Source organism: Aurantimonas sp. 22II-16-19i (genome assembly GCF_002088275.1).
GTDB lineage: Bacteria > Pseudomonadota > Alphaproteobacteria > Rhizobiales > Rhizobiaceae > Jiella.
The window spans coordinates 53,476-281,400 of sequence record NZ_AQQS01000001.1; the positions used below are offsets into that span (position 1 = coordinate 53,476).

General features: G+C 67.9%; 202 protein-coding genes, 1 tRNA gene and 1 pseudogene (2 of these 204 cut by a window edge). 102 read left to right on the forward strand and 102 right to left on the reverse strand.

The genetic code is table 11. The annotated features are described in order from the left end of the window. On the forward strand, window positions 1-760 hold the final stretch of the coding sequence (locus ATO4_RS00290) for a cation:proton antiporter (protein ID WP_083589406.1). Its footprint begins 1,787 nt before the window's first position; the window shows 760 of its 2,547 coding nt (coding positions 1,788-2,547); its start codon lies off the left edge, out of view; the stop codon is at window positions 758-760. Between the two features lie 13 nt (window positions 761-773). Here ATO4_RS00290 and ATO4_RS00295 read toward each other — a convergent pair whose 3' ends face one another. Next, window positions 774-2,756 (reverse strand): adenylate/guanylate cyclase domain-containing protein, encoded by a 1,983-nt coding sequence (locus ATO4_RS00295; RefSeq protein ID WP_083589407.1) that lies wholly within the window; start codon window positions 2,754-2,756, stop codon window positions 774-776. Beyond that, a complete protein-coding gene (locus ATO4_RS00300) occupies window positions 2,756-6,358 on the reverse strand; it encodes a tetratricopeptide repeat protein (RefSeq protein ID WP_083589408.1) in 3,603 nt (1,200 codons plus the stop codon). The genes ATO4_RS00295 and ATO4_RS00300 overlap by 1 nt, the downstream gene beginning before the upstream one ends. A gap of 200 nt (window positions 6,359-6,558) precedes the next feature. On the opposite strand from ATO4_RS00300, the gene ATO4_RS00305 reads away from it, so the two are divergent. After that, window positions 6,559-7,041: a Pycsar system effector family protein gene (locus ATO4_RS00305; protein ID WP_083589409.1), complete on the forward strand. Its 483-nt coding sequence runs from the start codon at window positions 6,559-6,561 to the stop codon at window positions 7,039-7,041. A 107-nt stretch (window positions 7,042-7,148) separates the two neighbouring features. On the opposite strand, the gene ATO4_RS00310 is transcribed toward ATO4_RS00305, so the two are convergent. Next, entirely contained in the window at window positions 7,149-8,048 is a 900-nt protein-coding gene (locus ATO4_RS00310) for an EamA family transporter (RefSeq protein ID WP_083589410.1), read from the reverse strand. A gap of 94 nt (window positions 8,049-8,142) precedes the next feature. On the opposite strand from ATO4_RS00310, the gene ATO4_RS00315 reads away from it, so the two are divergent. Continuing rightward, window positions 8,143-8,856, forward strand: a complete 714-nt coding sequence (locus tag ATO4_RS00315; RefSeq protein WP_083589411.1) for a pyrimidine 5'-nucleotidase — start codon at window positions 8,143-8,145, stop codon at window positions 8,854-8,856. Window positions 8,857-8,969: 113 nt separating this feature from the next. Here the strand turns inward: ATO4_RS00315 and ATO4_RS00320 are convergent, their stop codons facing one another. After that, complete coding sequence (locus tag ATO4_RS00320; protein ID WP_083589412.1) at window positions 8,970-9,266, reverse strand: hypothetical protein; 297 nt, start codon at window positions 9,264-9,266, stop codon at window positions 8,970-8,972. 126 nt (window positions 9,267-9,392) lie between these two features. Between ATO4_RS00320 and ATO4_RS27565 the strand changes: the two genes are divergently transcribed. After that, entirely contained in the window at window positions 9,393-9,560 is a 168-nt protein-coding gene (locus ATO4_RS27565; RefSeq protein WP_176222811.1) for a hypothetical protein, read from the forward strand. 178 nt (window positions 9,561-9,738) lie between these two features. Next, window positions 9,739-10,362 carry a tyrosine-protein phosphatase gene (locus ATO4_RS00325; protein WP_083589413.1) on the forward strand — a complete coding sequence of 208 codons (624 nt, stop codon included), beginning with the start codon at window positions 9,739-9,741 and terminating at the stop codon, window positions 10,360-10,362. Between the two features lie 283 nt (window positions 10,363-10,645). Here the strand turns inward: ATO4_RS00325 and ATO4_RS00330 are convergent, their stop codons facing one another. Continuing rightward, entirely contained in the window at window positions 10,646-12,226 is a 1,581-nt protein-coding gene (locus tag ATO4_RS00330) for a serine protease (RefSeq protein WP_245308490.1), read from the reverse strand. 180 nt (window positions 12,227-12,406) lie between these two features. After that, the gene (rmuC, locus tag ATO4_RS00335; RefSeq protein ID WP_083589414.1) at window positions 12,407-13,576 is read right to left on the reverse strand and encodes a DNA recombination protein RmuC; all 1,170 of its coding nucleotides are present in this window, start codon (window positions 13,574-13,576) and stop codon (window positions 12,407-12,409) included. Between the two features lie 133 nt (window positions 13,577-13,709). Here rmuC and def point away from each other — a divergent pair, with 133 nt between their 5' ends. From def to truA, 3 genes are all read left to right on the forward strand, one after another. Further along, window positions 13,710-14,225 (forward strand): peptide deformylase, encoded by a 516-nt coding sequence (def, locus tag ATO4_RS00340; protein ID WP_083589415.1) that lies wholly within the window; start codon window positions 13,710-13,712, stop codon window positions 14,223-14,225. A 4-nt stretch (window positions 14,226-14,229) separates the two neighbouring features. After that, window positions 14,230-15,189, forward strand: a complete 960-nt coding sequence (gene fmt, locus ATO4_RS00345) for a methionyl-tRNA formyltransferase (protein WP_083589416.1) — start codon at window positions 14,230-14,232, stop codon at window positions 15,187-15,189. A gap of 62 nt (window positions 15,190-15,251) precedes the next feature. After that, window positions 15,252-16,031, forward strand: coding sequence for a tRNA pseudouridine(38-40) synthase TruA (gene truA, locus ATO4_RS00350; protein ID WP_083589417.1), 780 nt, complete (start codon window positions 15,252-15,254; stop codon window positions 16,029-16,031). Between the two features lie 31 nt (window positions 16,032-16,062). On the opposite strand, the gene ATO4_RS26790 is transcribed toward truA, so the two are convergent. The 3 genes from ATO4_RS26790 to dapE are packed head-to-tail and all read right to left on the reverse strand — an operon-like array spanning window position 16,063 to window position 18,285. Beyond that, window positions 16,063-16,425 carry a hypothetical protein gene (locus tag ATO4_RS26790; protein ID WP_139802173.1) on the reverse strand — a complete coding sequence of 121 codons (363 nt, stop codon included), beginning with the start codon at window positions 16,423-16,425 and terminating at the stop codon, window positions 16,063-16,065. Then, window positions 16,422-17,057 (reverse strand): hypothetical protein, encoded by a 636-nt coding sequence (locus tag ATO4_RS00355; protein ID WP_083589418.1) that lies wholly within the window; start codon window positions 17,055-17,057, stop codon window positions 16,422-16,424. The genes ATO4_RS26790 and ATO4_RS00355 overlap by 4 nt, the downstream gene beginning before the upstream one ends. Further along, window positions 17,017-18,285 carry a succinyl-diaminopimelate desuccinylase gene (gene dapE / locus ATO4_RS00360; RefSeq protein ID WP_083589419.1) on the reverse strand — a complete coding sequence of 423 codons (1,269 nt, stop codon included), beginning with the start codon at window positions 18,283-18,285 and terminating at the stop codon, window positions 17,017-17,019. The genes ATO4_RS00355 and dapE overlap by 41 nt, the downstream gene beginning before the upstream one ends. 166 nt (window positions 18,286-18,451) lie before the next feature. Between dapE and ATO4_RS00365 the strand changes: the two genes are divergently transcribed. Further along, the gene (locus tag ATO4_RS00365) at window positions 18,452-19,525 is read left to right on the forward strand and encodes a lytic transglycosylase domain-containing protein (RefSeq protein WP_083589420.1); all 1,074 of its coding nucleotides are present in this window, start codon (window positions 18,452-18,454) and stop codon (window positions 19,523-19,525) included. Window positions 19,526-19,570: 45 nt separating this feature from the next. Here the strand turns inward: ATO4_RS00365 and ATO4_RS00370 are convergent, their stop codons facing one another. Both ATO4_RS00370 and dapD read right to left on the reverse strand, forming a co-directional pair. After that, a complete protein-coding gene (locus ATO4_RS00370) occupies window positions 19,571-20,353 on the reverse strand; it encodes a phosphodiester glycosidase family protein (RefSeq protein WP_083589421.1) in 783 nt (260 codons plus the stop codon). A gap of 43 nt (window positions 20,354-20,396) precedes the next feature. Further along, the gene (gene dapD / locus ATO4_RS00375; protein ID WP_083589799.1) at window positions 20,397-21,251 is read right to left on the reverse strand and encodes a 2,3,4,5-tetrahydropyridine-2,6-dicarboxylate N-succinyltransferase; all 855 of its coding nucleotides are present in this window, start codon (window positions 21,249-21,251) and stop codon (window positions 20,397-20,399) included. A 117-nt stretch (window positions 21,252-21,368) separates the two neighbouring features. Here dapD and ATO4_RS00380 point away from each other — a divergent pair, with 117 nt between their 5' ends. Further along, on the forward strand, window positions 21,369-22,238 hold the full coding sequence (locus ATO4_RS00380; RefSeq protein ID WP_083589422.1) for an LOG family protein: 870 nt from the start codon (window positions 21,369-21,371) through the stop codon (window positions 22,236-22,238). 72 nt (window positions 22,239-22,310) lie between these two features. On the opposite strand, the gene ATO4_RS00385 is transcribed toward ATO4_RS00380, so the two are convergent. Next, window positions 22,311-22,916, reverse strand: coding sequence for a CDP-alcohol phosphatidyltransferase family protein (locus ATO4_RS00385; protein WP_083589423.1), 606 nt, complete (start codon window positions 22,914-22,916; stop codon window positions 22,311-22,313). 249 nt (window positions 22,917-23,165) lie between these two features. Here ATO4_RS00385 and apaG point away from each other — a divergent pair, with 249 nt between their 5' ends. From apaG to ATO4_RS00405, 4 genes are all read left to right on the forward strand, one after another. Continuing rightward, window positions 23,166-23,558 carry a Co2+/Mg2+ efflux protein ApaG gene (gene apaG / locus ATO4_RS00390; protein ID WP_083589800.1) on the forward strand — a complete coding sequence of 131 codons (393 nt, stop codon included), beginning with the start codon at window positions 23,166-23,168 and terminating at the stop codon, window positions 23,556-23,558. A gap of 111 nt (window positions 23,559-23,669) precedes the next feature. After that, window positions 23,670-24,476, forward strand: coding sequence for a chorismate mutase (pheA, locus tag ATO4_RS00395; protein ID WP_083589424.1), 807 nt, complete (start codon window positions 23,670-23,672; stop codon window positions 24,474-24,476). Window positions 24,477-24,512: 36 nt separating this feature from the next. Then, complete coding sequence (gene hisC / locus ATO4_RS00400) at window positions 24,513-25,607, forward strand: histidinol-phosphate transaminase (RefSeq protein WP_083589425.1); 1,095 nt, start codon at window positions 24,513-24,515, stop codon at window positions 25,605-25,607. Continuing rightward, a complete protein-coding gene (locus ATO4_RS00405) occupies window positions 25,604-26,545 on the forward strand; it encodes a prephenate/arogenate dehydrogenase family protein (protein ID WP_083589426.1) in 942 nt (313 codons plus the stop codon). The genes hisC and ATO4_RS00405 overlap by 4 nt, the downstream gene beginning before the upstream one ends. Window positions 26,546-26,629: 84 nt before the next feature. On the opposite strand, the gene ATO4_RS00410 is transcribed toward ATO4_RS00405, so the two are convergent. After that, on the reverse strand, window positions 26,630-27,136 hold the full coding sequence (locus tag ATO4_RS00410; protein ID WP_245308491.1) for a TetR/AcrR family transcriptional regulator: 507 nt from the start codon (window positions 27,134-27,136) through the stop codon (window positions 26,630-26,632). Window positions 27,137-27,422: 286 nt separating this feature from the next. Between ATO4_RS00410 and ATO4_RS00415 the strand changes: the two genes are divergently transcribed. From ATO4_RS00415 to ATO4_RS00435, 5 genes are all read left to right on the forward strand, one after another. Then, complete coding sequence (locus ATO4_RS00415) at window positions 27,423-27,920, forward strand: (2Fe-2S)-binding protein (protein WP_083589428.1); 498 nt, start codon at window positions 27,423-27,425, stop codon at window positions 27,918-27,920. Continuing rightward, complete coding sequence (locus ATO4_RS00420; RefSeq protein WP_083589429.1) at window positions 27,917-28,975, forward strand: xanthine dehydrogenase family protein subunit M; 1,059 nt, start codon at window positions 27,917-27,919, stop codon at window positions 28,973-28,975. Before ATO4_RS00415 ends, ATO4_RS00420 begins: the two co-directional genes overlap by 4 nt. Beyond that, window positions 28,968-31,250: a xanthine dehydrogenase family protein molybdopterin-binding subunit gene (locus tag ATO4_RS00425; RefSeq protein ID WP_083589430.1), complete on the forward strand. Its 2,283-nt coding sequence runs from the start codon at window positions 28,968-28,970 to the stop codon at window positions 31,248-31,250. The genes ATO4_RS00420 and ATO4_RS00425 overlap by 8 nt, the downstream gene beginning before the upstream one ends. Before the next feature lie 232 nt (window positions 31,251-31,482). Beyond that, the gene (locus ATO4_RS00430; protein ID WP_083589431.1) at window positions 31,483-33,000 is read left to right on the forward strand and encodes an acyl--CoA ligase; all 1,518 of its coding nucleotides are present in this window, start codon (window positions 31,483-31,485) and stop codon (window positions 32,998-33,000) included. Next, complete coding sequence (locus tag ATO4_RS00435) at window positions 32,997-33,974, forward strand: 2-dehydropantoate 2-reductase (RefSeq protein WP_083589432.1); 978 nt, start codon at window positions 32,997-32,999, stop codon at window positions 33,972-33,974. The genes ATO4_RS00430 and ATO4_RS00435 overlap by 4 nt, the downstream gene beginning before the upstream one ends. Window positions 33,975-33,990: 16 nt before the next feature. Here the strand turns inward: ATO4_RS00435 and ATO4_RS00440 are convergent, their stop codons facing one another. Then, a complete protein-coding gene (locus tag ATO4_RS00440) occupies window positions 33,991-35,511 on the reverse strand; it encodes an NAD(P)H-hydrate dehydratase (RefSeq protein WP_348626439.1) in 1,521 nt (506 codons plus the stop codon). 280 nt (window positions 35,512-35,791) lie between these two features. Between ATO4_RS00440 and ATO4_RS00445 the strand changes: the two genes are divergently transcribed. From ATO4_RS00445 to ATO4_RS00460, 4 genes are all read left to right on the forward strand, one after another. Beyond that, window positions 35,792-36,130 (forward strand): P-II family nitrogen regulator, encoded by a 339-nt coding sequence (locus ATO4_RS00445; protein WP_083589801.1) that lies wholly within the window; start codon window positions 35,792-35,794, stop codon window positions 36,128-36,130. Window positions 36,131-36,311: 181 nt separating this feature from the next. Then, the gene (gene glnA, locus ATO4_RS00450; RefSeq protein WP_083589434.1) at window positions 36,312-37,721 is read left to right on the forward strand and encodes a type I glutamate--ammonia ligase; all 1,410 of its coding nucleotides are present in this window, start codon (window positions 36,312-36,314) and stop codon (window positions 37,719-37,721) included. A 259-nt stretch (window positions 37,722-37,980) separates the two neighbouring features. Next, window positions 37,981-40,005: a DNA topoisomerase IV subunit B gene (parE, locus tag ATO4_RS00455; RefSeq protein WP_083589435.1), complete on the forward strand. Its 2,025-nt coding sequence runs from the start codon at window positions 37,981-37,983 to the stop codon at window positions 40,003-40,005. 153 nt (window positions 40,006-40,158) lie between these two features. Further along, the gene (locus ATO4_RS00460; protein WP_083589436.1) at window positions 40,159-40,731 is read left to right on the forward strand and encodes a hypothetical protein; all 573 of its coding nucleotides are present in this window, start codon (window positions 40,159-40,161) and stop codon (window positions 40,729-40,731) included. A gap of 44 nt (window positions 40,732-40,775) precedes the next feature. Here the strand turns inward: ATO4_RS00460 and ATO4_RS00465 are convergent, their stop codons facing one another. Continuing rightward, window positions 40,776-41,477, reverse strand: coding sequence for an alpha/beta hydrolase (locus ATO4_RS00465; RefSeq protein ID WP_176222812.1), 702 nt, complete (start codon window positions 41,475-41,477; stop codon window positions 40,776-40,778). 144 nt (window positions 41,478-41,621) lie between these two features. On the opposite strand from ATO4_RS00465, the gene ATO4_RS00470 reads away from it, so the two are divergent. Next, a complete protein-coding gene (locus ATO4_RS00470) occupies window positions 41,622-43,202 on the forward strand; it encodes a DEAD/DEAH box helicase (RefSeq protein WP_083589438.1) in 1,581 nt (526 codons plus the stop codon). A gap of 542 nt (window positions 43,203-43,744) precedes the next feature. Here the strand turns inward: ATO4_RS00470 and hflX are convergent. The 8 genes from hflX to dusB all read right to left on the reverse strand — a co-directional run bounded on the left by hflX (window position 43,745) and on the right by dusB (window position 54,396). Continuing rightward, the gene (gene hflX / locus ATO4_RS00475; protein ID WP_245308519.1) at window positions 43,745-45,091 is read right to left on the reverse strand and encodes a GTPase HflX; all 1,347 of its coding nucleotides are present in this window, start codon (window positions 45,089-45,091) and stop codon (window positions 43,745-43,747) included. Between the two features lie 81 nt (window positions 45,092-45,172). Then, complete coding sequence (hfq, locus tag ATO4_RS00480) at window positions 45,173-45,421, reverse strand: RNA chaperone Hfq (RefSeq protein WP_083589440.1); 249 nt, start codon at window positions 45,419-45,421, stop codon at window positions 45,173-45,175. A gap of 184 nt (window positions 45,422-45,605) precedes the next feature. Beyond that, window positions 45,606-46,982: a Trk system potassium transporter TrkA gene (gene trkA, locus ATO4_RS00485; RefSeq protein ID WP_083589441.1), complete on the reverse strand. Its 1,377-nt coding sequence runs from the start codon at window positions 46,980-46,982 to the stop codon at window positions 45,606-45,608. Window positions 46,983-47,037: 55 nt separating this feature from the next. After that, entirely contained in the window at window positions 47,038-48,402 is a 1,365-nt protein-coding gene (locus tag ATO4_RS00490) for a sigma-54 dependent transcriptional regulator (protein WP_083589442.1), read from the reverse strand. Between the two features lie 26 nt (window positions 48,403-48,428). After that, a complete protein-coding gene (locus tag ATO4_RS00495; RefSeq protein ID WP_083589443.1) occupies window positions 48,429-50,642 on the reverse strand; it encodes a PAS domain-containing sensor histidine kinase in 2,214 nt (737 codons plus the stop codon). 81 nt (window positions 50,643-50,723) lie between these two features. Beyond that, on the reverse strand, window positions 50,724-52,169 hold the full coding sequence (gene ntrC / locus ATO4_RS00500) for a nitrogen regulation protein NR(I) (RefSeq protein WP_083589444.1): 1,446 nt from the start codon (window positions 52,167-52,169) through the stop codon (window positions 50,724-50,726). Window positions 52,170-52,177: 8 nt separating this feature from the next. After that, window positions 52,178-53,329 carry a nitrogen regulation protein NR(II) gene (locus ATO4_RS00505; RefSeq protein ID WP_176222813.1) on the reverse strand — a complete coding sequence of 384 codons (1,152 nt, stop codon included), beginning with the start codon at window positions 53,327-53,329 and terminating at the stop codon, window positions 52,178-52,180. After that, on the reverse strand, window positions 53,326-54,396 hold the full coding sequence (dusB, locus tag ATO4_RS00510) for a tRNA dihydrouridine synthase DusB (protein WP_083589445.1): 1,071 nt from the start codon (window positions 54,394-54,396) through the stop codon (window positions 53,326-53,328). The genes ATO4_RS00505 and dusB overlap by 4 nt, the downstream gene beginning before the upstream one ends. A gap of 131 nt (window positions 54,397-54,527) precedes the next feature. Between dusB and ATO4_RS00515 the strand changes: the two genes are divergently transcribed. The 3 genes from ATO4_RS00515 to ATO4_RS00525 all read left to right on the forward strand — a co-directional run bounded on the left by ATO4_RS00515 (window position 54,528) and on the right by ATO4_RS00525 (window position 57,274). Continuing rightward, window positions 54,528-55,724, forward strand: a complete 1,197-nt coding sequence (locus ATO4_RS00515) for a bifunctional 2-C-methyl-D-erythritol 4-phosphate cytidylyltransferase/2-C-methyl-D-erythritol 2,4-cyclodiphosphate synthase (protein ID WP_083589446.1) — start codon at window positions 54,528-54,530, stop codon at window positions 55,722-55,724. Then, the gene (locus ATO4_RS00520) at window positions 55,721-56,311 is read left to right on the forward strand and encodes a CinA family protein (protein WP_083589447.1); all 591 of its coding nucleotides are present in this window, start codon (window positions 55,721-55,723) and stop codon (window positions 56,309-56,311) included. The genes ATO4_RS00515 and ATO4_RS00520 overlap by 4 nt, the downstream gene beginning before the upstream one ends. Before the next feature lie 138 nt (window positions 56,312-56,449). Further along, window positions 56,450-57,274, forward strand: a complete 825-nt coding sequence (locus ATO4_RS00525; protein ID WP_083589448.1) for an MBL fold metallo-hydrolase — start codon at window positions 56,450-56,452, stop codon at window positions 57,272-57,274. A gap of 295 nt (window positions 57,275-57,569) precedes the next feature. Here ATO4_RS00525 and ATO4_RS00530 read toward each other — a convergent pair whose 3' ends face one another. From ATO4_RS00530 to ATO4_RS00580, 11 genes are all read right to left on the reverse strand, one after another. Next, on the reverse strand, window positions 57,570-58,016 hold the full coding sequence (locus tag ATO4_RS00530) for a type II toxin-antitoxin system RatA family toxin (RefSeq protein WP_083589449.1): 447 nt from the start codon (window positions 58,014-58,016) through the stop codon (window positions 57,570-57,572). Between the two features lie 10 nt (window positions 58,017-58,026). Continuing rightward, window positions 58,027-59,001 carry a lipoyl synthase gene (lipA, locus tag ATO4_RS00535; RefSeq protein ID WP_083589450.1) on the reverse strand — a complete coding sequence of 325 codons (975 nt, stop codon included), beginning with the start codon at window positions 58,999-59,001 and terminating at the stop codon, window positions 58,027-58,029. Window positions 59,002-59,104: 103 nt separating this feature from the next. Beyond that, window positions 59,105-59,359 (reverse strand): GlsB/YeaQ/YmgE family stress response membrane protein, encoded by a 255-nt coding sequence (locus ATO4_RS00540; protein ID WP_083589451.1) that lies wholly within the window; start codon window positions 59,357-59,359, stop codon window positions 59,105-59,107. A gap of 138 nt (window positions 59,360-59,497) precedes the next feature. Further along, entirely contained in the window at window positions 59,498-60,952 is a 1,455-nt protein-coding gene (lpdA, locus tag ATO4_RS00545) for a dihydrolipoyl dehydrogenase (RefSeq protein WP_083589452.1), read from the reverse strand. A gap of 73 nt (window positions 60,953-61,025) precedes the next feature. Beyond that, window positions 61,026-61,664: an SGNH/GDSL hydrolase family protein gene (locus ATO4_RS00550; protein ID WP_083589453.1), complete on the reverse strand. Its 639-nt coding sequence runs from the start codon at window positions 61,662-61,664 to the stop codon at window positions 61,026-61,028. A 10-nt stretch (window positions 61,665-61,674) separates the two neighbouring features. After that, window positions 61,675-63,120 carry a pyruvate dehydrogenase complex dihydrolipoamide acetyltransferase gene (locus ATO4_RS00555; protein WP_083589454.1) on the reverse strand — a complete coding sequence of 482 codons (1,446 nt, stop codon included), beginning with the start codon at window positions 63,118-63,120 and terminating at the stop codon, window positions 61,675-61,677. Window positions 63,121-63,141: 21 nt separating this feature from the next. Next, the gene (locus ATO4_RS00560; protein WP_083589455.1) at window positions 63,142-63,762 is read right to left on the reverse strand and encodes a Uma2 family endonuclease; all 621 of its coding nucleotides are present in this window, start codon (window positions 63,760-63,762) and stop codon (window positions 63,142-63,144) included. A 12-nt stretch (window positions 63,763-63,774) separates the two neighbouring features. Further along, a complete protein-coding gene (locus ATO4_RS00565; RefSeq protein WP_083589456.1) occupies window positions 63,775-64,272 on the reverse strand; it encodes an SRPBCC domain-containing protein in 498 nt (165 codons plus the stop codon). 21 nt (window positions 64,273-64,293) lie between these two features. Next, window positions 64,294-65,766: a pyruvate dehydrogenase complex E1 component subunit beta gene (locus tag ATO4_RS00570; protein WP_083589457.1), complete on the reverse strand. Its 1,473-nt coding sequence runs from the start codon at window positions 65,764-65,766 to the stop codon at window positions 64,294-64,296. 165 nt (window positions 65,767-65,931) lie between these two features. After that, on the reverse strand, window positions 65,932-66,876 hold the full coding sequence (gene pdhA, locus ATO4_RS00575) for a pyruvate dehydrogenase (acetyl-transferring) E1 component subunit alpha (RefSeq protein WP_245308520.1): 945 nt from the start codon (window positions 66,874-66,876) through the stop codon (window positions 65,932-65,934). Between the two features lie 744 nt (window positions 66,877-67,620). Then, the gene (locus tag ATO4_RS00580) at window positions 67,621-67,929 is read right to left on the reverse strand and encodes a septum formation initiator family protein (RefSeq protein ID WP_083589458.1); all 309 of its coding nucleotides are present in this window, start codon (window positions 67,927-67,929) and stop codon (window positions 67,621-67,623) included. A 193-nt stretch (window positions 67,930-68,122) separates the two neighbouring features. Here ATO4_RS00580 and ATO4_RS00585 point away from each other — a divergent pair, with 193 nt between their 5' ends. The 4 genes from ATO4_RS00585 (at window position 68,123) to ATO4_RS00600 (ending at window position 72,205) form a co-directional block, all read left to right on the forward strand. Next, window positions 68,123-69,091 carry a formate/nitrite transporter family protein gene (locus ATO4_RS00585; protein ID WP_083589459.1) on the forward strand — a complete coding sequence of 323 codons (969 nt, stop codon included), beginning with the start codon at window positions 68,123-68,125 and terminating at the stop codon, window positions 69,089-69,091. A 271-nt stretch (window positions 69,092-69,362) separates the two neighbouring features. Beyond that, window positions 69,363-70,088 (forward strand): hypothetical protein, encoded by a 726-nt coding sequence (locus ATO4_RS00590; RefSeq protein ID WP_083589460.1) that lies wholly within the window; start codon window positions 69,363-69,365, stop codon window positions 70,086-70,088. A 59-nt stretch (window positions 70,089-70,147) separates the two neighbouring features. Beyond that, window positions 70,148-71,434, forward strand: a complete 1,287-nt coding sequence (locus ATO4_RS00595; RefSeq protein ID WP_083589461.1) for a cytochrome P450 — start codon at window positions 70,148-70,150, stop codon at window positions 71,432-71,434. Between the two features lie 30 nt (window positions 71,435-71,464). Further along, window positions 71,465-72,205: an N-acetylmuramidase family protein gene (locus ATO4_RS00600; RefSeq protein ID WP_139802175.1), complete on the forward strand. Its 741-nt coding sequence runs from the start codon at window positions 71,465-71,467 to the stop codon at window positions 72,203-72,205. A gap of 9 nt (window positions 72,206-72,214) precedes the next feature. On the opposite strand, the gene ATO4_RS00605 is transcribed toward ATO4_RS00600, so the two are convergent. Together ATO4_RS00605 and ATO4_RS00610 are read right to left on the reverse strand one after the other, a co-directional pair. Beyond that, window positions 72,215-72,562 (reverse strand): cupin domain-containing protein, encoded by a 348-nt coding sequence (locus ATO4_RS00605; protein ID WP_083589463.1) that lies wholly within the window; start codon window positions 72,560-72,562, stop codon window positions 72,215-72,217. Between the two features lie 171 nt (window positions 72,563-72,733). Beyond that, complete coding sequence (locus ATO4_RS00610) at window positions 72,734-74,011, reverse strand: O-acetylhomoserine aminocarboxypropyltransferase (RefSeq protein WP_083589464.1); 1,278 nt, start codon at window positions 74,009-74,011, stop codon at window positions 72,734-72,736. Window positions 74,012-74,184: 173 nt separating this feature from the next. Here ATO4_RS00610 and ATO4_RS00615 point away from each other — a divergent pair, with 173 nt between their 5' ends. The 4 genes from ATO4_RS00615 (at window position 74,185) to ATO4_RS00630 (ending at window position 78,468) form a co-directional block, all read left to right on the forward strand. After that, window positions 74,185-75,324, forward strand: a complete 1,140-nt coding sequence (locus tag ATO4_RS00615) for a Gfo/Idh/MocA family oxidoreductase (RefSeq protein WP_245308493.1) — start codon at window positions 74,185-74,187, stop codon at window positions 75,322-75,324. Between the two features lie 196 nt (window positions 75,325-75,520). Beyond that, complete coding sequence (locus ATO4_RS00620) at window positions 75,521-76,099, forward strand: DUF4142 domain-containing protein (RefSeq protein WP_083589465.1); 579 nt, start codon at window positions 75,521-75,523, stop codon at window positions 76,097-76,099. A 229-nt stretch (window positions 76,100-76,328) separates the two neighbouring features. After that, the gene (locus ATO4_RS00625) at window positions 76,329-76,784 is read left to right on the forward strand and encodes a DUF2231 domain-containing protein (RefSeq protein ID WP_083589466.1); all 456 of its coding nucleotides are present in this window, start codon (window positions 76,329-76,331) and stop codon (window positions 76,782-76,784) included. Continuing rightward, entirely contained in the window at window positions 76,777-78,468 is a 1,692-nt protein-coding gene (locus ATO4_RS00630) for a sorbosone dehydrogenase family protein (RefSeq protein ID WP_083589467.1), read from the forward strand. Before ATO4_RS00625 ends, ATO4_RS00630 begins: the two co-directional genes overlap by 8 nt. A 135-nt stretch (window positions 78,469-78,603) precedes the next feature. Here the strand turns inward: ATO4_RS00630 and ATO4_RS00635 are convergent, their stop codons facing one another. Further along, window positions 78,604-79,326, reverse strand: a complete 723-nt coding sequence (locus ATO4_RS00635) for a sulfotransferase family protein (RefSeq protein WP_083589468.1) — start codon at window positions 79,324-79,326, stop codon at window positions 78,604-78,606. 455 nt (window positions 79,327-79,781) lie between these two features. Between ATO4_RS00635 and ATO4_RS00640 the strand changes: the two genes are divergently transcribed. Further along, window positions 79,782-80,939 (forward strand): GGDEF domain-containing protein, encoded by a 1,158-nt coding sequence (locus tag ATO4_RS00640; RefSeq protein WP_083589469.1) that lies wholly within the window; start codon window positions 79,782-79,784, stop codon window positions 80,937-80,939. Between the two features lie 93 nt (window positions 80,940-81,032). Here the strand turns inward: ATO4_RS00640 and ATO4_RS00645 are convergent, their stop codons facing one another. Both ATO4_RS00645 and ATO4_RS00650 read right to left on the reverse strand, forming a co-directional pair. Beyond that, window positions 81,033-81,599, reverse strand: coding sequence for a CoA-binding protein (locus tag ATO4_RS00645; protein ID WP_083589470.1), 567 nt, complete (start codon window positions 81,597-81,599; stop codon window positions 81,033-81,035). Continuing rightward, window positions 81,596-82,417, reverse strand: a complete 822-nt coding sequence (locus ATO4_RS00650) for an enoyl-CoA hydratase (protein ID WP_083589471.1) — start codon at window positions 82,415-82,417, stop codon at window positions 81,596-81,598. Before ATO4_RS00650 ends, ATO4_RS00645 begins: the two co-directional genes overlap by 4 nt. 572 nt (window positions 82,418-82,989) lie before the next feature. On the opposite strand from ATO4_RS00650, the gene ATO4_RS00660 reads away from it, so the two are divergent. The 6 genes from ATO4_RS00660 to ATO4_RS00685 all read left to right on the forward strand — a co-directional run bounded on the left by ATO4_RS00660 (window position 82,990) and on the right by ATO4_RS00685 (window position 87,785). Beyond that, the gene (locus ATO4_RS00660; protein WP_210191001.1) at window positions 82,990-83,415 is read left to right on the forward strand and encodes a PaaI family thioesterase; all 426 of its coding nucleotides are present in this window, start codon (window positions 82,990-82,992) and stop codon (window positions 83,413-83,415) included. 257 nt (window positions 83,416-83,672) lie between these two features. Further along, window positions 83,673-84,137, forward strand: coding sequence for a 50S ribosomal protein L13 (gene rplM, locus ATO4_RS00665; RefSeq protein ID WP_083589804.1), 465 nt, complete (start codon window positions 83,673-83,675; stop codon window positions 84,135-84,137). After that, complete coding sequence (gene rpsI / locus ATO4_RS00670; RefSeq protein WP_083589474.1) at window positions 84,137-84,622, forward strand: 30S ribosomal protein S9; 486 nt, start codon at window positions 84,137-84,139, stop codon at window positions 84,620-84,622. Before rplM ends, rpsI begins: the two co-directional genes overlap by 1 nt. A gap of 586 nt (window positions 84,623-85,208) precedes the next feature. Continuing rightward, entirely contained in the window at window positions 85,209-85,430 is a 222-nt protein-coding gene (locus tag ATO4_RS00675; RefSeq protein WP_083589475.1) for a hypothetical protein, read from the forward strand. Window positions 85,431-85,855: 425 nt separating this feature from the next. Further along, a complete protein-coding gene (locus ATO4_RS00680) occupies window positions 85,856-87,046 on the forward strand; it encodes a VWA domain-containing protein (protein WP_083589476.1) in 1,191 nt (396 codons plus the stop codon). A gap of 226 nt (window positions 87,047-87,272) precedes the next feature. Beyond that, the gene (locus ATO4_RS00685; protein ID WP_083589477.1) at window positions 87,273-87,785 is read left to right on the forward strand and encodes a cytochrome b/b6 domain-containing protein; all 513 of its coding nucleotides are present in this window, start codon (window positions 87,273-87,275) and stop codon (window positions 87,783-87,785) included. 12 nt (window positions 87,786-87,797) lie between these two features. Here the strand turns inward: ATO4_RS00685 and ATO4_RS00690 are convergent, their stop codons facing one another. Beyond that, window positions 87,798-88,133 (reverse strand): AzlD domain-containing protein, encoded by a 336-nt coding sequence (locus ATO4_RS00690; RefSeq protein WP_245308494.1) that lies wholly within the window; start codon window positions 88,131-88,133, stop codon window positions 87,798-87,800. Continuing rightward, window positions 88,130-88,861, reverse strand: a complete 732-nt coding sequence (locus tag ATO4_RS00695; RefSeq protein ID WP_083589478.1) for an AzlC family ABC transporter permease — start codon at window positions 88,859-88,861, stop codon at window positions 88,130-88,132. Before ATO4_RS00695 ends, ATO4_RS00690 begins: the two co-directional genes overlap by 4 nt. A gap of 376 nt (window positions 88,862-89,237) precedes the next feature. Between ATO4_RS00695 and ppa the strand changes: the two genes are divergently transcribed. The 3 genes from ppa to ATO4_RS00710 all read left to right on the forward strand — a co-directional run bounded on the left by ppa (window position 89,238) and on the right by ATO4_RS00710 (window position 90,679). Beyond that, a complete protein-coding gene (gene ppa, locus ATO4_RS00700; protein ID WP_083589479.1) occupies window positions 89,238-89,780 on the forward strand; it encodes an inorganic diphosphatase in 543 nt (180 codons plus the stop codon). Between the two features lie 170 nt (window positions 89,781-89,950). Continuing rightward, a complete protein-coding gene (locus ATO4_RS00705; protein ID WP_083589806.1) occupies window positions 89,951-90,262 on the forward strand; it encodes a DUF1244 domain-containing protein in 312 nt (103 codons plus the stop codon). A gap of 153 nt (window positions 90,263-90,415) precedes the next feature. Beyond that, window positions 90,416-90,679 carry a DUF2312 domain-containing protein gene (locus ATO4_RS00710; protein WP_083589480.1) on the forward strand — a complete coding sequence of 88 codons (264 nt, stop codon included), beginning with the start codon at window positions 90,416-90,418 and terminating at the stop codon, window positions 90,677-90,679. A 260-nt stretch (window positions 90,680-90,939) separates the two neighbouring features. Here the strand turns inward: ATO4_RS00710 and ATO4_RS00715 are convergent, their stop codons facing one another. The 3 genes from ATO4_RS00715 to ATO4_RS00725 form a co-directional block, all read right to left on the reverse strand. Further along, the gene (locus tag ATO4_RS00715; RefSeq protein WP_210191002.1) at window positions 90,940-91,809 is read right to left on the reverse strand and encodes a sulfotransferase; all 870 of its coding nucleotides are present in this window, start codon (window positions 91,807-91,809) and stop codon (window positions 90,940-90,942) included. A gap of 393 nt (window positions 91,810-92,202) precedes the next feature. Continuing rightward, window positions 92,203-92,277: transfer RNA gene (locus ATO4_RS00720), tRNA-Glu, on the reverse strand. A 236-nt stretch (window positions 92,278-92,513) separates the two neighbouring features. Then, window positions 92,514-92,954: a DUF6476 family protein gene (locus tag ATO4_RS00725; RefSeq protein ID WP_083589481.1), complete on the reverse strand. Its 441-nt coding sequence runs from the start codon at window positions 92,952-92,954 to the stop codon at window positions 92,514-92,516. Between the two features lie 11 nt (window positions 92,955-92,965). On the opposite strand from ATO4_RS00725, the gene ATO4_RS00730 reads away from it, so the two are divergent. Continuing rightward, entirely contained in the window at window positions 92,966-94,003 is a 1,038-nt protein-coding gene (locus ATO4_RS00730; protein WP_083589482.1) for an RluA family pseudouridine synthase, read from the forward strand. A 243-nt stretch (window positions 94,004-94,246) separates the two neighbouring features. Next, window positions 94,247-95,149 (forward strand): RNA polymerase sigma factor RpoH, encoded by a 903-nt coding sequence (gene rpoH / locus ATO4_RS00735; protein ID WP_083589483.1) that lies wholly within the window; start codon window positions 94,247-94,249, stop codon window positions 95,147-95,149. 157 nt (window positions 95,150-95,306) lie between these two features. Here rpoH and ATO4_RS00740 read toward each other — a convergent pair whose 3' ends face one another. Further along, window positions 95,307-96,329 (reverse strand): DUF2125 domain-containing protein, encoded by a 1,023-nt coding sequence (locus ATO4_RS00740; protein WP_083589484.1) that lies wholly within the window; start codon window positions 96,327-96,329, stop codon window positions 95,307-95,309. A 63-nt stretch (window positions 96,330-96,392) separates the two neighbouring features. Between ATO4_RS00740 and ATO4_RS00745 the strand changes: the two genes are divergently transcribed. Continuing rightward, entirely contained in the window at window positions 96,393-96,905 is a 513-nt protein-coding gene (locus tag ATO4_RS00745; protein WP_083589485.1) for a gamma-glutamylcyclotransferase, read from the forward strand. Here ATO4_RS00745 and ATO4_RS00750 read toward each other — a convergent pair. The 4 genes from ATO4_RS00750 to ftsE form a co-directional block, all read right to left on the reverse strand. Further along, on the reverse strand, window positions 96,881-97,696 hold the full coding sequence (locus ATO4_RS00750; protein WP_083589486.1) for a 1-acyl-sn-glycerol-3-phosphate acyltransferase: 816 nt from the start codon (window positions 97,694-97,696) through the stop codon (window positions 96,881-96,883). The two genes, ATO4_RS00745 and ATO4_RS00750, sit on opposite strands and share 25 nt — an antisense overlap. 146 nt (window positions 97,697-97,842) lie before the next feature. After that, window positions 97,843-98,565 carry a YdcF family protein gene (locus ATO4_RS00755; protein WP_083589487.1) on the reverse strand — a complete coding sequence of 241 codons (723 nt, stop codon included), beginning with the start codon at window positions 98,563-98,565 and terminating at the stop codon, window positions 97,843-97,845. Window positions 98,566-98,811: 246 nt separating this feature from the next. Next, window positions 98,812-99,801 carry an ABC transporter permease gene (locus ATO4_RS00760; RefSeq protein ID WP_083589488.1) on the reverse strand — a complete coding sequence of 330 codons (990 nt, stop codon included), beginning with the start codon at window positions 99,799-99,801 and terminating at the stop codon, window positions 98,812-98,814. Next, window positions 99,794-100,453, reverse strand: coding sequence for a cell division ATP-binding protein FtsE (gene ftsE / locus ATO4_RS00765; protein ID WP_083589489.1), 660 nt, complete (start codon window positions 100,451-100,453; stop codon window positions 99,794-99,796). Before ftsE ends, ATO4_RS00760 begins: the two co-directional genes overlap by 8 nt. 161 nt (window positions 100,454-100,614) lie before the next feature. On the opposite strand from ftsE, the gene ATO4_RS00770 reads away from it, so the two are divergent. The 3 genes from ATO4_RS00770 to ATO4_RS00780 all read left to right on the forward strand — a co-directional run bounded on the left by ATO4_RS00770 (window position 100,615) and on the right by ATO4_RS00780 (window position 102,451). Then, the gene (locus ATO4_RS00770) at window positions 100,615-101,355 is read left to right on the forward strand and encodes a hypothetical protein (RefSeq protein ID WP_083589490.1); all 741 of its coding nucleotides are present in this window, start codon (window positions 100,615-100,617) and stop codon (window positions 101,353-101,355) included. After that, on the forward strand, window positions 101,352-101,888 hold the full coding sequence (gene hpt / locus ATO4_RS00775) for a hypoxanthine phosphoribosyltransferase (RefSeq protein WP_083589491.1): 537 nt from the start codon (window positions 101,352-101,354) through the stop codon (window positions 101,886-101,888). Before ATO4_RS00770 ends, hpt begins: the two co-directional genes overlap by 4 nt. A 155-nt stretch (window positions 101,889-102,043) precedes the next feature. Next, on the forward strand, window positions 102,044-102,451 hold the full coding sequence (locus tag ATO4_RS00780) for a response regulator (protein ID WP_083589808.1): 408 nt from the start codon (window positions 102,044-102,046) through the stop codon (window positions 102,449-102,451). 144 nt (window positions 102,452-102,595) lie between these two features. Here the strand turns inward: ATO4_RS00780 and ATO4_RS00785 are convergent, their stop codons facing one another. Then, window positions 102,596-102,886 carry a DUF1153 domain-containing protein gene (locus tag ATO4_RS00785; RefSeq protein ID WP_083589492.1) on the reverse strand — a complete coding sequence of 97 codons (291 nt, stop codon included), beginning with the start codon at window positions 102,884-102,886 and terminating at the stop codon, window positions 102,596-102,598. A 305-nt stretch (window positions 102,887-103,191) separates the two neighbouring features. Between ATO4_RS00785 and mnmA the strand changes: the two genes are divergently transcribed. Then, window positions 103,192-104,370, forward strand: coding sequence for a tRNA 2-thiouridine(34) synthase MnmA (gene mnmA / locus ATO4_RS00790; protein WP_083589493.1), 1,179 nt, complete (start codon window positions 103,192-103,194; stop codon window positions 104,368-104,370). A 138-nt stretch (window positions 104,371-104,508) separates the two neighbouring features. Here mnmA and ATO4_RS00795 read toward each other — a convergent pair whose 3' ends face one another. Beyond that, window positions 104,509-105,456, reverse strand: a complete 948-nt coding sequence (locus ATO4_RS00795) for a Gfo/Idh/MocA family oxidoreductase (RefSeq protein ID WP_083589494.1) — start codon at window positions 105,454-105,456, stop codon at window positions 104,509-104,511. A 165-nt stretch (window positions 105,457-105,621) separates the two neighbouring features. Beyond that, on the reverse strand, window positions 105,622-107,133 hold the full coding sequence (locus tag ATO4_RS00800) for a sigma-54 dependent transcriptional regulator (RefSeq protein ID WP_083589495.1): 1,512 nt from the start codon (window positions 107,131-107,133) through the stop codon (window positions 105,622-105,624). A gap of 259 nt (window positions 107,134-107,392) precedes the next feature. On the opposite strand from ATO4_RS00800, the gene ATO4_RS00805 reads away from it, so the two are divergent. The 5 genes from ATO4_RS00805 (at window position 107,393) to ATO4_RS00830 (ending at window position 115,343) form a co-directional block, all read left to right on the forward strand. Next, entirely contained in the window at window positions 107,393-109,219 is a 1,827-nt protein-coding gene (locus ATO4_RS00805; protein ID WP_083589496.1) for a M3 family oligoendopeptidase, read from the forward strand. 158 nt (window positions 109,220-109,377) lie between these two features. Beyond that, on the forward strand, window positions 109,378-110,934 hold the full coding sequence (locus tag ATO4_RS00810) for an ABC transporter substrate-binding protein (RefSeq protein ID WP_083589497.1): 1,557 nt from the start codon (window positions 109,378-109,380) through the stop codon (window positions 110,932-110,934). A 268-nt stretch (window positions 110,935-111,202) separates the two neighbouring features. Continuing rightward, window positions 111,203-112,147 (forward strand): ABC transporter permease, encoded by a 945-nt coding sequence (locus tag ATO4_RS00815; protein WP_083589498.1) that lies wholly within the window; start codon window positions 111,203-111,205, stop codon window positions 112,145-112,147. Continuing rightward, a complete protein-coding gene (locus ATO4_RS28200) occupies window positions 112,144-114,369 on the forward strand; it encodes a dipeptide/oligopeptide/nickel ABC transporter permease/ATP-binding protein (RefSeq protein ID WP_245308495.1) in 2,226 nt (741 codons plus the stop codon). The genes ATO4_RS00815 and ATO4_RS28200 overlap by 4 nt, the downstream gene beginning before the upstream one ends. After that, entirely contained in the window at window positions 114,366-115,343 is a 978-nt protein-coding gene (locus ATO4_RS00830; protein ID WP_083589499.1) for an oligopeptide/dipeptide ABC transporter ATP-binding protein, read from the forward strand. Before ATO4_RS28200 ends, ATO4_RS00830 begins: the two co-directional genes overlap by 4 nt. A 413-nt stretch (window positions 115,344-115,756) precedes the next feature. On the opposite strand, the gene ATO4_RS00835 is transcribed toward ATO4_RS00830, so the two are convergent. After that, on the reverse strand, window positions 115,757-116,863 hold the full coding sequence (locus ATO4_RS00835; RefSeq protein WP_083589500.1) for a TRAP transporter substrate-binding protein: 1,107 nt from the start codon (window positions 116,861-116,863) through the stop codon (window positions 115,757-115,759). Window positions 116,864-117,082: 219 nt separating this feature from the next. On the opposite strand from ATO4_RS00835, the gene ATO4_RS00840 reads away from it, so the two are divergent. Then, window positions 117,083-120,418 carry an autotransporter domain-containing protein gene (locus ATO4_RS00840; RefSeq protein ID WP_083589501.1) on the forward strand — a complete coding sequence of 1,112 codons (3,336 nt, stop codon included), beginning with the start codon at window positions 117,083-117,085 and terminating at the stop codon, window positions 120,416-120,418. Window positions 120,419-120,567: 149 nt separating this feature from the next. Here the strand turns inward: ATO4_RS00840 and ATO4_RS00845 are convergent, their stop codons facing one another. Further along, the gene (locus tag ATO4_RS00845) at window positions 120,568-121,671 is read right to left on the reverse strand and encodes a TRAP transporter substrate-binding protein (RefSeq protein ID WP_083589502.1); all 1,104 of its coding nucleotides are present in this window, start codon (window positions 121,669-121,671) and stop codon (window positions 120,568-120,570) included. Between the two features lie 216 nt (window positions 121,672-121,887). On the opposite strand from ATO4_RS00845, the gene ATO4_RS00850 reads away from it, so the two are divergent. Then, window positions 121,888-122,646 carry a gamma-glutamyl-gamma-aminobutyrate hydrolase family protein gene (locus tag ATO4_RS00850; protein WP_083589503.1) on the forward strand — a complete coding sequence of 253 codons (759 nt, stop codon included), beginning with the start codon at window positions 121,888-121,890 and terminating at the stop codon, window positions 122,644-122,646. A gap of 58 nt (window positions 122,647-122,704) precedes the next feature. On the opposite strand, the gene ATO4_RS00855 is transcribed toward ATO4_RS00850, so the two are convergent. From ATO4_RS00855 to ATO4_RS00870, 4 genes are all read right to left on the reverse strand, one after another. Continuing rightward, complete coding sequence (locus ATO4_RS00855; RefSeq protein WP_083589504.1) at window positions 122,705-123,901, reverse strand: nickel/cobalt transporter; 1,197 nt, start codon at window positions 123,899-123,901, stop codon at window positions 122,705-122,707. Then, on the reverse strand, window positions 123,883-124,533 hold the full coding sequence (locus tag ATO4_RS00860; RefSeq protein ID WP_083589505.1) for a DUF1007 family protein: 651 nt from the start codon (window positions 124,531-124,533) through the stop codon (window positions 123,883-123,885). The genes ATO4_RS00855 and ATO4_RS00860 overlap by 19 nt, the downstream gene beginning before the upstream one ends. Before the next feature lie 448 nt (window positions 124,534-124,981). Then, window positions 124,982-125,500 carry a L,D-transpeptidase gene (locus ATO4_RS00865; protein ID WP_083589506.1) on the reverse strand — a complete coding sequence of 173 codons (519 nt, stop codon included), beginning with the start codon at window positions 125,498-125,500 and terminating at the stop codon, window positions 124,982-124,984. A gap of 369 nt (window positions 125,501-125,869) precedes the next feature. Continuing rightward, window positions 125,870-126,835 carry a LysR family transcriptional regulator gene (locus tag ATO4_RS00870; protein WP_083589507.1) on the reverse strand — a complete coding sequence of 322 codons (966 nt, stop codon included), beginning with the start codon at window positions 126,833-126,835 and terminating at the stop codon, window positions 125,870-125,872. A 523-nt stretch (window positions 126,836-127,358) separates the two neighbouring features. Between ATO4_RS00870 and odc2 the strand changes: the two genes are divergently transcribed. Together odc2 and ATO4_RS00880 are read left to right on the forward strand one after the other, a co-directional pair. Further along, the gene (odc2, locus tag ATO4_RS00875) at window positions 127,359-128,492 is read left to right on the forward strand and encodes an ornithine/lysine decarboxylase (RefSeq protein ID WP_083589508.1); all 1,134 of its coding nucleotides are present in this window, start codon (window positions 127,359-127,361) and stop codon (window positions 128,490-128,492) included. Between the two features lie 224 nt (window positions 128,493-128,716). Then, window positions 128,717-129,271, forward strand: coding sequence for an N-acetyltransferase (locus tag ATO4_RS00880; RefSeq protein WP_245308522.1), 555 nt, complete (start codon window positions 128,717-128,719; stop codon window positions 129,269-129,271). Between the two features lie 232 nt (window positions 129,272-129,503). On the opposite strand, the gene ATO4_RS00885 is transcribed toward ATO4_RS00880, so the two are convergent. Both ATO4_RS00885 and ATO4_RS00890 read right to left on the reverse strand, forming a co-directional pair. Further along, a complete protein-coding gene (locus tag ATO4_RS00885; RefSeq protein ID WP_139802176.1) occupies window positions 129,504-130,190 on the reverse strand; it encodes a hypothetical protein in 687 nt (228 codons plus the stop codon). A 287-nt stretch (window positions 130,191-130,477) separates the two neighbouring features. Continuing rightward, window positions 130,478-130,915: an NUDIX hydrolase gene (locus ATO4_RS00890; protein WP_083589510.1), complete on the reverse strand. Its 438-nt coding sequence runs from the start codon at window positions 130,913-130,915 to the stop codon at window positions 130,478-130,480. A gap of 449 nt (window positions 130,916-131,364) precedes the next feature. Here ATO4_RS00890 and ATO4_RS00895 point away from each other — a divergent pair, with 449 nt between their 5' ends. From ATO4_RS00895 to ATO4_RS00950, 12 genes are all read left to right on the forward strand, one after another. Next, a complete protein-coding gene (locus ATO4_RS00895) occupies window positions 131,365-132,021 on the forward strand; it encodes a cytochrome c3 family protein (RefSeq protein ID WP_083589511.1) in 657 nt (218 codons plus the stop codon). Beyond that, the gene (locus tag ATO4_RS00900) at window positions 132,018-134,981 is read left to right on the forward strand and encodes a 4Fe-4S dicluster domain-containing protein (RefSeq protein ID WP_083589512.1); all 2,964 of its coding nucleotides are present in this window, start codon (window positions 132,018-132,020) and stop codon (window positions 134,979-134,981) included. Before ATO4_RS00895 ends, ATO4_RS00900 begins: the two co-directional genes overlap by 4 nt. Further along, on the forward strand, window positions 134,978-136,366 hold the full coding sequence (gene nrfD, locus ATO4_RS00905) for an NrfD/PsrC family molybdoenzyme membrane anchor subunit (protein WP_245308496.1): 1,389 nt from the start codon (window positions 134,978-134,980) through the stop codon (window positions 136,364-136,366). Before ATO4_RS00900 ends, nrfD begins: the two co-directional genes overlap by 4 nt. Next, on the forward strand, window positions 136,363-136,914 hold the full coding sequence (locus tag ATO4_RS00910; protein WP_083589513.1) for a DUF3341 domain-containing protein: 552 nt from the start codon (window positions 136,363-136,365) through the stop codon (window positions 136,912-136,914). The genes nrfD and ATO4_RS00910 overlap by 4 nt, the downstream gene beginning before the upstream one ends. Window positions 136,915-137,093: 179 nt before the next feature. Then, window positions 137,094-137,681 (forward strand): cytochrome c, encoded by a 588-nt coding sequence (locus tag ATO4_RS00915; RefSeq protein WP_245308497.1) that lies wholly within the window; start codon window positions 137,094-137,096, stop codon window positions 137,679-137,681. Further along, on the forward strand, window positions 137,678-138,760 hold the full coding sequence (locus tag ATO4_RS00920) for a hypothetical protein (RefSeq protein ID WP_083589514.1): 1,083 nt from the start codon (window positions 137,678-137,680) through the stop codon (window positions 138,758-138,760). Before ATO4_RS00915 ends, ATO4_RS00920 begins: the two co-directional genes overlap by 4 nt. Next, the gene (locus tag ATO4_RS00925; protein ID WP_083589515.1) at window positions 138,757-139,338 is read left to right on the forward strand and encodes a hypothetical protein; all 582 of its coding nucleotides are present in this window, start codon (window positions 138,757-138,759) and stop codon (window positions 139,336-139,338) included. The genes ATO4_RS00920 and ATO4_RS00925 overlap by 4 nt, the downstream gene beginning before the upstream one ends. Then, window positions 139,335-140,207, forward strand: a complete 873-nt coding sequence (locus ATO4_RS27570) for an SCO family protein (protein WP_083589516.1) — start codon at window positions 139,335-139,337, stop codon at window positions 140,205-140,207. Before ATO4_RS00925 ends, ATO4_RS27570 begins: the two co-directional genes overlap by 4 nt. Further along, the gene (gene coxB, locus ATO4_RS00935) at window positions 140,200-141,144 is read left to right on the forward strand and encodes a cytochrome c oxidase subunit II (RefSeq protein WP_083589517.1); all 945 of its coding nucleotides are present in this window, start codon (window positions 140,200-140,202) and stop codon (window positions 141,142-141,144) included. Before ATO4_RS27570 ends, coxB (ATO4_RS00935) begins: the two co-directional genes overlap by 8 nt. 70 nt (window positions 141,145-141,214) lie before the next feature. Then, a complete protein-coding gene (gene ctaD / locus ATO4_RS00940) occupies window positions 141,215-142,825 on the forward strand; it encodes a cytochrome c oxidase subunit I (protein ID WP_139802206.1) in 1,611 nt (536 codons plus the stop codon). Next, window positions 142,818-143,552, forward strand: a complete 735-nt coding sequence (locus ATO4_RS00945; RefSeq protein WP_083589519.1) for a cytochrome c oxidase subunit 3 — start codon at window positions 142,818-142,820, stop codon at window positions 143,550-143,552. Before ctaD (ATO4_RS00940) ends, ATO4_RS00945 begins: the two co-directional genes overlap by 8 nt. Then, the gene (locus ATO4_RS00950) at window positions 143,549-143,965 is read left to right on the forward strand and encodes a hypothetical protein (protein ID WP_083589520.1); all 417 of its coding nucleotides are present in this window, start codon (window positions 143,549-143,551) and stop codon (window positions 143,963-143,965) included. Before ATO4_RS00945 ends, ATO4_RS00950 begins: the two co-directional genes overlap by 4 nt. A gap of 112 nt (window positions 143,966-144,077) precedes the next feature. On the opposite strand, the gene ATO4_RS00955 is transcribed toward ATO4_RS00950, so the two are convergent. From ATO4_RS00955 to ATO4_RS01010, 12 genes are all read right to left on the reverse strand, one after another. Beyond that, the gene (locus ATO4_RS00955; RefSeq protein ID WP_083589521.1) at window positions 144,078-145,412 is read right to left on the reverse strand and encodes an FAD-binding oxidoreductase; all 1,335 of its coding nucleotides are present in this window, start codon (window positions 145,410-145,412) and stop codon (window positions 144,078-144,080) included. A gap of 31 nt (window positions 145,413-145,443) precedes the next feature. Beyond that, a complete protein-coding gene (locus ATO4_RS00960; RefSeq protein WP_083589522.1) occupies window positions 145,444-146,331 on the reverse strand; it encodes an ABC transporter permease in 888 nt (295 codons plus the stop codon). Between the two features lie 13 nt (window positions 146,332-146,344). Then, a complete protein-coding gene (locus ATO4_RS00965) occupies window positions 146,345-147,295 on the reverse strand; it encodes an ABC transporter permease (protein WP_083589523.1) in 951 nt (316 codons plus the stop codon). 112 nt (window positions 147,296-147,407) lie between these two features. Continuing rightward, a complete protein-coding gene (locus ATO4_RS00970; RefSeq protein WP_083589813.1) occupies window positions 147,408-149,078 on the reverse strand; it encodes a peptide ABC transporter substrate-binding protein in 1,671 nt (556 codons plus the stop codon). A gap of 40 nt (window positions 149,079-149,118) precedes the next feature. Next, a complete protein-coding gene (locus ATO4_RS00975) occupies window positions 149,119-150,450 on the reverse strand; it encodes an FAD-binding oxidoreductase (protein WP_083589524.1) in 1,332 nt (443 codons plus the stop codon). Between the two features lie 2 nt (window positions 150,451-150,452). Beyond that, the gene (locus tag ATO4_RS00980) at window positions 150,453-151,148 is read right to left on the reverse strand and encodes an SDR family NAD(P)-dependent oxidoreductase (protein WP_083589525.1); all 696 of its coding nucleotides are present in this window, start codon (window positions 151,146-151,148) and stop codon (window positions 150,453-150,455) included. A gap of 4 nt (window positions 151,149-151,152) precedes the next feature. Further along, window positions 151,153-151,659: a MarR family transcriptional regulator gene (locus ATO4_RS00985; RefSeq protein WP_083589814.1), complete on the reverse strand. Its 507-nt coding sequence runs from the start codon at window positions 151,657-151,659 to the stop codon at window positions 151,153-151,155. Window positions 151,660-151,919: 260 nt separating this feature from the next. Further along, complete coding sequence (locus ATO4_RS00990; RefSeq protein WP_083589815.1) at window positions 151,920-153,551, reverse strand: ABC transporter ATP-binding protein; 1,632 nt, start codon at window positions 153,549-153,551, stop codon at window positions 151,920-151,922. 200 nt (window positions 153,552-153,751) lie between these two features. After that, complete coding sequence (locus ATO4_RS00995) at window positions 153,752-154,936, reverse strand: acetate/propionate family kinase (RefSeq protein ID WP_083589526.1); 1,185 nt, start codon at window positions 154,934-154,936, stop codon at window positions 153,752-153,754. Window positions 154,937-154,965: 29 nt separating this feature from the next. Further along, the gene (locus ATO4_RS01000; RefSeq protein ID WP_139802177.1) at window positions 154,966-157,380 is read right to left on the reverse strand and encodes a phosphoketolase family protein; all 2,415 of its coding nucleotides are present in this window, start codon (window positions 157,378-157,380) and stop codon (window positions 154,966-154,968) included. Window positions 157,381-157,710: 330 nt separating this feature from the next. After that, window positions 157,711-159,243, reverse strand: a complete 1,533-nt coding sequence (locus tag ATO4_RS01005) for a bifunctional aminoglycoside phosphotransferase/ATP-binding protein (RefSeq protein WP_245308498.1) — start codon at window positions 159,241-159,243, stop codon at window positions 157,711-157,713. Between the two features lie 255 nt (window positions 159,244-159,498). Further along, the gene (locus ATO4_RS01010) at window positions 159,499-160,365 is read right to left on the reverse strand and encodes an isocitrate lyase/PEP mutase family protein (RefSeq protein WP_245308523.1); all 867 of its coding nucleotides are present in this window, start codon (window positions 160,363-160,365) and stop codon (window positions 159,499-159,501) included. 134 nt (window positions 160,366-160,499) lie between these two features. Here ATO4_RS01010 and ATO4_RS01015 point away from each other — a divergent pair, with 134 nt between their 5' ends. The 4 genes from ATO4_RS01015 (at window position 160,500) to ATO4_RS01030 (ending at window position 164,197) form a co-directional block, all read left to right on the forward strand. Continuing rightward, window positions 160,500-161,213 (forward strand): GntR family transcriptional regulator, encoded by a 714-nt coding sequence (locus ATO4_RS01015; protein WP_083589528.1) that lies wholly within the window; start codon window positions 160,500-160,502, stop codon window positions 161,211-161,213. A 116-nt stretch (window positions 161,214-161,329) separates the two neighbouring features. Then, complete coding sequence (gene dctP, locus ATO4_RS01020; RefSeq protein ID WP_083589529.1) at window positions 161,330-162,328, forward strand: TRAP transporter substrate-binding protein DctP; 999 nt, start codon at window positions 161,330-161,332, stop codon at window positions 162,326-162,328. A gap of 13 nt (window positions 162,329-162,341) precedes the next feature. Next, complete coding sequence (locus ATO4_RS01025; protein WP_083589530.1) at window positions 162,342-162,926, forward strand: TRAP transporter small permease; 585 nt, start codon at window positions 162,342-162,344, stop codon at window positions 162,924-162,926. Continuing rightward, a complete protein-coding gene (locus ATO4_RS01030; RefSeq protein WP_083589531.1) occupies window positions 162,923-164,197 on the forward strand; it encodes a TRAP transporter large permease in 1,275 nt (424 codons plus the stop codon). The genes ATO4_RS01025 and ATO4_RS01030 overlap by 4 nt, the downstream gene beginning before the upstream one ends. A 4-nt stretch (window positions 164,198-164,201) precedes the next feature. Here ATO4_RS01030 and ATO4_RS01035 read toward each other — a convergent pair whose 3' ends face one another. Beyond that, window positions 164,202-164,876 carry a GntR family transcriptional regulator gene (locus ATO4_RS01035; protein WP_245308499.1) on the reverse strand — a complete coding sequence of 225 codons (675 nt, stop codon included), beginning with the start codon at window positions 164,874-164,876 and terminating at the stop codon, window positions 164,202-164,204. Between the two features lie 188 nt (window positions 164,877-165,064). On the opposite strand from ATO4_RS01035, the gene ATO4_RS01040 reads away from it, so the two are divergent. From ATO4_RS01040 to ATO4_RS01060, 5 genes are all read left to right on the forward strand, one after another. Then, window positions 165,065-166,222, forward strand: a complete 1,158-nt coding sequence (locus ATO4_RS01040) for a CaiB/BaiF CoA-transferase family protein (RefSeq protein ID WP_348626441.1) — start codon at window positions 165,065-165,067, stop codon at window positions 166,220-166,222. Window positions 166,223-166,288: 66 nt separating this feature from the next. After that, window positions 166,289-167,587, forward strand: coding sequence for a TRAP transporter large permease (locus ATO4_RS01045; RefSeq protein WP_083589533.1), 1,299 nt, complete (start codon window positions 166,289-166,291; stop codon window positions 167,585-167,587). Window positions 167,588-167,649: 62 nt separating this feature from the next. Continuing rightward, window positions 167,650-168,687 carry a TRAP transporter substrate-binding protein DctP gene (gene dctP / locus ATO4_RS01050; RefSeq protein WP_083589534.1) on the forward strand — a complete coding sequence of 346 codons (1,038 nt, stop codon included), beginning with the start codon at window positions 167,650-167,652 and terminating at the stop codon, window positions 168,685-168,687. Between the two features lie 24 nt (window positions 168,688-168,711). Then, window positions 168,712-169,218, forward strand: coding sequence for a TRAP transporter small permease (locus ATO4_RS01055; protein ID WP_245308501.1), 507 nt, complete (start codon window positions 168,712-168,714; stop codon window positions 169,216-169,218). 49 nt (window positions 169,219-169,267) lie between these two features. Beyond that, window positions 169,268-170,188, forward strand: coding sequence for a hydroxymethylglutaryl-CoA lyase (locus ATO4_RS01060; RefSeq protein ID WP_083589535.1), 921 nt, complete (start codon window positions 169,268-169,270; stop codon window positions 170,186-170,188). Between the two features lie 115 nt (window positions 170,189-170,303). On the opposite strand, the gene ATO4_RS01065 is transcribed toward ATO4_RS01060, so the two are convergent. The 8 genes from ATO4_RS01065 to pcsA form a co-directional block, all read right to left on the reverse strand. Further along, entirely contained in the window at window positions 170,304-171,614 is a 1,311-nt protein-coding gene (locus ATO4_RS01065; protein WP_083589536.1) for a c-type cytochrome, read from the reverse strand. Beyond that, window positions 171,611-172,336 carry a cytochrome c oxidase assembly protein gene (locus ATO4_RS01070; protein ID WP_083589820.1) on the reverse strand — a complete coding sequence of 242 codons (726 nt, stop codon included), beginning with the start codon at window positions 172,334-172,336 and terminating at the stop codon, window positions 171,611-171,613. The genes ATO4_RS01065 and ATO4_RS01070 overlap by 4 nt, the downstream gene beginning before the upstream one ends. A gap of 8 nt (window positions 172,337-172,344) precedes the next feature. After that, entirely contained in the window at window positions 172,345-172,722 is a 378-nt protein-coding gene (locus ATO4_RS01075; protein WP_083589537.1) for a hypothetical protein, read from the reverse strand. Between the two features lie 3 nt (window positions 172,723-172,725). Further along, window positions 172,726-175,269 carry a cytochrome c oxidase subunit I gene (gene ctaD / locus ATO4_RS01080; protein ID WP_176222828.1) on the reverse strand — a complete coding sequence of 848 codons (2,544 nt, stop codon included), beginning with the start codon at window positions 175,267-175,269 and terminating at the stop codon, window positions 172,726-172,728. Window positions 175,270-175,358: 89 nt separating this feature from the next. Then, window positions 175,359-176,363: a cytochrome c oxidase subunit II gene (coxB, locus tag ATO4_RS01085; RefSeq protein WP_348626442.1), complete on the reverse strand. Its 1,005-nt coding sequence runs from the start codon at window positions 176,361-176,363 to the stop codon at window positions 175,359-175,361. Window positions 176,364-176,664: 301 nt separating this feature from the next. Beyond that, window positions 176,665-178,914, reverse strand: coding sequence for a glycogen debranching protein GlgX (glgX, locus tag ATO4_RS01090; RefSeq protein ID WP_245308524.1), 2,250 nt, complete (start codon window positions 178,912-178,914; stop codon window positions 176,665-176,667). A 154-nt stretch (window positions 178,915-179,068) separates the two neighbouring features. Then, window positions 179,069-180,043: a quinone oxidoreductase gene (locus tag ATO4_RS01095; RefSeq protein ID WP_083589540.1), complete on the reverse strand. Its 975-nt coding sequence runs from the start codon at window positions 180,041-180,043 to the stop codon at window positions 179,069-179,071. Between the two features lie 63 nt (window positions 180,044-180,106). Beyond that, on the reverse strand, window positions 180,107-180,832 hold the full coding sequence (gene pcsA / locus ATO4_RS01100) for a phosphatidylcholine synthase (protein WP_176222814.1): 726 nt from the start codon (window positions 180,830-180,832) through the stop codon (window positions 180,107-180,109). Window positions 180,833-181,012: 180 nt separating this feature from the next. On the opposite strand from pcsA, the gene ATO4_RS01105 reads away from it, so the two are divergent. Continuing rightward, the gene (locus tag ATO4_RS01105; RefSeq protein ID WP_083589541.1) at window positions 181,013-182,260 is read left to right on the forward strand and encodes a UbiH/UbiF family hydroxylase; all 1,248 of its coding nucleotides are present in this window, start codon (window positions 181,013-181,015) and stop codon (window positions 182,258-182,260) included. On the opposite strand, the gene ATO4_RS01110 is transcribed toward ATO4_RS01105, so the two are convergent. Continuing rightward, entirely contained in the window at window positions 182,186-183,148 is a 963-nt protein-coding gene (locus ATO4_RS01110) for an AEC family transporter (RefSeq protein WP_083589542.1), read from the reverse strand. The genes ATO4_RS01105 and ATO4_RS01110 overlap by 75 nt on opposite strands. A 115-nt stretch (window positions 183,149-183,263) precedes the next feature. On the opposite strand from ATO4_RS01110, the gene hspQ reads away from it, so the two are divergent. Then, the gene (gene hspQ / locus ATO4_RS01115; protein WP_083589543.1) at window positions 183,264-183,587 is read left to right on the forward strand and encodes a heat shock protein HspQ; all 324 of its coding nucleotides are present in this window, start codon (window positions 183,264-183,266) and stop codon (window positions 183,585-183,587) included. Between the two features lie 210 nt (window positions 183,588-183,797). Here the strand turns inward: hspQ and ATO4_RS01120 are convergent, their stop codons facing one another. The 3 genes from ATO4_RS01120 to ATO4_RS01130 form a co-directional block, all read right to left on the reverse strand. Next, complete coding sequence (locus tag ATO4_RS01120; protein ID WP_139802208.1) at window positions 183,798-184,331, reverse strand: invasion associated locus B family protein; 534 nt, start codon at window positions 184,329-184,331, stop codon at window positions 183,798-183,800. A gap of 814 nt (window positions 184,332-185,145) precedes the next feature. Continuing rightward, on the reverse strand, window positions 185,146-185,778 hold the full coding sequence (locus tag ATO4_RS01125) for a tail fiber protein (RefSeq protein WP_176222815.1): 633 nt from the start codon (window positions 185,776-185,778) through the stop codon (window positions 185,146-185,148). 195 nt (window positions 185,779-185,973) lie between these two features. Continuing rightward, the gene (locus tag ATO4_RS01130; protein ID WP_210191003.1) at window positions 185,974-186,678 is read right to left on the reverse strand and encodes a tail fiber protein; all 705 of its coding nucleotides are present in this window, start codon (window positions 186,676-186,678) and stop codon (window positions 185,974-185,976) included. A 326-nt stretch (window positions 186,679-187,004) separates the two neighbouring features. On the opposite strand from ATO4_RS01130, the gene ATO4_RS01135 reads away from it, so the two are divergent. Continuing rightward, complete coding sequence (locus ATO4_RS01135; protein ID WP_210191009.1) at window positions 187,005-188,126, forward strand: zinc-dependent alcohol dehydrogenase family protein; 1,122 nt, start codon at window positions 187,005-187,007, stop codon at window positions 188,124-188,126. 65 nt (window positions 188,127-188,191) lie between these two features. Here the strand turns inward: ATO4_RS01135 and ATO4_RS01140 are convergent, their stop codons facing one another. Beyond that, complete coding sequence (locus tag ATO4_RS01140; RefSeq protein ID WP_083589547.1) at window positions 188,192-189,487, reverse strand: Hsp70 family protein; 1,296 nt, start codon at window positions 189,485-189,487, stop codon at window positions 188,192-188,194. 300 nt (window positions 189,488-189,787) lie between these two features. Here ATO4_RS01140 and ATO4_RS01145 point away from each other — a divergent pair, with 300 nt between their 5' ends. Beyond that, the gene (locus ATO4_RS01145; RefSeq protein WP_083589548.1) at window positions 189,788-190,405 is read left to right on the forward strand and encodes a GNAT family N-acetyltransferase; all 618 of its coding nucleotides are present in this window, start codon (window positions 189,788-189,790) and stop codon (window positions 190,403-190,405) included. Window positions 190,406-190,464: 59 nt separating this feature from the next. Here the strand turns inward: ATO4_RS01145 and ATO4_RS01150 are convergent, their stop codons facing one another. Then, window positions 190,465-191,232, reverse strand: a complete 768-nt coding sequence (locus ATO4_RS01150) for an SDR family oxidoreductase (protein ID WP_083589549.1) — start codon at window positions 191,230-191,232, stop codon at window positions 190,465-190,467. Window positions 191,233-191,525: 293 nt separating this feature from the next. Beyond that, window positions 191,526-192,845: an MFS transporter gene (locus tag ATO4_RS01155; protein WP_083589550.1), complete on the reverse strand. Its 1,320-nt coding sequence runs from the start codon at window positions 192,843-192,845 to the stop codon at window positions 191,526-191,528. Window positions 192,846-193,068: 223 nt separating this feature from the next. Here ATO4_RS01155 and cyoA point away from each other — a divergent pair, with 223 nt between their 5' ends. From cyoA to ATO4_RS01180, 5 genes and pseudogenes are all read left to right on the forward strand, one after another. After that, the gene (gene cyoA / locus ATO4_RS01160; protein ID WP_245308504.1) at window positions 193,069-194,145 is read left to right on the forward strand and encodes a ubiquinol oxidase subunit II; all 1,077 of its coding nucleotides are present in this window, start codon (window positions 193,069-193,071) and stop codon (window positions 194,143-194,145) included. A gap of 57 nt (window positions 194,146-194,202) precedes the next feature. Beyond that, window positions 194,203-196,206: a cytochrome o ubiquinol oxidase subunit I gene (gene cyoB, locus ATO4_RS01165; protein ID WP_139802178.1), complete on the forward strand. Its 2,004-nt coding sequence runs from the start codon at window positions 194,203-194,205 to the stop codon at window positions 196,204-196,206. Between the two features lie 3 nt (window positions 196,207-196,209). Continuing rightward, on the forward strand, window positions 196,210-196,836 hold the full coding sequence (gene cyoC, locus ATO4_RS01170; RefSeq protein WP_083589552.1) for a cytochrome o ubiquinol oxidase subunit III: 627 nt from the start codon (window positions 196,210-196,212) through the stop codon (window positions 196,834-196,836). Then, a pseudogene (cyoD, locus tag ATO4_RS28205) lies at window positions 196,836-197,204 on the forward strand (cytochrome o ubiquinol oxidase subunit IV); the annotation flags it as partial. The gene cyoC and the pseudogene cyoD, both read left to right, overlap by 1 nt. Window positions 197,205-197,603: 399 nt before the next feature. Continuing rightward, window positions 197,604-198,407: an SURF1 family protein gene (locus ATO4_RS01180; RefSeq protein ID WP_083589554.1), complete on the forward strand. Its 804-nt coding sequence runs from the start codon at window positions 197,604-197,606 to the stop codon at window positions 198,405-198,407. Between the two features lie 108 nt (window positions 198,408-198,515). Here the strand turns inward: ATO4_RS01180 and doeB are convergent, their stop codons facing one another. The 10 genes from doeB to ATO4_RS01230 all read right to left on the reverse strand — a co-directional run bounded on the left by doeB (window position 198,516) and on the right by ATO4_RS01230 (window position 208,614). After that, window positions 198,516-199,514 (reverse strand): N(2)-acetyl-L-2,4-diaminobutanoate deacetylase DoeB, encoded by a 999-nt coding sequence (gene doeB / locus ATO4_RS01185; protein ID WP_083589825.1) that lies wholly within the window; start codon window positions 199,512-199,514, stop codon window positions 198,516-198,518. Window positions 199,515-199,537: 23 nt separating this feature from the next. Further along, window positions 199,538-200,731 (reverse strand): ectoine hydrolase DoeA, encoded by a 1,194-nt coding sequence (gene doeA / locus ATO4_RS01190; RefSeq protein WP_083589555.1) that lies wholly within the window; start codon window positions 200,729-200,731, stop codon window positions 199,538-199,540. Window positions 200,732-200,747: 16 nt separating this feature from the next. Continuing rightward, window positions 200,748-201,740 (reverse strand): ectoine utilization protein EutC, encoded by a 993-nt coding sequence (gene eutC / locus ATO4_RS01195; RefSeq protein ID WP_083589556.1) that lies wholly within the window; start codon window positions 201,738-201,740, stop codon window positions 200,748-200,750. Further along, window positions 201,740-202,732, reverse strand: a complete 993-nt coding sequence (eutB, locus tag ATO4_RS01200; RefSeq protein WP_083589557.1) for a hydroxyectoine utilization dehydratase EutB — start codon at window positions 202,730-202,732, stop codon at window positions 201,740-201,742. The genes eutC and eutB overlap by 1 nt, the downstream gene beginning before the upstream one ends. A 1-nt stretch (window position 202,733) precedes the next feature. Continuing rightward, complete coding sequence (eutA, locus tag ATO4_RS01205) at window positions 202,734-203,510, reverse strand: ectoine utilization protein EutA (protein WP_139802179.1); 777 nt, start codon at window positions 203,508-203,510, stop codon at window positions 202,734-202,736. Continuing rightward, window positions 203,507-204,184, reverse strand: coding sequence for an ectoine/hydroxyectoine ABC transporter permease subunit EhuD (gene ehuD / locus ATO4_RS01210; RefSeq protein ID WP_083589558.1), 678 nt, complete (start codon window positions 204,182-204,184; stop codon window positions 203,507-203,509). The genes eutA and ehuD overlap by 4 nt, the downstream gene beginning before the upstream one ends. A 15-nt stretch (window positions 204,185-204,199) precedes the next feature. Beyond that, window positions 204,200-204,859 (reverse strand): ectoine/hydroxyectoine ABC transporter permease subunit EhuC, encoded by a 660-nt coding sequence (gene ehuC / locus ATO4_RS01215; RefSeq protein ID WP_083589559.1) that lies wholly within the window; start codon window positions 204,857-204,859, stop codon window positions 204,200-204,202. A 524-nt stretch (window positions 204,860-205,383) separates the two neighbouring features. After that, the gene (gene ehuB, locus ATO4_RS01220; protein ID WP_083589560.1) at window positions 205,384-206,241 is read right to left on the reverse strand and encodes an ectoine/hydroxyectoine ABC transporter substrate-binding protein EhuB; all 858 of its coding nucleotides are present in this window, start codon (window positions 206,239-206,241) and stop codon (window positions 205,384-205,386) included. Window positions 206,242-206,311: 70 nt separating this feature from the next. After that, complete coding sequence (gene ehuA, locus ATO4_RS01225) at window positions 206,312-207,088, reverse strand: ectoine/hydroxyectoine ABC transporter ATP-binding protein EhuA (RefSeq protein WP_083589561.1); 777 nt, start codon at window positions 207,086-207,088, stop codon at window positions 206,312-206,314. Between the two features lie 143 nt (window positions 207,089-207,231). Then, window positions 207,232-208,614 carry a PLP-dependent aminotransferase family protein gene (locus tag ATO4_RS01230; protein WP_083589562.1) on the reverse strand — a complete coding sequence of 461 codons (1,383 nt, stop codon included), beginning with the start codon at window positions 208,612-208,614 and terminating at the stop codon, window positions 207,232-207,234. An 81-nt stretch (window positions 208,615-208,695) separates the two neighbouring features. Here ATO4_RS01230 and ATO4_RS01235 point away from each other — a divergent pair, with 81 nt between their 5' ends. The 3 genes from ATO4_RS01235 (at window position 208,696) to ATO4_RS01245 (ending at window position 212,326) form a co-directional block, all read left to right on the forward strand. Continuing rightward, window positions 208,696-209,145, forward strand: a complete 450-nt coding sequence (locus ATO4_RS01235) for an Lrp/AsnC family transcriptional regulator (protein WP_083589827.1) — start codon at window positions 208,696-208,698, stop codon at window positions 209,143-209,145. Window positions 209,146-209,388: 243 nt separating this feature from the next. Next, a complete protein-coding gene (locus ATO4_RS01240; RefSeq protein WP_083589828.1) occupies window positions 209,389-210,882 on the forward strand; it encodes an NAD-dependent succinate-semialdehyde dehydrogenase in 1,494 nt (497 codons plus the stop codon). Window positions 210,883-210,943: 61 nt separating this feature from the next. Then, window positions 210,944-212,326 carry an aspartate aminotransferase family protein gene (locus tag ATO4_RS01245; protein WP_083589563.1) on the forward strand — a complete coding sequence of 461 codons (1,383 nt, stop codon included), beginning with the start codon at window positions 210,944-210,946 and terminating at the stop codon, window positions 212,324-212,326. Window positions 212,327-212,393: 67 nt separating this feature from the next. On the opposite strand, the gene ATO4_RS01250 is transcribed toward ATO4_RS01245, so the two are convergent. After that, window positions 212,394-213,620 (reverse strand): adenylate/guanylate cyclase domain-containing protein, encoded by a 1,227-nt coding sequence (locus ATO4_RS01250; protein WP_245308525.1) that lies wholly within the window; start codon window positions 213,618-213,620, stop codon window positions 212,394-212,396. Window positions 213,621-214,132: 512 nt separating this feature from the next. Between ATO4_RS01250 and ATO4_RS01255 the strand changes: the two genes are divergently transcribed. Beyond that, a complete protein-coding gene (locus ATO4_RS01255; protein WP_083589564.1) occupies window positions 214,133-215,776 on the forward strand; it encodes a GMC family oxidoreductase N-terminal domain-containing protein in 1,644 nt (547 codons plus the stop codon). An 18-nt stretch (window positions 215,777-215,794) separates the two neighbouring features. On the opposite strand, the gene ATO4_RS01260 is transcribed toward ATO4_RS01255, so the two are convergent. After that, window positions 215,795-217,276 (reverse strand): PLP-dependent aminotransferase family protein, encoded by a 1,482-nt coding sequence (locus tag ATO4_RS01260; protein ID WP_083589565.1) that lies wholly within the window; start codon window positions 217,274-217,276, stop codon window positions 215,795-215,797. A gap of 119 nt (window positions 217,277-217,395) precedes the next feature. On the opposite strand from ATO4_RS01260, the gene ATO4_RS01265 reads away from it, so the two are divergent. From ATO4_RS01265 to ATO4_RS01295, 7 genes are all read left to right on the forward strand, one after another. Then, window positions 217,396-218,514: a mandelate racemase/muconate lactonizing enzyme family protein gene (locus ATO4_RS01265; protein WP_083589566.1), complete on the forward strand. Its 1,119-nt coding sequence runs from the start codon at window positions 217,396-217,398 to the stop codon at window positions 218,512-218,514. Next, window positions 218,511-220,001, forward strand: coding sequence for an aldehyde dehydrogenase family protein (locus ATO4_RS01270; RefSeq protein ID WP_210191004.1), 1,491 nt, complete (start codon window positions 218,511-218,513; stop codon window positions 219,999-220,001). The genes ATO4_RS01265 and ATO4_RS01270 overlap by 4 nt, the downstream gene beginning before the upstream one ends. Then, the gene (locus ATO4_RS01275; RefSeq protein ID WP_083589567.1) at window positions 220,002-221,273 is read left to right on the forward strand and encodes an FAD-binding oxidoreductase; all 1,272 of its coding nucleotides are present in this window, start codon (window positions 220,002-220,004) and stop codon (window positions 221,271-221,273) included. A gap of 158 nt (window positions 221,274-221,431) precedes the next feature. Next, complete coding sequence (locus tag ATO4_RS01280) at window positions 221,432-222,499, forward strand: extracellular solute-binding protein (protein ID WP_083589568.1); 1,068 nt, start codon at window positions 221,432-221,434, stop codon at window positions 222,497-222,499. A 109-nt stretch (window positions 222,500-222,608) separates the two neighbouring features. Continuing rightward, entirely contained in the window at window positions 222,609-223,682 is a 1,074-nt protein-coding gene (locus ATO4_RS01285; protein ID WP_083589569.1) for an ABC transporter ATP-binding protein, read from the forward strand. Further along, the gene (locus ATO4_RS01290) at window positions 223,682-224,548 is read left to right on the forward strand and encodes an ABC transporter permease (RefSeq protein WP_083589570.1); all 867 of its coding nucleotides are present in this window, start codon (window positions 223,682-223,684) and stop codon (window positions 224,546-224,548) included. The genes ATO4_RS01285 and ATO4_RS01290 overlap by 1 nt, the downstream gene beginning before the upstream one ends. 4 nt (window positions 224,549-224,552) lie before the next feature. Next, window positions 224,553-225,401, forward strand: coding sequence for an ABC transporter permease subunit (locus tag ATO4_RS01295; RefSeq protein ID WP_083589571.1), 849 nt, complete (start codon window positions 224,553-224,555; stop codon window positions 225,399-225,401). Between the two features lie 57 nt (window positions 225,402-225,458). On the opposite strand, the gene ATO4_RS01300 is transcribed toward ATO4_RS01295, so the two are convergent. Together ATO4_RS01300 and ATO4_RS01305 are read right to left on the reverse strand one after the other, a co-directional pair. Then, entirely contained in the window at window positions 225,459-227,045 is a 1,587-nt protein-coding gene (locus ATO4_RS01300; protein ID WP_245308505.1) for a hydantoinase B/oxoprolinase family protein, read from the reverse strand. Next, window positions 227,045-227,925, reverse strand: partial view of a hydantoinase/oxoprolinase family protein gene (locus ATO4_RS01305; protein WP_083589572.1) — the final stretch only. Its footprint extends 1,213 nt past the window's final position; 881 of the gene's 2,094 nt are visible here — the last part of the coding sequence; its start codon lies beyond the right edge, outside the window; its stop codon occupies window positions 227,045-227,047. The genes ATO4_RS01300 and ATO4_RS01305 overlap by 1 nt, the downstream gene beginning before the upstream one ends.

Below are 227,925 nucleotides of genomic sequence, written 5' to 3' on the forward strand. Positions count from 1 at the left end.
CGACCGGCTGATCCCGTTTGCGGAAACCGAGCTGCGGCCGGTGCTGGGATCCGGGCCGACCGACGCGGCGATCGCCACCCTGACGGAGCGCCAGAGCGTCGTCGAACGCGAGATCGCGGCGATCCGGCTGCAATATCCGGCCTATGTGGCCAAGCTCGAGCGGATGATCGTCGCCCGTTCGGTCCACTCCTTCCAGGCGATCGAGATCGAGCGGCTGCGGCGCTCGGGCGTCATCAACGCCGAGGTCGAGCGCAGCGTGCTCGACGGCATCGCCCGCCGGCGCTCGGCCGAAAGCCGGCGCCCGCCGCTCGATCTTGGGCTCGACACGCTGCGCCTCATCGAGCGCTGCGACCTCTTCGCCGACCTGTCGACCAGCGACAAGTCCGACCTTTCGCGGCACCTGCGGCCGCATTTCGCCGTTCCCGGCATGCCGCTGATCCGCACCGGCGAGATCGGCGACGCCGCCTACTTCATCGCGTCGGGAGCCGTGGAAGTCGCGCGGCCCGACGGCGTCAAGGTCCGCCTCGGCAGCGGCGAGGTGTTCGGCGAAATGGCCGTGATCTTCGACATCCGGCGCTCCGCCGACGTCAGGGCGATCGCCTATTCCTCGCTGCTGCGGCTCTCGGCCCAGGATTTCGCCCGCTTCCTCGTTCGCCATCCCGACGTACGCTCGAAGATCGAGGCGGTGGCCCGGGCGCGGATGGCGGAAAACCTGGCGGAACCACGCTCCGGGGCCCCGGCGGGCGAGGTGCTGGCGTAAGCGCGCGCCGGCCTCAGGACGCCTCTTTCATGAGAGCTCCCGTCGCCTCGCCCCCCATGGCCCTCAGTTTTGCCGCCTCCCGCGCGACGATCGTCGCATGGAGGAAGCCGAGGGCCGGGTGGGCGTCGAACGAGGCTCCGTGCGGGTTTCCACCGGCGATCACCGCATCGACCGCGGCGTCGAAGCGGGCGCGAAGATCCCGTGCCACCGGTTCGCCCGGCAGCACGGTATAGACCGGCGAGATACCGCTGCGGCCCTTGACCGCGATCCGGGCGACGAGAAGCGGCGCCAGCCTCTCCCGCACCCGTTCGGCTGTCGCGGCGCCGATGAGCAGCGGAACCCGGCACTCCTTCGACGCGCCTTCCAGCCTGGAGGCGTAGTTCACCGCGTCGCCCAGCACCGAATAGTCGAACCGCGTCGCCGAGCCCATGTTGCCGACGACGCAGGCGCCGGTGTTGATGCCGACCCCGACGGCGAGCTTCGGGGCGGCCTCGCCCAGATCGGCGCGCAGCTCGACATTGAGACGATCGACCGCCGCCAGCATCGCCAGCCCCGCCTCGACCGCATGGAGGGCATGGTCCGGATCGTCCAGCGGGGCGTTCCAGAAGGCCATGATGCAGTCGCCGATGAACTTGTCGATGGTCCCGCCCCGCTCCAGCACGGCATCCGACAGGGGCGTCAAGAGCCGGTTGACCAGCTGCGTCAGCCGCTCCGGCTCGTCCTTCATCGATTCGGCGAGCGTGGTGAAGTTGCGGATGTCGCTGAACAGGATGGTCAGTTCGCGCTTCTCGCCGCCGAGCTTCAACGCGTTCGGATCGCGTGCCAGCCGCTCGACCATGGCGGGCGCCAGATAGTGGCCGAAGGCGCGCGTGACGCCCCGGCGCAGCGCCCGCTCCTCGGTGATGTCGCGGGCGGCGAGCGGCGCCAGCACCACGGCGACGGCCAGCGACGGGGCGAGCGGCGGCAGGAACAGGCCGGCGAGGAAGAACGCGGCGAGGCTCGCCGTGAACACCGCCGCGACGAGCCCGAGGCCGAGCGCCAGCGTCGAGAGGCCGGCTGGACGCCAGGCCGCGAGGGCGGCGAGGACCACCGCCAGGCCGACGGCGAGGCCGACGAGCGGCAGGCCGGCCGGGCGGATGCTGAGACCGTGGCGCAGGTTGTCGGCGATGGTGGCCTGGATCTCGACGCCCGGCACGAGCATGCCGGTCGCCGAGGTGAAGGCGGTGGCGAAGCTGTCGGCGCCGCCGGTCTCGGCGGGAATCGCCATCTGCAGGCTGCGGCCGACGACGACCAGCTTGTTCTCGAAGGTGTCTGGCGGCAGGAAGTTCGCCGGATCGAGCGCCTGGTAGTACGAGACCGTCGGATAGCTGCGCGCGGGGCCCATCGGGCGGATCAGCCGGCCGGGCGCAGCGTCCGCTCCTGTGCCGGCGGCACGCAGCAACTCGGCCGCAAAGCCGTCCGGTGCTGCCGGCATCCGCCGCAGGACGCCGTCGGGATCGAGCGAGACCGAGGCAAGCCCGACCCGCGCGCCGCCGGCCACGAGGTCCGGAAACGGGTCGGTGCGGATCAACTGGCTCATGTGCGGCGTCTCGATCACGCTCTCGTCGGCCGCGAGCACGACGTCGGGACCGAGTGTCTCGGCAAGGATTCGATCCGCTTCCTCCGACGACGGTTCGGCAAAGACGAGGTCGAGGCCGATCGCCTTCGCCCCGGCCTGCCGCAGGGCGGTGACCAGCCGGGCGTGGAGATCGCGCGGCCAGGGCCATTGCAGCCCGATCTCGGCGAAGGACGGCTCGTCGATGGCGACCACCACGATGCCGCCATCGGCCTCGGCCAGCGGCTGCATCGGCGGCGGCGCCAGGGTCGCGAAGGCGTCGAAGACCCGCGCCTCCGCCATGCGGAAGGGCTGCCAGGTCGCCAGGCCAAGACAGAGAGCGATCGCCGCGAGGGCGCAAAGAACCGTTTCGGCAAGCCGCCGACGCGGTCGCGCCGCCATCAGAACCGCGCCTGCAGCGAGGCGCGGATGGTGCGCCCGGCGGTCGGAACATAGGGCGCCACTTCCACCGCCTCGTCGAAGACGTTGTAGATCCCGGCGTCGAGCGAGAGGTGACGGTCGGCGCTTTCCCAGCTGCCGAAGACGTCGGTGACGAAGGCATCGTCCAGCCGGTAACCGTCCAGCTGGGAGTCGCGGCTGCCGAGCCAGGTCTCACGCGCGGTGACCTTGACCCGGCTCGGATGGACATAGGTGAGTTCGAACTGGCCGGTCCAGTCCGGCACGAAGGGGATGTCGCCTGTCTCGCGGCCGACGGTTCCCTCGGACCAGCTGCGCGCCAGCGTTCCGGACGCTCCGAGGCCGCCGCCGAGCCAGGCGTTGACGGTGACGGCGAGGCGGTCGAGGCGGGCATCCTCGACCGACACGGCGTCGAGATAGCGCGGCACCGAGAAGCTCAGCCCGGCAAAATCCTGATGCTGGTACTCGACCGAGGTGAACAGCCGCCGCGTCCACTCGCTGTCGAGCCTGACGATGGTGGTGTCCACGTGATCGACGTCGCCGACGGTGCTGGAGCGAAGGCCGAGGACGCCGATCGGCGCCAGCGTGTAGGCGTCCTCCTCGGGCCGCTCGCGCAGGAACGCCGCCCGCAGCCACTGGCCCTCGACCGGCATGTAGGCGGCGCCGACCCGCGGCTGCAGGAGATCGTCGCTCACGCCGTCGGTCTCGCTCGTCGAGGCGAAGAGCCCCGCCTCGAATCGGAGATCCTGCGTCGCCTCGAAGGTGGCGTCGATCCAAGCCCGGCCGAACCGGCTGCGGCTTTCCGACGATGCCTCGGCGATCAGCACCGGCACCGGAACCGGTCCGCGGAGATCGAAGGCGTAGAGGGCGCTGTCGGTCTCGGAGCGCAACCCGCCATATTCGCCGCCATATTCGAGCGTGACGGAGTCGAGGCCGATCCGATGGCTGGCGCTCGCCTTGAGAAGATCCTGCCGCGCATCGCCGGTGTAGCTGCCGAGGACGTCCTGGATCAAGAGCTCCAGCGGCGTCGACGTCTCTGTGCCGTCGTTCCGGGCGCCGAACACCGCCACGTCGAGGACGTTGCGATAGCCGAAACTGTGGCTGAGTCCGATCGTCCCGAGGAAGGTGTCGTGGCTGGCCGAATCGCGGGCGGTCAGCGGCACCGCTTCGAGTGCGACGTCGCCGGTGGTCCGTCCGGCCGAGAAGAACCCCGCCATCCGGTCGTTCGGCGTCAGCTGCAGGCCGAACCCGCCGACGACCTGATAGGCGTTGTCCTCCTGCGAAGCATAGTCCGGCGAGATGGTCTCGGCGCTCGCCTGCAGGAACATCGAATAGGGCAGCGGGCCGTAGCCGAGCGACTGGACGCTGGCGCCATAGAGCCCGCCCCACTGGTCGTCCGCATTGACGACGCCGCCGGAGAACGAGAACTCGGTGAAGGGCGAGGTCACGAAGGATGGCCGCAGGCGAGCGCCCGCAAGGCTGAGCGGATCGCCGAGGATGCCCTTGGTCAGGAGCGAGAAGCCCCGCCCGTCCACCGCGGGATCCGGCCCCTTGATCTCCTGGCCGCGGGCGAGCGCGATGGGCGACGGGCTGCCGTAGAGGGCGCGGTCGAAGTAGCCGGCCGCCTCGAACGGGTCGAAGATCAGTTCGCTCCAGTAGGATCCCCACGCGTCGAGCGACAGGACGCCGTAGGCGGCGGAGAGCACCGAGCCGGAATCGCGGGTCGCGCGGATCGACTGGTAGTCGCCGCCCCTGGCGCGGATGCGCCTGACCGATTCCTCGGCATATTCGATTGCGGCATCGGCCTGATACTGGTCGATCGCCAGGGCCGCCAGATATTGCGACGTGGTCGGGCTGTTCGGGTCGAGGCGGTCGGCGTCCTCGAAGGCCTGCCGAGCATGCTCGATGTCGCCGGCGGCCGCATAGGCCTCGCCGAGGGCGAGCAGGCCGTCGGCATAGGCCGGATTGACCGTCGAGGCCTTCAAGAGATTGTCGAGCGCCGCCGTCTCGTCGCCCTCCATCAGCTTCTGCTTGCCGCGCGCGAGGTAGCCGACGGCAAAGGAGGGATCCCTCTCGACGATCGCATCGATCATCGCCCCCGCCTCCTGCAGCCGGTTCTGGGCAAGATAGACGATCGCGAGGTTGGTCCGGGTGACGAGGTCCTCCGGATCGATGGCGATGGCCCGTTCGAGCGCCGCCTCGGCTTCGGCGTGGGCGCCCTTATCGCCGAGCGCCAGGGCGTAGTCGTTGAGGAGAGCGGTTTTGCCGGGAGCGAGCGCCAGACCTTTTTCGAGATCGGCGATGGCCCCGGTGAGATCGGCCTTGGCATTGGCGCGGTAATAGGCCCGCGCCGAGAGCACCTCGGGATCCTCCGGGGCGAGCGCATAGGCCGCCTCGACCGCCCGGCCAGCCGTCTCGTTGTCGCCGGCCAGCATCGCGATCTTGGCAAGGGCGGCCATGTATTGCGGGTCACGGCTGAACCGCGGCTCGCCCTCCTGCATGATCGCAAGGGCATCGCGGGGCGAGCCGAGCATGGCGGCCACGATGGTTTCCCCGACGACGGAGACCCGGTCTCCGCGATCGGCACGCGGCCGCTCCGGCGCCGTCGTCGGATCGGCCAGCGAGCGGGCGAAATAGAGGAGATAACGCGCCGTCGTACGCTTCTCGCCCGCCAGATGCGGGATCGCCCGCTCGTAGAGGGCGGCGGCACGGGCATAGTCCTGGCGCGCCCCCAGGATGTTGGCCTCGAGCAGCATCAGGCGCGCCGCCTGCGCTGCCGTCAACGATCCCGCACGGGCGTCCGCGATGGCCCGCTCCACCGCCTGCCTGCCGTCGCGGTCGGCGGCGATCTCCGCGGCGAGCACGCGGTCTTCGGCGGTCAGCGCGGCGGCCGGGGTTCCGGCGAGCCGGGCGCGCTCGGCAACGATCGCCCGGCTCGGCAGCGTGGTGGCGGGAAACGATTCGAAGGCCGCCCGGAGCGAGAGGTTGACCAGCATCTGCTCGCGCTGGTCACCGGCGACGACGACGAGCTTGGTCGGCGCCTGTCCGAGCGTGGCCGCCGCCGCCTCGCCCCGGCGCACGGTGACCGAGCCCTGTGGGTTGGAGAACTCGACCTCGCCGTCGAGGACGGTGAGCCTGGAGTTGTCGCCGTTCACCGAGAGGGTCCAGTCGGTGCCGCGGATCGCCGCCGTCGCCGCGGCGGTCTCGACGAAGACCCCGGAGCCGCCCCGCGCCGCGCGGCCGAAGATCTGGCCGCTCTCAAGGGCGAGCCGCGTGTCGCCGCCGGGAATCCGCTCCTTGACGACGAGCACGGAATTGCGGCCGACGCGGATCTGGGTCTGGTCGGAAAAGAGAATCGCCAACTGCCCGGTGGCGTTGGTGCGCAGGACGTCGCCGGTCTTCACTTCCTGGAGGACTTCGACGCCGCGCCAGGAGGGCGCCTCGACGAGTTCGATCTCCTCGCCGAGCTTCGTCGCGATGACCGCACCGGCAGCCGGGGCAGATCGCGGGACGGGTGCGGCAAAAGCTTGGGAAGACACGGCAAGAGAGGCGAGGATGGCAGTGAGCCGGCTACGCTTCGGACCCATCGGTGATGAACTCGGACATGACGATACGGCATGAATCGAGGCATGGGATGGCGCTGTCAATCAGGGCACTTGCAGTTGCGACCGAGGACCCGGACAAATGGCCTCGGGCGTGTCGTTGCGGCCACAGACGCGGCGCCGAAGATCCGCCACAGATCTGCAGCCGAACGACTTGTTCAGAATCGCATCTTCCGGAGCGTCCGATGTCCGAGAGGCATCTTGCCCACCTCGTCGAAGCCAACCGCATGTTTGCCGATCAGATTCGGACCGCGGACCAGAAGGCAGCCTATATCTTCACCTTCATCCTGGCCCTGGTCGTCTGGTCGGCGGAAACGCGCCGGTCCTTCTCCTTGGAGCACATCGCCACGACGGGGATCCTCAACGCCGCGGCCGGTCTCGTGCTGATGGGCGCCGTCGGCGTGTCCCTGGTCTCGGCGCTCTGCGTCGTGCTGCCCCGCTCGCGGCCGGGAACCAGCATCCTCTTCTGGGGCGCCTGGCCGGGCGCCGCCACCGCCCTCGACGAAGCCCGCCGGCAGGGCGACACCGAGTTCCTCTACGAGGACTACATGCAGAATACCAAGACCCTCGCGGCCATCTGCCAGGCGAAGTACCGGATGGTGGCGATCGCCTTCCGGGCGATGTTCGTCGTCTTCGCCAGCTACATCGCGCTGCTGATGACCGGCTGACCCGTCAGGACCCAATCCGGCAGGCTGCGAACGAACGCTCGAGGCGGCACATGCGGAGGACGGCGATGAGGCATGATCGGCTCCGCCCTTCCCCGGTCGTCCGGCTCTCACGCGCCGGCGACGAGGGCGAGGATCGCCAGCACGATCACCAGGGCGCCGGCGAGTTCGAGGCGGGTGACGGTCTCGCGGAACCAGAAGATCGACGTCGCAATCGTGAAGACGAGTTCGATCTGGCCGAGCGAGCGGACATAGGCGACCTTCTGCAGCGTCATCGCCGTGAACCAGCCGGCCGAGGCGCTGGCGCCGGCAAGGCCGACGATGAGGCCGGGCCCCCAGGCGGCGGCGACGCGGCGGAGCTCGTCGCGATCGCGGAACGCCATCCAGACCAGCATGATCACCGTCTGGATCGCCAGCGTGACGGCGAGGGTGAGCGCCGCCCGCAGCGCCGCCGAACCGTCGGGCAGCGCCAGGGCGGCTCCCCGGAAGAACACCGCCGACACCCCGAACAGCGCGCCCGAGGCGACGCCGACCACGGCTTCGCGGGAGGCCAGGCCCTTGAGGACGTTGCCGGAGCGGGCGTTGCCGACCGAGATCAGCACGACGCCGACGACCCCGGCCATGACGGCGAGAAGCGCCAGCGACGACACGGTCTCGCCGAGGATGAGGAAACCGAACAGCGCCGCCTGCACCGGCTCGGTCTTCGAATAAGCCGTGCCGACGACGAAGTTGCGAAAGCCGAACAGGTAGACCAGCAGGAAGGTGCCGCCGATCTGGGCGAGGCCCCCGGCAAGGGCGGCGAGGAGAAAGGTCGGCGTCGGTGCCGGCACCGTCTCGCCGGCAAGCGCCGTGACCAAAGCCAGATAGAGCAGCGCGAAGGGCAGGCCGAAGCCGAAGCGCACGAAGGTCGCGCCGGTCGTGCCCATCCGGCCCTTGAGCCGCTTCTGCAGCCCCGATCGCAGGTTCTGGGCGAAGGCAGCGGCGATCGTGATCGGGATCCAGAGGGGCATGACGCGAATCGTCCTGTCTTTGGCAAGCTCCGCCGTCTATCATCGGCGGATGCTTCCAAGACCAACGAATCCGACCAACCGGCCGAAATCATCGATGTCATCCAGCATTCGCAAGACCGAAGAGGTGAAGCCCGACGATTTCGCCGGCATCCGCGACTGGGTGTTCGATCTCGACAACACGCTCTATCCGCGGCACACGAACCTGTTCTCCCAGATCGACCAGCGGATGACCTCCTTCGTGGCGAAGCTCCTGCAGCTGCCGAGCGACGAGGCGCGTGTCGTCCAGAAGGATTTCTATCGCCGCCACGGCACCACGCTGCGTGGCCTGATGCTCGAGCACTCCGTCGATCCCGACGCCTTCCTCGAATATGTCCACGACATCGATTATTCCTGGATCGATCCGGACCCGGCCCTCGGCGATGTCATCGCCGCCCTGCCCGGCCGCAAGTTCATCTTCACCAATGGCGATCGCAAACATGCCGAGCGCGCGGCCCGGCAGCTGGGGATTCTCGACCATTTCGAGGACATCTTCGATCTCGTCGCCGCCGATCTCGTGCCGAAGCCGGCAGCCGAGACCTATGACAAGTTCGTCGGTCTGCACCGCGTCGACACCGCCAACGCGGCGATGTTCGAGGACCTGGCGCGCAATCTCGAAGTGCCGAAGCGGCTGGGCATGCGCACCGTCCTGATCGTGCCCGCCAATTTCGAGGATACCTTCGGCGACGTCTGGGAGCACGAGGGCCACGACGGCGGCCACATCGACTATGTGACGGACGATCTGGGGACGTTCCTGAAGAGCATCTCTTAGGCTGCCGGCGGCCTGCGGATCGCGGAGCCAGCGCAATCGCCATCGTCGGTCAGGCGGAGGCTTGGCCCGTCCAACGGCTTCCCACCGCCACCCTCATGATGCGGCTCCGCGCCTCAGCCGCCGAGGAGCGAGCGGCCGTGCCTGACGAGGCTCTTGCGGGACCCGCCGGCAGTGCCGGTCCCGGCATCCACTGCTGACGGGCGCGCCTGCCGGTTCTGCCGCAGGATCGCCTCCATCTGCTCTTCGTCAGCCGCCTGGCCGGCGATCGCCGCCCGGCGCTCCCGGCCGCTCGCGACGTCGCTGTCCGACGCCTCGTCCTCGCGGCGCCCCTCCTCGACGGGGACCGTCTCGGGCGTGTCGGCGTCCTGCTGCGCACGCATCATGCGCGGGTCGGTGTCTGAGTCTGGCATGGTCAAAGTCCTTGCATTCGCGTTCTGATCAGGGCCCGCCCTCTCGCCTGGTTCGGGGCCACCCGGCCGCCCGCCCGGCTGCCGGGAGTGCTGCCCGCACGTTCGGGTGACGGGCCGGCCCCGGAGATGAAGGGCATCGATCGCTTCTGGAATTCGAACGACACGCGACCTCCTCGGTTCCGAATCGAACGCCGGGGCGGCGATCCACGCGAGATCGCCGGCGACGAAGGCCGGCGCCACGACGATCGCCGTCATCTGGCCATCGGCGCCGGCCGAGCCGTGCCCGCGGCCTGAACGGCGCATCCGCGCAGCCCGCGAAACGCGCGCAAGATCATTGCCTTGCCGCGTCATGTTCGTGTCGCTCAAGAGCGATCGTCCCGACATCGGAGTTTCAATGGCGCGTCATCGAACCGTCGGTGCCCTGAGACACGCCGTCGCTATTGCTGCTTCACGGATTTGATCGGGGGATCACGTGAAGTTCCTGCGCCTCGCCACCATCATGATCATCAGCGCCGCCAGCGTTTTCGTCGGCATCCGCGTCGCGAACCTCGCCTATATCCATGCGACGGGAAACATCCACGCCGTCGAGCCCGGCCGGCTCTACCGCTCTGCGACGCTGTCCGCCGGTCGTCTCGACCGGCTGATCGAGGAGACCGGCATCCGGACGATCGTCAATCTGCGCGGCGACGAGGGCCGGCCCTGGTACGAGGCGGAACGCCAGGTCGCCGCCCGCCGGGGCGTCGACTTCATCTCGTTCCACATCTCGGCCAAGCACATTCCCGACCGGGAGACGCTGGAGGAGATCATCTTCGTCCTGCGGAACGCCCCGCAGCCGATCCTCGTCCACTGCAAGTCGGGCTCCGACCGGGCCGGCCTCGTCTCGGCGCTCTACCAGTATGCGCTGGCCGGCCAGAGCGCGGAACAGGCGGATCGGCAGCTGTCCTTCGATTATGGCCACTTCCCCTGGCTCGGCAGCCGGACGGCAGCGATGGGCGACGCGTTCTCGCAATTCGTCGCCCTCTCCCGCGACGACGAACGGCTGCCCGCCGACGCACCGCTGACGGTGGCATCCGACGAAGGTCGCCGCTTGAACTGACGGGACTGCGTATCGAGGGGCGGCATGGGACGCCTCGCGGCCAAGGTCTCGTCACGGTTGACGTTTCGGTACTGCGGCGGTTCGGGGGCGCTGACGCTCGCGCGGGAACAGGATGCAACGGCGGCGCGGCAAGCTCGCGAAGCCGCTCCCGGTTCAAAGCCGGCTGGATTGCCGAGGGACGAGCGGACGGGATGATCCAGGCGCCATTCCGGCAGCAACAGGCGAGCCGTGAGCGACTTCGTGGTCCGAGAGGTGGCGAGTTACAGGCCGGGGAGCGGGCGGATCAGTCGGTGCAGACCACCGGATAGACCGCGTCCTTCACCCTGGCGGTGGCGTCGGGAACGCTTTCCAGCGGCGCCTTCGGATCGGCCGTGCGGAAGGCGATGTCGTTGGCATGCAGGAAGGCGGCGACGGCATCCGGGCGGATGGCGAAGTTGATCGACTGCGGGATGTCGCCCGTGGCGTCAGCGACGGCGACGGCGTCCAGCTTGGCGGTGACCACGCCGACGACACGCCCGGCGAGATCGACCAGCGGCCCGCCGGAATTGCCGGGCTGGACGGGAGCAGAAATCTGAAGGTAGCGCGGATCGTTCATCAGGCCGAGCAGCGAGGAGACGTTGCCGCGGGTGACGTTGAGCGAATCGGCGAGGATCGAACGCAGCGGGAAGCCGAGGGCAAGGATGTCCTCGCCGAGGCGCGGCTTGGCGGCGGAGATCGCCAGCGGCTCGCCGAGGCTCGATTCGACATGGACGAGCGCCAGATCGTTGTCGTCGTCCATGCGGATGTCGGTGGCCGCCATGTCGCTGCCGACCTCGACCGCCTTGCAGCCGCGCACGACATGGGCGTTGGTCAGCAGCCAGCCCTTGGCGACGACGAAACCGGATCCCGCCATGTCGAAGGCCGGGGTGCCCGGCTGCGGGGCGACGCCCTGGGCGGGTTCGAGTGCGGCGCCGCCGTAGCGACGCTCGCGGGGAAGCTCGAAGAGGTTGGCACCGGCCGTCCCGTCTCCCGGCCCGGCCATGGCATAGCGCGCCTCACCCTCGGATGCGGTGCGACGGCGCGCCAGCATCGAGGAGAACGGATTGGGCTTCGCGTCCGCGACGAGAGGCGAACCCGGGTCGCCGGCGAAGGGCTCGAAAAGCTGCGAGGCCACGGCGACGAAAGGCGCAACCTCCGCTTCCCGGGCGGGGGTGTAGGACATCGAGAAGCCGCGAAGGTCCGAGCCCGAGGCTGCGAACCGCATGAAATAGCGGCGGCCCTGCTCGGTGCCGGAGACGGTGAACCAGTCCTCGGCCTTTTCGGCGTCGCGCACGGAGCGCTGGGCGGTCGGCTCGCTGAGGGTGGCATAGAGGCCAGCCAGCGTCTGGCCGGTATCGGCGATCCGGACGGTCTCGAGTTCGACCGACTGGTCGCCCGAGCGCCACAGATGGCCGACCTCGGTGGGGCCGCGATCGCTGACAAGCTTGAGCGGGACAGGCAGGCGCCCGCCGGTCGCCGCATCGTCGACCATCGCGACGCCCAAGTCCCCCTGCGCCTTGTCGGAGAGTTCGACCAGCGTCTGCAGCATCGCTTCGCTGATCACGCCGTCGGCATTCATCCCGAGGCGCGCCTGGAAGTCCCGGATGGCGCGCAGCGTCCGCGCCTCGATCATGCCGGAGAACGGCCCGGCATAGTCGCCGGTCCAGGCAAGCCGGATCTGCAGGCCGCGGCGGAAGGAAAGGTCGGTCTGGGTGTTGTAAGCCAGTGACAGGTCTGCGGCGGAAGCCGTGATACGACTTGTATCGGAAGAGACGTCATGGGCGAGCGCTGCCGGCGATGCCGCCAGCACACATGCCGCCATGAAGACCCCCAAACCGCGTCGCATGACATCCCCCTACGGTGATCGACGTTCCAGCTTACAATGCGGCCAGAACGTTTTCGATCCGTCCAGCGTAATCTTTTTTTAAGGTTCCGCCGTCGACTTACGCTTGACGAAGGGGAAAGTACAGCTATTCACAAACCGTTGATGCGCCGGTGATGCATGCGATGCTGGCGGCAGGCGGGCTCACTCGCCGGCAAGTGCCTCCGGGCGCAGCCGGGGATCCGCATCCTCGCCGATCTCGATGCCGGTGATCCGGCCGCCCCGCCGCTGCAGCTTCTCGCTCGACAGGGCGATCTGGTCGATGTCCCGCGAGGCGTGGGCGAAATGCCCCTTCAGCGCGGCGACCCGCGCATCCAGCCGCTCCAGATCTTCCGCGAACAGCCGCACCTCGGCCTGGATGCGCCCCGCGGACGCGCGCAGGCGCGCATCTTTCAGAACCGCCTGGACCACCTGGATCGACAGGTTGAGGAGCGACGGCGAGACGATGACGACGCCGGCGCGGTAGGCCTTCTGGACGACGTCGTCGAATTCCTCGTGGAGCACCGCGAAGACCGTCTCGGAGGGCACGAACAGGAAGGCCGTGTCCTGGGTCTCGCCGGGAATGAGATACTTCTCCGACACCGCGCGCACATGGACGTCCATGTCCCGGCGCAGGCGCGAGGCGGCGGCCGCCCTCGCCTCGCCGTCCTCCGCAGCTTCCAGCGCGGTGTAGGCTTCCAGCGGAAACTTGGCGTCGACCACCAGCCCGGGCGCGCCGTTCGGCATGCGGATCAGGCAATCCGGCCGGCGCCCGTTGGAGAGCGTCGCCTGGAAAAGATAGACCGAGGCCGGCAGGGCATCGGCGACGATCGCCTGCATCCGCGCCTCGCCGAAGGCGCCGCGGGTCTGCTTGTTGGCGAGGATGTCCTTCAGCTTGACGACCTCGCCGGTCAGGCTGCGGATCTCGCCCTGGGCCCGGTCGATCACCGCCAGCCGCTCGGCGAGCACCGACAGCGAGGCCTTGGTGTCCCTGGTCGTCGCCAGGATCGACTGGCCAACGCGATTCGTCATCCCGTCGAGCCGCTCGGACAGAGCGCGGGTGAGGTCGGCCTGCCGGGAGCCGATGATCTCGGCCATGGTCTGCATGCGGCCGGACATCTCCGCCTGCGCCTTGAGGACGGCATCGAGCCTTGCGGCATCGGCCGCGGCGCGGTCGAGCTCCGCTTCGGCCCGGCGCGCCCGGGCCGCCGCCCGCAGCCAGAGGACCGCGAGGAGCACGAGCAGGCCCGCGAGAAGCAGCGACAGGCCGGTGACCTCGACGCCCGACGGGACGGCGAGCTGGCGGTTCAGGAAGGTTGCGGCATCGCGAATCATGGCGCGAGACTAGCAGGCAATTCTTAACGATGGGACCAAAGCGGGAACAAATTCACGCTCAGGCGCTCATGTGCCGCTTGCACCCGGCTGAACCGGATTGACCGGTTTCGCGCCAGCGATTACCTCACCGCCCATGACGATCAAGCCCCTCATCATTCTTCCCGACCCGCTGTTGCGGGAAGTCTCCCGGCCCATCGAGACGGTGGACGATACCGTGCGGCGCTTCGCCGACGACATGCTGGAGACGATGTACGACGCGCCGGGGATCGGGCTCGCCGCGATCCAGGTCGGCGAGCCGATCCGCATGCTCGTCCTCGACATCTCCAAGGAAGACGAGGAAAAGGCGCCGCGGGTGTTCCTCAACCCGGAAATCGTCGCCAGCGCCGACGAGCGCAGCGTCTACGAGGAAGGCTGCCTGTCGATCCCGGACTATTATGCCGAGGTGGAGCGCCCGGCCGGGGTCACCGTCCGCTATCTCGGCCTCGACGGCAAGATGCACGAGGAAGCGGCCGAGGGCCTCTACGCCACCTGCCTGCAGCACGAGATCGACCACCTCAACGGCGTCCTCTTCATCGACTACATCTCGAAACTGAAGCGCGACATGGTGATCAAGAAGTTCACCAAGCTGGCGCGGATGAAGTCGGCCTGAGCCGGTGGCGCTCACCGTCACCTTCATGGGCACACCGGCCTTCTCGGTGCCGACGCTCGCAGCCATCGTCGCGGCGGGCCACCGCGTGCCGGCGGTCTACACACAGCCACCGCGCAAGGCCGGGCGGCGCGGCCTGCAGCTGACCCCCTCGCCGGTGCAGATCGAGGCCGAGCGGCTGGGGCTTGAGGTCCGCGTCCCGCTGAATTTCCGCGATCCCTCCGTTGTCGAGGCCTTCGCAGCGCTCGAGGCCGACGTCGCCGTGGTGGTCGCCTATGGCCTCCTCCTGCCGCAGGCACTTCTGGAGGCGCCGCGTTCCGGCTGTCTCAACGGTCACGGCTCGCTTCTGCCGCGCTGGCGCGGCGCGGCGCCCATCCAGCGGGCGATCGAGGCCGGCGACCAGACCACCGGCATGATGGTGATGCAGATGGAGGCGGGCCTCGACACCGGCCCCGTCGCGCTCGCCGCCGAGACGGTGATCGGGGCGAGCGAGACCGCCGGCGAATTGCAGGAGCGGCTGTCGCAGCTGTCGGCGACGCTGATGGTGGAGGCGCTGGCAAGGCTCGAGGCGGGCACCCTCGCCTTCGAGGACCAGGCGGCGATCGCCGCCCGGACCGGCCGCGAGCCCCTGTATGCCAAAAAGATCGACAAGGCCGAGACGGCGATCGACTGGACCGGCGACGCTGCCGGCATCGCCCGCCGGATCAACGCCTTCTCGCCGATGCCGGGCGCCTGGACGACGATGCCGTTCGCCGGCAAGGCTGAGCGGGTGAAGCTGCTGCGGGCCGAGGTGGCAGATGGCGCCGGCGTCGCCGGCACCGTGCTTGCCGAGGATCTCACCGTGGCCTGCGGCTCCGGCGCCGTGCGGCTCCTGGAGCTGCAGCGCGCGGGCGGAAAGCGCGTCGCCGCGGCCGACCTTCTGCGCGGCACGCCCGTTGCGGCGGGGACCATGCTGGGCGCAGGGTAGATGGCGCCGCGACCGGAAACCGATGCGACCTGCCGCGCCAATCTCCTCGCGCGCCTCGCCTGATGCCCCGCTACAAGCTCACCATCGAATATGACGGCACGCCCTATCGCGGCTGGCAGCGGCAGAAGAACGGGCTGTCCGTCCAGGAGGTGATCGAGACCGCCATCGAGGGCTTTGCCGGCGAGGCGGCGACGATCTTCGGCGCGGGGCGCACCGACGCCGGCGTGCACGCCACCGGCCAGGTCGCCCATGTCGACCTTGCCCGCGACTGGGAGGCGGACACGGTGCGTGACGCGCTGAACGCCCACATGCGGGACGAACCGGTGTCGATCGTCGCCGCCGAGCGCGTCGGCGACGACTTCGACGCCCGGTTCTCCGCCCGCAAGCGCTGGTATCGCTACCGCATCTTCAGCCGCCGGGCGCCGCCCGCCATCGAGCGCGGCCGGGTCTGGTGGGTGTCGCGGGACCTCGACGTGGCGGCGATGCACGACGCCGCAAAGGCCCTTGTCGGCACCCACGACTTCAACACCTTCCGCTCGTCCCACTGCCAGGCGAAGAACCCGATCCGCACCCTGGAGGAACTCTCGGTCGCGCGGGGGCCCGGCGACGAGATCCACATCACCGCCATGGCCCAGTCTTTCCTCCACAACCAGATCCGGTCCTTCGCCGGGACGCTGAAGCTCGTCGGCGAAGGCCGCTGGACGACGGCGGACGTGGTCGCCGCGCTCGAAAGCCGCGACCGGACCAGGTGCGGCCCGGTGGCGCCGCCGGACGGGCTGTATCTGACGCAGGTGGAGTACGGGAATGCGCCGAAGCGGACGCTGCCGGTGTATTTCCCGTAAGCGTCCCTCGCGCTCCCCGCACAGCTTAAGTTCACTCTGCGCCTTCGATCGCGATGATCGTGCCGGTGTCAAAATCGACGGAGATCACCATCCCCTCTCGATACCGATAGATCCAGAGGCGTTTCGAGCTCATAGTCGAACTCATCGTGACGTCGGGTTTCCCGAGCCGTCTTGTCGCTTCGGCTTCGTCCCAAACGTTACCGACGGCGAAGTTCGAGAGCATCCGCGCATCATCTTGTCGACCAATCACTGCCGGTGCTTCGAGACCGCCGCCAACGTCGCACGGAAGCACAGCCTGGCGAGATGCATCCGCGAATGCGGGTGAGTAAAGCCCAAACCACACGATGAGCGAAGCCAGAAACCTGCCGACTGGCTGAAGCAGGCGTTCACTCACACCAGCTTCACCCCCGTCACGTCCATCACCGCGCCGTAGCTCATCAGCGAGGCGATAATCATCATGACGGTGATGGCGACGGCCGCGGCGAAATCCTTCCCCAAGGCGAAATAGATCAGCCGCATGGCGGCGGTGACGGTGGCAATACGGACGAGGAGACCGATGAAGGCCATCACCTCGCCGGCGCCGAACAGGATGATCAGCAGCCAGTAGGGAACCACCGCCCAGGCTAGCAGCGCGCCGCCCCAGTTGGTGGCGACGACGAGCGGCACGATCTTGCGGGAATAGCCGATGGGCCTCGCCGCCATCATCAGGACCAGCACCGGCAGGAGCCACGAGAGGACGTCGGCGACGGCGTGGGCGCCATAGGTGACGAAGCTGCTGGTCTCTTCCTGCCCGCCATGGCCGGCGACGAGCTCGATGGCGACCCAGGACAGCGCCAGCGGCGGCAGGGCGACGAGAACCGCGGCGAAGGATTGCCAGAAGCCGTCGGCCGACAGGTCGAGGCGCTTCAGCCCCTCGGTCCGCCCCGCCATCAGGAGGAGCGCGCCGGAGAAGAAGCGGACGACTTCGTCGAAGCTCGGAACGAAGTCAGGCGTGGGCGGCGAACCAGCGGGCGATGAAGGCTTCATAGATTTCCGTCAGTCCCTCGAGATCGGACAGTGCGACCCGCTCATTGGACATGTGCATCGTCTTGCCGACAAGCCCGAATTCGATCACCGGGCAATGATCCTTGATGAAGCGGGCGTCGGACGTGCCGCCGGAGGTCGAGAGCTCCGGCCGGCGCCCCGTCATCTGATGAATTGCCGCGGTCAGCGCGCCGGTCAAGGCGCCGCCACCGCCCGCGGCATCGCCGCCGGTGGAAAATGCCGCCGATGGCCGCTCGCGCCACAGGAGTTCGTAGCCGGCGGCCGGACGGCCCGGCCGCAGATGCCCCGCCGCAGCGCCCGCCGCGATGCGGGCGGCAAGCTCGGCCTTGAGGGTGTCGATCGTCCAGCGGTCGTTGAAGCGGACGTTGAAGAAGATCGAGCAGCGGGCGCCGATGACGTTGACCGAGGCGTTGCCGGTCTCGATGGCGGTGATCTCGAGGTTCGACGGCTGGAAGGTTCCGGTGCCCTCGTCGAGCGGCGTCGCCAGCAGCGACTCGGCGATCTGGACCGCGGCGCGGACGGGATTGTCGGCGAGATGGGGATAGGCGACGTGGCCCTGCGTCCCCGCGACCCGCACCTCGCCGGAGAGCGAGCCGCGCCGGCCGATCTTGACCATCTCGCCGAGGACGCTCGGATTGGTCGGCTCGCCGACGAGGCAGCCGTCGAAGCGCTCGCCCCTCGCCTTCGCCCAATCGAGCAGCTTGACCGTGCCGTTGACGGCAGGTCCTTCCTCGTCGCCGGTGACCAGGAAGGAGAGCCGGCCGGGCGGCGGGCCGTTCCTGCGGGCATGCCGGGCATAGGCGGCAAGAAACGCGGCGATGCCGCCCTTCATGTCGACGGCGCCGCGGCCGACCATCTCGCCGGCGACGATCTCCCCGGCGAACGGATCGGAGGTCCAGTCGCCCAGCGTTCCGGGCGGAACGACGTCGGTATGGCCGGCAAAGACCAGATGCGGGCCGGCCTCGCCGATGCTGGCGAAGAGGTTCTCGACCGGTTCCGTCCCCGCCTCCTCAAAGACCGGGCGGGCGACGTCGAAGCCCTGGCGCGCCAGCAGCGCCTCGATCAGCGCCAGCGCCCCGCCCTCGCGGGGCGTGACGGACGGGCAGCGGATGAGGGCGGCGAGAATCGCGGCGGGATCGGCCGGGTCGAGGCCGGCGGCGATTGCGGCGGCGCGGGCTGCAGCTTCTTCGGGTGTCGGAGCTTCGGTCATGGCCAGCGGTGATAGCCGATCTGGTGCCGGCTCGCCACACCTCTGCCACTCGGTGACCTTTTGTTAAGGTTTGTTCGCCGCCGCCATCCGGCCGCCACGATTGCGCCGCGATCGGCCCCGACACCGGTCGCAGGGGAACGAAATTCGCGCGGGGGAACACGTGCTCTTGGAACGGACGGGGATCGATCTGCGCTGGCCGCGGCGCGCGGCGACATCGCTCGCCCTCGCCGGCCTCTTCGCGGTGACGGGCTGCATCGCCGACGGCCCGGGCGGCTCGCCCCTCGGCGTCGCCTTCGCCGGCAAGGAGGACGCCTCCAGCGATCCATCCGACGCCAAGACGGAGGGCGGCGCGGCGAAGGTCGCGGTCGCGACGGCCGGCGTCGCCAAATCCGACCGGGTGATCGCCCGGCGCGAGGCGGCGCAAATGGCCGAGACCGGCACGGTCTCCGGCAGCGCCGCGATCGACCGGATGATCATCAAGCATGCCAAGGAAAACGGCATCCCGCCGGCGCTTGCCTTCGCCGTCGTGCGGGTCGAGAGCCGCTACAATCCGCAGGCCCGCGGCTCGGGCGTCTACGGCCTGTCGCAGATCAAGCCGGCGACGGCCCGCAGCCTCGGCTTTTCCGGCCCGACGAGCGCCCTCTTCGACGCCGACACCAACCTCACCTACGGCATGCGCTACCTGAAGGGCGCCTGGGAAAAGAGCGGCCACGACGTCTGTGGCACGGCGATGAAGTACAAGGGCGGCCATCGTGCCAGCCGCATGACCGCCTCGGCCCGCAGCTACTGCTCGAAGGTCAAGGCGCATATGGCGGAGCTCGACCTCAGCCGCGGCGCCCCGGGCCGCGCCGTGCCGGCGACGATCGAGACGACCCGGGTGGCGACCCGCGAGGATGCGGCCGGCCTCGCCCGGGCAGCGGCCTTCGCGCCGGAGGTGAGAAAGCCTGACGCCGCAGCGACCGTTGCCGAACGCTCCGCCCCGGTCGAGGCGGTGCCCCGGACGATCAAGGTCTCTCCGGGCCATGCTGCCGAAACCGGCGAGGGTCCCGGACGCGGCGGGCGCGTCGCGGTTGCAGCCAAGCCGGTTGCCGCACCCGACGCGCAGTCGGAGGCCGAAAGGCAGCGTGAGGCGAACCTCGCCGCACGCTTCGGCGACGACGACGCGGCGCCGAGCGAGGCGAAAAGCGTCACCGTCGGATCGGTTCCCGTACCGGCGCTGCGGCCCTCCTTCGCCGACTGATCCGGCCGTCACCGGTATCGACCAGCCCCGGACGAGGCCCGCGCCTCAGCGGTCGGTCACCACCAGCATCGGGCCGAGCCGGTCGCGGCGGTAGTCGATGCCGCCGGCGGGATACCGCAAGCTCGACACCGTGCCGTCGAAGAACAGCGCATCGCGGCAGCCGAGCCTGTCCTTGAAGAAGCTGCCGAAATCCCAGAAATTGACCGGCGCGCGGGAGAGGACGTGGGTCACCACCCTGCCGTCCTCGCTCGCACAGATGCCGTTGCGCACGTGCCGGCTGTCGGAATTCTCGATGAAGCGCGGGTGCAGCTTGCCGTCTACCACGAGCATCGGCCCGGACTGGGTGGCGAGTTCGGGACGGTGCTGGCCGGCGAGATAGCGGGTGGATTCCATCACATGCGCCCGGCCGTCCTCGACGAAGAACACCCCGTTCGGCCGCAGCGAATAGTTGCCCGAGCCGGTGCCGAGCACCGCGCCGTGGACCTCGCGCCCGTCCTGTACGGTGAGGCCGACCGGCCGGCGATCCTCGTGATACATGCCGGCATTCATGATCAGTTCGGCCCTGCGGCCGGCAAGCGACGCCTCGACGGCCTCGAAGGTCTCGTAGGGCTTTCCCGCCGCATCAACCGCCCGGAGCGACAGGCGATGGCGATCCAGCGGGATCTCGCAGACGATGTAGCCGACCCCCGCCGCCGTCTCGGTGCGGCAGAGGCCGTTGTGGTCGGTCGGCAGAGCCGGCACGCCCGAGAGCCAGGAGAAGAGGCCGCCCGCCGCCAATACCGTCGCTGGCCAGCCGCTGAAGAGCCTCGCAAGTCGCCTGCCCGCCATCAGGAAGAGCCGATCGTCCTGCAGCGATCGAAAGCCAAGCCCCTCAGCTCCGCAGCAGTTCGTTGATCGAGGTCTTCGAGCGCGTGCGCTCGTCGACGCGCTTGACGATGACGGCGCAATAGAGGCTCGGGCCGGGCTCGCCATTGCCCATCTCTCGGCCGGGCATGGCGCCGGCGACGACCACGGAATAGGGCGGCACCTCGCCATAGGTGACCGCGCCGGTGGCGCGATCGACGATCTTGGTGGACTGGCCGATATAGACGCCCATGCCGAGGACCGAGCCCTCGCGCACGATGCAGCCTTCGACGACTTCCGAGCGCGCGCCGATGAAGCAGTTGTCCTCGATGATCGTCGGGCCGGCCTGCAGCGGCTCGAGCACACCGCCGATGCCAACGCCGCCGGACAGGTGGACGTTCTTGCCGATCTGGGCGCAGGAGCCGACCGTCGCCCAGCCGTCGACCATCGAGCCGGCGTCGACATAGGCGCCGAGATTGACGAAGGACGGCATCAGGACGACGTCCCGGCCGATGAATGAGCCCTTGCGCACGATCGACCCCGGCACGGCCCGGAAGCCTGCCTCACGGAAGCGATTCTCGCCCCAGCCGGCGAATTTGGAGGGCACCTTGTCCCACCAGGTGGCGCCGCCGGAACCGCCCTCGATCACCTGCATGTCGTTCAGGCGGAAGGACAGGAGAACCGCTTTCTTCAGCCACTGGTGCACCGTCCAGGCGCCGTCCTCGCCCCGCGTCGCGACCCGCGCCTCGCCGCTGTCCAGCATCTCCAGCGCCGCATCGACGGCGTCGCGCACCTCGCCCGTCGTCGCCGGCGAGATGCCGGCGCGCTCCTCGAAGGCGCGCTCGATGGTGACTTCCAGGGCGGCGCGGTCGGGCGCGGACATCGGCATGGCTCCGTTCTAAAGAGAAGAAAGGCCAGGAGCGAGCCCTGACCAAATCGCCGCGGACCCTAGTTGCCAGCCTTCACGAGGTCAATCGAAGCAGTGGGGCCCACCTCTCGCATGTCCGACGCCACACCCCCGGATCGCACGCCGCGCAATCACGACGGCTGGGACCCGTTTCCGAGTTCCGAACGCGATCGGCAGGACGCCGCCGCCCTGTCCGGCGGCACGGCGCAGACCCGCTCGCCGACCTACCGGCTGGCCTTCGACGATCCGGATTTCCTGACCCGCGAGGAGACCCGCAGCGTCCGGCTGCAGCTCGAGCTGATGAAGCCGGAGCTGGCCTTTCTCGATGCCGGCATCCTCTCGACCGTGGTGCTGTTCGGCGGCGCGCGCATTCCGGCGCCCGGCCAGGCGGCCTGGGCGGCGCGCAACGAGACGCAGAAGAAAAACCTCGAGGCCAATGCGAAGTTCTACGAGGAAGCCCGGCGCTTCGCCCAGATCGCCTCGCGCCATTCGGCCACCTCGTCGGGGGGCAAGGAGTTCGTCATCGTCACCGGCGGCGGGCCGGGCGTCATGGAGGCCGGCAATCGCGGCGCGGCCGATGTCGGGGCGCCGTCGATCTCCCTCAACATCACCCTGCCCCACGAGCAGGAGCCGAACCATTTCGCGACGCCGGAGCTGTGCTTCAACTTCCACTATTTCGCCATCCGCAAGATGCATTTCCTCCTGCGGGCCAAAGCGATGGCGATCTTCCCCGGCGGCTTCGGCACCATGGACGAACTGTTCGAGGCGCTGACGCTGATCCAGACGCGGCGCATGCAGAAGATCCCGGTCGTCCTGTTCGGCGAGGCGTTCTGGAAGCGCGTCATCGACTTCGACGCGCTGGCCGAGGAAGGCACGATCTCGCCGGACGACCTGAACCTCTTGACCTTCGCCGAGACCGCCGAGGACGGATGGCAGGCGATCCGCACGTTCTACGGCTTCTGACGCCTCCCGCATCCAGCGGCGTAGCGCCGGCAACCTGGTGCCGTCTCCGAATACCGCCACCTCGATCTGTGCTCACCGGAAGGTCCGCACCGCCAGCCAGATCCGGGCGCAGCAGGTCCAGCCGGTCATGGCCGCAAAGCCATAGGCGATCACCGGGAACCACGCCGGAAACAGGCAGAAGAGGCAGAAGGCGATGATCGTCTCGCTGGCTTCCGCGAGGCCGACCGAGAAGAAGAACGATTTTCTACCTCGCGCCTCGGTGCTGATGCGGCGCTTTTCGGCAAGGATCGCGAAGGCGAGGAAGCTCGCGCCATTGGCGTAGAACGTCAGCAGCAGGACGGCGGCCGGCAGGGCATTGGTCGCCGGATCGAGCACGGCGAAGGCGAGCGGGATGGCGCCGTAGAAGACGAAGTCGAAGACGATGTCGAGATAGCCGCCGAGATCGGTCGGCGCCGTCTGCTTGGCGACCGCGCCGTCGAGACCGTCGCAGAGCCGCGAGAGAAGGATGAGGACGAGACCGGCCAGCGGGCTGCCCGCCGCGATGGCCGCCGCCGCGCCGAGACCGATCACCAGCCCGGCGACGGTCACGGCATTGGCGCCGACGCCCCTGGCCGCAAGCCACCTCGCAAGGCGCTCGACCGGCGGATCGATCCGCTGCCTCAGGATTGCGTCGAGCACCGGTTCTCCTCACTCCGCCCGAATCGTGTCGCGCGACACGGCGCCGGAAGCGAGCGCCCTCCGGACGGTTCGCCGCCGGGGCCCCATCCGCAACGCCGACCCGGCATTTTCGATCGACGCGCCGGCCTTTTGTCCGTCAGGACGGAAACCAAGTTTCGCACAATCCGTTTCGCAACGGTGAATTCAGCCCGAAATCGCGCTATGACCTCCAGCGTCGATGCCCTGTTTTTCGAAAAGGTTGCGAGTGCGATGTATCAGGCGACCACACGGCAGATCGTCGTGACGGTGAAGCCGGCCTATCTGGAAGAGCAGTCCGACCCGGCCGAAGGCCGCTGGGTCTTCGCCTATCAGGTCGAGATCGAGAATGCCGGCGAAGAGGCCGTGCAGCTCGAATCCCGCTACTGGCAGATCACCGATGCGAGCGGTCACATCGAGGAAGTGCGCGGCCCCGGCGTCGTCGGCGAACAGCCGGTGATCCTGCCGGGCGACAGCTTCACCTATACGTCGGGCTGCCCGCTGCCGACGCCCTCCGGAATCATGCGCGGCAGCTACTGGATGCGCACCGATGCCGGCGAGGCGTTCGAGGTCGAGATCCCGGCGTTTTCCCTCGATCTGCCGAGCGAGAGGCGGACCCTCAACTGACCGGTGGCCGCCGGATGGCGGCCTCAACGGCGATTTTCGGCAGTCCGCCACTGCCTTTGCCAAGCGCGATGCGAGGGTCTAGAAGACCCGCGCAACGACAAGGAGGGGGCGATGGACGAGCCGCAAAAGGCCGATCCCTCGAGGCTGGTGGAACTCAGGGCGAAGATCGACGCCATCGACGAGTCGGTGCATCGCCTGCTGATGCAGCGCGCCGTGGTGATCGACGAGCTGATCGCGGTGAAGGGCACCGCCAGGAACGGCGCCGCCTTCCGGCCGGGCCGCGAGGCCGACATGATGCGCCGCCTCGCCGCCCGCCATTCCGGCCATCTGCCGCTGACCGCCATCGAACATCTGTGGCGCGAGATCATCTCGACCTTCACGGCCCTGCAGGCGCCCTTCGAAGTATTCGCCTGCGGCGAGGCCACCTCGGCCATGGACACCGCCCGGTTCTATTTCGGCTTCACCGTGCCGGTGACGCTGCTGGCTTCCCCTGCAGCAGTGGTCGAAACCATCCAGAGCGGCGGCGACGACCGATTGGGCATCGTTGCCCTCGGTGACGGCGACGCTGTCTGGTGGGACGATCTTGCCAGCGCCCAGATCGTCGCGCGGCTGCCCTTCTTCGCCATGGAGGGCCGGCCGGCGGCGACGCCGAGCCTCGTCATCGCCCCGCCCCTCGCCGATCCCGTGCCGCCGGAGATCGGCTGCTATGCCCTCGCCGGATCCGCAGCGATGCCGGACCTGGAGCGTACCCTCGGCGAAGCAGGAGATGTCCTCGCCGCGGCGACCACCGCCCGCGGCTTCGGCGCCCTCGTCGCGACGCGCCTTGCGCCGGACGAACTCGCCGCCCGGCTCGGCGGACACCTCGACATCCGGCCGATTGGCGGCTATGCGGCTCCTCTGGCGGTCCCGGCCGGCTGAGGCCGGATACGAAGCTCCTTTTCAGGGTTTGCGACGATGAAACCTGTTCCCAAGACCGGTGTGCTGGACATCGAGATCTACGTTCCCGGCAAGAGCCGGGCGCCGGAAGGGATCAAGCTTCACAAGCTGTCCTCCAACGAGACGCCGCTCGGCCCGCCGCCCGCCGCCCTCGCGGCAGCCACCGCGGCAATGCAGGATCTGGCGCACTATCCCGACGGCCAGGCGAGCGAGCTGAAGGCGGCGATCGCCGAGACGCACGGCCTCAACACGGCCAACATCCTCTGCGGCAACGGCTCGGACGAGCTGCTCGGCCTTCTCTGCCAGTGCTATCTCGCCCCCGGCGACGAGGCGATCCACACCGAGCACGGCTTCCTCGTCTACGCGATCCAGATCCGCGCCGCCGGCGCGACGCCGGTCGTCGCCCCGGAAAAGGACCGGACGGCCGACGTCGACGCGATCCTCGAGCGGGTGACGGACAGGACGAAGCTGGTCTTCCTCGCCAATCCGAACAATCCGACCGGCACGTACCTGCCCTTCGACGAGGTGCGGCGACTGCAGGCCGGGCTGCCCGGCCACGTCATCCTCGTCCTCGACGCGGCCTATGCCGAATATGTCCGGCGCAACGACTACGGCGCCGGCATCGAGCTCGTCTCGGCGTCGGAGAACGTCGTGATGACCCGCACCTTCTCGAAGATCTACGGCCTTGCGGGCCTTCGCATCGGCTGGCTCTACGGGCCGGAGGCGATCGTCTCGACCCTCGACCGGGTGCGCGGGCCGTTCAATCTCAACGCCGCCGCCATCGCCGCCGGGGCTGCGGCCATCCGCGACCGTGCCTTCATCGAGGAAGCGGCGAGCTTCAATGCCCACTGGCTGGAGTGGACGACGCGTGAAATCGAGGCGCTGGGCCTTTCGGTGACGCCGAGCGTCGGCAACTTCGTCCTGATCCATTTTCCCGAGGAGGCCGGCAAAAGCGCGGCCGAGGCCGATGCGTTCCTGACCGCGCGCGGCTTCATCCTGCGCCGGGTCGCCGGCTATGGCTTCCCCAACGCGCTGCGCATGTCGATCGGCACCGAGGAGGCCAATCGCGGCGTCGTCGATGCGCTGACGCTGTTCCTGAAGAGCCCGTCGTGACCACAGATCCCCTGTTCGAGCGCGTCGCGCTGATCGGCATCGGACTGATCGGCTCGTCGCTCGCCCTCAACATTCGGGCGAACGGCCTCGCACGCCACATCTCGATCGCCACGCGGCGCAAGGAGACCCTCGACAAGGCCGAGGAACTCGGTCTCGGCGATGCCTATCACCTCGAAGCCGCCGACGCCGTGAAGGACGCCGACATCGTCATCCTGTGCGTGCCCGTCGGCATCTGCGGGGCGATCACCCGCGAGATCGCGCCGCATCTGAAGGACGGCGCGATCGTCTCCGACGTCGGCTCGGTCAAGGGCGCGGTGATCGAGCAGATGCGTCCGCATCTGCCCGCGGGCGTCCACTTCGTGCCGGCCCATCCGCTCGCCGGCACCGAACAGTCCGGTCCCGAATCCGGTTTCCTGGAGCTGTTTCGCGATCGCTGGTCCATCCTGACGCCGCCGGAGGGAACCGATCCCGCAGCGATCGACAAGGTCGAGGCGTTCTGGCGGGGCTGCGGCTCCAATGTCGAGACGATGACCGCCGAGCATCACGACCTGGTGCTCGCCATCGTCTCCCACGTGCCGCATCTCATCGCCTACAACATCGTCGGTACCGCGGCCGACCTCGAGGAAGTGACCCAGTCGGAAGTGGTGAAGTTCTCGGCCTCGGGCTTTCGCGACTTCACCCGCATCGCCGCGTCCGATCCGACCATGTGGCGGGACGTCTTCCTCACCAACCGGGAGGCGGTGCTGGAAATGCTCGCCCGCTTCTCGGAGGATCTGGCGACGCTGCAGCGGGCGATCCGCTGGGGCGACGGCCAGACGCTGTTCGACCTCTTCACCCGCACGAGGGCGATCCGGCGCAACGTCATCGAGGCCGGCCAGGACACGGCCAAGCCGAATTTCGGCCGCGAGCCGGCGGGCGGGCCGAAGGCCGGCGGCTGATCCGGCGCCCCGGCTGAATCATCCGGTGCGGGCTTTGCCGGCCGCAGAATAGCCAGCCGGTGGGCCTTGCCGCCCGCCGCCCATTCAATCGGTCTTCAGGCCGTCGACGAAGACGTCGATCAGCCGGGTCACGGCTGCTTCCCACTGTTCCTCGCGGCGCGCGAGGCACATTCCGACCACCGTCTGGAGAATGTCGTCGGCGGACACGTCGGCGCGCATCCGGCCGCTCGCGACGGCCGGTGCATGCAGCCGCTCCATCGCCGCGGACAGCGTCGCGAAGGAGAAGCAGGCGATCTCCGAGGTGCCGTCGATGGCGATCGCCAGCGCGGCGACCATCCCCTTCTTCGTCGCCACCATCCCGACCATGCCATGCAGGAACCGACGCAGCGCCGCGACGGGATCCGCGGTATCCGCGAGTTCGCGCGACAGCTCGGCCAGCTGCTCGATCTCGCGGCGATAGACCGCCTCGAACAGCGCCTCGCGCGTCGGAAAGTGCCGGTAAAGCGTGCCGATGCCGACGCCGGCCTGGCGCGCCACGGCCTCCAGCGTCCCGGCCCCGCCGGTTTCGCGGAACACCGCCGCAGCCGCCATCAGCAGCTTCTCACGGTTTCGTAAGGAGTCGGCGCGCGGGCGGCGCATTGCCGGGGTCGATCCTCTCTCCATCTCGGAATTTATAACCCTTCCACACTTGAAAACGGAGGGGGCCTCCGTATAATTACGGACGGCAGCAGTTTCCGTCCCTCGCACAGCGTCTCTCCGAAACCGGCCCGAACCGCAAGGCGATGGTCCTGCCCGTCCGAGGAGCGCGCTCTCAAAGCTTTCGCCATGCCGGCGCGACTGCCTGTCCCGACGATCCCATTCCTCGAAAGGTAATTCGATGAACCTTTCCATGACACTCACCATCAACGGCGAGCGACGCGAAATCGTTCTCGACGATCCGCGCGTCACGCTGCTCGACCTGTTGCGCGAGCGGCTGCATCTCACCGGCGCCAAGAAGGGCTGCGACCGCGGCCAGTGCGGCGCCTGCACCATTCTCGTCGACGGGCACAGGATCAATTCCTGCCTGGCGCTGGCGATCAGCCACGATGGCGCGGCCATCACCACGATCGAGGGTCTCGCCGAAAACGGCGTGCTGCATCCGGTGCAGCAGGCCTTCATCGACCACGACGGCTTCCAGTGCGGCTTCTGCACGCCGGGCCAGATCATGAGCGCCGTCGGCCTCATCGCCGAGGCCCAGGCGATGGGCGATCCCGAGCGGATCCGCGAGGCGATGAGCGGCAACCTCTGCCGCTGCGGCGCCTATCAGGGCATCACCGAGGCGGTGCTCGACGCACAGGGCCGGCTGGCCGGCAGCAAGGCGGAGACAGCGGCATGAACCTCTTCGAATATATCCGCCCCGCTTCGCTCGCCGAAGCCGTCGCTGCCGGCGGCGAGCCCGGCTCGGCCTATCTCGGCGCCGGGACCAATCTCCTCGATCTGATGAAGGGCGGCGTCGTGGCTCCCGGCCGCCTCGTCGATCTCACCCATCTGCCGGATCTCAACCGGATCGATCAGCTGCCGGACGGCTCCATGCGGATCGGCGCGCTGGTGAAGAACGCCGCCCTCGCCCATGATCCGGCCTTTGCCAAGACCTACCCGGCCGTCGCCGAGGCGCTGCTTTCGGGCGCTTCGGCGCAGTTGCGCAACGCCGCGACCGTCGGCGGCAACCTGATGCAGCGCACCCGCTGCGCCTACTTCACTGACCCGGCCAGCGCCTGCAACAAGCGTCAGCCGGGTTCGGGCTGCGACGCGATCGGAGGCGAGAACCGCGCCCATGCCGTGCTCGGCTGGAGCGACCGCTGCATCGCCGTTCACCCGTCGGACTTCTGCGTCGCCCTGACCGCGCTCGGCGCCATCGTCGAGATCGAGGGCCCCGCCGGCCGCCGCGAGGTGGCGATGACCGACTTCTACCTCCTGCCCGGCGACGCGCCCGAGAAGGAGACCGCCCTCGAAGCCGGCGAGATGATCGTCGCCGTCCGGCTGCCGGCCGAGGCCGCGGCCTTTGCCGGCAACCAGCGCTATCTCAAGGTCCGCGAGCGCACCTCCTACGCCTTCGCCCTCGCCTCGGCGGCGGCCGCCCTGAAGATCGAGAACGGGACGATCGTCGAGGCGCGGCTGGCGCTCGGCGGAGTCGCGACCAGGCCGTGGCGCACGCAAGCGGCGGAAGCCGCACTCGTCGGCGCTGCGCCTGGAAGGGAAGTCTTCCAGCGGGCCGCCGAGGCCGCCTTTACCGAGGCAAAACCCTCCGGCGAGAACGCCTACAAGATCGAACTCGGCCGGCGGGTCGTCGCCCGCGCGCTGATGATGGCGGCAGCCGGCACGCCGGAGCGCATGCCGGCCCTGCCCGCCTCGCCCTTTGCCTCCGAAACGGGAGCCAACGCCCATGTCTGACACGATCCCGATCCCGACCGGGGCGACGCCTTCCGGCCGCACCCGCTTCGGCTCGAACAGCGGCCAGCCGATGACCCGCCGCGACGGCGTCCTGAAGGTCACCGGCACCGCCACCTTCGCTGCCGACAACCATCCCGAGGGACTGCTCCATGCCGTCTATGCGGCGGCGACGATCTCCCGCGGCCGCGTCACGTCCCTGAACGTCGAGGCCGCCCGGGCGCATCCGGGCGTCGTCGAGGTGCTGACGCCCGCGAACCGGCCGCCGCTCGCCCTCGATCCCGAGACCAAGCCCTATCCCTTCGCCTTCCGCACCGAGGTGCTGCAGGACGACACGGTGCGCTATGCCGGCCAGCCGATCGCGCTGGTCGTCGCCGAGACGCTCGAGGCTGCGACCGAAGCCGCCCGGCTCTTGTCCCCGACCTACGACGCCGCGCCGGCGCGCGTCGGCCTCGACGCCGCCCGGCCGTTCGATCCGGAGGCCGTCGGTGTCGGCTCGCCTCCGACCACCGAGAAAGGCGACATCGAGGCGGGGCTGGCGAAGGCATCGCACCGCGTCGACGCGCGCTACGAGACGCCGGGGCAGTATCACAATGCCATGGAGCCCCATGCGATCGTCGCCAGCTGGGATGGCGACAGGCTGACGCTCGACACGCCGAACCAGGCGATCGTGATGTCGACCGGGTCGTTCGGCGCGTGGTTCGGCATCCCGGCGGAGAACGTCACGATCCGCAGCCCGTTTCTCGGCGGCGGCTTCGGCTCCAAGGCCATCATCGTCGGCCCGCAGATCCTGGCGATCCTCGCGGCGAAGATGCTCGGCAGGCCTGTGAAGCTGGCGCTCCGGCGCGAGCAGATGTACGGGCCGGTCGGCCACCGCGGCGCAACGCGGCAGGACTTCCGGCTCGGCGTCGACGCCGATGGCCGGCTGACCGCGCTCGACCACCTGACCACCGCGGCGACCTCGACCTTCGAGGATTTCATCGAGCCGGCATCCAACGCCTCGCACGATCTCTATGCCACGCCGGCGCTGTCGTCCCGCCACAAGGCGGTGCGGCTCGACATCGGCACACCCGGGCCGATGCGCGCGCCGGGCGAGGCCTCGGGTTCGGCGGCGCTGGAATCGGCGATCGACGAGGCGGCGCTCGCCGCCGGCCTCGACCCGCTCGAGTTCCGCCTGCGAAACTACGCCGAGACCGATCCGGCCTCCGGCAAGCCCTTCTCGGCCAAGGCGCTGCGCGAGTGCTACGCCGAGGGCGCGGAACGCTTCGGCTGGTCTGAGCGGCCGCTCGAGCCGCGGCAGATGCGCGACGAGGCGGGCCGCCTGGTCGGCTGGGGGATGGGCACGGCGCTGTTTCCCGCCCCGATGTTCCAGGCCAAGGCGACGGCGACGCTGCGCGCCGACGGCACGGCGCTGGTCGAGACGGCCGGCGCCGACATGGGCCAGGGTGCATGGACGGTGCTGCACCAGATCGCGGCGGACGGGCTCGGGCTCGACATCGACAGGGTCGAGTTCCACTCCGGCCATTCCGGGCTGCCGGACGGTGGCATCGCCGGCGGCTCCGGCCACACCGCGACGGCCGGCAGCGCGCTGCACGCCGCGGGAACCGACGTGATCGCCAAGCTCGCCGATCTCGCGACCAATGACGAGACCTCGCCGCTCTTCGGCGCCGGCAATGTCGGCGTCGAGGCGCGCGATGGCCGGCTCTACCGCGCCGACGATCCCGAGCGTTCGGAAAGCTATGGCGACATCCTCGCCCGGGCGGGCCTTTCGGAGATCGCGGGGGCCGGCCAGGGCGGCCGGGATCCGGCCAGTGCGCAGGAGCGGGCGATGTTCTCCCACGGCGCGGTGTTCGCCGAGGTGAAGGTCGATCCGGATCTCGGCCAGATCCGGGTCAGCCGGCTCGTCGGCGCCTTCGCCGCCGGGCGCATCATCAATCCGCGCCTCGCCACCAGCCAGCTCTATGGCGGGATGATCTGGGGCATCGGCTTCGCCCTGCACGAAGAGGCGGTGCATGACCGGCGCTCCGGCCGGATCATGAACGCCAATCTCGCCGAGTACCACGTGCCGGTGAATGCGGACGTGCCGACGATGGACGTCATCCTGGTCGACGAGCATGACCCCTACGTCAACGCCCTCGGCATCAAGGGCGTCGGCGAGATCGGCATCACCGGCACGGTCGGCGCGATCGCCAACGCCATCTGGCACGCGACCGGCGTCAGGGTCCGCCGCTTCCCGATCGGTCTCGCCGATCTCATCGCCGGCGGGTCCGCGCACTGAGGAACCTGCAGGGGCGGGCGCGAGCGCCCGCGTCAACTCGAAACCTGCCAATGCACCCGCCGGGAGATCATCCCGGCGGGTGCGGCGTTTTCGCGTCCCGGCGTCGACTCCCGGCGAAGCGCGCGATAAGAGCGCCGAAGGGACCAGGTTGACGTAGCGAAGGGCGGACACCCGCCTATCTGGCGTGACATGATCCGAGGCGGGCGCCGACGAAACGTGAGGAAAAGATCTGATGCTCGATTTGCTTGGCGCGGGACGGCCGGAGGATGCGGCGATCGGGGCACCGGAGCGGTCCGCCCTCACCTATCGGGATCTCGCGGCGCAGGTCGAGGCGACGGTGACGCGCCTCAACGATCTCGGCATCGGGATCGGCGACCGTGTGGCCATCGTCCTGCCGAACGGGCCGGAGATGGCCACCGCCTTCGTGGCGATTTCCGCGGGGGCGACCTCGGCGCCGCTGAACCCGGCCTATCGCGCCGAGGAGCTGGAATTCTACCTGTCCGACCTGAAGGCCAGGGCGATCGTCCTCGACGAGGCCGGACACGCGGCGGCCGAGAGCGTCGCCGCCAAACTCGACATTCCGGTCCTGCGGCTCGTCACCCGGCCGGACGCTCCCGCCGGCGCATTCACCCTCGAAGGCGAGGCGATCGGCGAGACGGCGCGTCCCGGCTTTTCCGGCGAGGACGACGAGGCCCTCGTCCTGCACACGTCCGGCACCACCTCGCGGCCGAAGATCGTGCCGCTCAGCCTCGGCAACCTGAAGGCCTCGGCGCGGCACATCCGCTCCTCGCTCGCCCTCACCCCGGCCGACCGCTGCCTCAACGTGATGCCGCTGTTCCACATCCACGGGCTGATCGCGGCGGTGCTGTCTTCGCTGTCGGCCGGCGCGTCGATCGTCTGCACGCCGGGCTTCAACGCCCTGAAGGTCTTCCACTGGATGGATGACGCCGCCCCCACCTGGTACACCGCGGTCCCGACCATGCATCAGGCGATCCTCGCGCGGGCCCCGCGCAATGCCGCCAGCGTCGAGCGGGCGAAGCTCCGCTTCATCCGCTCGTCCTCCTCGTCGCTGCCGCCGCAGGTGATGGCCGAGCTCGAGGCGACCTTCGACTGCCCGGTGATCGAGGCCTACGGCATGACCGAGGCGTCTCACCAGATGACCTGCAACCTGTTGCCGCCCGGCGCCCGCAAGCCCGGCAGCGTCGGCCCGGCCGCCGGCCCCGAGGTGGCGATCCTGTCGAAGGACGGCGAGGTCCTTGCCAGCGGCGAGATCGGCGAGGTCTGCATCCGCGGGCCGAACGTCACCGGCGGCTACGAGAACAACGAGGCCGCCAATGCCGAAGCCTTCGCCCATGGCTGGTTCCACACCGGCGACCAGGGGCGGCTCGACGAAGACGGCTTCCTGTTCCTCACCGGCCGCCTCAAGGAGATCATCAATCGCGGCGGCGAGAAGATTTCCCCGCGCGAGATCGACGAGGTGCTGATGGATCATCCGGCGGTGGCGCAGGTGGTCTGTTTCGCCATGCCCCACGACAAGCTCGGCGAGGACGTCGCCGCCGCCGTCGTCCTGCGGGAAGGCATGCAGGCCAGCGAGCGCGAGATCCGCGATTTCGCCGCCACACGCCTCGCCGACTTCAAGGTGCCGCGCAAGCTGGTCTTCCTCGACGAGATCCCCAAGGGCGCGACCGGCAAGCTGCAGCGCATCGGCCTTGCCGACAAGCTCGGCCTCGGCAGGGAGGCGGCGAAATGAAGGTCACGATCTTCGGCGCCGGCGCCATCGGCGGCCTGATCGGCGCAAGGCTGGCGGAACGCACAGCGGCCGAGGTCGGCCTCGTTGCCCGCGGGCCGCATCTGAAGGCGATGCAGGAGAACGGCCTCACCGTCCGCTCGGCCGAGGGCGAGACGACCGTCTCGGTCCGCGCCACCGACGACGCGGCTGCGCTCGGCCCGCAGGACTATGTCATCATCGCGCTGAAGGCCCACTCGGTGCCGGGCATCCTGCCGGCCCTGAAGCCGCTGCTCGGGCCTGACACCGCAGTCGTCACGGCCCAGAACGGCCTGCCCTGGTGGTATTTCTACAAGAGTGGCGGCGAGCATGAAGGCCGCCGCATCGAGGCGGTCGATCCGGGCGGCGCGATCTGGGACACGATCGGGCCCGAGCGCGCCATCGGCTGCGTCGTCCATCCGGCGGCCGACATCGAGGCGCCGGGCATCGTGCGCCACACCGAGGGCGAGCGCCTGCCTCTCGGCGAGCCGTCGGGCGAGAAGAGCGAGCGTGCGCTGGCGCTGTCGAAGCTCCTGGTGGAGGCGGGCTTCCGGGCGCCGGTGCGCCCGCAGATCCGCTCGGAGATCTGGGTGAAGCTCTGGGGCAACGTCTCCTTCAACCCGATCTCGGCGCTCACCGGCGCGACCCTTGCGGCGATCTGCGGCAACGCGGACGCGCGGGGCGTGGCAAGGGCGATGATGCTGGAGGCCGAGGCCATCGCCAGCGCCCTCGGGATCAAGTTCCCGATCGACGTCGACAAGCGGATCGCCGGCGCCGCCGAGGTCGGCGAGCACAAGACCTCTATGCTGCAGGATCTCGAACTCGGCCGGCCGATGGAAGTCGACGCGCTCGTCACCTCGGTGCAGGAGATGGGCCGGCTGACCGGCGTTGCGACGCCGACCATCGACACGGTGCTGGGGCTGATCCGGCTGCGGGCGGCGACACCGCTCGGCAGCTGACGCCGGACCGCCGCCACTACCCGGCGAGTTCGGCAAAGACCTGCGGCAGCATGGCGGGCAGATCCTCGGCGATCAGGCCCGGCCCGAAGGCCTCCGCCGCCTTGCCATGCATCCAGACGGCGGCGCAGGCCGCCTCGAAACTCGGCGCCTTCTGGGCGAGTTGGGCGGTGACGATGCCGGCGAGGACGTCGCCCGCACCGGCGGTGGCGAGCCACGGCGTGCCGGTGGCGTTGATCGCCGCGCGGCCGTCGGGCGACGCGATCACCGTGTCGCGGCCTTTCAGGACGAGGACGGCGCCGGCCCGTGCGGCCGCCCGGCGCGCCCGGTCGATCTTCGACAGATCCTCCGCGACGGCAATGTCGGGGAACAGCCGCTTGAACTCGCCCGCATGGGGCGTCAGCACCAGCGCCGGCTCGCCGTCCAAGCGTGCCGCCGCGGCTTCGCGGACGGCACCGAACAACGCCTCCGGCTCGTCCTGGAACGCCGTGATCGCGTCGGCGTCGAGCACCAGCCGCCGTTCGGCCGCAAGCAGCGTCTTCGCATAAGTCCGCGCGAGGTCGGTCGCGCCGAAGCCCGGCCCCAACATGAAGGCGTTCAGCCTCTCGTCTTCCAGATGCGCCCGCAGTTCCGCCTCGTCCTCGCAGCGCTGCAGCATCACGGCCGTCAGATGGGCGGCGTTGACCAGGATCGCGCCCGCCGGCGAGAAGACCGTGGCCAGTCCCGCCCCGCCCCGCAGCGCCGCCGTCGCGGCCATGCGGGCGGCGCCCGTCCGACTGGCCGGGCCGGAGAATACGACGGCGTGGCCGCGGTCGTATTTGTGGCCCGCCTCGCTCGGCAGGGCCAGACGATGGCGCCACAGCGCCGGAGCGTTGGCGAAGGTCGTGGGCGCGATCCCGGCCAGGACGGAGTCGGGGATGCCGATGTCCGCGACGACGAGGTCGCCGCGATGGGAACGGCCCGGTTCGAGGAGATGACCCGGCTTGCCCCGGAAGAACGTCACGGTCACGGCCGCCTCGATCGCGCTGCCGAGAACCGCCCCGTTCGCTCCGGAAATGCCGGACGGCAGGTCGATGGCGATCACCGGCGTCGGCGCTGCGTTCAGGCGGTCCACCAGCGCCGCGACCTCGCCTTCGAGCGGCCGGGCGAGCCCCGCCCCGAACAGCCCGTCGACGATGAGGTCGAACTCCGGCGGCCGAAATCCGGCGAGCGGGGCGGCGGGACCGTCGTAGCCCGCCGCGGCAATGGCGGCGTCGCCGGCGAGCGCGTCTGGCGGGACCAGATGGAACAGCCGCACGTCGCACCCGGCCCGCTTCAAGATGGCGGCGACCGCCCAGGCGTCACCGCCGTTGTTGCCCGGCCCGGCGAGGCAGGCGATTCGCCGGGCATCGGGAAACTTCGCCCGAACCACCTCCGCCACCGCACGGGCGGCGCGTTCCATCAGGACGATGCCGGGGGTTCCGCCCTCGATCGTGCGCCGGTCGGCCTCGCTCATCTCGGCCGGGGTGAGCAGCGCCGCATCCATTGCCCGGTTTTGCATCATTGGTCCCACCTGTTTTATCATCGATTTGCTCTCGAACTGTGCAGAACCTGCCCCGATGGCAGCGATCCCGCCACCTGGCTGGGGGATGGCACTGGCCGCGCATCCGAAATATTGTGGGCGCGAGCGGCCGGGGCAGCGAGGTTCCATTGCCCTTCGGTGAAATCAAGCTATGTCGGTTGTGCCTCTGGCGCCCGGCTATTGGCATGACACCTGCATCGCCGGCATCGACGGGCAAGGTGCCCGGTGCAACGATCGAAATTTTGAAGAAGGTCAGTCGATGAAAAAGGTCGAGGCGATCATCAAGCCGTTCAAGCTCGATGAGGTGAAGGAGGCGCTCCAGGAGGTCGGCCTTCAGGGCATCACCGTGACCGAGGCCAAGGGATTTGGTCGCCAGAAGGGCCACACCGAACTCTATCGCGGCGCCGAATACGTCGTCGACTTCCTGCCCAAGGTGAAGGTCGAGATCGTGCTCGCCGACGAGACGGTGGAAGCGGCGGTCGAGGCCATCCGCAAGGCGGCGCAGACGGGCCGCATCGGCGACGGCAAGATCTTCGTCTCGCCGATCGAGGAAGCGATCCGCATCCGCACCGGCGAATCCGGCACCGACGCGATCTGACGCGACCGGACGATCGCCACCGGCCGGTCCGACGGGTTGGACCTCGGACCTGCCGGTTACCGTCGTAACCACGAAGACCACGATGGCGACGAAGACCGGGATGGATCGCGAGCCCGCCATGGGCTAACGAGCGGGCGGTCCGGTCTCAAACCAGACGAACTCTCCAAAGGGAAGGAAGGCCATGACGAGCGCCAACGAGATTCTGAAGCAGATCAAGGACAACGACATCAAATTCGTCGACCTGCGCTTCACCGATCCGAAGGGCAAGATGCAGCATGTGACGATGGATGCCTCCATCGTCGACGAGGACATGTTCTCCGAAGGCTCGATGTTCGACGGCTCGTCGATCGCCGGCTGGAAAGCGATCAACGAATCCGACATGGTGCTGATGCCGGATCCGGAAACGGCCTATATGGATCCCTTCTTCGCCCAGGCGACGATGGCCGTCACCTGCGACATCCTCGATCCGATTTCCGGCGAGGGCTACAATCGCGATCCGCGCTCGACCGCCCGCAAGGCCGAGGCCTATCTGTCCCAGTCCGGCATCGGCGACACCTGCTATTTCGGCCCTGAGGCCGAGTTCTTCGTGTTCGACGACGTGCGCTACAAGGCCGACCCCTACAACACCGGCTTCAGGCTCGATTCGACCGAACTGCCGTCGAATGACGACACCGAATACGAGACCGGCAATCTCGGCCATCGCCCGCGCATCAAGGGCGGCTACTTCCCGGTTCCGCCGATCGACAGCTGCCAGGACATGCGCTCGGAGATGCTGACGGTCATGGCCGAGATGGGCGTGGCGGTGGAGAAGCACCACCACGAGGTGGCGGCCGCGCAGCACGAGCTCGGCATCAAGTTCGACACGCTGACCCGCAACGCCGACAAGATGCAGATCTACAAATACGTCATCCACCAGGTGGCGAACGCCTACGGCAAGACGGCGACCTTCATGCCGAAGCCGGTCTATGGCGACAACGGCTCGGGCATGCACGTCCACCAGTCGATCTGGAAGGGCGACAAGCCGGCCTTCGCCGGCAACGAATATGCCGGCCTGTCGGAGAGCGCGCTGTTCTACATCGGCGGCATCATCAAGCACGCCAAGTCGATCAACGCCTTCACCAACCCGTCGACCAACTCCTACAAGCGGCTCGTGCCGGGCTTCGAGGCGCCGGTCCTGCTCGCCTATTCGGCCCGCAACCGCTCGGCCTCCTGCCGCATCCCCTTCGGCCACTCGCCGAAGGCCAAGCGCGTCGAGGTCCGCTTCCCCGATCCGACGGCGAACCCCTACCTCGCCTTCGCCGCCATGCTGATGGCCGGCCTCGACGGCATCAAGAACAAGATCCATCCGGGCGCCGCCATGGACAAGGATCTCTACGACCTGCCGCCCGAGGAGCTGAAGGAGATCCCGACCGTCTGCCGGTCGCTCCGCGAGGCGATGGAGAGCCTCGACGCCGACCGCGACTACCTGAAGGCCGGCGGCGTCTTCGACGACGACCAGATCGACGCCTTCATCGACCTGAAGATGGCCGAGGTGCTGCGCTACGAGATGACGCCGCATCCGATCGAGTTCGACATGTACTATTCGATCTGAGGCCGAAGGCTCATCGACCATCGGAGGGGCGTCCGCCAGCGGGCGCCCCTTTTTCGTACGCCGCGCACGGTGACGGTGCGGCCCTGCCGCGCCGCAGCGCCCGCACGGCAGATTTGCGGGGAAAAACGGCGGCTATCGCCACTCAGGGCAGGCGCCGGGCGGCTGCCAGCCTTGAAGAACATTTCGTGAAAGTGTAGGCAGGGTCCATGATCGCGGCGCAGCGTGAGACCCCTACGAGCGAACGAGGATTTTCCCACCGATGAGCGACGACCTGTTTTCGGGCAACGCCGCTCGCAAGCCTGCGGCGCCCAAGCCCGCCGCTCCTGCCCGCAAGCCGGCGGGCGAGTTCGTTCCCGGCGCCGACTACACGGCTGCCGACATCGAGGTCCTGGAGGGGCTGGAGCCGGTTCGCCGCCGTCCCGGCATGTATATCGGCGGCACCGACGAGAAGGCCGTCCACCACCTCTTCGCCGAGGTCATCGACAATTCGATGGACGAGGCGACGGCCGGCCATGCCAATTTCATCGAGGTCTCGCTGGAGGCGGACGGCACGCTGGCGGTGTCCGACAACGGCCGCGGCATCCCGGTCGATCCGCATCCGAAATACAAGGATCGCTCGGCGCTCGAAGTGATCATGACGACGCTGCATGCGGGAGGCAAGTTCGATTCGAAGGTCTACGAGACCTCCGGCGGCCTGCACGGCGTCGGCGTCTCGGTGGTCAACGCTTTGTCCGAGCATCTCGAGGTCGAGGTCGCCCGCAACCGCAAGCTCTATCGCCAGACCTATGCCCGGGGCCTCGCCACCTCGAAGCTGCAGGAGGTCGGCGACATCCAGAACCGCCGCGGCACGCGGGTGCGTTTCCGGCCCGACCCGGAGATCTTCGGGGCCAACTGCCGGTTCCGCCCCGAGCGGCTGATGGCGATGGCGAGGTCCAAGGCCTATCTCTTCGGCGGCGTCGAGATCCGCTGGTCTTGCGATCCATCGCTCATCCCCCCCGAGAGCGGCGTGCCGACCCGCGAGACGTTCCATTTTCCCGGCGGCCTCAAGGACTATCTCGACGTCACCCTCGGGGCCGAACACCGCGTGACCTCGCAGATCTTCGCCGGACGGACCGAGAAGCTGACCGGCCACGGTGCCGTGGAATGGGCGGTTTCCTGGACCGCCGACGACGGCTTCATCCGCTCCTATTGCAACACCATCCCGACGCCGGAGGGTGGAACCCACGAGGCGGGCCTGCGCTCCGTCCTCTTGCGAGGCTTGAAGGCCTTCGCTGAAGTCTCTGGAAACAAACGCGCTTCGAACATCACCGGTGACGACGTGATGCAGACCGCATCGGCGATGCTGTCGGTGTTCATCCGCGAGCCGGAATTCGTCGGCCAGACCAAGGACCGCCTCGCCACGGCCGAGGCGCAGCGCATCGTCGAGCAATCGATGCGCGACGGCTTCGACATCTGGCTCGCCTCCTCGCCCCAGGATGCCGCCAGGCTGATCGACTGGGTGGCCGACCGGGCCGACGAGAGGCTGCGCCGCCGCCAGGAGAAGGAAGTCAGCCGCAAGACGGCGACCCGCAAGCTCCGGCTGCCGGGCAAGCTGGCGGACTGCTCCCAGACTGGGGCTGCCGGCGCCGAGATCTTCATCGTCGAGGGCGATTCGGCCGGTGGCTCGGCCAAGCAGGCCCGCGACCGCAAGGTGCAGGCGATCCTGCCGCTGCGCGGCAAGATCCTCAACGTCGCCAGCGCCGGCCGCGACAAGCTCGGCGCCAACCAGCAGCTCGCCGACCTGACGCTGGCGCTCGGCTGCGGGACGCGCTCGAAATACCGGCAGGAGGATCTGCGCTACGAGCGGGTGATCATCATGACCGACGCCGATGTCGACGGCGCCCACATCGCGTCGCTGCTGATCACCTTCTTCTACCGCGAGATGCCGGAGCTGATCCGCGGCGGCCATCTCTTCCTCGCCGTTCCACCGCTCTACAAGCTCACCAGCGGCGGCAAGACCTTCTATGCGAGGGACGACAAGCATCGCGAGGAGATCGTGGCGCGGGAGTTCAAGGGGCGCAAGGTCGAGGTCGGGCGGTTCAAGGGCCTCGGCGAGATGCTGCCGGCCCAGCTCAAGGAGACGACGATGGACGTGCGCAAGCGAACGCTGCTGCGCGTCGTCGTCGACGAGACGCCCGAGGCCGGCACCTCCGGCGCGGTGGATGCGCTGATGGGCAACCGGCCGGAATCGCGATTCCGCTTCATTCAGGATCGCGCCGCCTTCGTCTCCGATCTCGACATCTGACGCGGCCGACGTATCTCGCCCGTGCAGCGGCGTCGATAGACTTGCGTCCGGTGCCGGAGCCGTGACGCCCACCGGGCATCTGCCGTGTCCGGTCGACGACCGAAGGATGAACCCGTTCCTCAACGACGGCCGAGCCGTGCAAAGGTGATAACGATGCCTCGCCCAGTCATTTCCAAGATCGCCGGCGTTCTCGCTGCCTCGATGCTTTTCGCAGGCCCGGCCTTCGCCCAGGATGCCCCGCCCCCTACCGAGCCCCGGGCCGAGCCCCAGGCCGGCGCTGACGCTCCCGAACCGCAGGCCGGCGGCGCCGCATCGCCGTCTGGCGGCCAGGCGGCCACCTCCTTCTCTGCCGCAGCCGAAGGCCTTTCGCCCCTCGTCCAGGACGTCCAGGTCGTCGGGCCGTGGACCGATGGCGACCAGAGCGGCGTCTGGCGCACGGTGATGGTCCAACCGGCCGGCGACGACGCTAAGCCGCATTTCTTCATCCAGCAGCTCGATGCTTCCGGTCATGACGGCCTGTCGCTCCGCTCGACGGCCGAGATCACGGAAATCGCCACGCTCGACGGCCAGATCGTCGGTTACCGCGCCGACGATCCAGGCGAGGCGCAGTCGAACAGCCTCAGCCTGTTCTTCGAGGTGGTGCCGGCCGATGGCGAGATCAGCGAAACCTACGAGCTGCATTTCACGCCCGGCCAGCCCTACATCTTCGGCCCGGCCTCGAACTGAGTCGCTTTCGGCCCGGCGCCGGGCGATGGGGCGCGCCCGGTCGGTCAGCCGTCGCGGATCACCGCGCCGGCAGCCCGCAGCGCCTCCGTGAGGACCGCCGGCGCTTCCGCCGGCACCATGTGGCCGACGCCCTCCAGCCGCTGCAGCAGAGCCCTTGGGATGGCTGCCGCCATCTCCCCGGATCGTTCCGGCGCAATGATCCGGTCGCCCGTGCCGGCGATGACGGTCGTCGGCACGCCGATCCCGGCAAGCGTTGCGCGCTGGTCGCGGCGTCCGATGATCGCCGACTGCTGCCGGGCGAAGGTCTCGGTGCCGATCTCCACCGCCATGTCGACCGCCAGGCGCTCCAGCGCTGCGCGGTCGCCGACGCTGCCGAAGAGTTTGGCGTTGAGGAGGCGCGCCGCCGCCTCGATGCCCCGCTCCCGCGCCAGGTCGACCAGCCTGCGGCGGGGCTCCGACTGCTCCGGCGCATCCGCCCTCGCCGAGGTGGCGACGAGGACCATCGCCGTCACGCGTTCGGGCGCCTGCCGCATCACCTCCAGCGCAACGTAGCCGCCCATCGAGTGGCCGCAGAGAACGAACCGATCGGGAGCGGTCTCCAGCAGCCGCTCGGCCATCGCCTCGATCGTATCGTCGAGGCGCGTCTCGGCAAAGATGGTTGCACCGGACAGAGCAGCGATCTGCGGCCGATAGATTGCTTCGGTCGACAGCAGGCCCGGCACGAGCACGATTTGCGATATTTTCATGAAATTCACCTTCAAAAACCAGCAAAGCCGGCCCATATGAGTGGTAACGGTTGACTCGGACGACCAGTCGACCTATCGCCCCAAGCACATGGGCTCCCCGTGGCGCAGATGCGCCGAACTCTTGATCCGAAGAGACACGCCAGCTTGACACTTTTTTCCGAACTCGGTCTCAGCCCCAAGGTGCTGGCGGCTGTCGAAGCCTCCGGCTACACCGAACCGACACCGATCCAGGCGGAAGCCATCCCGCACGCCCTGGAGCGCCGGGACATTCTCGGCATCGCGCAGACCGGCACCGGCAAGACGGCGTCCTTCGTTCTGCCGATGCTGACGCTGCTCGAAAAGGGCCGCGCCCGGGCTCGTATGCCGCGCACGCTGATCATCGAGCCGACGCGCGAACTCGCCGCGCAGGTCGAAGAATCCTTCACCCGCTACGGCAAGGATCAGAAGATCAACATCGCGCTTCTGATCGGCGGCATGTCCTTCGGTGATCAGGACAAGAAGATCGACCGGGGCGTCGACGTCCTGATCGCGACGCCTGGCCGTCTTCTCGACCATTTCGAGCGCGGCAAGCTGCTGCTCACCGGCGTCGAGATCCTCGTCATCGACGAGGCCGACCGGATGCTCGACATGGGCTTCATCCCGGACATCGAGCGCATCTGCAAGCAGCTCCCCTTTACGCGCCAGACGCTGTTCTTCTCGGCGACGATGCCGCCGGAGATCACCCGCCTGACCGAGCAGTTCCTGCAGAATCCCGTGCGCGTCGAAGTCGCCAAGCAGGCTTCTGCAGCGCTGACCGTGACCCAGCGCCTCGTCGCCTGCGGCGGCAAGGAATGGGACAAACGCGAGACGCTGCGCCGGGTGTTGCGCGAAGAAGCGGAAGACCTGACCAACGCGATCATCTTCTGCAATCGCAAGCGCGATGTCGCGACGCTGTTCCGCTCGCTCGAAAAGCACGGCTTTTCCGCCGGCGCGCTGCATGGCGACATGGACCAGCGCTCCCGGACGGCAATGCTCCAGGGCTTTCGCGACAATCAGATCACGCTTCTCGTCGCCTCCGACGTCGCGGCGCGCGGCCTCGACATCCCGAAGGTTAGTCACGTCTTCAATTTCGACGTGCCGATCCACGCCGAGGACTATGTCCACCGCATCGGGCGCACCGGCCGCGCGGGACGTTCGGGCAAGGCGTTCACGCTGGTCACGAAGACCGACCGGAAATATCTCGATGCGATCGAAAAGATGATCGGCACGACGGTCGAGTGGCACGGTCCGACCGTCGCCGAACTCCCCGCCGACACCGAGGAGGACGAGCGTCCGAAGCGCCGCAGCTCCCGCAGCAAGGCTGCCGGAGAGCCTCGCAGCAAGCCCGCCGGCGAGAAGCCGGAGCGTCGCAGCCGACGCGCCAAGGCCGAGCCGCAGCCCGAGGCGGAAGCGATCGAGCCGATCGAAGCGGTCGCCGACACGGCTGTGATGGAACGGGCGGAAGCTGGCGAACTCGACGTCCCCGTCAGCGAGATCTCGGACATGCCCGTCGCCACCAACGAGAACATCGCGCGTTCGGCGGCCCCGAGCTATGCCCGCGGCGGCAACGGATCCGGCCGCAGCCGCGGCAAGCGCGGATCCGAGGGATCCGGCGGCAACTCCCGCCAGCGCGGCGACGACGGCCAGCAGCAGGTCGGCTTCGGCGACGACATCCCCGCCTTCATGCTGATCGAGACCGGCACCTGATCCCTGGCGGCCGGTCGTCCACCGACCGGCCGGATCGTCTTAGCGACGGGAGGCAGCGGCTGTCGGGGCAGCTGTCACCCTCGGCCCGTCACCCATGACACTGGCCGGTTCGGCCGCCTCGTCCCCTTTCCTGCCCATCGTCAGAGCGCCGCGCAGCCGAAAGGATGCGCGGCGCCTTGCTTTTGGGCCGATGCCGCATGGCGCGACTCCAGGTCTCTGGTGGCGGATGACGTCGGTGCGGCTCTCTCGGACGTTTCTCCGATGATGCGCGCCGCCTCGCGCCGTCGGGGCCCGGCTCTCTCTGCCATAGAGAGCGCGAGGGCATGGACAGCGCGAGGGCATTGCCGCGGCGAACCTGCATCGTCCGGCACATCCTGCTCGCCAGGGGCGGACACGACGCCCGCCGGCTGCGGTTTCAGCTCCCGCAGGAGGGACGGCAGCGTCTGGAAGGGCTGGACGGCATGAGATCCCGTCCGGATCGCAATCGCTCTCCAGCCGTCCGCTTTCGATCGTGCGGGCCGACCGATACGACGGTTACCGGCTCAAGCCTGGTCCGGGGGCTCCGGCTCCGCCCCGGCTGAGCCGCCGACGACGATGGCGTCGGACGCTGCACCCATCCGGCGAAGCTCGGTGCGGGCCTGCGCGGTCATCTCGATCTTCAGATGCACGACGCCGTCCTCGCCATCCTCGCGTTCGAGAACCGTGGCGTTGTCGTAGAGCCAGGGAAGGAAGCTCATCCCGTCCGGCCGCACCTCGATGCTGACGGCGGTCAGATGCCCGGCGATGCGTTGCTCGATGTCCTCCAGAAGCGCCGCCGTGCCCGCCCCCGTCACCGCCGAGACCAAGTGGGCCGCGCCCGGATGGGCGAGCGAGGCGCGCGCGACTTCGGCGCGATGGAGCGCATCCTCGTCGAGCCGGTCGATCTTGTTCCAGACCTCGACGACATGCTCGGCGTCTTCGGTGTCGACGTCGAGGTCGCGCAGGATCCGCCGCACGTCCTCGGCCTGGGCCAGCGTGTCCGGATCGGCAATGTCGCGGACATGGAGGATCAGATCGGCCTCCATCACCTCTTCCAGCGTCGCCCGGAAGGCGGCGACGAGATGGGTGGGAAGGTCCGAGACGAAGCCCACCGTATCGGAGAAGAGGATCTCGGTCCCGTGCGGCAGGATGGTCTTGCGCAGCGTCGGGTCGAGGGTCGCGAAGAGCAGATCGCGGGCCATCACGTCGGCCCCGGTCAGAAGATTGAACAACGTCGACTTGCCGGCATTGGTGTAGCCGACCAGCGCGACGATCGGATGGGGGCGCTTGCGCCGCTTCTCCCGGTGCAGCTGCCGGGTGCGGCGCACCTGATCGAGCTCGCGCTCCAGCCGCTTGATCTTGTCCTGCAGCTGCCGGCGGTCCGCCTCGATCTGGGTTTCGCCCGGCCCGCCCATGAAGCCGGCGCCGCCGCGCTGGCGTTCGAGATGGGTCCAGGAGCGGACGAGCCGTCCGCGCTGGTAGTTCAGGTGAGCCAGCTCGACCTGCAGCCGGCCCTCCTTGGTGCGGGCCCGGCGGCCGAAGATCTCCAGGATGAGCCCGGTGCGGTCGAGCACCTTGGCCTCCAGCTCCTTCTCGAGGTTGCGCTGCTGGACCGGGGTCAGCGGGTGATCGACGATCACCAGGCCGATCTCCTCGGCGGCGATCAGCCCCTTGAGCTCCTCCACCTTGCCGCTGCCGATCAGCGTCGCCGGCTGCGGCTTCTGGCCGGACACGATCATCGCCGCGACGATGTCGAGATCGATCGCGCCCGCCAGTCCCACGGCTTCGGCGAGCCGCGCCTCGTCGCTGCGACGCACGGCCTCGAGCCCGGGCGTCGCCCGGTTCTCGGCCTCGACGCGCTGCTTGAACACCGGCACGAACACCGCCGCCCGCGTCGCCACACGCTGATGCTCGATCGGACCGCGTGGTCCCTTATCCTGAAACTCCGCCAATCAGGCCTTCCCGCTTTCGTCGACGCCCTCGTACATCTGCACGGGCTGTGACGGCATGATCGTCGAGATCGCGTGCTTGTAGACGAGCTGGGAATGCCCATCGCGACGCAACAGGACGCAGAAATTGTCGAATGACGTGACGACGCCTGTCAGCTTGACGCCGTTGACGAGAAAGATCGTCAAGGAAATCTTCTGCTTGCGGACCGTGTTGAGAAACAGGTCCTGAAGGTGCTGTGTCCGCTCTGGCATGCAGAGATGTCCTTTTTTGCTTTGTGCTGCAGCCTGGTGATAAACGCCGTGCCCCCCAACCGGGTGGGCACTTATCCTTTGATACCGCAGGCTTGGGCGGGTTCGTAGCCCTTGCCTGACGAATCATGACACAAATTTCGCGCCTGCGAACAGCATGGGCACGCGGCGTGCGAAAGTCACGGGGTCAAAAGAATTCGAGCGAGACCCGGAACATCTGCTCGACCTGGCGGACGGCCGACGCGGCAGCGAAGATGACGACCCGGTCCTTGGCGCGGATCTTGGTCTGGCCGGTCGGCTTGACGTAGGCGCCGGCCCGGTAGATCGCCCCGATCCGCAGATTGTCCGGCAGGTCGAGGTCGCGCAGCGGCTCGCCGACCAGCGGCGAGGTTTCCAGCGCCTCGGCCTCGATCACTTCGGCGACGCCGTTCTGGATCGAATGCACCGCCCGGATCCGCCCGCGGCGGACATGCTGCAGCACCCGCGAGATCGTCACCGAGCGCGGATTGATGAAGGCGTCGATGCCCAGCGTCCGGGTGAAGCCCTGGTAGTCGGCATTGTTCAGCAGCGCGAGATTGCCCTTGCAGCCGAGGCGCTTGGCCATGACGCTCGACAGGACGTTGACCTTGTCGTCGTTGGTCAGCGCGACGACGAGGTCGCTGGAGCCGATGTCGGCTTCCTTCAGGATCGACTGGTCGAGGCCGCTGCCATTGAGGACGATGGTGCGCTTCAGCCCGTCGGCGATCGCGACGGCCCGGTCGTGGTTGTCCTCGATCACGCGGATCTTGGCGCCGAAGTTGCGCTTCTCGATCTGCTGGGCGACGAAATAGCCGATGTTGCCGCCGCCGATGATGACGATGCGGCTGGCCTCCGGCTCCTCGTGCCCGAACAGGCCGAGCGCCCGGCGCACATGCCCTTTCTCGGCCACCACATAGGCGACGTCGCCCGGCACCATGTGGTCGTTGGAGCCGGGAATGAACAGCCGGTCGCCGCGCCAGATGCCGACCACCGTGGCGTTGAGGTCGGGGAAGAGGTCGGTCAGCTGGTCGAGCGGCGTGTTGACGACCGGGCAATCCTCGCTGCACTCGATCGCCACCATCGCGATGTGATCGTCGGCAAAGCGCACGGCGTCCATCGCGCCCGGCAGTGCGATCCGCCGCAGCACCATCTCGCCGACCTCGACCTCGGGCGAGATGATGACGTCGATCGGCAGGTTGTCCGTCGAGAACAGGTCCTGCCAGTGCGGCCGCAGATAGCTCTGGGAGCGGATGCGGGCGATCTTGGTCGGCACGTTGAACAGCGAATGGGCGACCTGGCAGGCGACCATGTTGACCTCGTCGTGCAGGGTCACGGCGATGATCATGTCGGCCTGTTCGGCGCCCGCCTCCGCCAGGACGTCCGGCTGCGAGCCGTGGCCGACGAAGCCCCTGGCGTCGAGATTGTCGCGGATCGCCTGGACGAGCGTGCGCGAGGTGTCGATCACCGATACGTCGTTGCGCTCGGAGGCGAGCCGCTCGGCGATGCCGTAGCCCACCTGCCCTGCCCCGCAGATCACGACCTTCATTCACGCTGCTCCATTGCCGTCCGGCTTCCTGGCGCACCCATACCGGAAACCCGGATCAGATGCCGAGGGATTTCAGCTTGCGGTGCAGCGCCGACCGCTCCATCCCGACGAATTCCGCGGTACGCGAGATATTGCCGCCGAAGCGGTTGATCTGGGCGACCAGATATTCCTTCTCGAAAACCTCACGCGCATCGCGCAGCGGCAGCGCCAGGATCTGGCCATTGGCCTGGCTCGGCGTTCGGGGCAGCATGTCGCCGACCTCGTTGGGCAGCATGTCGGCGGTGATCGGGCTGTCGGCGTCGCCGTCCCGGCCGAGGATCATCAGGCGCTCGACGTTGTTGCGCAGCTGGCGGACATTGCCCGGCCAGTCGCTCGACTGCAGCACGGCCATCGCCTCGTCGCTGATCGGTTTGGGCTTGATGCCCGTCTGCTCGCTGATCTGGCCCATGAAGGCCTCGATCAGCAGCGGCACGTCCTGGCGCCGGTCGGCCAGCGGCGGCACCGCGATGGGGACGACGGCGAGGCGGTGGAACAGATCCTCGCGGAACAGTCCCTCGGCGATCAGGGAATCGAGGTTCTGCGAGGTGGAGGAGATGATCCGGACGTCGACCTTCACGCGCTTCGACCCGCCGACGCGCTCGAAGGTCTGCTCGGTCAGGACCCGCAGGATCTTGTTCTGCGTCTCGCGTGGCATGTCTGCCACCTCGTCGAGATAGAGGACGCCGCGATGGGCTTCCTCCAAAGCGCCGATCTTGCGCTCCGTGCCGGGGGGCGTCTCGTTGCCGAACAGCTCCAGCTCCATGCGGTCCGGGGTGATCGCCGCCGCGTTGAGAGCGATGAAGGGGCCCGAAGCACGCGGCGAGGCCGCATGGATCGCGCGGGCCACCATCTCCTTGCCCGAGCCGGAGGGCCCGAGGATCATCACCCGGCTGTTGGTCGGCGACACCCGCTCGATGACGGTGCGCAGATGGTTCATCGCCTGGGACTTGCCGATCAGCTCGGCGAAGTCCGACGAGCGGCGCTTCAGCTCGAGCACTTCGCGCTTCAGCTTCGAGGTCTCCAGCGCGCGCTCGGCGACGAGGATCAGCCGGTCGGCCTTGAAGGGCTTCTCGATGTAGTCGTAGGCGCCGCGACGGATCGCCGAGACGGCGGTCTCGATGTTGCCGTGGCCGGAGATCATCACCACCGGCACCTCCGGATGCTGCGCCTTGATCGCGTCCAGGAGATCCAGCCCGTCCAGCCGGCTGCCCTGCAGCCAGATGTCGAGGAACACCAGCCTCGGCACGCGATCGGTGATCGCCTGCAGGGCCGCGTCGGAATTGCCCGCGGTACGGGTCTCGTGGCCCTCGTCCTCAAGAATGCCCGCGACGAGTTCGCGAATGTCGGCTTCGTCATCGACGATCAGGATGTCCGATGCCATGGCTCACCACTCCTTGTTCTTCAATCTCAATGTCTTCGCGCGTCCGCGTCGCTCGGAGCGGAGCCTGCCGGCATCACGATACGCACCATCGCGCCCTGCGGCTGATCCGGCGCATCCTCGAGCGAGATCGTGCCGCCGTGGTCTTCGATGATCTTGCGGACGATCGCCAGGCCGAGCCCGGTACCCTTCTCGCGGGTCGTCATGTAGGGCTCGAGCAGCCGATCGCGATTGTCCTTCGGAAAACCGCGGCCGTTGTCCATGATGTCGATGCGATGGACGTCGCCGTCGGCTCTCGCCCGGATGACGATGCGGCCCTCGACGCCTTCCGTGGCCTCGAGCGATTCCACCGCGTTCTTGACGAGATTGCCGAAGGCCTGTGACAGGAGCCGGACGTCGTAGGAACCGAGCATCGGCTTGTCGGGGATCTCGGCGTGGAAGGCGATGCCGTGGTCGCCCATCTCGCGCATGAACACCGCCTCGCGCAAAGCGTCGCGCAGGTCGATGCGCTCCATCGTCGGCTTCGGCATGCGGGCGAAGGTGGAGAACTCGTCGACCATCCGGCCGATGTCGGAGACCTGGCGGATGATCGTCTCGATGCAGCGGTCGAAGACCTCGCGGTCGTCCTCGATGCGCTTGCCGTAACGCCGGCGGATCCGCTCGGCGGACAGCTGGATGGGAGTGAGCGGGTTCTTGATCTCGTGGGCGATGCGCCGGGCGACGTCGGCCCAGGCCGAGGTCCGCTGGGCGTCGACGAGGTCGGTGATGTCGTCGATGGTCACCACCAGCGACTGGTCGCCCTCGCTCTCCTCCGAGGAGGTGATGCGGACGGCGAGCGTCCGCTCGCGCTCGCGGATCTTGACCTTGGCCTCTTCCTGGTGCTCGGGACGCCTCGAGGCCGCCGCCGCCTGGCGGATGCGGCCGATCTCCGGAAACACGCCCTCGAGCTTCTTGCCGGTCACCGCCTCGGCGTCGACGTCGAGGATCCGTTCGGCGGATGGGTTGACCATGGAGATCGTCCCGTCGCGCTCGATGCCGATGACGCCGACCGTCACCCCCGACAGGACCGCCTCGATGAAACGGCGGCGTTCGTCGATGACGTCCTTGGCGTTGACGAGTTCGGAGCGCTGGCTCCGCAGCTGCAGGATCATGTTGTTGAAGGTGTTGGAGAGCGATCCGACGTCGCCGTCCGACACCTTGACCGGCACCGAGACCGAGAGATTGCCCTCCGACACCTCGTCGGCCGCGCCGATCAAGAGGCGGATCGGCCGAACCAGCCGGTCGGCGACGCCGATGCCGGTCCAGATCGCCGAGAGGAGCACGATCAGGGTGATGCCGAGATAGAGCAGCCCGAAGGCCAGCTGCAGCCCGAAGCGGTTGTCCGAGAGGCTCGAATATTCCGCCGACCGCTCCTCCATCTCGCGCAGTGCCGTGATCACCTCGGGATCGACGGCGCGCACGGTGTAGAGATAGGCGTCGGAGATCTGCCGGAGCCGGATGATCGAGCCGACGAGATTGGTGATCCCGGGCGGGATGAAGACGAGATTGCCCGCCGCCGCCTGCTGCAGCGCATCCGCCGGCGGCACCGGAAGCGGCTTGGTGTCGTCGACGTCGGCCTTCAGCACCGGCTGGCCGTCGAGCCGCAGGATCTGGGCGCCGAGCAGCGAGCGGCCCCGCGCCTGTTCGGTCATCAGGTCCTGGAAGCCCCCCCGGTCGAGATTGAACAGCTGGCGCTGCTGGTCGAGATCGTAGGCCATGGACAGCGTCGTGCCCTGCAGGTTGCGGGCGTTCTCGTTCACATAGGCCCGCGCCACGCTGATCGAGGATTCGACGATGGCCCGGGTGCGCATGCCGAACCAGCGGTCGAGGCCGAGATCGAGGGTGACGCTGGCGACGATGGCCACGAGCAGCGCCGGCAGCGCCGCGACGATCGAGAACAGGACGACGATCCGCACATGCAGCCGGGAAGCGGCCCTGCCCTGGCGCCGGGCGCGGATCATCCGCAGCACCTCGCGGCCGATCAGGACACAGAGCAGCGCCACGAAGCCGCCATTGACGACGGTCGCGATGGTGACGATCGTGTCGGTCGGTTCGACCGGCGTCAGGCCCATCAGGACGACGAAGGAGATCGCGCCCGTGATCAGTGCCCCGGCGACCGCGAAGAGGCCGGGAAACAGCAGGAACCTGCGCCGTTCCATCAGGAACGGCACGTCGCTTTCGGTATGGATCGGATGCGTCGTCATGCGGCGTTTACAGTTTCGAATCCCGTGGCCACAGAGCAACGGAATGTGTCCAAACTGCAACGAAACGCCGAAAAAAGCCAGTCAGCGGATCGACCGGACGACGGATATATCGAGATCGCGGATCTTCTTGCGAAGCGTGTTGCGGTTCACGCCGAGGAGATCGGCGGCCTTGACCTGATTGCCCCTGGTCGCCGCCAGGGCCGCGGCGATCAGCGGATACTCGACCTCGCGCAGGATCCGCCCGTGCAGGCCCGGCGGCGGCAGGTCGTCGCCGAAGGAAGAGAAGTACTCGGCGAGATAGCGCTCGACGGAGGCACTGAGATCAATGGGCTTGTTGCCGTCGACCTCGCTTCCCGGACCCTTGATCGGCTCGTTGGTCAGCTCGTGCTCGACGATCTCCCCGGAGATCTCGTCCTGCGGATAGAGCGCCGCGAGGCGGCGGATGAGGTTCTCGAGCTCCCGCACGTTGCCCGGCCAGGCATAGCGGCGCATGACGTCGAGGGCGCCCTGGCTCAGCGACTTGCGCGGCAGTCCCTCCTTCTCGGACACTGCGAAGAAATGCCGCGCGAGATCCGGCAGGTCCTCGATGCGCTCGCGAAGGGGCGGCAGACGGAGCGGTACGACGTTGAGGCGGTAGAACAGGTCTTCGCGGAACAGCCCCCGGGCGATCAGCTGGCGCAGGTCCTTGTTGGTGGCGGCGACGATGCGGACGTCGGTGGCGATCGGCGTGCGCCCGCCGACGATGGTGTACTCGCCCTGCTGGAGGACGCGCAGGAGCCGCGTCTGCGCCTCCATCGGCATGTCGCCGATCTCGTCGAGGAACAACGTGCCGCCCTCGGCCTGTTCGAAACGGCCGCTGGTGCGCGCCTGGGCGCCGGTGAAGGCGCCCTTCTCGTGGCCGAAGAGCTCCGACTCGATCAGGTCCCTCGGGATCGCCGCCATGTTGATGGCGACGAACGGGCCCTTCCGCCGACGGCCGTAATCGTGCAGCGCGCGCGCGACCAGCTCCTTGCCCGTGCCGGATTCGCCGGAGATGGTCACCGTCAGGTCGGTCTGCATCATCCGGGCGAGCGCCCGGTAGATGTCCTGCATGGCCGGGGAGCGCCCGACCAGCGGCATCGAATCCTGCATGTCGTCCGGCGCGGCGGCCCGGTTGCCGGGCTTGGGCTCCGACAGCGCCCGCCGCACGATCGAGACCAGTTCGGTCAGGTCGAAGGGCTTCGGGATGTAGTCGTAGGCGCCGCGCTCGGACGCCTTGATCGCCGTCATGAAGGTGTTCTGGGCGCTCATCACGATCACCGGCAGTTCGGGCCGGGAGTTCTTGATCTTCGGCAGCGTGTCGAAGGCGTTGCCGTCGGGCATCAGGACGTCGGTGATGACCAGATCGCCCTCGCCGGCCGAGACCCAGCGCCACAGGGTCGCGATGTTGGAGGTGACGCGCACTTCGAAGCCGGCGCGCATCAGCGCCTGGGAGACGACCGTGCGGATCGCGGCATCGTCGTCGGCTACGATGATCTGCATTGCCATGTGGAAAATCAGCCCTGTTCGTCGATGTCGGCGAGCGCCGCGCCCGGTTCGGAAAGCTCCCGCCATGCGGGCATGAGGATGCGGAAGACGGTGTGGCCCGGCTGCGACTCGCATTCGATGACGCCGCCATGGTCACCGACGATCTTGGCGACGAGCGCCAGGCCGAGGCCCGAGCCGCTGGGCTTGGTGGTGACGAAGGGATCGAAGATGTGCTCGCGGATGTCGTCCGGCACGCCCTCTCCATTGTCCTCGACGGCAAATTCCAGCGGCAGCGTCACCCGGTCCTTGGTGCCGGGGACGGACAGCCGCACGCCGGGCTTGTAGGCCGTGGTCAGGCGGATCTCGCCGTCCTCGCGGCCCTTCACCGCCTCGGCCGCGTTCTTCAGGAGATTGAGGAACACCTGGACCAGTTGGTCGCGATTGGCGAAGACCGGCGGCAGCGACGGATCGTAGAGCTCGATGATCCTGATGTCGCGGGCAAAGCCGTTGCGGCCGAGGGTCTTCACGTGCTCGAGCACGGAATGGATGTTGACCGCCGAGCGCTCGATCGGCCGCTGGTCGGAGAACACCTCCATCCGGTCGACGAGCTTGACGATCCGGTCGCTCTCCTCCTGGATCAGCCGCGTCAGCGTCCGGTCCTCGTCGCTGGCATTGGTGGCCAGAAGCTGCGCGGCACCCTTGATGCCGGAGAGGGGATTGCGGATCTCGTGGGCGAGCATCGCGGCGAGCCCCGTCACGGTGCGTGCGGCGGAGCGATGGGTGAGCTGGCGATCCATCTTCTCGGCGATGGTGCGCAGCTGGATCATCACCACGACGAGTTCCGGAGCCTCGGTCATCACCGAGACGTAGAGATCGACGAGCCGCTCGCCGCCGAGCCGCGGCGAGGAGATGTCGACCCGGTACTCGCTGATCCGGGCCTGCTGCTCGCGGGCCTGCTCGATCAGGAAGAACAGCGGACTGTCCCGGGGCACGAAATCCTGCAGCTTCTTGCGGGCGAGATAGGCCGAGCCGGCCGAGAAGAACTGCTCCGCGTCGGAATTGGCGAAGCGGAAACGCCCCGCCGCGTCGACGACGATGACGGGGTGCGGCAGCGCGTTGAGGATCTGGAAGGCCTCGCCCGACATCGGGATGCCGTCCTGGGATGAACCCGCCATGGTCATGCAGCCTCCAGCCTTGGCGCTGCGGCGGCGCGTTCGATGTCGGCCGCCGTCGTGCCGGCGAAGAGCTGCCGGAGACGCCGCTGGACGACGCGGTGATCGTTTGCGGTCATGATCGCCTTTCGCTCGGACAAAGGGACGGCTGCACCCGTCGCCGCGTGGCGGTCGAGATACCAGCCGAGATGCTTGCGGGCATGACGAATGCCCGTCGCCGGCCCGTAATGGGCGAGCATCGCGTCGTAATGCTCGCCGGCGAGATCGGCGAGATCGATCCGCGCCAGCCCGTCGATGGTGATCGCCCCCGCCATCAGCCCGGGGAGCCACGGCCGGCCATAGGCGCCGCGCCCCACCATCACGGCGTCGGCGCCGCTGAGGCCGAGCATCTCCGGCAGGAGCTCGATCGAGACGAGATCCCCGTTGGCGACCACCGGAATGGCGACCGCCGCCTTGACCGCGCGGATCGCCCGCCAGTCCGCGACACCGTCGTAGAAATCCATGCGGGTGCGGCCATGCACCGTCACCATCCGCACGCCCGCCGCCTCGGCGCGGCTGGCGAGCCAGGCCGCGTTCATCGAGGCCCGATCCCAGCCGAGCCGCATCTTGACGGTGACCGGCACCTCGCCGGCGCCCCCGACCACCGCCGCGACGATCGCCAGCGCCAGCTCCGGCTCGCGCATCAGCGCCGATCCGGACAGGCCGCCGACGACCTTCTTGGCCGGGCAGCCGAAATTGATGTCGATGATGTCGGCGCCACTGCCGGCCAGGCGCGCAGCCGCCTCGCCCATGACGTCGGGATCCCGGCCGGCGAGCTGCACTGCATGGGTGCCATTCCCGTCGCGCAGGGCGCGCAGGCTCGATTCGGGGACGCCCTTCAGATATTCACCGCTGGCGACCATTTCCGAGACCACCAGCCCCGCGCCGAAGCGCCGGGCGAGACGGCGGAACGGCACGTCGCTGACGCCCGACATGGGCGCGAGCAGGACGCGATTGGCAAGCCACCGTCCCCCGACCTCCAAGGGCCCGGAAACGTCCGCCTTCCTTCTCGATACGCCTAAACTCTGAGCGATCATGACAACTGTCGATTCTTGCGGCACCTGAGCTGTACTTAATCGGAGCATGCCCAAATGACAAGCAAGATGCTTGCCTTTGATGAGCGGATCGTGCTCCTCGACGCCGATCGGAAAAACGGGGACTGACGGGCATGACGGAAAGCGTCGCGGCGATCCTGGTGGCGGCGGGCCGCGGCGAGCGGGCCGGCCAGTCCGCCGAGGGACCGAAGCAGTATCGCAGGATCGGCGGGCGAGCCGTCCTTGCCCGTTCGCTGGCAGCCTTTCGCCGTCATCCGAGGATCGGCCCCGTCGTCATCGTCATCCACGCCGATGATCGGGCGCTGTGCGAGGCCGCTCTCGGCGACGATGCGGCAAGGGTGCATCTCGTGACCGGCGGGGCGGAGCGGCAGATCTCGGTCCGCTGCGGGCTGGAGTTCCTCGCCGGCCTTCCGGCAGCGCCGGACCTCGTGCTGATCCACGACGCCGTGCGGCCCTTCGTCGATGCCGCGACCATCGACCGGGTGATCGACGCGGCCATCGCGCATGGCGGCGCGATCCCCGCCTTGCCCGTGTCCGACACCCTCAAGCGGGCCGGGGAGGACGGGCGCATTGCCGAGACGGTCCCGCGCAAGGCCTTGTTCGGCGCGCAGACGCCCCAGGGGTTTCGGTTCGACGGGATCCGGCAGGCCCATGCGGCGGCCGCCCGCTCGGGCCGCTCGGACTTCACCGACGACGCCTCGATCGCCGAATGGGCCGAGATGGAGGTGCGGCTCGTTGCGGGCACCGCGGAGAACGTCAAGCTGACGACGCGCGAGGACATCGCCGCCGCCGACGACAGACTGAAGGAGAGGCTTCCCATGATCGACGTTCGCACCGGCAACGGCTACGATGTGCATCGTCTCGTCCCCGGCGACCACGTGACGCTCTGCGGCGTCCGGATCGCCCACGACCAGCGGCTCGACGGCCATTCCGACGCCGATGTCGGCCTCCACGCCCTCACCGACGCCCTGCTCGCCACCTGCGGCGCCGGCGACATCGGCGATCACTTCCCGCCGAGCGACCCGCAATGGAAGGGCGCGGCCTCGCACATCTTCGTCGAAAAGGCGGTGGAGATCGTCGCGGCCAAGGGTGGGCGGATCATGAATGCGGACATCTCGCTGATCTGCGAGGCCCCGAAGATCGCGCCGCACCGCGAGGCGATGCGCGAGGCCATCGCAAAGATGACCGGGCTGTCGCTCGACCGGGTGTCGGTGAAGGCGACGACCAACGAGACGATCGGCTTCGTCGGCCGCAGAGAGGGCATCGCGGCGATCGCCACGGCCTCGGTGGCCTATGGAGAGACGCAATGAGCGCCGACGCGCCTGATCCCGGCCCCGGCCTCGGCCTCGGCCCCGGTGAGCCAGCCCACGCCGGCCTCGGTGAGGATGGCAAGGCCGACATCGCCGCCCTCGCCCGGCTGGTCGTCGCCCGCTACACGCAAGCCGGCTGGACGCTCGCCACCGCCGAATCCTGCACCGGCGGGCTCGTCGCCGCAGCGATCACCGATATCGCCGGCTCCTCCGCCGTCCTCGACCGCGGCTTCGTCACCTATTCCAACCAGGCGAAGATCGACCTCGTCGGCGTCGATCCGGCGGCGCTCGACGCCCATGGCGCGGTTTCGGAGACGGTCGCCCGGCAGATGGCCGAGGGCGCGCGAAAGCAGGCAGGCGTCACCGTTGCCGTCTCGATCACCGGCATCGCCGGCCCCGGCGGCGGCTCGGCGGAAAAGCCGGTCGGGCTGGTGCATTTCGCCTGTGCGGGGCCGGGCGGGACCGTGCATCGCGAGGAGCGGTTCGGGGATCTCGGGCGGGCGGGCATCCGCACGGCCTCGGTGGTGGTGGCACTGGAGATGCTGGCCGGGGCGGTGGAGCCTCGTGAGGATGGATCCCCGGATTGAGCCCGGAAGGACGGATCGCGATCCGGCGCGAGCTGTCCGGTTCGTTAGATGCGCACGAAAACCGTCCAGGCTCCGAAGGAGCGATCGTGCGAGCCGTCCGTTGCGCTGATCCGAGGATCTCACGCGACAGGAAACGAGATGGCCGTCCAGCTCCCGCTCCCCGAAAGCGCCCGCGCTCCAGAGACGATCGATCCGGCGCATGTCCGCGAGGTGCTGCCGGATCTCGCCTATCTGCGGGCCGGGATCGTCAATGTCGCGTTCATCGGACCCGCTGATGCGCCGGATCGGGGATGGGTGCTGATCGACACCGGCGTCGCCGGCACAAAGCAGGAGATCGTCGCGGCCGTGACGTCGCGCTTCGCCTCGTCCCGTCCATCGGCCATCATCCAGACCCACGGCCATTTCGATCACATCGGCGCCCTCGAGGAGTTGAGCGAGGCATGGGACGTACCGATCTACGCGCACCCGCTCGAGCATCCCTTCCTCACCGGGGACCAGTCCTATCCGGCGCCGGACACCGCGGCGGAAGGCGGGATCATGCCCCGGCTCGCCCCCTTGTTTCCCCGCTCTCCGATCGACGTCTCGCCGCGTCTGCGCGTCCTGTCCGGCGACGGCAGCCTTCCCGACCTTGCCGGCTGGCGCTGGATCCACACGCCCGGCCACACGCCGGGTCATGTGTCGCTCTGGCGGGAGGCCGACAGGACGCTGGTGGCGGGCGATGCGATCATCACGACCGGCCAGGAATCGGCCTATGAGGTGGCCGTTCAGGAGCCGGAGATGCACGGACCGCCGCGATATTTCACGCCGGACTGGATAGCGGCGGCCGAATCCGTCCGGAAACTCGCGGCGCTGGAGCCGCGGCTGATCGTGACGGGTCATGGCCGGGCAATGGCCGGACCGGAAATGCTCTCGGCCCTGCATCGTCTGGCCGAGAATTTCGAGGCGATCGCGCTGCCCCGCTAGCGCATGATCCCGAAAAGTGGGAACCGGTTTTCGGAACAGATCATGCGGCAACAAGCGGATAGAGCGGCATGTGGGTCGAAGCTGATCTCATCGCGCTCAAGCCTCCCCTGCACCGTCCGACAGGTGGACCGCTATCGGCCTGCGATCCGCATCGCTCAGGGGTGTATGCCGGCAACTCGCCATGGACGGAGTTGTACCGCTACACCGACAGCTCTCCGCGAGTCTGGAAGCGCCGTCCGTCTGCGGTCGATTGGCATGAGGCGCGGATCGGCACGGGCCATCGCCGCGCGCATCCTCACCCATAGACCTTGTCGGCCCGCTCCTCGAACGCCACCGCGAACCGCCGGAAGGCGAAGTCGAACATCGTGCCCATCAGCATGCCGAGGGTGCGGCTCTTGAACTCGTATTCGATGTAGAACTTCACGTCGCAGCTGCCCTCGCCGGTCGGCACGAAGTCCCAGCGGTTGTCGAGGAACTTGAACGGCCCGTTGACGTAGGACACCTCGATGCGGCGATCCTCGGGCTTCAGCAACACCTGCGAGGTGAAGGTCTCGCGGATCATCTTGTAGGCCACGGTCATGTCGGCGACGAGCAGGCGCCTGCCTTCCTTCTCGCGCTCCGAGCGGATCGTCAGCGCCTGGCAGAGCGGCAGGAACTCGGGATATTTCTCCACATCCGCGACGAGGGCGAACATCTGGTCGGCGGTGTGGCGGACGGGGCGGGTCGTTTCGAACTTCGGCATGATGGAGCGCTTACGCGGCCGACTGGCGGGCGAGACGGGCGGCCTTCAGGCGCTCGAAATCCTCACCGGCATGGTGGGAGGAGCGCGTCAGCGGGCTCGCCGCGACGACCAGGAAGCCCTTGGTCAGCGCCACCTTCTCGAAGGAGCCGAACTCCTCCGGCGTCACGTAGCGGATCACCGCGTGGTGCTTCTTCGTCGGCTGGAGATACTGGCCGATGGTGAGGAAGTCGACGTCGGCGGTGCGAAGGTCGTCCATCAGCTGCAGCACCTCGTTCCTCTCCTCGCCGAGGCCGACCATGATGCCGGACTTGGTGAAGATCGTCGGGTCGAGTTCCTTCACCCGCTGCAGAAGCCGGATCGAATGGAAGTAGCGGGCGCCCGGGCGCACCGTCAGATATTTCGACGGGACGGTCTCGAGATTGTGGTTGAAGACATCGGGCTTCGCCTCGACGACGCGCTCCAGCGCGCCGGGCTTCCTGAGGAAATCCGGTGTCAGGATCTCGATCGTGGTGCCAGGCGCCGCCGCGCGGATGGCCCGGATGGTGCGGACGAAATGCTCCGCCCCGCCATCGGCGAGGTCGTCACGGTCGACCGAGGTGACGACGACGTGGTTCAGCCCCATCTTTGCGACGGCGCGGCCGACGCTTTCCGGCTCGCTCTGGTCCAGCGCATGGGGCATGCCGGTAGCGACGTTGCAGAAGGAACAGGCCCTCGTGCAGATGCCGCCCATGATCATGAAGGTCGCGTGCTTCTTTTCCCAGCAGCCGCCGATGTTCGGGCAGCCGGCCTCCTCGCAGACGGTGACGAGGCGGTTCTCGCGGGCGATCTCGCGGGTCTCGAAATAGCCCTTCGAGACCGGCGCCTTGACGCGGATCCAGTCCGGCTTCGGCGGGCTGGCGAGGGCGTCCGGACGGTGGGCCTTTTCCGGATGGCGGATCCGGGGCTTCTCGGCGTCTGACGATCGGGTGTCGAGGAGTGTGACCATGGGGCCTACTTAAGCCTCCGGTTTTGGCGATGCAATCGGCTTCGACACCCGCGAGGGCTCCTGCATGACGGGGTTGCCCGTCACGCAGGGATCCCGTGAACCCTCAGCGCCGGACGGCGCGGGCGATCAGGATCAGCAGGCAGGCGCCGACGAAGCCGGTGATGAGATAGGCAAAGGAGAAGGACGCCGAGGCGCCGCCGCCGATACCGGTGAGACGCAGGATGAAGCTGAGGATGATGGCGCCGACGATGCCGAGGATGATGTTCATCATCACGCCCATGTCGCTCTTCATCACCTTCTCGGCCAGCCAGCCGGCGATGCCGCCGACGATGATTGCTGCAAGAAAACTACCGATCATACGAACTGTCCTGGTTTTGTCTGGGTGGGTTGTGGCGTGATAGTTAGCGCCAGCAACCTTCCGGCAAGAGGCAGCGGACTCTTTTCTGCCCCCTGAAGCGGCAAATGCTGCCTCGTCTCTGCCAGACCCCACACCTCGTCACATGTGGATCACGCGCCCATACGCGTCGAGGACGCTTTCGTGCATCATTTCCGACAGGGTCGGATGCGGGAAGCAGGTGTGCATGAGCTCTTCCTCGGTGGTCTCGAGGCCCATGGCGATGACGAAGCCCTGGATCAGCTCGGTCACCTCAGCGCCCACCATGTGAGCGCCGAGGAGCTGGCCGGTCCTGGCGTCGAAGATCGTCTTCACCAGGCCCTCAGGCTCGCCGAGCGCGATGGCCTTGCCGTTGCCGTTGAAGGTGAAGCGCCCGACCTTGACCTCGTGGCCGGCCTCCTTGGCCTTCGCCTCCGTCAGGCCGACCGAGGCCACCTGCGGCTGGCAATAGGTGCAGCCGGGGATCTCGGTCTTCTTCATCGGATGGACGTCGAGGCCCTTGATCTTCTCGACGCAGATCGTGCCCTCGTGCTCGGCCTTGTGGGCGAGCATCGGCGGGCCGGCGACGTCGCCGATGGCATAGACGCCCTCGACATTGGTCTTGCCGTAGCCGTCGATCTTGACGATGCCGCGCTCGATCTCGACGCCGATCTCTTCCAGGCCGAGGCCCTCGGTGTTGCCCATGACGCCGACGGCGGAGATCAGCCGCTCGGCCTTCAGCGTCTGCGACGTCCCATCCTTGGTCTCGACGGTGACGGAAACCCCCCCGCCGCCCTTCTCGACCTTCGCCACCTTGGCGTCGGTGAGGATCTTCATCCCCTGCTTCTCGAACTGCTTGCGGGCGAGCTTGGCGATCTCGGCGTCCTCCACCGGCATGATCTGCGGCAGGAGCTCGACGACCGTCACCTCGGCGCCCATCGTCCGGTAGAAGGACGCGAACTCGATGCCGATGGCGCCGGAGCCCATGACGATCAGGCTCTTGGGCATCGCCTTCGGCTTCATCGCCTCGAAATAGGTCCAGATCCGGTCGCCGTCGGGCTCGATGCCCGGAAGCACCCGCGGCCGGGCGCCCGTCGCGACGATGACGTGCTTGGCCTTGTAGGTCCCCTCGCCCAGCGTTCCCTTCGGCACCGGGTTCTGCGGCTCGACGACGGGCTTCTTCATCTTGCCGACGGTGACCTCGACAGGACCACCCTTGCCGGCCTTGGTGATCTTCGCCTCGCCCCAGATGACGTCGATCTTGTTCTTCTTCATCAGATAGCCGACGCCGCCGGCGAGCTGCCCCGAAACCTGGCGCGAGCGCTTGACCACCGCCTCCATCTCGAAGCTCGGCTTCTCGATCGTCAGGCCGTAGTTCTTCGCGTTCTCCGCATAATGGAAGATTTCGGCCGAGCGCAGGAGCGCCTTGGTCGGGATGCAACCCCAGTTGAGGCAGATGCCGCCGAGATGCTCGCGCTCGACGACGGCGGTCTTGAAGCCCAGCTGCGCGGCGCGGATCGCGGCGACGTAGCCGCCCGGCCCGCCGCCGATGACCAGGATGTCGTAGGTGTCAGCCATGGGTCGTCTCTCCGCGGATCGTCTGTCTGGGCGCTCTCGGGGCGCCGCTCTTATCGGATTGGCGTCGCCCGGCTCAGCCGAGCAGCGCCTTGATCGGCTCGACCAGCGCCTCGCCGAGGGCGCGGCTGTGCTCCGCCGTCAGATGCACGCCGTCGAGGCACGAGGCCTCGCAGACCTCGGCGGCGTCGAACATCGCGCAGCCGTACTCCTCGGCGACCTTGGTCACCGCCGAGCGGAAATGCTGGGACTCCTCCACCGCGTGGCCGAACAGCAGCGAGAAGTCCGGCTCCATCGTCGAGGTGAAGTGCGGCGGCGCGACGAGCAGCAGCTTCGGCGCGTCGTAGCCGCGCTGATAGGGGAAGCACTGGACGATCTCGACCAGCCGCTCCAGCCCCTGCCGGCTCTCGAACACCCGGCCGCCGCCGGTGTGGCGCTTCAGGTCGTTGGTGCCGAGCATGATGACCACGAGATCGAGCGGCTGGTGGCTGTCGAGCAGCGTCGGCAGGGTCTTCACGCCGTTGCGCTCGGCCATCACCATGTGGTCGTCGAAGGCCGTGGTGCGGCCATTCAGCCCCTCGGATATCACCCGGACGCCGTGGCCGAGGGCTTTCGCGACGACGTTCGGCCAGCGGTCGAAGAACTCATGCCGCAGGCCGTTTTCGGGATTGTAGCCCCAGGTCAGCGAGTCGCCGAAGGCGAGGACGGTTTTCATGAGCCCGCCCTCAGACCAGCATCGACATCGGGTTTTCGATGAAGTTCTTGAAGGCGGCGATCAGCTCGGCGCCGAGGACGCCGTCCACCGCCCGGTGGTCGGTCGACAGCGTCACCGTCATCACCGTTGCGACGGTCACGGCGCCGCCCTTCACCACCGCGCGCTGGTCGCCCGAGCCGACGGCGAGGATCGTCGCATGGGGCGGGTTGATGACGGCGGAGAAGTCCTTGATGCCGAACATGCCGAGATTGGACACGGCGCTCGTGCCGCCCTGATACTCGTCGGGCTTCAGCTTGCGGGACCGGGCGCGCTTGGCGAGGTCCTTCATCTCGTTGGAGATGGTCGACAGGGTCTTTTCCTCGGCCCGGCGGATGATCGGCGTGATCAGCCCGCCCTCGATCGCGACCGCGACGCCGACGTCGGCATGCTTGTGGATCAGCATGCCGCCCTCGGTCCAGGAGGCGTTGGCCATCGGCACGGCCTTGAGCGCCAGCGCATGGGCCTTGATGATCATGTCGTTGACGGACAGCTTGTAGGCGGGACGGTCGCCGGCTTCGCCCTTCACCATGGGCGCCGCGTCGTTGAGCTGCTTTCTCAGCGCCAGCAGCGCGTCGATCTCGCAGTCGAGCGTCAGATAGAAATGCGGGACGGTCTGCTTGGCCTCGACGAGGCGCTTGGCGATAGTCTTGCGCATGCCGTCGTGGGGGATCTTTTCGTAGGAGCCCTCGGGGAAGAGCTTCAGGATGGACTCGTCGCTGGCGGCCTTGGCGATCGGCGCTGCGGCAGGCGCCGCCTCGGGCGCCTTCGGCTCGGCGGCCTTGCCCGGCGCAGCCTTTTCCGGTGCGGCCTTCGCGGCGCCGCCATCCTTCTTCGCCGCCTCGATATCCGCCTTCACGACACGGCCGTGCGGACCGCTACCTGAGACCGCGGCAAGGTCGACGCCGGCGTCCTTAGCCAGCCGGCGAGCGAGCGGCGAGGCGAAGACCCGGCCGCCCGTCTCGCCACTCGATGCCGAACCTTGCCTGGACGAGGCCGCGCCGTTTCCAGCTTCCTCGCCGGTCGCGCGGCTGTCGCCGCGCATCTCGGGCTGCTTCGCCGCCTCGGTCGAGCCGGTCGTCGCGGCATCGGCCTTCGGATCCGGCGCCATCGCGCCGCCCTTGTCGTCGCCGGCGGAGGCCTTGCCGCCACCTTCGGCCGCCTCGGAAACATCCTCGCCGTCGGCGGCGAGAATGGCGATCACCGCATTGACCTTGACGCCCTCGGTACCGGCGGGGACCACGATCTTCGCGACCTTGCCCTCGTCGACGGCTTCCACTTCCATGGTCGCCTTGTCGGTCTCGATCTCGGCGATGATGTCGCCGGCCGAGACCTGGTCGCCCTCCTTGACCAGCCATTTGGCGAGATTGCCCTCTTCCATCGTCGGAGACAGGGCGGGCATGGTGACGTTGATCGGCATGTGGGCGTCTCCGAAAGCGTCTTACTGCGCGTTTTGGGTGTCGTCTAGATTGGCGGAAGCCGCATCGAGCGGCCACAGGATGGTCAGCGGAAACGAGATCGCGTCGAAGGGTTCGGCGGATACTTCGGTCTCGTTGTCGAAGGTCGGGCCGACGAGCCAGCGGCCATCGGCGAGAATGAAGGTCTCGAGGAATTCGGCGCGGGGATCGAGGATCCACATGTGGCCGACGCCAGCCCTCGCATAGATGCGCCGCTTGATCCCGCGGTCGTAGCGCTCCGTGGATGGCGAGAGCACTTCACATATCCAGTCGGGCGCCGTGTCGAAGTAAGCAGTCGCGGGCAAGGACGGTAACCTCTCCCTGCGCCACCCGGCAATGTCCGGGACGACGACCTGCCGACCGAGGTGAATCTCAGGTTCGGCGACGATGATCCATCCGCCGGGTCCGGAGCGCCCCCGGCCGAAGGCGTCGAGGATCTCGCCGCCGAGATAGGAAGCCGCCGCCGCGTGCTTCGGAGCCGGGCGCGGGTGGGTCACCAGAGCGCCATCGATGAGTTCGGCGACCATATGGGGGTGCACGGCCTCGAGATCGGCATAGGTCGCCGGCGTCGGACCAGACTGGGCAAGCTGTTCAGCGGTGGTCATGCGCGCCTCTTCTCAATGCCTGACCCCGCCACCCGCGCTCGCTCCGTCATCGAGGTCGAGATCCTCGGCGAAGGCCGCGAGATTGCCCAGATGACGATCCCAGCCGGCCTGATGATCGAGGAGATAGGTTGCGCGGTCGGGTTCCGCCGCCTTTTCCCAGCCCTGATGTTCGATCGTCACCCGCGTGCCGGTGTCGATCGGCGTCAGCGTCACCGAGACGACGGTGTCGAACTCCCAGTCCTCGTCGGCCCAGACCATGACGAAGCCTTCCGGCGGATGAAACGCCGTCACCTCGGCGCGCGTCACACGCTCCCGGCCTGACGGGTCGATCCAGGGTTCGACGAAGCGGCCGCCGAGCTGTGCCTCGAATTCGAGGTTCTCCCGCCACCACAGCTTGAAACAGTCCGGCTGGGTCAGGCAGCGCCAGACATGCTCGCGCGGGCGGCGCACGTCCCTTGTCAGGACGAGCGTGCCTTCCGCGTTCAGATCTGGCGAGCCCTCGGGCGTCATCCTGGTGGCGTTCCTCTCCGGTCAGTTCCGATAGGTGACGGCCTTCACCGCGTCGATCACTTCCTTGACCGACGGCAGCGCCAGCTTCTCGAGATTCGCCGCATAGGGCATCGGCACGTCCTTGCCGGCGATCTTCAGGACGGGGGCGTCGAGATAGTCGAAGGCGTGGACCATGATCTCCGAGGCGATGTGGGCGCCGACGGAGCTCTGCGGATAGCCCTCCTCGACGGTGACGCAACGGTTGGTCTTCTTCACCGAGCGGATGACGGTGTCCATGTCCATCGGCCGGATGGTGCGAAGGTCGATCACCTCGGCCTCGATCCCTTCCTTGGCCAGTTCCTCGGCGGCCTTGACCGCATAGGTCATGCCGATGCCGAAGGAGACGATGGTGACGTCCGTGCCCTTGCGGTGGATGCGGGCCTTGCCGATCGGGACCGTCCAGTCGTCGAGCTCCGGGATCTCGAAGGAGTGGCCGTAGAGGATCTCGTTCTCGAGGAAGATCACCGGGTTCGGATCGCGGATCGCAGACTTGAGCAGGCCCTTGTAGTCGGCCGCCGTGTAGGGCTGGACCACCTTCAGGCCCGGCACGTGGCTGTACCAGGCGGCATAGTCCTGGCTGTGCTGGGCGGCGACGCGGGCAGCGGCGCCGTTCGGCCCGCGGAACACGATCGGGCAGCCCATCTGGCCGCCGGCCATGTAGAGCGTCTTGGCCGCCGAATTGATGATCTGGTCGATCGCCTGCATGGCGAAGTTGAAGGTCATGAACTCGACGATCGGCTTCAGGCCGCCGAAGGCCGCGCCGACGCCGAGGCCGGCAAAGCCGTGCTCGGTGATCGGCGTGTCGACGACGCGGCGTGCGCCGAACTCGTCGAGCAGCCCTTGCGTGATCTTGTAGGCGCCCTGGTACTCGGCGACCTCCTCGCCCATGACGAAGACCTTCTCGTCGCGGCGCATCTCCTCGGCCATGGCGTCGCGCAGCGCTTCGCGGACGGTGATCGAGACCATTTCGGTTCCCTCGGGGATCTCCTGGGCGAGATCGCCCTCGGGATCCTGCGGGTCGGGATGGGTCTTGCCCTCCGCCGGCACGCGGCGGGCCGCCATGTCCGCGACATCGTCGCCGCCCGAGGGTTCCGAGCCCCTCGACGACTGCTTCTCGTCGGTCTCGCGGGTCGCCGACGTGTCCTCGGCGGCCGAGGCCGGCGCACCGCGCGACTGCTTGTCGGCGCCGTTCTCCATCGCGCTCTCGTCCTCGCCCTCGGCGAGGAGGATGGCGATGGGGGTGTTGACCTTGACGCCCTCGGAGCCCTCCTCGACGAGGATCCTGCCGAGCGTGCCCTCGTCGACGGCCTCGACTTCCATCGTGGCCTTGTCGGTCTCGATCTCGGCGATGACGTCGCCCGGGGCGACGGCGTCGCCGACCTTCTTGACCCATTTGGCGAGCGTCCCCTCCTCCATGGTCGGGGACAGCGCCGGCATCAGGATTTCAGTCGGCATGAAGGTGTTTCCTCCTGATAAGCGGGTCTTTTGGGCGGATTGCCCCGGCATCGAAACGGCCGGACCGCCGGAATTGATGGACTGGGCGAACGGAACGGCGCGACCTGCGGCAGCGCCGCCGCCTCGGAACCTGCCGGCAGCCGCACCGCCGGCAATCGAGGCCGCCTACTCCGCCGCCTGCGGGATGACGTCGGCATAGACGTCGGTCCACAGCTCGGACGGATCGGGCTCGGGATCGTTCTGGGCGAAGTCGGCGGCATCGGCGACGATGTCGCGGACCTCCTTGTCGATCGCCTTCACGTCGTCCTCCGACATGCCGTGATCGCCGGTGAGGCGCTTCTTCACCTGCTCGATCGGATCGGATTCCGACCGCATCTTCTGCACTTCGTCGCGGGAGCGGTACTTTGCCGGGTCGGACATCGAGTGGCCGCGATAGCGATAGGTCATCATCTCGAGGATGATCGGACCCTCGCCGGAGCGGCAATGCTCGGCAGCGAGATCGCCCGCCGCCTTCACCGCCCGCACGTCCATGCCGTCGACCTGGAAGCCGGGGATCTTGAAGGACAGGCCGCGATGGGAGAAATCGGTCTCGGCCGAGGCGCGGTTGACCGAGGTGCCCATGGCGTAGCGGTTGTTCTCGACGACGTAGACCACCGGCAGCTTCCACAGCGAGGCCATGTTGAAGCTCTCGTAGACCTGGCCCTGGTTGGCCGCGCCGTCGCCGTAATAGGTGATCGCGATGGCATCGGTGCCATCGTATTTGTTGGAGAAGGCGAGACCGGTTCCGATCGGCACCTGGGCGCCGACGATGCCATGGCCGCCGAAGAACTTCTTCTCCTTGGAGAACATGTGCATCGAGCCGCCCTTGCCGCGCGAATAGCCCGAGCGGCGACCGGTCAGCTCGGCCATCACGCCGCGCGCTTCCATGCCGGTGGCCAGCATGTGGCCATGGTCACGGTAGCCGGTGACGACCTGGTCGCCCTCCTTCATCGCCATCTGCATGCCGACGACGACGGCCTCCTGGCCGATATAGAGGTGGCAGAAGCCGCCGATGAAGCCCATGCCGTAGAGCTGGCCAGCCTTCTCCTCGAAGCGGCGGATCAGCAGCATGTCGCGATAGGCGCGGATCTCGTCGTCCTTGCCGAACTTGGCCGGCGCCGGCGCGTCGAAATGCTCGAGGGTCCGGACGATTTCCTGGGCCGAATTGGCCGCGCCGGAACTCGCCGATTCCGACTTGCCACCCTTGTCGGCGGACGAATTGGAGGCAGACTTGCGCGACCTGGCGACCATGACGACTCCCTTGTCTTGACCCGTGGCTCTGGCGTTCCACGTCTCTTGTTAGAGGCTCAGTATATTGGAGCACCCCTACGCTTCAAGCCGATCGAGATGTTTTAACCGGATTCCGGTAAAACGATCGTCGTAAGCGCGAATTAACCGGAAGTCGGTTAATTCGAGTGTTTGCTTGCGCCTTCCATGGCGTCTGTCGCACCGCCGGTCTCGATCCCGATGCGGTCGACCGGCAGCCCCACCAAGATCGCGCGGCCTTTCTCGGGACAGGTCCCCGGCTACTGCAGCGCCTCGACACGACCCGCCCGCCCGCCGGGAGAGTCTGTCGCCGGTTCGCCGCCGGCTCGCGATGCACCCGGCCCCGGACGAGCCGCGCGCTTCCTGGAAATATCCCATCCTCACCGGCGCCGGCGTGGCCGACAGCGGGAGACGACAAACTCGCTGCCAGCCCGCAAACCAGGGGCGATGCACCGTCAGGCGCCGCTCCACGCCCGAATCCGCCGCGGCAAGGCTGCCGCCAGCGGCGATCCGCCATATGCAGCGGCAAGCCGGGACATGCAGGGGCAGTCAGCGAAGGATGACGATCTCGTCCTCGCGGGCGACATTGAGCGCCCGGCGGGCGTTTTCGTCGATCATGTCCTTCTCGAGGGTTCCGTCCTTCATCGCCCGGACGCGCCGCTCGATCGCCTCGCGCTGGGCGAGGAGTTCGGCATATTCCGCGTTGCGCTCCGCCAGCTGCCGGGCGAAGGCGACCTTCGCCTCGCTACCGTATTGGCCGGTCTTGGCGTGCAGCACGAAATAGGCGAGCACCGCCGACGTCATCGCCGGGACGATCAGCTTGCCGAGAAAGGATTTGCGCTTCTGGATCGTGTGCATGGCGGCCTCCGAAGCGAGATGATCGCACCCGCGTGGTTAAGGACGGGTGAACCCGCCTCGCCGGTCGCCCCGACAAAATGCAAGCCAGTGGGGATTGGACGTATTCTTTCAGCGCCTTGCCACCCTATCCTTCATTCGGAGCCGACGGTTGCTCCCCCGGGCCATTCCGGAACGTCAGGCGTGGAAGGCATCGATGGCGCGCGAGGCGAAAACCGATCGTGAAGATCTGACCGAAGACGAGGACAAGGAGCAGAAGTCCCGCAAGGACCCCGAGGAATCCCTCCACAATGCGCCTTCGGAAGGCTCCACCATCCGCGATTTCTTCTCCTTCGAGGAGATCTTCGCCCGCGTCCTCTCCGCCGCCGACCACGAGCTCGAAGCGTCGAACCGCTACCTCTTCTGGAGCGGCGTCGGCGCGGGCGGCGCCCTCGGGCTGACCTTCCTCGCCCGCGTCGTCTTTGCCGAATCGGCACAGGAAGCGACACCCGGCGTCGTCGGCAACCTTCTCTATCCGGTGGGGTTCCTGATCATCGTCCTCGGCCGCTACCAGCTGTTCACGGAAAACACCCTGACGCCGGTCGTCCTCGTCCTCACCAAGCTCGCCAGCGCCGCCAACCTGATGCGCCTCTGGCTCGTCGTGCTCATCGCTAACATGACCGGCGCCGTCGCGGTGGCAGCGCTGCTGGCCTATTTCGACGTCCTCAATCCGCCCCGCCTGGCAAAGGCCATCGAGATCGGGCGCCACGCCCATGAGGCGGGATGGTTCGACGTCTTCTCCAAAGCGATCATCGCAGGCTGGATCGTCGCCGCCATGGTCTGGCTCGTCCATGCCTGCAAGGACACCGTCTCACGCCTCCTCGTGGTCTGGATCCTGATGTATTTCGTCGGCGTCGGTGGATTTTACCACGTCATCACTTCGTCGGTGGAAGTGTTCTTCCTGGCCTTCCGCGAGAGCGACGTCGACCTCCTGCCGCTGCTGCCGGACTTCGTGCTGCCGGTCCTTCTCGGCAACACGATCGGCGGCGTCACCTTCGTCGCCGTCTTGAACTGGGCGCTGTTCGCCGAACACAAGGACTCACGGCTGTTCGAGCGCTACGGCGACAAGATGAACTGGCGCGAGTGGATGTTCGGCGTGCGCCGCACCGGCCGCGAGAACGCCTGAGGCGATGCCGGCCCCGGGGCGACATCTCCCGGGGCGGCTTCCGAAGAGCGAGGTCCGATCCGCAGCGTCCTTGCGGCGGCGACCTTGCCGGATCCCCTGTGCGACCAGCACCGGACAGCCGCCGTCCGCCCAGGCTCGGCGATGCACGGCGATCACGCGTATTTGACTCGATTTTTCTGGTTTAACCGTGTTGCGAAATAGCGACGAGACTTCGGTACACTTTCTGTCGATTATTCTATTGTCTGCATGACGAATTCATAAGGATGATGTCATGCCGGCAAGACTGTTGCTGTCCTTCCTCAGCGCTGCAAGCAGCTTCGCAATCGCCGTCAGCCCGGCCAGCGCTGGTGGCCGCACGGTCGCCTGCTATCAGCCGGTTTCCGAGCCTGCGGCCTACGCGACCCGGGAGGAGACGGTCATCCTGCGCCCGGCGGAGACGGTCTATGACGTCGTTCCCGCCCGCTACGGCTGGAGCACCCGCGAAGTGCTCGTCGCGCCGGGCGGCGTGTCGGAAACGAGCGTTCCGGCCGAGTATCGCTTCGTCGAAAAGCAGGTGGTGCTGGAGCCGGCGCGCCTGATCCACCGCTCGATACCGCCGGTCACGCGGACCGTCGAGCAGCGGGTCGTGGTCGATCCCGGCGGCGAGCGCTGGGAATGGCGGATCATCGACGGCAAGCGGGTCTATTGCCGCGTCGCCGTTCCGCCGCGCTACGGGGTCGTGCATCGCAAGATGGTGGTCGAGCCCGGCCGCCAATGGACCGAGGTCATCCCGGCGCGTTACGGCGTGACGCGGGAAAAGGTGCTTGTGCGCCCGGCTTCGGTCGAGCGCTACGTCGTCGCGCCGCGCTACGAGACCGTGCGCGAATGGGCGGTGATCGAGCCGGAGCGCCGGATCGCGCGGATCTTGCCCCCGGAATACGGCACAAGGCAGGTGACGGTGAAGGTCCGCGACCAAGCCACGAGTTGGCGGCAGGTGCATCTGCGGGGCTCCTGCTGACGACCCGCCGAGGCCATGTCCCCCGTTGATTTCGCGCCCGCATGGCGCGATGGAACGGCATGAGCAGCAGTACCAGCACCCCCGCTTTGCCCGACAGCTTCCGCCTCGCCGCCGGACGGCTGGAGCTCGACCCGCGTGATCGGCGGTTCTTCGAGAACCCCTATCCCGCCTATGCGGCCCTCAACGAGGCCGGCGGCATCGCCCGCTGGGACCGCGTCGACGGATGGGCGATCGCCCGGCACGACCTCGTGTCTTCCATTCTCAAGGATCGCCGCTTCGGCCGGATCGTCGCCGAGAACCCGCAAGGGCGCCCGGATTTCTCCCGCAAGCCCGGCCATCTTCGCGCCTTCTACGGGCTGGAGGCCCATTCCCTCCTCGAACTCGAGCCGCCGACCCACACCCGGCTGCGCTCGCTCCTGACCAGGGCCTTCGTCGCACGCCGGATCGAACGGCTCGCGCCGAAGATCGGAGCCCTGGCCGACGAACTGATCGACGGCTTCGAGGGCCGGGCGACGGTCGACCTGATCGCCGACTTCGCCGTGCCGCTGCCGGTGCGCGTGATCGCCGACCTGATCGGCGTGCCGATGTCCTCGGCCGGCAACCTCCTCGACTGGTCGCATCGCATGGTGGCGATGTATACGCCCGGCCGGACGCGAGAGAGCGAGGACGCGGCCAATGCCGCCTCCGAAGACTTCGCCGCCTTCCTGCGGGACGTCATCGCGGCGAAGCGCCGGTCCCCTGCCGACGACCTCGTCTGCGCCCTGATCGCGGCCGAAGACGAAGCGGGGCGGCTCGACCGCGACGAGATGGTCTCCCTCCTGGTGCTGCTGCTCAATGCCGGCCACGAGGCGACGGTCCATCAGATCGGCAATGGCGCGAAGACCATTCTCGAATGTGGCGAGGCGCCGGCATCGCTGTTTCGCGACGACCGGACGAGCGAGGCGACGGTGGAAGAGACGCTGCGGTTCGATCCGCCGCTGCATCTCTTCGAACGCTACGCTCTGGAACCGCTCGATCTGCCGGGCGGCGTGACGCTTGCCCGCGGCGACAAGGTGGCGCTGCTCCTCGCCGCCGCCAATCGCGACCCGGCCGCCTATGCCGAGCCGGACCGCTTCATGCCGCGGCGCTTTCTGGACAAGGGCGCGAGGACCGTCACCTCCTTCGGCGGCGGCATCCACTTCTGCATCGGCGCGCCACTCGCAAGGCTCGAACTGAGGATCGCGCTGGAGCGGCTGTTCGCCCGCTGTCCCGGTCTCGCGCTCGCCGGCGCGCCCCGCTATCGGGACTCCTGGCATTTCCATGGGCTGGAAAGGCTGGAGGTGACGCCAGCGGGCGGCGCGATCTGACCTGATGCCGTAACTTCGACGATCACTCGATTGAAAAACTCGCAGCTGTTGTTTTTAGGCATATCGTCATGTAATCATCCCAGCATTCCCTTGCGGTATCTTGGAGTGATCGTCATGAATTTCGTTGGGACGGGCATCCGACTGACAAGCGCGGATTATCAAGACGCCGCCAATTTCCTGAAGACCGGCGTCGCGGAAATCAGGGCTGTCGTTGAAGTTGAAGCCGCGGGAAGAGGATTCTTTCCCGACAATCGGCTGAAGATTCTCTTCGAACCGCATGTTTTTTATAGACAACTCGGACCTGGAATGGAACGTGATGCGGCAGTGCAGGCGGGTGTTGCCTACAAGAAGTGGAAGACCAAACCCTACCCCAAATCGGCAGACGAGCGATATCAGCAACTCGCGACAGCCATGAATATCAATATTACGATGGCGCTGCGATCGGCCTCATGGGGGCTGCCACAGATGATGGGGTTCAACTATGCTGTCTGTGGTTACGCTGGGGTGATCAGCATGGTCGAAGATTTCAAAAAAGGCGAACGCCAACAATTAGTTGCGATGTTGAAATTCATCCAGTCCCGCGGAATCGATGATGATCTGCGCGCACATCGATGGCTGGATTTTGCCAAAATTTACAATGGACCCGGACAAGCCGTCTTCTATGCGAACAAGCTGAAAGCGGCCTATGAAAAGTTCAGCCAGCACGCTCTTGTTGCTGTCATGGCCGTGCCGGAGACCGCCGAAGACGAGGACGAAGTTGCCCTCGCTTGATCCCAAAGATCACACCTTCACCACGTAGTGCTTCTTCGTCGGCTCGACGACGCGCCAGCGGCCCTTGAAGCCGGGGCGGATGACGAAGCTGTCGCCGGCCGTCAGCTTGACCGGCTCGCCGCCCTCCTCGGTCAGCACCGAAACGCCCTCGAGGATGTGGAAGAACTCCCACTCGGTATATTCGACGTCCCATTCGCCGGCGGAAGACTCCCAGATGCCGGCGAAAAGGCCGTTGCCGTCGTCCTCGAAGTTCCAGGTCTTCTGGGTCGGGCGGCCGCTTCTGACCTTCGCCTTGTCCGGCGCGCCGGTCTCGGGCTCCATGGCCGCCTTGTCGAAACGGATGAGACGATCACTCATGCGGGCTCCTTGCTGCCTTCGTCCGCTGCAAGCCGCGGAACGCTTGTTCCGGCGGCCGACGGACGGGCGGAAATGCCCGGCAGTCGCGCTCGTTCCCGCATGGCAGGGTTGTTCAAAGGGCGGGGCCTGCGGCGCCCCACCCGTGGCTCGGGAGAAAGCTGCGGCCGAAGCTCAGGCTTTCGCCAGCGCCTGGTCGAGATCGGCGATGATGTCGGAGACTTCCTCGATGCCGATGGACAGCCGCACCACGTCCGGGCCGGCGCCGGCGGCGACCTTCTGATCGTCGGCCAGCTGGCGATGGGTGGTGGAGGCCGGATGGATGACCAGCGAGCGGGTGTCGCCGATGTTGGCGAGATGCGAGAACAGCTCCAGCGCCTCGACGAACTTCACGCCCGAATCGTAGCCGCCCTTCAGCCCGAAGGTGAAGACGGCGCCGGCGCCCTTCGGGCAGTAGGTCTGCATGCGCTGATGGCCCGGATCGTCGGGCAGGCCCGCATAGGACACCCAGGCGACCTTGTCGTGGCCCTTCAGATGCTCGGCGACCTTCAAGGCGTTGTCGCAGTGGCGCTGCATCCTCAGCGGCAGCGTCTCGATGCCGGTGAGGATCATGAAGGCGTTGAAGGGCGAGATCGCCGGTCCCAGATCGCGCAGGCCGAGCACCCGGCAGGCGATGGCGAAGGCGAAATTTCCGAAGGTCTCGTGCAGGACGATGCCGCTATATTCCGGCCGCGGCTCCGACAGCATCGGGTAGCGATCGTCGGCCGACCAGTCGAAGGTGCCACCGTCGACGATGGCACCGCCCATCGAGTTGCCATGGCCGCCCATGAACTTCGTCAGCGAATGGACGACGATGTCGGCGCCGTGCTCGAAAGGCTTGCACAGATACGGCGTCGCCATGGTGTTGTCGACGATCAGCGGCAGCTTGTGGCGATGCGCCACCTCGGCGATCGCCGCGATGTCGAGGACGACGCCGCCGGGATTGGCGATCGATTCGATGAAGATCGCCTTGGTCTTCTCGGTGATCTGGGCTTCGAAGCTCGACGGGTCGAACGGATCGGCCCACTTCACGGTCCAGTCGAAGGACTTGAAGGCGTGGCCGAACTGGTTGATCGAGCCGCCATAGAGCTTGCGCGAGGCGATGAACTCCTCGCCGGGGCGCATCAATGCCTGGAAGACGATCAGCTGGGCGGCGTGTCCCGAGGCGACGGCGAGCGCTGCCGTGCCGCCTTCCAAGGCGGCGACCCGCTCCTCCAGCACCGCCTGGGTGGGATTCATGATGCGGGTGTAGATGTTGCCGAACTGCTGGAGGCCGAACAGCGAGGCGGCATGGTCGACGTCGTCGAAGACGAAGGAGGTGGTCTGGTAGATCGGGGTCGCGCGCGCCCCCGTCGACGGGTCGGGCTGCGCCCCCGCATGGATCGCCAGCGTCTCGAATTTCGGACCGTTCATCGTCTGCCTCCCTCGCTCGCCGATCCGGGAATTCTTTCCGCCGCCGGCTGTTCGCTTTTCTGCTCCGCCTTATCATGTGAGCCGACCGCCCGGCGAGTGGGCGCCAAACCGTTTTTCGGCCGCGGACGAGCATAATGTCCCTTGCGCCATTTCCCGGAAACAGGAGCACATCCATGCCGAGCCTCGAAGGAAAGATCCGCTATGCCGTCATGCCGAGCCTCGAAGGAAAGATCCGCTATGCCGTCGTCGGTGGCGGCTGGATCTCCCAGGCCGCCTTCATGCCGGGCGTCGGCCAGACCTCCAATTCGCTGATGACCGCCATCGTCACCGGCGACAGGCAGAAGGGCGAGGAACTGGCGAAGCGCTACGGCCTCGATGTCTACGGCTATGACGAATACGAGGCGATGCTGGCGAGCGGCACGGTCGATGCGGTCTATGTCGCGACGCCGAACTTCCGGCACCGGGAATTCGCCGAGCCGGCCCTGAAGGCGGGCATCCACGTCCTCCTCGAAAAGCCGATGGAGGCAAGCGTCGAGGACGCCGAGGCGATTGCCGCGGCGGCGAAGGCCTCCGGGGCGAAGCTGATGATCGCCTACCGCCTGCATTGCGAACCGGGCACGATCGCCATGGTCGAGGCCGTCCGCAAGGGCGAGATCGGCAAGCCGCGCTTGTTCACCTCGACCTTCGCCCAGATGGTCAAGGCGTCGAACCACCGGGCCACCAGCGGCTATTGGGCCGGCCCGGTGCCGGACATGGGCACCTATCCGATCAATGCCGTGCGCAACCTGTTCGAGGCGGAGCCGATCGCGGTCATGGCCTTCGCCTCGCGGACCGACAGAGATCTCGGTTGCGACGATACCGTCAGCGTCATCTTGACCTTCACCGAAGGCCGGCAGGCGAGCTTCACCCTCTCCTATTCCTCCGAGAGCGTCGACCAGTTCTACCTCGTCGGCACGGAAGGGACGATGAACGTCTCGCCCGCCTTCGGCTTCGGCGAGGGCACCGCGATCACCTGCGAACTCACCAGAGGCGACGAAACGACCCGGCGCGAGACGGCGGTGGTCGACCAGTTCGCCGGCGAGACGGAGTATTTCTCCGCCTGCATCCTCGAAGGGCGCGATCCCGAGCCGGACGGCGAGGAAGGCCTTCTCGACATGCTCGTCCTCGCGGCGATCGAGCGGGCGATCGAGACCGGCGAGGTGCAGACGCTCGAGCCGCGCTCGCGGTCACGGCGCATCGGACCGGACCAGAAGCGCGAACTGCCGCTGGCCACGTCGCCGGACCTCGTCGGCATCGAGCTGCCGATGGAGTGAGCCCGGGGGCCGGACCCGGCCGCGACCCGAACGCAAGCGCCGGGCCGGCGACCGCTCTGCATCGTCGAGCGCCTGCGCGCGACCATCGGTGCGCGGCTAGGCGTTTGATCGGGAACCGGATTCATCGCTCTCCGCTTGAAAGGGAAGACGCGCGGGCCCTGCCGGGTCCCGTCTCACCTCAAGGGAGAAACATCCGATGAAAACCCAGTTCCTGACAATCGCGGCGATCGTCGCACTCGGCCTGTCGGCGCCGGCCCATGCCCAGACCCAGGCGGCTCCCGACGGTGGCGCGGCCATGGGCGAGAGCGCCATGGACACCGACAAGACGGCGATGCCCGCCCCGCAGAACGTCAAGACGGCGACGAACTTCGTGCCGATGGCTGCCGTCAGCAACTCGTTCGAGATTGAATCGAGCAATCTGGCCCTGACGAAGTCGCAGAACGAGGATGTCCGGGGCTTTGCGGAGATGATGGCCACCGATCACTCGAACGCGGCCATGAAGATGCAGCAGGCGGTGGAAGAGTCCGGCACCGGCCTTACCGTCCCGACGGGGCTCGACGCCCGGCATCAGACCATGCTCGACGAGTTGTCGGCCGCCGACGACAGCGAATTCGATGCCGCCTACATCGCCATGCAGCAGAAGGCCCATGACGAGGCCGTCACGCTGTTCACCGCCTATTCCCAGAATGGCGAGGACGGGCCGATCAAGACCTTCGCCGCCAATACCCTGCCGACGCTGAAGGAGCACAAGCAGATGGTCGACGCGATGAAGTGACGGCCGTTTGCGTCACGACGACAAGCCGCGCCCGCGCGTCGGCTCCGAGTGGCCGGGTGGGCGGGCCTGTCGGCGGTTCCGGATCGGAGGCGCGACGACACGGTCTCCGCGCCAGATCCGCCGGGCGGGCGCGTCCCGCCCGTCCCATTCGCCCTCCCTGCAGGGAACCTTCCACCCGCGCAGATCGTAAGGGTGACTAACATCTCCTCGACGCATTCGAGAAAGTCCCATGGCATCCGCTAGCACCGAACTGAGGACGACCGCCCTCGGCCGCCCGATCGCGAATTTCCTCGTGCCCTTTCCGGCCGTCTGCTTCACCCTCACCCTTCTCACCGACATCGCCTATTGGCAGACCGCCAATCTGATGTGGCAGAACTTCTCGGCCTGGCTGCTGCTTGCCGGCGAAGTGGTCGGCGGGCTGGCCCTCGTCGTCGGGCTGATCGAGCTTGCGGCGCGCCGGAGCGTGCGCTTGGCGTCTCCCGGCTGGGGCTACATCGCCCTCGGCGCGGTCGTCCTGGTCCTCGCCTTCTTCAACAGCCTCGTCCATGCCGGTGACGGCTGGACTGCCGTCGTTCCCTGGGGGCTGACCCTCTCCGCGATCACCGTCGTCCTCGTTCTCGTCGCGGCGATCTGGGGACGGATCGCGGCCAACCGGCGCCTTGCTGGAGTGTACTATCATGGCTAATCGACCCGCAGTCTCGCATGCGTCGCTGCTGGCGGCGACGGCCATCGCGCTCACCGGAATCCCTGCCGCGGCACAGGACGGCGGGCCCGACTTCGACGTCTCGCGGCAGATCGGCCCGGACCCTTTTCTGCCCGAGCCGGCGCAGTCGCTGCTTCCCAGCCTCAAGGTCGCGGAGGTGATCGGCTGGCAGGACGGCCAGGCGCCGAAGGTTCCGGATGGCCTCATCGTGACGCCCTACGCGACCGGTCTCGCCAATCCCCGCACCGTCCACACCCTGCCGAACGGCGACGTCCTCGTCGTCCAGTCCCGCGGACCTTCCGGCAAGCCGCAGAACCGGCCGAAGGACTTCATCCGCGGCTGGATCATGGCGATGGCCCATGGCGGGGGCGGCGGCGAGCAGAAGCCGAGCAACATCGTGACGCTCTTGCGGGATACCAACCGCGACGGCACGGTCGACGAGCGGCACGACCTCCTCACCGGGCTGAACTCGCCCTTCGGCGTCGCCTTTGCCGACGGCACCCTCTATGTCGCCGCGACGGACGCCATTCTCGCCTATCCCTATGAACTCGGCCAGACCGCAATCGCCGCCCAGCCGCGTGTCCTGACGCCGCTGCCGGGCGGGCCGATCGACCATCACTGGACGAAGGATCTGGCCCTCAGCCCCGACGGCCGTCACCTCTACGCCTCGGTCGGCTCGAACTCGAACATCGCCGAGAACGGTCTCGAAGCCGAGAAGGGCCGGGCGGCGATCTGGCAGGTCGACCGGCAGACCGGTGCGGCCCGCGTCTTCGCCTCGGGCCTGCGCAACCCCAACGGCCTGACCGTCCACCCGGAGACGGGGGAGCTCTACACCGTCGTCAACGAGCGCGACGAGCTCGGGCCGAACCTCGTCCCCGACTACATGACCTCGGTCAAGGAAGGCGCCTTCTACGGCTGGCCGTGGAGCTATTACGGCCAGCATGTGGACCCGCGGGTCCACCCGCCGCGGCCGGACATGGTGGAGAAGGCCCTTCCGCCGGACTACGCCCTGTCGAGCCACGTCGCGGCGCTCGGGCTGACCTTTTCCTACGGTTCGGCGCTTCCCGAGAAATACGCGAACGGCGCCTTCATCGGCGAGCACGGCAGCTGGAACCGCAGCTTCTTCAACGGCTACAAGGTCGTCTATGTGCCCTTCGAGGACGGCAAGCCCGCCGGCAAGGCGCAGGATGTGGTGACCGGGTTCATCGATGGCGACAAGGCCCATGGCCGCCCGGTGGGCGTGACCATCGACGGCACCGGTGCGCTGCTCGTGGCCGACGATGCCGGCAATACGGTCTGGCGGGTCGCTTCGGCGGATGGCAATGTCTCGTCCCAGCCGATCGGCTCGGACGGCCAGCGTCTCGGCGGCTCGGCCAATCGGCCGGCAGGCGTGGTCGGAGAGCAGGCGGGGCAGCCGGCCGGCGGAGCCGGCGACGATGAGGCAGCGGGTCCGGCGGCACCCGCCGCGGCCACACCGGCCGATGGGGCGAATGGCGGCCGAGAGGACGCTCCCGCAGCCTCTGCGGACGAACAGCGGAGCCGCGAGCAGCCGGCAGCTCCCACGAGCGATGAAGCCCCTCGCCCCTCGCAGACGGCGATCGCTCCGGCAACGCTGCCGGAGGGAACCCTCGAGACGGGGACGACGCCCCCGAACGCGCCCCAGTGAGGCGCTCGGCGGGGCCGGCGCGCCCTCGCCTCGCGAGACCAGCCCGATTTTACGGCCGGGGCGGCATCGTCGCTCCGGCCGTGCGCGTTTTCACCCGGGCAGGCGCTCGAAGCCCGCCATCCGGCGCGACGGGCGTCAGGCCACGAGCCGGTGGCGATAGAGCGCCTCGTAGTCCGCCCGGCAGGCCTCGGCGACCGCGCGGTGCTCGGCGGAGAGTTCCGGCATTGTCTTCGGCGGCGGTGCGAAGGTCGTCGAGGCGTTGACGCTGGCATACCAATGGGCGCCCCAGATCCCGTCCTCCGGATGGGGTCCCCGCTCCCAGCTCAGCATGTCTTCGGTGAAGGGAATGGCCAGCGCGGCGCAGAGAGCTGCCAGCGTCCCGGCCGGATCCGCCAGCACGTCGTCGGAATCGACCACGGCCGGAGGGCGCCCGGTCCGCTCGGCCTCCATCTCGAAATAGCGGCGCATCGTCTCGTATCCGAGGACTTCCGGCCGCTCGAGCCGGTTTTTCGCGGCATAGCTCGCCGCCACGCGCTCCGGCGTGCGGATCAGGAAGGCGTGGCGATGATCCGGCATGTCGGCGATCGAGATGGCGCCGACCATGTGGTGGGGCATGTGCTTCTGATACCAGATCGGCAGGTCGGCCTCGCCGCTGACGTGCCCCAGCACCGACCGGAAGTCGCAATCCATCGTCGCGACGATCTCGTCCGCCATCGGCTGGCGCTCGCCCGAGGCCTTGAGATAGGCGCCGAGGAAAGGCTCGTCGCAGACCACCGTGTCGGGCCTCGCGCCGAAGGACCGCATCATCGCGGTCGAGATGTTGCGGGGGCCGGACCACATGGCGATGCGGATTGTCATTGACGTCTGTCTCCGTTGCGACGCATGGACTGCTCTGGCCGCGACAGGGCGATGTGCGCGGGTCGGACGGGCGACTTCACACGGTCATGGCCACCCGCCATCATGCCAGGCGATTCGGGTATCGACACAGCGTAGCGCAAGTCCGGGAGAATGGCCGTCCGGCGCGGAATCTGCCGCGATCGTCCAGGCTCGGCAATCGGGCCGAGGGCGGCGTCGGCTTCCGGCGCCGTTGCGGGAACGGAGGCGGCGCCTGCCGGGAGCGACGGAAGAATGCCCGGCGTCCCGCCCGGGCTGCGGAGCCCGCCGCGTCGACGAGCCTGCGCAAAGCGTCCCATGCGGGCAGCCACCCGGCTGCACCGGGCCGATGATTGTAAGAGCGATTTAACGACAATAGCATAAACAGGCGGCTATAAGATAAACAGGCGGCTACGGTTTGTGCAGCGAGAGGACTGCGAGTGGGCGAAACGATCGGGATCTTTTCTGCGATCACCGGGCTCGTCGTCGCCCTCGCGATGGTCTGCACCCTGATCTATGCGGGCATGCGCAGCCAGTCCGCGCTGCTCTGGCTGTCGGGCGCGCTCGCTGCCGCAGCTCTCGAGATCGTCGTGTTGCAGCCGAGCGTCGAACCCGTGCTCCAGACGACGTCGGTGAGCATCCTTCTGCCTCTGGCCTATTTCTGCGGCAGCCAGGCGATCCGCCTCGCCGCGGGACGCAAGCAGTCGAGCGGCAGTTTCGTCGCGATCATTGCCCTGCTCATCTGCATCTCCCTCGTCGTGGTCGGGAGCGGGGTCGAGAACGTCTATCAGACCCTGCCCTACAAGCTCGCCGCCGCCATGGCGATCGGCGACATCCTCTGGTGCCTCGTCCGGATCCGGAACAAGAGCCTCATCGACTACGGGCTGCTGGTCGCCGTGACGGGGCTGGCGACAATCTTCGCGCTCCGTCTGCCCATCTACCCGACGATGGCGAGCGACGCGCCGTCCCTCTACGGGTTGAACCGTCCCGAGATCGAGCGGCTGCTCCTCGCAATGGTCGCTCTCGTCTCCCCCGCCATCGTGCTTCTGCTGGTCGCCAAGGTGCTGACCGCAGCCATGGCCAGCTACCGCGAGAAGTCGGAGCGCGACGAACTCACCGATCTTCTCAACCGCCGGGCCTTCGAGCGGATGGCAACGGAGATGAAGGATCGCAGCGGCGTCGTCATTCTCTGCGACATCGACCATTTCAAGCGGATCAACGATCGCTACGGCCACCGGGTCGGCGACGACGTGATCCGCGCCTTCGGCCAGCGGCTGCGGGAGATTTGTGCGAAGGCCGCAAGGATCGGCGGTGAGGAATTCGCCATTCTCGTCCCGGACGGCTCGCTCGCCGAGGCCGTGGCGATGACCAGCGTGCTGCGCGCCCGTCTGGAAGACGTCCGCCATCTGGAGATCGATCCGGAGCATCGCCTGACCGCCAGCTTCGGTGTCGCCGCCTTCTCGCCGGACCAACCCTTCCACGACGCGGTGGAAGCCGCGGACAAGGCGCTCTACCTCGCCAAGAACGCCGGCCGCGACAGGGTCGCGACTCATCCCGAAGGCCTCCTCGCACCGCGGGAAGCCTGGCGTGCCGCGTGACGTTCTGCGGGGCCGGTGCGGTGGTGCGGCTCGTGCTCGATGGCGGGACCAGCCGTGCCGATGCGATCGCGGCAGCAGCGAAGCCCGGTCCGGCTATCGGCGCGTGTTGAGCCCGAAGCTCTGATAGCCCTTGCCGAGCTTGGGTTTCCGCGATGACAGCACCCGCGAATTGACGCCGTTCCAGCCGATCTCACCGGACAGGCGGCCATATTCGATCTTCGGGCAGCGATCCATGATGACGGTCAGACCGGCGGCCTCGGCCTTCGCCGCCGCCTCGTCGTTGCGGACGGTGAGCTGCGTCCAGATCACCTTCGGCAACGGATCGAGACCGAGCGCCTCCTCGACGATGCCGGGCACGGCGTCGGAGGCGCGGAAGACGTCGACCATGTCGATCGGAACCGGGATCGACCGCAGATCCGCATAGACCGTTCGGCCGAGGATCTCCTTGCCCGCCAGCCCCGGATTGACGGGGATCACGTCGAAGCCCTTGGCAAGGAGATATTTCAGGACGAAGTAGGACGGCCGGATCTCCTTGGCGCTGGCGCCGACCATGGCGATGGTCTTCGTCTCCGACAGGATCTTGCGGATCAGCGCGTCCGGATAGGCGAGAGGGCCGGCGCCGTTCGCGCCGCCCTGCCCGATGGATGTCTCCGATGTCATTCGTGCGTCCATTCCGGCTGCCGCTTGCCGAGGAAGGCGCCGATGCCCTCCTCCGCATCCCGCGCCAGCATGTTCTCGACCATGACTCCGGCGGCGTAGTCATAGGCCTCCGACAGGCCCATCTCGGCCTGGGCGTAGAAGGCCTCCTTGCCGGTCTTCACCGTCATGGCGGATTTCGAGGCGATGGTGGTGGCGTATTTGCCGACGACGGTGCCAAGATATTCCGGCGGCACGACGCGGTTGACGAGGCCGAACTCGCGGGCGGTACGGGCGTCGATCCGCTCGCCGGTGAGCAGCATCTCCATCGCGTGCTTGCGGGTGAGGTTGCGCGACAGCGCCACCATCGGCGTCGAGCAGAACAGCCCGATATTGACGCCGGGGGTGCAGAACTGCGCCTCCTCGGAGGCAATCGCGAGGTCGCAGGAGGCGACGAGCTGGCAGCCGGCGGCAGTCGCAAGACCGTTCACCTCGGCGATCACCGGGCAGCGATGCCGGACGATCGCCTGCATCAGTTCCGAACAGCGGCGCATGGTCGTCTCGAAGAAGGCGCGGCCCCGGTCTTCGTCCGAGCGATGGGCGGTCAGTTCCTTCAGGTCGTGCCCGGCGGAGAACACCTTGCCATGGGCGGCGAGGACGACGACGCGGCAGTCGCGGTCTTCGGCCGCCGCGGCCAGCGCCGCCATCAGCGCGTCCATCATCGCGATCGACAAAGCGTTGGCCGGCGGGCTCGACAGGGCGATGCGGGTGATGCCCGGCGCCTTCTGCACCTCGATCGGATGGGGCGTGGTGTCGGGGTTCATCGGAAGGATCTCGGCCATCAATTGGAATACCTAAATCAGCTGACGTATCATGGAAGTGCCGATGCCGCGGTTAGTGGCGGCCAGTCGACGCTCGTTCAATGCAACGCCGTCAATGAACGTACTGACGACACGGCCATTTGCTCGCCACCCTTTATCCGGCTTCGTTCAGCATCCGGCTTCGTTCAGCGTCGGCGCCGCCGCAATACACGGTCTGTAGATACCAAACGAGCGCAGTGTCTCAGATCCCCTTCTGGATCTGTGAGACGAGACTTCCCACCGCCATTGATACGAAGAACAAAACGATAACGACAGTCCATCTCCACGGGAACAGATAACGAAGCTGCTTGAGGATGTTGGAGCGGAAATATGTCGAATCAGGGTAGTCCCGCCACCACACTTTCTGGATGATGAGACCGCAAGCTATGCCGAAAGCACTAGCAGTCATCATGCCGAGAAACGTAATATCTTCGTCGAACAATTTCTGGTCTCAGAGGCGCGTTTTCTGCTTCTTTTGGCAAAGCCGGTGACACCATATCGCAGTCGAGAAGCTGGCGCCAACCCTTGGAGGCGCGGGCGAACGGGAAGTGACGATGCAGCCAATCATGACACTCCGGGACCTGCAGGCGTTCCTGACTGACGAATTCCCGCAGGTGATGGGGCCGGAGAGCGGCTTCGCGGTAGAGGGAATCGGCGAGGGCTTTATCACCATGAAGCTGATCGCCGCCGATCGACATCTGCGCCCAGGCGGCACGGTGTCGGGACCGACACTCTTCACCCTCGCCGACGTCTCGGCCTATGTCGCGATCCTCGCCCATATCGGGCCCGTAGCACTGGCGGTCACCACCAACATGTCGATCAATTTCCTGATCAAGCCGCCGCCGGGAACCCTCGTCGCGAAAGCCTCGCTCCTGAAGCTCGGCAAGCGGCTGGCGGTGGTCGAGGTGGCGATCGCCGGGGAACACGACGGGACGACCGTCTGCCACGCGGTCGCGACCTATTCCATCCCGCCGCGATGAGATCCCGCGCGCCCTGCGAGGCAGCCGGATTCCGACCGCGGCAATGCGCTGCAAACAATTGCGGTAATATGATACCATGACGCTCGGAAGCCGCATTTTCAGGCGATTGCGGGCGGGTCGTTCGGCTTTCATGCGTTGACAGCCGGCCCATGTGACCGTATGGAGACGCCCAGGAAGAGCGGCCGATCGGCCGCCCTTTTCATATGGCGGCCCCGACCGGCTTGCCTCGCAACCAGATCAACATCCAGGGGCAACCCATGAAAACCTTCTCGCAGAAGTCCGAGACGGTGGTGAAGAAGTGGATCCTGATCGACGCCGAAGGGCTCGTCGTCGGCCGCCTCGCTTCCATCGTCGCGCTTCGCCTCCGGGGCAAGCACAAGGCCACCTTCACGCCGCATGTCGACGATGGTGACAACATCATCATCGTCAACGCCGACAAGATCGTCCTGACCGGCAAGAAATACTGGGACAAGACCTACTACTGGCACACCGGCTATGCCGGCGGCATCAAGGAGCGCAAGGCGCGCGAGATCCTCGAGGGGCGCTTTCCCGAGCGCGTCGTCGAGAAGGCCGTCGAGCGCATGCTGCCCCGCGGCCCGCTCGGCCGTCGCCAGCTGAAGAACCTGCGCGTCTATGCCGGACCGTCTCACCCGCACGAGGCGCAGACCCCCGAAACGCTCGATATCCGGGCGATGAACTCCAAGAATGTGAGGGCAGCCTGATGTCCCAGCTCTCGTCCCTCGAGGATCTCGGCCAGGCCGCGACAGCCGTCGCTTCGGGCCAGCCGGAAGCCCCCGTCCACGTCCAGAAGCTCGACAAGTTCGGTCGCGCCTATGCCACCGGCAAGCGCAAGAACGCCGTCGCCCGCGTCTGGGTGAAGCCGGGTTCGGGCAAGATCATCGTCAACGACAAGGACTACACCGCCTATTTCGCGCGGCCGGTCCTGCAGATGGTGCTCCGCCAGCCGATCGTCGCCACCGACCGTTCCAGCCAGTTCGACATCGTCGCCACCGTGGCCGGCGGCGGACTGTCGGGCCAGGCCGGTGCCGTTCGCCACGGCATCTCCAAGGCGCTGACCTACTATGAGCCGGGCCTGCGCCCGCTCCTCAAGAAGGGTGGCTTCCTGACCCGCGACTCGCGCGTCGTCGAGCGCAAGAAGTACGGCAAGGCCAAGGCCCGTCGCTCCTTCCAGTTCTCCAAGCGCTAAGCTTCGCCACTTTCCGCGAGGTCCATGCATCGAAGGCCGTCGGGCGATCTGCCCGGCGGCCTTTTTTCGTGCGCAGCCAACAAGGGTCGCCTTGGCGACAGTGCGATCCGAGGGTGCTTTGCCGCCGTTTTCGGGCTCCAACGGCAAGCTGTCCTCACAGCCGCGAGAGATCTGTCTTCAAATCGGAACCGTCATCTTCCCGCCGTCCGAATCTGGCACATATCGGCCTCCATCAACGAGGACGAGGATGATGGATTCTCAAGCCACTTCAGAATGTTTCGAAGAATCCTTCGAGCGGATTCGGCCACGGTCGGGACGGCGGTCCGGCCTGTCGCACGACTGCATGAAAGGCGAGCCGACGCTCGAAGAGCTGCTCGACGAGCCGATCGCCAGACTGCTCATGGCCTATGATCGCGTCGACCCCGATCTTCTCCACGAGCTGGTTCGCCGACGCTTTACCTGACGGATGGAAACCGCACCAGCCGGATCGCTGGCGGCCCGGCGGAACGATCGCTCCCCTGGCCGGTTTTCCGGGAAGACGAGGCGCTTGCCGCCTCGACACCAAGCCAGAGGACAGGAGACGGCGATGAGCAACGCCCCGGACAAGTTCGACAATCAGCAGAACCGGGCCGACGAGCAGGACCGCGATCAGGACATGTCCTATCGCCAGAACGCTCCGAAGGCCCGCCCCAGCGAGGACAACGCCTTCGACCGCCCCGGCAGCGTCGACCGCACGGGCGGCGAGCAGGCCCGCCGACCGGCGGAGAGCGTCGAGGTCGGCGAGGACGTCGAGGACCCGGAGAAGTAGGCACGTCTCCCTCTATCGGATGAAGACGAGGCCGGGCCCACGAAAGCGGGGCCGGCCGTTTCCTTGCGTCTCGCGCCTACTGCGAGCGGCGAGATAAGAGCGTGTGTGTTGGAGCGTCGTCCCGGCTTCCATCACCATGATCCGGCAATTCATCCCCGAACCGGTGGACGACGGTTCCCGATCTGTCGCCGACAATCCACTTCAGCGTCTGACCGAGCGCGTCTTCCATGCGCTCGTTGGCCTCTTGTTGAGTTTCACCCGGTCTCTCGGGAGCCATGTCGCGCATCCAGACAGCCGTTTGACGTCATTGATCCGCTGTGACCGAGGATGCAGATCATCATGCGCGTAGAGGTAGTGCAATCCGTGCAGAGCGTTTAGCAGGGAGAAAGGCTGACTTTCCCTGCATGCTCCGTTACCCTCCTCCCATGTTCCTGACCTTCTTCCTCCAGCTCAAGGCCGTCGGCGTGCCCGTCACGCTGCGCGAGCACCTGCAGCTTCTAGAGGCCATGCAGGCCGATCTCGTCACCTACGACGTCGAGGCCTTCTACTTCCTCGCCCGCGCGACCCTGGTGAAGGACGAGCGCTTCGTCGACCGCTTCGACCGCGTGTTCGCCGAGATCTTCAAGGGCGTCGAAGCCGTGTCCGGCGGGGGCGAGGGTGAGATCGCCGCGCGCGAACTGCCCGAGGAATGGCTCCGCCGGCTGGCGGAGAAGCACCTGACGGACGAGGAGAAAAAACTCGTCGAGAGCCTCGGCGGTTTCGACAAGCTGATGGAGACGCTGAAGCAGCGGCTCGAGGAGCAGAAGGGCCGCCACCAGGGCGGCTCGAAATGGATCGGCACCGGCGGCACCTCGCCCTTCGGCGCCTATGGCTACAATCCCGAAGGCGTGCGCATCGGCCAGGCCGAAAGCCGCCACCGCCGCGCGGTCAAGGTCTGGGACAAGCGCGAGTTCAAGGACTTCGACGACGACGTCGAGCTCGGCACCCGCAACATCCGCGTCGCCATGAAGCGGCTGCGACGCTGGGTGCGCCAGGGCTCGCAGGAGGAGTTCGCCCTCGACGAGACGATCGATGCCACCGCCCGCAAGGGCTATCTCGACGTCAAGACGCGGCCCGAGCGGCACAATGCCGTCAAGCTCCTGCTGTTCCTCGATGTCGGCGGCTCGATGGACGACCACGTCCGGGCGGTCGAGCAGCTGTTCTCGGCGGCCCGGGCCGAGTTCAAGCATCTCGACTTCTACTATTTCCACAACTGCCCCTATGAGCGCCTCTGGAAGGACAATCGCCGCCGCCACGCCGAGACGATCCCGACGGAGGAGGTGATCCGCACCTATGGGCCGGACTACAAGGCTCTGTTCGTCGGCGATGCGTCGATGAGCCCGTATGAGATCGTCATGCCCGGCGGTTCGGTCGAGCACTGGAACGCCGAGCCGGGCCGGGTCTGGCTGGACCGGCTGACGGGCAAGTGGGGCAAGGCGGCGTGGCTGAACCCCTCCAACCCGCGCTACTGGGACTATACCCAGTCGGTGGGGATGATCCGCGAGGCGATGGACGACCGGATGTTCCCGCTGACGCTCGCCGGCATCGAGGCAGCGACGCGCGCCCTCGCCCGCTGAGGGTGGCGGTTTGCGGATGCCCGGCCGAGACCGGCGAGGCACGACATGCGACGGCGGCAACACGGCACGCAGCCATCGGCAAAGCTGCGTAGCACTTCATAACGCTTCTTAACTTGCCAGGCGGCCGTTCCCTGCGGAACATGCCGATGACGCCGCCTCGCAGTCCAGGAAGCCGCCGGCGCTGCGCAGGAGACGGCCGCGTCCCTTTTCGAAGGAGGCATGCCCCATGTCCGCAACCGCTCCCCGCCCGCGAGGCTGGTCGACGCTCAGCGTCGCCCTCCATTGGACGATCGTCGTCCTCATCATCGTCCAGCTTGTCGACCACGAATGGATGGTCGACCTGTGGCGCGCCACCCGCCGCGCGGCACCGATCGACGCCACCACCGAGACCTGGGGCTGGGTTCACATCGTCGCCGGATCGCTGATCCTGGTCGCCACCCTCGCCCGGCTCCTGGACCGCTACGCCCATGGCCGGCCGCCCTATCCTGCCGAGGAACCGACCTGGGCGTCATGGCTCGCCTGGATCACCCATGGGCTGATCTACGCGATCCTGATCCTCATGCCGATCGCCGGCCTCGTCGCCTGGTTCGGCATGATCGGCGAGGCGGGCGAGATCCACGAGTTCCTCTGGACGCCGCTGCTCATCCTGATCGGCCTGCACGTCGCAGGCGCTCTGGCTCATCAGTTCTGGTTCAGGACCGGCGTGATGAAGCGGATCTTCCTCCCCGGCACCGTATAAGGCGCGCCGGGCTCACAGCCCCAGCGCCCGCGCCCCCGCCACCATCGCCGTGCCGATGACGACGACGGCGATCAGCGGCAGCCGGAACGACAGGATGAGGCAGACGACGATCGCCACCCGCTCGGGCCAGCCGCCGGAGACCAGCACCGGCGCGACGATCGCCGTCATCACCGCGGCCGGAACCGCGTCGAGGGCAGCCGAGGCCCGTGGCGGGATCGTGCCGAAGAACGAGATCAGGATGTGCCCGCCGAAGCGCGTCAGATAGGTCAAGAGGCCGCCGGCGAGGATCACCAGCCAGATCGAGGCCATCGACCAGGCCCCGTCGGACAGGAGCGGCGCGGCGTTCACGAGCCTGTCTCCGCGGACGTGTCCCGCGTCGCCTCGGACACGCGCTTTTGCGGGCCGATCACCGCGGCGACGGCGATACCGGCCAGGCCGCCGATGCTGACATGCCAGGGCGGTCCGGCCAGCCAATAGACGACGACGGAGACGACGAGGCTCGTGGCGGCGACGGGATAGAAGGCTCCGCGACTGCGGAAGCCCATGACCAGGCCGAGAAAATAGACCGGCAGCACGAAATCGAGGCCGAAGGCCTTGGGATCCTCGATCAGCCTGCCGAAGCTCGCCCCCGCCAGCGTCGCCAGTAGCCAGCTGCCATACATCAGGACGCCGTAGGTGAGGTAGAAAGTCGGCGTCAGGCGCCGCGACGCCGCCCGAACCTCGGCGGCGCCGAACAGCGGATCGACCAGCAGGAAGAATGCCAGCGCCTTTTGGCGGCCGGAAAAGGCGCCGAGGTGGCGGCTGAGCGAGGCCGAATAGAGCACGTGGCGGAAGTTGAGCGCGAAGATGGTCAGCAAGATCGACCAGACCGGCGCGCCGATCCCCATCAGCTGCAGCGCCGCGAGCTGCGAGGCGCCGGCGAAGATCGCGGCGGAAAAGCCCATGGCCTCGGCGACGGTGAGCCCCTCCTGCACCGCGACGGCCCCATAGACGACGCCGAAGGGAAGCACGGCGAGCAGCACCGGGACCAGCGTGCGGATGGCGGCCCGCCGCTCGCTGGATGCGTCGGCTGGCATGTCGGTCGAGGGGCCGTCTGCACTGTGCAAGGGATGCTGCCGGGGATGATTGCGGGTCGCGGCGGGTCGGTCCGGGGCGCGTCTGCCGATTCGGGCCGATGCAGACGATACAGGAAGTCGGGAGCGCCAGAAGCCCTTCGCGGCGAGGCAGCCGGCACAGGCGCCCGGAATCGCACCGGGTGATCTGCCGGTGATGCCCCTCGCGCGCCTCGAGCGCGCGCTGGCAAGCGTTGCAACGGCGTGGTCCAGCCGCTAAGGACGCGGAGAACGGTCGAAGCCGTGCATCCTCTGACGAGGCGGCGTCCGGACGGATGTCCGGACCAACGTCAGGGGACCGTGGCAGGCGAGCCGGACGATCCAGTCACAGGAGTTTTCCATGCGCATCGACGCGATCAAGCGCGGCATCAATCCCCCCGAGGACATCAACGTCATCATCGAGGTGCCGGTCGGCGGCCATCCGATCAAGTACGAGATGGACAAGGAGGCCGGCTGCCTCGTCGTCGACCGCTTCCTCTATACCCCGATGACCTATCCGGGAAACTATGGCTTCGTGCCGCACACGCTGTCCGACGACGGTGATCCGATCGACGTCCTCGTCTGCAACACCCGGCCGCTGTTTCCGGGCTGCGTGATCAACTGCCGCCCGATCGGCGTCCTCATCATGGAGGACAACAAGGGCCAGGACGAGAAGATCATCGCCGTGCCCTCGCCCGAACTGACCCAGCGCTACGCCAAGGTGTTCGAGCCGTCCGACATGCCCGAGATCACCCTGAAGCAGATCGAGCATTTCTTCGAGCACTACAAGGACCTCGAGCCCGGCAAGTGGGTCAAGATCGGCGACTGGGGCGGCAGCGACATCGCGCGCAAGCTGATCAGCGAGGCCGTCGCCCGCGCCGATGCGCAGAAGGCCAAGGCCTGAGCTGAGGCGGCCCCTCTCGTCCTGCCCGCGACTCCGAGGATCGCGGGCAGGACGACGCCGCGGCCGGCCACGCGAGGGCGGCCGATCCAGCGCGTGGCGCCCTCCGGCTTGATGCCGACGCTCGCCGTGTCGATATGCCGGTGATCAACGAGCGAACCGGAGCGCAAGCCATGCCCGACCTTTCCGACGACCAGCGCATCGCCCTCGAAGCGGCGGCCTTTCGCCGCCTGCGCGATCATCTGCGCGAGCGCACCGACGTGCAGAACATCGATCTGATGAACCTTGCCGGCTTCTGCCGGAACTGCCTGTCGAACTGGTACCGCGAGGCCGCCGAGGCCGACGGGATTCCCCTCGACAAGGAGAAGTCCCGCGAGATCGTCTACGGCATGCCCTACGACCAGTGGCGCGAACGCTACCAGCGCGAGGCCTCGCCCGAAACGCAGGCGGCCTTTTCGGCGAACGCTCCCAAGGATGGGCACTGAGCGCCGGTCATCCTGCGCCATCCTCGCTTTCCACACGCGCAGCCCCTTGCGCGTCCGGTTCGGCGGGCGCATCGGCCATGGTAACGAAAGGCTTAGGAAAGCCCGTTAAACGCTGGCAATCGATTGCAGTACCAATGAACACGGAGTGACCAAATGTCTGACACGAACGGGGTCGCGCAGGATCAGCTTCGCTCCTTCGTCGAGCGGATCGAACGGCTCGAGGAAGAGAAGAAGACGATCTCGGAGGACATCAAGGACGTCTATGCCGAGGCCAAGGGCAATGGCTTCGACACCAAGGTCCTGCGCAAGGTCATCTCGCTGCGCAAGCAGGACGCCGACGAGCGACAGGAGCAGGAAGCGATCCTCGATCTGTACCTGCAGGCCCTGGGCATGGCGCCGAGCCTGCCCGACGAGTGAGCCACGCCGCCGGGCCGGACCGGGACGCAGCGGTTCCGGCCCGACCTTCACGGCTCGAACCGGATGACCGGATGCCGATCCGCCAGGCTGATCCGGCGGTCTCGCCACCCGGCGCGGTCTTCGCATTCTGGCGGCGAACTCGGCCGGACTGATCGGTCGGCCTCGGTGATTCTCAGCCGTCAGCGACAGGTCTTGCCGGCGGGCAGTGTCGAGACGTCGACGGCCCTACGGCTGCGCAAAGCGGCCGTGGTTGCCGGTCCTCAGGCAGCCTTGCTGCCGAAGCTCTTCATCCAGGACGACGGGGCCTCGAGCCCTTCCTCGCGCAACTCGGCGACGATGCGCTCGACATCGGCCTGGAACAGGCCGGCGAACCACTCGGGCATCGGCGCATCGACCGACTCGTTGACGCGCGTTCCCAAGAGCGCGTCGGAATAGTCCCGATGCGCGATGCCGAGGAAGGACTCGATGTCGCGCAGCCAGCCGCGCTGGTCGCGGTGGATGTTCTCGAAGAAATAGACCCGCAGCTCGTCCTTCGGCAGCGCCCCGCGCAGCCGCCGCACGGCCGCGCCATATTCGCCGTTCTTCCAGATGAAGTCGCGCCGCACGAAGGCTTCGACGCTTTCGGGGGTCCAGTCCCAGATCTGTTCGGCCTGGCCGACGAACTGGGCGTGGAACTTCGCATGCGACCACAACCGCTTGATCGGGTCGCGCATGGTGTAGATGACCCGCAGGGTCTCAGCCATGTCGCGGATGCGATCCCATCCCGGCTTCTCCACATGGGCGTAGAGATTGCTGAAATCGGCGCAATAGGCGCCGGAGGGCCGGAAGGTGAAGAGGTTGGCGTACCACAGGTCGTCGACCGGCTCGGCGAGATAGTTGGCGGTCCAGAGCAGCCGCGCGCGCACGCCGGCGGGCGTATTGTGGCGCGGATCGATGCCGATATAGGACGACGCCCGCGTCAGCCGGTTGCGGGTGGCGAGAGGCAGCTCGCCCGGAATGTAGGCCTGGGCGAAATAATGGATCTCTTTTTCCGGCGTGAAATAGATCTCGGGATGCTCGGCGAGGACATGCTGCATCCACGTCGTGCCGGCCTTCATGGCACCGACGCTCAGAAAAAGTCTTTCAAACAACAATGCTCGTCACTCGCTCTGCAGCCAGCTCACCGTCTGGCGGGGTCTGATGGCACCCTACGGCCTTGCATCGTCTGTGCCGAGTTTGCGGCCAAAGTGCAAGTGGGCCAGTGCACCGCTTTGCAGGAGATGCCGTCCGCTGCGCTCCACGCTGACCATGACGCTCGCGCTCGACTCTCGAAACGAGCGATGCGGCGTCGCTCGGCAGCGCCGGAACAGCAACCCGCGGCGTGCCGCCGTCGCGTCATTGGCGACTGCGAAGCGCATCGAGACCGCAACAACAGCCCTCGCCGCCACAGCCGAAGCCGCCAGCGCTTGGCGCTTCGACATCATTACAACGACGCGCGCCGATCGAACACGCTGGTATATCGGAGAATAGAGCAGGGAGGATATTGGTACGCCCAAGGGGAATCGAACCCCTGTTTGCGCCGTGAGAGGGCGCCGTCCTAACCGCTAGACGATGGGCGCGTGCCAATGCGGCCGATATAACCAGCCATTCCCGGCTTGGCAACCCGTTTTCTTTCGGGCCTTGTGGAAAATACGCGGACGAATGCGGAATGGTGGGAAATGCCAGCAAATCCGCCGATGATCTTGCCGCTCCGCCACCTGGGGCGCGATCCAGCGGGCGTGCCGGACGGTCGAATCGCAGAAGGGACAAGAGGAAGCGGCAGGCGCGATTCCCCCGCTCGCTCCGTCCTGCCTCGTCAGTTGCCGGCGGCGCCCTGCCCCACGGCGAGGCGCTTGAGGACCGCGCCATCGGCGAGCGAGACGACATAGAGACGGTCCGCGCCGTCCGCCCGCGTGTGGACGAGCGCACGCTCGCCATCCATCGAAACGGCGAGGATCGCCTCGCCGGCGGGGATCGCGATCGTCGCCGCCGCCTCGCCGAGCCCGCCGTCCCTGGGCAGCGTCTTGTAGACAACGACCCCGAGCACCGCCATAACCCCGACGATCATGATGCCGACCGAGACGACCAGAAGCCTCACCATCTTGCGCCGCAGGCGTTCCGCTGCCGGGTCGAGCGGCATCTCGTCTTCGGGTTCGTCCTGATTGCCACGCGCCATGATGCGTCCTCTCGTGATGGCCATGTCGGGCGCCGCCGCGCTGCCGCCGCCGAGCCCGATCGATTTCAGTCGCTCGTACAAGGCTTTGAACCATGCAGACAAGACGGTTCGTCGTCAGCCAGACCGATAGCGGCGACCGCCTGGACGTGTTTCTCGCCCGCAAGCTCGAGGGCGAGTTGTCGCGCAGCCGCATCAAGGCGCTGATCGAAGCCGGCCACGTCGTGGTCGGGAACGGCCCATCCGGCGGCGCCAAGCGCAAGCTGGCCACAGGCGAGAGCGTCGACCTCGCCCTTCCCGCCCCCGAAGATCCCGAGCCGAAGCCGCAGGCGATCGCCCTCGACATCCGCTACGAGGACGAGGTCCTCCTCGTCCTCGACAAGCCTCCGGGCATGGTCGTCCATCCCGGCGCCGGCAATCCCGACGGAACGCTCGTCAACGCCCTCGTCGCCCATTGCGGGCCGAGCCTCACCGGCATCGGCGGCGTTCGCCGGCCCGGCATCGTCCACCGGCTGGACAAGGACACCAGCGGCCTCCTCGTCGTCGCCAAGACCGAGATCGCCCATCGCAGCCTGTCGGAGCAGTTCGCCGCCCATGGCCGGGACGGCCGGCTGATCCGCGCCTATCTGGCCGTCGCCTGGGGTGAGCCGCAACCGCCCGCGGGCGTGGTCGATGCCGCGCTTGGCCGCTCGGCGACCAACCGGATCAAGCGCGCCGTCGTCCCGGCGGGACGGTCCGACGCCCGGCATGCCGTCACCCATTACGAGACGCTCGTCGTCGGCGAGGCGGCGGCCGAGGCCTCGCTGCTGCGATGCCGGCTGGAGACCGGGCGCACCCATCAGATCCGCGTCCACATGGCCCATATCGGCCATCCGCTGGTGGCCGATCCCGTCTATGGCGCGGGGTTGAAGACCAAGGCGGCAAAGCTCGAGGAGAGCGCCCGCGCGCTCGTCACCGGCTTCGGACGGCAGGCGCTGCACGCCGCCGAGCTCGGCTTCCGCCATCCCGCCAACGGGCGGGCGATGGCGTTCCAGTCGCCGTTGCCGGTCGACATGCAGGCGCTTTGCCGGGCCCTGGCCATCTCGCTTCCCGACATCGTGACCGTCCGCGCCGATGCGGGCGACCACGCGTGAAACATGATGATTTCGTGCAGCTATCTGGAATCCGCGCGCCTGACCCCCGGCGGGCGAGGCACGAGACGGGCCGAGGGGGCTAGCCACGCGCATGAATTCCCGTTCATCTTCGCAACGGAATCGATGCAATCGGCTTTAACCGTCACCATATGACCACATGGGCGATTGCGGGTTGGCGACAGCGGCTCGCATGCTGGCCGGCTTCTGTTCGGAGCGGCCGAATTCTAGCGATGGAGGGCGCGTATGGCCCAGATGAATCTTCCGACCATCTCGTCGGGCGACGGCGGACTGACCCGCTATCTCGAAGAGATCAGGCGGTTCCCGATGCTGGAGCCGCAGCAGGAATACATGCTCGCGAAGCGCTATGCCGAACATGACGACCGTCAGGCGGCGCACCAGCTCGTCACCAGTCATCTAAGACTCGTTGCCAAGATCGCAATGGGTTACCGCGGCTATGGCCTGCCGATCGGGGAGGTCATCTCCGAGGGCAATGTCGGCCTGATGCAGGCGGTCAAGCGGTTCGATCCGGAGCGCGGCTTCCGGCTGGCGACCTATGCGATGTGGTGGATCAAGGCGTCGATCCAGGAATACATCCTGCGCTCCTGGAGCCTGGTGAAGATGGGGACGACCGCCAACCAGAAGCGGCTGTTCTTCAACCTGCGCAAGATGAAGAGCAAGATCCAGGCGCTCGACGAGGGCGACCTGAAGCCCGACCAGGTCGACCAGATCGCCACCAAGCTCGGCGTGTCGGCCGAGGAGGTCATCTCGATGAACCGCCGCCTGTCCGGCGATTCCTCGCTCAATGCGCCGATCCGGGCGACCGAGGGCGAATCGGGCGAGTGGCAGGACTGGCTGGTCGACGATTCGGAGTCGCAGGAAGAGGTGCTCGTCCGCCAGGACGAATACGACCAGCGCCGCGGGATGCTGCGCTCGGCGATGGGCGTCCTCAACGACCGGGAGCGCCGGATCTTCGAGGCCCGGCGCCTCGCGGAGGAACCGCTGACCCTCGAGGCGCTGTCGGGCGAATTCGACATCTCCCGCGAGCGCGTGCGCCAGATCGAGGTCCGCGCCTTCGAGAAGGTCCAGAAGGCGGTCCGCGACAAGGCGGCCGCGGCCAACGAGGCGCTGACGCCCGTCAGCGCCTGACCGGCAGGGCCGGATCGAGCCGGATTCTGCAGGACCCAATCGAGGCGAAATCGATGATGGAGCCGGGGCCGACGCCCCGGCTTTTGCCTGTCCGCCCGCAGCGCCCGCTGTCGCCCGCTCTCGACGCGAACCCCGCGGGGCGATCCTGCCGCGTGCGTCAGCGCAGGGACGGCAGCTTGCCGATCGGGAAGATGCCGACCGCGACGACGCCGTTCCGGACCCGCAACTCGATGGTGGTGCGGCCATCCGCCTGCCGTCCGGCCATCGGAAGGGCCGAGGCGATGCCGGCGGCGATGTCCTTCAGGTTCGGCGCGACGGTGGTGACCAGCCGGGCGATCTCCTTGGGTTCGGCGATCGCCAGCTGGAACTTGCCCGTCACCTGTCCCTCGTCGTCGAAGGAGAAGTCGCCGCTGAGTTCGGCATTCGCCTGCCCCATCTCCACAAGCAGGGAGCGCAGCGAGACCGGCCGTCCGGCGAAGAGCTCGCGTCCGGTCAGGCCGCGCGCCGCGCCCGACAGCCAGTCGCCGGCGCCGCCGATGGTGAGATCGGTGCTGGCGTCGAGCGGCGGCAGGTCCGGCGCACCGGCGAAGGTCAGCCGCCCACCCCTCATCAGGGTGAAGATGTCGAGATCGCCGTCCCGGCGGCGGGCGTGGGCCTCGCTGTGGCTGGCTTCCACCACCTGTGCGCCGCCGTTCGACGGCTCGACGAGCGCGACCTTGGGATCGTCCGTCACCACCGCGAAATGATCGAGACCCTCGGTCCAGAAGGTCGCCGAGGCCTGGCCCAGCGACCAGCGGATGTCGAGCGGCGGAAACTGCGGGCCGGAGACGCGCATGGGGCCGTCGAGTTCGCCGACGATGCGATTCGGCCGGTAGATCTGCGCCGCGGTGCGCACGGCGCCCGCCGAGATCCGCAGGGGGCGATCGTCGTTGCGCACGATCGACAGCGCGTCGCAGCGAAACCCGATGCGGAACGGGAAGCCGAAGACGTCGCGATTCGGGCATTCGATCTCGGTGCCGCGGCTGCGCGCCGCCGCGATGCCGCGGCTGAGCTCGTCGTCGAGGCGGCCGGCGAGATAGAACCAGGCGCCGCAGATCCCTGCCACCAGGACCAGCGCGACCACGATCACCCAGACAAGGGCGCGGCGGGCCGCCGAGGGACTGTCGCTTGACGGGGCCATCCCGTTATCCTCTTAAACGAAGCCTGGACTGCCGGACGCAGGATGCGAGGGCGACGCGAGGCAATGGAAGATTTCTGGGTTTTCGGTTACGGCTCGCTGATCTGGCGGCCCGGTTTTGACTATGAGGAGCGCGCAAAAGCAAGGCTTGCCGGCTATCATCGCTCGCTCTGTGTCCATTCCTACGTCCATCGTGGCACGCCCGAGCGCCCCGGTCTCGTCTTCGGCCTCGATCGTGGCGGTTCTTGCGTCGGCATGGCGTTCAGGGTCGATTCCGCCCTGCGCCAGCAGACGCTCGACTATCTGCGGGCCCGGGAACTCGTCACCAACGTCTATCGCGAGATCGTGCTGCCGGTGCGGATGGCGGACGGCCGGCAGATCAGGGCGGTGACCTATGTCGTCGATCGCGGCCATGCCCAGTATGCGGGCAAGGTCGACGCCGCGCAGGCCGCCCGCATCGTCAGCAACGGCCACGGCCAGTCCGGCCCCAATGTCGACTACGTGAAGAGCGCTCATGAGCACATCGCGGCCATGGGGCTGAAGGATCGCTGGCTTCAGGACGTCGTCTCGCGGCTCTGAGGAGGCGCCCCCGCGGCGCCGGGACGGCGGGACCCGCCCTGCCCGGCTGCGTCGAACCCGTCGCCGTCCCCGCCCCACCCGGCGGCCAGCAACAGCTCCCGCGAGCGGGTTTCGATGGCACCGCGCAGGGCCGCGATGAACTGCTGACGGTCGAGCCCCGGCTCGATCACGGGCAGAAACTCGGCATGGATCGTGCCGGCTCGCTTGATGAAGCTGTTGCGCGGCCAGGCGAGGCCCGAATCGACCGCCACCGGCACCACCGGCAGGCCGAGCCCCTCATAGAGCCGGAACACGCCCTGCCGATATTCCACCTCGGCGCCCGGCGCCGTCCGGGTGCCCTCGGGAAAGATGATGATGCGCCGGCCTTCGCCGACGGCGATGCTGGCGGCCTCCATCATGCGGGCGACGGCACCGCCGCGCTTGGCCCGGTCGACCGGAATCATCTTCATCCGCCGGGCGAAGCTGCCGAACAGCGGGATGTTCATCAGCTCCTTCTTCAGGATGAAGGTCGGCCGGTCGACGACGACGAGGAGCGCCAGGATCTCCCACACCGACTGATGCTTGGAGGCGACGATCGCGCCGCCCGCGGGCAGGTGCTCGAGGCCGGAGAGATGCGACCGGGCGCCCGCGACATGGTCGAGCAGCCAAAGGCCCGAGCGCGCCCAGTTGCGCACGATCCACCAGCCCGTTTCTTCGCGAACGAAGAAGAAGACCGGCGACCAGAACAGCAGCTGGACGGTGAGATTGCCGTAGAAGAGGATGTTGAAGGCGATCGAACGCAGGAGCGTCATGGGCAGAATGGTTCCCGGCGAGCTAGCGCCCGTGCGGCGCGTTCGAGGCGTTCATAATCGCCAGAGGCCCTCAAGCAAAGGCCGGGCGCGCAGAGGCCGGGAAAGCAATCACTGCCAATCCGGCTCCGGTGTCGTCGGGCCCGGCCTCAGCCCCGGTCGAGACTGGCGATGGTCGCAGCGGCCTCCGGCTCCTGCGGCGCAAGGCCGAGGGCACCGCGCATGCGAGTGGCGATCAGCTTGCCGTATTCGGTGATCAGCAGCCGCAACCCGGAGCCCGTCGGCAGGCTCTCGCGGCTCCACAGGTCGGCGCGCCGGACCGCGACCGGAGTAATCGAGCGGATCCCCGGGATCCGGTCGAACTCCACCATCGAGCGGGGCATGTGATAGTCGCTGGTGACGAGGATGAGATCGCGATAGCCGCGCTTCTCGGCCCATCGCCCGGCCATCGCGGCGTTGCCGATCGTGTCGGCCGCGACATAGTCGATATCGACGCAGCAGTCGAACCACGCCTTATCGGTGCCGGACAGGCGGGCGAGCGTCGAGGCGCTGGTACCGGGATGGACGCCGCTGATCAGAAGCCGCCGGCCATGCCCGCTGCGCAAAAGGTCGAGCCCCTGGTCGATCCGCAACGCCCCGCCGGTCAGGACGACGATCGCATCCGCTCCCGGATCCGGTGCGAGATTGGCCAGCCGGTCCACCTCTTCGGTGAACCGCCAGAACCCGCCGAGGAGATAGCCGGAGACGCCGGCGGCCAGCAGCAGGACGGCAAGGCGCTTGCGGATGCGGAACCGGGGGCCCGGCGCGCGCGCCTCTCCCGGCTTCTTGCGCAAGCCGGAAGAACCGAGCCGTGGATCAGCCGCAACGCTCATTCGCTCTCCGCATCGGCCCGATCTCCGTCTCGGACCGTTCTTCGCTATCCGCAGGCGCCAGATATCTCGCGTCCTGTGCCGGGGACTGGAGATGCCGTCGACCTTCGCCGCATGATGGCATCGGGTCGCCGCAGTTGCCAACCCGAAGCAAGATTGATCGTCCCGTCGCCAAGCCGACGCTTCTGCCGGGGCCGCAGGTTCTGCCGCCCGAAGGAATCAGTCTGAAACATCAAGGTGAACCATCCGTTAACTCTCCACCGGCGAGATCATGTCGATCTCGGCGAGATGGCGGGTCACGGTCCATCGTGACGTCAACGCCGTCAGGGTGGCGACGGTTGCAACGAGTAGCAGCACGCCGGCATAGCCCGTCCAGCCGATCGAGAACGAGCCGAACAGCGCGCTGATCTGATCGGCCTCGGCCGTCTGCCGATTAGCCTCGGTCAGATGGCCGATCACGACGAAGAGGACGACCGCCGCGACGCCCCCGGTCAACGCGCCGATCAGGCCGAGACGCAGGAAATGCCGCTCGAACTCGCGCGCGATGAAGCTCGACCGGGCGCCGACGAAATGCAGGACCTCGACGATCTGGCGGTTGCCCGACATCGCGCCGCGGGTGGCGAAGATCACCGTCAGCGTCGTCGCCACGATGACCAGCGACAGGATGAAGACGCCGATCAGGACGACGGTGCGCGCCATGGTGACGAGGCGCGACACCCAGGCCCGGTGATCGTCGAGCTCGGCCTGCGGCACCGCTTCCTGCAGCTCCTGGCGCATGAAGGCGAAGTTCGGCGGCTCGCCCGAATCGATCGCGACGATCACCAGCCGCGGCACCGGCAGCTCGTCGAAATCGACGCTGTCACCGAGCCAGGGCTCCAGCAGGCGGCTGGTCGCCGCCTCGTCGAGCACCGATGCGCCGCTGACGCCCGGCGTCTGCAGGGCGATCTGCCGGACGGTCTCGAGCGCCGTCGCCATGTCGAGCCCCTCGGCGGGCTTCACCTGGACGGTGATCTCGTCGGAGATGTCGTTCTGCCAGCGCCCGGCCGTATCCGACACGAGACTGACAGCCCCCACCGTCAGGGCGGCGAGAAAGGTCATGATGGCGATGACGGTCGTCAGCGCCCGGCCCGCCACATTGCCCGCCGGGACGATCGGCGTCTGCCGCTCGCCGCGGATGCGCTGCAACAGGCGCCGGATGCGCGAGCGGAGCGCGGCGGTGGCGAGGGTTGCGTCAGTCATAGATTTCCAGCCGTCCATCGACGAGAACGAGCCGGCGCGCATCCACCTGCTCCATCAGGCCGAGATCGTGGGTGGCGATGACCACCGCGGTGCCGGATCGATTGAGTTCGAGGAAAAGCCGCAGGAGACGCCGCGCCAGCGGCGCGTCGACATTGCCGGTCGGCTCGTCTGCCAGGAGGATGTCCGGCTGGTCGATCAGCGCCCGCGCGATCGCCGCGCGCTGCTTCTCGCCACCGGACAGGACGATCGGCAGCGCGTTGAGCCGCTCGCCGAGGCCGACCCACTTGATCAGGTCGACGACGTCCTGGCGGTATTCCCGCTCCTCCTTGCCCCGCACCCGCAGCGGCAGGGCGACGTTCTCGTAGGTCGTCATGTGATCGAGGAGACGGAAATCCTGGAAGACGACGCCGATCCGCCGCCGGATCGACGGCAGGTCGCGGCGCGACAGGGTGGCGACGTCGCGGCCGAGCACGGTGATCAGGCCGCGGGTCGGCCGCAGCGCCAGGAACAGCATCCGCAACAGGCTGGTCTTGCCGGCGCCTGAGGGGCCGGTCAGAAACTGGAAGGACTGGCGGCGGATCTCGAACGTCAGATCCCGCAGCACTTCCGGTCCCATGTCGTATCGGAGGCCGACATTCTCGAACCGTATCAAGCCGGAGCCTCATTCTCATGCGTTGGCGATCCCGAGACGCTCAAACGGCACCAACATGGCCATTTGAGGTTCGGCGACGCGCTTTTGCGCCGACGTCCTGCGTTCACCGGGCGTTAACCATAAAACCTTACGGCTTGCTGGATCGGCGAGCGGAGGGTTCCATGCACGACCAGAACGGCAGCATCGTTTCGCAGATGTCCAGCCCGCACGGCCGGCCGCGACCGTCGCCGGGCGAGCGCTGCATCGACGGCGTCGCGGAGGTAACCTCTAGGCGCCCGATCGGCAAGGACGCGCGCACGCGTCCGGCCGAGCCCGCCAACCCCGCAGCCGCCTTCGGCCGCCGCGACGCGCGTTCGGCAGCCGGCGGGACGGCGAATCTGTCCGACCGCGTCGATGCCGAGGTCCGTGCGACCTCGATCGAGGACGCGATCCTCTTCACCCCGACGCCTCCCGCAGCGCGCCGCCGACGCGCGATCTCGCGGGCGATCCCCGGGCGGATCGGCCTCGCCGTCTGCGCATTCGCCTTCGGGGCTGCCCTGCTGCCCGCGTTGCTCGTCTCGTTTCCCGAGACGCCGGTCGCGGCGACATCGAGCAACGGCGGCGGTTTCGAGGTCCGGCTCGGCGACGTCCAGGCAGCGCTCTCCAGCCACGGCGACGGCAAGATGCTGCGGATCGAAGGCCGCATCGTCAATCCCGGCACCCGCACCGCCGCCGTCCCGCCGCTGCGGATCGACTTCGCCGACAGCGCGGCGGGCTTGCGTTCGCGGATGCTTCAGACCAGTGTCGCGCGTCTGGAGGCCGGCCGCTCGATCGATTTCGTCAGCATGATCGCCGTGCCGGAGGAGACCGAAGGAGAGGTACGGGTGGGATTTTTCGGAACACGGGATGCAAGCCGCCAGTGATCACGGTACGCGGAAAGACGATCGACGTCCTGTTCAGCGCCGAGGCGATCGACGCGGAGGTGCAGCGGCTGGCACGCGAGGTCGCCGCCTATGCCAATGACGACCTGGTGGTCGTGTCGGTGCTGAAGGGCGCCTTCGTCTTCGCGGCCGACCTCATCCGCGCGATGCATCACGCCGGTATCGCTCCCCAGGTCGAGTTCATCTCCCTGTCGAGCTATGGTGCCGGCACCGTCGGCGGCGACGTCAGGATCCTTCGGGACATCGACGCGGACGTCGCAGGGCGGCCGGTGCTGCTCGTCGACGACATCCTCGAATCGGGCCGCACCCTCGCCTTCGCCCGCGAACTGCTCCTGGCGCGCGGCGCGCTGCGGGTCGATCTCGCCGTCCTGCTCGACAAGAAGGGTCACCGCAAGGCCGACATCGAGGCCGCCCATGTCGGCTTCGACTGCCCCGACTGCTTCGTCGTCGGATACGGCATGGACGTCGGCCACGCCTTTCGCGAACTGCCGTTCATCGGCCACGTCGTCGGCTGACGCCGCGAGCCGGTCGATCATGGCGGCCCGTCAGACGCGTGCCGCGCTTCGCGGCGCCGCTTCGACAGGGTGGCGATTCCGGCAGCAAGTTTCACACAAGCCAGTTCGACGACCTTAGAAGTCCAGTCGACTCATCATGGATGAGGGAGTTTTCCGTGGCCAAGCTGCTGATCGCCGAAGACGACACGGGCGTGCGCCTTCTGGTGGAGAGGGCGCTGCGCCTGGAAGGTCATGAGGTCATCGCCGTCGAGGACGGCGAACTCGCGCTGGAAATGCTCGAGGCGCATGACGGCGCGTTCGATCTTCTTCTGTCCGACATCCGCATGCCGGCGATGACCGGGATCGAGCTCGCACACGCGGCGGCCGAGCGCTGGCCGGACCTGCGCATCCAGCTGATGACCGGATATGCTGAACAGAGGGAAGCGGCCGAGGATCTCGCCTCGATCATCGTCGGGGTGATCGAGAAGCCGTTCAGCCTCGCCGAGATTCGCCGCCACGTCGGCCGGATCCTGGCGACGCCGCTCCGCCGGGGTGGCCCCGTTACAGAACGCTACTGCGCCTGAATCGCTGCACGCTGAGGCTTGCCCGGCCTGTTGCGGGCGGACTCGAACCGCCGCCGAGGCATCGGCGCTCCGGAAACGGCGCAGTTGGTCGCCCTTCCCTTCAATGATACGCCCGGACGAGGCGGGCGAAAGACGCCCGAACCGTCAGTGCAGTTCCACCTTGCGCCGGTATTCCTGGATCTGCGTCGTCCGCAGCCCGGCAAGCCCATGCTGGTCGATCGACATCTGCCAGGAGAGGAACTCCTCGACGGTCAGCGTATAGCGTGAGCAGGCCTCGTCGAGGCTGAGGAGCCCGCCCCGCACCGCCGCAACGACTTCCGCCTTGCGACGGATCACCCATCGCCTGGTGTTGGACGGCGGCAGGTCTGCCAGCGTCAGCGGGCTTCCGTCCGGCCCGATGACGTATTTTACCCGTGGTCTAACCTGATCGGTCATTGCACTCTCGATACACTGATACTCTACTCAAAGACCCAATCAGGCTGAGCCTACGCGGCTGGTCTAAAAAAAGAGTCAAGCCACGCGTAAGCTTTCGATAAGAAGTTGCTGAAAATTCTCGCAAACGCGCGGGGTTGGAGCCTTCGGCGGGAAAACTTGACGTCGGCCGCCAAATTTGTGCCAATCGCGTGCGTTGAAAGCGCGGCCCGGATCGCCGATATGGCGGTCACCGACTTCCTTCCGGATGGCCGCCGCGTCGCCGCCAGAGGCGGAGCGACCGGACCGAACGCCGCGAAAGCTCGACCATGTCCCTGAACAGCCTCGATATCGCCAAGCCGCCGGAAGAGACGCGGGTGGTCGTCGCCATGTCCGGCGGTGTCGATTCCTCCGTCACGGCGGCGCTTCTCGCCGAGGCTGGCTATGACGTCGTCGGCATCACCCTGCAGCTCTATGACGGCGGCGCCGGCCCGCGCCGCGCCGGCGCCTGCTGCGCCGGCCAGGATATCCACGACGCCCGCCGGGTCGCCGAGACGCTCGGCATCGACCATTACGTCCTCGACTACGAGGAGCGGTTCAAGCAGGCGGTCATCGATCCCTTCGCCGACAGCTATCTGGCCGGCGAGACGCCGATCCCCTGCGTCGCCTGCAATCAGACGGTCAAGTTCCGCGACCTCCTGGCGACGGCGGAGGATCTCGGCGCAGACGCCCTCGCGACCGGGCACTACATCGAGACGCGCCGGCGCGGCGAGCACCGGGCGATGTTCCGGCCGAGGGACCTCGACCGCGACCAGAGCTATTTTCTCTACGGCACGACGCAGGCGCAGCTCGACTTCCTGCGCTTTCCGCTCGGCACGATGACCAAGGACGAGACGCGGCAGGTCGCCGAGCGATTCGGCCTGTCGGTCGCCGCCAAGCCCGACAGCCAGGACATCTGCTTCGTCTCCAAGGGCCGCTATTTCGACGTCATCCGCAAGCTGCGGCCCGACGCGGGCGAGCCGGGCGACATCGTCCATCTCGACGGCCGCAGGCTCGGCCGGCACGACGGCATCGTCAATTTCACCATCGGCCAGCGCCGCGGCCTCGGCATCGCGGCGGGCGACCCGCTCTATGTCGTCGCGCTCGACGCCGCCACCGCGACCGTGACCGTCGGACCGCGCGAGGCGCTGCTGACCCGGCGGATCCGCCTGCGCGAGGTGAACTGGCTGGGGCAGCGTTCGCCGGAAGACCATGTGGGCGTCGAGGGCGAATTGTTCGTCAAGGTCCGCTCGACCCGTCCCCCTGCCCCGGCGCGCATCGTCGCGGCCAAGGACGGCGCCGTCGAGGTCGAGCTCGTGCTCGGCGAGGACGGCATCGCCAGAGGCCAGGCCTGCGTCTTCTACGACGGCATGGAAGCCGGCGCCGAAGTGCTCGGCGGCGGCGTCATCGCCGAAAGCCTGCCGTTCGGGCGGGCGGCGGCGCAGGAGGCGGTCGCGGCGACGGCGTGAGCGGCCGCCGGATCGCGCGTCGAGCTCAATCGCGGTTCATCGGTCGGGAGTCGCCGCGGGATAAGGCAGGGCACCGCAGGTTCTCTGGCTGGCCTTTCCCGAGCGACTGCCCCGAAAGCCGGCCAACCCGCCCATCGCTCACTTGAGCGGCGAAGCCTCGTTCAGGATCCGCACCGTTTCCACGGCTTCGGCGGCGCCGGTCTCCGGGTCGCGGCGGTGGACGATGCAGTCGATGAAGTGTCGCAGCTCGCGATCGAGCGGCAGCCCGGGCGAGACCGGGAGGTAGGTCACCGGCGCATTCTCGAAGGAGAAGACCTCGCCGTCGCGCCAGACCTCGTGGCCGTAGAGCGCCAGCTTCTCGCCCTCCGGGGCGAGATCGTCGAAGACGATCATGCCCCTCGTGCCGATCACCGAGAAGCGCCGGTCGCGGTAGGGCGAGACGCGCGAGACGTGGACCTCCGCCTTCAGCCCGCCGGCAAACTCCATCACCACGTCGGCGATGTCGGTGGCGTCGGACAGGATCGTGCGCCGCATCGCGGTGACGTCGAGGGGCATCGAGCCGGCCATCTTCAGGATCAGCGACAGGTCGTGCGGGGCGAGATCCCAGACCACGTCCATGCCGAGGAAGCGGCCGAGGCCCATGCGGTTGGCGATGATGTGGCGCACCGTGCCGATGCGGCCCTCGGCGACGCTGGCGACGAGCTTCTGGAACACCGGGTGGAAGCGCAGGACATGACCGACCATCAGGATCCGGTCGGCCTTCCTCGCCACAGCCGCGGTCAGCTCGGCATCGGCGACGTCGAGCGCGATCGGCTTCTCGATCAGCACGTCCTTGCCGGCCGCGAAGGCCGCCCGGGCGACCGGACCGTGGACGCTCGCCGGCAGGGCGAGGACGAGGGCGTCGATGTCCGGGGACGCGATCGCCTCGTCTGGGTCCATTGCCGGAACGCCATGGCGCATGGCGAAAATCTCGGCCCGCTCGACATTGCGGTCGGCGACGGCGGCGAGTGCGCCGATTTCGGCGAGGGTGCGGACATGGTTCTGGCCCCACTGCCCGCAGCCGATGACGGCGATCCTTGGATGCATGTCTTCCAGCCTTTCGTATCCTGCTCGTTCGACCGGCCGAAGACGCAATGCCGGGAAACATCGCTCGCGCCGCCCCCCGTCAGGGGCAGCCCCGTACACCCGTCGCCTGCGAAGGGCAAGCCGTTGGCCGGCCATCGATCCGCCTGCCCCGGAGGGCGGCGTGCTTCAGCTGCGGTCCTCGATCTTGTATTCGCGCATCTTGCGGTAGAGCGTCGAGCGCCCGATGCCGAGGCGGCGGGCGATCTCGCTCATCCGTCCGTCATACTGCAGGACGGCCAGGCGGATCAGGTCGGCCTCGACGTCGACCATACGGCGCACTTCGCCCTCGCTGTCGCGCAGCGGGAAATCGCTTTCGACCAGCTGCTCGGGCCGCAGGACGGCCGTCCGCTCGCCGCGCCGCTCGGGCCCCGGTTCGGGCGACCGCGGCATCGGTCCGTTCGTTGCCGGTGCGAGGGTTCGCACCACCGCCCGTTCGGAGGCGATGTCCGCAGGCTCGGGCTGCGACGCGCCGACCGCCATCAGCGCCTCGACATGGGCGAAATCGCCGATGCCCAGCGTCTCGTTCTCGGACAGCACGACCGCCCGGTGCAGCGTGTTCTCCAGCTGCCGGATGTTGCCCGGCCAGTCATAGGCCTCGAGCAGCGCCAGCGCCTCGTCGTCGATGCCGGAGACCGGCGAGCGGGTCTCGACGGCCCGGAGCCGGGCGAGGATCTGCGCGGCGAGGCCGCGGATTTCCGAGCGGCGCTCGCGCAGGGCCGGCATGCGGATCTCGATGGCGTTCAGCCGGTAGTAGAGGTCCTCGCGAAACCGGCCCGCCGCGACGGCTTCGGCGAGGCTCCGGTTGGTGGCGGAGATGATCCGGACGTCGACGCGCATCGGCGCCTTGGCACCCACCGGATCGATCTCGCCCTCCTGCAGGACGCGCAGGAGCTTCACCTGGGCGGGCGGTGCGAGCTCGCCGATCTCGTCGAGGAACAGCGTGCCGCCGTCCGCTTCGACGAACTTGCCGCGATGCTCGGTGCTGGCGTCGGTGAAGGCGCCCTTGGCGTGGCCGAAGAGAATGCTCTCGACGAGGTCGGCCGGGATCGCGCCGCAGTTCACCGCGACGAAGGGCTTCGACGCCCGTTCGCCGGCCGAGCGGATGGCTCTCGCCAGCCACTCCTTGCCGGCGCCGGTCTCGCCCTCGAGGAGGATCGGGATGTTGGACAGGGCGGCCTTCGCCGCGATCTGCAGCACCGGCCGCATCGCCGGCGAGGCGCCTTCGAGCGAAATGCGGGAGGCGCCGCGCCTGGGGCGGGCGGCGGCATGCATGCGCACCGCATTGGCGAGGGTATCGCGCAGACGCTCCGGCGCCACCGGCTTGACCACGAAGTCGAAGGCGCCGGCGCGCATCGCCTCGACCACCGTGTCGATCGAGCCCTTGGCGGTCTGGACGACGATCGGCACGTCGTAGCGGCTGCGACGCATCTCGGCCATTACCTCGATGCCGCTCTTGTCCGGCATCATCAGGTCGAGCACGACGGCGGCGATCTGGCCACCCTGGCGCCCGCCGAGCGCGTCGAGGGCGGCGCGCCCGCCGTCGCAATGCAGCGGTCGCAGCCCCATGCGGGCGACGTGGGCGTCGAGCAGGCGACGCTGGATGGGATCGTCGTCGACGATGAGGACGATGTCGGTCATTGACGCCTCCGGTCTCGTCTTGATGCGAGAATGACCCACTTTGGCACGCACGGCTAAAATCCGACTGAACAAGCGCGGACAATCAATTCTCTGAAATTTCAGTCGAATTTGAACGAATCCTGGCCCCTCGGGCCCGGCCGGGCCGCAGTTTTCGCCAAGACTTGGCCGCAGGCGCCGGAACCGGTATTGCGGGGTGAAGGCTCGTGCGGAAACCGGCGGTTCGCAACCGCTCGCAGATGACGAAAGTGATGTGAGGACGATGAAGACGACGATCACGCCGGCCCGCTCCGCGGTGGAAGCGGCCGCTTCCGAGACGGGCGCCCTGCCCGAGTGGAACCTCGCCGATCTCTATCCGGCCATGGACAGCCCCCAGCTCGCCGCCGACCTCGAGGAGGCCCGGCAGTCGGCGAAGGCTTTCCAAGAGCGCTGGCGGGGCAAGCTCGCCGACGCTGCGGCCGCGCCGGACGGCAGGCTCGTCGAGGCGATCCTGGCCTATGAGGGCCTCGAGGAGCTGCTCGGCCGGATCATCTCCTATGCGGGACTGATCTATTCGGGCGACACGTCGGACCCGCAGCGGGCGAAGTTCTACGGCGACACCCAGTCGAACGTCACCGACATCGCTTCCAAGCTCCTGTTCTTCGCGCTGGAGCTCAACCGCATCGAGGACGCCGTGATGGATGCGGCGATGGACCGCGATCCGGCACTCGCCCACTATCGCCCCTGGATCGTCGATCTGCGCAAGGACAAGCCGTTCCAGCTGGAGGACCGGGTCGAGGAGCTGTTCCACGACAAGTCGGTCACCGGCGCCGGCGCCTGGAACCGGCTGTTCGACGAGACGCTGACCTCGCTGCGCTTCACCGTCGACGGCGAGGACATGGCCATCGAGGCGGCCCTCAACATGCTGCAGGACAACGACCCCGAGCGGCGCCGCAAGGCTGCCAACGCCCTCGCCAACGTGTTCTCGGAGAACCTGCGCGTCTTCACGCTGATCACCAACACGCTGGCCAAGGACAAGGAGATCTCCGACCGCTGGCGCGGCTTTGCCGATGTCGCCGACAGCCGGCATCTCGCCAACCGGGTCGAGCGCGAGGTGGTCGACGCGCTGACGGCCGCCGTCGACGAGGCCTATCCGCGGATCTCCCATCGCTACTACGCCATGAAGGCGAAGTGGCTCGGCGTCGACCAGCTCGAATACTGGGATCGCAACGCCCCGCTGCCCGACGCCAAGCGCCGTGACATCCCCTGGGACGAGGCCCGCTCGACGGTGCTGTCGGCCTATTCCGGCTTTGCCCCGGAGATGGCCGAGATCGCCGAGCGCTTCTTCGACAATTCCTGGATCGATGCGGCGATCCGGCCCGGCAAGGCGCCCGGCGCCTTCGCCCATCCGACGGTGCCGAGCGTCCACCCCTATGTGCTGCTCAACTACATGGGCAAGCCGCGCGACGTCATGACGCTCGCCCACGAACTCGGCCATGGCGTCCATCAGGTGCTGGCAGGCCGGCAGGGCGCGCTGATGGCGCCGACGCCGCTGACGCTCGCCGAGACCGCCTCGGTGTTCGGCGAGATGCTGACCTTCCGGTCCCTGCTGGATCAGGCGAAGACCGAGGCCGAGCGCAAGACGATGCTCGCCTCCAAGGTCGAGGACATGATCAACACGGTCGTCCGCCAGATCGCCTTCTACCAGTTCGAGCGGAAACTCCACACCGAGCGGCGCGGCGGCGAGCTGACCGCCGAGCGGATCGGCGAGATCTGGCTCGACGTGCAGGGCAGGAGCCTCGGGCCGGCGATCCGCCTCGGCGATGGCTACGACACCTACTGGACCTATGTGCCGCACTTCATCCACTCGCCGTTCTACGTCTATGCCTACGCCTTCGGCGACTGCCTGGTGAACTCGCTCTACGCGGTCTACCGGAACTCCGAGACCGGCTTCCAGGAGAAGTATTTCGAGATGCTCAAGGCCGGCGGCACCAAGCATCATTCGGAGCTTCTGGCGCCCTTCGGCCTCGATGCCTCCGATCCCGCCTTCTGGTCGAAGGGTCTCGCCATGATCTCCGGCTTCATCGACGAACTGGAAGCGATGGGCTGATCCCGTTCAGCCAGGACGCAGCGACGATCGACTGCCGAAAGGCCGCCTCAGGGCGGCCTTTTGGTTTCCAGGGCCGACCCGCCGCGAAATCGGACCATTTCCTTGCCATCCGCAGGCATCCCCTAGTTTTCGCAGCACCGCCTCGGAAAGGAGCCCTCATGCGAAACCTCTTGGCCGCCGCGTTGGCCCTCTGCGCCATGGCGCTGCCACTGCCAGCCACCGCCCAGACCCCGCCGAACGTCCTCATCGTCGGGCAGATCGCCGAGCCGAAGTCGCTCGATCCCCAGGCGGTGACCGCGACCAACGATTTCCGCATCCTGGTGAACGTCTTTGACGGTCTCGTGCGCTTCAGGAAGGGCACGCTGGAGATCGAGCCGGCGCTGGCGAAAAGCTGGGACATCTCCGACGACGGCACGACCTACACGTTTCACCTGCGCGACGACGTCACCTTCCAGGACGGCACCCCCTTCGACGCCGAGGCGGTGAAGTTCACCTTCGACCGCATGCTGAAGGACGACCACCCGTTCCACGACACCGGGCCGTTCCCCCTCGCCTTCTTCTTCTCGCAGGTTGACGAGGTGACCGCCAAAGATGCGCACACCGTCGTCTTCAAGCTGAAGGAGCCCTTCGCGCCCTTCCTGTCGAACCTTGCCTATCCGACCGGGCTGATCGTCTCGCCGGCGGCGGTGAAAGAGTACGGCCAGGAATTCGGCCGCCATCCGGTCGGCACCGGGGCGTTCAAGTTCGAGGGCTGGGATCCGAATTCGAAGGTCGTGGTCTCGCGCAACGACGCCTACTGGGACGCCGCGCCGCAGATGGAAGCCGTCGTGTTCCGGCCGATCGCCGACGCCAACACCCGCGTCGCGGAGATGCTGTCGGGCGGCATCGACCTGATGGTGGAAGTGCCGCCGGACAGCCTGCAGCAATTCCGCGACGACGCGGCCTATCAGGTCTACGAGCAGGCCGGCCCGCATCTCTGGTTCCTGATCCTCAACACCAGGGAGGGTCCCTTCTCCGACAAGCGCGTGCGCCAGGCGGTGAACTACGCCATCGACAAGAAGGCGCTGACCGAGGACGTCCTGCAGGGCACCGCCACCATTGCGGACGGGCCGATCCCCGCCGCCTTCGAATGGGCCAATGACGGCTCGGTCGAGCCCTACCCTTATGATCCCGAAAAGGCGAAGGAGCTGATCCGCGCCGCCGGAGCCGAGGGCAAGACGCTGACATTCTATGTCCCGGAAGGCGGCTCCGGCATGCTCGACCCGGTGGCGATGGCGACCGCGATCCAGGCCGACCTGAAGAAGGTCGGGCTCGACGCCCGCATCCAGACCTACGAGTGGAACACCTATCTCGCCAACGTCAATCCGGGCCTCGAGGGCAAGGCCGACATGGCCGAGATGGCCTGGATGACCAACGATCCCGATACCCTGCCCTTCCTGGCGCTGCGCACGGACGCGATGCCGGACAAGGGCGGCTTCAACTCGGGCTACTATTCCAATCCCGAGGTCGACAGGCTGCTCGACGAGGCGCGCCGCAAGACGGACCAGAAGAAGCGCGGCGAACTCTACGGGCAGGTGCAGCAGATCGTCCATGACGACGCCCCCTGGGCCTTCGTCGCCAACTGGAAGCAGAACGCCGTCTCGACGGCAGGGGTGCAGGGATTCGAGCTGGAGCCGTCGTTTCTGCTGATCCTGAAGGACGTGACGAAGGGGTGAGGATGGCGCCCGTTTCGTCTCTGCGATCGATTTTCAACCGAGCGGCAGCTGGCCCCCCTCTGCCCTGCCGGGCATCTCCCCCACGAGGGGGGAGATCGGCGGCTTCGGAGCTCGGCACGCGGTATCCGCGGTTGGTGCAGATCGCATGGTCGACAGGTAGGTGGCACGCTGCCGCGAGATCGATCTCCCCCCTTGTGGGGGAGATGTCCGGCAGGACAGAGGGGGGTATCGGCGGCAGGGCGCGGCGGGCACTTCGGCGGCCGCACCCATGACCGCCACCATCGCCCGCCGCCTCCTCGCGGCCATCCCCGTCCTGTTCGGCCTTTCCGTCGTCGTCTTCCTGATGATCGCGCTGATTCCCGGCGATCCGGCGACCGCCATTCTCGGCTCCTATGCGACGCCGGAGAACGTCGCGCGGCTCAACGCCTCGCTCGGCTTGGACAAGAGCCTGCCGCAGCAGTATCTCGCCTGGATGTCCGGCGTCGTCACCGGTGATTTCGGCCGCTCCTACGCGCTTAATCGGCCGGTGATCGACATCGTCCTCGAGCGCTTCTCGGCGACCCTGCTGCTCGCCGGCGCCTCGCTTCTCCTCGCTACGGTCTTCGGTCTGCTCGCCGGCATCGTCTCGGCGGTGCGCCAGTTCGGCCTTGCCGACAAGGCGATCACTCTCGTCGTGCTGATCGGCATCTCGGTGCCGTCCTTCTGGCTGGGGCTGCTGCTCATCCTGTTCTTTGCGGTGAAGATCAAGCTGTTCCCGGCGAGCGGCATGGTGGCGATCTATGGCGGCGGCGGGCCGCTCGACATCCTGCACCACCTCGTCCTGCCGGCGATCACGCTCGCCCTCGTCGCCACCGGCGTCATCGCCCGGCTGACCCGCACGGCGATGCTGGAGGTGCTGCGACAGGACTATATCCGCACCGCAAGGGCCAAGGGCCTGACCGAGCGCCGGGTGATCTATCGCCATGCCTTCATGGCGGCGCTGGTCTCGGTGGTCCCGGTCATCGGCATCCAGGCCGGCTTCGTCCTCGGCGGCGCGGTCTATGTGGAAACGGTGTTCCAGTGGCCAGGCATCGGCGCGATGCTGGTGAATGCGATTTCCCAGCGCGACGTCCTGCTCGTCCAGGGCGGCGTCCTCGTCGTCGCGGCCTCCTATGTCCTGTTCAACCTCGCCGCCGACGTCTGCCAGACCCTGCTCGATCCGAGGCTCAAATGACCGCGGCTGCGACGACGTCGGAGGGCACGGCGACCCCGCGGGAGCGGCAGCGCCGGGAGCGCCCCTCGACCTTCGCGCTCATCCTCAACAACCGCCTCGCGGCGGCAGGCCTCGGCATCCTTGCCGTCATCGTCCTGGCGGCGCTCGCAGCGCCCATCCTGCCGCTCGCCGATCCGAACGCCACCGATCCGGCGAACCGCCTCGCGCCGCTGTTCTCCGAAAACCATCCCTTCGGCACCGACGCGCTCGGCCGCGATATGCTCGCCCGCCTCGTCTGGGGAACGCGGGTGTCGCTGGTCGTCGGCTTCTCGGCCTCGCTGATCGCTGCCTTCTTCGGCTCGGCCATCGGCCTCGTCGCCGGCTATGCGGGTGGCCGGACCGACCAGATGCTGATGCGGCTGATCGACCTGATGATGGCGTTTCCCTACATCCTGCTGGCGCTCGCCATCGTCGCGATCCTCGGCCCCGGGCTGATCAACGCGCTCTATGCCATCGCCATCGTCAACGTTCCCTTCTTCGCCCGCAACATCCGCGGCATCACCGTCGGCCTCGCAAGGCGCGAATTCGTCGATGCGGCGAGGCTCTCCGGCAAGGGGCCGCTGCGGATCCTGTGGTCCGACATCCTGCCCAACGTCCTTCCGACCATCGTCATCACGCTCTCGACCACCGTCGGCTGGATGATCCTCGAGACGGCGGGGCTGTCGTTTCTCGGCCTCGGCGCCCAGCCGCCCCAGGCCGATCTCGGCTCGATGCTCGGCGACGGCCGCAAGGTGATGTTCACCGCGCCGACGATCTCGCTGGTGCCCGGCCTGATGATCTTCCTGATCGTCATGAGCATCAACCTGATCGGCGACGGCATCAGGGACGCGCTCGACCCGCGGCTGCGATCGGGCGCGCTGGCGCGGCCGTCGTTCAGGACGAGGGTGGCGAAGGATCGGCGCGTTCCGAAGGATGACGGGGATCGGGGGCCTTTGCCTGCCGACGTATCCGGCGGTGGCCGCCCCCCTCTGCCTGCCGGCATCTCCCCCACAAGGAGGGAGATCGATAGGTCTGAGACGCCACCGCGGCGTGATCTCCCCCCTTGCGGGGGGTCCGAAGGACGGGCGAGACCCGAGGCTCGCCCCGGCGACCGGCAGTGCAGAGGGGGGTGCCTCGGCGCCGACCGTGCCGGAGGAAACAATGAGGACGATAGCGCCGAAGCCCCCATCCTCGCAGTCCGCGACCTGCACACCGATTTCCACATGGGCTCCGAGGTCTACCATGCCACCGGCGGCGTCGATCTCGTCATCCGCCCCGGCGAATGCCTCGGCCTCGTCGGCGAATCGGGCTCGGGAAAATCGGTGACGGCGATGAGCATCATGGGCCTCGTGCCCTCGCCGCCGGGCGTCATCGCCGGCGGGCGCATCGGCTTCCAGGGCGAGGACCTCGCCGAGGCCTCGGACAGGCGCATCCGCCAGTTGCGCGGCGGCGCCGTCTCCCACGTCTTCCAGGATCCCCTGGCGACGCTGCATCCGCTCTTTCCCGTCGGCGACCAGATCGTCGAGGCGATCCGCGCCCATCAGCCTCTGTCGCGGCGCAAGGCCGAGACCAAGGCGCGCGAACTCCTCGATCTGGTGCGGATTCCCAACGCCGCCCAGCGCATGAAGGCGCTGCCGCACGAGCTCTCCGGCGGGCTGCGCCAGCGCGTCTCGATCGCCATGGCGCTCGCCAACGACCCGCAGCTGATCATCGCCGACGAGCCGACGACGGCCCTCGACGTGACGGTGCAGGCCGAGGTGCTGCGGCTCCTCGACGAGCTGCGGCGCGAACGACAGACCGCCGTCCTCTTCATCACCCACGACTTCGGCGTGGTTTCGGAGATCGCCGACCGGGTGGCGGTGATGTATGCCGGCCGGATCGTCGAGACCGGCCAAACCCAAGAGATCCTGACCGAACCGGCCCACCCCTATACGCGCATGTTGATCGACTGCGTGCCCGTCATGGGCGAGCCGGAGCGCCGCCTCGACGCGGTGCCCGGCCGGCCGCCGGCGGTCAACCGCCTGCCGCCCGGCTGCGCCTTCGCCGATCGCTGCCCGCGGGTGGAGGCGGACTGCCGGTCCGGCGAGATCCCTCTGGAAGACAGGCGCGGCAGCCTCCAGGCCCGGTGCCTCCATCCGCTGCGGCCGGGCGAAGCCCTCTTCGGAGCGGCGGGCGAAAACCATCTCCCCGAGGCATCGCGATGAGTGCCGCCGCGCCCCTCATCGAGATCCGCGACCTCGCCCGAACTTTCGGCGGCGGACGGACGATCTTCGGCACAGCCAAGCCGCAGCTGACCGCCGTGCGCGGCGTCTCGCTCGACGTCGCCCGGGGCGAGACTCTCGGCATCGTCGGGGAATCGGGCTGCGGCAAGTCCACCCTCGCCCGCATGCTGGTCGGCCTCGACCGACCGACGCGGGGGGCGATCCGCCTCGACGGCGAGGATCTCTCCGCATCCGGCACGAAGGCCCTCGCCCGGCGCGTCCAATACGTCTTCCAGGACCCGGTCTCCTCGCTCAATCCGCGCCAGACCATCCGCGAGATCCTCGAGGCGCCGATGCGCCACCTCCTCGGCGTCGGCCGGGCCGAGCGCGCGGCGCGGCTGGAGAAGCTGGTCGAGGACGTGAACCTTCGGCCGGAATTCCTCGAGCGCTATCCGCACGAGTTCTCGGGTGGCCAGGCCCAGCGGATCGGCATCGCCCGGGCGCTCGCGGCCGAGCCCGACGTCGTCGTCCTCGACGAGCCGGTCTCGGCCCTCGACGTCTCGGTGCAGGCACAGGTGCTCAACCTCCTCGACCGGCTGAAGCGCGAGCGCGGCCTCACCTATGTCTTCATCAGCCACGACCTTGCCGTGGTCGAAAGCGTCGTGACCCGGGTGGCGGTGATGTATTTCGGCGAAATCGTCGAGACGGCGCCGGCGCGCGCGATGTTCCGCGCGCCGCTGCACCCCTATACCAAGCTCCTCATCGACTCCGCCCCCGTGCCGAACCGCAAGCGGGCGAAGCGCGGCGGCGACAGCGGCGAGCTACCGGACCCCTACGATCCGCCGCCCGGCTGCCCCTTCGCCGCCCGCTGCCCGCGGGTCGAGGCCGATTGCCGCGCGGCGATGCCGCCGCTGGAGGCGAAAGAGCGAGGCGACGGCCACCGCGCGGCGTGTTTTCATCCGCTTTCAGGGCCATAGGAGGGTTCGCCCATTGCCTCTTGCCCGTCATCGCCAATCGGCGTTTCACGGTGCACAGGCGCGGCAGGATGAGCGCGAAACCCGACGCTTCGTCATCCCGGCCCCCGAGCCGGGATCCACGCCTTTGCCGTCAACGCTGCTCTTCGTTTCAGTAAGATCAATGCGTTGACGAGGAAACATGCTCGCAATGCCGGCGGTTTGGAATGGATCCCGGCTCGATGGCCGGGATGACGAAGCGTGGATGCTTGCGTCCCTCCGTCAAGGCCGATGCCACGCGGCAAGAGCCGCCGAGATTGCTGTGTGCCAGAAAGCCCGGATGCGGCACGCGGCCAAAGGCGGAAACGCAGCGGCGAATGAAAAAGGCCCGCCGAGCGACCGACGGGCCCCTTGCGATCAAACGAAACAGCGCGTTCTCACAGCGCGCCGCTGCGCTGCTGGATCATCATGAAGGTGTCGAAGTTGTATTCGGCGAGCTGCTCCCAGAGATAGCTCTCCGCCCGGAACGCCGCCTGGCTGTCGTAAAGCGTCTTGAACTCGGCGTTTTCCGCCGCGATCTTCTGCATGACCTCCTCGGAGGCCTGGAAGCTCGCCTGCAGGATCTCCTGGGTGAAGGGGCGCAGCTGCGCGCCCTCGCCGACGAGGCGCTTGATCGCCTTGGGGTTTTCCCAGTCGTAGGTCGCCAGCATGTGGCCGTTGGCCGCCTCGCAGGCCGCCTTGACGATGGCCTGGTAGGGCTTGGGCAGCGCGTTCCACGTGTCGAGGGTGATCATCGCGTGGGTGGCGGCGCCGCCCTCCCACCAGGCGGGATAGTAGTAGTAGGGCGCGACCTTCACGAAGCCGAGCTTCTCGTCGTCATAGGGGCCGACGAACTCCACCGCGTCCAGCGTGCCCTTTTCCAGCGCGGCATAGATGTCGCCGGCAGGAATCTGCTGCGGCACCACGCCGAGCTTGGCCATCACCTGGCCGGCAAGGCCGGCGATGCGCATCTTCAGGCCCCTCATGTCGTCGAGGGCGTTGATCTCCTTGCGATACCAGCCGCCCATCTGGGCCCCGGTGTTGCCGGCGGGGCGCGCGAAGATGCCCTGCTTTTCGAAGAAGGCGTCGAGCAGTTCGTTGCCGCCGCCCTGGTCGAACCAGGCATTCTGCTGGCGGGCGTTCAGCATGAACGGCACCGTGGTGCCGAAGGCGAAGGCCGGGTTCTTGCCGACGTAGTAATACGATGCCGTATGCCCCATCTCGACGGTGCCGCTCTGCACCGCGTCGAGCACCTGGCCGCCGGGGACGATCTCGCCGGCGGCGAAGGTCTGGATCTCGAACTGGCCGTCGGTCATCTCCCGCACATAGTCGGCGATGTACCTGGCCGCGCCGAAGAGAGCCGGAAGCGAGTTCGGGAAGGACGAGATGCAGCGCCACTGGAGCTTCGGATTGCTCTGGGCGATGGCCGGGGCCGCAAGGGTCGAGGCGGCACCGAAGCCGGCGGCGCCGGTGGCGACACCGCGGATGAATTTGCGTCTGTCCATTTTGGTCTCATTCCCGAACAAAGCGACGCCGCCCAAGGGGCGGCGATGAGATTCCGATCAGCGGCCGAAGCCGAATTCTCGCGCGACCATATGCACCGCTGACGAAAAAGCAACACACGGCGTGGAACGGCGCAAACGCGGCGCATTCGAGGCAATTGTGTCATCCCTGTGTCATGCGGGCGCCCTAACCGGCGAGCCTCGAATGTCAGGGGGCTCATCATGTTCAGATTCGTCGCAGGCGTCAGCCTGATCGCCATCACGGCTGCTCTCGGGGCGGCGCCCACGGCCGCCCGGGCGGACAGCTTCAGCGTCGAAGCCGGCACCGAGACCGCTGCCCAGGCCGTCACCGGCACCGATACGGGCAACGTCGCGGCTGGTGCTGCCCTGATCGTCGACGGCGACGATGCGATCGTCTGGGAAGGCCCCTCCGCCGGCGTCGTCGTCACCAATGCCGGCACGATCTCGTCCACCGACGATCGCGGCATCGACACCGACGAGGCCAGCGGCTTCTTCACCCTGAACAATCTCGAGGGCGCGACGCTGTCGGCCGACAACGACGCCTTCCGCATCGGCGACGACGGCGTCGTCACGGTCGTCGTCAGCAACGCGGGCACGATCACCTCGGCGGGCGGTCAGGCGATCGATTTCGGCTCGCTCGAATCGCCGGACGCCTCGATCACCATCGTCAACACCGCCACCGGCGTCATCGAAGCCGAGGACAACGACGCGATCCGGCCTGGCTCCGGCACCATCGTCATCGACAATGCCGGGCTGATCGACACCACGGCGGGCACCGACCGCGCCATCAATGTCGAGAACTACACCGACATCGTCTCGCTGGTGATCACGAACCAAGAAGGTGGCACGATCGTCTCGATGGGCGACACGATCCGCATCACCGAAGACGACGACGATGCCGACACGGGCGCGGCAACAGGATCCTTCGTCATCGACAATGCCGGCGTGATCGCCTCCGTCGGTACCGGCGACGACAACGGGCAGGCGCTGGACCTGAACGGCCTCGAGTCCGATACCACCGGTGCGACGATCATCAACCGCGAGACCGGGGCGATTTCCGCCGCCGACGCCGACGCGATCCGCCCCGGCGCCAACGCCACGGTGGAGAATTCCGGCACGATCTTCGGCGGCGCCGCCGATCCGGACGACGGCAATGACGGCATCGACTTCCAGGACGATGCCGGCGGCACGGTCATCAACCATGCGACCGGCACGATCACCGGCACCCGCCACGGCATCACCGGCGACGAGGCGGTCACCATCGCCAATGACGGCACCATCACCGGCCTCGACGGTTCGGGCGTCAACATCGACAACGGCATCTTCGACCCCGACAACGACGAGAGCGTCATCGGGTCGAACGGCACGGTCTTCGTCACCAATACCGGGACGATCACCGGGACGGCCAATGGCGCCGACGGCGACGGCATCGACGTCGACGGCCTTCTCTCCCTTCAGAACTCCGGCACGGTCGAGGCGGTCGGAACCTCCGGGGAATCGATCAACGAGGCGCTCGCCATCGGCGGCGGCACGATCGTCAACCGTGCCACCGGCGTGATCCGCGCGCCCGGCCGGGCGATCACCGTCGACGACAGCGACCTCGGCGACGCGGTCGGCGCGACCACCATCGACAATGCCGGCCGGATCGAGGGCGGCACCGACGGCGCCATCAAGATCACCGGCAGCTATGCCGACACGCTGATCAACACCGGCACGATCGTCGGCGACGTCGATCTCGGCGGCGGCGACGATGTGGTGGTCATGGACACCGGCGCGACGATGGACGGCATCGTCGACGGCAATGACGGCGCGGACTCCGTCAGTCTCGTCGGCACCGGCGCCGCCACTCTCTTCGACACCCGCAATGTCGAGACGCTGAACGTGGTTGGCGGCAGCTGGACCGTCGACAGCGACCAGAGCTTCGTGTCCGGTACGACGATCGCTTCCGGCGCCGCGCTCACCGTCGATGCGGGCCTCGCCAGCATGGTCACGGTGGGCAGCGGGGCATTCCTCGCCGGCACCGGCACCGTCTCCGGCCTTGATGCCTCCGGCACCGTCAGCCCCGGCGACACCGACGGCGCGGTCGCCACGCTTTCCGTCGACGGCGATGCGAGCTTCAATCCGGGCTCGACCTATGTCGTCGACATTTCCGGCACGACGTCCGACCAGATCGCCGTCTCGGGCACCGCGACGCTCGGCGGCGGCACCGTCGAAGCCGGAACGCTCACCAATCCCGACGTCGCCTTCGTCATCCTCAGCGCCGCCGGCGGCGTCTCCGGCACGTTCGACAGCGTGACGGCCGACGAGGACTTCCTCTTCATCGACCCGACCCTCTTCTATGCGGCGACGAGCGTCACCCTCGGCCTCGAGCGCAACGCCACGTCCTTCGCCAGCTTGGCTGGCAGCGCCAACGGCCGCAGCGTCGCCAGCGCCATCGAGGCGGGCGGCACGGGCGATCTCTACGACGCTCTCCTCCGCCAGACGACGCAAGCAGACGCCGCCCGTGCCTTCGACCTCGCCTCGGGCGAGGTCTATGCCGGCATCGGCACCGCCTTGATCGGCGCCGGCGAGACGAGCGGCGACCTGATCCTGCAGCACCTTCGAGCCAGCCGGGCAGGCAGCGCCGCAACGGGAACGCCGCCCCTCGCCTATGGCGAAGAGACCGGTCCCGACGGCACGTTCGCCGGCTTCGGCTATCCGGCGCAGCCGAGCCTCGGCGGGGTGCAACTCTGGGGCGCCGGCTATGGTGACTGGACGGACTATTCGGGCAACGGCGTCGCCGATCTCGATGCCAAGACCGGCGGCTTCCTCGCCGGCGTCGACGGCATGATCGGCGACTGGTCGGTCGGCATCGCCGGCGGCTATTCCCGCACCGACATCGACGCCGACGGGCTCGCCAGCAGCGCCGATGCCGACAGCTACCAGATCGCCCTCTATGGCGGCCGCAGCTTCGGGGCGGTCAATCTCGGCCTCGGCGGGTCCTACGCCACCCACGACATCGACGTGTCGCGGTCGCTCGCCTTCCCCGGCTTCTCGAATGCCCTGTCGGCCGGAATCGATGCCGACAGCCTGCGGCTGTTCGGCGAGGTCAGCACTGACATGACGGTCGGCGGAGTGGCCCTGCAACCCTTCGCCGGTCTGTCCTGGACGCACTTCTCCCTCGACGACTTCACCGAGACCGGTGGCTCGGCCGCACTGCGCGGCGAGGGCTACGACCAGGACGTCGGCGCCTCCACCCTCGGCGTCCGGCTTGCGACGTCCTTCGAGGCGAACGGCATGACGGTTTCGCCGCGGGCGACGCTCGGCTGGCGCCATGCCTTCGGCGATACCGATCCGGACGTCGCGCTCTCCTTCGTCGACACCGGCGCCGACTTCGCCGTCAACGGCGCGGCGATTTCCGAGAATGCGGCGATCGTCGAGGCGGGCGTCGACGTCGAGGTGGCGCCGAATGCCACCCTCGGCCTCAGCTATCGCGGCAACTTCGGCGAGGACGCCACCAGCAACGGCGTCACCGGCCGGTTCGCCGTGAGGTTCTGAACGGCGCCGAGAGACCGGGAGGCGCTGGGCGACCAGCGCCTCCGCAAAACGAAACAGGCCGCCCCTCGGGGCGGCCTGTTTCGTTTGGTTGCTCGCGGCCCTCGGCCCGCCCGTCAAGCGCGCCGAGATTCGTTGCGGCTCGGTGAGGCTCAGAGCGTGCCGTTGCGCTGCTGGATCATCATGAAGGTGTCGAAGGTGTATTCCGACAGCTGCGCCCAGAGATAGGCGTCCTTCTTGAAGGCGAGCTGGTTGTCGTAGATTTCCTTGAAGGAGGCGTTCCCGGCGGAAACCTCGGCATAGACTTCCTTCGCCGCATCGTAGGAGGCCTGCATGATCTCCTGGCTGAAGGCCCTCAGCTGCGCCCCCTGGTCGACGAGGCGGCGGATCGCCTGCGGGTTCTTGTAGTCGTAGGAGGCCAGCATGTCGTTGTTGGCGGCCTGGGCCGCGGTCCTCAGCAGCGACTGGTAGCGCGTCGGCAGGGCGTCGTACTTCTCCTTGTTGATGAAGACGGCGACGGTCGGGCCGCCCTCCCACCAGCCGGGATAGTAGTAGTAGGGCGCGACCTTGACGAAGCCGAGCTTCTCGTCGTCATAGGGACCGACCCATTCGGCGCCGTCGATGACTCCCTTTTCCAGCGAGGGATAGATGTCGCCGCCGGCGATCTGCTGGGGCACCACGCCGAGCTTCGACATGATCTGCCCGGCGAGGCCCGCGATCCTGAGCTTCAGACCCTGCAGGTCGGCGACGGCGTTGATCTCCTTGCGATACCAGCCGCCCATCTGGACGCCGGTGTTGCCGGCCGGAAAGCCGACGAACCCTTGCGTCTCATAGAACTTGTTCATCAGGTCGATGCCGCCGCCGTAATAGTGCCAGGCATTGACCTGGCGGGCGTTGAGGCCGAAGGGAATGGCCGCTCCCATGGCATAGGTGACGTCCTTGCCGACATAGTAGTAGGGCACCGTGTGGCACATCTCGACGGTGCCGGAGGAGACCGCGTCGGCCGCCTGCAGGCCGGGGACGATCTCGCCCGCGGCAAAGACCTGGATCTCGAAATTGCCGTCGGTCGCCTCGCGCACATATTTCGCGACGGTCTCGCCGCCGCCATAGATGGTGTCGAGCGACTTCGGGAAGGACGAAGTCAGGCGCCAGGTGATCTTCTCGTTCTCCTGGGCGATGGCGGGCGCGGCCAATGTCGAAGCCGCGGCGGCGCCGGCTCCGATGCCTGCCTTGGTGATGAATGTACGACGATCCAAAATGAAACTCCTCCCAAGTGTCGGTCCCTCCGGCCGTCCGGGCACGAAGGCGCGATGCGGCTCCATCCATCCCGCCGCAGCCCTTCGTGTTTAGCTTTGTGAGCGGCTGAAGAAAAGCAGGCGCCCGACAATCGGCGCGGGTATTTCGCCGGGCGGGCTTCCGGGAACCGCCGGCGCGAGCTATCTGCCGCAGGACCACCGCAGAAGAGTAGCCCGATGACCGCCGCCTCCCCCCTCGTCGCCGTACCGGCCGACATCCGCGAGTTCCAGAACTATCGCTGGCACGCCAGCCCCGACACCTATCTGAAGGCGCTCCTGCGGGTCGCCGGCGCGACGCCGGTCATCGTCCCGGCGATGGCGGAGGAGATCGACCTCGCCGCGATCCTCGACCGGGTCGACGGGGTGATGACGACCGGCTCGGCCTCCAACGTCCATCCCTCCCGCTACGGCGCCGAGCCGTCGCCCTCCTACGAGCCCTTCGACACCGACCGCGACGACCTGACGGATCGGCTGATCCGGGAGGCGCTGCGGCGCGGCCTGCCGCTTCTGGCGATCTGCCGGGGCCACCAGGAGCTGAACGTCGCCTTCGGCGGCACACTGGCGACCGAGATCCAGGAGATCGATGGCCGCATGGACCACCGCGCCATCACCCACGAGGACCAGCGGGAGCGCTATGCCACCCGCCACGAGGTGGCGGTCACCGCCGGCGGGCTGCTCGCCTCGATCGTCGGGACCCCGGAGATCCGGGTGAACTCGCTGCACCGCCAGGCGATCGACCGGCTCGGCGAAGGGCTGACGGTGGAGGCGAGCGCGCCCGACGGCACGGTCGAGGCGATCTCCGTCGAGGGTGCGAAGGGCTTCGTCCTCGGCGTGCAGTGGCATCCCGAATTCTGGGCCGAGAACGACGCGCCGTCGGCGGCGATCTTCGAGGCCTTCGGCGCCGCCTGCCGGGCTTATCGCGACCGGCGCGACTGAGCGCGCGCGCCGCAGCGCCGGCAGAGCGCCGTCGGCATCGTCGTCATCGTCACCGCCGTCACAGCGTCGTCAGCGCACCGCCCAGAAGCCCGATGCCGACGAGGGTGAGGAGCACCGCGCCGAGAATCTCGAGGCCGAGGCCCACCAGGGCGGCGCGGCGGGCATGGCGCCCCGCCCGCTCGACGGCACTGCGGGCGAGGACGGCGAAGGTCGCCAGCGCCGAGACGGTGATCGCGGTGCCCGCCGCCATGGCGAAGACCGAGACGAGGCCGCCGAGATAGAGCTGGTTGAGCAGCGCGAAGGTCAGGACCACGATGGCGCCGGCGCAGGGGCGAAGCCCGACCGATGCGATCAGCGCCGCAGCCGTCTTCAGCGTCAGTGGCCGGCGCAGCTGCGCGGGATCGGCGATGTGCTGGCGGCCGCAGCCGCAGTCGTCGGCCGCCTCGTCGCAGACGACGCCGGCCGGCAGCGCCTCGGCCGCCCGCATCGTCGGCGCCCTCGCCTCACCCGGCGCGGCGAAGGCCAGCGTGCCCATCGCCGAGCCCTCGCCCGCGGTCGACAGGCGCCGCATCGACGCCCCCCGCACCGACGAACCGAAGCGCGCAAAGGGCCGCCACTGGCGCGCCAGCTTGACCAGCGCCCGCGCGAGCAGCGCCAGGCCGAAGAGGACGACGAGGCCATAGGAGGCGATCTCCAGCCAGTCGGTCGCGTCGGTCATCGAGATGCCGGTGCCGCGCAGGACATACCAGCCGGCGCCGACGACCAGGATTGCCGTGATCGCCTGCATCAGCGACGAGGCGATGGCGAGGCCGACGCCGCGCCGGAGCTCCGCCCGGCTCGCCAGCATGTAGGAGGAGATCACAGCCTTGCCGTGTCCGGGGCCTGCTGCGTGGAAGATGCCGTAGGCAAACGAGATCCCGACGAGGAGGACAAGCGCGCCGTCGCCGCGCTTCAGCCCGACCAGCGCCTCGCGCAGCGCCGAGAAGAACTCCCGCTGCTTCTCGGCGATCAGGACGAAGAGCCCGGAGAAGAGGCCGTTGCCGGGCGTCGTGATGGCGTCCGAGGTGCCGATGCCGATCGAGGAACGGGCGAGGGCCGGATCGCTCGCCACGCAGACCGCGAGGCCGGCCGCAAGGCACAGCAAGGCGATCGCGCCGAGCCGCCGGAACGGCCCCGCCTCGCGCGCCGCGGCCGACGCGGTCCCGCGCGGCCAGCGCGGCGACCGTCGGCCGCCGATCAGCTCGCCGCCTTGCATGACACCTCCAGGCGGGTGGCGAGGATGTCGGCGTAGGCGTTCGCCTGGTCCTGCGGCACCTCCTCGTCCGGGCCGATCCCGGCGATCGTGTTCATCCAGGCCTTCGCCGCCTCGTCCTCGTCGGGAACGTGGATGGTCTTGACGCATCCGCCCGGCAGGTCGATCAGCTGGAAATCCTCGGCGCCCTTGAAGTCGAAGGCGACGAAGAAGCTCTCGTCGAAATTCGCGACCTTCACCGATTGCTTCGTCAGGTCGACCGGCTCGGCGACCGGCAGTTCGAAGAAGAAGATCAACTGGCCGTTCTCGAACAGCGTGTGGATCTTCTCCGGGGCCCCGAGCTTCACGTCACGGCTGCCGATCTCGGCGAAGGTGTAGAAGCCCCATTCGGCGATCGACTGGCGGACTGTCTCGCCGACGGCGTCGAGCTCCTCGGGATCGAGCGCGCCATTGGCGTTCTTGTCGAAATCGACGACGACGGAGGAGGAGAACAATTCGTCCATCCGCCAGACGTTGCGGATCGCCGTGAACGCCCCCGCCGCATCGCCGACGATCTCGACATGCGGCTCGACGAACACATGCGGATGGGCCAGTGCGGCCGTCGTGGCGCAGGATGCTGTCACCAGCGCCCCCATCCGTAAAACCAACCGGTTCAGCAAGACGATCCCCTTTCGAGCCGGAGCCTGAAGACCCCAGAACCATGGCCGAAATTTGAACGACCGGCTCCGGTCGAGCGCATCACTGTCGGCCTGCTGCAGGAATACATGCCAGCCGGTCCAAAACCGATCTCGAGGCGCTCTGGTCCGTTGACGGCGACTGCATGCGTTCCCCGGACCCCATGCGTTCCGCCGGATCGGGTCGACCGCACGATACGATTGACGCGAGGACACTCGCCCGGAACGAGGGCGGCGCATGGGTCGACGGACAGCACTTGTGGCATCCGGCCTGGGACGAGTCCGGCCAGCGTTCAGAATTCCCCGTGGGGCGTCATCGAGCTTGCGGCGGAACGGGTCGTTCTCGCCAGCCCCCTGGCAGGATCGCTCAAGCGAGTGGTTCCGGCGCTCGGCAGTCGCCTTCCCGGGCCTACCGCTCGACCAGGACCTGGGCGCCCACATGGACGCGTTCGTAGAGGTCCTTGACGTCGGCATTGCGCATGCGGAAGCAGCCGGACGAGGCGGCGCTGCCGATGGAGTTCGGCGAGTTGGTGCCGTGGATGCGATAGGCCGTCCAGCCGAGATTCATCGCCCGTTCGCCGAGCGGGTTCTTCGGGCCAGGACCGACGGATTGCGGCAGGCTGGCATTGCGCGCCCGCATGTCCGGCGTCGGGATCCAGGTCGGGTTCGGCCGCTTCATCGACACCCAACTCCGGCCGAACCACTGCTCGCTCGGCTTGCCGACGGCGATGTCGTATTCGAGCGCGCGGCCGTTGCCGGTTAGGAGATAGAGCTTTCGCTCGGAAGTCCGGATGACGATGGTGCCCGGATCGCCAGGCGCGGCAAAGCTGGTCTCGCGCGGTCCCGAGCCGCCCTTGGCGAGCGCTGGCGCGGCGGGCGCCATCGCAAGGGTGGCGCAGAGGACGGCGGAGACGAGAAGATGGCGCATGGCGAGACCGTGTCACGGGATGGCTGAACGGCCGGTTAACGGCACGTTCCGGCCAGGATTGGGACATGTCCGCGCGGCGGGTTCAATCACCGGCCACGGGGCTCCAGAGCATTTGATGGGGAGGTGATGCCGTAAGGTCACGTGCCGCCGCGGCGCCCACGAAGCGATCGGCAGATGATCTTGGCAGCAGGCCTGGCGCTCAGCCGCGCCGGCCTCGTCACCACGCCCTGACGGGTCTTCTGCCTGACGGGCCGGACCCGCGGTCGCCGCTACTCGATCTTCGCCATCCCCAGCGGGACGGCGAATTCCTCGCACCAGATCCAGACCTCGTTATAGCCGCGCCGCGCCTCGATCCCGCCTCGCCCCGCCTCAGGCCACCTGGTCCGGCCGCGCCGCTCCATCGGCGGCGTGGCCGTTGGCCAGCTCGCCGGCGACCTTGCGATTGCACTTCTTGAACCACTCGGCGAGATAGTCGACGAAGACCCGCACCCGGGCCGGCAGATGCCGGCGGTGCGGGAACACCGCATAGATCCCGGCATCGCTGGTCATGTACTCGTCGAGGACGGTGACGAGCCGGCCCGCCTCCAGATCGTCGCGAACGACGAAGGAGGGGCTGAGCGCGAATCCGAGGCCGGCCAGCGCCGCGGCGCGCACGGTCACCGGGCTGTTGGCGGTGAACTGGCCGGAGACGGCGACGGAGATCTGTTCCTGGGTCACCGGATCGCGGAACATCCAGTTGGAGAACATGCGGGAATTGGAATCGACCACGGCCGGATAGTCGACGAATTCGCTCGGATGGCTCGGCCTGCCGAGCCGCGCGAGAAGCTCGGGGCTGGCGACGATGGCAAAGTCCAGCGACGCGAGCCGGCGGGCGATCATCGCCGAATCGTTCAGCCGCGTCATGCGGATGGCGACGTCGAAGCCTTCCTCGACCAGATTGACGAAGTTGTCGTCGAGATGGATGTCGAGCCCGATGTCCGGATAGGCCTTGGCGAAGTCGACGAGGCTGAGGCCGAGTTCGGCATCCCCGAAGGTGCGCGCCGCCGACACGCGGATGCGCCCCTTCGCCTCGCCGGTGGCTTCGCGCGCCTCCTCGTTCAGGCTTTCGAGGTCGGAGAGAATCGTCCCCGCCCGGCGCACATAGACCTCGCCGGCGGCCGTCAGCGCGATCTGCCGGGTGGTGCGGTTGATCAGGAGGACGCCGAGTTCGTCCTCGAGCTCGCGAACATATTTCGACAGAAGCGCCTTCGATCGCCCGGTCTTGCGGGCGGCGGCCGAGAACCCCTCGTTCTCGACCACGGCGAGAAAGGCGCGCATCCTGGTCAGTGTGTCCATGGCTTCGAGCTTGCTCCAACCTGACCCAATGTGACCGCGCTGCCGCAGCCATTCCCCTTCCTTGAACGGCCGGGGCAAAAAATCAACCGTATGCCCGCATGGCCCTTGCGCATGACAAGAACTCGGCATACATCGCCGCTTGCCCCATGTCGCACGTGCCTGTGGGCGTCCCACGGTCCTCAGATGCGAGGGTAGCCGTGACGGTACCTGGACGTAACACACCCAGTCGATTTCGCGAGCCGCGCGATATCGAGGACGCCTTGAAGCAACGACGGTCCGGGCCTTTCTGGTCTCTCCTGGTCTCCATCGCCGGGAATACTGAAGAGGCACACCTTCCTTGCCTGAAGTGCGGCGGGTTCAAGCCCTCCAAACCATGGCAGACGAAAGCGGAATGCTCGCGTTTTCTGGCGCGGGTTTCCGACCAAGTCGCGTCGCGAAACCGTGACTCCCGAACGACGTCGTCGCTCGGGTGATCGGTAGCGCACGCTCCCTGTTGACCCCTTTTGGTCCCTCGGAGGCACCCATGGTCACCCAGCGCATCATCGACTTCCTCGCCACCCGCCGTCCGGACGGCCCCTGCCTCGTCGTCGACCTCGACGTCGTCGAGGACAATTTCCGCGCCTTTCGCCGCGCCCTGCCCGATTCCGCCATCTTCTACGCGGTGAAGGCCAACCCGGCGCCCGAGATCCTGCGGCTCCTCGCCTCGCTCGGCTCCAACTTCGACTGTGCTTCGGTCGCCGAGATCGAGATGGCGCTGGACGCCGGCGTGACGCCCGCTCGCATCTCCTATGGCAACACCATCAAGAAGGAGCGCGACGTCGCCAAGGCGCATGCGCTCGGCGTGTCGCTGTTCGCCGTCGACTGCGTCGAGGAGGTCGAGAAGATCGCCCGTTCGGCGCCCGGCGCCCGCGTCTTCTGCCGCGTCCTGACCAATGGCGAGGGCGCCGAGTGGCCGCTGTCGCGCAAGTTCGGCTGTGTTCCGGCGATGGCCGTCGACGTCCTCGACACCGCCAACGGGCTCGGCCTCAAGGCGACCGGCGTCTCCTTCCATGTCGGCTCGCAGCAGACCGACACCAACGCCTGGGACGCGGCGATCGCCGACGCCAAGTTCGTCTTCGACGCGCTGGCCGCAAAGGGCATCACCCTCACCCTCGTCAACATGGGCGGCGGCTTCCCGACCCGTTACCTCAAGGACGTGCCGGCGGCGGCGGCCTACGGCCAGGCGATCTTCCAGAGCCTGACCAAGCATTTCGGCAACCAGCTGCCGGAGACGATCATCGAGCCGGGCCGCGGCATGGTCGGCGATGCGGGGGTCATCAAGACCGAGGTCGTGCTCGTCTCGAAGAAGTCGAAGGCGGACGAGAACCGCTGGGTGTTCCTCGACATCGGCAAGTTCGGCGGTCTCGCCGAGACGATGGACGAGGCGATCCGCTACCCGATCCTCAGCGCTCGCGACGGCGACGCGATGGAGCCCTGCGTCCTCGCCGGCCCAACCTGCGATTCGGCCGACGTGATGTACGAGAAGACGCCCTACCCGCTGCCGGTCTCTTTGACCGTCGGCGACGAGCTCCTGATCGACGGAACCGGCGCCTACACGACGACCTACGCCTCGGTCGCCTTCAACGGCATCGAGCCGCTCAGGGCCTATGTGATCTGATGGCGGCCATGACCGACCCCCGCAATCTCCGACGATGGGAAGGGCGAAGACCGCCCTTCCGGTCCGGCGCAGACCGCCTGTCGAAGCGATAGTCTTCGACAGGCGCGGCGCCGGGCTGTTTCGCCCGCGCGCCGCAAGCGGCACGCATTCCTTCAACCTCCTTCTTCGTGTTCCGGGAGGTTTTCGTGACCGCATTCGTCTCTTCATCCGCCTTTGCCGATGCCATCCCTTTCGCCGCTATCGTCGACGAGGAGCGCGGCCATGTGCCCGCCAGGGAAGCCCTGCTCGACGCCGCCATGGGTCCCGCCCGCACCCGCAAGTCGTCCGAGCAGATTCGCGCCGGCCGGCTGCCGGCCGAGCGCCTCGCCTTCTCGGCCCTTCGCCCGGACGGCTCGCTGGTCGGCACCGTGCGTCTCTGGAACGTAGCGGCCGGCACGAAGGACGGCGCCAGCGTTCCGGCGCTCCTCCTCGGCCCTCTCGCGGTTTCCCCGGAGAGCCAGGGCACCGGCCTCGGCAGCCTGTTGATGCGCTGCGCCATCGCCGAAGCCGCGAGGCTCGGCCACGGCGCGATCATCCTCGTCGGCGATCCGGAATATTACGCCCGCTTCGGCTTCTCCGTGGACAAGACCGGGGCGCTTTCGATGCCGGGCCCGTTCGAGCCGCGGCGCCTGCTGGCGCTGGAGCTGGTGGAAGGTGCGCTCGACGGCGCGGCGGGCGTCATTGCGCCGACCGGCCGCTTCGTTCTGGAAGAGCCGTCGGAGATGGTTCTGGCGGCCTAAGGCCGGGTCGATGAGTGGTTTGATGGCCGCCGCTTTGCATGCCGCCGTCCACGGCGGCGGCGAAGCTGCGGCGATCGACCATCTCGGCCTTCGGATGCTTCGGGCCTGGCTCGATCAAGATCCCGGCAAGCGGGAACCCGGGATCGAATGCAAGGCCTTGGCATCTGTGGCAGGGGTGTCGCCGAAGCCTCGTTCGATGAGGCAAGCGCGGATCGGCCGGACGGCCGACCGATCATTCAGGCAGGTCGAACCCGAAGCTCGTGAGCCACTTGTCGGTCCAGGCGCTGAAATTGGCCTCGGCGGGGCCAGTTCCGGCATCGGACCAGAGACCCGTCTCGCCGCTCTGCCTCGCGCTGAGGAGCGCAGCATGCGCCGCCTGGAAGTCGTCCATCATCGACTGGTAGGTGCTGTTGCCGTTGACGTCGGCGATGTTCTGGATCATGGCGCCGCCGCCGGCGAACTTGAAGCCGACGACGAACTCGCCCGCGGAAAACTGTCCGCGATTGTCGCGGATGGTGGCGCCGATCGCATTCACGATGGCATTCTCGAGGGTCATCCCGGCGTTCCTGCCCTTCTCGGCCTGGACCTTGGCGGCAAATTCCTCGCCGTTTTGCGCGATCAGCTTCTTCAGCGTGTCCTTGACCCGCGGATCGCTGGACTGGAACAGGTCGGAATCGAGATAATCGAGAGCGGCCTGAACGACCCCGTCCTGCTTTTCCTTCCCGTCCCACAGCCCGTTGTTGATGGAGGAGGACGCCTGGAGCCGGGCGCCGCCGGTCTCGCCGGAGACGCCCGTCACAGCCGCGAGGATGGCGTCCGGGGCGGAAGCCTGATCGCCGGCCGTTGCGGCCGCGGTCGAAGGGCCAGCCTGCTGCAGGATCAGCACGGCGGCGCTGTTCATGGACGAAACGGAAGTCATTGCATGCTCCCTGGCGGTGCACCCCTTCGCCTGGCATGGCAAGGCGGTGCCTGGATCGACGGGTCGCGCCCGCCTCGATCCGCAAATGGCAGATGATCCGTAGGGTAACTTCGTACGACTAACGAACTAATAATTGCGGATTGCATCCGTTTCCGCCGGGCATCGGGAAGACAGGCCTGCAATTGCCTGCCGCGACGTTGGCAGCCGATCGGCCTCAACCGCGGCCTGTGACAACCCGGCGGGTACCAACACCCGCACCGCAACCGCGCCCTGCCGCCTCGCCGGGATCAGGTCCTGCGATCGACGGACAGATCGAGGATCGCCGGGGTCGATCGCAGCAACGCCTTCAGATCACGCTCGTCGACCAGATCCGCCGCCACGCCGGGGCAATGCCACTGGCGTTGACGCTCGTCCATTTCCGGCCATTCGTCCCGCAGGCCCGCAACGGAAAGCGGATAGACGCGGACCCGGCAGGGAACCTCTCCGTCCTTGTCGTAGTCGTATTCGCCGACGGCCTTCTTCCCGATCTTCCCGTCGATGCCGGCTTCCTCGAAGGCCTCGATCTTCGCGGCTTCGTAGAGACGCCGCCCCTTCATCGGCCAGCCCTTCGGCAGCACCCAGCGCCCGGTATCGCGGGAGGTGACGAGAAGCAGCTTCAGCTCTCCGTGCGGATCGATCCAGTACGGCAAGGCCGCCACCTGCCGCCGACGCTTCTGCTTCTTCATGCGCTCTCTGCCAGCCTGATTGTCCGCCCCGATCATCATATGGACTTACCGAAGACGGGGAAGCCATAAAGCGGTTTAAGCCCAAACGTTTTCATCGAGGCAATCGATCCGCCTCGCGCTGTCGCTCGCGCAAAGGCTTCGTGGTCGGCTCGACGGCCGCCCTCTGCGGCCCGGCACCTGCCACGCGAGACTGGCGCCGCGAAATCCAACGAAGGGGCGAAACGATGCCACGGCCCTTCCCTTGCGCCATCTGCTCCGCCTCCGGCCGCTGCCTCTTCGGCACCTGCCGGAAACCGGCCGCCTGCCTCGTGCGCCGTCCGAGAGGCAGGATCGATACCCGCGACTGCACTTCCCGGTGCAGGAAGGCGATCGGCAATTGCCGGTTTGCAGAACGTCTCTAGACTTGATGAACAAGGCAAACGGAGACGCGTGGACAGAGGGGGCGGGTCTTGGCGCAAATCTTCCGGCAGCGCGCCAACCTGTTCCTGCCGGTCGCGCTGCTCGGCATGGCAGGGACCCTCGCGCTTCTCGCGATCTCGGGCTTCGCCTATGTGCGCTCCAGCTACTATACCGGCGTCGGGGACTATGTGGAGCAGCCGGTTCCGTTCTCCCACAGGCACCATGCGGGCGAACTCGGCCTCGACTGCCGCTATTGCCACACCCAGGTCGAGAAGGCGGCGTTCGCAGGCCTGCCGCCGACCGAGACCTGCATGACCTGCCATTCGCAGCTCTGGACCAACGCCGAGATGCTCGCCCCGATCCGGGTCAGCCTCGCCACCGACACGCCGATCCGCTGGACCCGCGTCCACGACCTCGCCGACTACGTCTATTTCGATCACTCGGTCCACGTGACGAACGGCGTCGGCTGCTCGTCCTGCCACGGCGATGTCAGCGACATGCCGCTGATCGCCAAGGCCGAGCCGCTGTCGATGAGCTGGTGCCTCGACTGCCACCGCGACCCGGCCAGGAACCTCCGGCCGGAGAGCGAGATCTTCAACACGGCCTGGCAGAAGCCCGCCGACCAGGAGGAGAAGGGCGCCATCCTTCAAAAGCACTACGGCATCCGGCCCGATCATCTCACCGACTGCTCCGTGTGCCACCGATGAGCGGCACGGGCGACGCAGGGTTTCGGCCGCGCGAGGCGGCGGTGGGCGAGACGGCCGGGGTCCTGCCGAGGGAGGACGGCGAGCTTCTGGCGTCCGCCCGGCAGGGATTCGATCGCCGGTCGGTGCTGAAGTTCCTCGGGATTTCCGCCGCGCTGCCCTTCGCCGCCTGCAGCGCGCCCTATGAGGAGATCGTTCCCTATGTCGAGATGCCGGAGGGGCTGGTCGCCGGGCAGGCGCAATACTTCGCCACCGCTTTCGACCTCAATGGCGTCGCCACCGGGCTTCTCGCCGAAAGCCACGAGGGCCGCCCGACCAAGATCGAGGGCAATCCCGACCACCCCAATTCCATGGGGTCCACAGACGCCTTCCATCAGGCGATGGTGCTGTCCCTCTACGACCCCGGCCGCGCCTCGCTGGTCCGCCAGGAAGGCCGGCTCACCACCTATGGGGTCTTTCTCCAGGAACTGAACCGGCGCCGCACGGAATGGACCCGTACCGGCGGCGAAGGTCTGGCGATCCTTGCCGGAGAAAACAGCTCGCCGACGAGCGAACGCCTGCTGGAGAGCCTCGCCCGAAGCTATCCGAAGATGCGGCAGGTGGTGTTCGAGCCGATCTCACGGGAAAATCAGCGCCGGGGCGTCGCGGCGGCCTTCGGCGCGCCCGGCCGGGTGCATCTCATGCCGGGCGAGGCGAGCGCCTTCGTCTGCCTCGACCACGACATTCTCGGTCCCGGCCCCGAGCAGGTGCGGCTGTCGCGGGGCGTGATCGCCCGGCGCCGGGTCCGGGCCGGATCGACGACCATGGCGCCGCTCCTCGTCGCCGAGCCGGTGCTGACGGCGACGGGCGGCACCGCCGACGACCGCCTCGCCTGCCGGCGCAGCCGTATCCCCGTCCTCGCCTCGGCGATCGCGGCTCGGCTCGGGGTGCCCGGCGTCAGCGACACGGGGCGACTGAACGCGCGCGAGACGCGCTTTGCCGAAGCCGCTGCCAAAGCCCTGCGCGACGCCGGCGCAAATGCCCTGCTGACGGTCGGCGAGGCGCAGCCGCCGACGGTCCATGCCGTCGTCCACCGGGTCAACGCCCATCTCGGTTCGCTTGGCAGAACGGTGTCGATCCTGCCGTCGCGGCGTCTGGAACCGGATCTGGAAGCATTGGCGGAGCTCACCCAGGCGATGGCGGCGGGCACGATTTCCGACCTCTTCATCCTCGGCGTCAATCCGGTCTATTCTGCCCCCGCCGACATCGCCTTCGAGGACGCGCTCGGGACGGTCCCCTTCTCCGCCCATCTGTCGCTCTACGAGGACGAGACCAGCGAGACGTGCCGCTGGCACGTACCGCAGCTGCATCCCCTGGAGGAATGGGCGGACGGGCGCACGGCGACGGGGCTCGCCTCGATCGTCCAGCCGCTGGTCTCGCCGCTCTACGAGGGGCATTCGCCGCTCTCCGTCCTCGCCGCAATCGGCGGGCAGATCAACCTCACCGCCCACGAGATCGTCACCGCCTATTGGCAGGAGCGCTTCGAGCGCGGCGACGTCGGCAACGGCAGCGAGAGCTTCGAGACGTTCTGGCGCGAGGCACTGGCGCGAGGCACCATCGAGGGGACAGACCGCGAAACAGGTGAGGCTCCCACCCTGGCCCCGTCGCCCACGCCGGCGGCAACGATCGAGGTGCCGGACATCGACGGCTTCGAGGCGGTCTTTCTTCCCGATCCCTCGGTCTGGGACGGCCGCTTCTCCAACAATGCCTGGCTGCAGGAGTTGCCCCGACCGATCACCAAGGAGGTCTGGGGCAACGCGGCGGCGATGAACCCGAAGGACGTCGAGGCGCTGGGCATCGGCGATGGCGGCCTCGTCACCCTCACGCCATCCGGCTCCGGCGGCCCGGAAGCGAGGCCGGTGCTGATCCCGGTGATCTCCGTGCCCGGCATCGCCCGCGGCACGATCGGCCTCGCCCTCGGCTACGGCCGGCGCTTCGGCTCCATCGCCCGCGGCATCGGCGCCGATGTCGGCCCGCTGCGCGTTTCGGGCGCCCTGTGGATGCGCCCGGTCGATTGCAGCGCGACCGGCGCCTCGGTGGAACTCGCCCTCACCCAGCACACCCATCAGATGCACGGCCGCGAGATCGTCCGGGAAGTCGCCTTGTCGGAGCTCGCCGCAACGGATCTTTCGAACGAGGCCGAGGTCCCGCCGACGCTCTATCCGGAGTTCCCCCGCGGCCCCTACGAATGGGCGATGGTCATCGACCAGACCGCCTGCATCAACTGCTCGGCCTGCGTCGTCGCCTGCCAGGCCGAGAACAACGTGCCGGTGGTCGGGCCGGCGGAAATCCGCCGCGGCCGCGACATGCACTGGCTGCGCATCGACACCTATTACACCGGCGAGGACGAGGCCATCTCCACCGCCTCGCAGCCGGTGCCCTGCATGCATTGCGAAAAGGCCCCCTGCGAGCCGATGTGCCCGGTCGAGGCGTCGATCCACGATTCGGAAGGCCTCAACGTCCAGGTCTACAATCGCTGCATCGGCACCAGGGACTGCCAGGCCAACTGTCCCTACAAGGTCCGCCGCTTCAACTTCTTCGCCTACAACAACGGCCAGGAATTCGCCGATCTCGGCGACCCGATGGTGCATGCCGTCCACAATCCCGACGTGACGGTCCGCGCCCGCGGCGTCATGGAGAAATGCACCTACTGCGTCCAGCGCATCTCCGGCGCCAGGCGCGAGGCGAGCCGCGAGGATCGCACGATCGCCGAGGGCGAAGTCGTCACCGCCTGCCAGCAGGCCTGCCCGACCGAGGCGATCAGCTTCGGCAACCTCTCCGAGGCCGGCTCCAGCGTCAACGCGCTGAGGCGCGAGCCGCACCACTACGCACTCCTGGAAGAACTCGGCACCCGGCCGCGCACCACCTACCTCGCCCGGGTGACCAACCGGGTGAGCGGCGAGACCGGGCAGGAGGGCGAATGAGCGACGCGCCTCTTTCCGGCCACGACCTGATCGCCGAGCACGGCCGCACCCGCGACGGCCTGATGCCGGCCGAAATGGGCTATCGCTCGATCACCGACGAGGTGGCCGGTGCCGTCTTCGCGAGGCCGACGCGGCTGTGGATGGCGCTGGTCGGCGTGTCGTTTCTCGGCGTCATCCTGCTCGTCGTCTCGATCTGGGTGCTGCTTGCCGAAGGCGTCGGCATCTGGGGCATCAATTCCGACGTCGTCTGGGGCTATGCCGTCGCCAACTACGTCTGGTGGATCGGCATCGGCAATGCCGGCACGCTGATCTCGTCGATGCTGCTCCTCACCCGGCAGAAGTGGCGCGCCTCGATCAACCGCTACGCCGAGGCGATGACGCTGTTCGCGGCCTCGATCGCCGGCCTCTTCCCGCTGCTGCATGTCGGCCGGCCCTGGCTCGTCCACTTCATGACGCCCTATCCGAACACCATGGATCTGTGGCCGCAATGGCGCTCGCCGCTCGTCTGGGACATGTTCGCGATCGCCTGCTACATCCTGTTTTCGCTGCTGTTCTGGTACACCGGGCTGATCCCCGATCTGGCCACCCTGCGCGACCGGGCGAAGACGCGCTTCGTCAAGGCCGCCTACGGGCTCTTCGCCCTCGGCTGGACCGGCTCGTCGCGCCAGTGGCGGGCCTTCGACGCCTATTATTACGCCATGGCCGCCCTCGGCGTGCCGCTGGTCATCTCGATCCATTCGGTCGTCGGGCTCGACTATGCCGCGACGCTGATGCCCGGCTGGCAGGAAACGATCTTCCCGCCCTATTTCGTCGTCGGCGCGATGTTCTCCGGCTTCGCCATGGTCGTGACGCTGACCATCCCGATCCGCTGGGGCCTCGGCCTCGAGGCCATCATCACCCGCAACCATCTCGACGCCATGGCCAAGATCATGCTGTTCGGCGGGCTGGTGATGACCTTCTCCTATTCGTTCGAGTGGTTCAACGCCTGGTACACTGGCAACGAGGTCGACCGCACCCATGTCGTCGCCCAGTTCACCGGCCAATACTGGTGGCTCTACTGGCTGATGCTCGCCTGCAACGGCGCGGTGCCGCAGCTCTTCTGGTTCCGCCTCTGCCGGCGCAACCTCGTGATCCTCTTCATCGCCGGCGTCCTGATCAATCTCGGCATGTGGCTGGAGCGCATCCTGATCAACATGAACACGCTGAGCCATGGCTTCCTGCCCGCGACCGATGCCAGCTACGCGCCCACTTTCTGGGACTGGTCGCTGTTTCTCGGCAGCTTCGGCCTGTTCTGTTTCCTGTTCTTCCTCTTCGCCAAGGTGATCCCGACCGCCTCTATCCACGAGATCCGCGAACTCGCCCACAGGGAGGGCGCGGCGCGATGACACCCCGGAAGCTGCTCGCCGAATTCTCCACCGCGGACGCGCTGACGGACGCCGTCAGGGCGATGGCGACGGCGCAGAAAGGTCGGCGCTTCGAGACCTACACGCCCTACTCCATCCCCGGCCTCGAGGAGATCGCCGCCGCGCAAGGGTCGCGGCCCTCGCCGGTGCGCACCGTCATGGTGATCGCCGCGGCGGTCGGCGCGGCCTTGATGTTCTTCCTGCAATACTGGTCGTCGGTGGAGGCCTATCCGTTCAACTCCGGCGGCCGTCCCTACAATGCCTGGCCGACCTTCATGCTGACGACCTTCGAGATCACCATCCTCTCGGCGGCGATCGGCGGCTTCGTCACCCTCGTCGTCACCGGCCGCCTCGGCAAGCTCTACAACCCGGTCTTCGACTGGGACGGCATCGAGCGCGCCAGCGACGACCGCTTCATGCTGGAGGTCGAGCTCGATCCCGAGAACAAGTCGGATCCGGTCGTCGATCGCGCCTTGAGTGATCTTCTCCGCCAGCACGGCGCCCTGTCGGTCCGGGAGCGGGTGGCATGAGATGGTCCGACTTCACCGCCTGCGCGCGTCATACCCCCCTCTGCCCTGCCGGGCATCTCCCCCACAAGGGGGGAGATCAGGCGGCGGCGACGTCTCCGAATCATCGATCTCCCCCCTTGTGGGGGAGATGCCGGCAGGCAGAGGAGGGTCCACCGCGTCCGGAAGACCCCGCGGCGACCTTGCGTGCGCTCCCCATCCTTTTCGCAACCCTCGCCCTCGCCTCCCTTGCCGCCTGCGAGCAGCAGAGCATGGAGACGCAGCCGAAGCTGAAGGCCTATTCCAGCGCCGCCGCCTTCGAGGACGACGCCGAGGCGCGCAAGATCCCCTTCGGCACCGTCGCGCGCAACGCGCCCGCCCGCATCGCCGCGCTTGCGACGCGGCCGCCGGTGGATGCCGCGCTGCTGCTGCGCGGCCAAGAGCAATACGGGATCTACTGCACGCCCTGCCATGGCCTGGCCGGCCATGGCGACGGCATCATCGTCGAGCGCGGCTTCCCGCAGCCGCCCTCCTACATGGAGCCGCGGCTCCTCGCCGCCGATCCGCGGCATTTCGTCGACGTCATCACCGACGGCTGGGGCGTGATGTATTCCTATGCCGCCCGTGTCGAGCCGCGCGATCGCTGGGCCATCGCCGCCTATATCCGCGCGCTGCAGGTGTCCCAGACCGGCGTGCCGCGGGACGTCGCGGCGGTGGGCGCTGCGGACGAGCCCCTGGGCAAGCCCGAAGCGGGCGATGCCCTGCCACGCGGCCAGGAGGGTGCGCAATGACCCTGTCAGGCTGGATCCAGCGCAATCTCGGCGCCAACACCCCGGTCTCGCTGCGGCTGTTCGGGCTGGTCGCGCTGCTCCTCGTCGCGCTGGCGCTGCTGTTTCCCGCCGCCCTCGCGAGAGGATTCGTCGCCGGCTGGATCGTCGCGATCTCCGCCGGCATGGGAGCGAGCATCCTCGTCCACACCCACCGCCTCACCCGCGGGCGCTGGGGCGAGGCGGCCCGGCCGACGCTCGAAAGGCTGGCCGCGACGGTGCCCTTCGTCGCCATCCTCGGCCTCGTCGTGATCCTCGTGCAGCCGCTGGTCTGGCCGTGGGCGGACGGCAGCGGCCTTGCCGAAAAGCCCGACGTGGCGAGCCTCTACCTCAATCCCGTGCTCTTCGGCGTCAGGACGGTCGTCATCCTCGCCGGCTGGTCGATCGTCGCCATTCTGGCGGCCGGCTTCGGACCACAGGGTCGTCTCGCCAGCGGCTTCTCCATCGCCTTCTACGCGATCTCGGTCCATTTCGCCTCGATCGACTGGATCATGTCGCTCGAGCCGCACTGGTCGTCGACCACCTTCGGGGCGATGTTCGCGATCACCCAGATCGCCCTCGCCCTCGGCCTTCTCGTCGTCGCCGACGCCGGGGGATCGCCGGGCCCGCGCGACGATCTGGCCAAGCTGCTGCTCACCGCGATCCTCGGCCTTGCCTACATGCAGTTCATGCAGTTCCTGGTGCAGTGGTCCGGCAACCTGCCGGAGAAGATCGCCTACTACGTCCTGCGCGGCGAATTCGTCTGGCGATCGGTGGCGATCCTCGCCGCGCTGCTCGCCGCCTCTGCCTTCGCCATCCTCAGCCGCACGGCGCTTCGCCGCGACGCGGCCGCGATGCGCATCGCGGCCGACTGCGCGCTGGCCTTCCTCGTGCTCTTCCTGTTCTTCGAATTCGCCCCGCCCTTCCGCGACCCGGTCAGCGCCTTCTTCTGCCTCGCGGCGATCCTCGGCGCCCTGGCCGCGATGCTGGCCCTGACGATGGCATCCATGCGCAGCAACGACCGGTCGCCCCTCGCCCCCCTACGACGGGAGGTCCCGCGATGAGCGGCGAAGCCCCGGCCCCGCAGCAGCTCTCGCCGGACGTTGCGGCCCGGCCGATCGTCCTCGCGATGGCGCTGGCCTTTGCGGCGGCGCTGACCGTCATGACGCTCCTGGCGCTGGCCTTCTGGTACAATCTCGGCTCGTTTCCCACCGACATGAGCGAACAGGCGACGCAGGACTTCCCGGCCCCCCGGCTGCAGATCGTTCCGAGCCTCGACCTGCACCGGTCGCGCGAAAGCGGCGAGGCGGCGCTGACGCGGCAGGCGCGCGTGCCGATCGCCGAGGCGATGCGGCTGGTCGCCGCCCGGCCGGACCCTTACGCCCCGCTCATCGCCGACACCGAGGTGCCCGACGATGCCGGGCGCCGCGCCATGCGGGCGCAGACGACGCAGCGGCCGGCCGGCAGCCGGTCCTTCGACGCTGGCGCACGCACCGGCGCGATGAGCCCGGCTGCCGAAGGCGGCCCGCCGCCCTCGCTTCCCGGCCTCAGCACCGACAAGACGCGGGTTCCGGCCGAAACGCTCCAGGGAACGCCGAACTACGTGCCCCTCCCCAACGAGAATTCGGGGGTGGAGCGATGACGCCCCGCCGCGATCGCCTTTCCCGGATCTGGCTCGCCGCCACCATCGCCGGCGCGCTCTTCGTGCCGCAGGCGCTGGGCGTGCCGCAGGCGCTGGCGGGCCTCACAAGGGACGAGTTGTCCTCCGTCGGCTTCAGCGTCCGGCCGGGCGCCGCCCTGCCCCTCGACGCAGTCCTCACCGACGCCGGCGGAGCGACGCGGTCCCTCGGCGAGCGGCTCGCCGGCAGGCCCGGCCTCGTCGCCTTCGTCGACTTCACCTGCACGACCATCTGCGGCGTCGCGGCCAATGTCCTCGCCCGTTCCGAACAGGCCCTTGCCGACAGCGGCGGGCTCGACCACCGGACCCTCGTCGTCGGCTTCGACGCCCGCGACACGGGGAGGGATCGCGACGCCTGGCTCGCCGGCAACCCGGAAGCGGCAAGCCTCGGTCGTGGCGCCATCCTGTCGGGCGATCAGGCGGCGACGGCGCGCCTCGTCGAGGCCTCCGGCCTCAGAACCGTCTACGATCCCGAGCACGACCAGTTCGCCCACCCGGCCGGCGCGCTCCTCGTCGACACCGAGGGACGCGTCGTGCGATCCCTCGACCTCGTCTCGCTGGAGCCCGAGACGCTGCGCTCGGCGCTGATCGAGGCCTCCAACGGCACGGCGGGCAGCTTCGTCGAGCGGGCCATCCTCTCCTGCTATGGCTGGGACGCCGAGACCGGGCGCTACAAGCCGCTGATCGACGGCGCCCTGATGGCCGGCTGCCTGACCACCCTCGGCGCGACCGCGGGCTTCGTCGGCTTCATGCTGCTGCGCGACCGGCGCCGCAACGATCGCGCGTCTTCCGATGAGGCCGGGGAGGCCGGGCAGGAGGGCGGCCATGGGTGAAGTCGAACTCTTCCTTCCCGCCGCGTCCTCCGAGGCCGTCTCCACCGACGGCAAGCTGCTCGGCCTCATCGTCATCTCCGGGCTGATCACCCTCCTCGTCGCCAGCCTCATCGGCATCTTCGCCGTGCGCTACCGGCGCGGCTCGAAGGCCACCCGCAAGCGGCTGCCGACCTGGTTCTCCAAGGACATCGAGACGGTGTGGACGCTGGCCACCGCCGGTCTGTTCGTCGCCATCTTCGCCTGGGCGGCCTCCCAGGACTTCGCCCTCGCCGTCCCCCCCGCGCGGTCGACGCAGATCCATGTCGTCGGCAAGCAGTGGATGTGGAAGGTCGAGCATTCGGGCGGCCAAAGGGAGATCAACGAGCTGCACGTGCCGGCCGGAGAGACGATCGAACTCGTCCTCAACAGCCAGGACGTGATCCACTCCTTCTATGTCCCGGCGTTCCGGCTGAAGCAGGACGTGGTCCCCGGCCACACCCAGCACATGCGCTTCAACCCCACCGAGATCGGCACCTATCACCTGTTCTGCGCCGAATATTGCGGCACGCAGCATTCGGCGATGATCGGCCGCGTCGTGGTGATGTCGAAGGAAGACTATGCCGACTGGCTGACCCGCCAGCCAGAGGGCGACGACCTGCAGGAGGACGGCCGGCGGCTGTTCGTCTCCAAGGGCTGCGCCGGCTGCCACTACGGCTCGTCCAAGGTCCGCGCGCCCCGCCTCGCCGGCGTCTACGGTTCGTCGGTCCCGCTGGCGGACGGCCAGGTCGTGACGGCCGACGATCAATATATCCGCGACTCGATCCTGCAGCCGAGGCGCGACATCGTCGCCGGCTTCGAGCCGATCATGCCGAGCTTTGCCGGCGCCCTCACGGAGGGCGAGCTGGTCAGCCTGACAGCCTATATCCGCAGCCTCGCCGTCGACGAGACGGCCCGATGAGGGGAAACCGATGAGCGACATCCCCTACAGAGACGTCGACACCGAGGACGAACTGCCCGGCGGCCAGGTCATGGAGACCAGCTATCTCGGCGAGAAATTCTCGATCTGGTCGTGGCTGACCACCACCGACCACAAGCGGATCGGCGTCCTCTACCTGATCTCGACGACGTTCTTCTTCTTCATCGGCGGCGCCGCGGCGACGATGATCCGGCTGGAACTGTTCACGCCGGCGGGCGACCTCCTCACCGACGACGGCTACAACAAGGTCTTCACCCTGCACGGCGTGGTGATGGTCTGGTTCTTCCTCGTGCCGGTCATCCCCTCGGTGCTCGGCAACTTCCTGATCCCGCTGATGCTGGGTGCCAAGGATCTCGCCTTCCCGCGCCTCAACCTGATCTCCTGGTACCTCAACATCCTCGGCGGCGCCTTCGCCGTGTGGGCGTTGCTGGCCGGCGGGGTGGACACCGGCTGGACCTTCTACACGCCCTATTCCACGGCCTTCGCGAACACCCACGTCTCGCTGACGGCGATCGGCGTGTTCATCGCCGGCTTCTCGACGATCGCCACCGGCGTGAACATGATCGTCACCGTCCATACGATGCGCCCGCCCGGCATGGGCTGGTTCCGCATGCCGCTGTTCGTCTGGGCGATCTACGCCACCAGCCTGATCATGCTCCTGTCGACGCCGGTGCTCGCCATGGTGCTGACGCTGCTGGTGACGGAGCGGCTCCTCGGCCTCGGCATCTTCGATCCGAGCCGCGGCGGCGATCCGATCCTGTTCCAGCACCTCTTCTGGTTCTACTCGCACCCCGCCGTCTACATCATGATCCTGCCGGGCATGGGCGTCGTGACGGAGGTCATCACCTGTTTCTCCCGGCGGCGGGTCTTCGGCTATGCGGCGATGGTCTATGCGCTGCTCGCCATCGCGGTGATCGGCTTCTTCGTCTGGGGCCACCACATGTTCACGTCGGGCCAGTCGATGTATGCGAGCCTGACCTTTTCCTTCCTGTCCTTCCTCGTCGCCGTCCCCTCGGCCATCAAGGTGTTCAACTGGATCGCCACGATGTATCGCGGCCAGATCACCTTCGAGGCCTCGATGCTCTATGCGATGGGCTTCGTCGGCCTGTTCACCATGGGCGGCCTGACCGGCCTGTTCCTCGCCTCGGTGCCGGTCGACCTGCATCTCCACGACACCTATTTCGTCGTCGCGCATTTCCACTACATCATGGTCGGCGGCATGGTGTCGGCCTTCTTCGCCGGCCTGCATTTCTGGTGGCCGAAGATCACCGGCCGGCTCTATCCGGAGGTGGCGGCCCAGATCGCCGCCCTGCTGATGTTCTTCGGTTTCAATCTGACCTTCTTCCCGCAATACATCCTCGGCAATATCGGCATGCCGCGGCGCTACCATGCCTATCCGGAGGCGTTCCAGGTCTGGCACGTCCTGTCCTCGGCCGGTGCCGTCATCCTCGCCGCCGCCTATCTGATGCCGTTCGGCTATCTGCTGTGGTCGCTGGTCTGGGGCCGCCGCGCACCGGAAAACCCTTGGCGCGCCAAGGGGCTGGAATGGCTGACGAGCTCGCCGCCGCCCAAGCACAACTTCCTGACCAATCCGAAGGTCGAGGGCGACGTCTACGACTACCATCCGCCCCAGCAACCGCGGCGGGAGCCGAGCGATGACTGAGGCAGAGGTCGCCGCGCCGCATCACGCGGATGGAGGGGAAGGCGCTGCCGGGTGGGGAGGGCGGCCCCCCGGGCGAGCCCGGGGGGCCGACGGGGCGAGCCCGGCCCTCGCCTCGCATTTCCACGACCTCCGCCAGCAGCACGCCGCGGCCGATCTCGGGCTGTGGATCTTCCTCGCGACGGAGATCCTGTTCTTCGGCGGCCTGTTCGCGGCCTATCTCGTCTACGCCCTGCTCTATCCGGCGGCGTTCCTCGAGGCCGCGGCCGAGACCGAGATCGTCATCGGCACGATCAACACCGCCCTGCTCCTCACCAGCGGGCTGACCGCGGCCTTGGCGGTGAAGGCGGCCGGCCTCGACATGCGCCGCAGCGTGACGGTGCTGGTCGCGGCAACCATCGCTCTCGGCGTCGTCTTCCTCGCCGCCAAGGGCTACGAGTACTGGCTCGACCTCGACCACCACCTCTATCCGACGAGCCCGGACTTTCCCCTCGCCGCACCCGCCGCCAGGCTGTTCTGGTCGCTCTACTGGATGATGACCGGGCTCCACGCCGTCCATATCCTCGTCGGGCTGGGCGTGTGGTCGGTCATCCTCGTCCAGACCTTTCGGGGGACGTTCTCGCTGACCGACAATTCGCGGGTGCGGATCGCCGGCCTCTATTGGGGTTTCGTCGACCTGATGTGGCTGTTCCTCTGGCCGCTGCTCTATCTGATGGGACGGGCGACATGAGCCGTGCCGACACCCACCGCGCCCCGCGGCGCATCGCCAGCCGAAACGACCGCGGCGCGGACCGGCAGGCGCTGCTGCCGCCGCTGCTGCCGGAACTCGCGGTCTATCTCGGCCTGTTCGCGCTGGCCGCGGTCTCGCTGCTCCTGGCCTTCTGGGGCGCCCTCGACGGGCTTGCCATCCTCGCCTGCCTCGCCGTCGCGGCCATCATGGCGTCGCTGGTGATGGTGTTCTTCATGCATCTGCGCACGGCGATGACGGTGATCGTGCTCGCGGGTCTCTCCGGCGTCGTCTGGCTGGTCATTCTCTTCGGCCTGACCCTGTCCGACTACCTCACCCGGCCCGGCGACTTCGGCACCTCGGTCGAGACGCCGACCGCCACCGAGAGGATGCGCAGCCCGCCTTCCGAACGGTGAGGAATCGGCATCCGGGCTCTCTTGCGAAAAGCGAAGACTTGGTCGCAAAACACCAAACCCATTGATCTTTTTTCGATCGCCCGGACGCAGATCCGACGGCCGCGCAGCTCCGTCACGGATGCGGCGGCAGCGGCGCCCCGGCGGCCTTGGCGGAGAGCCAGTCGCGGGCGCGATGGTAGCGCAGCGAGAGCTGCGGCCCGAACCCCATGTAGAAGGGCGCGGCGCGCTGCGGCTCCAGCCGCAGCGACAGGTCCCTGTCCGGGACTCCCATCGCCCATTCCGACAGGATCCCGCCGAGCATCGAGCCGGTCGGGACGCCGCGACCCGACAGGCCGGTGAGGCCGACGACGCCGGGCGCCAGATCGTAGAGCCGCGGCACCGTGCGGACCTGCATGTCGAGTTCGCCGAACCAGAGATACTCCCAGCGGATCGCCTCGGCGATCTGCGGGTGCAGCCATTTGAGCCGGTCGGTCAGGATCTTCCGCGTGAGGGTGAGATCGACGCCGCGCCGGCCCATCGGGAACATCGAGGCGACGATCCGCCCGTCGCGGTCGTATTTGTAGACGTAGATGTCGCCGCGACCGTCATGCATCGTCGTGTTCTGCGGCAGGACGTGCCGCCGCGTCTCCTCCGACAGCGGCTGGGTCGCCGCGACGAAGACGCGCATGATCCTGAACGTTTGGTCGAGCTTCGGCCAGCCGCCGACCGTATAGGCCCCCGTCGCGAAGATCACCTTGTCGGCCGAGACTGCGCCCTTGGGCGTCTCGACGCGCCAGCGGCCGGCCTCGCGCTCGACGGACTGCACCGGCGACGCGGTGAACAGCTTGCCGCCCTCCTGCATCACCGCGCGGGCGAGCCCCCTTGCATAGCCGAGCGGATTGAGATGGCCGCCCTCCTCGTGCAGCCAGCCGCCCATCAGGCGCGGCGAGCCGGTGATCGCCTGCGCCTCCTTCGCCCCGAGAAGCTTCGTTCTGGCACCGACGGCGTTGTATTCCTCGACCTTGTGCTCGAGCGTGCGGATGTTCGCGGGCTGCAGGGCGCCCATCACATAGCCGTTCTGCTGCCACTCGCAGCCGATCTGGTAGTCGCGGATCATCGCCGCGACCTTGTCGTTCGCCCGGGTCTGGCGCTGGATCAGGCGCTCGGCCCATGGCTCGCCGAGCATCCTGCGCAATTCGCCCAGCGAGTAATGGGTGAAGGTCGGGGTGCAGTGGCCGGCATTGCGGCCCGATCCGCCGAAGCCGGCCTCCTGCGCCTCGACGACGACGACCGAGACGCCCTTCCTGGCAAGCTCCAGCGCCGTGGTCAGGCCGGTATAGCCGGCCCCGACGATGCAGACATCGGCGGCGACGGTCTCCTCCAGCTGCCGCGTCGCGGGCGCCGCCTCGGCGGTGGCGAACCAGAGGGAGGCCTCGAAGGGCGAGAAGCGCGGCTCGGCTGTCCTCAAGGCGATGTCTCCCCCTCCGTGTGGTCCCGGGTCACGCGATGTCGCTGCGGGCGTCGAGGGCGTCGCGCAGGCCGTCGCCGACGAAGTTGAAGCCGGTGACGGCCAGCGTGATGGCGACGCCCGGGACGATCGCCAGCCACGGCGCCGAATCCAGATATTGCTGCGCCCCGTTGAGCATGTTGCCCCAGCTCGGCAGCGGCGGCTGGATGCCGTAGCCGAGGAAGCTGACATAGGCTTCGAGCAGGATCGCCCGGGCGACGGTGAGCGTCGCCGCGACGATGATCGGCCCGATGGCGTTCGGCAGCAGCTCGCGGAACATGATCTGGCTGTTGGAGAGGCCCAGCGTCCTCGCCGCCATGATGAAGTCCCGTTCCCGCAGCGACTTGATCTCGGCCTCGACGATCCGCGTGATCTCCATCCAGCTCGTCGCGGCGATGATCAGCGTGATCATGATCGGGCTCGGCTTGATGAAGGCGGCCAGCGCGAGCAGCAGGAAGATGCTCGGAAAGGACAGCATCGCGTCGACGAAACGCATCAGCACCGCGCCGATCCTGCCGCCGTAATAGCCGGCGACGATGCCGATCAGGCTGCCGAAGACGGTGGACATCAGCATGGCGGCGAAGCCGACGAGCAGCGAGATGCGGCCCGCCATGAACAGCCGGGCGGCAAGGTCGCGGCCGAGCGGGTCGGTGCCGAAGATGTGGGAGCCGGTCATGGGCGGCGCGAAGCGTGCGCGCAGGTCGATGTAGAGGTCGTCGAAGGGCAGGAGAAACGGCCCGATGACGCAGGCGAGCACCAGGAGGACGATGATCGCCAGCCCGAACAGCGCCAGGCGATGACGCAGGAAGCGCTTGACCGCGCGCCGCTGCCACCAGCGCTGCGTCGGGGCGGGATCGGCCTTGAATGCCATGTCGGTCATGTGCCTCGCCCCCTCAGCCGAGCCGGATGCGCGGATCGATGATGGCGACCGCCACATCCGCCATGAGATTGCCGATCAGGACGAGGATCGCCGACAGCATCAGGAGGCCCATGACAACGGGATAATCGCTGTAGCCGAGGCTATCGAGGAACAGCCGGCCCATGCCGGGCCAGGTGAAGACGGTTTCCGTCACCAGCGCTCCCCCGAGGATCGTCGGCAGCTGCAGGCCGAGCAGCGTGATCATCGGCACCAGCGCGTTGCGCAGGATGTGGCGGGTCAGGACGGCCCAGCGGGTCAGCCCCTTGGCCTTGGCCGTGCGCACGAAATCCTGGTTCATCACGTCGAGCACCGCCGTGCGCATGTAGCGGCTCCAGACGGCGACGTTGACGAGGGCGAGCACCAGGCTCGGCATGATCAGGTGCACCGCGTAGTCGAGCACCGAGCCGTCGCCGATGGTGTACATGTTGCCGGCCGGCAGCCAGCCGAGGCGCAGCGCGAAGAGATAGATGGCGATCAGGCCGAACCAGAAGGTCGGGATCGACAGCGCCACCATCGCGCCGACGGTCGCGGCATAGTCGAAGATCGAGTAGCGCTTCAAGGCTCCCAGAACGCCGATCCATGTGCCGATCAGCACCGAGATGACCGTCGAGGTGCCCATCAAGAGCAGCGTTGCCAGGAGATGGTCGTAGATGACCGAGAGCACCGGCTGGTTGTCGCGGTAGGAGCGGCCCCAGTCGCCCTGGAGAAGCCGGGTGAACCACTCCCAGTACTGGACCGGCAGCGGTCGATCGAGGCCCATCTGCTGCGCGATGCGGGCGAGCTGCGCCTGCGTCATGCCGGGCGTCAGCGCGAATTGCGACAGCGGGCCGCCGGGAGCCAGCGTCAGCACGGCAAAGCCGATCATCGAGACGATGACGAGGAGAACGAGGCTCTGCCAGAGCCGTCCGAAGAGAAAGCGCAGCATCGGCAAGTTCGCTTCCGCAAGATCCGCACCGGGCCGCGAGAGCCAGGCGACGGGTTTGAAACTTGGAGCGAGAGAGCCACGGCCGGCAGGCGCCGGCCGTGACGAGGAGGGGCTACTTGTTCCAGTACCAGGTGGCGACGTCCCAGCTGTCGATGCGCACGTTGATGTTCGGCACGACCCCGCCGACGTCGCTCTTGTGGCCGCGGACGGTGGCGTACTGGAACATCGGCAGGAACGGCAGGTCCTCGCGCACCACCTCCTGCAGCTTGGTGTAGGCGGCCTTGCGCTCCTCGGTGACGAAGGTCGATCCGCCGGCCTTCAAGAGCTTGCCGACCTCCTCGTTGTCATACTGCCAGGTGTTCTGACCGGCGCCGCCCTTGGCCGGGATCGAGGTCGGGGCGAGGTAGTTGGACACGTCCGGGTCGGAGCCGGTGAGGAAGTTGATGCCGACGACGACGGAATCGAACTTCGACATCATCCAGTAGTCGCCCCACATCACCGCCGGCGGCAGGTTCGAGATCGACATGTCGACGCCGATTTCCTTGAACGACTGCTGGATGAACTGCTGGGCCTGTTCGCGGATGTGGTTGCCGGCAGTGGTGGAATTGGTGAAGGCGAGTTTCACCCCGTCCTTCTCGCGGATGCCGTCGCTCCCGAGCTTCCACCCGGCCTCGTCGAGCAGGCTCTTCGCCTTGTCCGGATTGTATTCCTGCTTCGGCAGGTCGGCGTTGTAGTAGGCCGACTGCTGCGGCATGAAGGTCTCGGTCGGCGACGGCAGCCCGTAATAGAGCGCGTCGATGATCGTCTGCTTGTCCAGCGCGGCATAGAGCGCCTGGCGGACCTTCGGATCCTGGAACTGCGGACGCTCCATGTTGAACGACAGGGATTCCACCGTGGCGGTGGGGACGACGGCGACCGTCTTGCCCTCGAGATCCTTGGCCTCCTGATACTTGTCCGGCGTGATCCACTGCAGCCCGACCACGTCGATGTCGCCGGTCTTGAACTGGGTGTAGAGGACGGTGAGGTCGGGGATGTACTTGTAGATCAGCCGCTCGAGATACGGCCCTTCGCCGAAATAGTCGGTGTTGGCCTCGAGCGTGATGTGGTCGCCCGCCATCCGCTCGACCCACTTGAACGGTCCGGTGCCGACGGGGGCGTTGTTGTAGGGCGCATTGTTCTTGTCGGCCTCCGCCCCGAGAATGTGTTTCGGCACGATGAAGGTTGCGGCGAGGATCGAGGGATAGGGCGCGTAGGGGCTCTTCAGGTCGAAGGTCAGCTCGGTCGGCGAGACGACCGTCAGGTTCTCGACCAGCTCATGGCCGTCGCGCCGCCAGGAGCGGAAGTCCGGATCGACCAGGAGCTCGATGGTGAACTTGACGTCCTCGGCGGTGAACGGCGCGCCATCATGCCACTTGACGTCGTCGCGCAGCTTGATCTTCCAGTGGAGCCCGTCCTGCGAGATGCCGCCATTCTCGACGCTCGGCACTTCCGTGGCGAGGGAGGGCTGGAACTCGCCCTTGTCGTCGACGATGAACAGGGGATCGAAGACCGAAAAGTGGATGCCCTCGTCCACCTCGATATGCGGCATGTGCGGGTTGAAGACGGTCGGCTCCTGGGAGAATCCGACGATCACCTGGCCGGTCGGCTCGGAGGGTGGAGCGGCCATGGCCGAGCCCTTGCCGAACAGCCCCGGGACGGCGAGCCCCGCGGCCGAGGCGCCCATGAGCGAAAGAACCCGGCGCCGCGACGGGCGGCTCCACGACGGGAAATGCTGGTCTGCCATGTCCATGATCCTTCTGGTTGCCGAGGGGAAGTCAGGATGGTCAAAAGCCGCTGTCCGGTCGCACCGTCGATCCGTCGGTGAAGCGGGAGAAGCGGAATTCATGCGGATCGACGACCGGCGTGCGGTTCGTGACGATGTCGGCCATCAGCCGACCCGCGCCCGGCCCGATGCCGAAGCCGTGGCCGGAAAAGCCGGTGGCGACGTGGAAGCCGGGGATCTGGTCGATCGCCGAGATGACCGGAATGGCGTCCGGCGTCACGTCGATCCGGCCGCCCCAGTGCTGGTCGACCTCGGCCTTTGCAAAGGCCGGGAAGGCGCGGGCGAGTTCGGTCAGCGCCTTCTGCGTCATGCGCTTTTCGGGCTTGGGATCGAGCACGCGGCAGTATTCGAAGGGGCTCGCTTCGTCGAGCGACCATTTTTTCGGCGTCCGCGCCTCCTCGAGGAAGCGCGAGGAAAGCCGGAAATTCAGCGAGTTCCAGTCCTCGCGCAGCGCCGGCAGGAAGCGCCGGGCATAGCGGAAGGAGTTCGGCACGATGTCGACGACGTTCTCGTGGCCGCAGGCGATGGTGTAGCCGCCATCCTTGCGCTTGCGGCAGGCGAAGCCCTTCGCCCAGATCGCCTGGTCGGGGCCGCCCTCCAGCGGCTTGGTGCGCAGGACCGAGGCGAGCACCGTCAGTTGCGGCAGGTCGAGGCCGTAGAGCCCGCAGAAGAGGTTCGACCAGGCGCCGCCGGCCAGCACCACGGAGGAGCAGGCGATCCGCCCGCGCTCGGTGACGACCCCCGACACCCGGCCACCGCTGGTCTCGATGCCGCGCACGGCGCATTCGGTCAGGATCGCCGCGCCCCTGTCGCGGGCCGCCTCGGCGATCGCCGGGGCGGCGATCTGCGGCTCGGCACGCCCGTCGGCGGGAGTGTAGAGCGCACCCTTCACGGCGAACTGGGCCTCCGGATACATCGCCTTGAACTCGTCCGGGCTCAGCATCCGCGACTCGATCTGCCACGGCTCCAGGTGGCGGATCCAGCGTGTGTAGTTCTCGACGTCCCTGTCGCTCTCGCAGGTGAAGACGATGCCGGACCGCGTATAGCCGGTGGCACGGCCGGTGCGCCGGTCGATGTCCTTCCACAGGCGCAGGGCCTCGGCCATCAGCGGCACCTCGCGCGGGTCGCGGCGGGAGATGCGCACCCAGCCCCAGTTGCGGCTCGACTGCTCCTGGCCGATGCCGCCCTTTTCGCAGAGGGCGACGCTGACGCCGCGCTCGGCGAGTTCGAGGGCGGTCGATACACCGATGATGCCGCCGCCGATGACGACGACGTCGACGGCTTCCGGCAGTTCGAGATCGCCGTGGACGGGGGTTACGAAGGGGCCGGGCATTGTCAGTATTGCTCCTCGAGCTGGCAGTTCACGGCGAATTCGGCGACGCTCGCCGTATTGGAAAGGCCGATCAGCATGGCGATGATGTCGGCGAGTTCGTCCGGGTCGGTCATCGCCCCGGGTTCCCGATCGGTGATCGCGCGGGCCATGTCGGTGGCGACGAAGCCCGGGCAGACGGCGGTGGCGCGGATGCCGCGGTCAAACCCCGCCTGGCGGATGCCGTGGGCGAGAGCCACTGCGGCGAACTTGGTCATGGAGTAGAGGCCGGACTTGTCGGACTTCACCCGCTTGCCCGACAGCGAGGCGAGGATGATGACCCGGCCGCGGCCGCTGGCGGCCAGCGGTTCGAATGCGGCCTTCGCCAGCCGGCGGGGCGCCTTGACGTTGACGGCCAGCATCGCGTCGAGGTCTTCGTCCTCCGCCTCGATGACCGATTTCGGGATCATCAGACCGGCATTGGCGACGACCGCGTCGATGCGGCCGAAGCGCTCCACGGCCTGCGCCACCCATGCCGCCTCGCCTCCGGCCACCGCGTCATAGGCACAAAGATGCGTTCGTTCGGGATCGACCCCTTGGAGCATGGCCGGTTGGCGCATCCCGAGGGAGAGGCTCCAGCCGTCCCGCGAGAGGCGCCTGGCGACCGCCTGCCCGATGCCGCGGCTCGCTCCCGAGATCAACGCTACCGGCCCCTGTCTCACGCCATCATCCCCTCGCCTGCCTGCTCTTGACCACGCGCCAGTAGATGCCGCGCAGAAGATCGATCACCTGAGCGTATTCCTCGTCCGACATGTCGTGGAAGAAGTCGCGGGACTGACGGACGATCGCCTTGACCTCGGCCGCCAGTGTCTCGCCCTTGTCGGTCAGGTAGAGGGCCTGCACCCGGCCGTCCTCGCCGCGGCCGGTCTCGCGGCGGATGAGGCCGTGCCTGTGCATGTCGTCGAGGATCCGCGCCATGGCCGAGCGATCCTTCATCGCCGCGCTGGCGATGATCGACGGGCGGATGCCGGGATGGCGACCGATAAGGAAGAGCGCGGTGATCTTGCCGGTGCCCCGCGCCACCTCCATCCCGCCGAGGCGGGCATCGAGGTCGCGGGTGACGGCGAGGTTCAGAGAGCGGATGAAGAAGCTCAGCGTGTCGTCGAGGACGCCGAGATCGACATCTTCGACCCGCGTCACCGCCGTCTTCGAACCGCTTTCTCCAGCCGTCATGTCGCGGCTCCGAAGCATGGGAGGGAACGTCGATCCCGACTGCATGTCGGCCTCGGCATCAATCGTCTTCGCGGCTGACTATCGAAAATGTGGTGGACGATGTCAATCAATCTTGCCGCGATAAGCGGCGTTTCGCAATTTGCCTATTGATTGTGCGTTGCGAAGCGACGCCGTGCCGCCGGCGGCTTGTCGCCCCCTGGTTGTGCGGCTCGTTCGGCCGGCATGGAGCAAGTCGCGACGGTCGCCGGAAGCGGCTGCGGTCAGGCCGCGGCCTCCCAGCGCGCCCCCGGAATGGCGGCGACGAGGGTGCGGGTGTAGTCGTGCCGGGGCTCCCGGAAGACCTGCGCCGGCGGGCCCGCCTCGACCATGCGGCCGTTCTGCATGACGACGACCTCGTCGCAGATGCGGCTGGCGATGCGCAGGTCGTGGGTGATGAAGATCATCGCGAGCTTCATCTCGTCCTGGACCTCGGCGAGGAGATCGAGGATCTGCGCCTGGACGGACACGTCGAGGGCCGACACCGCCTCGTCGGCGATGATCAACTGCGGATCGAACATCAGGGCGCGTGCGATGCCGACGCGCTGGCGCTGGCCGCCGGAGAACTCGTGAGGATAGCGCTCGAAGGCCGACGGATCGAGCCCGACCCGGGACAGCAGCCGGTGGGCCCGCGCCTTCGCCTCACGGTAGCTTGTGCCGTGGGCCATCGGCCCCGCCGTCAGGATGCGGCCGACCGTCTGGCGCGGATTGAGCGAGGCGAACGGATCCTGAAACACCATCTGGATCAGCGGGCGGTGCCGGCGGAATTCGGCCTCCGGCATGCCCGCGACCTCCTGGCCGTTGAAGGTGATCGAGCCGCCGTCGGCGTCGAGGATCTTCATCAACAGGCGGCCGAGCGTCGACTTGCCCGAGCCGGATTCGCCGACGATGCCGACGGTCTCGCCCTTGCGGACGGTCAGGCTGACGTCGTCGACCGCCCTGACGACGCGGGGCGGGCGGAGGAAGCCGCCGGGCAGCCGGAAGGTCTTCTTCAGCCCGCTCGCGGCGATGACGACGGGCGCCTCGCTGGCGGCCAGCGCCTCGGCCTCGCTCATGCGCGGCACCGCGGCGATGAGACGCCGGGTGTAGGCGTGGGCCGGGGTGCCGAGGACCTCCGCCGCCGTGCCCTCCTCCACCAGCCGGCCCTTCTCCATGACGATCACCCGGTCGGCGATCTCGGCGACGACGCCGAAGTCGTGGGTGATGAACATCACCCCCATGCCCTGCTTGCGCTGGATGGTGCGGATGAGGTCGAGGATCTGCGCCTGGGTGGTCACGTCGAGGGCGGTGGTCGGCTCGTCGGCGATCAGCACCGCCGGCTCGAGCGCCAGCGCCATGGCGATCATCACCCGCTGGCGCTGGCCGCCCGAGAGCCGGAACGGATACTGCGTGCGGATGATCTCGGGATCGGGAAGCCCGACCTCGGTAAGGAGCTCGATGACGCGGGCCTGCGGATCGATGGTCCCGGCGAGCTTGTGCGCCTCGATCACCTCGGCGATCTGGTCGCCGATCCTCATCAAGGGGTTCAGCGCCGACAAGGGATCCTGGAAGACGATCGAGACGATCCGCCCCCGCAGGTCCCGCAGCTTTGCCGCGGGTGCCGCCAGAAGGTCCATGCCGCGCAGCATGATCCTGCCGCCGGTGACCGTCAGCGCGTCCGGCAGGAGACCCATGATGGCGTTGGCGGTGACCGACTTGCCCGAACCGGATTCGCCCACGATGCACAAGATCTCGCCAGCGGCGAGGTCGAAGGACACGTCCTCGACGGCAAAGCCCCGGTCCATGCCCGCCGGCAGAGAGACGGTCAGCTTTTCGACCTGGAGCAGCGGTTCGAGGGTGGTTCTGGCTTCGGACATCGCGCTCTCCAATCTCTCGCTTCCGGCGGATTGTTGCCGGTCGAGGACGAAAACGCAATTTCCGTACCAGCCGGGCACGGATCGAGGCGCAGCGGCGCCTCCCGGGGCGCCCGATCACCGTCTCGCGCAGCATGGGCAACCTGCCGTCGATCGCGGCGATCAGGCGGCCAGCCGCACCCGCGCCGGACCGTGAAGCGCCGTCAGGCGCGGGCCACGATCCGCCGCAGCGTGTGGCGGGCGATCACCTGCTCCTCGTCGGTCGGCACGACCAGCACCCTCACCCGGCTGTTCCCGGCGCTGACGCACGCCTCGCCGCGGGCGTTCGCATCCCCGTCGATCTCGACCCCCAGCCAGGCGAGCCGGGCGCAGATCGCCGCCCGCATCAGCGGCGAGTGTTCGCCGATGCCGCCGGTGAAGACGAGTGCGTCGAGGCCTTCCAGGCTGTTCGCCATCGCCGCCGTCTCGCGGGAGGCGCGGAAGGCGAAGAGATCGAGGGCCTCCTTCGCACGTGGATCCCCGCTCTGCGACAGCGTGCGCACGTCGCCGGAAATGCCGGAGACGCCGAGGAGCCCCGAGCGATGGTAGAGGAGATCCTCGAGTTCCCCCGCATCGAGGCCATGGACGCTCTGGAGATAGAGGAGGACGCCCGGATCGATCGCACCCGAGCGCGTGCCCATCACCAGCCCGTCCAGCGCCGAAAAGCCCATCGTCGTGTCGACGCTCCGGCCGTCCCGCATGGCGCAGAGGCTGGCCCCGTTGCCGAGATGGGCGACGACCACCCGCGAGCTGCAAAGCTCCGGTGCAACCTCCGCCAGCCGGCCGGCGACGAACTCGTAGGACAACCCGTGGAAGCCGTATTTTCGCACGCCCTCCGCTTCGAAACGGCGCGGAATGGCGTAGCGGCTGACCGGCGGCTCCAGATGGTGGTGGAAGGCGGTGTCGAAGCAGGCCACCTGGAGAAGCTCCGGCCGCATCGCCCGCATCTCGTGGACCGGCTCCAGCCCGCGCGGCTGGTGCAGCGGCGCCAGCGGCGTCAACCCTTCGAGGGCGGACAGGACGGCGTCGTCGATCACCGCCGGCTCGCTGAACACCATGCCGCCATGGACGATCCGGTGCCCGACGGCGACGAGCTCGCGGCCGCCGAGCCGCTCCTCGACCGCCTCGAACAGCGCGGCGAAGAGCTGTTCCAGGCGACGCTCGCCGGACGCGCCCGGATCGATGCGGAGCGGCTCGTCCCGGTCCGATAGGGAGAGCGCCGGCGCCTCCCCGGTATCGTCGACAGATCCCTTGGCGACGCGCCTGAGATCACCCGCGCCGGCCGCCTCGTAGAGGGCGAACTTGATGCTCGACGAACCGGCATTCAGCGCCAGGACGGCCTTCGTCACGATCGCTCCTCCGGGCCCGGCACGCGGCCTCAGTCGCCTGTCCGCGATGCGGAGCCGTAGGGCCAGCTCCAGTCGCGGATGTCGGGAAGATCCTCGCCATGCTCGCGGATGTAGGTGCGGTGCTCGTCGAGGCGCTCGTTGAGCCGCGCCACCGCCGCCCGGCCGGCCTCGCCGAGGTCCGGCAGCCGGTGGATCGCCTCCAGTGCCAGGTGGAACCGGTCGAGCTCGTTCATCACCACCATGTCGAAGGGCGTCGTCGTCGTGCCTTCTTCCTGGTAGCCGCGCACATGGATGTTGCGGTGGTTGGTCCGCTTGTAGGTCATGCGGTGGATCAGCATCGGATAGCCGTGATAGGCGAACACCACCGGCTTGTCGGTCGTGAACAGGGCGTCGAACCGCGCGTCTTCGAGGCCGTGCGGATGGTGTTCCGGCGCCTGCAGGGCCATCAGGTCGACGACGTTGACGAGCCGCGTCTTCACCTCTGGCAGGAGATCGCGCAAGAGCCCCGCCGCCGCGATGGCTTCCAGCGTCGGCACGTCGCCGGCACAGGCGAGAACCACGTCCGGCTCCTCGCCGGGCGCCGCCGTTCCCGCCCAGTCGAAGGTTCCGGCGCCGGCGGCGCAGTGCGCCTTCGCCTCCTCGATGGTCAGCCATTGCGGCGCCGGCTGCTTGCCCGCGACGATGACGTTGACGCGGTCGTAGGTGGCGAGGCAATGGTCGGCCACCCAGAGCAGGGAGTTGGCGTCGGGCGGGAAATAGATGCGCACCACGTCCGCCCGCTTGTTGGCGACATGGTCGACGAAGCCCGGATCCTGATGGCTGAAGCCGTTGTGGTCCTGCCGCCAGACATGGGACGTCAGGAGGTAGTTCAGCGACGCGATCGGCGCCCGCCACTCCAGCTGCCGCGTCACCTTCAGCCACTTGGCATGCTGGTTGAACATCGAATCGACGATGTGGATGAAGGCCTCGTAGCAGGAGAAGAAGCCGTGCCGGCCGGTGAGGAGGTAGCCCTCCAGCCAGCCCTGGCAGAGGTGCTCGCTGAGCACCTCCATCACCCGGCCATCCTGCGACAGCGACACGTCGTAGGGCTCGATCGCGTCCATCCACACCCGGTCGGTCGTGCCGAACACCGGGTCGAGCCGGTTCGAGGCCGTCTCGTCGGGACCGACGATGCGGAAGTTGCGGGCTTCGGCGTTGAGCTTGAAGACGTCCTCCAGATAGTGGCCGAGGGCCCGCGTCGCCTCGGCGATGGTCTTGCCGGGCTCGGGCACGTCGACGCCGTGGCCGTCGATCGCCGGCAGCTTCAGCTCCTGGCGCAGCAGCCCGCCATTGGCCTGCGGATTGGCGCCCATGCGCAGCTCACCTTCCGGTGCGAGGGCTGCCAGTTCCGGCCGCAGCCGCCCGGTCTCGTCGAAGAGATCCTCCGGCCGGTAGCTGCGCATCCACGCTTCCAGGATGGCGCGATGGGCCTCGTCGCCACGGGCGTTGGAGACCGGCACCTGATGGGCGCGCCAGAAGCCTTCGACCTTCTTGCCGTCGACCTCCTTCGGGCCGGTCCAGCCCTTGGGGCTGCGCAGCACGATCATCGGCCAGCGCGGCCGCGCCGTCGCCCGGCCGGAGCGGTGCTCGGCCTGGATCGCCGAGATCTTGTCAAAGGCTTCGTCGAGAGCCGCGGCCATCTGGCGGTGCATCGGCCCGGGATCCTCGCCCTCGACCATGATCGGCTCGTAGCCGTAGCCGACGAAGAGGCTCTTCAGCTCCTCGTCGCTGATCCTTGCGAGCACCGTCGGATTGGCAATTTTGTAGCCGTTGAGATGCAGGATCGGCAGCACTGCGCCGTCGCGGGCGGGATTGAGGAATTTGTTGGAATGCCACGACGCGGCCAGCGCGCCGGTCTCCGCCTCGCCGTCGCCGACGACGCAGGCGACGACGAGGTCCGGATTGTCGAAGGCCGCCCCGAAGGCATGGACGAGGGCATAGCCGAGTTCGCCGCCCTCGTGGATCGAGCCCGGCGTCTCGGGCGCCGCGTGGCTCGGAATGCCGCCGGGAAAGGAGAACTGCCGGAACAGCTTCCGCATGCCCTCGGCGTCCTCGGAGATGTCCGGATAGGTCTCGCTGTAGGTGCCCTCGAGATAGGTGTTGGCCACCATTCCCGGCCCGCCATGGCCCGGCCCGCAGACATAGAGCACCGAGGCGTCGCGCGCCTTGATCACCCGGTTGAGATGGGCATAGACGAAGTTGAGCCCCGGCGTCGTTCCCCAGTGGCCGAGGAGCCGCGGCTTGACGTGCTCTGCCTGCAGCGGCTCGCGCAGGAGCGGGTTGTCCAGGAGATAGATCTGCCCGACCGAGAGGTAATTGGCGGCCCGCCAGTAGCGGTCGATCAGTGCCAGCTCGTCCGTCGACGGGGCCGGTCGCGATGGTTTGGTTGGGCTCGTCACGTTCATGATCGGCGGCTCCTTGGCGCTGGCCGTTTCGACTGCCGGTTCCAGTCGGAACCTGTGGCAGGGCGGTCAAGCTTCACCCGCCAGGCCGAAAGAAATCCGGTCGGGGCCAAGCAAGCCGCTCTCGCAGCCCTTGTCTCAGGGCGTCGCGGCCGGCGCATTGACCCGGATCAAGGCCCAAGGTTCGCCGGCCGGCGGACTCCATGAGGCCGCGCGGATCGGCGCGGGGAAACGAGCGCTGCGGCGATCCTTCGCCCGCGCCCGCAGAATGCGGGATGGAGGTTTGGAGGTTCGGCGCCGGGCCCAGCCGCTTCGACCCGCGAGCATCCCTTCTCACCGCGAAGCGGCGACGATCTCCCGCGCGCGTCGCGCCACCGTCTCCGGCGGGCCGGAGCCGTCGACCGCCGTCCAGCCGATCGCACCGTGGTCCCGCTCCAGCTGGCGCTCGACCACGTCGGGCGTCGCGTCGGAGGGATCGCCCGTCCGGGCGGCGACGCGGCGGATGAGTTCGGCGGCGGGAACGTCGAGCCACAGGCCGAGGAACCCCGTATCGGCCTGCCCTGCCACGGCCTCGATGTGCGCCCGCTCGCCCTCGCGCTCGAAGGTGGCGTCGGCGACGACGCCGTGCCCGAGGGCGAGGACGGCGCCGCTCGCCTCGGCGAGACTGCGATAGACCGCCTGCGTCACCTTCGGCCGGTAGGCGTCCGCGGGAAGCCGCGTCTCCGGCGACACCCCGAAGGACCGCTTGCGGATCCGGTCGCTGGAGATCGTCCGGGCGCCGGGTGGCGGGCCGACACGGGCGGCGATGGCTTTGGCCACTGTCGACTTGCCGGAGCCGGACAGCCCGCCGACGGCGACGAGGCGCGGCTCGGCGGGGTGCAGGAGATCGAGGGCGAGGTCGAAATATCGCCGTGCCGACGCGCGCTGCTCGTCCGCCTCCGGGCCGCCGCCGCTCGCGGCGGTGGCGCCGACATGCGCCCGCACCGCCGCCCTCACGGCCATGAAGAAGGGCAGCACCGGCAGCCCCGCCTCGTCGCCGGTGACATCCAGATAGCGGTTCATCGCCAGATTGGCGAAGTCCTCGAGCCCGCGATGCCAGAGATCCATCAAAAGGAAGGCGAGATCGTAGAGGACATCCGTCGTGCCCAGTTCCTCGCTGAATTCGAGGCAGTCGAACGGCACCGGTTCGCCGTCGACGACGCAGATGTTGCGAAGGTGGAGATCGCCGTGGCCTCGCCGCACAAAACCGGCCTCGGCCCGGCGGTCGAGCAGCGGCGCGAGGCGCGCGAGTTCTTCGCGAAACCGCCCGTTGAACTCCTCCACCGCATCCCGCTCGAACACCGCCGTCGTCGCCAGCGCGGCCTCGTTGACGTCGAGCACGCCCGCCATCCGCGCCGCGCCGCCGGACGTCTCGGCCGCCGGAAGGTCCCGGTGGAAAGCCGCGATGACGGCACCGAGCCGCTCGACGAGCGACGCCGTCAGCTCTCCCGCCTCCGCCTGCCGGTCGAGAAGCGAATCCTCGTCGAAGCGGCGCATCGCAACGACGGCGTCGACGAGGTCGCCGGGCCCGTCGATCGCGAGGGTGCCGTCATCCTGCCGGGTGATGCGATGGACACCGCGATAGAGCATGGGCGCCGTGCGGCGGTTCAGCTCCACTTCGCGCTCGCAGACCACGAGGCGCGTCTCGGCGCGGGAGAAGTCCACATAGGGAAGCGTGACCGGCCGTTTCAGCTTCAACGCCGTCTCGCCGCCGAGAAGGAGGAGCGAGATGTGCGTGCGGACCGTCTCGATCGCCTGCGGATCGATCCCGCCGAAGCATTCGGTCTTGAGGAGACGGACGACCGCCTCGTCCGGCATGTCGGTCATGGTGCGGCTCCCTCGAAACGGCGACGCGAACGTCATGCTGCGCCATGGGAGCGGCGGCGCCGGGATAATCAAGGCCGGGCGCGTCGATTTCCACGAGAGGCGCGCCGGACGCGCCCGCTGCAATCGTCCGCCGGCCCGCGCGATCGGCCTCCGCCGGCAGCGAGCCCCTGACGGACAGCCGGCGGCCACTCGCCGGAACCACTCACCCGGCCCGGCAGATGCCCACGAATGCCGGGGCCCGCAGCGCCGGCCGGATCAGCTGGCCTTGCCAGCCTTGTCTGCGTAGCGCTCCTCGAAGTCCCAGACCTGGCGGAACCCCATCAACTCGCTGAAGGCCGGAAAGTCGTAGAGCCTGTCCGCCACCGGCTCCGTCGAGCCGGCGTCCAGAATGGCTCGGTAGGACTCCTCCACCGCCTTCGCCATGGCGAGGAAGCCCGCCGAGGGATGGATCGACAGGGCGTAGCCGAGCGCCTCCAGTTCCTTCGCCGGCAGGACCGGCGTCTTGCCGCCCTCGACCATGTTGGCGACCAGCGGCTTGTCGATCGTGTCGCAGATGCGCTTCATCTGGTCGACGGTCTCCGGGGCCTCGACGAAGATCAGGTCCGCCCCGGCCTTGGCATAGGCTTTCGCCCGCTCCAGCGCCTCGTCGATTCCCTTCGAGGTCAGGGCGTCGGTGCGCGCGACGATGAGGAAGTTCGGGTCGGTGCGGGCATCGACCGCGACCTCGATCTTGGCCGCCATGTCCCTCAGGGCGATCACCCGCCGGTTCGGCGTGTGGCCGCATTTCTTGGGGAATTCCTGGTCCTCGAGCTGGATGCCGGCAATGCCCGCCGCCTCGTAGCCCCGCACGGTGTGGGCGACGTTGAGAAGCCCGCCATAGCCGGTGTCGCCGTCGGCGATCAGCGGAGTCCGGGTCCCCGCCGCGATGGCCGATGCCCGCGACAGCATGTCGGTGTAGGTCGCAAGGCCGGCGTCCGGCAGGCCGAGATAGGAGCCGACCGCGCCGTAGCCGGTCATGTAGAGGCAGTCGAAGCCCATGCGGTCGGCGATCTTGGCGGAGATCATCTCGAAGACCCCCGGGGCCGAGACGATCCCGCCCCCCTCGATCCGCGCCCGCAACACCCGACGTCTTTCGCCAATCGCTTGTCCGACCATCCTCGACCTCCTCTTCAACCGAACTTGCGCGGCATATCACAGGGCCATATTGTACACAATCTTGCCAAAACGGCGGTTCGACGAGCAGGACGTGGCGACACATGCCGGGTGACGACGACGACAGGCGCAAGCTCCACGGCCATGCCGGCGAGATCGCCTATGCCGCCATCCGGGACCGCCTGCTGCGGGACGAATGGCCGGCCGGCACGCGGCTTCTCGAGGCCGATCTCGCCGCCATGATCGGGGTCAGCCGGACCCCCGTCCGCGATGCCCTGCGACGCCTATCGAACGAGGGGTTCCTCGACTACGTCGCCAATGCCGGCTGCCGGGTGAAGGCCTTCACCGCGAAGGACGTCGAGGCCGCCTTCGACCTGCGGGTGGAGCTCGAAAGCTACGCCGCCCGGCGGGCCGCCAGCCGCATCGGATCGCCGGCGATGGCGGCGCTGTCGTCCCTCTGCGACCAGATGGAGGAGGTCGCCGCGGACCATGTCGGCGAGCCCCGGCGCCGCGATCGGCTGACGCCGCTGAACCAGGCCTTCCACGCGATCATCATCGAGGCGGCCGACAATCCCCGCCTGGCGCCGCTCCTCGCCAACCTCACCTCCGCCCCCGTCGTGCTGCGCACCTACCGCAGCTACACGGCCGACGAGATCGCGCGCTCCATGGGCCACCACCGCGAACTGATCCAGGCGATGCAGGCCGGCGACGCCGACTGGGCCGGCGCCGTGATGCGCTCGCACATCCATGCCGGATACCGCGCCGCCCTGCGCGACACCGGCCTTTTCGGCGCCCTGGCCGAAGACACGCAAGATTGACACGGCGGAAAATTGTATACTATCGTTTGCTGGCTTTGCGCTCTGGGAGGGGCGTGAACCCTTGGCGGCACGAGGCTGCCGCCGAGGGTTCGAACAGTCCGATTGGGAGGAACATCATGAAACACTGGTCGAAGACGGCGCTGATCGCCGTCGCGGCTCTCGCCGCGTCCACCGTCCACTCCTACGCCGAGCGGACCTTGCGCCTGTCGCTGCAGGTGCCGACCAACCATCCGGTCGGGCAGAACATCGTCTACTTCAAGGACGAGGTGGAAAAGATCTCCGGCGGCGAGATCAAGGTCGAGATCTACGATTCCGCCCAGCTCTACAAGGGCAGCGAAGTGCCCCAGGCGGTCGCCTCCGGCGCCATCGACATGGGCCTCGTGCTGATCGACGAATATGCCGCGACCGTCCCGGCGACGGGCCTGTTCTCGGTCGCCTTCATGTTTCCGGACTATGAGAGCCTCGCCAAGGCCGCCGGCCCCGACAGCCCGGTCCGCCAGAAGCTCGACGAGCTGATCCGCCAGACCGGCACCCGCGTCATGTGGTGGCAGGACTACGGCCCCGTGCAGCTCCTGTCCAAGGAGGTGCCGATGATCACCCCCGACGACATGAAGGGTAAGAAGGTCCGCGTCCTCGGCAAGCCCTCCGGCGACTTCATCAACGCCGTCGGCGGCGTGCCCGTGAAGATCGGCGGCTCGGAACAGTTCCTCGCCTATCAGCGCGGCACCGTCGACGTCGGGATGACCGGAACGACCGCGATCCAGTCGCGCAAGCTCGACGAGACCATGGACTGGGTGACGATCACCAACCACGCCCAGACGGAGTTCCTCGTCGTCATGAACGACGCGACCTTCGACGCCATGAGCGACAAGGAGAAGGGCTGGATGCAGGAGGCCGCGCTCAAGGCCGAGGAGAAGATGCGCGCCGAGACCAAGGACGAGAACCTCGCCTCGGAAAAATACATCGCCGAGAACACCGAGATGAAGGTCCAGAACCTCACGCCGGAACAGATCGCCGTCTGGCAGGAAGCCGCCGCCCCCGCCGTCGACGCCTACATCCAGTCGGCCGGCGAGGTCGGCAAGGAACTCGTTGACCAGGTCAAGGCATTGCGCTGAGCCCCGACGCACGATGACACGGCATGACGGGACCGCGCGCTCCGGCGCGGCAAACGACAATCCGATCCTGAAGGCGATCGACAGGATCGGCTCGGCCTGCGCGCTCCTCGGCGACGGCCTCGTCATCGCCATCGCCCTGATGCTCTTCATGGACGTGGCGCTGCGCTACGTCTTCAATGCGCCGACGATCTGGGCGCAGGACGTGGCGATCACCTGCCAGGTCTGGTTCACCTATCTCGGCATGGCCTATGTCCTGCGCAATCGCCAGATGATCCGGATTACCGCCCTCCTGGCCCTCACCGGCCCCGGGGTGAGGCGAGCCGCGGAGGCCTTCACGCTGCTGGTCATCCTCGCCTTCTCGATCATCGCGGTGGTCTATGGCTGGCATACGGTGGAGGATTCCATCCGCCTCGGCCGGCGTCAGCCGACCATGCTGGAAATGCCGAACTGGATCTCCGAACTGCCGGTGGTGATCGGCTTCGCCCTTCTCGGCATCCAGGCCGTGGCCGACCTCATCCGCCTGCCCTTCCGCCCGGCGCCGGAATTCTCCCCCTCCGGCGAACATGCGCCCGCCCCCGATGGATCGCTGACAAAATGACCCTCGTTCTGGTCGTCGCCGCGCTGCTGCTGCTGCTCTTCAGCGGCCTGCCGGTGGCCTTCGCGCTCGCCGGCCTCGGCACGGTGATGCTGTTCCTGAAGGGGCTGCCGCTGGTGATGGTGGCGCAGAACCTGCACGGGGCGATCGACAATTTCATCCTCCTGTCGGTGCCGTTGTTCCTGCTGATGTCGAACATCCTCCTGAAGGGCGGGGTCGGCAAGGACCTCTTCGACGCCTTGCAGAGCTGGGTCGGCCACTGGCCGGGCGGGCTCGGCATCGCTGCGATCGCCTCCTGCGGCATCTTCTCGGCGATTTCCGGCTCGTCGGTCGCGACCGCGGCGACCGTTGCGACCGTCGCCGTGCCGGAAATGACGTCGCGGGGCTACGGCAAGTCCTTCACCCTCGGCCTGCTCGCCGCCGGCGGCACGCTCGGCATCCTGATCCCGCCGTCGATCCCTTTGATCGTCTATGGCGTCATCACCGAGGAGAGCATCGGCAAGCTGTTCCTCGCCGGCATCGGGCCCGGCATCCTGCTGCTGGTTCTCTTCACCCTCTACGCGATCGCCTACTCGTTCTTCTCCAGCGAATACGTGCCTTCGCCCAAGGCGAGCTGGGACGATCGCAGGCGCACCAGCATCCGGGCCCTGCCGACCGGCGGCCTCGCCTTTCTGATGATCGGCGGCATCTATGCCGGCGCCTTCACCCCGACCGAGGCCTCGGCGGTCGGCGCGGTCGTCGCCCTCCTGATCACCGCCGGTCTGCTGCGGTCGCTGAGCTGGCACGGTTTCGTGTCGGCAGTCCGGGAGACGGTGACCACCACGATCGTGCTCTTCCTCATCGTCATCGGCGCCAAGATCTTCGGCAAGGCGGTGACGCTCTATCAGGTGCCGGCCCAGATCTCCCAGCTCTTCGACACCCAGGTGCAGAGCGTGACGGTGTTCCTTTTGATCGTCGGGCTGATCCTCCTCTTCATCGGGCTCTTCCTCGAAAGCCTGTCGATGCTCTTGATCATGATGCCGGTGCTGTTTCCGACGGTGCTCGCCCTCGGCATCGATCCGATCTGGTTCGCGATGTATTTCGTCATCCTGATCGAGGTGGCGCTGATCACCCCGCCCGTCGGCCTGAACCTCTTCGTCATCCAGGCTGTGGCGCGAACCAATCTCGGCACGGTGGTGCGCGGCGTCCTGCCCTTCATCGGCCTGATGTTCGTGGCGCTCTATCTGATCTGGCTGTTCCCGATCATCGTCAGCTTCATGCCCGACAATCTGTGACGGCTCAGCTCTCCGCCGCGAGGCTGTTGCGGGCACCGAGGATATGCGCCCGCATCACCGCCTCCGCCCAGGCCGGATCGCGCGATGTGAGCGCCGCGATCAACTGCCGGTGCTCGAACAGGCTGCGCTCGATCTCGGGGCGGGAGAAGCGGGCATAGGTGTTGATCAGGAAGCCGATGTTCATCAGCCGCGCCGCGGAGTCGGCAAGCGTCGCATTGCGCGAGGCCTCGAGGATCTTCTGGTGGAAGGCCTGGTTGAGGGTGGAGACCTTCTCCACCACCTCGTCCTCGGCCTGCCAGTATCCCGCCGTCGCCGCCTCCATCTCGCCCTGGATCGCCTGCAGCTCACCCAGGTCCCGCGCGTCGCACCGGCCGGCCGCGAGCCCCGCCGCGGCGCTTTCGAGCAGCGCCCGCACCTCGTAGATGTCGGACACCTCGTTCGGCGTCCGCCGCTTCACCACGGTTCCCGATCGCGGCGTCATGTCGACGAAGCCGTCGCCGGCCAGCCGCACGATGGCCGAACGCACCGGCGTGCGGCTCGCTTCGAAGCGCTCCGCCAGCACCGCTTCGGTGATCTTCTCACCCGGCGCCAGGCGGCCGTCGAGGATCTCCCGGCGGATCGCCTCATACACCCGGTCGGCCATTCGCAGGCCCGGCTTTTCGCGCGCCGTGGATGTCATTCGAGCCTCATTGGATACAAGTTCGAGATCTTTTTCAGGGTTGATCGTAGCTCTGTTGACGAATGGGATACAATGGGCTTCACTCATCCTGAGAGACGATGCACCAGGGGAGATGGTGCACGGGGCGCGGGAACGCCCCGAAAGGGAGGAATACATTGAAACCGCTTGCGGGTCTTCGCGTCCTGGAGATGGGACAGCTGATCGCCGGGCCGTTCTGCGGCCAGCTCCTCGCTGATTTCGGCGCCGAGGTCGTCAAGATCGAGCCGCCGAAGACCGGTGATTCCATGCGCCAGTGGGGCCGCACGGACGCCGAAGGCAGGCCGCTCTGGTGGCCGGTGATCGCGCGCGGCAAGAAGTCGATCACCCTGGACCTCAGGAAACCCGAGGCACAGGACATCGTGCGCCAGCTCGCCGCCAGCACCGACATCCTGGTCGAGAATTTCCGGGTCGGGCGGATGGAGGAATGGGGCCTCGGCTACGAGGCGTTGAAGGCCATCAATCCCGCTTTGATCATGGTGCGCGTCACCGGTTTCGGCCAGACCGGCCCCTATGCGAACCGGGCGGGCTTCGCCTCGGTCTGCGAGGCGATGGGCGGCATGCGCTACATCGCCGGCTATCCCGACCGGCCGCCGGTGCGCGCCGGCATCTCCATCGGCGACACGCTGGCCGGCCAGAGCGGCTTCCAGGGCGCGCTCCTCGCCCTGCAGCACCGCCAGCGCACCGGCGAGGGCCAGATGGTCGACGCCTCGATCTTCGAGGCCGTGCTCTCGGTGATGGAGAGCGTCATTTCCGAATATGACGGCGGCGGACATGTGCGCGAGCGCTCCGGCAGCTTCCTGCCCGGCATCGCCCCCTCCAACGCCTATCCGACCAAGGACGGCGAGACCGTCATCATCGGCGGCAATCAGGACAGCCTGTTCCGACGCCTCACGGCCGTCATGGGCCGACCCGAGCTCGCCGACGACGAGCGCTTCGCCAACCATCAGGCGCGCGGGCGCAACCAGGCCGAATGCGACGCCGTCGTCGCCGAATGGACCTCGGGCCTCGCCGCGGACGACATCGTCGCGCAGCTCGCCGAAGCGGGCGTCCCGGCCGGCCTCACCTACAAGGCGCCGGACATGCTGCGCGACGAGCACTTCAAGGCCCGCGAGGCGATCACCCGCGTCACCGACCCCGAGATCGGACCGCTCGCCATGCAGAACGTCTTTCCCAAGCTGTCCGCCTCGCCGGGCGGCGTCGAGCGCACCGGCCCGAAGCTCGGCGAGCACACCGACGCCGTCCTGACGGAATGGCTCGGCTACGACTCCGAAGCGATCGCCGCCCTGAGGGCCGCCCATGTCGTCTGACCGCGCCGCGATCCCCCTGACCCTGACGGCTACCGCCATGACGGCTGCGGCTCTGGAGGCTGCCCGATGATCGAGCCCGTCATCGTCGTCGTCGTGATGCTGGCGCTGATCGCCATCGGCGCGCCGATCTTCCTCGCCCTCGGCGCGGCGGGCCTGACCGGGCTCTACATGACGCGCGGGTCCATGGCCTTCTTCTTCGGCCCGACCTCGCTCTTCGGCCAGCTCAACAGTTTCGAATTGCTGGCCCTGCCGCTGTTCGTCCTGATGGGCAACTTCCTCGCCGCGACGCCGGTCGGCGCCAATCTCTTCAAGGCCGCCGTGATCTGGCTGCAATGGCTGCGCGGCGGCCTCGCCATCGCCACCGTCGGCGCCTCGGCGGTGTTCGGCGCGGTCAGCGGCGTCTCGATCGCCGGCGTCGCCGCGGTCGGCTCCATCGCCGTTCCGCAGATGCTCGACCGGGGCTATTCGCGCACGCTCGCCGCCGGCAGCGTCGTCAGCTCGGGCGCCCTCGCCATGCTGATCCCGCCGAGCGTGCCGCTGATCATCTACGGCGCGGTTTCCTCGGTCTCCGTCGCCGACCTCTTCATCGGCGGCATCGTGCCGGGCGTCGCCCTCGCACTGGCGCTCTGCGTCTACATCTATTTCCGCGCGCTGTTCAATCCGGCCGAGGCGCCGATGGGCGAGCAGATCGCCTATTCCTGGAAGGACCGGATGAAGGCGATCGGCGGCATCTGGCACGCCGTCCTTCTGATCGTCCTCGTCCTCGGCGCGATCTATTCGGGCATCGCGACGCCGAGCGAGGCGGCGGCCTTCGGCGCCGTCGGCGCCTTCATCGTGGCCGTCGGGATCTTCCGCTGCCTCGACCTGAAGGGCATCGCGGCGGTCATCGCCTCCAGCGCCCGGATCTCCGGCGCCATCCTGATCATCATGGGCTGCGCCCGGATCTTCGGCGACTATCTCAATCTCGTGCGCGTGCCGGACACGATCACCGGCCTTCTCATCGGCACGGACCTGCCGCCCGAGGCGATCCTGATGCTGATCATGCTCGCCCTCGTGGCGCTCGGCATGCTGGTCGACGCCGTCTCGCTGATCGTGGTGACGACGCCGATCCTCCTGCCGCTGATCACCGCTCTCGGCTACGACCCGCTCTGGTTCGGGATCATCCTCGTGATGAACCTCGAGATCGCCGTGATCACCCCGCCGGTCGGCCTCAATCTCTATACGCTCAAGGCGGTCGCGCCGATGCTGAAGATCGAGGAGATCATCCGCTCGGTCGTGCCCTTCGTGGTCATTCAGTTCCTGATGCTGGCGATCTTCGTGCTGTTCCCGGCGATCAGCCTGTGGCTGCCCAATCTCGTGAAGTGATCCGATTGGGCGACATGACCAATCTCGTGACGTGAACCGTCTTTCAACTGGGAGGTAAAGACATGACGATCGACAGACGCAAATTCCTGATGACCACCGGCGCGCTCTCTGCCGGCGCGGCCTTCGGCCTGCCGATGGGCTCGGCCAGGGCCCAGCAGATGCTGACCGGCGTCACCTATCTGCCGCCGTCCTACGCGGATCTCGCCTTCGGCAGCCAGGGCTTCGTCGACTACGTCAACGAGAAGCACGGCGACACGGTCAAGATCGACTTCTACGATTCCGGCCGGCTGCTCTCGGCCGACGAGCAGCTTCCGGCACTGCGCTCCGGCAACATCGACTTCATGTTCCACACGACGAGCTACATCACCCGCTCCCTGCCGATCCTCGGCGTCATGGGCCTGCCGGGCGTCGTCGGCCCGCTCTACGAGAATCCCGACCGGCTGAAGCGCGGCTCGCCGCTGTTCGAGCTGATGAACCAGGAGCTCGCCAAGCAGGGCCTCACTGCCCTCTCCTTCGGCGGCGGCATCATGGAGCCGGAGATCATCTGGAGCACCGGCAGCCCCGGCATCCGGACGCTGGAGGACATCGACGGCAAGCGCGTGCGCGTCGTCTCCTTCGAGGCGACCAAGGCGATCGAGGACTTCGGCGGCGCGGCGGTGCGCATCCCCTCCTCCGAACTCTATCTGGCGCTCCAGCGTGGCACGGTGGACGCCGCCGTCGCGACCATCTCGACCATCAACGGCCGCTCGATCCAGGAGCAGATCAAGCAGGCCCTGCGGATCCCGGTCACCGGCTTCGCCATCGGCATCTTCGTCAAGACCGACCGCTGGGAGGCGATGGACGACGGCGTCAAGAGCGCCATGACGGAAGCCGCCGAGTGGTTCGACACCCACAGCGCCAAGGCCGCCAACGAGGACTATTACGACAAGCAGTTCTGGCCGAAGTTCAAGGAGCTCGGCATCGAGGTCATCGAGCCGGACCAGGCGACCCTCGATCGCTTCGCCAAGGTCAGCGTGAACGTGCGCGAGGCCTGGGTCGGCGAAGTCGGCGAGGAGGTCGGCAACCGGGCGATCGCGCTCGCCATGGGCGAAGGCGCCTGAAATCATGATGCGAGGGAGAGCGGCGTGAACAATCCCGTCGTCAAGATCATCGATGGCGTTGCCTGGCTCTTGCAGCTGGGCGGCGTCGTCGCCCTCGCCTTCATGGCGCTGACCGTCACCTACGACGCGCTGATGCGGTATCTCTTCGCCGCGCCGACGTCGTGGAGCCTGGAGGTCAACTCCTTCCTCATCGTCTATCTGGCGCTGATGACGGCGGCGGACGTCGAGCGGCGGGGCGAGCATATCGGCATCACGCTTCTGCCCGACGCCCTCGGGCCGACACGCCAGATGGCCCTTCGGGTCGTCGTCGGGATCGTCGGCGCGGCCTTCTGCGCGATCCTCACCTGGCGCGGCTATCTGATGTCCCACGACGCGTTCCAGTATGGGGAGCGCGTCTCCTCCGCCTTCGGAACGCCTTACTGGATTCCCTACGCCATGCTGCCGGTCGGCTTCGGCCTCCTGGGTCTCCAGTTCGTCCTCAACATGTTCCGGCGGCCGAAGAAGAAGGACGAGGCGGCGCAGCAGCTCTGACGCCGCCGCCTCGACCACAGCCGCCTCGACGCATCACAGGACAAGTCCGATGAAGTCCCGTTCCGATCACGTCACGCTTCTCGAGGTCGCCCCGCGCGACGGCTTCCAGTCGATCGCCGAGAAGCTGCCGACCGACGAGAAGATCGCCATCGTCGAGATGCTGCTCGACGCCGGCATCACCCGCATGGAACTCGGCTCCTTCGTCAGCCCCAAGGCCGTGCCGCAGATGGCCGACATGGCCGAGATCGCGGCGCATTTCAGGGACCGGGCCGGCTGCCGGCTCTCCGTTCTCGTCCCCAACGCCAAGGGCGCCACCCTCGCCCTCCAGAACGGCTACCGCGACCTCGTCTTCGTCGTCTCGGTGTCGGAAACCCACAACCAGAACAACGTCCGCCAGTCGGTGGCGCAGTCCCTCGACCAGCTGCGGGCCATCGTGGCGGAGACCGGCGACGGCGGCGAGGCGCTGCGGGTGGATCTCGCCACCAGCTTCGACTGCCCCTTCGACGGCACCGTGCCGCTGGACGCCGTCCGCCGGGTCTTCGCCGAGGCGCTGTCGATCGCGCCAAGGGCCGAGTTCGCCCTCTGCGACACCACCGGGCGGGCCGACCCGCTGACGGTCGCCCGCCGCTTCGAGGCCGTCATGGCCGAGGCGCCTGAGGAAACGGTCTGGGCCTTCCACGGCCACGACACCTTCGGCATGGGCGTCGCCAACGCGCTGTTCGCCCACGGGGTCGGGGTGTCGATCATCGAGGGCGCGGCAGGCGGGCTCGGCGGCTGTCCCTTCGCGCCGGGCGCCACCGGCAACACGGCGAGCGAGGATCTGCACTTCGCCTTCGAGGAAGGCGGCATCTCGACCGGCGTCGACCGCGAAAAACTGCTCGCCGCCGCCGACCGAATCGCAGCCCTTCCCGGCGGCAAGACCGCGAGCCATCTGCGCAACGTCCCGCGCCGGCGCGCACTCGCCGGCTGAGGCGCGGGCGATTCAGGTCGGCCCGGCTGGATCCACAGGCTGCAGGACCCTGGCGCGCCACAGGCTCATGCCGGGCGCATGGTTGCCGCGCGTCCCGTTCATCCCGCAGCGGCGATCATCCGCCAGCCGGCGCGGAGACGGCTTCGCGATCCAGCGGCCTGACCTCCCGGCTCTCATACCAGAGCGACACCGCCTCGATCTGCTCGGGTGTCATGTTGATGGCGATCGGATCCATCAGATGAGCGAAGCGCGTGCCGTCCCGATGGCCCTCCTTCCAGAGTTCCAGATGGGTCTTCAGATACCAGAAGGGCTGGCCGTCGAGCCGCGGAAAGAGCGGGTTGCGGGCGATGCCGTCCGGGCCGTGGCAGCTGTCGCAGGCGGCGATCTTGCGCTCCGGCAGGCCGGTCTCGGCGATGCGGCGGCCGAGCGCCAGCGTCGCGTCCCGGCCGATGGGAAAACCGGTCGCGGCCGCAGGGTCGATCTGGAAGACCTCCGTCATCGCCCGCACGTTGCTCGCCTGTGCGGGCTCCAGCGCCGAACCCGCCCCGGCCTCCTCTGCTGCTTGCGACACCGCCGCATTGCCCGGAGCTGCCGCCGGCTGGTCGGCATAGTAGGCGGCGAGCCGCTCCAGCACCGCGTCGTCGTAGCGGGCGGCGGCGGACTGCATGTAGCCGCTCTGGCGCGTCCCCATCTGGAAGGCCTTCAACGTCGCCGCGAGATAGGCCTGCGGCTGGCCGGCGATGACCGGGAAGGCGCCCTTCGGCCCCCGTCCCATGCCGTCCGCGCCATGGCATCGGGCGCAGTCGGCGACGGCCTCGCGAAGGATCCCGTCGAGGCCGCCCAGCGCCTCGCCGCCGGCCTCCATGTCGACCGCGTCGGGCGCCCCGCCCGCATCGATTCCGAGCGCCAACTCGCGATACCGCTCCGGCGTCATGTCCGGAAGCGCGCGGAGGAAGGCGACCATCGACCAGACCTCGTCGGGACGCTCCTGGGTCGGCCAGGCCGGCATGCCGGAATATTTGATCCCGTGCTGGACGATCCAGAAAAGCTCCCGGTCCGCCCATTCGGCGACCTGGTCGCCGACATGGAGCTGCGGCGGCATCGGCGTCATGTGCTCGACGACTTCCGACTGGCGAACGCCCGGCGCCGCGTGGCAGGGCGCGCAGCCGGTGGCGAAATGCCCGGAGCCGCGCTGCACCAGAGCGGGATCGAAGAGGTCGAGATCCTCCGGCTTTTCCACCAGCCAGGAGCGGCGCGAGACGGTCTGCTGCATGGTCCAGTGCAGGAACCAGCCGACCGGCGCATAATGCCCCGAGGATGCGCCGATCGAGACCAGGCCCGAGGCGGCCAGCGCGAAGGGCGCGGCGGCGACGAGGACGATCGCGGCGACGACACGGCGGCGGGTGAGCGTGACCGAGAGTTTCACGGGATCGCCTCCGCATTGTCGCCGCCGGCGGGCGCACGCTCCTTCAGCACGGTGGCGAGCAGGGCGAGGCCCCCGGCGAGATAGCTCGCCCCCCCGACGATCAGCATGACGACCCCTCCGGCCTGCTGGTCGCCGAGGGGGGTGAAGCTCGCGGCGGGCGAGCAGAGATCGGCGCAGGCGTAGAGCGGCCGCGGGCTGAGGAGGAGGAGCGCGCCGAGCAGCGTCATGTGCATGGAGGTGACGAGCAGCGCCAGCGTGCCCGCGGCGCGGCCGCCGACACTTTTTCCGTCGCCCGCCGTCGCGGTTCCGATGGCGGTGATCCACACGAACAGGCCGGCGCCGATGAAGCATGCCTGCTCGACGAGGAGCAGAGGAAAGCTCGCGCGGGCGGCATCGTGGAGAGCCGGCGCGTGCCAGGTCCAGACGACGGCGAATTCGGCAAAGGAGGCGAGGATCGCCAGCGCCGGTGTCACCTGCGAGAAAGCTCGCGGCCAGAGCCGCAGGAGGCCGATGGCGAGGAGCGGCGCGGCCACCGCCACGACGCCCATATGCATGACCATATGGGCGGCGAAGGAGCCTTGCGCCCGCTGCGGCAGCGGCCCGAGCCAGAGGCCGGCGAGGACGACCAGCCCCAGCGCCAGCGGCCAGAGGGACAGCGGCGAGCCGCCGGGCGCGGCCTCGGCTTCTGTGTCGGCGCGGCCCGGCGCCGGCGAAAGGGGCATCGCGGGGCTCATCGGCAGTCCACCATCATCGCCGCCGGCAAAGCAGTGTAGAGCACCGCGACGAAGGACAGGCCTGCCAAGAGCACGGTCGAGAACTCCAGGAAGCGCTCGCGCACCTCGGCCGAATCCTCCTCATGCGGGATCCTGCCGCCATTGCGCCGCCATTCGCCGAGCGCCCGCAAGAAGACGAAGCCGATGGCGCCGAGCGCCACCACCGTCAGCCCGCCGACGAAGATCCTGTAGCCACCGATACCCTGGAAGATGTCCTCGTTCGGCGCGCAGCCATAGGCGACCGAGCCGTAGGACAGGACGAAGTGCACCGCCCAGATCGTCGGCGTGGTGATCAGGGTCCAGAGATTGTCGCGGGTCTTGTTGCCGATCGCCATGGGTTACACCGCCAGCGGAAACAGCGCGATGGTCGCGACGGTGACAAGGGCCGTGCCGGCCATGAAATGCCAGTAGAGCGCGACATTGACGATGTCGATGTCGTGGGTCGGGGTCATCCGGCCGGCCAGCGAGCGGGCCAGGCAATAGGCCAGCATCAGCGCACCGGCGGCGCCGTGACAGGCGGTCCAGATGGCCAGCACCCAGACCGTCGCCGGATAGACGTGGACGGTCGGGATCAGGCCGGTGACGTAGGGCCCCCAGAGGATCGCGGCCGAGGCGGCGAGCGACAGCGCGACGCCGCCGCCCATGAGGAGCCGCGCCGTGCCGACCGATCCGGCGCTGTTGGTGTTGCGGGCGAGGATCGCCGCCAGCCAGGAGGCCGCGAACAGCCCCAGCGCGATCAGGGGCCAGGTGACGCCCGGCCCGATCTCCTCGCCCGGCACCAGCTGTGGCGGGAACACCGGGCTGACGGTGAAGTAGAAGAAATAGCCGAAGATCAGGCTGACGAAGGCGGTCGAATCGCCGGTCATGGTGATGAACATCGCCCACCAGCCGACCGACTGCGGTCCCGACTTGTAAAGCGGCAGCTTCAGGCCGAGGCCGACGTCCTTCTCGTCCTTCTCCGGCTGCATCGCCGTGCCGCGCCACAGCCAGACGAGGATCGCGGCGACCGCGAGCACCGCCGCCGCCAGCGTCAGCGTCCACAGATGGAAGGTCGCGAGGATGAAGACGGCGCCGAGGAAGATCGCCGCCCACATGGTCATGAAGGTCGGCCCCGGCACCCGCAGGCACTGGAGCGGCTCGGCGTCGAGCACGCTCGTCACCATGGTCTCGCGCTTTCCCTCCTCGGCGTCGGCCATGTAGAACCGGCCCATGTCGACGTCGGCCATGAAGTTCTTCTGCTGCCACAGCGGATAGCGCGAGGTGACGATCGGCACCGAGCGCACACCCCAGGCCTCGTCCGGCACTTCGGCGAGCCATTCCAGCGTGCCGGCGTTCCAGGTGTTGCGCTCGGCATGGGGCTCGCCCTTGCGCGGGCGCAGGACGTCCCAGACGACCGTGACGAACCCGGCCGCGAAGACGAAGGCGCCGACCGACGAGATCAGGTTGGGAAGTTCCAGGCCGATATCCGCCGGATAGGTCCACACCCGCCGCGGCATGCCGATCAGGCCGGACCAGTGCATCGGCAGGAAGGCGGTGTTGAAGCCGATGAACATCAGCCAGAAGGCGATTTTTCCCAGTTTGTCCGACAGGCGCCGCCCGCCGATCATCGGCCAGTAGTAGTAGACGCCGGCGACGAGCGGAAACAGCATGCCGCCCAAAAGGACGTAATGGAGGTGGGCGACGATGAAATAGGTGTCGTGGGCCTGCCAGTCGAAGGGCGCCAGCGCCACCATGACGCCGGTGAGGCCGCCGATGACGAAGATCGCGAGAGCCCCGGAGACGAACAGCATCGGCACCGAATAGATCACCCGGCCGGCGAGCAGCGTCGCCAGGAAGACGAAGATCTGCACCGCCGTCGGGATCGCCACGGCTTCCGAGGCCGCCGAGAAGAAGCCCAGCGAGATCGCCGGCAGGCCGGTCGCGAACATGTGGTGGACCCACAGGCCGAAGGACAGGAACCCGGTGCCGACGGCGGCGAGCACGATGAAGGAATAGCCGACGATGGGCCGCCTTGCGAAGGTCGGCACGATCATCGCCAGGAGCGCGATCGCCGGCAGGAAGACGATGTAGACCTCCGGATGGCCGAAGATCCAGAACAGGTGCTGCCACAGCATCGGATCGCCGCCGCGTTCGGGATCGAAGAACGGCCAGTTGAACAGCCGCTCCAGCTCGAACAGGATGTCGCCGGCGATCAGCGGCGGAAAGGCGAAGAGGATCATTCCGGCGACGACCAGCACGTACCAGGCATAGAGCGGCATCAGGTTGAGCCGCATGCCGGGCGGCCGGCATTTCAGCGTGCCGACGATGAGTTCCACTGCCGCGGCGATCGAGGCGACCTCGATGAAGGACAGGCCGAGCAGCCAGATGTCGGGGCCATAGCCCGGCGAGAACCGCTCCTGCGTCGTCAGCGGCGGATACATGAACCAGCCGCCCTCCGGCGCCGCGCCGAAGAAGATCGAGCCGCAGACGAAGACCCCGCCGATCAGGAAGCACCAGTAGCCGAAGGCCGACAGCCTGGGGAACGGCAGGTCGCGGGCGCCGAGCATCTGCGGCAACAGGATGATCGCCACGGCCTCGAAGATCGGCACGGCGAACAGGAACATCATCACCGTGCCGTGCAGCGTATAGACCTGATTGTAGAAGCTGGCGGTGAGGAAGTCGTTGTCGGGCGCCGAAAGCTGCACCCGCATCATCAGGCCGAGGACGCCGGCAAACAGCATGAAGGCGAAGGAGGTGGCGGTGTACCAGAGCCCGACCTCGGTGTTGTTGACCGCCGACCAGTAGCGCCAGCCCTTCGGCGCGGCCCAGACATGGCGCAGCCGCGCCTCCTGGCCGGCGCGCACCTCGGGGTCGTTCTGGTCCCGTTCCGAGGCGGGCGGCACCTTGCCGAAATTCAGATCCGCCTCCGCCTTCGCCTCGGCGTCGCTCTTGCCGGCCCGGCGGGCGGCGCCCTGGTCGATGGTCGCGTCGCTCACTTCAGCGTCTCCAGCCAGCCCGCGATGGCGGCGATCTCGTCTTCGGCGAGCATGCCGTAGCTCGGCATCTGCACGCCCGGTTTGACGCGGTGGGTGAAGCCGACGAAGGTCGCCAAGTTCTCCGGCGACATCGGCAGGGTGCCGGCGGCGATCGTGCGCCGCGAGGCGAGATGGGTGAGGTCCGGCCCGACCCTGCCGTCCGCCGCCGTGCCGCGCACGGTGTGGCAGGCGTCGCAGCCATTTTCCATGAAACGCCGGAAGCCCTCGTCCCCGGCCCCGACCGACGCCGGCTCGCTCTGGCGCGCGACATAGGCCTCGTATTCCTCGGGCGAGACGACGACCACCCGCAGCGCCATCTGGGCGTGGGCGTCGCCGCAGAACTCGGCGCAGACGCCGTTGTATACGCCGGGCTTCGTCGGCTCGACGACGAGGCGGTTCACCCGGCCGGGGATCGCGTCCATCTTGCCGGCGATAGACGGGATCCAGAGCGAATGGATGACGTCCGGGCTGCCGATGAGGAATTCGCTGCGCTGGCCGACCGGCAGCCAGATCTCGTTGGCGCTCGGCACACCGCCCTCGGGCAGAGACTTCGCGACGCCGGGCTCGCCCTCGACGCCGTAGGCCACACGCCACCAGAAGCGCTCGGCCGAAACCGCGATGGTCGGCCCGTTCGCCTCGGCCCGCAGCACCGGCATCATCTGCAGCCCCCAGACGAGCAGCGCCGTCAGCACGACGACGGGAAAGACGCAGCCACCCCAGATGATCAGCCGCAGCCCGGCCTTCTCGCCATAGGCCTTCGGACGGATGCGCGTGGCAAAGATCGACAGGCCGATGACGGCGATCCAGATGACCACGGCACCGGCCAGCATGACCCAGAACAGGGTCGCGACCGACTGCGCCTCGGCCCCTGCCGGGTCGAGAGCCGATTGCGGGCTCGTGCAACCTGCAAGGCCGGCGCAGACGAAGACCAGCCAGGGCCGGACTGGGCGAACGTCGTCGATGGCGCGGCTTCTGGAAGAGGCGTGAATGGACGGACTCGCGATTGGCGATTGCGGGAGGAGCGCCATCGCTCCAGAAGGATGATCCGCTCGGTGAGTGAGCACTTACCGCCGGTGCCTCACATGACAAGATGGTCATGTTGACGAATGGCACCCATCGGCGCCGGCGCATCGCGGACGGCAGAGAGCGCGCGAACTGCGCCGCCCCGCCCGGCTCTGCAGGACCAGCGTGACCCGCCTGCCCTGACGCAAAAAGGCCGCCGGATCTCTCCGGCGGCCCATGCGGTGGCGGTCGTCTGCGATCCTACACCCGCAGCCGGTCGCTGGCCGAGCGGGCGAACGCCTCGGACACATGCGCGAAGGACCGCCGCGCATCCTCGCTGTCGGCGCTGTCGTCGGGCTCCAGGATGAAGACCAGGAACGAGCGGCCCGTCACCATGTACTCGGTGTCGAAGTCGAAGGGCGCCAGCTCCTCGCGGATCGGCAGGTTCGTGTCGATGACGCAGCGCCAGCGCTTGCCGCCCGGCGCCTGCGGCAGGGTGAAGTTCACCACGTCGTAATGGGCGTTCATGACGAGCAGCATGGTCGCGTCGGTGCCGGGACGGCGGATGCCGGTTTCCTGGGCGCGGCCGTCGAGAAGCACGCCGAAGCACTTCGCCTCGCCGTCGGCCCAGTCGCCATCGACGAATTCCTGGCCGTCCGGCTTCAGCCAGGCCACATCCTTGACGCCGAGCTCCTCGTCGAAGGTCCCGTGCAGGAAGGTGCCGCGACGCAGCATGGCGAGGGACTGACGGAGAATGATCACCTTCTGCACGAATTCGGCGAGCTGCCGGCTCTGCGGCGTGATGTTCCAGTCGACCCAGCCGATCTCGTTGTCCTGGGCATAGGCGTTGTTGTTGCCGCCCTGGGTGCGGGCGAACTCGTCGCCCGCCAGGATCATCGGCGTGCCGCGCGAGAACAAGAGCGTCGCGAAGAAGTTGCGCAGCTGGCGGAACCGGGTCTCGACGATGTCCTGATCGTCGGTCGGCCCTTCGGCCCCGTGATTGTAGGAGATGTTGTGGTCGTGGCCGTCCCGGTTGTCCTCGCCATTGGCGTCATTGTGCTTGTCGTTGTAGCTGACGAGATCGTGCAGGGTGAACCCGTCATGGGCGGTGATGAAGTTGACCGACGCCCACGGCTTGCGGCCGCGCTTGTCGAACAGGTCCGCGGAAGCCGAGAACTTGTTCGCGACCTTCGGGATCATCTCGTCGTCGCCCTTCCAGAAGGCGCGGATGGTGTCGCGGTAGCCGTCGTTCCATTCCGCCCAGCCCGGCGGGAAGCGGCCGACCTGGTAGCCGCCCGGCCCGCAGTCCCAGGGCTCGGCGATCAGCTTGACCTCGGAGAGCAGCGGATCCTGCATGGTGGCGTGGAGGAAGCTGGACTCCTCCGAAAAGCCGGTCGGTTCGCGGGCGAGAATGGTCGCCAGATCGAAGCGGAAGCCGTCGACGCGCATCTCGCCGGCCCAGTAGCGCAGCGAGTCCGTCACGAGCTGCATCACCCGCGGATGCGAGGTGTTGACGGTGTTTCCGGTGCCGGTGTCGTTGATGTAGTAGCGCGACTGGTCGGGCATCAGCCGGTAGTAGGTGGCGTTGTCGATGCCCTTGAAGGAGAGCGTCGGACCGAGCTCGTTGCCCTCGGCGGTATGGTTGTAGACGACGTCGAGGATCACCTCGAGCCGCGCGTGGTGGAACACCGACACCAGCTCCTTGAACTCGGCGATCGAGTTCGAGGCGAGGTAGCGCGGGTCCGGCGCGAAGAAGCCGATGGAGTTGTAGCCCCAGTAGTTTCTGAGGCCCTTCTCGACCAGATAGCTGTCGTCGACGAAGGCGTGGATCGGCATCAGCTCGACGGAGGTCACGCCGAGGCTGCGGATGTAGTCGATCACCTCCGACGTCATCAGGCCGGCGAACTTGCCGCGATCCCGGTCCTCCACCGCCGGATGGCGCATGGTGTAGCCCTTGACGTGGGTCTCGTAGAAGATCGTCCGGTCCCAGGAAATGTTCGGCCGGCGCTCGTCGCCCCAGGTGAAGGCCGGATCGACGACGCGGCATTTCGGCACGAAGGGCGCCGAATCGCGCTCGTCATAGGAGAGGTCGGCGTCGTCATGGCCGATCGTGTAGCCGAACAGGGCGTGGTCCCACTTCACCTCGCCGATCAGCTGCTTGGCGTAGGGGTCGATCAGCAGCTTGTTGGGGTTGAAGCGGTGGCCGGCATCCGGCTCATACGGGCCGTAGACCCGGTAGCCATAGATCTGGCCGGGCCGCACGTCGCGCAGATAGCCGTGATAGATCTCGTTGGTATATTCCGGCAGCTCGATGCGTTCGAGTTCGGTCGTGCCGTCGGCATCGAACAGGCAGAGTTCCACCTTGGTGGCATGGGCCGAGAAGATCGCGAAGTTGACGCCGATTCCGTCCCAGGTCGCCCCGAGCGGGAATGGCCGCCCCTCTTGGATGCGGCGACGGCGCACCGCCGTCGGCCCCCGATAGGTCTGGGTGGTGTTCGGTCGGATTTGGATCGTCACGCGGGGATTCTCCAGGGTCGCGAGGCAGGGACGCAGCTAAAGAGCCGGTGCACCATGTTGGTTCCGTCATCCCGCTGATTTCAACGGCGAACGATCGCCCAGCGGGATGCCGCCGCCGACTTGCGGCGGCGGCCGGAGCAAGCCGGGCTCACATCGTCAGGATGCTGGCGCCGGTCGTCTTGCGACCTTCGAGGTCGCGATGGGCCTTTTCGGCGTCGGCGAGCTTGTAGGTCTGGCCGATGGTGATCTTCACCGCCCCCGACGCGATGACGTCGAACAGGGCCTTGGCCGACGCTTCGAGCTCCTCGCGGGTGGAGACGTAGCTGAACAGCGTCGGACGCGTCACGTAGAGCGAGCCCTTCTGGCTGAGGATCGCCGTGTCGAGGGGATCGTACTTGCCGGAGGACTGGCCGAAGGTCACCCAGAGGCCGCGCGGACGCAGGCAGTCGAGGCTCGCCGGGAAGGTGTCCTTGCCGACGGAATCGTAGACGACGTCACACTTGCGTCCGTTCGTGATCCGGGCGACCTCCTTGACGAAATCCGCCGCGCGGTAGTCGATCACGTGGTCGTAGCCGTTCTTCAGCGCGAGGTCGCACTTCTCCTTGGATCCGGCAGTGCCGATGACGGTCGCGCCGAGATGCTTCGCCCACTGGCCGGCGATGAGGCCGACGCCGCCCGCCGCCGCGTGGAACAGCAGAACCGTTTCGGAATCCACCGGATAGGTCCGCCGGAGCAGATATTCCGCCGTCATGCCCTTCAGCATCACCGCCGCCGCCGTCTCGAGCTCGATCTCCTTGGGGACCAGCACGGCCTTGTCGGCCGGAACGACGATCTTCTCGGCATAGGTGCCGCTGATGCCGTTATAGGCGACGCGGTCGCCCTTCTTGAACAGCGACACGCCCTCGCCGACGGCGGCGACGATGCCGGCGCCTTCCTTGCCGGCGACGAAGGGCATCTTGTCGGACTTGTAGAGTCCGGTGCGGAAATAGACGTCAATGAAATTGATACCGGCGGCCCTCTGATCCACCAGGATCTCGCCCTTGCCGGGCTGGCCGGGGTCGTAGTCCTCGAGAGAAAGAACCTCCGGGCCGCCGGTCTTGTTGATGATGATCGCCTTACTCATGGCGGTAGTTCTCCTGTCTTGCATGGCCAGTCGGGTGGGGCCCGTGCCGCTCGACCGGTCCCGTCAGCTGTGGCGCGTCCCCCTGAGCCAGTCGACGAGCTGCAGCACGCCGCCGATGAACAGGAGATAGAGCCCGCTCGCCACAAGTCCCCAGCGGACGAGCGGCGAGGCGTCGAAATTCTGAAACAGCACCATGGCGCCGCACACCGACCACAGCGCGACGACGGCGAGCGTCAGCGGGCGCAGGATGGCGACGCGCACCGGATGGACGAACTTCACCGGCAGGAAGGTGGCCGCGGCGCACAGGACGACGAGGGTGAAGGCCGCCCACTCCGGCGGGCGCACGGCGAACAGGGTGAAGACGACGAAATTCCACGCGACCGGGAAGCCGCGGAAGAAGTTGTCCTTCGTCTTCATCCGCATGTCGGCATAGTAGATGGCGCTGGAAATCACGATCAGCGCGGCGGCGACGAAGGAGGCCGGTCGGCCGATCATGCCCGACAGATAGAGCGCCACGGCCGGGATGAGCGAATATGTCGCATAGTCGATGATCGAGTCGAGCAGGTCGCCGGACCAGTTGGGCAGGACGCCCTTGACGTTGACCTTGCGGGCCATGGGCCCGTCGATGCCGTCGACGAAGAGAGCAAGCCCCAGCCAGGCGAACATCGCCACCCAGCGCTGTTCGGCTGCCGCGATCAGCGACAGGAAGGCCATGAAGGCGCCGCTGGCGGTGAACAGGTGGATGGCGAAGGCGCGCCACCGGTCGGCACGGTCGAACTCTTTCGTCATGTCTGACATCGGCAGGCTGTCATCCCTCTCGGCCGTCTCTTGCTTCTTGTCGGCGAACATCGCACCTCGCCTTTCGTTCCGGCCCATTGCCATAGGCTGTAACGGGGGTATGTCCGGAATCCAATGGCTGATGCTGGTTTCGCGCCGGCTGGGCACGAAAATGATGCCGAGGAGTATAGCATGGAACGCAGGCAGATCGTCGTCGTCGGTGGCGGACTGGCCGGAACGGCCACCGCGCTCGGTTTTGCGGCGGCGGGTTTCGATACGCTGCTGGCGGCTCCCACGGCCCCCGACGACAAGCGCAGCTCGGCGATTCTCGGCCGCTCGCTGGCCTTCCTCGCCGATCATGGCGTCCTCGACGCGCTGGGCGAGGCCAAGGCGCCGCTGGCGGTGATGCGGATCGTCGACGATCTGGGGCGTCTCTTCCGCGCCCCGACCGTCGAGTTCCGAGCCAGCGAAATCGGGCTTTCCGCCTTCGGTATCAACGCCTTGAATGAAGACATTGCCAAGGCGCTCCAACACTGCACCGATGCCGAGGACAATCTCGAAGTTCGTGCGGTGGCCGCCACGGGCCTGACCCTCGGCGACGAACGCGCCATCGTCACCCTCGAAGACGGCAGCGAGATCGGCGCGGATCTGGTGGTTGCCGCCGACGGCCGGCGCTCGCCCATGCGCGAGGCGGCCGGAATCTCGTCGCGCCAGTGGCGCTATCCGCAGACCGCCCTCGTCCTCAACATCGAGCACGCCCGCGATCACGCCTCCGTATCGACCGAATTCCACACCCGCACCGGGCCCTTCACGCAGGTCCCGCTGCCCGGCCGACGCTCCTCGCTGGTCTGGGTGGACGATCCCCGGCTCGCCGAACTCTATGTGGACCTGAAGCCGGACAGGCTGTCGTCGATGATCGCCGAGAAGCTGCACTGGATCCTCGGCGACGTCTCCCTCGACGGCCCGATCGCCTGCTATCCTCTCGGCGGCAGCCGTGTCGAGCGGCTGACCTCGACCCGCCTCGCGCTCGTCGGCGAGGCCGCCCATGCCTTTCCGCCGATCGGCGCGCAGGGCCTGAATCTCGGCCTGCGCGACGCCGAGGCGCTCGTCCGCCTTGCCGCCGAGACCCGCGACGATCCCGGCTCGCGGCTCACGCTGTCGCGCTACGAGGCGGCGCGGCGCGGCGACGTCGCCTCGCGCATGGCCGGCGTCGACCTTCTCAACCGCTCGCTGCTGATGGACTTCCTGCCGAGCCAGATCGCGCGCACCGGCACGCTCGCGGCCATGGGCCTCGTCGGCCCGCTCCGGCACTTCGCCATGCGCGAGGGCCTGGTTCCGGGCGCCGGGCTCGTGGGACTGCCCCGCTCAGTGAAGAAATGGATGGGTGGGAACGAGGCCGGTCGCGAGGGCGGTGAGGAGCAGCGTTACCGTCGCCACTGAGATCACCGTCGTCACCAGGACGACGGTCGAGGCCCGCTCGACCCAGACCTCGTACTGCTGGGCGATGACGAAGACGTTGGTCGCGGTCGGCAGGCTGGCGAGCAGGAGCGCGCTGCCGACCCAGACCGGGTCGAACGGGCCGGCGAGCCCCAGCGCCAGCCAGACGACGATCGGATGCAGCACCAGTTTGATCGGGACGATGGTAAAGAGCTCGGGCGGTACGCGCTTCAGCGGCCGCAGGGCGAGCGTCACGCCCATGGCGAACAGGGCGCAGGGCGCGGCGGCATTCGCCAGGAGCTGCAGGAACTGGTCGAGGGGACCTTGCGGGTGGATGCCGAGGATCGCCGCGCCGACACCGACGATCGTCGCGATGATGAAGGGATGGGTGAAGACCTTCAGGAACACCTGGCGCGCCATGGCGGCAAAGGGCTGCCTCTCGCCGCCGATCGCCATCATCAGCGGCGCCATGATGAAATGCAGCGTGTTGTCGAAGCAGAAGATCAGCGCGACGGGTACGCCGGCCGCCGGGCCGAGGGCGGCGAGCGCGATGCCCGGCCCCATGTAGCCGATGTTGCCATAGGCGCCGGCGAGGCCCTGGATGGTCGCGGCGGGAATGTCGCGGCCGCTCCGGACATAGGCGATGGCGAAGCCGATGACGAAGATGACGAAGGTCGCGAGAGTCGTGGCGACGATGAAGCCGACGCTGGCGAGCTTCTCCACCGGCGTTTTCGACAGGAGCTGGAAAAACAGCGCCGGAAGCGCGATGTAGATGACGAAGACGTTCAGCCAGGCCAGTCCGCTCACCGGATGCGGCGCGATCCTGCCCGCGACGAAGCCGAGCGCGATCAGGCCGAAAAACGGCGATATCAGTCCGATGATTTCGATCACCGGATCGATCCAAAGTTGATGGGCGTCATGCTAGACTGGAACTGGCGGGACGACGGGCCGGCGCGCCCGTCCATGAAATGGCCGGAGCCATTTCGTTAACGGAGTGATGACGGCAATGCAAACCGCGCGTTTCAACATCGGCCAGATCGTGCGCCACCGTCTGTTCCCGTTCCGCGGCGTCGTTTTCGACGTCGATCCCGAGTTCGACAACAGCGAGGAGTGGTACGAGTCGATCCCCGTGGCGGTGCGCCCGCGCAAGGATCAGCCCTTCTACCACCTGTTCGCGGAAAACTCCGAGACCGAGTACATCGCCTATGTCTCCGAGCAGAACCTTCTGCCGGACGAGACCGGCGCGCCGGTGCGCCATCCGCAGGTCGGCGAGCTCTTCGAGGGTCCGGTCGACGGGGCCTATCGGTTGAAGGTCGAAAACCACAACTGACCACCGATCGGCGAGGTCAGCGGCGACGCCTTTGCGGAAGACGCCTTTCCGGAAATGGAATGAGCGGTCAGGCCGAAGGGCTCCGCCAGACATGAAAAGACCGGCGCCGCAGGACGGCGCCGGTCGAATATCGTCACATTGGCAGAGATTGCCGGACGGCCTGCGCCGCGCCCGCCGGGAGCCTCGGCCAGCCCCGGCAGCCGCGCGCGGCTACTGCGCCGTGGTGTCGCCCTGCTTGGCGGCGTTCTGGGCGTCCTCGAACTTCTTGCGACGCTCCTCGGCCTGCTTCTGCAGCGCGTCGTTCAGTTCCTTCTGCCTCTGGGCGAGCGCCGACTCGTCCTTCGGCGGGCCGTCATAGGCGTCGGTGAAGCCCTTGAGGGTGACGGGGATCGGATTGGCCTGACGCTGGAAATTGATCGAGGTCACCACCATCTGGCTCCCCTTCTTCATGTTCGCGACCATCGCGTCGCTGAGCTCGGCCTCGGCGATGCAGCGGTTCGGGAAGCAAACGGAATAGTTCAGCGTCTGTGGCTGGTTGCCGTCGATCTTGATCTGCACGCCGGCCGGAATGACGCGGCCGGTCGGGACCACCGCCTGGATCACCTTCTGGTTCACCTTGCCCTGGACGTTGATCAGGTTGACGGCGGTGATCAGCTGGCGGGTGTCAGCGATCAGCGAGTACTGCGTGTTGCAGATGTCGTTCTCGCCCTGCTTGGTACACACCTTGAACCACTCGGTCGGCATCACCTGGGCGTTCTGGTTGGCTTGCTGGGCGTTGGCCAGGGACGCACCGGCGAGCAGCGTGGCTGTACCCACGAGCACGCCCGCGAGCCTCTTGAGCGAAGCGTTCTTCATCCGGTCTTGCACGGCCTCATGTCCTTTCGGCGCGTTGATTGCAACTCGATGGGGTTCCTTAACGGGCCCGGACCTCTTTCGCAAATGCGGCCGTTTGAGGGCTTGGAACCGGCCGAGCCGGACGGCGCGCCAGCGGCACCGGACGACGCACCAGCAACTGCACCAGCACTGGCACCGGCACGAGGGCGTGAAGCGGCCCGGCCGGGGCGAAGCGTCCGTCGCAGGCCCGCGCGGCGGCATCCGGCGCTTGCGGCCGGCGCTCCGCGAGCGCTGGCGTGCGACCGTCGAAACCCTGCCTTCCATCGGCCTTTCGTCATGTGCTTCGCTCGGCCCTTGCGCGGCGTCGGCGGCTTGCGACCCGCAACACCGGCGGCGCGCGAGACACGGGCCGTCCCGCCACGCGATCCGAAGCGACGGCGCGGCCAGGCGCCAGCAACCTTCTCGCCGGCCCAAGCCCTCTTCGTGCGGGGCCCGCGGACATCATCGCTCGCGCGGTCGTCGGTAGCACGGTCGTCGGTAACGCGATCATCGGCGGCTCGATCGTCGGGCGGCTCGATGCTGTGTGCGATCCAAGGCTCCGGAGCCCGGAACCAGGGTCGCGCCATCCACCCGCTCGGGCAGGCTCGGCCGCCACGGCCGCCACGGCCTCGCCACCGCGTCACCGCGTTCGACTGTCCATGCAACCCTGCCCCGGCCGGCCGCGTCAGTTCTGTGACGGGAACACGCCTTCGGTGACGACGCACCAGCGGATCGCAAGATAGGGGCTCTGACGCTCGAAGGACTGGCCGTTGCCCGTGGCATCCAAGGTCACGCCGATGCTGTCGGCATTGAGCGCCTGGTCGGGGGTCTCGCCGTTGTAGATCGCGAGGCCCTGGCTGGACTGGGCAAGACCCGCCCCAACCGGCGCGGCGATGCTCGCCGCGGCGCCATTGGCCTGCAGGACGCCACTCGCACCATGATTGTGAGGCGGCATGGTGTTCTGGGTGAGGGTCACGGTCGAACTGCCGCCGCGCTGGCCGAGGACGTAGGACGGCAATCCGGGACCCTGGCCGAGATGGACCGTCTCGACGCCCCGCATGTCCGGAAGCGCGAAGGTCGTCTGGCCATCCCCGCCATAGGTCGTACCCAGCAGCGCGAACAGCGCGTCGTTGCCCGAGATGCCCATGATCCGGCCATCGGCGTCCAGCGTGCCGCGCGGACAGAACGTTCCACCGATCGGCAACACCTGGGCGAGGTAGTACTCCTGGGCCACGGCCGGCGTCGCGGCGAGCCCCGCCAGGGCGGCAATGCCGGCGCAGATGGTCGTCCGCCGGGGCGCCCGGAGAAAGTTGGGCAAGAATCGTTCGCTTTGCATGGTGTCTCTCGGCTCGACGTTCGAGTTCCTGTCTTGCGGTTTCCTGTCTTGCGGTCGCATTTCGAGGCACCTTCCCCGGTAGCGTCTCACGACGCCCGGCATGGCCAGCGCCCCCTTGCCGGATCGCTCAGTCGTTCCGGCAAGGGGTCGCACCGGTCATGCCCGGCCCGCCGACGGTCAGTTGCGCGGGGGAAAGATGCCGACCGTGGCGATGCACCAGCGCAGGGTCAGGAACGGCGTGCGATTGTCGAAAGGCTGGCCATTGCCGGCGCTCGCCACCGTCACCTGGACGGATGCCGGATCGAGCGCCTGATCGATCGCGCCTCGCGTGCGATAGATGCTTCCCCCGGTGGATGCGGCGAGGCTGGCGCCGGTCGGGTTGCTGCCGGAGGCGTTCTGGCCCGACGCATTCAGCGTGGCGGTGGCTCCATGGGTGTGCGCGGGCAGGTTGTGAGCCGTCAGCGTCGTCGAGACGGTGCCGCCCACCTGCCCCTGAGCGTAGGACGGCAGACCCGGCCCCTGCCCCAGCGCGATCGGGACGCGGCCGCGCAGGTCCGGCAGGGCGAAGGTCGTCTGGCCGTTGCCGCCATAGGTGACGCCGACCAGGGAAAACAGGGCCGTGTTCTGCGCGATCCCCAGGATCTGACCACTGGCCTCGAATGTCCCGCGCGGACAGAAGCTCGCCGCGGTCAGCATCATCTGGCCGATATAGGGATCGACCTGGGCCGACGCCGTGTGCGCGCCGAAACCGATGACGGCCGACATTGCCGCAGCGATAGCTGCAACGCGCGAAGCACATCTCGAAGTCATGGAAAATCTCTCGCTGCAATCGAAATCCACATGAACACTATGCCTGATTTTAACTCGCAGGGGAATGGCCATGCATGCAATAAATTGAACAACAGTTTAAATTACCGACTGTATCATCGGAGATTATCCCGAGGAAGAACCGGCGCCTGCAGCGGGACATCGAGGGCCTCGTCGCAGGATGCGTCGATGCGATCCGGGACAGCCTTGCATCGGCCGCGCGACAGGCCCGGTGCGACGCATCGGTTCATGCGCTGGCAGACACCGTCTGCTGCCGGCAATCGGAGGCCGGAAGCTGACGCGGCCGCTTGCCAATCGACCGGCCGGGTGCGACGGAAACGGGTATCGCCGGAAGGATTGGGCCTTTCGGCGACGTCGTTGCAGGGAGACAAGCCTTGACCGTGATCCGCGCCGCCGTTCTCAACGCCTCGCCCGTCCAGCCGCCATTCGCCGAGACGCGGCCGCTCGCCATCGAGACGCTGACGCTGGATGCGCCCGGCCGCGGCGAGGTGCTGGTCCGGGTCAAGGCGGCGGGCCTGTGCCATTCCGATCTCTCCGTCGTCAATGGCGCCCGGCCGCGGCCGGTGCCGATGGCGCTCGGCCACGAGGCGGCGGGGGTCGTCGAGGCGCTCGGCGAGGGCGTCGACGATCTCGCCGTCGGCGACCATGTCGTCATGGTCTTCGTCCCCTCCTGCGGCCATTGCGGCCCCTGCGCCGAGGGGCGGCCGGCGCTGTGCGAGCCGGGTGCGGCCGCCAACGGCGCCGGCACGCTGATCGGTGGAGCCATCCGCCTGAAGCATCGGGGCGAGCCCGTGCATCACCACATCGGCGTCTCGGCCTTCGCCGAAGCGGCGGTCGTCTCGCGCAACTCCCTGGTGAAGATCGACAGGGACCTGCCCTTCGAACACGCCGCCCTGTTCGGCTGCGCGGTGCTCACCGGCGTCGGCGCCGTCGTCAATACGGCGGGCGTCAGGGCCGGCCAGACGGTGGCGGTCGTCGGCCTCGGCGGGGTGGGCCTCGCCGCCCTCCTCGGGGCAAGGGCGAGCGGCGCCGGCGCGATCGTCGCCGTCGACCCCATCCCGGAGAAGCGCGCGCTGGCGCTGGAACTCGGCGCGAGCCATGCGATCGACCCGCGCGAGGACGGGGCGGACGCCCGGGTGAAGGCGCTGACCGGCGGCGGCGTCGATGCGGCGATCGAGCTTGCCGGTTCGGTCCCCGCCCTCGACTTCGCCTATCGCATCACCCGGCGCGGCGGCCTGACGGTCACCGGCGGCCTCGCCGCCCCGACCGAGCGCCTGGCGCTCGCCCCGGTCACCCTCGTCGCCGAGGAGCGCACGCTGAAGGGCAGCTATATCGGCAGCTGCATTCCGAGCCGGGACATCCCCCGCTACGTCGCGCTGTTCAAGGCCGGGCTGCTGCCCGTCGACCGGCTGCTCACCAGCCGGGGCCGCCTCGACGACATCAACGCGGCGCTGGACGCGCTCGCCGAAGGACGCACCGTGCGCCACGTCATCGAGATGTGAGGCAGCGGTCCGCCGGGGAGCCTCCGCCGGAACGACCGCGCAGGCTCAGGCGCCCCGGTGCCCCGTCAGCCGAACTTGCGGGCCGCGTCGATGCCGAGCCCCAGCCCGACCGAGCCGAAGGCGTCGGACTGGGCGATCTTGGCACCCGAGAAGCGGGCGACCGCCGCCGCCCTCACCGCCGGCACCTGCGCGCCGCCGCCGGTCAGGATCACCGTCTCGATCGCCTCCGCCGTGACGCCGGCCTCGCTCAGCGCCGCGTCGATCGCCCCGCCGATGCGCGCCACGAGATCCTGCGTCGCCGCCTCGAAGGCTTCGCGAGTCGTCGTGGCGTCCAGCTTCAGCCCCGGCTCGGCAAGAACGACGGCGGCCTCCGCCTCGTCGGTGAGCGCGATCTTCGCCGTCTCAACGGCGCCGGCGAGCCGATGTCCGGAGCGGTGCTCGAGGAGATGGGCGAAGCGGGCGAGCTTCTCCGGCTCCGCCGCCTCGCGCTCCAGCGAGCGGATGTCGCGGGCGATCGCCGGCGTATAGAGCGTGTTGATCCGGTGCCAGGTGGCCATGTCGTTGAAGTACCAGACCGGCAGGCGCCGCTTGCCGTCGGCGGTCGAGGAACCGAGGCCGAAATGCGGCATCACCTCGGCGATCGACAGGAGACGGTCGAAATCCGTGCCGCCGACATGGACGCCGGTGAAGCTCAGGATGTCGGCAAGGCGGTCCTTCGCCCGCGCCCGCTCGGGCGACAGGCGCACCACCGAGAAGTCCGACGTGCCGCCGCCGATGTCGACGACGAGGGCGAGTTCCTCGGTGCTGATCCGGCTCTCGTAATAGAGAGCGGCGGCCACCGGCTCGAACTGGAAGGCGATGTCGGAAAAGCCGACGCCCCGCGCCGCCGCCTCGAGCTGGTCCTGGGCCGCCTGGTCGGCGACGTCGTCGCCGTCGACGAAGCGCACGGGCCGGCCGAGCACCACCTGGTCGAGGGCGATGCGCCCTTCCCCGGCCGCCTCGCACCTCATGGCTTCCGCCTCCAGCTTGCCGCGCAGATGGGCGAGGAAGCGGCCGATCAGCTCGACGAAGCTCAGCCGCTCGCGCCCGACCCGGGTCGTCTCCTCCATCAGCGAGGAACCGAGCACCGACTTCAGCGCCCGCATGAAGCGCCCCTCGGCCCCGTCGACATATTCGAAGACGGCGGCGCGGCCGAAGCGGGTGATGCCGTCCTCGAAGGAGAAGAACAGCGCCGAAGGCAGCGTCGGCGCGTCGCCCTCGACGGCGAGGAGCCGCGGCCCGGTGTTGCCTCCGGCGGCCGGAGCGAGGCCGAGGGTCGAGTTGGTGGTGCCGAAATCGAGGCCGGCGAAGATCTGGGACATGGTGCAATCTCGGCTTGGAATCAGGGCGCGCTCGCCCTCGTTGACCGAAGGCGATGACGAAGGGGTGACACGGGACGGAACCGGGACGTCGGTCGAAAGCGTGGCCGGAAACGTCGGACGCGACGGCCGGGCGAGCGGCGTCTCTAGCCGAAGCGGCGGTCGATGAGAACCCTGCCTGCAGCGAAATGCTGCAGTGCCGCGGAACCGGCGGCCCCAACCTTCGCATTGTGCCTCAGGCGGCGGCCGGATATCCCTTGCGGCACCGCATCCCCGCCTCACCACCGACACGGACCGCCGCCCATGTCCCTGCCCGACGGCTTCACCGACATCCCGCCCGGCAAGATCGCCGCCATCGCCACCATCCTGGAGCGCCGCGAGCCGCCCACGAGCCAGGCCTTCACCAGCGAGGGGCGGCCCGGCTGGCGCTTCGAGCGGACCGAACGTCCCGACCTCGACTGGTACACCCGGCTGCTGCGCCGGGTCGGCACCAACCATCTCTGGTACCAGCGGCTGATCCTCGGCCCCGAGGCGATCGCCGCAAAGATCGCCGCTCCGGCAACCGTCATCCATGCCCTCGTCGTCGACGGCGAGGCGGAGGGCATCGCTGAGCTCGACCTGTCGGAACCGGGGGCCGCCGAGCTGGTCTATTTCGGCGTGACGCCCGACCTTGCCGGCCAGGGCGCGGCGCATTTCATGATGGAACGGCTGATCGCTGCGGCCTTTTCGGATCCGATCGACCGGCTCTGGCTGCACACCAACACGATCGACCATCCGCGCGCGATGGCCTTCTACCGCCGCGCCGGCTTCACCCCGGTGCGCCAGATGCTGGAGCTGGCCGACGACCCACGGCTGCTCGGCCTGTTTCCCAGCGACGCGGCGCCGCAGGTGCCGCTGTTCCCGCGTCCCGAGGAAGAGTGAGGCGCGTGAGGCGCGCCCTCGCCGCGCCGCCGCAGCCCGGCCCGAACGCCGAGCCGGGGTCAGAGCGACGCGGTGATGCCGCCGTCGACGAAGATGGTGGTCCCGTTGACGAAGGACGAGGCATCGGATGACAGGAAGATCGCCGTGCCGACCAGCTCCTCCACCTTGCCCCAGCGCCCCGCCGGCGTGCGCTTGGAGAGCCAGGCGGTGAAGTCCGGATCGTCGACCAGGGCCTGGTTCAGCGGCGTCTCGAAATAGCCCGGCGCAAGGCCATTGCACTGCAGGCCGTATTTCGCCCAGTCGGTGGCCATGCCCTTGGTCAGATTGGCGACGGCGCCCTTGGTCGCCGTATAGGGGGCGATGCCGGGCCGCGCGAGGGCGGTCTGCACCGAGCAGATGTTGACGATCTTGCCGCGGCCCCGGCCGATCATGTGCCGCGCCACCGCCTGGCCGACATGGAAGACACCGGCGATGTTGGTCTGCAGCAGGCGCTCGAAGCCGTCCGCCGGAAACTCCTCCAGCGGCGCCCGCTGCTGCATGCCGGCATTGTTGATGAGGATGTCGATGGCGCCGACTTCGGTCTCGAACCGGTCGACGGCAGCCCTCACCCCGGCATGATCGGTGACGTCGAAGACAAGCTCGCTCACTTTCCCGCCCGCCTCGCGCAGGCTCTCCGCCGCTCCGGCGAGCTTGGCGGCGTCACGGCCGTTGAGGACGATCTCGGCGCCGGCTCCGGCCAGCCCCTTTGCCAGTGCGAGGCCGATCCCTTGCGAGGAGCCGGTGATCAGGGCGCGGCGGCCGGTGAGGTCGAACAGCGAAAGACTCACGACGATGGATCTCCCTCTTCTCCGGCGGCCGCATGGCGCAGTAACCGGCGGTGATTCCCCCGACCCATCCCGCCGGGCGACATGCGAAACACCCGATCCGGCAGCCGCCGCCATGCCGGTTCTGCATGGCATATGTGCGTTTCTGATGGACCGTCCAGGCATTCTGCGCGCCGGAGCGGCAGTTGCGGGCGCGACCAGTTCCGACCGCCACCTGCATTTCGAATCGAAACGGCCGGCGATGAACGCCGGCCGCTGGATGAGACGAAAGAGCAGGATGGCGGTCCGATGCGCCCCTATTCGCGGTATTCCAGCATGTCGTTGTAGCGCAGCGCCAGCATCGTGCAGATCGCGCCCGACAGGAGATAGAGCCCCGCCGCCACCAGCCCCAGGTGATAGGAGAGATAGAGCGCGATGAACGGCGCGAAGCCGGCACCGAACAGCCAGGCAAGGTCGGAGACCAGCGCCGAGCCGGTGTAGCGGTAGTGCCGGGGAAAGTTCGAGGCGACGACGCCCGAGCACTGGCCGAAGGACACGCCCAGGAGCATGAAGCCGAAGACCATGTAGATTAGCTCGCCGGCAGCGCCCTGGGACAGGAGTGACGGCGCGAAGCCACTGAAGACGGCGATCAGCAGCGCGCAGATCCCCAGAAGGTTGCGTCGGCCGTACTTGTCGGCAAGGAAGCCCGAGGCGACGATGGCGATCGCTCCGATCACCGCGCCGACGGCCTCGATGATGAGGAACCAGGTCACGCTCTCGTCGGTGAAGAGGTCGACCCAGGACAGCGGAAACACCGTCACCATGTGGAACATCGCGAAGCTCGCCAGCGGCGCGAAGGCCCCGACGATGATGAAGCGGCCATAGCGGCGGAAGGTCTTGCGCACCCGCGTCGCCTGGATCTCCCGGCGCTCGAACTGGTGGACGTATTCCGGCGTCGCGACGATGCGCAGCCGTGCGAACAGCGCCACCACATTGATCGCGAAGGCGACGAAGAACGGGAACTGCCAGCCCCAGGCGTAGAACTCCTCGGCGGGCAGGAACCCATGGAAGAAGGCGAACAGACCGGCCGCGACGATCAGGCCGAAGGGGGCGCCGAGCTGCGGGATCATCGCCCACCAGCCGCGCTGGTTCTCCGGCGCGTTCATGGCGAGCAGCGAGGCCAGCCCGTCCCATGTCCCGCCGAGCGCCACGCCCTGGCCGATCCGCAACAGCGCGAGCAGCCAGATCGCCAGCGCCCCGACGTCCTGGTAGTCCGGCAGGAAGGCCACGAGCACCGTCGAAGTCCCCAGCAAGAACAGGGCGATGGTGAGCTTGGTCGCCTTGCCGTAGAGCCGGTCGATGGTCATGAACAACCATGTGCCGAAGGGCCGCGCGATGAAGGCGAGCGCGAAGATGGCGAAGGAATAGAGGACGCCCGTCACCGGATCGACGAAGGGAAACACCCTCGCCGGAAACACCAGCACGGAGGCGATCGCGAACACGAAGAAGTCGAAGAACTCGGACGTTCGCCCGATCACGACCCCGATGGCGATCTCGCTGGGATTGAGGGCATGCCCCTGGGCATCGGTCGCGCCCGAGGAACCGGAGAACTGGGGAGAGGCAACAGTTTCGCTCATTTTGCGATCCCAAGCACGAAACGGGGTGAAGCGGCAAGCGTCCGAAGATTAAGGACCCGTAACCTAATGCCGCAGTGCGGAAAAGGGGGTTGAGGCACCGCCGGAATTGTTCAATACCAGCGCCGGGTGGCAGTCCATGTCGGGTTTCAGACCGCCAGCCGACCACTCCATGTCAGAACAATACGGGGCCGCTCCATTGCGTCCGTTTCGACTTCTCGCCGTCTTGGCGCTTCCATTCATCCTGAGCGCCTGCAGCTCTCCCCTGCTGTTTCCGGACGGCGACATCGCCGCGCGGCAGCGCGACATGCTGCTCATCGCCACCGGGCTGATGCTGCTGATCATCCTGCCGGTCCTGTTCATGTCGCTGTACTTCCCGTGGCGCTACCGGGCGAGCAACAAGGATGCGACCTACGACGCCGACTGGGATCACTCGACCAAGCTCGAACTGGTGATCTGGACGGGGCCGCTGCTGATCATCATCGTCCTCGGCGCCGTGACCTGGGTCGGCACCCATCTGCTCGATCCGTACCGGCCGCTCGACCGGATCACCACCAGCGAGAAGGTGGCGCTGCACGAGGAACCGCTCGAGGTGCAGGTGGTGGCGCTGAACTGGAAGTGGCTGTTCATCTATCCGCAATACGGCGTCGCCACGGTGAATGAGCTCGCCGCCCCGGTCGACCGGCCGATCCGCTTCGACCTGACGGCGGAATCGGTGATGAACGCCTTCTACGTGCCGACGCTCGCCGGGATGATCTATTCGATGCCGGGCATGGAGACCAAGCTCCACGCGGTGATCAACAAGCCCGGCGTCTATGCGGGCTTCGCCTCGCACTACAACGGCGCCGGCTTCTCCAACATGGGCTTCAAGTTCTACGGCCAGGAGGAGAAGGACTTCGACGCCTGGATCGCCAACCTGAAAGCCTCCGGCAACGCCCTCGACAAGAAGGCCTATCTCGACCTCGCGAGGCCGAGCGAGGCGGCTCCGGTCGAGTATTTCTCCTCCGTCGACGACGACCTCTTCACGCGCATCCTCGGCATGTGCGTGAAGGACGGCAAATTGTGCATGCAGCAGATCATGATGATGGATGCCGGCAAGGCGGAGCCCGGCCGCAACGTCCCGATCGACCAGCTGACATACGAGGCCTACGACCTCGACGTCTACGGCCACGAACTCGGCGGCAGCGAGGCCCAGGGGGCGACCGCGCCGGCGACGGACCGGCTGCCGCACAGCGACGAGAGGAAACCCGACGCAGCGACCGGCAAGGACAGCGCCGCTCCGCCGCAGCTCAATGCCGAATGACGACGAACGGCCCCGGCATGAGCCGGAGCGGATGAACAGAGATCAAGAGACAAATCCATGCTGGGCAATACGGATCTCACGCGGCTGATATTCGGGCGCCTGACGCTCGATTCCATCCCGTATCACGAGCCGATCCTGGTCGCGACGTTCATCGCCGTGGTGATCGGCGGAGGCGTCGTCGTCGGCGCCCTCTCCTATTTCAGGCTGTGGGGCTACCTCTGGAAGGAGTGGTTCACCAGCGTCGACCACAAGCGCATCGGCGTCATGTACATCGTGCTCGCCATCGTCATGCTGCTGCGCGGCTTCGCCGACGCGATCATGATGCGGACGCAGCAGGCGATGGCGTTCAACGGCTCGGACGGATTCCTGCCGGCCCATCACTACGACCAGGTCTTCTCCGCCCACGGCGTGATCATGATCTTCTTCGTGGCGATGCCGCTGATCGTCGGGATCATGAATATCGTGGTGCCGCTGCAGATCGGCGCGCGCGACGTCGCCTTCCCGTTCCTCAACAACTTCTCCTTCTGGATGACCGCCGGCGGCGTCATCCTGGTCATGGCGTCGCTGTTCATCGGCGAGTTCGCCCGCACCGGCTGGCTGGCCTTCCCGCCTTTGGCGGATGCCGCCAACAGTCCGGGCGTCGGCGTCGACTATTACATCTGGGGCCTGCAGATCGCCGGTGTCGGCACATTGTTATCGGGCGTGAACTTCCTGGTGACGATCATCAAGATGCGCGCCCCCGGCATGACGATGATGCGCATCCCGATCTTCACCTGGACGTCGCTTTGCACCAACATCCTGATCGTCGCCTCCTTCCCGGTGCTGACCGCCGTCCTCGGCCTCCTGTCGCTCGATCGCTACGTGGGAACGAACTTCTTCACGAACGATCTCGGCGGCAATTCGATGATGTATTTCAACCTCATCTGGATCTGGGGCCATCCGGAGGTCTACATCCTCATCCTGCCGGCCTTCGGCGTCTTCTCCGAGGTCACCTCGACCTTCTCCGGCAAGCGCCTGTTCGGCTACACCTCGATGGTCTACGCGACGGTGGTCATCACCATCCTCGCCTATCTCGTCTGGCTCCACCACTTCTTCACCATGGGCAACGGGGCGAGCGTCAACTCGTTCTTCGGCATCACCACGATGATCATCTCGATCCCGACGGGCGCGAAGATCTTCAACTGGCTGTTCACGATGTATCACGGCCGGGTGCGGTTCGAGCTGCCGATGCTCTGGACCATCGCCTTCCTGGTGACCTTCACCCTCGGCGGCATGACCGGCGTGCTGCTCGCCGTTCCGCCGGTCGACTTCGTCGTCCACAACTCGCTGTTCCTCGTCGCCCACTTCCACAACGTGATCATCGGCGGCGTGCTGTTCGGCATGTTCGCGGCGATCAACTACTGGTTCCCGAAGGCCTTCGGCTTCAAGCTCGACGTCTTCTGGGGCAAAGTGAGCTTCTGGTTCTGGGTGATCGGCTTCTACTTCGCCTTCATGCCGCTCTATGTGCTCGGCCTGATGGGCGTCACCCGGCGCCTGCGCGTCTTCGACGATCCGTCGCTGCAGATCTGGTTCCTCATCGCCGCCTTCGGCGCGGCGTTGGTGGCCATCGGCATCGCCGCCTTCCTGGTCCAGATCTTCGTGTCGATCCGGAACCGCGAGGCGCTCGCCGACACGACGGGCGACCCGTGGAACGGCCGCACGCTCGAATGGGCGACGTCCTCGCCGCCGCCCCACTACAACTTCGCCTTCACCCCCGTCGTGCATGACCTCGACACCTATGCCGACATGAAGAAGCGCGGGTTCGAGCGGCCGATGCACGGCTTCAAGCCGATCCACATGCCGAAGAACACCGGCGCCGGCGTCGTCATCGCCGCCCTCGCCACGCTCTGCGGCTTCGCCCTGATCTGGTACATCTGGTGGCTCGCAGCCGTCAGCTTCGTGGCGATGATCGCCGCAACGATCTGGCACACCTTCAACTACGACCGGGACTACTACATCCCGGCGGAGGAGGTCGCGGCGTCGGAACGCGCCTACGCCGACTCCCTGGCGGCGCGGAGCTGAACGATGGCGCAGGCAACCCTTCACGACGAGGCCGGCGCGCCGGTCTACTACCAGCTCGAAGAGCACGAGCATGAACCGGGAGCGAGCACCATGCTCGGCTTCTGGATCTATCTGATGAGCGACTGCCTCATCTTCGCGATCCTGTTCGCGACCTACGGCGTCCTTGCCGGCGCCTATGCGGCGGGGCCGCGCCCGGAGGAGATCTTCGAACTGCCGCTGCTCGCGGTGAACACGGCGATGCTGCTGTTCTCCTCGATCACCTACGGCTTCGCGATGATCGCCATGCAGAACCGCAACAAGCGCGCGGTGCTCGGCTGGCTGGCCGTCACCGGCCTGTTCGGCCTCTGCTTCGTCGGCATCGAGCTCTACGAGTTCGCGGTGCTGTTCCACGAGGGTGCGACGCCCCAGCGCAGCGCCTTCCTGTCGGCGTTCTTCACCCTCGTCGCCACCCACGGGCTGCACGTCTCCTTCGGCATCCTCTGGATGGTCGTCCTGATGGTGCAGGTGGGCAAGCTCGGGCTGATCGACGCCAACCGGCGCCGCCTGATGTGCCTGTCGATGTTCTGGCACTTTCTCGACGTCATCTGGATCGGCGTCTTCACCTTCGTCTATCTCATCCGGGTGATCTGATGAGCATTTCGCCTCACGCTTCCAGCCCCTCCCATGGCGACCACGATCACGGCGGCCATCACGAGAGCGGCCAGTCCCACTCGACCATGCGCGGCTACCTGACGGGCTTCGGCCTGTCGGTCGTCCTCACGGCCATCCCGTTCTGGCTGGTCATGGCGCGGCCGATCGAGGACGTCGTCCTCACCGCCAGTCTCGTGGTCCTGCTGGCGGTCGCCCAGATCTTCGTCCACATGATCTACTTCCTCCACATGGACGCCAAGTCCGAGGGCGGCTGGACGGTGATGGCGCTGATCTTCACGCTCGTCATCGTGGTGATCACCATCTCCGGCTCGCTGTGGGTGATGTACCACCTCAACAGCAACATGATGGCGATGGACGGCGGCATGCCGACGGAGGGCATGCAGATGGATGGGGGCCAGATGGACCACGGCCAGATGAACCAGGGCCTGTCGATGGACGGCAAGTCCGACGCCCAGACCGGTGGCAATGCCCCGGCAGCCGCCCCCGGCAACGACGGCGGCATGGCGCCGATGACCATGGACAGCATGGGCGGCCACGACATGGACGCGCATGACACGGGCGCCGGCGCGACTGGCAGCCAGAGCGGCACGGATGCCGGTAGCGGTGCCGGTGCTGGTGCCCATGCCCATGGCGGCGAGAGCGGTACGACCCCCGGAGACATCGACGGGAACGACACGCAGCAGCAGGGCTTCGCCGTCACTCCCCAGTGACGGCCGCATGGAGGCCGACGAACGGAGCGCTTCCAAGTGACCGACGAGGCGAAGGATCAAGACGGTGGGGGCCGCAAGCACCGCCGCCGCGGCAGGCTCGGCCTCGTCCTTCTCGCCGTGGCCGGCGTCCTGCTCTTTGCCGCCTTCACGGCACTCGGGCTCTGGCAGCTCGAGCGCCGGGTCTGGAAGCTCGACCTGATCGCGGCGGTCGAGGAACGGGTGGCCGCCCGTCCCGTCCCGGCTCCCGGTCCCGCCGACTGGCCCGCCCTCGCCTTCGACACGGACGAGTACCGCCATGTGACGGCCACCGGCCGCTGGGAGGCCGGCAAGAGCGTCTTCGTCCAGGCCTCGACGGACTATGGCGGCGGGTTCTGGTTGATGACGCCGCTACGCGAGGAGCGCGGCTTCACCGTCCTCGTCAATCGCGGCTTCGTCCCCGCGCGGGATTTTCCCGCCGATCGGGGTCTTCCTGGCGAGGCGACGACCGTCGCCGGCCTGATGCGGATGAGCCAGCCGGACGGCGCCTTCCTGCGCTCCAACGATCCTGCCGGCGGGCGCTGGTATTCCCGTGACGTCGCCGCCATCGCCGCGACCGAGGGTCTGGCGGAACCCGTCGCACCCTATTTCATCGACGCCGGCTCGCCCCTTGAGCGAGCCCCCCTCCCCAATGTCGAGATGGGCGCGCCGGTCGGCGATGTCGCCTATCCGGTCGAGGGGCTGACCCGCACCGATTTCCGCAACCAGCATCTCCAATATGCGCTGACCTGGTTTGCGCTGGCTGGCCTCGTCCTCGTCGCGGGCGTCATCGTCATCCGGCAGGAGAAGCGCCGGAAGGGATGAGCGACGAGCCGCAGGAGATGCGGCTCGCATCGCCGGCTGCGCAGCGTGGCATGGGCGCTTCCATGCCGGGCCGGCCCGGCAGCCTCTGCCGTCGGGCCGGCTGCCGCCTCACCCCAGGACGCCGAGAACCGCGATGCAGTCGCCGGCCTTGACGAGGCCGGGGAAGTGCCGGGCGACGAGGATGCCGTCCATCTTGGCGGTGTAGGTGTAGGGCTCCTGTCCCGTCCGGTCGATCGGCCAGGACCGGCCGATCGGCTGGCCCTGCCGCACCGGATCGCCGAGATCGACCAGCGGCTCCATCAGACCGTCGATCTCCGAGAAGGTGAAGCAGCGGTCGTCCGGCATGTCGAGCCAGCGGGTCTCGCGGATCTCCGGCTCGCCCTTGAGGATGCCGGCGTGCCGCAGGAGGTCGGTGACGCCGCGCTTGGCAATCCCGGCGGTGCGGGCGCTGGCCGTGCCGCCGCCGCCGAGCTCGGTCGTCACGAACACCTTGCCCATCGCCTCCGCCGTCGTGTCGAACATGCCGACCGCGTCGATCTCCAGCATCTTCACCGAATAGGGCGCGCCGAATGCCCGCACGGCGGCAAAGCATGCCGCCTCCTGCTGCTTGTCGTCGAGCACATGGGCCGCGGCGAAGGGCAGGAAGTCCAGCGTCTTGCCGCCGGAGTGGAAGTCCAGCACGATGTCGGCCATCGGCAGGAGGCTGCGGGTGACGAAGTCGGCGATCTTCTCGGTCGGCTGGCCGAAGGGGCGCCCCGGAAACGACCGGTTGAGATTGCCCTTGTCGATCGGCGAGGTGCGCGACCCGGCCCGGAAGGCCGGGTAGTTCAGCGCCGGCACGATGATGATCCGGCCCGTCACCTCCGAGAGGTCGAGGTTGCGGGCGAGGTCGAACAGCGCGATCGGCCCCTCGTATTCGTCGCCGTGATTGCCGCCGGTCAAAAGCGCCGTCGGCCCGTCGCCGTTCTTCGCGACGGTGATCGGCGTCAGGATCGAGCCCCAGGCGCTGTCGTCGCGGCTGTAGGGCATGCGCAGGAAGCCATGGTGGATGCCGTCGGTGTCGAAATCGACCTTGGCGACGACGGGCGATGGCGGCAGCTCCGCCATCGGTTCGGGTCCGAACATGATGGTCAGTCCTTGACGAAGAGCTTGCGCGGCACGTTGGCGAGCAACTCGTAGCCGGTCTCGGTGATGGCGAGGCTCTCGGTGATCTCGAGGCCCATGTCCTCGAGCCAGAGGCCGGTCATGAAGTGGAAGGTCATGCCGGGTTTCAGCTCGGTCCGGTCGCCGGGGCGAAGGCTCATGGTGCGCTCGCCCCAGTCCGGCGGATAGCTGATGCCGATCGGATAGCCGGTGCGGTTGTCCTTGACGATCCCGTATTTCTTCAGGACATCGTAGAACGCGTTGGCAATGTCCTCGCAGGCATTGCCGGGTTTCGCCGCTGCAAGGCCGGCTTCCATGCCTTCCAGCGTCGCCTTCTCCGCGTCGAGGAAGGCCTGGCTCGGCTTGCCGAGGAACACCGTTCGCGACAGCGGACAGTGATAGCGGTTGTAGCAGCCGGCGATCTCGAAGAACGTTCCCTCGCCGGTCTTCATCGGCTTGTCGTCCCAGGTGAGATGCGGCGCCGAGGCATCCGCGCCGGAAGGCAGCAGCGGCACGATCGCCGGATAGTCGCCGCCGAACCGGCCGTCGGGGCCGTCGACGCCCCTCGTGCCGGCATCGTAGATCTCGGCGACGAGATCGCATTTGCGCATGCCGGGCTCGATCACGTCGACGATGCGCTGGTGCATCGCCCCGACGATCCGCCCCGCGATGCGCATGTAGTCGAGCTCCTGCGCGCTCTTGACCGCACGCTGCCAGTTGACCAGCGCGGTGGCGTCGGTAAAGCGCGCCTCCGGCAGGTCCCGGCGCATCGTCTCGAAGGCGGCGGCGGAGAACCAGTAATTGTCCATCTCGACGCCGATGGTCAGGCGGTCGAGGCCGCGCTCCTTGATCAGCGCCGCGAGCGCCTGCATCGGATGGCGCACGGCCGACTGGACGTAGTGATCGGCATAGCCGACGATGTCGTCGTGGCCGAGATAGGCGGTGCGCTTGGCACCGTTGGCGTCCTGGCCGCGGCCGAACCAGATCGGGTCCCCCTCGGGCGGCACCAGGACGCCCTGATGGACGTAGAAGGACCAGCCGTCATAGCCGGTGAGCCAGGCCATGTTGGAGGGGTCGGAGACCCACAGGGCGTCAACGCCCTGCTGCTCCATGGCGCGGCGGGTCTTGGCAAGCCGCGCGGCATATTCCTCGCGGGTGAATTTCAGCTGGGGCGCCGACATCGGGCCGTCTTTCCTGTCAGGTTGCAAAGGGAGTGCCGCGGTCGCCGGAGAGCGACCGGGCATGAGCGAGGGTGGCGATCGCCGTGTCCTGGACGCCGGTTCCGGTGAGGTCGGCGATGGTGATCGCCTCCCGCGATGTGCGCCCCCCGGCGAGCCCGGCGACGATCGCGCCGAGTTCCGGGAAGGCCGCATCGGCCGCGATCAGGCCGGCGGCGATGGCGTGGTGGAGTTCGCCGAGCCGCCGGGTCTGCTTCAGGCTGTCGGCGACGTAGAGGTCGGCGCGGGCGAGTGCCGCCGGCTCGACCTCGTTCTTGTGCTCGGCATCCGAGCCCATGGCGGTGACGTGCTGGCCGGGCTGGAGCCAGTCGGCCATCAGGATCGGCGTCTCGGAGGGGGTCGTGGTGACGACGATGTCGGCGCCATCGACGGCGTCGCGGCCCCCAGCCACGGCCGTCACCGAGAGGCCGAGCTCGGCGGAAAGCCCGGCCGCCACCTGTTCCGCCCTGGCACCGTCGCGCGCCCAGATCCGCGCCTCGCGGATCGGCCGCACCAGCGCCAGCGCCTGGAGCTGCAGCCGGGCCTGGACGCCAGCGCCGAAGATCGCAGCGACCGAGGCGTCTTCCCGCGCCAGCTGCCGGGCGGCGACGGCCCCGGCGGCGGCGGTCCGGACGTCGGTGAGATAGCCGTTGTCGAGGAACAGCGCCTCGACGAGGCCGGTCCTCGCCGAAAGCAGCATCATCAGACCGTTGACGCTGGGCAGACCCAGCTTCGGATTGTCGAAGAAGCCGGGGCTGACCTTGATGGCGAAACCCGACAGGCCCGGCACATAGGCGGTCTTCACGTCGACCTCGCCGCGATGCTCGGGAATGTCGAGGCGCATGATCTCCGGCATGGCGACCGGCTTCGTCGCCAGCGCCAGAAAGGCCGCCTCGATGGCGTCGATGGTCTCGACGTCGAGGGTGACGAATTGCCGAAGCTCGGCCTCGGTGAGGATGCGGATCTGCGGCATCAGGCGGAACCCTCCAGACCATTGGCCCCGGCGACGATGCGGGCATGCAGGTCCATGGCGATGTTGCGGCCGGACAGCACCGCGACGGTCGGGCCGCGGATCTCGATCCTGCCGGCGAGGAGCGCGGCGATGCCGACGGCGGCCCCGCCCTCGACGATCTCGCGCTCCTGGAAATAGGCGTGGCGGATGCCCGCCGCGATCTCGGCTTCGGAGAGCAGCACCACCTCGTCGACGAGATCGCGGACCATCGCAAAGGTCAGCCGGTTGGCAAGGCCGATGCCGCCGCCGAGGGAATCGGCGAGCGTCGGCAGTTCCTCGACCTCGATCGGATGGCCAGCCACAAGGCTCGCCTGCATCGCCGCGCCGCGGGTCATGGAGATGCCGACGATCCGGGTCTTCGGCGACCGCGCCTTCACGGCCGCCGCAATGCCGGCGATCAGCCCGCCTCCCGACAGCGGCACCAGCACGGTGCGGACCTCGGGCAGGTCCTCGACGATCTCGAGACCGATCGTGCCCTGCCCGGCGATGATGTGCGGATGGTCGAAGGGCGGCAGCGGCATCATTCCCTCCTCAAGCACCAGCCGGTCCACCTCGACCTGCGCGTCGTCCTGGCTCTTGCCAACCACGCGCAGCTCGGCGCCGAGCGCGGTGATGGCGTCCTTCTTGTTCTGTGGCACGAGGTTCGACAGGCAGACGACGCAGCGCGCGCCGGCGGTCTTGGCGGCATGGGCGAGCGCCCGGCCGTGATTGCCGGTGGAGGCGGCGACGACGCCCCGCTCGCGTTCCTCGCCGGACAGCGAGAGCACCGCGTTCGTCGCCCCGCGCAGCTTGAAGGCGCCGGTCTCCTGCCAGTGTTCGAGCTTCAGATGCACCGGGACGCCGCAAAGCTCCGACAGCGCCGCCGAGCGCTCCAGCGGCGTGCGGCGGACATGGCCGGCGATCCGCCGGGCAGCCTCCTCGATGTCTGCGATCGCGACCACTGCGCCCGTCATGTCACGCCGCCTTTGCCAGCGTGTGGCCGAACAGCCGCCCGGCATTCGCCAGCTTCGGCGCGGCTTCGCAGTGGTGGAGGCATTCCCAGATCGTCGCCTGGTTGGAGGTGACGACCGGCCGGCCGATCCGGCCCTCGATCTCGGCGACGACCGAAACGGCCCGCAGCGCCGTGCAGGAGATGAACAGCGCCTCGGCGTCGTCGGGCATTGCGGCGACCGCCGCCTCGACCAGCGCCGCGCGCGAGATCCGCGCCATCACCCGGTCGTCGTCGAAGCCGAGGCAGGTGACGGCGGCGAGCTCGAAGCCCTTGGCCTCGACATAGTCGGCGAGCGGCCGGGTGGTCGCGGCGAGATAGGGCGTCAGCATGGCGATCCGGCGCGCGCCGAGCGCCGTCAGAGCCTTGGCCGCGGCAAGCGCCGGCGTCACGACGGAGACCCCCGGCTTGCCGGCCTGGACCGCTTCGGTGACGGCGAGGTCGCCGATCACCGCGGAAGCCGAAGAGCAGGAGAAGCAGACCGCATCGAGAGCCGAGCCCGGCAGGATCGCGGCCGCCGCCTCCGCGAGGCGCGGGCGCATGGCGAGGAGGTTTTCCGGCGTCGTCGGATTGGCGTATTCGATGCGGTTCGCATAGACGCCGATCCCCTCTCCGGCGACGAGCCGGGCGAAATCCGTCTCGGTCGTGTGATCGGTGGACAGGAGGATCAGGCCGACCCGCCGTGCGATCGGCCGCTCGTCGAGGTTCACTGCAGACGGCGAAAGCTCCCGCATCGTCGTCATGTCGCCGCCCTGCCGCGCTTGCCGTAGCTGCCGAAGCGCCGCTCCAGATACTTGACCCCGACCACGGCGACGAGGCTGATCACCAGGAAGAACACGCCGACGAGGGTGATCGGCTCGACATAGCGGTAGTTGTAGTTGGCGATCGAGCGGGCCTGGTTCATCAGTTCGAGGACGGTGATCGCCGAGAGCAGCGGCGTCTCCTTGAACATGGCGATCAGGTAGTTCGCCAGCGCCGGGATCACCGGCATGATCGCCTGGGGCAGGACGACGTGGCGCCAGGTCTGGCGGTAGGAGAGGTTGCAGGCCTTGGCCGCCTCCCACTGGCCGCGCGGCACGTTGTCGATGCCGGCCCGGTAGACCTCCGAGGTGTAGGTCGCATAGTGCAGGCCGAGACCGATGACGCCGGCCGCCAGCGGCCCCAGCGTGATGCCCGCCTCCGGCAGGATGTAGAACAGGAAATACAGCTGCACGAGCAGCGGCGTGCCACGCACGAACTCGACGAAGCCGGCGGTGGGCCGGGAGACGAAGCCGTTTTGCGAGCGACGCATCATCGCGAAGACGAGGCCGAGCGTCACCGCCAGGAGATAGCCGAGCAGCGTCGCGATGATGGTGATCTTGGCGCCCTCGGCGAGGGTCGGCAGGATCTGCCAGACGAATGGCCAGTCCCATTCCATGAGCGGTGCCCTCCCTTAAGCCCGAACGCCGTCGAGGCCGCGCGACAGGCGCTTTTCCAGGGACCGCACGGCGAAGCTGATCACCGATGCGATGGCGAAGTAGAGAAAGAGGATGGTGATGAAGGGGATCGCCGTATTGCCGGTCTGGGCGCGGACCACCTGCGCCTGGAAGGTCATGTCGGAGAGCGAGATCAAAGAGACGATCGCCGTGCCCTTCAGAAGTTCGATGGCGTTGTTGCCGAAGGTCGGCAGCATGATGACGAAGGCCTGGGGCAGGATGACGTGGCGCATCGTCTGGTAGCCCGTCAGGTTGACCGCGACGGCGGCCTCCTTCTGGCCCTCGTCGACCGCCTGGATGGCGCTGCGCACCACCTCGGCGCCATAGGCCCCGACATTCAGCCCGAGGGCGAGGACGCCCGCCTGCATGGGGCTGAGGGTGAAGCCCATCAGCGGCAGGACGTAGTAGATCCAGAACAGCTGGACGAAGATCGAGGTGCCGCGGAAGAACTCGATGTAGCCGACCGAGATCCAGCGCACCGCGGCATAGGGCGAGATCCGGCCGAGGCCCGCGAGGATCGCGACCGCCAGCGCGAAGGCGCAGCCATAGACGGTGAGCTGGATGGTGATCCAGGCACCGTGAAGAATGAGCTGCATGTAGCCGAGCCACATCTCCATGAAGGTCCGGGTCCTCGAAGGGTTGGTGTTGTCGATCGGCCGTCAGCCAAGCTGGCACTGGGCCGCGTCGTTCGAAGGGCCAAGAGACGAGCGGCCTTCGACGCGGCGCCATCTCAGATTCCCGCTCTCCGGCATTCCTGATCTCGGTGGGCCCTATTGGACGATGACTTCCGCGGAGACTTCGGATTGCCGGACCGCAAAGCTGAAGGCACCAGCCCGACGCGTCGTCATTCCCGGAACGGGGCCCTACGAGATTCCCACATCTCAGCGGGGCTTCGTTTGTTGGCCGATGCCAAGCGGCGTCTGCGTGGACGAAGGGTGGCGAAACCTCGCAGCTTCGTCATTCTCGGGACGGGGCCCGAAAATGACGACGCTTTAACTGTCGCGGCGAGCCTTGGCCGAAAGAAGCTCATCCCTCCGACGCCTGCCTTGCGGAAACGCGCCGCCACGAAATGAGACTTCAATATCGACGAAGCGAGCGCCGCCGGAGGGCCGCCGCGTTCAGGGCGACCCTCCGGACCAACTTACTCCGGCGTCGAGCACAGCTTCTCGCGGGAGGTCTTCATCGCCGCCGCGGCCGAGAAACCGTAGGGCTCGATGAGGGCGGCGAACTCGCCGGATTCCTTCAGCTCGGCGAGCCCCTTGTCGAAGGCGTCGCGCAGCGCCGTCTGGTCTTTGGCGAAGGCCGCGCCGTCGCAGGCGATGGGCGAATCCTCGACCGGGGCGATGACCTCGACGCCGTCACCGGCCTTCTTGGCGAGCGAATTGATCGACAGGACGGGCAGCGAATAGACGTCGATGCGGCCCTGCTCCAGCATGGTCAGGCCGCTCTGGGGATCGGGCACGACGATGACGCGGCTGCGCGGCACGCCGGCTTCCAGCGCCAGCCGCTCCTCGGTGCCGCCGCCGGGCGCACCGATTGTGGCATCGGCGCTGTCGGCGATCGACTTGAAGGTGGTCAGGCCCTTCGGATTGCCCTTCTTGACGAGGAAGGCCTCGGCATCGCAGAGCACCGGCTCGGAATAGGCGACGGCGTTGCAGCGCTGCGGCTTCATGAAGAGGCCGGCGGTGACGGCGTCGAAGCGGCCCGCCTGCAGGCCCGGGATCATCGCGCCATATTCGGAGACGACCGGCTCGAGGTTCTCGATGCCGAGCTTCTTGAACACCGCCCGGGCGACGTCGGGCGCGGCGCCGGACACGGTTCCGTCGGACTTCAGCTCGGTATAGGGCGGCTCGTTGCCGATGGCGACGCGCACCGAGCCCTTCTCCTTCAGCTGCTCGAGGGCGTCCTGCGCCATGGCGGGCGCGGTGCTGGCGGCGGCGAGGCCGGCGACGGCAACGCCGAGGACAGCGCGGCGGGACAGGGAGATCAGGCGGTTCATGGCAACTCCGTTGGGTTGGGATTGGGGTGTCATGGTCGTCTCGGCGAGACCGGCATGCCGGCCCTGCCGGCTAGTGGGCGGCCAGCACCTTGCGCAGGAAACTCTGGGTGCGCTCGTGGCTGGGATTGGTGAAGATCTCGGCGGGCGGGCCGTCCTCGATGATGTGGCCACTATCGAAGAACAGCACCCGGTCGGCGAAATCCCTGGCGAAGTTCATCTCGTGGGTGACCAGCAGCATCGTCATGTCGGTCTCGGCGGCCAGGCGGCGCATGACGTTCAGCACCTCCTCGACCAGCTCGGGATCGAGCGCCGAGGTCACCTCGTCGAACAGCATGATCTTGGGGCGAAGCGCGCAGGCCCGGGCGATCGCGACGCGCTGCTTCTGCCCGCCGGACAGCTGGGACGGCATGGCGTTCGCCTTGTCGGCGAGACCCACCATGTCGAGGAGTTCCATCCCACGCTTCTCGGCGTCGGCCTTAGCGACGCTCTGGGTCAGGATCGGCGCCAGGGTGACGTTCTGCAGCACCGACTTGTGGGGAAACAGGTTGAAATGCTGGAACACCATGCCGATCTTGCGGCGCATCTCGTGGAGATGCTTCTCGTTGGCCGCAACGAGGCCGTTGCCGCGCGGCATGTGAAACAGGTAGTCACCGTCGACGGTGATGCGCCCCTCGGAGGGATGCTCCAGCGTCATCAGCATGCGCAGGATGGTGGTCTTGCCCGATCCGGACGGCCCGATCAGCGCCAGCTTCTCCCCGGGCTTCACCTCGAAGGACAATTCGTCCAGCACGGTCAGCGAGCCGAAGCGCTTGGTCACGGATTCGAGCTTGATGATGGGTTCGACCACGCACGGCCTCGGTCTTCGGGTTTCGAAGACCTAGGATGTGGCGCAGAAGCAAATCATGTCAATCGGGAAAATTAAACCAGTACAATAATCCGGCTCCTGCCACGGGATCGGGCAGGACAGCCGGGAATCCGACGTGCGCCTGCCTAGATCGCGAGCAGCAGCGGCTCCGGCGCCGCGCGGTAGAGGCTTGCGACGATCCGCAGGCCGGAGCGCAGCTCGGTCTCGCTCGACGCGCCGACGGCGATGCGCACCGCCGGATGATCGTGGCGACCGATCTGGAAGCTGCGCCCCGGCGCCAGCGCCACGCCGCGCAGCCGCGCCTGGGCGACGAAGATCTCCTCCTCGGCGCGGCTGGCGAGCGGCAGCCAGACGTGCAGCCCCTGCGGATGGGCGCCATGGGGGATGTCCTCGAGCATGCTCGCGACGATCGCCTGCCGCTTCTTCAGCGTCGCCCTCTGCCAGCGCACGAGCTCCAGGGCGGTGCCGTCGCGCACCCAGCGCGAGGCGATCTCGGCGAGCAGCGGCGTGGCGATCCAGTGGCTGACCAGATGGCGGTTGGCGACGGCCGGCATCAGCCGGTCGGGCGCGACGAGATAGCCGGTGCGAAGGCCCGGCAGCACCGTCTTGGTGAAGCTCGTCACATAGAGCGTGCGCTCCGGCGCCAGCGCCGCGATCGGCGGCGGGCGATCCTCGATCAGCGGGCCGAGCGGGTCGTTCTCGATGATCGTCAGGCCGTGCTGCCGGGCGACCTCGATCAGCGCCTCGCGCCGTTCGAGGCCCATCATCGAGGCGCAGGGATTGATCGGCGAGGGCTGCAGGAAGACCGCCCGCACGTCCTCCTGCCGGCACAGCGCGGCCAGCGCCTGCGGCACCATCCCCTCCCCGTCGATGGTGACGCCCGCCATCTTCAGCCCGAGATAGCTCGCGAGCGGTACCAGCGTGTGGTGGCCGACGGTCTCCGTCGCGATCACCGTGCCGGTGGAAGCGGCACTCATCATCGCGACGGTCATGCCGGCCGTCGCGCCATTGGTGAGGACGACGTTGCCGGGCGAGACGGTCAGCCCGCAGTGACGCAGCCATTCGGTGGCGACGATCCGGTGGCCGGGAAAGATGACGTTCGGACGGAACGACAGAGCCGCGCTCGCCGGCAGATCCGTCGCCATCTCGGCGAGCACCGCCTTCATCCGGTCGAGATGCATGGTCTCGCAGACCGGCTTGAGGATCGACAGATCCACGACCTCGCCCGGCCGCTCCTGGAGATAGGGCACCTCGCCCGCCGGCTCCTGGCGCCGGACGAAGCTGCCGCGGCCGGTCTCGCCGGAGACGAGGCCGCGGCGGATCAGCTCCTCATAGGCACGGCTGACCGTCTGCACCGAGATCCCCAGGTCATGGGCGAGGATGCGGTGCGGCGGCAGCTTGACGCCGTTCGCCAGGTGCCCGTCGCCGATGGCGCGGGCGATCTGGTCGGCGAGCGACTGATAGACCGGCCGATGCAGCGCGGTGGGATCGAGAAAAGGCATTGTCATGAAAGCACTCTTTCGCAAATCATGTCGTTCGGCAATATGGTGCCATATCGCTCATCGGGGAATTCCACGCCAATGCCGCCCATCAAGCTCGATCCGATCGACCTGAGGATCCTCGACGCGATCCAGCGCGAGGGGCGCATCACCAAGCTGAAGCTGGCGGAAAGGGTCGGTCTCTCCCCGACCCCCTGCTGGAACCGGCTGAAGCGGCTGGAGGAGGCGGGCATCGTCACCGGCTACCATGCCCGCATCGCGTGGCGCCTGGTCGCGCCGCAGACCGGCGTCATCGTCGAGATCACCCTCGGCCAGCATCGCCAGGCCGATTTCGACCGCTTCGAGAAGGTGGTGCGGGAGGCGCGGGAGGTCGTCGCCTGCTGGTCGGTCGGCGGCGGCGTCGACTATGTGCTGAAGATCGCGGCCGCCGACATCGATGCCTATCAGCGGCTGATCGACGGCTGGCTCGAACGCGAGATCGGCATCGCCCGCTACTTCACCTACATCGTCACCCGGACCGTGAAGGAGGCGGAGGGGTGAATGCGGGGCTATGGCCGCCGGCCCGCGAAGCTGGGCCGGCCCAACCGGCATCCGATGAGCCGGCAAACGACCGACAGCCCGGAGAGAGACTCTCTCCCAAAGCCTGACACTTCAGTCCAGACAGGCGGTCGTGGGCGCCGGTTCAGCCCGTTCCTCCGGCGCCGAGCCCTTAAGCTCATGGCCATGCCGGTCCCCGATGCCGGCTTTTCGCCCGTTCGCGGGGAAATCTCCGGAGGTCATCCCATGAGTGCCGTCTTCGCCCGCGACGAACGTCATCCCGCCATCGCGCTTCTGGCCGATCCCCGGCTCCTGCGCGACAACGCCTATGTCGACGGCCGCTGGACCCGCGGCCGCAGCGGCGCGACCTTCGCCGTCACCGATCCGGCCAGCGGCGTCACCCTCGCCCATGTCGCGGCCCTCGACGCGGCGGCGACGACGGCTGCGATCGACGCGGCCGATGCGGCGTTCTCGTCCTGGAAGGCGATGCTGCCCCAGCAGCGCGGCGCAATCCTGAAACGCTGGAACGACCTGATCCTGGCGGCCAAGGACGACCTCGCCCTCCTGATGGTGCTGGAACAGGGCAAGCCGCTCGCCGAGGCGCGCGGCGAGATCGACTATGCCGCCTCCTTCGTCGACTACTATGCCGAGGAGGCCAGGCGCGTCTCCGTGGAGAGCGTCGCCAGCCACCTGCCCGGCGCGGCGATGAGCGTGTCGCGGGTGCCGGTCGGCGTCGCCGGCCTCGTCACGCCCTGGAACTTCCCCGCCGCCATGCTGACCCGCAAGGCCGCCGCCGCCCTTGCCGCCGGCTGCACGGTCGTCGCCCACCCCTCCGCCGAGACGCCGCTCTCGGCCCTCGCCCTGGCCGAACTCGCCGAGCGGGCGGGCTTCCCCGCCGGCGTCTTCAACGTCGTCACCGGCGATGCCGCGACCATCGTCGGTCGCATGTGCGCCGATCGCCGCGTCCGGGCGATGAGCTTCACCGGCTCGACCGAGATCGGCCGGCTGATCGCCGCGCAATCGGCGCCGACGGTCAAGCGGCTGGTGATGGAGCTCGGCGGCCACGCGCCGCTGATCGTCTTTGCCGACGCCGATCTGGACCGCGCCGTCGCCATCGCCATCGACGCCAAATTCGCCACCTCCGGCCAGGACTGCCTCGCCGCCAACCGCATCTATGTGGAGCGGCCGGTCTATGAGGAATTCGCCCGGCGCTTCGCTGACAAGGCGGCCGAGCTGACAGTCGGCAACGGCCTCGACGACGGCACCGACATCGGGCCTCTGATGCACGAGCGGGCGATCGCCAAGGTCGAGGCGCAGGTGAAGGATGCGAAGGCCCGCGGCGCAAGGCTGCTGACCGGCGGCACCCGCGATGCGGCCGGGCCGCTGTTCTACCGGCCGACCGTCCTCGCCGACGTCCCGGAGAGCGCCGCGATCATGCGCGAGGAAACCTTCGGCCCGGTCGCGGCGCTGACGCCCTTCGAGACCGAGGACGAGGTGATCGCCCGGGCCAATGACAGCGAATACGGGCTCGTCGCCTATGTGGTGACGAGGGACGGCGCGCGCGCCGCGCGGTTGTCGGCGGCGCTCGACTACGGCATGGTCGCGGTCAACCGGGTGAAGATCACCGGCGCGCCGGTCCCGTTCGGCGGGGTCAAACAGTCCGGCCTTGGCCGCGAAGGCTCGCGCCACGGCCTCGAGGCCTTCACCGACGTCAAATATGTCTGCGCCGATCTCGCCTGATCCGGCCCTGCACCGAACACGCCACGACCCTTTTCCACTCAAGATCAGAGGAGCAGTCTCCATGCTCGACGCCTCGAACGAACGCGAAGCCTTCGACCGCGATCACTTCTTCCACCCCTCGACCCACATGGGCACCCATGCCCGCGGCGAGAGCCCGACCCGCGTCATCACCGGCGCGGAAGGCGTGCGCATCACCGATGCGACCGGCCGCACCCATGTCGACGCCTTCGCCGGCCTCTACTGCGTCAATGCCGGCTACGGCCGCACCGAGATCGCCGACGCGATTTCCAAGCAGGCCCATGAGCTGGCCTATTACCATGCCTATGTCGGCCACGGCACGGACGCCTCGATCCAGCTGTCGAAGATGATCATCGACCGGGCGCCCGAGCACATGAGCAGGGTCTATTTCGGCCTGTCGGGATCGGACGCCAACGAGACCAACATCAAGCTGATCTGGTTCTACAACAACACCCGGGGCCGGCCGGAGAAGAAGAAGATCATCTCGCGCTGGCGCGGCTATCACGGCTCCGGCGTCATGACCGGTTCGCTGACCGGCCTGCAGCTCTTCCACAACGCCTTCGACCTGCCGCGCGCGCCGATCCTGCACACCGTCTCGCCCTACTACTTCCGGCGCGAGGACCGCTCGATGAGCGAGGAGCAGTTCTCCCAGCATTGCGCAGACGAGCTCGAAAACATGATCCTCGCCGAGGGTCCGGACACGGTCGCCGCCTTCATCGGCGAGCCGGTGCTCGGCACCGGCGGCATCGTGCCGCCGCCGGCCGGCTACTGGCAGAAGATCCAGGCCGTGCTGGAGAAGTACGATGTCATGCTCGTCGCCGACGAGGTGGTGACCGGATTCGGCCGCCTCGGCTCGATGTTCGGCTCGGATCACTACGGCATGAAGCCGGACCTGATCACCATCGCCAAGGGCCTCACCTCGGCCTATGCGCCGCTGTCGGGCTCGATCGTCTCGAAGCGCATGTGGGACGGCCTCGTGAGCGGCGTGGACGAGCTCGGCGCCTTCGGCCATGGCTGGACCTATTCCGCCCATCCGATCTGCGCGGCGGCAGGCGTCGCCAACCTGAAGCTGATCGACGACCTCGCCCTCATCGACAACGTCCGCGAGGTCGGCCCTTATTTCGTCGAGGGGCTGAAGTCGGCGCTGGCCGACAAGGCCCATGTCGGCGAGGTGCGCGGCGAGGGCCTGCTCGCGGCCGTCGAATTCGTCGAGGACAAGGACGACCGCCGGTTCTTCGATGCCTCGCAGAAGGTCGGCCCGAAGATCGCCGCCGCCCTCTTCGAGCGCGGCGTCATCGGCCGGGCGATGCCGGAAGGCGACATCCTCGGCTTCGCGCCGCCCTTCTGCCTGACCAAGGAAGACGCCGACCTGATCATCGCCCAGACGGCCGATGCCGTCGACGCGGTGACCGCCACCCTCGCCTGACGAACAAAGCCCGGCGCTGGCAGGAGCCTGCGCCGGGCTTTCCTCGCGTCTCTTGCGGTCCCGGAAGCTACGATGCCAGGGCCGCCTCGCCGCACGGCTCGGCCGTCTGCCGCCACTTGGCGACGGAGAACGAGAACACCTCCATCTCCTCGCCGAAGCCGCGCAATGGATAGGAGCCGAGGCTCTCCAGCGCCCGGTGGCAGCTCGCCATCTCGGCGAAGGCCCGCGACACCAGCACCGGCTCGTGCACCGCCTTGGTCAGGTTCTCGAGCCGCGCGGCCGCATTCACCGCCGGGCCGATGACGGTGAAGTCGAGGCGCTGGCGCGAGCCGATATTGCCGTACATCACGTCCCCGACATGGATGCCGACGCCGTAGCGCAAAGCCTCCTGGCCGAGCGCCACCCGGGCGGCATTGAGCGCGTCCATCGCCGACTGGGCCTCGTCGACGGCCGACAAGAGGTCGTCGCAGGCCGTCGGCCGGTCCAGCGGGAAGATCGCGAGCAGCCCGTCGCCGATGAACTTGAGGATCTCGCCGCCATGCCGCTCGATCGGCTCGCAGATGGCGTCGAAATAGCCGTTCAGCAGCTCGATGACGTCGTCGCGCGGCCAGTTGTCGGAGATGTGGGTGAAGTCGCGCAGGTCGCAGACGAGGATCGCCGCGGCGACGGTGGTGCCGCTGCCGCGGGTGATGGCGCCGGCCAGGATCTCCTCGCTGGCATGCGGGCCGACATAGGTTTCGAGCAGCGTGCGCGCGAGGCGGTTCTTCAGCCGGATCTCGCTGACCAGGGCAAAAGTGGGAAGCAGGTCGGCGAGGAAGGCGAGATGATCCTCGGTGAAGCCGTCCGGGCCGTCGCTGGCAAAGGTGACCACGTGGCTGCGGCCGAGCGTGTGCTTCATCGGCCAGGCGACGTAGTCGGTCATCCCCTCCTGGAGCAGCTGGGCGAACAGCGGATAGCGGTCGGTGTCCGCGGCGGGGCCGTCACTGCGCCACCGCAGCTCCGTCGTGCCGGCATGCATTGTCGCGACGGGGCTCTGCCGGTATTCCGGCGTCTCAAGCGTCCCGTGCTGGAAGGTCTCGATGTCGACCTCGGCCATGCCCTTGCGCCAGAGCATGCGTGCGCCGAGCCACTGGGGATGGTCGATCCTGAAATGCACCGTCGCCCGGGCCAGGGGCACGCCGGCGGCTCTGATCCGGTCGCAGAATTCCTGGAAGATGTTGTCGACGAAGCGCTGGTGGCTCGTCTCGTTGACCAGCCAGTCGATCAGCGGCTTGCGATCGATCGGGGCATCCATCGCCCGGGCAGTCGGCAGGTCGGCGTTCGAGCGGACGAGTTGCATGAGGCAGTTCCTTCAGATCGCCAATATGTCGCCATGCGTCGCCTGAGCGCCGGCGCCGTGACGGGTCGATCGACGCTTCACGAACGACGACGCATTGCCCGCAAGGAAGAGCCGCAAGTGCAGCGTTTCCGTGGCGGGGCGCCGGGGTGACGGTCATATGGCGATGCGAGGCGGCAATTTCAAAACCGTTGCCCGTCCCTCCCGACCGGCTGCCGCGAGCGGTCCGCAAGAATGTGCGAAATGGCCTGGGACAGGCGCGGGGAACCAGCCCTAGTGTCGCCCCACCGAGGATCGCCGCGGTGTCGCAGAACCACCCGTCGAACCTCGCCATCGCAACGACCCCGCCGACGGGGCCGGCCCGATCCCGGATCTGGAGTGCATCCCGCCCCTCACGCCGGAGCGGAGCGGCTCTCCGACCCGCCGGGCCTGTCGCCGCCGGAGAAGCCGACCTTCAGGTGCATCCCCCCATGCGTGAAACATCGAACACCGAGGCCGACTACGTCGTGGTCGGGGCCGGATCGGCCGGCTGCGTCGTCGCCGCACGGCTGTCGGAGGACGGTCGGAGCGACGTCGCCGTCATCGAGGCCGGCGGCTCGGATAGGAGCCTGTGGGTGCGCATGCCGATCGGCTATGGCGGGGCGTTCTTCCATCCCCGGCTGAACTGGCGCTACTACAGCGAGCCGGACGAGGGGTTCGGCGGACGCAAGGCCTACTGGCCGCGCGGTCGGGTGCTCGGTGGATCGAGCGCGATCAACGCCATGGTCTATGTGCGCGGCCAGGCGCGGGACTTCGACCTGTGGGCCGAGGCGGGCAATCCCGGCTGGTCCTATGCCGACCTCCTGCCGCATTTTCGAAAGATGGAGGATTATGCCGGCCCGCCCAGCGAATGGCGCGGGCGCGGCGGGCCCATCGGCGTGCGCGACATCGACGCGGCGGCGCATCCCCTCAGCCATGCCTTCGTCGCGGCCTGCGCCGAGGCGGGCTATCCGCGCAATCCGGACTATAACGGCCGCGACCAGGAAGGCGCCGGCTTCTTCCAGATCACCACCCGCCGCGGCCTGCGCTCCTCGGCGGCCACCGGCTACCTCCACCCGGCCCGCCGGCGGCGCAACCTCCGCGTCGAGACCGACGCGCTGGTGACGCGGCTGCTGTTCGAGGGCCGGCGCTGCGTCGGCGTCGAATATCGCCGCGACGGCCGGGCCCACACCATCCGCGCGCGGCGGGAGGTCATCCTCTCGGCCGGTGCCGTCAACTCGCCGCAGATCCTGCAGCTGTCGGGCATCGGCGACGCGGCGCGGCTGCAGGCCCTCGGCATCGACGTGGTCCTCGACCGGCCGGCCGTCGGCGCCAATCTCCAGGACCACATCGGCTTCGACTACATCTACGAGGCCAACCGGCCGACGCTGAACGATACGCTCGGGCCCTGGTCCGGGCGGATCGGCGCCGGGCTTCGCTATCTCGCGACCCGCGACGGGCCCTTGAGCCTTTCCGTCAACCAGGCGGGCGGTTTCGTGAAGTCCGATCCGTCCCGCGAGCGGGCGAACATCCAGCTCTACTTCTCGCCCCTCTCCTATACCCGTGCGGTGCCGGGCAAGCGGCGGCTGCTGTCGCCGGACACCTTCCCCGGCTTCATGATCGGCATCTCCAACTGCCACCCGAGGAGCCGCGGCTGGCTGCACATCCGCAGCAGCGATCCCTCGGCCCCGCCGGAAATCCATCCCCGCTATCTCTCCGACGAAGCCGATCTCGACGAGCTGGTGGCGGCGACGGCGATCATCCGCCGGCTTGCCGCCGCGCCGTCCATGGCGGCGGCGATCACCCGCGAGATCCGGCCGGGACCGGATGTTAAGAGCCGCGAGGCCATCGTCGCGGACATCCGGGAGCGCGCGACTTCGATCTACCATCCCTGCGGCACCTGCAGGATGGGCCCCGACCCGGCGGCCGGCGCGGTCGTCGATGCGCGGTTGCGCGTCCATGGCATCGGCGGGCTGCGCGTCGCCGACGCCTCGATCTTCCCGACGATCACCGCCGGCAACATCAACGCGCCGTCGATCATGACCGGCGAGAAGGCCGCGTCCCTCATCCGCGAGGACGCCGAAAGGCCGGTCTGATACCGGACGCGCCGCCGATCACGCGGCCAGGTCGTCGATCACCGCCGCGAGCGTCCGCACGCCCCGCTCGATCTCGGCCGGCGGCACCGCGCTGAAGCCGAGGGTCACGCCGCGCTGGGCGATCGGCCGCAGCGCGTAGCGCGACAGCGGCGTCACCGCGAGGCCCGCCGCCAGCGCGGCCTCGGCGATGGCGCGTTCGTCCGGAAGCGACGCAGGGATTAGGCCGACGGCGTGGAAGCCGGTCTCCGTCGGCCTGACGTCGAGCCGGCCGGCGAGATGCCGCTCGGAGGCGTCCATCAGCGCGTCCCGGCGCGCCGCATAGATGCCGCGCATGCGCCGGATATGGGCGGCGAAATGGCCCTCGGCGATGAACCGGGCGGCGATCCCCTGGATGGCATGGGCGACGCCGTGGGCGATGGCGGCGAGCGTCCGCTCGACCATCGGCACGAGCACCGGCGGCATCACGGCGAAGCCCAGCCGGACGGCCGGAAACAGCGTCTTCGAGAACGTTCCGACATAGATCACGCGCTGGCCGCCATCGAGCGCCTTCAGGGGCGGCAGCGTCGCCTCGCCATAGTGGAACTCGCCGACATAGTCGTCCTCGACGATGAAGGCGCCGGCCTGCTCGGCCGCCTCCAGAAGCCGCATCCGCCGCTCCAGCGACAGGGTGACGCCGAGCGGGTGCTGATAGGCGGGCGTGACGAAGGCGAGGCGGAAGTCGGGGGAGAGCTTCAGCCCGGCGGCGACGTCCATCCCCTCTTCGTCCACCGGCACCGGCACCGGCTCGGCGCCGCAGGACAGAAAGGCGTTGCGTGCCCCGATCGCCCCGGGATTCTCCAGCCAGACCTTGTCGCCGACATTGACCAGCATCCGGCCGATCTGGGTGAAGGCGTCCTGCGCGCCGGAAAACACGAAGACGTGGCCCGGCTGGCAGACGAGGCCCCGATTCGCCCTCAGATGCTGGCAGATCGCCTCGCGCAGCGCGCCGAGCCCGGCCGTGTCCGGATAGGACATCATCGCCGCCCGCTCGCCGCGCCAGTACTGCGAGGAGATGCGCGACCACAGCGCCACCGGAAAGGCGTCGAAGGCCGGCATGCCGGTCACGAAGGCGCGGGGCGCCGCCGGATGGCCGAGGCGCGGGAAATACGGGTCCGGGACATCGCTCCCGAGACGCGACAGATGCGGCAGGTTCTCCGGCGGCTGGGCCGCCACCGCGGGCCTCGCGGGACGCAGACCCGCGCTGACATAGGTGCCGGCGCCGACCCTGCTGTCGATGAGCCCCTCGGCGGCGAGCTGGTCGAAGGCGTTGATCACCGTCGTGCGCGACACCCGCTGGTCGCGGGCGAGCGTCCGGCTCGCCGGCAACCGCGTCCCGGCGGCAAGATCGCCGGACAGGATGAGATCGCGCAGCGCCACGGTGAGCTGCATGGTCAGGTTGCTGCGGTCGCTCCGGTCGATCTTCAGCGTCGGGATCAGGGCGCCACCGACATATTTCGACATGCGATCTCCGAATGGTCTGCCAACAAGTGCGAAGTGGACCTTATGCGCGGACCACTTTGCAAGCACTCTTTTGCCATCGGCCAGCCATCGGGCAGCCAGTGAAACTCAGCGGAGCGCCCATGCGGCTTGTGAAGATCGAGACCTTCGCGAACGAGTTCGTCGGCTTCGTCCGGATCACCGACGAGAGCGGCCAGACCGGGTGGGGCCAGGTCTCGACCTATCACTCGGATCTCACGGCAGAGATCCTGCACCGGCAGGTCGCCCCCCACGTGCTGGGGCTCGACATCGTCGACCAGGACGACTGCTTTGCCCGCGTCTTCGAGCGCGAGCACAAGTTTCCCGGCTCCTATCTCTGCCGCGCCGTCGGCGGCGTCGAGACGGCCCTGTGGGACCTGCGCGGCAAGGCCGAGGGCGTGCCGGTAACGGTGCTGCTCGGCGGCACGCCCGGACCCTTGCGCGCCTACGCCTCCTCGATGAAGCGCGACATCACGCCGGACGCCGAGGCCGAGCGGTTTCGCCGGCTGCGCGGCGAACACGGCTTTACCGCCTTCAAGTATCGCATCGGCGCCGAATGCGGCCGCGGGAAGGACGAATGGGAAGGCCGCACCGAGGCGATCATCCCGGCGATCGCGGGCGCCTTCAGGGGCGAGGACGTCAGCCTCCTTGCCGACGCCAATTCCTGCTACGCGCCCGAGGCCGCGATCCACTACGGCCGCATGCTCGCCGATCATGGCGTCACCCATTACGAGGAGCCCTGCCCCTATTGGGAGCTGGAGCAGACGCGCGAGGTGACGCAGGCGCTGGCGAGCCTGCCGATCGACGTGACGGGCGGCGAGCAGGACTGCTTCCTGCCGGTCTGGAAACGCATGATCGAGATGAAGGCCGTCGACATCGCTCAGCCCGACATCCTCTATCTCGGCGGCATCGGGCGGACGCTCGAGGTCGCGCGCATGGCGCAGGCGGCGGGATTGCCGGTGACGCCCCACGCTGCCAATCTCGGCCTGGTGACGCTGTTCACCATGCATCTCCTCCGGGCGATCCCCAACGCCGGCAAATATCTGGAATTCTCGATCGAGGGCCTCGATTACTACCCCTGGCAGACCGGCCTCTACGCCAACGACCCCTACCGGATCGAGGACGGCATGGCGACGGTGACGGACGCCCCCGGCTGGGGCGTCGAAATCGCACCCGAATGGCTGGCGAAATCGATCTACAAGGCAAGCGAAGTGGACGCATGATGAACCTCGACACCACGATTGCCGACTATCTGGACCGCGGCCAACTCCCTTTCCTGCCGACGGATCATTTCATCGCCGGCGCATGGTCGCCGCCGGCATCCGGCGAACGCATGGAGAGCTTCGATCCCGGCCGCGCCGCGCCGTTCCACGCCGTCGCGGCAGGCGATGAAGAGGACGTCGAACGCGCGGTTTCGGCCGCGAGCTCCGCCCAGCGCGCCTGGGGCCGGACCAAACCGTCGGCGCGCGGCGCGATCCTTGTCGAGGCCGCGCGGCTCCTGAAGGCGGAGGCGGACCGGTTTGCCTTCGTCGAAAGCCTCGACAGCGGCAAGCCGCTGCAGGAGGCCCTCGGCGACGTTTCCGGCGCGGCCCGGGCGTTCGAATATTACGGCGCCTGCGCCAATGCCATCGAGGGCGCCACCTTCCCGCTCGGCCCGGACTATCTCGGCTATTCGATCCCCGAACCGGTCGGCGTCACCGCCCACATCATCCCCTGGAACTACCCGCTTTCGACGGCCGCACGCGGCATCGCGCCGGCGCTGGCCGCCGGCTGCACCGTCGTCGCCAAGCCGGCCGAGACGACGCCATTGACCATGCTCATGCTGGCCGAGCTCCTGTCGCGGGCCGGCCTGCCGGACGGCGTCTGCAACGTGGTGACCGGCACGGGACCCGCCGCCGGCGCGCCGCTCGTCGCCGACCGCCGCGTGCGCCACGTCACCTTCACCGGCTCGGTGCCGACCGGCATTTCGGTGATGACGGCAGCCGCCCGCAACGTCGCCACCGTCGTCCTCGAGCTCGGCGGCAAGTCGCCCCTCGTCGTCCTCGCCGATGCCGATCTGGGCGCCGCGGCGGAAGGCGCCATCGGCGCGATCTTCGAGAATGCCGGTCAGATCTGCTCCGCCGGATCGCGGCTGATCGTCGAGCGCGGCGTTCATGACGACCTCGTCGCCCGGATCGCGGAGAAGGCCCGGGCGCTGGCGATGGGACACGGCCTGACGCGTCCGACCCTCGGCCCGCTGAACTCCGAGGCCCATCTCGGCCGGGTCGCCGCGAAGGTCGATGCCGCCGGCGCGCGCGGTCTGACGCCGCTGCTCGGCGGACGCGCCGCGACCGATCCCGCCACCGGCAAGGGCTGGTTCTTCGAGGCGACGATCTTCGACGACGTCGCCGCCACCGACCCGCTGGTGACCGACGAGATCTTCGGCCCGGTGCTGACCGTGCAGGTCGCCGAGGACGCGGACCACGCCCTCGAACTCGCCAACGGCACGGACTACGCCCTCGTCGCGGGCATCTACACGACGAATTTCGCCGCCGCCCACCGCCTGGCGCAGGAGATCGACGCCGGCCAGGTCTTCGTCAACGAGTATTTCGCCGGCGGCATCGAAGTGCCCTTCGGCGGCAACCGCCAGTCCGGCTTCGGCCGCGAGAAGGGGTTCGCGGCCATGCGGAACTACATGCGCGTCAAGAGCGTCGCGGCGAGGATCGCCTAGATGCCCATGTCGCAGCTCCGCACGACGCCCTATTGGTGGGACACCGCCCCGCCGCCGCCGACGGAGCGCCCCGCGGCCGTGCCGAAGAGGGCCGACGTCGTCGTCATCGGCTCCGGCTATACCGGCTGCCACGCGGCGCTGGTCCTCGCGCGGGCCGGCCGCAGCGTCGTGATGCTCGACAAGGGCCGCATCGGCGAAGGCTGCTCCACCCGCAATGGCGGCCAGGTCAGCCATTCCATCAAGCCCGGCTTCGACACGCTCGCCCGCCGCCACGGCCCCGACACCGCCAAAGCGATCCGCGCCGAGGGCGTCGCCTCGCGGGCCTTCGTCGAGCGCTTCGTCACGGAAGAAGGGATCGCCTGCGATTTTCGGGCCTGTGGCCGGTTCCACGCCGCCGCCAGCCCCCGCGCCTTCGCCGCCCTCGCAAAGCTCGCCGACGGCGACCGCATCATCCTCGTGCCGCGTGACAGGCAGCGCGAGGAACTCGGCACCGACTGGTATCACGGCGGCGCCGTCTTCCACGATCACGCCTCGCTCGATCCCGGCTTCTACCATGCCGGCCTCGTCGAGCGCCTCGATGCCGCAGGCGTCGTTTTCGCCCCGCAGTGCCCGGCAGTGGCGCTCGACGAACGGCCGGACGGCGTCACCGTGACGACGCCCCTCGGCCCGATCGAAGCCCGCGACGTCATGCTCGCCACCAACGGCTATTCGGGGGCGCTCTCCCCCTGGCACCAGAGCCGGATCGTGCCGATCGGCAGCTACATCATCGCCACCGAGGCGCTCGACCCGGCGCTGGTGACACGGCTCTTCCCCACCGGGCGCATCGCCTCCGACAGCCGCCGGGTGGTCTACTATTATCGCCCCTCGCCCGACGGCCGGCGGGTGATCTTCGGCGGCCGGGTCAGCGCCGGCGAGACCGATCCGCAGAGCGCCGCGCGGCGGCTGCGGGACGTGATGGTCCAGCTGTTTCCCGAACTCGGGCCGGCTGCCATCAGCCATTCCTGGATGGGCTTCGTCGGCTACAGCTTCGACGCCCTCGCCCATACCGGCGCGCGGGGCCGCATCCATCATGCGATGGGCTATTGCGGTTCGGGCGTCGGCATGGCCTCCTATCTCGGCCACAAGGCGGGGCTGCGCATCCTCGGCAGGCCCGAAGGAGAGACGGCCCTGACGACACCCGGATTCCCCACCCGGCCGCTCTACCGGGGCCGCCCCTGGTTCCTGCCCGCGGCCGTCGAGACCTATCGGCTGCTCGACCGGGTCGGCCTGTGAGGCCGGGACCATGACGCAAGGCCGATGACGCAAGGATTGGATTGCCAGAACGCCGGAAATGGCTCTTTCTGGAAGACGAAATGACGGTTTCACTTCCCGATCGGCCGGACCGGCCAGACATCCGCATCGCCATCCCCATCAACCCTAGGAGAGAGATCATGGCATTGACGTTACGCGTTGTTCTTGCCGCTTCGGCACTGGCGTTCACGATCGGCGGCGCCGAGGCGGAAACGCTCCGGCTGCTCACCTGGGGCGGCTATGCGCCCGAGGAGCTGGTCAAGAAGTTCGAGGCCGAAAACCCCGACATCGACGTCGAGGTGACCCTGTCCAACAACGAGGAGATGATCGCCAAGCTGCGCGCCACCGGCGGCACCGGCTACGATCTCGCCCAGCCGAGCCACGACCGGATCTTCGCCGCCCAGAAGGAATACCGGATCTACAAGCCGCTCGACCTGTCGAAGATCGACACGGCTTCGATGACGCCGAACCTGCTCGAAGGCGTCAAGGAGAACGCCACCATCGACGGCGAGGTCTACGCCGTGCCGCACCAGTGGGGCACCTCCGGCGTCATGGCCAACATGAAGGAGACCTCGGACGTCACCGGCTTCGGCGATCTCTGCGACGAGAAATACAAGGGCCGCACCTCGATGCGGCTGCGCCGCACGATCCTCCTCGGCACCGCCTTCTCCATGGGCATGAACCCGTTCGAGCTCTATGCCGACAAGGCCGCCTATCAGGACATGCTCGACAAGGTCACCCAGAAGCTGATCGACTGCAAGCCGATCGTGAAGACCTACTGGACCGGCGGCGACGACCTCTCGGCGCTGATGCTGTCGGGCGAGGTGGTGGTCGCGGAGACCTGGGATTCCACCGCCTACAAGATCTACAACGAGAACTCCGACATCGTCTTCGTGCCGCCGAAGACCGGCGCTCTCGCCTGGATCGACACCTTCACCATCCCGCGCGGCGGCGAGGCGGACGATGCCGCCTACAAGTGGATCAACTTCGTCCTGAAGCCTGAGAACGTGAAGATCATGTCGGCCTCGACCGGCGCCATCGCGGCCGTGCCGAACGGCATCGAGCTCTTGCCCGAGGACAAGCAGAAGGCGGTGAAGGCGGCCTTCACCCAGGCCGATCTCGACAATCTGAAGTTCTTCGCGAACATCCCCCCGGGCCTCGAGGATATGGAAGGCATCGCGCTGGAGCGGATCAAGGCGGCGCAGTAAAGCGCGGGCGCCCGACGATCCTCCGCAACTGACACGCGCCGGGGCGAGCAGCCTCGCCCCGGCCGAAGCGCCCATCTCTCAAGCGCCCATCTTTCATCGGAACTTGCGAATGTATGATCTGAGCTGCGACCGCGTGACAAAAGCCTTCGGCAAGTTCGTCGCCGTCGACCAGGTCTCCCTCGACATCCCCTCCGGCTCGTTCTTCTCGATCCTCGGCCCGTCCGGCTGCGGCAAGACCACCCTGATGCGGATGATCGCCGGCTTCGAGACGCCGTCGGCCGGCGACATCCAGATCAAGGGCGAGAGCGTCCTCGCCCTGCCGCCGAACAAGCGCAACGTGAAGATGGTGTTCCAGCACCTCGCCCTCTTCCCGATGATGAATGTCGGCGAGAACATCGCCTACGGCCTTCAGTGCCGCGGCGAGAAGAAGGCGGACATCCCCGCCAAGGTCCGGCGCGTGTTGGAGCGGGTCGGCCTGCCGGGCGTCGAAGAGAAGCAGATCGGCCAGCTTTCCGGCGGCCAGAAGCAGCGCATCGCGATTGCCCGCTGCATGGTGCTGGAGCCCGACGTCCTCCTCCTCGACGAGCCGCTCGGCGCCCTCGACCTGAAGCTGCGCGAGCACATGAAGATCGAGTTGAAGCAGCTGCAGCACCAGTTCGAGACGACCTTCCTCTACATCACCCACGACCAGTCCGAGGCGCTGGTGATGTCCGACCGGGTGGCGGTGATGAATGCCGGCCGCTTCGAGCAGATCGGCACGCCGCGCGAGCTTTATGACGATCCGGTCTCGGGCTTCGTCGCCGGCTTCGTCGGCGACGCCAACATCCTTGCCGGCAAGGTGGCCGAGATCCGCGGCGACGAGGTGCTCGTCGAGCTCGACGGCGGCGGCGGCCGGATCGCCGCGCGCCGCTCGGACGAAAGCGCCGTCGGCAGCGCGGTCGAGGTGTTCGTCCGTCCCGAGGCGATGCGCATCGACGAGGCGACGGCCGGGGCGAGCCTTGCCGGCACTGTCGACAGCCTGCTCTTCAACGGCGCCAATTCCCGCATCCTCGTGAAGGCACGCAACGGCCAGCTGATCGAGGTGGCCGATCCCGGCCAGAGCGGCTCGCTCGCGCCCGGCGCCGCCGTCACGCTGACCTTCGAGACGCGGCGCGCCCGTGCCTTTGCGCGGAGGGCCGGCTGATGGGGCGCGATGCCGGCAGGCTCTCGCTGATCCTCCTGATGACGCCGTTCCTCCTGTGGATCGGCCTCCTGATCATCCTGCCCCAGCTCGGCATCGGCTACGTCTCGCTGCGCGAGAAGATCAGCTACGACGAGTTCAGCTTCGGCCTGAAGAACTACGTCGACTTCATCTCCGAGCCGGTCTATCGCAACACCCTGTTCCGCACCGCCTGGATGTCGATCCTGGTGACCATCCTGGCGCTGATCGTCGGCTTTCCGGTCGCCTATTACATCGCCAAGATCGCCCGGCAGAAGAGCCGCGCGGCGCTGTTCCTGATGTGCCTCATCCCGCTCTGGGTGTCGGATCTGGTGCGCGCCTATGGCTGGATCGTGCTGCTGCGCGAGACCGGCGTCATCTCCTCGGCCCTGGTCGATCTCGGCATCATCAACCAGCCCGTCGAGATGCTCTACAACGACGCCACCGTCGTCATGGGCCTCGTCTACACCGTCGTCCTGTTCATGATCGTGCCGCTCACCTCGACCCTGCAGGGCATGGACGACGCCCTGCTCGAGGCCGGCTACAATCTCGGCGGCAGCCGCTTCACCGTGTTCCGGCGGATCATCGTGCCCTATGCCATGCCGGGCATCGTGTCGGGCTGCATCATCACCTTCATGCTGACGGCCGGCAGCTACCTGACGCCGGTGCTGCTCGGCGGCAAGAATTCCAGCTGGTTCACCGAGCAGATCTACAACCAGTTCATCACCCGCTACAACTGGGAGGCGGGCGCGACCTTCGGCGTGACACTCCTGGTGTTCACCTCCTTCGTCGTCTGGCTCGGGCTGAAGCTCACCGGCCAGAGTCTCGCGACCACCGTGGCGAAGGACTGAGGCAATGCAGAGCTCGGCCGGCCTTCGCCTGATCTACCGCGCCTACATGGCCGCCTTCTTCCTGTTCCTCGTCGCGCCGCTGATCGCGGCGGGCGCCTTCGCCTTCAACGATTCGGTGTTTCCGTCGCTGCCCTGGAACGGCTTCACGCTGGACTGGTTCTTCTCGCCGGTGGAGCCGAAGCTCGGCCTGTTCTACGACGAGCGCCTGCTGCGGGGATTGAACAACTCGCTCTATATCGGCGTCGTCGTCGCCGCGCTGTCGGTCGCCGTCGGCACCTGCAACGCCTTCCTGTTCGAGCGGAAATCCTTTCCGTTCAAGGGCGTCGCCTACATCCTTCTGATCATCCCGCTGGTCATTCCGGGCGTCATCCTCGGCATCTCGATCCTCGTCTTCGCCTCGATGATCGCCAACTGGGTGGATGCCGAATTCGGCCTGTTCATCACCTGGCTGCGCCCCGGCGTCCCGCTGATCGTCCTCGGCCAGTTCTCCTTCCTGACGACGATCACCTCGCTCGTCATCGCGGCGCGGCTGCAGAAGTTCGACATGGCGCTGGAGGAAGCCGCGCTCAATCTCGGCGCGAGCCGGCTGCGGGTGCTGACGACGGTCACCCTGCCCTTCCTCTATCCGGCGATGTTCTCGGCCTTCGTCGTCGCCTTCCTCGTCTCCTTCGAGAACTTCAACACGACGCTGATGCTGGTCGGCTCCGACGCGCCGCTCACCATCACCATGTATGACCGCATGGTGAAGGCCGGCTCGACGCCCGTGCTGAACGCCGTCTCGGTGGTGCTGATGCTCGGATCAGGGCTCCTGGCGCTGGCCTCGGTGGCGGTGCAGCGCGAGAAGAAGGTCTGACCTCCGGCGCGGTCTCGGCGGGGGCCGGTCCGGCCTCCCGCCGCTTCGATTCGAGCCCTACGCCGCCCCGAAGCCGCCGCCGCCCGGCGTTTCGAGCAGCAGCCGCTGGCCGGACGGGATCGTCTGGGTGCCCTTGCCCTTCAACCTGGTTCCATCGGACAGCCTGACGGTGCCGGCGGCCCCGTCGCCGCCCCCTGCCCGGCCGCGTGGCGGGAAGTCGATGCGGTCGAAGGCCGCGAGCAGATCCATCGCCTCGCCGTCGCGGTTCTCGATCTCGATCACCTGGCCGTCGCCGCCCCGGTGGCGCCCGGCGCCGCCGGAGCCGTCCCGCAGTTCGCGCCGCCAGAAGACGATGGGCGCCGCCGCCTCCATGATCTCCACCGGCGAGCCCTTGACGCCGGAGGGAAACGCCGTCGCCGACAGCCCGGCCTTGTCGGGCCGCGCGCCGGTGCCGCCATTGGTGGTGATGGTGACGGCAAAGCCGTAGCGGCCGAGGTCGTTGCCCTTGGCCCGCCCGCGCAGCGTGACGTTCCACAGGCACGACGTGCCCTCGGCGGGGATGCGGGCCGGCAAAAGCTCCGCGAGGCAGCCGAAGACGACGTCGGGCAGCATCTGCCCGACGATGTGGCGGGACGAGACCGCCGCCCCGCGCGGCGCATTGAGGATCGAGCCCTCCGGCGCCTCGATGGCGAAGACCGAGAGCGAGCCGGCATTGTTGGGAATGCCCGGCGCGATGGCGCAGGCGAGGCCGAAGGCGGTGTACGCCCTGGTATAGGCCAGCGGCACGTTGATGCCCTTGCGCACGACCGGCGAGGTGCCGTCGAAGTCGACGTTGATGCCATCCTTTGTCACCGTGAGCGCCGCGACGAGGTCGATCGGCGCGTCGAGCCCGTCGATCGTCATGGCATTGCGATAGACGCCCTGCGGGAGCTTGGCGACCTCGGCGAGCACGGCCCGGCGCGAGACGTCGCAGATGTGGCTTCCGAGCGCGTCGAGGCTGTCCAGCTCGAACTCGGCCATCATCTCCGACAGCCGCCGGGCGCCGATGTCGTTGCAGCCGACGAGCGAATAGACGTCGCCTTCGGTCTCGACCGGAAGCCGGGTGTTGGCCCGGATCATCGCCATCAGCGTCTCGTTCATCTCGCCCCGGTCGCAGAGCTTCAGGAACGGGATCGACAGGCCCTCGGCGAAGACGTCGTGGCCGTCCGGCCCGAAGCCGATGCCGCCGATGTCGATCAGGTGGCTGGTGCAGGAGAACAGGCCGACGATCCGGCCCTCGTGGAAGGCGGGGGTGGTCACGACGAAGTCGTTGAGATGGCCGGTACCGCGCCAGGGATCGTTGGTGATGTAGTGATCGCCCTCGCGCATCGTCTCGATCGGGAAGCGGTCGATGAAGTGGCGCACGGACTCGGCCATGGAGTTGACGTGGCCCGGCGTGCCGGTGACCGCCTGGGCGAGCATGCGGCCCTCGAGGTCGAAGACGCCGGCGGACAGGTCGCCGCATTCGCGCACGATGGTCGAGAAGGCGGTGCGCAGCAGCGCCTGCGCCTGTTCCTCGACGACGGCGAGAAGCCGGTTCCACATCACCTGCATGCGGATGAGGTCGATGCCGGCGCTCTGGCCGCTCTGGTTCATGTCGGTCATCACTCTGCCGCCTCTCGCATCGCCATCCGCCGGGTCAGGACGAGATGGCCTTCCTCATGCACCGTCACGTCGAAGCCGTCCGGCACCACCGTCGTCGTCGCCGCCTCGGTGATCACCAGCGGCCCGGCGAGCCGCGTCGTGGAGCCGAGCGCACTCCGAGCATGAACCGGAACCTCGTCGAACCGCGCCGCCTCCGGCACGAACAGCCGGCGGGGGGCGCCTGCCCCGCCGGGGCCTTCCGGGCGCGCGGCGCTGGTCGCCGGCGCGGCGGCCTGGCGGGCCGGCGTGCTGATGGCGAGCGACCAGCTCAGCGCCTCGACCGGCGCTTCCGGGATGATCCGCCCGAACAGCGCGCGATAGGCCGCCTCGAAGCGGCTCCGCAGGTCGCCCGGATCGAGCGGCCCGATCGGCAGCGCCACCGGCACCTCGTGGCCCTGGCCGACATATCTGAGATAGGAGAGCCGCGCCTCGCTCGGTCGGACGCCGCCGGCGGCGGCCGAGACGATCGGACGTGCCACGCCGTTCATCTCGGCGAACAGCGCCTCGATCGCCTGCGGATCGAGATCGGCGAGCCGGACATAGAGGCCGCGGACGACCTCGAAGGCGATCGGCGCATGCAGGAAACCGATCGCCGAGCCGACACCGGCATTGGCCGGGATGATCACCCGGTCGATGCCGAGCTTGGCCGCGAGGCGGCCGGCGTGCAGCGGCGCCGCGCCGCCGAAGGCGACGAGCGTGCGCGAGGCGACGTCGACGCCGTTTTCCACCGCATGGACCCGCGCGGCATTCGCCATGTTCTCGTCGACGATCTCGCTGATGCCGAAGGCGGCGGTCTCCTTCGCCAGCTTCAGCGGCGCCCCGATCGCCCTGTCGATCGCCC

What these genes read in the sequence shown, in the direction of transcription:
- ATO4_RS00295 (WP_083589407.1), bottom strand. Translation starts at nt 2,756, where the DNA reads ATGGCGGCGCGACCGCGTCGGCGGCTTGCCGAAACGGTTCTTTGCGCC.
- ATO4_RS00300 (WP_083589408.1), bottom strand. Translation starts at nt 6,358, where the DNA reads ATGGGTCCGAAGCGTAGCCGGCTCACTGCCATCCTCGCCTCTCTTGCC.
- ATO4_RS00305 (WP_083589409.1), top strand. Translation starts at nt 6,559, where the DNA reads ATGTCCGAGAGGCATCTTGCCCACCTCGTCGAAGCCAACCGCATGTTT.
- ATO4_RS00310 (WP_083589410.1), bottom strand. Translation starts at nt 8,048, where the DNA reads ATGCCCCTCTGGATCCCGATCACGATCGCCGCTGCCTTCGCCCAGAAC.
- ATO4_RS00315 (WP_083589411.1), top strand. Translation starts at nt 8,143, where the DNA reads ATGTCATCCAGCATTCGCAAGACCGAAGAGGTGAAGCCCGACGATTTC.
- ATO4_RS00320 (WP_083589412.1), bottom strand. Translation starts at nt 9,266, where the DNA reads ATGCCAGACTCAGACACCGACCCGCGCATGATGCGTGCGCAGCAGGAC.
- ATO4_RS27565 (WP_176222811.1), top strand. Translation starts at nt 9,393, where the DNA reads ATGAAGGGCATCGATCGCTTCTGGAATTCGAACGACACGCGACCTCCT.
- ATO4_RS00330 (WP_245308490.1), bottom strand. Translation starts at nt 12,226, where the DNA reads ATGCGACGCGGTTTGGGGGTCTTCATGGCGGCATGTGTGCTGGCGGCA.
- rmuC (WP_083589414.1), bottom strand. Translation starts at nt 13,576, where the DNA reads ATGATTCGCGATGCCGCAACCTTCCTGAACCGCCAGCTCGCCGTCCCG.
- def (WP_083589415.1), top strand. Translation starts at nt 13,710, where the DNA reads ATGACGATCAAGCCCCTCATCATTCTTCCCGACCCGCTGTTGCGGGAA.
- truA (WP_083589417.1), top strand. Translation starts at nt 15,252, where the DNA reads ATGCCCCGCTACAAGCTCACCATCGAATATGACGGCACGCCCTATCGC.
- ATO4_RS00355 (WP_083589418.1), bottom strand. Translation starts at nt 17,057, where the DNA reads ATGAAGCCTTCATCGCCCGCTGGTTCGCCGCCCACGCCTGACTTCGTT.
- dapE (WP_083589419.1), bottom strand. Translation starts at nt 18,285, where the DNA reads ATGACCGAAGCTCCGACACCCGAAGAAGCTGCAGCCCGCGCCGCCGCA.
- ATO4_RS00370 (WP_083589421.1), bottom strand. Translation starts at nt 20,353, where the DNA reads ATGGCGGGCAGGCGACTTGCGAGGCTCTTCAGCGGCTGGCCAGCGACG.
- dapD (WP_083589799.1), bottom strand. Translation starts at nt 21,251, where the DNA reads ATGTCCGCGCCCGACCGCGCCGCCCTGGAAGTCACCATCGAGCGCGCC.
- ATO4_RS00380 (WP_083589422.1), top strand. Translation starts at nt 21,369, where the DNA reads ATGTCCGACGCCACACCCCCGGATCGCACGCCGCGCAATCACGACGGC.
- apaG (WP_083589800.1), top strand. Translation starts at nt 23,166, where the DNA reads ATGTATCAGGCGACCACACGGCAGATCGTCGTGACGGTGAAGCCGGCC.
- pheA (WP_083589424.1), top strand. Translation starts at nt 23,670, where the DNA reads ATGGACGAGCCGCAAAAGGCCGATCCCTCGAGGCTGGTGGAACTCAGG.
- hisC (WP_083589425.1), top strand. Translation starts at nt 24,513, where the DNA reads ATGAAACCTGTTCCCAAGACCGGTGTGCTGGACATCGAGATCTACGTT.
- ATO4_RS00410 (WP_245308491.1), bottom strand. Translation starts at nt 27,136, where the DNA reads ATGGCGGCTGCGGCGGTGTTCCGCGAAACCGGCGGGGCCGGGACGCTG.
- ATO4_RS00415 (WP_083589428.1), top strand. Translation starts at nt 27,423, where the DNA reads ATGAACCTTTCCATGACACTCACCATCAACGGCGAGCGACGCGAAATC.
- ATO4_RS00420 (WP_083589429.1), top strand. Translation starts at nt 27,917, where the DNA reads ATGAACCTCTTCGAATATATCCGCCCCGCTTCGCTCGCCGAAGCCGTC.
- ATO4_RS00425 (WP_083589430.1), top strand. Translation starts at nt 28,968, where the DNA reads ATGTCTGACACGATCCCGATCCCGACCGGGGCGACGCCTTCCGGCCGC.
- ATO4_RS00430 (WP_083589431.1), top strand. Translation starts at nt 31,483, where the DNA reads ATGCTCGATTTGCTTGGCGCGGGACGGCCGGAGGATGCGGCGATCGGG.
- ATO4_RS00435 (WP_083589432.1), top strand. Translation starts at nt 32,997, where the DNA reads ATGAAGGTCACGATCTTCGGCGCCGGCGCCATCGGCGGCCTGATCGGC.
- ATO4_RS00440 (WP_348626439.1), bottom strand. Translation starts at nt 35,511, where the DNA reads ATGCAAAACCGGGCAATGGATGCGGCGCTGCTCACCCCGGCCGAGATG.
- ATO4_RS00445 (WP_083589801.1), top strand. Translation starts at nt 35,792, where the DNA reads ATGAAAAAGGTCGAGGCGATCATCAAGCCGTTCAAGCTCGATGAGGTG.
- glnA (WP_083589434.1), top strand. Translation starts at nt 36,312, where the DNA reads ATGACGAGCGCCAACGAGATTCTGAAGCAGATCAAGGACAACGACATC.
- parE (WP_083589435.1), top strand. Translation starts at nt 37,981, where the DNA reads ATGAGCGACGACCTGTTTTCGGGCAACGCCGCTCGCAAGCCTGCGGCG.
- ATO4_RS00460 (WP_083589436.1), top strand. Translation starts at nt 40,159, where the DNA reads ATGCCTCGCCCAGTCATTTCCAAGATCGCCGGCGTTCTCGCTGCCTCG.
- ATO4_RS00465 (WP_176222812.1), bottom strand. Translation starts at nt 41,477, where the DNA reads ATGAAAATATCGCAAATCGTGCTCGTGCCGGGCCTGCTGTCGACCGAA.
- hfq (WP_083589440.1), bottom strand. Translation starts at nt 45,421, where the DNA reads ATGCCAGAGCGGACACAGCACCTTCAGGACCTGTTTCTCAACACGGTC.
- trkA (WP_083589441.1), bottom strand. Translation starts at nt 46,982, where the DNA reads ATGAAGGTCGTGATCTGCGGGGCAGGGCAGGTGGGCTACGGCATCGCC.
- ATO4_RS00490 (WP_083589442.1), bottom strand. Translation starts at nt 48,402, where the DNA reads ATGGCATCGGACATCCTGATCGTCGATGACGAAGCCGACATTCGCGAA.
- ATO4_RS00495 (WP_083589443.1), bottom strand. Translation starts at nt 50,642, where the DNA reads ATGACGACGCATCCGATCCATACCGAAAGCGACGTGCCGTTCCTGATG.
- ntrC (WP_083589444.1), bottom strand. Translation starts at nt 52,169, where the DNA reads ATGGCAATGCAGATCATCGTAGCCGACGACGATGCCGCGATCCGCACG.
- ATO4_RS00505 (WP_176222813.1), bottom strand. Translation starts at nt 53,329, where the DNA reads ATGACCATGGCGGGTTCATCCCAGGACGGCATCCCGATGTCGGGCGAG.
- dusB (WP_083589445.1), bottom strand. Translation starts at nt 54,396, where the DNA reads ATGATCGCTCAGAGTTTAGGCGTATCGAGAAGGAAGGCGGACGTTTCC.
- ATO4_RS00515 (WP_083589446.1), top strand. Translation starts at nt 54,528, where the DNA reads ATGACGGAAAGCGTCGCGGCGATCCTGGTGGCGGCGGGCCGCGGCGAG.
- ATO4_RS00520 (WP_083589447.1), top strand. Translation starts at nt 55,721, where the DNA reads ATGAGCGCCGACGCGCCTGATCCCGGCCCCGGCCTCGGCCTCGGCCCC.
- ATO4_RS00525 (WP_083589448.1), top strand. Translation starts at nt 56,450, where the DNA reads ATGGCCGTCCAGCTCCCGCTCCCCGAAAGCGCCCGCGCTCCAGAGACG.
- ATO4_RS00530 (WP_083589449.1), bottom strand. Translation starts at nt 58,016, where the DNA reads ATGCCGAAGTTCGAAACGACCCGCCCCGTCCGCCACACCGCCGACCAG.
- lipA (WP_083589450.1), bottom strand. Translation starts at nt 59,001, where the DNA reads ATGGTCACACTCCTCGACACCCGATCGTCAGACGCCGAGAAGCCCCGG.
- ATO4_RS00540 (WP_083589451.1), bottom strand. Translation starts at nt 59,359, where the DNA reads ATGATCGGTAGTTTTCTTGCAGCAATCATCGTCGGCGGCATCGCCGGC.
- lpdA (WP_083589452.1), bottom strand. Translation starts at nt 60,952, where the DNA reads ATGGCTGACACCTACGACATCCTGGTCATCGGCGGCGGGCCGGGCGGC.
- ATO4_RS00550 (WP_083589453.1), bottom strand. Translation starts at nt 61,664, where the DNA reads ATGAAAACCGTCCTCGCCTTCGGCGACTCGCTGACCTGGGGCTACAAT.
- ATO4_RS00555 (WP_083589454.1), bottom strand. Translation starts at nt 63,120, where the DNA reads ATGCCGATCAACGTCACCATGCCCGCCCTGTCTCCGACGATGGAAGAG.
- ATO4_RS00560 (WP_083589455.1), bottom strand. Translation starts at nt 63,762, where the DNA reads ATGACCACCGCTGAACAGCTTGCCCAGTCTGGTCCGACGCCGGCGACC.
- ATO4_RS00565 (WP_083589456.1), bottom strand. Translation starts at nt 64,272, where the DNA reads ATGACGCCCGAGGGCTCGCCAGATCTGAACGCGGAAGGCACGCTCGTC.
- ATO4_RS00570 (WP_083589457.1), bottom strand. Translation starts at nt 65,766, where the DNA reads ATGCCGACTGAAATCCTGATGCCGGCGCTGTCCCCGACCATGGAGGAG.
- pdhA (WP_245308520.1), bottom strand. Translation starts at nt 66,876, where the DNA reads ATGCTGCTGATCCGCCGCTTCGAGGAGAAGGCTGGCCAGCTCTACGGC.
- ATO4_RS00580 (WP_083589458.1), bottom strand. Translation starts at nt 67,929, where the DNA reads ATGCACACGATCCAGAAGCGCAAATCCTTTCTCGGCAAGCTGATCGTC.
- ATO4_RS00585 (WP_083589459.1), top strand. Translation starts at nt 68,123, where the DNA reads ATGGCGCGCGAGGCGAAAACCGATCGTGAAGATCTGACCGAAGACGAG.
- ATO4_RS00590 (WP_083589460.1), top strand. Translation starts at nt 69,363, where the DNA reads ATGCCGGCAAGACTGTTGCTGTCCTTCCTCAGCGCTGCAAGCAGCTTC.
- ATO4_RS00595 (WP_083589461.1), top strand. Translation starts at nt 70,148, where the DNA reads ATGAGCAGCAGTACCAGCACCCCCGCTTTGCCCGACAGCTTCCGCCTC.
- ATO4_RS00605 (WP_083589463.1), bottom strand. Translation starts at nt 72,562, where the DNA reads ATGAGTGATCGTCTCATCCGTTTCGACAAGGCGGCCATGGAGCCCGAG.
- ATO4_RS00610 (WP_083589464.1), bottom strand. Translation starts at nt 74,011, where the DNA reads ATGAACGGTCCGAAATTCGAGACGCTGGCGATCCATGCGGGGGCGCAG.
- ATO4_RS00615 (WP_245308493.1), top strand. Translation starts at nt 74,185, where the DNA reads ATGCCGAGCCTCGAAGGAAAGATCCGCTATGCCGTCATGCCGAGCCTC.
- ATO4_RS00620 (WP_083589465.1), top strand. Translation starts at nt 75,521, where the DNA reads ATGAAAACCCAGTTCCTGACAATCGCGGCGATCGTCGCACTCGGCCTG.
- ATO4_RS00625 (WP_083589466.1), top strand. Translation starts at nt 76,329, where the DNA reads ATGGCATCCGCTAGCACCGAACTGAGGACGACCGCCCTCGGCCGCCCG.
- ATO4_RS00630 (WP_083589467.1), top strand. Translation starts at nt 76,777, where the DNA reads ATGGCTAATCGACCCGCAGTCTCGCATGCGTCGCTGCTGGCGGCGACG.
- ATO4_RS00635 (WP_083589468.1), bottom strand. Translation starts at nt 79,326, where the DNA reads ATGACAATCCGCATCGCCATGTGGTCCGGCCCCCGCAACATCTCGACC.
- ATO4_RS00645 (WP_083589470.1), bottom strand. Translation starts at nt 81,599, where the DNA reads ATGACATCGGAGACATCCATCGGGCAGGGCGGCGCGAACGGCGCCGGC.
- ATO4_RS00650 (WP_083589471.1), bottom strand. Translation starts at nt 82,417, where the DNA reads ATGGCCGAGATCCTTCCGATGAACCCCGACACCACGCCCCATCCGATC.
- ATO4_RS00660 (WP_210191001.1), top strand. Translation starts at nt 82,990, where the DNA reads ATGCAGCCAATCATGACACTCCGGGACCTGCAGGCGTTCCTGACTGAC.
- rplM (WP_083589804.1), top strand. Translation starts at nt 83,673, where the DNA reads ATGAAAACCTTCTCGCAGAAGTCCGAGACGGTGGTGAAGAAGTGGATC.
- rpsI (WP_083589474.1), top strand. Translation starts at nt 84,137, where the DNA reads ATGTCCCAGCTCTCGTCCCTCGAGGATCTCGGCCAGGCCGCGACAGCC.
- ATO4_RS00675 (WP_083589475.1), top strand. Translation starts at nt 85,209, where the DNA reads ATGAGCAACGCCCCGGACAAGTTCGACAATCAGCAGAACCGGGCCGAC.
- ATO4_RS00680 (WP_083589476.1), top strand. Translation starts at nt 85,856, where the DNA reads ATGTTCCTGACCTTCTTCCTCCAGCTCAAGGCCGTCGGCGTGCCCGTC.
- ATO4_RS00685 (WP_083589477.1), top strand. Translation starts at nt 87,273, where the DNA reads ATGTCCGCAACCGCTCCCCGCCCGCGAGGCTGGTCGACGCTCAGCGTC.
- ATO4_RS00695 (WP_083589478.1), bottom strand. Translation starts at nt 88,861, where the DNA reads ATGCCAGCCGACGCATCCAGCGAGCGGCGGGCCGCCATCCGCACGCTG.
- ppa (WP_083589479.1), top strand. Translation starts at nt 89,238, where the DNA reads ATGCGCATCGACGCGATCAAGCGCGGCATCAATCCCCCCGAGGACATC.
- ATO4_RS00705 (WP_083589806.1), top strand. Translation starts at nt 89,951, where the DNA reads ATGCCCGACCTTTCCGACGACCAGCGCATCGCCCTCGAAGCGGCGGCC.
- ATO4_RS00710 (WP_083589480.1), top strand. Translation starts at nt 90,416, where the DNA reads ATGTCTGACACGAACGGGGTCGCGCAGGATCAGCTTCGCTCCTTCGTC.
- ATO4_RS00730 (WP_083589482.1), top strand. Translation starts at nt 92,966, where the DNA reads ATGCAGACAAGACGGTTCGTCGTCAGCCAGACCGATAGCGGCGACCGC.
- rpoH (WP_083589483.1), top strand. Translation starts at nt 94,247, where the DNA reads ATGGCCCAGATGAATCTTCCGACCATCTCGTCGGGCGACGGCGGACTG.
- ATO4_RS00740 (WP_083589484.1), bottom strand. Translation starts at nt 96,329, where the DNA reads ATGGCCCCGTCAAGCGACAGTCCCTCGGCGGCCCGCCGCGCCCTTGTC.
- ATO4_RS00745 (WP_083589485.1), top strand. Translation starts at nt 96,393, where the DNA reads ATGGAAGATTTCTGGGTTTTCGGTTACGGCTCGCTGATCTGGCGGCCC.
- ATO4_RS00750 (WP_083589486.1), bottom strand. Translation starts at nt 97,696, where the DNA reads ATGACGCTCCTGCGTTCGATCGCCTTCAACATCCTCTTCTACGGCAAT.
- ATO4_RS00755 (WP_083589487.1), bottom strand. Translation starts at nt 98,565, where the DNA reads ATGAGCGTTGCGGCTGATCCACGGCTCGGTTCTTCCGGCTTGCGCAAG.
- ATO4_RS00760 (WP_083589488.1), bottom strand. Translation starts at nt 99,801, where the DNA reads ATGACTGACGCAACCCTCGCCACCGCCGCGCTCCGCTCGCGCATCCGG.
- ATO4_RS00770 (WP_083589490.1), top strand. Translation starts at nt 100,615, where the DNA reads ATGCACGACCAGAACGGCAGCATCGTTTCGCAGATGTCCAGCCCGCAC.
- ATO4_RS00785 (WP_083589492.1), bottom strand. Translation starts at nt 102,886, where the DNA reads ATGACCGATCAGGTTAGACCACGGGTAAAATACGTCATCGGGCCGGAC.
- mnmA (WP_083589493.1), top strand. Translation starts at nt 103,192, where the DNA reads ATGTCCCTGAACAGCCTCGATATCGCCAAGCCGCCGGAAGAGACGCGG.
- ATO4_RS00795 (WP_083589494.1), bottom strand. Translation starts at nt 105,456, where the DNA reads ATGCATCCAAGGATCGCCGTCATCGGCTGCGGGCAGTGGGGCCAGAAC.
- ATO4_RS00800 (WP_083589495.1), bottom strand. Translation starts at nt 107,133, where the DNA reads ATGACCGACATCGTCCTCATCGTCGACGACGATCCCATCCAGCGTCGC.
- ATO4_RS00805 (WP_083589496.1), top strand. Translation starts at nt 107,393, where the DNA reads ATGAAGACGACGATCACGCCGGCCCGCTCCGCGGTGGAAGCGGCCGCT.
- ATO4_RS00810 (WP_083589497.1), top strand. Translation starts at nt 109,378, where the DNA reads ATGCGAAACCTCTTGGCCGCCGCGTTGGCCCTCTGCGCCATGGCGCTG.
- ATO4_RS00815 (WP_083589498.1), top strand. Translation starts at nt 111,203, where the DNA reads ATGACCGCCACCATCGCCCGCCGCCTCCTCGCGGCCATCCCCGTCCTG.
- ATO4_RS28200 (WP_245308495.1), top strand. Translation starts at nt 112,144, where the DNA reads ATGACCGCGGCTGCGACGACGTCGGAGGGCACGGCGACCCCGCGGGAG.
- ATO4_RS00830 (WP_083589499.1), top strand. Translation starts at nt 114,366, where the DNA reads ATGAGTGCCGCCGCGCCCCTCATCGAGATCCGCGACCTCGCCCGAACT.
- ATO4_RS00835 (WP_083589500.1), bottom strand. Translation starts at nt 116,863, where the DNA reads ATGGACAGACGCAAATTCATCCGCGGTGTCGCCACCGGCGCCGCCGGC.
- ATO4_RS00840 (WP_083589501.1), top strand. Translation starts at nt 117,083, where the DNA reads ATGTTCAGATTCGTCGCAGGCGTCAGCCTGATCGCCATCACGGCTGCT.
- ATO4_RS00850 (WP_083589503.1), top strand. Translation starts at nt 121,888, where the DNA reads ATGACCGCCGCCTCCCCCCTCGTCGCCGTACCGGCCGACATCCGCGAG.
- ATO4_RS00855 (WP_083589504.1), bottom strand. Translation starts at nt 123,901, where the DNA reads ATGCAAGGCGGCGAGCTGATCGGCGGCCGACGGTCGCCGCGCTGGCCG.
- ATO4_RS00860 (WP_083589505.1), bottom strand. Translation starts at nt 124,533, where the DNA reads ATGGGGGCGCTGGTGACAGCATCCTGCGCCACGACGGCCGCACTGGCC.
- ATO4_RS00865 (WP_083589506.1), bottom strand. Translation starts at nt 125,500, where the DNA reads ATGCGCCATCTTCTCGTCTCCGCCGTCCTCTGCGCCACCCTTGCGATG.
- ATO4_RS00870 (WP_083589507.1), bottom strand. Translation starts at nt 126,835, where the DNA reads ATGGACACACTGACCAGGATGCGCGCCTTTCTCGCCGTGGTCGAGAAC.
- odc2 (WP_083589508.1), top strand. Translation starts at nt 127,359, where the DNA reads ATGGTCACCCAGCGCATCATCGACTTCCTCGCCACCCGCCGTCCGGAC.
- ATO4_RS00885 (WP_139802176.1), bottom strand. Translation starts at nt 130,190, where the DNA reads ATGACTTCCGTTTCGTCCATGAACAGCGCCGCCGTGCTGATCCTGCAG.
- ATO4_RS00890 (WP_083589510.1), bottom strand. Translation starts at nt 130,915, where the DNA reads ATGAAGAAGCAGAAGCGTCGGCGGCAGGTGGCGGCCTTGCCGTACTGG.
- ATO4_RS00900 (WP_083589512.1), top strand. Translation starts at nt 132,018, where the DNA reads ATGAGCGGCACGGGCGACGCAGGGTTTCGGCCGCGCGAGGCGGCGGTG.
- nrfD (WP_245308496.1), top strand. Translation starts at nt 134,978, where the DNA reads ATGAGCGACGCGCCTCTTTCCGGCCACGACCTGATCGCCGAGCACGGC.
- ATO4_RS00910 (WP_083589513.1), top strand. Translation starts at nt 136,363, where the DNA reads ATGACACCCCGGAAGCTGCTCGCCGAATTCTCCACCGCGGACGCGCTG.
- ATO4_RS00920 (WP_083589514.1), top strand. Translation starts at nt 137,678, where the DNA reads ATGACCCTGTCAGGCTGGATCCAGCGCAATCTCGGCGCCAACACCCCG.
- ATO4_RS00925 (WP_083589515.1), top strand. Translation starts at nt 138,757, where the DNA reads ATGAGCGGCGAAGCCCCGGCCCCGCAGCAGCTCTCGCCGGACGTTGCG.
- ATO4_RS27570 (WP_083589516.1), top strand. Translation starts at nt 139,335, where the DNA reads ATGACGCCCCGCCGCGATCGCCTTTCCCGGATCTGGCTCGCCGCCACC.
- coxB (WP_083589517.1), top strand. Translation starts at nt 140,200, where the DNA reads ATGGGTGAAGTCGAACTCTTCCTTCCCGCCGCGTCCTCCGAGGCCGTC.
- ctaD (WP_139802206.1), top strand. Translation starts at nt 141,215, where the DNA reads ATGGAGACCAGCTATCTCGGCGAGAAATTCTCGATCTGGTCGTGGCTG.
- ATO4_RS00945 (WP_083589519.1), top strand. Translation starts at nt 142,818, where the DNA reads ATGACTGAGGCAGAGGTCGCCGCGCCGCATCACGCGGATGGAGGGGAA.
- ATO4_RS00950 (WP_083589520.1), top strand. Translation starts at nt 143,549, where the DNA reads ATGAGCCGTGCCGACACCCACCGCGCCCCGCGGCGCATCGCCAGCCGA.
- ATO4_RS00960 (WP_083589522.1), bottom strand. Translation starts at nt 146,331, where the DNA reads ATGACCGACATGGCATTCAAGGCCGATCCCGCCCCGACGCAGCGCTGG.
- ATO4_RS00965 (WP_083589523.1), bottom strand. Translation starts at nt 147,295, where the DNA reads ATGCTGCGCTTTCTCTTCGGACGGCTCTGGCAGAGCCTCGTTCTCCTC.
- ATO4_RS00970 (WP_083589813.1), bottom strand. Translation starts at nt 149,078, where the DNA reads ATGGCAGACCAGCATTTCCCGTCGTGGAGCCGCCCGTCGCGGCGCCGG.
- ATO4_RS00975 (WP_083589524.1), bottom strand. Translation starts at nt 150,450, where the DNA reads ATGCCCGGCCCCTTCGTAACCCCCGTCCACGGCGATCTCGAACTGCCG.
- ATO4_RS00985 (WP_083589814.1), bottom strand. Translation starts at nt 151,659, where the DNA reads ATGACGGCTGGAGAAAGCGGTTCGAAGACGGCGGTGACGCGGGTCGAA.
- ATO4_RS00990 (WP_083589815.1), bottom strand. Translation starts at nt 153,551, where the DNA reads ATGTCCGAAGCCAGAACCACCCTCGAACCGCTGCTCCAGGTCGAAAAG.
- ATO4_RS01000 (WP_139802177.1), bottom strand. Translation starts at nt 157,380, where the DNA reads ATGAACGTGACGAGCCCAACCAAACCATCGCGACCGGCCCCGTCGACG.
- ATO4_RS01005 (WP_245308498.1), bottom strand. Translation starts at nt 159,243, where the DNA reads ATGACCGACATGCCGGACGAGGCGGTCGTCCGTCTCCTCAAGACCGAA.
- ATO4_RS01015 (WP_083589528.1), top strand. Translation starts at nt 160,500, where the DNA reads ATGCCGGGTGACGACGACGACAGGCGCAAGCTCCACGGCCATGCCGGC.
- dctP (WP_083589529.1), top strand. Translation starts at nt 161,330, where the DNA reads ATGAAACACTGGTCGAAGACGGCGCTGATCGCCGTCGCGGCTCTCGCC.
- ATO4_RS01025 (WP_083589530.1), top strand. Translation starts at nt 162,342, where the DNA reads ATGACACGGCATGACGGGACCGCGCGCTCCGGCGCGGCAAACGACAAT.
- ATO4_RS01030 (WP_083589531.1), top strand. Translation starts at nt 162,923, where the DNA reads ATGACCCTCGTTCTGGTCGTCGCCGCGCTGCTGCTGCTGCTCTTCAGC.
- ATO4_RS01035 (WP_245308499.1), bottom strand. Translation starts at nt 164,876, where the DNA reads ATGACATCCACGGCGCGCGAAAAGCCGGGCCTGCGAATGGCCGACCGG.
- ATO4_RS01040 (WP_348626441.1), top strand. Translation starts at nt 165,065, where the DNA reads ATGGGACAGCTGATCGCCGGGCCGTTCTGCGGCCAGCTCCTCGCTGAT.
- ATO4_RS01045 (WP_083589533.1), top strand. Translation starts at nt 166,289, where the DNA reads ATGATCGAGCCCGTCATCGTCGTCGTCGTGATGCTGGCGCTGATCGCC.
- dctP (WP_083589534.1), top strand. Translation starts at nt 167,650, where the DNA reads ATGACGATCGACAGACGCAAATTCCTGATGACCACCGGCGCGCTCTCT.
- ATO4_RS01060 (WP_083589535.1), top strand. Translation starts at nt 169,268, where the DNA reads ATGAAGTCCCGTTCCGATCACGTCACGCTTCTCGAGGTCGCCCCGCGC.
- ATO4_RS01070 (WP_083589820.1), bottom strand. Translation starts at nt 172,336, where the DNA reads ATGCCCCTTTCGCCGGCGCCGGGCCGCGCCGACACAGAAGCCGAGGCC.
- ATO4_RS01075 (WP_083589537.1), bottom strand. Translation starts at nt 172,722, where the DNA reads ATGGCGATCGGCAACAAGACCCGCGACAATCTCTGGACCCTGATCACC.
- ATO4_RS01095 (WP_083589540.1), bottom strand. Translation starts at nt 180,043, where the DNA reads ATGAGTAAGGCGATCATCATCAACAAGACCGGCGGCCCGGAGGTTCTT.
- pcsA (WP_176222814.1), bottom strand. Translation starts at nt 180,832, where the DNA reads ATGACGAAAGAGTTCGACCGTGCCGACCGGTGGCGCGCCTTCGCCATC.
- ATO4_RS01105 (WP_083589541.1), top strand. Translation starts at nt 181,013, where the DNA reads ATGGAACGCAGGCAGATCGTCGTCGTCGGTGGCGGACTGGCCGGAACG.
- hspQ (WP_083589543.1), top strand. Translation starts at nt 183,264, where the DNA reads ATGCAAACCGCGCGTTTCAACATCGGCCAGATCGTGCGCCACCGTCTG.
- ATO4_RS01120 (WP_139802208.1), bottom strand. Translation starts at nt 184,331, where the DNA reads ATGCCGACCGAGTGGTTCAAGGTGTGTACCAAGCAGGGCGAGAACGAC.
- ATO4_RS01130 (WP_210191003.1), bottom strand. Translation starts at nt 186,678, where the DNA reads ATGGCCATTCCCCTGCGAGTTAAAATCAGGCATAGTGTTCATGTGGAT.
- ATO4_RS01140 (WP_083589547.1), bottom strand. Translation starts at nt 189,487, where the DNA reads ATGTCCCAGATCTTCGCCGGCCTCGATTTCGGCACCACCAACTCGACC.
- ATO4_RS01145 (WP_083589548.1), top strand. Translation starts at nt 189,788, where the DNA reads ATGTCCCTGCCCGACGGCTTCACCGACATCCCGCCCGGCAAGATCGCC.
- ATO4_RS01155 (WP_083589550.1), bottom strand. Translation starts at nt 192,845, where the DNA reads ATGAGCGAAACTGTTGCCTCTCCCCAGTTCTCCGGTTCCTCGGGCGCG.
- cyoB (WP_139802178.1), top strand. Translation starts at nt 194,203, where the DNA reads ATGCTGGGCAATACGGATCTCACGCGGCTGATATTCGGGCGCCTGACG.
- cyoC (WP_083589552.1), top strand. Translation starts at nt 196,210, where the DNA reads ATGGCGCAGGCAACCCTTCACGACGAGGCCGGCGCGCCGGTCTACTAC.
- doeB (WP_083589825.1), bottom strand. Translation starts at nt 199,514, where the DNA reads ATGGCGGAGCTGCCGCCATCGCCCGTCGTCGCCAAGGTCGATTTCGAC.
- doeA (WP_083589555.1), bottom strand. Translation starts at nt 200,731, where the DNA reads ATGTCGGCGCCCCAGCTGAAATTCACCCGCGAGGAATATGCCGCGCGG.
- eutC (WP_083589556.1), bottom strand. Translation starts at nt 201,740, where the DNA reads ATGCCGCAGATCCGCATCCTCACCGAGGCCGAGCTTCGGCAATTCGTC.
- eutB (WP_083589557.1), bottom strand. Translation starts at nt 202,732, where the DNA reads ATGACGGGCGCAGTGGTCGCGATCGCAGACATCGAGGAGGCTGCCCGG.
- eutA (WP_139802179.1), bottom strand. Translation starts at nt 203,510, where the DNA reads ATGACGACGATGCGGGAGCTTTCGCCGTCTGCAGTGAACCTCGACGAG.
- ehuD (WP_083589558.1), bottom strand. Translation starts at nt 204,184, where the DNA reads ATGGAATGGGACTGGCCATTCGTCTGGCAGATCCTGCCGACCCTCGCC.
- ehuC (WP_083589559.1), bottom strand. Translation starts at nt 204,859, where the DNA reads ATGGAGATGTGGCTCGGCTACATGCAGCTCATTCTTCACGGTGCCTGG.
- ehuB (WP_083589560.1), bottom strand. Translation starts at nt 206,241, where the DNA reads ATGAACCGCCTGATCTCCCTGTCCCGCCGCGCTGTCCTCGGCGTTGCC.
- ATO4_RS01230 (WP_083589562.1), bottom strand. Translation starts at nt 208,614, where the DNA reads ATGACAATGCCTTTTCTCGATCCCACCGCGCTGCATCGGCCGGTCTAT.
- ATO4_RS01240 (WP_083589828.1), top strand. Translation starts at nt 209,389, where the DNA reads ATGAGTGCCGTCTTCGCCCGCGACGAACGTCATCCCGCCATCGCGCTT.
- ATO4_RS01245 (WP_083589563.1), top strand. Translation starts at nt 210,944, where the DNA reads ATGCTCGACGCCTCGAACGAACGCGAAGCCTTCGACCGCGATCACTTC.
- ATO4_RS01250 (WP_245308525.1), bottom strand. Translation starts at nt 213,620, where the DNA reads ATGGATGCCCCGATCGATCGCAAGCCGCTGATCGACTGGCTGGTCAAC.
- ATO4_RS01255 (WP_083589564.1), top strand. Translation starts at nt 214,133, where the DNA reads ATGCGTGAAACATCGAACACCGAGGCCGACTACGTCGTGGTCGGGGCC.
- ATO4_RS01260 (WP_083589565.1), bottom strand. Translation starts at nt 217,276, where the DNA reads ATGTCGAAATATGTCGGTGGCGCCCTGATCCCGACGCTGAAGATCGAC.
- ATO4_RS01265 (WP_083589566.1), top strand. Translation starts at nt 217,396, where the DNA reads ATGCGGCTTGTGAAGATCGAGACCTTCGCGAACGAGTTCGTCGGCTTC.
- ATO4_RS01270 (WP_210191004.1), top strand. Translation starts at nt 218,511, where the DNA reads ATGATGAACCTCGACACCACGATTGCCGACTATCTGGACCGCGGCCAA.
- ATO4_RS01275 (WP_083589567.1), top strand. Translation starts at nt 220,002, where the DNA reads ATGCCCATGTCGCAGCTCCGCACGACGCCCTATTGGTGGGACACCGCC.
- ATO4_RS01280 (WP_083589568.1), top strand. Translation starts at nt 221,432, where the DNA reads ATGGCATTGACGTTACGCGTTGTTCTTGCCGCTTCGGCACTGGCGTTC.
- ATO4_RS01285 (WP_083589569.1), top strand. Translation starts at nt 222,609, where the DNA reads ATGTATGATCTGAGCTGCGACCGCGTGACAAAAGCCTTCGGCAAGTTC.
- ATO4_RS01290 (WP_083589570.1), top strand. Translation starts at nt 223,682, where the DNA reads ATGGGGCGCGATGCCGGCAGGCTCTCGCTGATCCTCCTGATGACGCCG.
- ATO4_RS01295 (WP_083589571.1), top strand. Translation starts at nt 224,553, where the DNA reads ATGCAGAGCTCGGCCGGCCTTCGCCTGATCTACCGCGCCTACATGGCC.
- ATO4_RS01300 (WP_245308505.1), bottom strand. Translation starts at nt 227,045, where the DNA reads ATGACCGACATGAACCAGAGCGGCCAGAGCGCCGGCATCGACCTCATC.